Source organism: Chryseobacterium tagetis, assembly GCF_016735585.2.
Lineage (GTDB): Bacteria > Bacteroidota > Bacteroidia > Flavobacteriales > Weeksellaceae > Chryseobacterium > Chryseobacterium tagetis.
This window is the reverse complement of sequence record NZ_JAERSE020000001.1, coordinates 115,344-346,029: the sequence shown is the minus strand read 5'-3', so window position 1 is coordinate 346,029 and position 230,686 is coordinate 115,344. Positions and strand designations below refer to the sequence as shown.

Here is a 230,686-nt window from a genome sequence, read left to right as displayed (position 1 = left end):
ATTTTCAGAAGGAACTTTTTTTACAGCATCAAAAGTACTTTCCACATTATCGATGTAGAAAAGGGATTTAGAGGGAGACTCCTGAGATTTTTTCAAAGCTGCTACCAAAAGAGAGTTTTCCTGTGGTTTTGTTTTAGCTTGTTGAGCATTTACGAAAGTCATCACTCCCAGAGTGAAAATTGTCGTTACGAATAATTTTAGATTGGGTAATTTCATATAATATATTAGTTATTTTTTTTCACATTTGGCATAATACTCCTGCAGCAAAGATTTTTCGTAGCCTAAACTTACCGCTTTATCTAAGTTGGTACAGGCTTCTTTAGGTTTTGCAGTATCCAACAAGATCTGAGCTTTGGTAACGTACGCCTGCGCAAATTTCGGATCAACTGAAATTGATTTGTTAACGTCAGCAAGAGCTTCTTTGGTCTTCTTCATTTTAAGATAAATATCTCCTCTCCCACTGTATAACAATGATTCAGGTTTTTCTGAAATCAGCTGATTGTAGTCTTTTAAAGCCCCTTCAAGATCTCCGCTTCTTTTTTTTAGATTGGCCAATCCTGTTCTCGCGAAAATATTATCCGGAGCAATGCTTAAAACATATTGTAAATCTTTCTGCGCTAAGTCTTTCTTTCCTAAATTATCATATATCTTAGAACGGAGTAAATAAAGATTGGTGTTTTCAGGTTCTAATGTTATAGCTGTATTAATGTACTCCAAAGCTTTGGTTTTACTTCCTTTCTGATTATTCAGAGAAGCCAGATTTTCATAGACAGAAACCGATTTCGGATTAGATTTTAAAGCCGAATCATACGACTTGAATGCCTGAGCTGTTTTCCCGAGTCTTCTCTGCGAAGTTCCCAGCTTATCGTAATATTCTGACTGGAATCTTTGAATCTGTTCTTTTTCGGCAAGCTTTGTATACTGTTCTTCTGCACATTTGTAATTGGCCTTGCTGAAACATTCTTCTGCCATTTTTTTGTCCTGTGCATGAAATAACTGAACCGCCGAAGAAGCAGCTAAAGTAAGAAGTAATAGTTGTGTTTTCATATAGTTTTAGTTTGTTTGTTGATCACTTTTCTTGCGAGCATAGCAAAAAGCCCTCCCAATAAAGATCCAACAAACGCCCCCACCAAAATATCTATCGGAAAATGCACGCCTAAATAAATTCTGCTGTACGCTACTATTGTAGCCCACACAAATATAAAATAAGGAAACCATTTTAGCTTACTTTTTAAGAGAAAACTTAAATAAGATGCTAAAAAGAAAGTATTGGAAGCATGCGCCGAATAAAAACCAAACTGACCACCACATTTCACAATTCTCATGTGATCCTGTAAACTCGGGTCATGACAGGGTCTTAATCTCGCCACTCCATACTTGAATACGCTTGCAAGCTGATCAGAAATAGTAACTCCGATCGCGATAAATATCAATATAAAAACAAAAGATCGTAGCTTGTAATTTTTAAAAAGTAAATAGCAGAATATAATGTAAAGCGGAACCCATATCCAGGTACTGGAAATCAGCATCCAAAGCTGATCGAAAGATGAACTTCCTAAATTGTTAAGGTATAAAAATATACTTTTATCATCCTGAATAATTTCTTCCATGGTCTGTTTCTATCTGCTTACAGGTCCTTCATACGTTTCATCTTCTGAAGGTTTAATTTTTTCCTGTTCTGGGGTATTGGAAGAAGGTTCGTTTAAGATATTTTTTTCAATATCTTTCATGGGATTAAAATCTTTGGCAGCATCTTTCACTTTTTCAATCTCACGTTTGATCTCAGAAACAGGGTTATCTGTTTCTTTCATAATCTCCGTTTTGATGTCTTCTACTGCTCCACGCATTTTTCTTACGCCTGCTCCCAAGTCACGCGCAATCTGAGGAAGTTTATCCGGTCCGAATAATACAACGATCGCTACGGCAATCAATGCCATTTCTCCAATGCTTAATTCCATTTGCCAAAATTACGAAAGATTATGCAATTGTATTATGTTCTTAATCAATTTTAAATAAATTTTAAGAATTTAAGCTGATTAGTGTTTTGTAATTCGTGATTCGTGATTCGTGATTCTGGGTTTTGGAAGTCTTTACTATGTGATAGCTATTTTACGAAGGTGGAGTCTATTCTCATCACTATTTAGTTCTGCAATCTCCTATTCTATTCGTTTTTCCAAATTAACTAAATTATTAAGAAAAATTTAATTCACTTTTAATTGATTTAATTGAAGTATTTTCTTATTTTTAAAAAATTCATTTCATAAACTTCATATCCTTCTTTCAAAAGCAACAGGGAATCAAATTTGATTCCCTGTTTTTTATTTAATACTTTCTTTCTCTGAATTTTTATTTTTAAAATTGAAATAAGTGATAATTACACTCACAGCCATTAATATGAATGCTAAGAAGAACGGTGCTCCTGAAAACTTAAATGGTGCTTTATCATGAGTAAAGAAGTAAAAGAGATTCGTCATCATCGGAGGTCCGATAATAGAGGTTGCACTCATTAGACTTGTTAAAGCACCCTGCAATTCCCCTTGTTCATTTGACGGAACACTTTTCGTAATTACCGACTGTAAAGCAGGACCACAGATTCCTCCCAAACAGTAAGGAATAAGGAATACAAACATCATCCATCCTTGTGATGCAAAAGCAAATAACAACATTCCTATCGCATATAATGCTAATCCGTAATAGATACTTTTCTGTTCGCCTAATTTGGGTGTTGTCCATCGTATCAAAACACCTTGAACCAAACCTACCAATAATCCTACGACTCCCAATGAAATTCCCACCATCCTCTCGGTCCAGCTGAATTTGTACATGGTAAAAAAGCTCCAGTTACTTTGTACAGCATGTCCCGCAATGTAAATTAGTATCAATGAAACAATTAATCCTGAAATTTCGGGGTGCTTACCTAAAAATTTAAATGAACCGATTGGATTGGCTCTTTTCCAGTCGAATTGCCTTCTTTTATCTTTATCCAAACTTTCGGGAAGAATGAAATATCCGTAAAGGAAATTTAATAAACACAATACTGCAGCGGCATAAAAAGGAACTCTTGAACCATAATGACCTAAAACTCCCCCTAAAACAGGCCCGATAATAAATCCAAGTCCGAAAGCAGCCCCAATCAGTCCAAAATTCTTGGCTCTGTCTTCATCGGTTGAAATATCTGCAATATAAGCACTCGCCGTTGTAACACTGGCTCCGGTAATCCCTGCAATAACTCTTCCTAAAAACAACCACCAAATGGTAGGTGCCAAAGCAAGGAAAATATAATCTATTGCAAAACCGAAAAGTGAAATCAGAATAATCGGTCTTCGTCCGAATTTATCGCTTAAATTCCCAACCACCGGAGAGAAAATAAATTGGGTAAATGCATAGGCAAAACCCAACCAACCTCCATATTTAGCGGCTTCACTTATATCACTATGAATAAGTTCCTCAATGAGTTTCGGAACTACCGGAATGATGATTCCCCATCCCGTAATATCGATCAATAATGTAATAAATATGAAGCCAATAGCGGCTTTTTTCCTTGAATTTTCCATACTCTGCAAAAGTAATCAAATCGGGAAAAAGAATGATAATAAATTATTATTAAGTAAAAAGTGAAATGTAAAATGTAAAAAGTTAATAGTGAGAAGTGAATTTTAAAATTTTGACCAACAAAAAAGCCTTCCGAAGTGGAAGGCTTTTTCTTATTTATTGTAGTATAAATTATTTTGAAGCAAGTACTTCTTTGTCCGAAGTAGATTTACCATGTACATCTTCTTCTTTTCCTTGTTTAAGAAAGTCATAAGCAATTGCCGATGCCACGAAGATTGATGAATAGGTACCGAATCCAATACCGATTAACATCGCAAACATGAATCCTCTTAAGTTATCTCCACCAAAAATAAAGATAGCCAAGATTACTAAGATCGTAGTAAATGAGGTGTTGAATGTTCTACCCAATGTACTAGAAATAGAGTCATCAAATAATCCTGCCAATGTTAAAGATTTTTTCTCTCTTAAATATTCTCTAATTCTGTCAAAGATAATTACCGTATCGTTGATTGAATACCCCAATACCGTCAAGATCGCAGCAACAAAATCCTGGTTTATCTCCATGTTGAACGGCATATATTTGTGAAGCAATGAATACGCTCCCAAAATGATTACCGCATCGTGGAACAATGCTGCAACTGCACCAAGAGAGAATTGCCATTTTCTAAATCTTACCAAGATATAGATGAAAATACCCGCTAAAGCGGCAACTACAGCAAGAATACCGTGAGTTTTGATATCGTCTGCAACCGTTGGTCCTACTTTTTCAGAAGAGATGATTCCCGCATGATCTTTATCTGCTGATTTGAAATCCTTCATCGTCATGTTTGCAGGTAAGCTGGATTTTAATCCTTCGTATAATTTCTGCTCAACAGTCTGGTCAGCTTTCAAAGATTCGTCTTCAATAAGGTAATCTGTAGAGATTTTCAACTGCTTGTCATTACCAAAAGTTTTAGCCTCAACAGAAGAGTTTTTCCCATCTTCCGTTTGGAATACTTTTACTAATTTTCCTTCAACATCCTCAGCATTTACAGCTTTATCAAATCTTACTACATAATTTCTACCTCCTGTAAAGTCGATCCCGTATTTAAATCCGTGGATTGCAATAGAGGCAATACAAACGATCGTTAAAATACCAGAAATGATGTAAGCATATTTTCTTTTTCCGATGAAATCGATCCAAGTATTTCTGAAAAGATTTTTCGTAGCACCCGTCCAAACAGAAAGGTGTTTTCCTTTATTTAATCTAGAGAAGATCATTACTCTTGAAATCAATACCGAAGTAAAGAATGTCATCAAGATACCGATTCCTAGCGTCAATGCAAATCCTTTGATTGGTCCTGTTCCGAAAAGGAAAAGTACACCCGCCGTCAATAATGTCGTTAAGTGACCATCGACAATCGCATTCAGTGCATGTTTGAAACCGTCTTTGTATGCTTCAAGAATACTTTTGCCAGCGAAAAGTTCTTCTTTGGTTCTTTCATAGATAATTACGTTCGTATCGACCGCCATCGCCATTGTCAATACAATACCTGCGATACCAGGAAGTGTAAGTGTAGCATCCACAGAATCCATGATTCCGAAGATGTAGAATAAGTTGATGATCATTGCAATTACAGCGAATACACCTGCACCACCGTAATAGAAAATGATATAAACAATAATTAATAAGAATGCAATACCGAATGACATTATCCCTGCATCAATAGACTCTTGTCCTAATGAAGGTCCTACAACCGTAGCCTGAACTACTTTTGCACCTGCAGGCAATTTACCAGCACCTAAAACGTCTACCAATTCTTTAGCTTCTTCCTGAGAGAAGTTACCAGAGATTTGAGTTCTACCGTTAGGAATTGCACCTACAACGTTCGGAGCAGTATAAACTCTGTTATCAAGAGTTACAGCAACTGGTTTTCCAACGTTTTTCTCGGTTAAAGTCTTCCATTCTTTAGCACCTTTAGAATCCATCTGCATGTCTACAACGACTCTGCTTAGTTCGTCGTATCCAATGCTTGCAGTTTCTACAGCGCCATCAACTGGAGCTTTTTGATTGATGTTACCTCTGATTGCGTATAATACTAAACTTTCAGTATCAGTCGCTTCAGGTTTGTAACCCCACATGAATTGTGTATATTTAATGTTAGCCGGACGTAAAGACTGAGCTACTTTGCTGTTCAAAATTTTATTGACAACAGCAGTATCAGATAATTTCACACTTCCAACCGCACTTTGACTCATTGATTTTCCTCCCTGGATGATGTTGGCAAAATTGGTATTTTTTGCAACCCCCATAGAATCTCCTTTTGCAGCTACCATTGTACTCAATGTTTGGAAATAAGGAGCAATCTCATTGAACTGTTGTACTTCCCAGAATTGAAGTTTAGCAGAAGTTTGAAGCATCTTCTTTACTTTGTCGATGTCTTTCATTCCCGGCATTTCCACTGAAATTCTAGCAGTTCCAGGTACTCTCTGAACGTTTGGCTGCACTGCACCCATTTTGTCAATTCTCGTTCTGATGACCTCAAAAGCGGTACCTACAGATGCATCGATCTTTCTTTTTACAATACTTTTCACCTGCTCATCAGGAGTATTGTATTTCACTTCTGTAAGTGAAGTGTTTCCGAAAAGTTCAGGATCTGCAAGCTTAAGGTTTGTTCCTTTAGCCTTGTTGATCACATCAAACTGCTCGAAGAAATTGTCGATGTAAGATTTTGTAGAATTCTTCTGAACTTCATCGGTCTTGTTTAAAGCCTCAATAAGTACAGGATTGGTGGAATAATTTGTTAAATCATTCACAAGATCTCTTTGGTTGATCTCCAAAAGAACGTTGATCCCTCCTTTCAAGTCAAGACCAAGTTTCATTTCCTTGTCTTTGGCTTTAGTGTAATAAAGTTTTGTGAATCCTAGGTTCAGAGTATCCTTAGAAAGCTTTGCAATCTCTCTCTGATACTTTTCCGGATTGTCTCCTGCAATAGCAGTTGCCTGCTTTTCAATTTTGCTGGCGTACCATGTTGGTAATAGCTCATTTAAGCAAATCAACCCTAGTACAATAGCAACAATTGTAATAAGTCCTTTTCCTTGCATTTTGTTATAACTACGTTAAATTAAGTCGGCAAATATAATCATTTTATTGAATTTTATGAATTTTTAACAACAGAAATCGTTTATTTTCAGATATATCGGCATTCTTATTTTCATTTAAGATTTAATAATATTTTAATGATATTGTAATGAATTTTTCAATGTTTAATTGGTATGAAATTTTCATTCAGATTTAATACACTAACTATCAAAATATTATGAAAAATTTACTTTTTTGCACAAGTATTTTTTCTTCTCTTATTATTAATGCTCAAAGTATTAATATAGAAGAATTTGCCACGGGATTTACAGCTCCCGTCGAAATTGTACACGCAAACGACACCAGAATGTTTGTTGTTCAGCAGAATGGAATTATAAAAATTGTACAACCCAGCGGAACTACCAATGCTGCCAGTTTCCTGGATATCAGCTCAAAAGTTACTTATGGTGGGGAAAGAGGGCTTTTAGGTCTTGCTTTTCATCCTCAATACGCAACAAACGGTTATTTTTTCGTGTATTATAATGATACTGCCGGAAATATTACAGTAGCAAGATACACCCGTAGCTCAAATCCTGACGTTGCTGATGCGACAACCGAAAAAATTGTTCTGAATCTCCCAAAACCATTCGACAATCACAACGGAGGAAGTATTCATTTTGCTCCTGATGGATATTTATGGATTGTAACCGGAGACGGAGGAAGCGGTGGAGATCCTAACAACAATGCTCAAAATAAAAATTCACTTCTGGGAAAATTGCTCAGACTTGATATTAATTCTACAGGGCCTTACAATATTCCATCAAGCAATCCTTTTATTGGCGTAGACGGAGCTGACGAAGTATGGGCTTATGGATTGCGTAATGCCTGGAAGTTCAATTTTGATACCACTTCCGGAAATGTAATGATTGCAGATGTAGGTCAAGGCCAGATTGAAGAAATTAACCGCCAGCCAATTTCTCAAGCCGGTCTTAATTATGGCTGGAGATGTTATGAAGGAAATACACCCTACAATACAACAGGCTGTCCAATTACTTCTACAATGACTTTCCCAGTTGCGGCGTATAATCATACCGGAGGAAAATGCTCAATTACAGGAGGATATATTTACAGAGGTACACAATATCCGGCTTTGCAGGGAAGATATATTTTTGCCGACTACTGCTCTACCCAACTCGGAATTTTAAATCCGGACGATTCGATAACCTGGACTGCAGCATTCTCAGGAAATAATTTTTCAACATTTGGAGTAAACAATCAGAATGAATTGTTTGTAGCGGCCGTCAACAATGGAAAAATATTCAGAATTACTTCAGGAACATTGGCTACGCAGGAAAACAGCTTATCAGCTCAGATAAAAATTTATCCCAACCCTGCCTCAAAAAGAATCTTTATTGAGGGTATAAAAGACAAAGATATTTCTATTGAAATTTTTAGTGCCGATGGAAAAATAGTGTTAGAATCTCAAAAAATAGAAAATGACAAAGGCATTGACATTTCAGGAATTCCGGCAGGCGTGTATTTCATTACCCTGAATTCTGAAAAGTTAAAATATTACAGTCAAAAACTAATTATTCAATAAAAAAACATTGGAATATTTCTCATATTTAACCAATGGTTCGAGGCTTTCTTAAAAAATATAATATGAGGAATATTGGAAGTACGATGACCAATCTTCCAAGTAAAGAAATCCTTTCAATCTCTTTATCAAATAAGTGATTGGGAATTAATGTTATCATTAAAAAAGAAATCACAAAAAAAACAATTTCCAATAGGGAAAGTTTTTGTGGTTTCTCTTTTGGTATATCCATTTTTGAGCTTATTATCCAGAAACCCAAAAACAGAATGATGAAAGGAAAAGCCCATATTCTATAGGTATCAAATGCAATTGCATGAAGTAATAATGGGATGAATGCAACGATAGCCAATAGCAGAAATAACTGAATATTTTTCTTCAGTCTAAATTCTTTAAAAATCATCCATAAAGAAAACAAAATTGGAATTCCATTAAAAATAGTACAGGTCGAAATAAATAATCTTTGAATAAAATATCCTTTCTCTTCCGAAAAATAATATGTAAAACTTCTGGTATATGCCGAAGCCACAGAATCTGCTACCCCTTCAGAAACAATACAGGTCTGCCACAAATAATTAAATATTTTAGTGAAATGAATTTCTTCATTCTTCTCCTGAAAAATAGTGACCGATAATATGGCACAGAAAGGAAAGACAAGAAAGAGTATTAATTTGGTCAAAACATTTTTAGAAAAAATTGCTTTAAATGAAAATTTATCAACCGGAATTTCCGTAAGGATCAATGCAAAACAACTTATTGGTAACAGGAGAAAAAAAGAAATCTCATGAATGAAAATACAGATCGTCGCAATGAGTGATGATAAGAATACTTTTTTATTTTTAATTAAATAAACCGTCAAAATGGTCAGCAAAATGACTATATGGTCTAAATACCCAATAAGATGAGCCGAAAACACAATATATTGAGACAGAAAAAATATCAGAAAAAATAATATCCGATGAAAATCATTTTCTCTTTTAAATGTTTCTTTTATTGCAATTCCGAAAAGTAATGCGTAAAGCAGAAGCAATACTCCTGCTGAAAATATAAAAATCGTATGTGGATTTTTCTCGAAAAGTAATCCGAAAATTTCGCCTCCCAATCCTCTTTTGATGAATCCAAATCTGTAATCGAGCATCCAATGTGATTCTGACCAGTCACTCGGAAACCTTATTGTTTTTAAAACACTAAAAATAAGTGCATAAAGATAAAGGATGATCAAAAGGATTTTCCTGCCCATAGATTAAATTGTCATGGAGAAAATCCTCGTTTCAGGTTTATTTCTCATCATTCTCAAATCAAAAACCATGGCTACATTTCTTGTGAATGCTCTTCCTTTTTCTGTTATTTTAATCTGGTTATCATGAATTTCTACCAATTCATCATTCTCCATTTCTTTCAGCATTTCAAATGCGTTTTCCAGTTCAGGGAAAGAATTATTGTGATCAAAAGTTGTTTCAAGCTGACACATCAAATTCAAAATATGTCTTCTTACGATAAGGTCTTCCTCACTCAGAACATGTCCTTTTACAACAGGAATTTTACCTTCTTCTACTATTTTCTGATACTCCTCCACTGTTTTCACATTTTGTGCAAAAGCATACCATGAATCTGAAATTGCAGACATTCCCAAACCAACCATCAACTGGGTTTTGCTTGAGGTATATCCCATGAAATTTCTGTGCAGTTTTTTCTGAATCAAAGATTGATACAAATCATCGTGTTCTAAAGAAAAATGATCCATCCCAACTTCGATATAGCCTAATTCTTCCAGTAATTTTTTTCCATCTTCATACAAACGACGCTTTTCTTCACCACTAGGAAGATCGTTTTCATCAAACCCTCTTTGTCCAACACCTTTTACCCATGGAACGTGTGCGTAAGAGTAAAATGCCAAACGATCCGGTTTCAGTTCCATGGTTTTACGGATTGTATTTTCCATAGCTTCCCAAGTCTGATGCGGAAGCCCAAACACCAAATCATGACTGATTCCTCTGTAGCCAATCTCTTTAGCCCATTCCGTAACATTTTTCACATTTTCAAAAGACTGTATCCTGTTAATTGCCTTCTGAACCTTCGGATCATAATCCTGAACTCCAAAACTTACTCTTCTGAAGCCTAGGTCATATAAAGTTTGAAGATGCATCTTTGTTGTATTATTCGGATGTCCTTCAAATGAGAACTCAGGATGATCTGCAATTTCAACAGTATCAAAAATACCCTGCAACAAAGTTTTTAAATTTTCCGGTGAGAAAAAAGTTGGGGTTCCTCCTCCCAAGTGAAGCTCTTTCAGTTTTGGCTTCTCATCAAACAACTGAAGATACAGCTGCCATTCCTTCAAAACGCTTTCCAGATATGGAATTTCAACGCTATGCTGTTTGGTAATACGTTTATGACATGCACAGAACGTACATAGCGCCTCACAGAAAGGTAAGTGAATATAAATAGAAATTCCCTCTTCTGCATTGGTTTCCTTAAAGGTCCTGATTACACTCTCCGTCCATTTTTCAGCTGAAAAAGTACTTTCGTCCCAATAAGGAACGGTAGGATAAGAAGTATAACGAGGTCCGGGAATATTGTATTTATCTATTAAAGAATTCATTTTAGGTTTAATTTTAAACTGAATTTCAAATTGAAATTTCTTAATGCAAAATTAAATATATCTTATGAATATTTAATCATGAAATATATTAGGGTCTTTTTTCGAAATTTATAATGAGTCTAAATACCTCTTTGGCAAATTCCTGTCCCATATCGATATACCCTACACTGTTATAATGCCACGGATCATCTCCATAGCCGTAATTTTTAGTTGAGCGCACAATCGCCGCATTCCCGTCATCTCTTACAAATTTCTCCTGAGCATATTGAACGAGCTCTCCCATCTTCCAAACTTTTCCTGATTTATCTTTTCCCGAATCTGAAATCTTACCGATCACAACGGGAAGATCATCCGTCAACATGGCAGCTCTCATTTCATTCATTAAAGTTTTCAAATGGTCATAATAACGACTGGCAATAGCTTCATCATAGCTTGCATCGCCTTCACCCTGCATCCAAAGAATTCCTGAAGGAACAATCTGATCTTTTTTGCCGTCTTTATCGATATCTGTTTCCGATAAAGCATTTTTTACTGTTTTTAAAAAGTTATCATATTGGTTCAATCCGTTTTTCCCTTTAAAATCTGAATCCCAACACCCAAAAGGTCCGGCTGCAAGGCTGTCAATAGAAGTTCCCTCTCTGGCATATTTTATTAAAGCAATTTTATCATTGGGGAATAATTCCTTCATTTTTTTCGCAAAGGTCATTTCCAGCCCGAACCTGTCTGAAAGTGTATTGATTTTACCGTCTGTTTTAAAACCAGTTCCATTGCCTGGTTTCAACACATCCCATTTCCCTGTTCCTCCATTCAGATCGCCATCCGGAACTGAATTTCCCTGAAAAATATAAACATCTTTAAAGGTTTTCAGATCATCCGGTAAGTCTTTATTAAAACCAAATCCATTCATATTCGACTGACCGGCCAAAATAAAAACTCTGGTTTTTTGTGTATAAAACAAAGTCGGAATCAATAAAAGAAAAAATATTTTTAAGTTTTTCATGCCGAAATTTTGAACAAAATTAGTTTGAAAGAATGTTGAATTGGTTTTACCTGGAAAGATATGCTCTATGGTAAGGATTTAAAATTTGAATTTACATTATCTTTGATCCAGCCAATGAGGCTCAGGAACAGATTCAACAAAAACTTTCCACTCTTCCAGAATCTTTAAGAAATCTGTAACAGGCACTATTACCTCTGTTCCGCCTGTGTTAAATATTGCAACAGGTTTACTTGGTGGATAATTTCTGATTTCCATATATTCTGCATCGTAATAGCCCCAAATATTGTAACCTTTAAATTCATAAGTGAAATCTAAAGAGTTAATTTCATCCTTAATAATTTCAATAAATTCTAATCCATTATTTCCTAAAAAACTTGCGATTTCATAATTCAGCGAATTTCCATCAATATTACGGGAAACACTAATACCAGGTCTTCTGGTAAAAGACGGCAATTCTGAAACATAAAAAGTCAAATTGTATTTTTTGGCAGTCTCCATGGTTTAAAATTTTATTTTCATCACCGAAATCTTATCCTTCCCTGCCAGAACTACATTATTTCCGTCAATCCATTCACAAACGAAAAATCCTTTTTCCTCTGAAATCTTTTTCCATGTTTTTCCAAAATCTGAGGAATAACTGATATGCTGATCTCCCACGGAAATGATTTCCTTGCCTTTAGACCCCGGCTTTATTTTCACACAGGTTGTATAGCCTGCATTTTTACCTGCTGCCTGAACCTGCCACGTTTTTCCCCCGTCATTTGTAGTGGCAATGTTATTAACGTTGTCAGCTTGTTTTGTATAATCTCCACCGACTGCAATTCCAAATTTATCATCTGAAAAATCGACCGAATACATTCCCTGAGAAGATTCTCCCTGTATAAATGGAGTCTTGAAAACTTCAATATTTTCATTTTTTAAATTCATTCTCAGAATTCTTGAGGCTTTTCCACCGGTTGCAATCCATACATATTTTTTAGTGGATGCAATATTAGTATTACTTGCCGCAAAAGCAGCTTCTCCTTCATTCAGAATAATGTTATTCTTGAAGCTATTCCATTTTCCGTTTTTAAAAACAGCAAGTTTAAGGTGATTCTCTTTATCTGCATCGCTAAAAGTAAAAGCTAAATCATTATTTACAAAATGTAAAGCATCATAGAAAGCCGTTTTTATTGTATCTCTAAAAATAATTTCAGAGGTTAAATCTTTTTTATTAATCTTAAAAAACTCGGCCGGACTTTCGATATTAATAGCATAAAAAGAATTTTTGTCCTGAGCCAAAGTCCGGAATTGTAATTTCTTTTCTGATAGCTTAATCTGTTTCTGATTCTGAGGATTGTTTATATCAACAAAACCAAACTTAGAATCTGTTCCGCTGTACCAGATTTTATGATCATATAATTCAATCGCTCTGATGCTAATCTTATCGCTGAATATAGTTTCTAAACTTACCTCTTGAGAAAACGAAAGAATTCCTAAAAAAGAAAACAAAATGGGAAAGATTTTTTTCATAGAAACAAAAATAAAAAATCCACAGAAGAATCTGTGGATTTGTATCGTTTTAAATTTTTTATAAATCTAAGTCAGGTTTTTGTAAAGGCTCCTGCTCAGCTTTGAAGGTTTCCCCGTATCCTACTTTGTGAAGTTTAGAATGTCTAAGACTGTACGCAAAATAGATAATTACCCCTAAAGCTAACCATGCCGTTGATAATAATTTCGCTTCGTGGCTTAAGTTCCAGATCAAATACACATTGATACAAATTCCCAATGTTGCAATTACAGGCAATGCAGGAACTTTGAAGTTTCTTGGCAAATTCGGTTCTCTTTTTCTTAAAATCCAAACCGCTACACATACCATAGTAAAGGCAAATAAAGTTCCGAAACTTGTCATATCTGCTAATTTACTGATCGGCGTTAATGAAGCTATTGTAGCAATTACAATTCCTAAAAGCATTAAACTTTTTGCAGGCGTTTTTCTTACCGGGTGTACATCGCTGAACATTTTAGGAATTAATCCGTCTTTAGACATTCCTAAGAAAATTCTTGACTGTCCCATAATCATTACCATCAATACAGAAATCAAACCTACAGTTGCTGCAATCGTGATGATATATCCAGCCCATCCCTGTCCTGCAATTTCAAATGCATAGGCTACAGGAGCTTTAATAGCATCCGGGAATTTCCCTTGAGGATTAAAGTCTGTATAATGCATCATCCCTGTAAGAACCAATGAAACTAAAATATACAATACTGTACACACCAAAAGTGAAACAATAATCGCAAATGGCACATCTTTTTTAGGATTAATCGCTTCTCCAGCTTGCGTAGAAACCGCATCAAACCCTACATAGGCAAAGAATATCGCTGCTGCTCCGGAAATAACCCCTTGAATTCCGTAGGCTTCTTTCATAGTCTCGCCTTCTTTCACCATGGTCGCGGCAGGAATAAACGGATTCCAGTTATCAGCATTAATAAAGAAAGCCCCTGCAATAATTACAAATATAACCGCCGAAACTTTCATGATTACAATAAGGTTATTGGCTTTTGCAGCTTCTTTAGTTCCTTTAATTAACAAAGAAATTACAACCAAAACGATTACGAAAGCAGGTAAATTCATTGAAAAACCTTCTCCTGCGTAACTTGCTGGATCCGAAGTAAGGTAATCCGGAAGATGAAGGCCAAACATTTTTAATAATTTATTAAAGTATCCGGACCAGGAAACTGCTACCGTCATAGATCCCATTGCATATTCAAGGATAAGTCCCCAACCGATAATCCATGCGAAAATTTCTCCCACAGTACCGTAAGCATAAGCATAAGCAGAACCTTCTACAGGGAGAATAGAAGCAAATTCAGAATAACATAAAGCAGCGAAAACACACGCAATCCCCGCAATAATAAAGGAAAGCGCCAATGCAGGTCCTGCATGATAATAAGCACCTGTACCTGTTAACACGAAAATTCCGCCCCCAATGATCGCTCCGATTCCGATAGCTGTAAGACTCCATTTACCAAGTACCCTTTTAAGCTGACTACTTTTAACATCATTCTCAAAAGCACTCATCGGCTTTTTCGTCCAGATTTTTGACATATTTTACTATTTATTAAAGATTTACGAAAATATAAAAAATTTAGAGACCTTAACGTTTATTAGCACTTTTTCATCATTAATTTTAAATAATCACTTCTAAAAAACTGATTACCACTACATTTAATTCATTTTCACTTCTCTTATTTTTTGTTTATTTTTGGCGTCATGAATTTATATGATCTTTTCATAAAACCCTATGAAACCTACACTTCTTTCCAAATTTTCCTGGAAGCCTTTGCTAGTGTATTTGGAATCCTTAGTGTATATTTTTCGATCAAAAAAAACATCTGGGTCTATCCTACCGGAATTATTTCTACTTTAATCTATGTTTACATCCTTTTCAATTTTGGATTATTAGGAGACTGTATGATTAACGTTTATTATACGGTAATGAGTATTTACGGATGGGTATTATGGGCAAAAAATGCTGAAGACCACGTTCACGTAGAAGTAACCTGGGCTTCCAGAAAAGAATGGATCTACGGAAGTATACTTTTTGTATTAAGTTTGATTTTAGTAACTACCATATATTACTATAAACCTTATATAGATAACCATTTTTCCATGAAAGGCACAGATCTTGGATTATATCATTTAGATTGGGGCAATAAGCTGGACATTATAACTACATCTATATTTTTGGTCGGAATGTGGTTTATGGCTAAAAGACGTATTGAAAATTGGGTTTTCTGGATCATCGGGGATTTTATTTGTATGCCTATGATGATTTATAAAGGTCTCGGAATCACTTCGGTTCAATATTTGGTATTTACTATATTGGCTATCTTAGGATACCTCAATTGGAAAAAAAGTTATAAAGAAAAAAAAGTACAATAAAGTCATGAAAAATTTATTTAAAATAGCGTTGGGTATTTTCATTATGAGCAGTCTTACTTCTTGTGCAGTATACTCAGATGCTGGATACGGATATGGAGACCCATATTATAATAACGGATATTACTATGCTCCAAGCGGATATTATGGCAACGGAGGATATTGGGGAAATGACGGATATTACTACCGAAACGACTATACGTATTACTACGACAACGGAATGCCTTATTATTATTACAATTATAATAATTCCAGAAGAAAAGTATATGTAGAAAGAAGAACAACAAACACATCACAAAGACCTAATAACGGTTTTAGAGGTGGTGTGAATGATGGAAATTCAAACGGTGGCTACAGACCGAATAACGGACAAAACAACCAAGGTGGTCAAAGACCTAATAACGGTTTTAGAAATCCGAGTAATCAGAACAATCAAGGAAACCAGAACCAGAACAACAACAATCAGGGAGGCTTTAGAAACAATACTTCCAATTACAATAATAATTCGAACAACAACAGTTCGAACGGCGGTTTCAGAAACAATTCAGAAAGCAGCAGCCAACAGAATAACTCGCAGCAGAACAACACTCCTAACAGAAGCGGCGGCGGGTTTAGATAAAACGATTATAAATAAGAAAACGAACAGCTAACACTGTTCGTTTTTTGTATTAATTATAGTAATTTTGCAAGTTCAAATTTAGACAAATACCTATGGATTTTTATAAATATCAAGGCACAGGAAACGATTTTGTAATGATAGACAACCGTTCCGGTGAATGGAATGATCTTTCAATTGAGAATATTCAAAAACTTTGTGACCGCCGTTTCGGAATCGGTGCGGACGGACTTATTAAAATCAATGCTGTTGAAGGATATGATTTTGAGGTTGATTATTATAATTCAGACGGTTCAAAAAGTTTCTGCGGAAACGGAGCCCGTTGTTCAGTTGCTTTTTCATTTTTTTTGGACATTTTTGAGGGTAAATGTAAGTTTATGGCTATTGATGGAGAACATGAGGCAGAAATCCACAACGGAATCGTAAAACTGAAAATGTCTGATGTTAATACCATTTCCAATGATGGAGAAGACACAGTAATGGATACCGGTTCGCCACATTACGTAAAATATGTTGAAGATATCATCAATTATGAGGTTTTTGCTCACGGAAACGGGATCAGAAATTCTGAAAACTATAAGGAAAAAGGAATCAATGTCAACTTTGTGGAAAAAATTTCTGATGACGAAATTTTCGTAAGAACCTATGAACGAGGCGTTGAGGATGAAACTTATAGTTGCGGAACAGGAGTTACAGCTTCTGCTTTAACTTTTTTACAAAATAACAATCTAATCTCTGTAAAAGTTAAAACCCTGGGAGGAAATCTTAAGGTTTATGCTGAAAAAAGCGGAAATTCTTTTCAGAATATTTGGCTGGAAGGTCCCGCAAAACAGGTTTTTAGAGGAAAAGTAGATCTTATTTAAAAACAAAAAAACTTTAATTACCATTTAAATGAAAAAAGCAATTCTTCTCATCATCCTGCTTGTAGTTGTAGTAGGCGGATTTTTTGGATTTAGATTTTATAAAAAATATTACGGAAACAATATCGAAAAAGACGGATATGTTTTGGTTCCTCACAAGGCTAATTTTAAACAGATCTTAGATTCTGCAGCAAAATATGTTGATAACAAAGAAGCTTTCGAAGCCGTAGCAAAAGAAAAAGATCTTGAGAAATATTTTAAACCCGGTCGTTACCATTTTCAAAAAGGAATGGGAAACTCCAAACTTATCAATATGATAAAAGCCGGAAATCAGGCAGAAAACAGTTTTAGAATCGGTGATTTTGGAGATGTTTACCAAATGATAGGTAAAGTATCTAAAAAAACAGAACTGGATTCGTTACAGTTTGTAAATGAACTGAATACTGTTGCAGTAGAAAAGGGCTATAATAATGCTGAAGATCTTAAAAAATACTTTTTCATTGATACCTACAATTTTTTTTGGACCGTAACTCCCCAAGAGTTTTTCAAAAAGTTTGATGACCAATATAATGAGTTTTGGAACAGTGAGAGAAAAGCAAAAGAACAACAATCAGGTTTAACAAGGGATCAAATATACGCTTTGGCTTCTATTGTTTATAAAGAATCTGGTGGTAAAAACGACGAAATGAAAACGATTGCAGGATTGTATCTTAACCGTTACAGAAAAGGGATGAAACTTCAGTCTGATCCTACCGTGATCTATGCTATTAATAAGCAAACCAACTTTAAAGAATCTATTAAAAGGGTTTTTTACAAATATTTGTCAACTCCTTCCCCATATAATACTTACGCCAACAAAGGCATTCCTCCGGGACCGATCTGCGTGGTAAATAAAAATTCTGTTGATGCAGTTCTGAATGCTGAAAACAACAATTATATTTTTATGTGTGCCGATCCCTCAAGACCCGGATATCATAAGTTCACAGCGAGTGCAGAAGAACATGCTATTAACGCAAAAGCTTATCAGGACTGGCTAAATTCAAACAATATCAAATAAAAAATAATTTTAACTTTATTTTAACAAATCAACAATTAACATTTAGCTAAAAAACGCGACATATACATTACAAATAATAAACAACCTTAGTATTTTGATATTTTAAGCAATTAATAATTTCACAATATTAAGACAAATCTTTCACGATTTTACTATAAAAAAAACGTTATGAATCAGACGGAAATCATTAACATTTTCACTAAAAAAACCTTAGGGCTTACTTTTGTACTTTCTGCCGCTGCATTTGCTTTTGGACAGGAAAAAGTAGGTATTTCAGGAACTGTTGTTAATAAAAACAACCAGCCTGTCCCTTATGCTTCAGTTACTTACAGTAACAAAACAAGCAAACTTCTCAGCGATGCTGCTCTTACAGACGAAAAAGGTCAATATAAACTTGATATTACTCCTGGTAATTATGATATTACTGTAGAAGCCATTGATTACAAAAAAAGTGTTATCAATAAGCAGATTGCAGCAGCCGGAAATATAGGAGCTTTATCTATCGAGCCGGAAAAAAGCGCAACCAATATAAAAACTGGAGACATTCAGGCAGTTGTTATTACTGCTCAGTCTACAAAACCTTATAAAGTAGAGCTTGACAAAAAAACATATGATCCGTCTCAAGACATCATCAGCAAAGGAGGAAGCCTTCAAGATGTTCTTTCTAATGTACCTTCTGTTTCAGTAGATACTGATGGTACAGTTTCTATGAGAGGAAGTTCGAATGTAAAGTTTTTAATCAACGGGAAACCATCATCGCTTCTTGGAATTGATGATGGAGCTAATGCTTTACAAAGTATTCCTGCTGATCAGATAGAAAAAATTGAGGTTATCACCAATCCCTCTTCAAAATTTGAAGCAAGCGGAACTTCTGGTATTCTTAATATCATTCTTAAAAAAAGTAAAAAAGTAGGCTTTAATGGTAGTGTTGTTGGTACTCTTGGCTATTTTCCAAGAACCAGCCTTAATGCCAATCTAAGCTGGAGAAAAAATAAAATGACTTGGTTCCTAAATGGTGGAGGCGGTTATACTGAAAATCAAAATAAGAATGAAACTGAAACAACGTATCATAATATTATTTTACCAAATAATATAGATCCTACTTCACCAACATTTACACAACCTCAGGATATACCAACATATCAGTCTCAGGATTCCAAAAACAAAAGCTATAGTAAAAATTACAATGCCACAGCAGGTTTTGTATATGATATCTCAGATAAAACGTCAGTGAACCTTTCTGGTATGGTGAGAACTTTTGATGGTGATTCTAATGAAAAATTAAATTCTATTGATGATTTTTTCAGGTATTCACCAACTGCTAATGCATGGCAACCACTAAGATCATTAATGCAAAGAAATTCTAATGGAATCAATAATAATTTAGCATTTCAGGGTGACTTTGGTCTAGATCATAAATTTGATGACAAAGGACAAAATATTTCATTATCTTTAAGTTTACAAAGCAATAAAAGTAACAACAATTCTAATATTGCAGAATATTTAGATTCTAATTTTGTCCGTGATGATGTATCGGATAGAAACTCCACTAATAAAACACTAATCGGAAAGATAGATTATGAATTACCAATAGGAGAAAACTCGAAATTGGAAGCTGGCTACCGTATCGATAATAATAATAATGACTATACAAGCGTTGTAACAAGTACTGTACAAGACCCAGTTATTGGATATTATAACAATTCTACTGTTTATAAAGAAATGTTTAATGCATTTTATTTACAATTCAAAAGTAAAATTGGTAATTTCGGGTATCAATTAGGCCTAAGAGACGAGCAATCTAACATTAAAATAGATTATCAAAATAAAGGAGGCGATCCAGCTATCAACACTACTAAGAACTACAATAATTTATTCCCTAGTGTTTACTTAAGCTATGATGTAACCAAAGATAATCAAATATTACTAAACTACTCACGTAGAATAGACAGACCTCGTTCTTTCTTCATGGTACCTTATTCTAATTATTCAAACAGACAAAATGTTTTTGAAGGAAATATTAATCTTAATCCGTCATACGTAGATTCTTTTGAACTTGGTTATAATATTTCTAAAAGAAAATTCACGGTCAATCCTACTCTTTATTATCGTCATTCAACTGATGACAATAAAATGTTAGTATATAGAAAAGACGAAAGAACTGCCGATTTCTTCACAAAACCAATTAACCTAGGAAATGACGATCGTTATGGTTTAGATTTAAACTTCACATATGATCCTTTTGCATGGTTAAAACTAATGGGTAGTCTGGATGTATTTGGGTACAAAACTTCAGGTATTGCTTATTATGACATGATTGATAAAAGTGGTAATCCTGGCATTGGCAGTATGGATTTCACAGGGAGTGGCGTTTCTACAAGAGCTAGATTAAATACTACATTTAAAATAGATAAAACATTCAGCTTCCAGTTACAAGGATTCTATAGAGGAGCGCAAAAATCGGCAAACCAGGATACTAAAGATATGTATGCTTTAAATTTAGGAGCATCAAAAACAATATGGAAAGGAGACGGAACCATTTCTTTCAATATTCAAGATATCTTCAATACAAGAAGTAGAGAGATATACAGCTATAGTAGTGATTATACCCGTAGAAACTATATGCAATGGCAACCAAGACAATTCTCTATTTCTTTAACTTACAGATTTAAGCAAGGTGAGAAAATTGAGCAAGCTAAAAGAAAGAAAGACATCAACTCCAATGCAACAGGAGACGATCAGCAAGGAGGACCAATGTAATCCTTATTTTATATAATAAAAAAATCCCGAAATTACTTTCGGGATTTTTTATAAACTATTAGCTATTTTGCCAATTTCAATTGTTCTGCTTCGAAAATTCTTTTTCTCAGATCACTCGATGAAAATCTGTGGTCTCTTTTATTATAAAAAATCTGAATTCCTTTCTCTTCACAATATTTTTTTCCGGTAAAATCTCTATCCATATAATCGTCACCAATAATTCTGACATCTATAACGAATGATTTCAAAATATCTTCCAAATCTTCTTCTGTATAATAAGGAATGATCTCATCTACCGCATTTACTGCTTTTAGCTGGATATATCTTTCTACAATAGTTTGGGTTGGCTTATTTTTATTGGGTCTGTCATGCGAAGGATCAATCTGTAATCCTACAATCAGGTAATCACATACCGTTTTTGCTTCCTCCAACATTTTTATATGACCGGCATGAAGCAAATCAAACGAGGAGAATGTAATGCCTATTCTTTCTGTTTTCATAATGTGTATTTAAAATTTTGCTGATAAAGGCTCTTTTAATATATAAACCAATATTTGGCTAAAGTATTATTTAATTTTTATATTTTTTCACTTTAAGATTTTAAATTCAAAAAATTAATTTCGCGAATTTAAATATTTCTGCCATTCCCAGGTAGTTTTCAACGCATCTTCCAAACTTGTTTCCGACTTCCAGTTGAGTTCTTTTTCTGCCTTGTCTACATTAGCATAAGCAATTGTAATATCCCCGTCTCTTCTTGCGCAAATCTGATATGGCACATCAACATTATTAGCTGTTTCAAAAGCTTTTACTACTTCCAATACGGATGATCCTTTTCCAGTCCCTAAATTGTAGATGTCAATTACAGCTTCCTCTGACTGGATCTCGATTAATCTTTTTAAGGCAGCAACGTGCGCTTTAGCCAGATCAACTACATAAATATAATCCCGAACAGCCGTTCCGTCTGTAGTTGGATAATCATCCCCCCAAACACTTAGCTTTTCTCTTATTCCTGCTGCGGTCTGCATTACATAGGGAACAAGATTATTAGGAACCCCAATTGGGAGTTCTCCGATTTTTGCTGACGGATGAGCTCCAATCGGGTTGAAGTATCTCAATAAAGAAATTTTTCGCTGATAAGCTTTAGCAAAATCAATCAAAATCTCTTCTCCCATTTGCTTGGTTTTCCCATACACACTTTCAGGCATTTTCAATGGAGTATTTTCATCGATTGGCATTACATCAGCTTGTCCGTAAACAGTACAAGATGAACTGAAAATAAAGTTTGAAATATTTCTTGCTTTAAATTCCTGAAGAATATTAATTAAAGAAAATAAGTTATTCTCATAATAATCAACCGGTTTTTCCTGACTCTCTCCCACTGCTTTATAAGCCGCAAAATTGATACATCCATCAATTTGATGTGCATCAAAAACCTGATTCAAAAGCTCTTTTCTTTTTAAATCGAAAGGATAGAAAACAGGCTTTTTACCCGTAATTTCTTCAATATTTTTTAAAATAAATTTTTCAGAATTTGATAAATCATCTACAATAACAACATCAAAATCGTTATTCAAAAGTTCTACAACCGTGTGTGAACCAATATATCCAAGACCTCCTGTTACGAGTATTGCCATTTTTTAATAATTATTTTTACTCATTATGTGTTCCTATAAAATCAATATTATCAGGTTGTCTTTTCTTACTTCTAAATTTATCTATATTCAAATAATAAAAATAGAAAACCATTATGATAAAAAATATACATCCAATCAATCTAAAAAAATTAAATGTATCGCTTTGAATATCTGAGATTGCCCCTTTAATTAAACTTACAAAACAAAATCCTAAAATAATGATCGAATAAAAATTCAAAATTTCTTTAGTATGCTTAAATCTCTTTTTTATTATTAGAGCCAAAATAGTATTTACCGCTAAATAAAAGAAAGCTAAATTATAATCACTCCTATAAATTTCAGCCTGCCTTTCAAGTAATATTGGCTCACAAGTAGATTTATCTGCCAATTCAGTAAACCTATAATAAAACCAAACTATTATTAAAAGGAAAATCAAATACAAACCACTCATTATAAGATGAAACCATAAAAAGAATTTGTATTTTCTTCCCCGCAGAAAAAATTCATTTTCCATCAACCTACCCCATAAACTCCAACACAGCATCAGTAATATACTTCAATTGCTCGTCGTCCAATTCCGTATGCATTGGCAAAGAAATAACCTGACCCAGAAGCTTATCTGTATTTACAAAATCTGCATCGTTGCTTTCCTGATAATAAGCTTTTTGTTTTCTCAAAGCAACAGGATAATAGATCATTGCAGGAATTTCTTTTTCTGTTAAGAATTTTTGTAATTCATTACGTTTGCCATTCAAAATTCTCAATGTATACTGGTGGAAAACATGGGAAGAATCTTCTGCTCTTTTCGGAGTTAAAATATGTTCATGACCAGCAAAAGCTTCGTCGTAAAAATCAGCTGATTTTCTTCTCGCTTCGTTATAAGAATCCAAGTGAGGAAGTTTTTTTCTTAATACAGCCGCCTGAATACTGTCTAAACGTGAATTTACTCCCACCTCATCATGATAGTATCTTTCATACATTCCGTGATTAACAATTCCTCTTAAACGGTGTGCTAATTCATCATTATTGGTAAAAATAGCTCCTCCATCTCCATAGCAACCTAAGTTTTTAGACGGGAAAAATGAAGTGGTTCCAACTGTTGACATCGTTCCCGATTTTTTTACAGTTCCATCCGCAAAAGTATAATCAGCACCAATTGCCTGTGCGTTGTCTTCAATAACGTATAGGTTATTTTCTTCAGCAATTTTCAGGATCTCTTCCATATTGGCACATTGTCCGAAGATATGAACCGGAATAATTGCTTTTGTTCTTGGAGTAATTGCTTTCTTGATCGCTTCTGTTGAAATTGTAAAGGTATCATAATCCACATCTACCAATACCGATTTAAGTTTAAGCAAATGAATTACCTCTACTGTTGCAGCAAAAGTAAAATCAGCAGTGATGATCTCATCACCTTCCTGTAAATCTAATGCCATCAAAGCAATCTGTAAAGCGTCTGTTCCGTTTGCACAAGGAATCACGTGCTTTACCTCTAAATAAGACTCCAATTCATTCTGGAAAGACTTTACTTCAGGACCGTTGATAAAAGCCGCTGAATCCATTACATTTAAAACTGCATTATCTACGTCATTCTTTATTTTGTAATACTGACTTTGTAAGTCAACCATCTGAATTTTTTTCATATATAAATTTTATTTTTAATCATACACCATCGCTCAAATTCTTAGTCTACGCAAATATAAATTTGTTATATCGCGATTTTGTAATAATTTATTTCTGTAAAAATAAGGAATTTAATATCCTTTCAAAAATTTTATTGATTTTGTTTTATCTTTATACAAAATAAATGCATGAATAAATTTCTATCTTTTTGTTTTTTAGCAATTTGCTCTTCTTTTTCTGCTCAGACGGAACTTGTTTTTGTTTATTTTAATGATAAACCGAATAAAGCTGCCTTTTACGCAAATCCTCTATCGGAACTCACCCAAAAGTCTTTAAACAGAAGAACCAATCTTGGTATTGCACTCACCGACCAAGACGCTCCTATAGAACAGTCGTACATCCAAAGTATACAGAATTTGGGGATTCCAGTGACTGATTATTCAAAATGGCTTAATGGAGTTGCCGTCACTGTCAATCAGGCACAGGTTAACCTCATAAAAACACTTCCGTTTGTAGTTTCTGTACAAAGTTTTGCTCAAAATTCGGCGTTAACCTTGAAGATTCAAAATCAAAATAAGTGGAACGGTTTTGAGAAAATCAATAATATATCCACACTCTTCAATTATGGTTCAGGTTTAGAACAAATTGATCAAATCAACCTTAAACCACTGCATCTTGCAGGATATACAGGAACAGGAGTCTCTATTGCCGTAATTGACACCGGATTTCCTTCGGTAAATACGGGTGCCGCCTTTTCAAGATTATGGGCAAACAGTCAAATAAAAGCCAGTTATGATTTTGTCACAAAAAGCACCGACATTTACAATACTTCACTGAATATTCATGGCTCTGTGGTACTGGGAGCGATAGGGGGTTACCTTCAGGACAGTTTTGTGGGTTCAGCGCCTGATGCTGATTTTTACCTTTACAGAAGTGAAGATACTACGGTAGAAATTCCTGAAGAAGAAATCTACTGGATTGAAGCCGCAGAAGAAGCAGACAGAAAAGGGGTTGATCTTATTACCTCCTCTTTAGGATATTCTGTTTTTGACGATCCTAAATACAGTTATTCTTACTCCAATATGAACGGAACCACTTCATTCATTGCAAGGGGTGCCGAAATTGCCGTTAATAAAGGAATATTTGTACTTATTGCAGCTGGTAATTCAGGGGAACAACCTTGGCATTATATTACAACCCCTGCAGATAATGCTAAAGTTTTCTCAATAGGCGCGGTAGATTCTGCTAATTTATCCTCTACATTTTCATCTTTTGGCCCAAACTCAGCAGGAGTCATCAAACCTGATGCTTCGGCAAGAGGAACAAATTCGACAACAGTAGAAAACGGATCTCTCATTACTGTTTCCGGGACTTCTATTGCAACACCAATTGCTGCAGGTGGAGTTGCCTGTCTTATTCAGGCTTTTTCTACAATGAACAGAGATCTGATGAGAAATAAATTACGTCAAACCGCTTCTCTTGCTCCAAGTTATACCGATCAAATGGGGTATGGAATTCTTAATTTCGGAAGTTTTTATAATTCCGTGTTAAATACTTCAGAACTCGTTAAGAAAAATTCTGTTGCTGTTTTTCCAAATCCTGTAAGAAACATTCTGAATATTGCTTCGGAAAGTGAGGTTATTTCTATAGAGGTTTATGATAATTTAGGAAGATTGATTACTAAAGTCAACAATCAGAAATCTGTGAAAGTTGAGAGCTTTGCAAAAGGGGTTTATTATCTGAAAATTCAGACAAGAGATAAAGTCTATTATGAAAAGTTTATAAAGGAATAAATTGAAAAACCTCTCGATTTGAGAGGTTTTTATTTATTGAAGTTGTTATAATTTATAATTCAATATTCTTTTGAGATTCTTCACTTCGTTCAGAATGACAATCGGGACAATTATTATGCTGAATTTCTACTCGCATTAATATTTCCAAACAACGAACGTGTTACCAGCTTTCCATAAGCCCCTACATTTCCTTCTCCTTTCTGAATTTTCATTAAAGCATACTGCTGAATACTCAATAATGGCAAAACAATTCTCTCACGGATCTTCACAGATTTTCTTGAAAGCGGATCCTCTTCCTGTAGCATTTTAAAGCCTGTCAGTTCCAACATAATATTTTTGGAAAGCGTATACTCATCAAATAAAACATTCCAGAATGCACCGAATTTGGGATTATTTTTAATATAATAAGTCAACGGGAAATAGGTCTTATTCATGCTCATCATTGAGTTCAGCACTAAAGTTTTAAAGAAATCCGAACCTTTGTACAACTCTATTACCTCGTCAAATCTTCCCTGCTCTTTCAACTGCTGCATCGCAAAACCGAAACCGAAAAATCCGGGAACATTCTGCTTCAGCTGTGCCCATGAACCTACAAACGGAATCGCTCTTAAATCTTCAAATTTAAGCTCACTTCCACCTCCTCTTTTTGACGGCCGGCTTCCGATATTGGCTTTTCCATAATATTCAAGCGTACTCATTTCCTGAAGATACGGCACAAACATTGGATGCGCTTTTAAGTCAGAGTATTTCTGATAACTAATTTCTGCCAATTCAATGATTAATGCTCTTTCTTTTTCCGTTAAATCTTTTTTAGCGTTTTTAAAAACATCATTCTCCACTCCGGCTGTCAGAAGCTGCTCAAAATTGTATTTTGCCTGCTCCTTATTTCCGAAAATACTGGTAATCGTTTGTCCCTGAATCGTTAATTCAATTTTATTATTCGCGATTGTTTTTCCTTGCGAAGCGTAGAAATCGTGAGTTTTTCCGCCACCTCTTGCCGGTGGACCCCCTCTACCATCGAAGAACACCACTTTAATTCCGTTTTCTTCGGAAAGCTTCGTTAATACTTCTTTCGCTTTATAGATTTCCCAGTTTGCTTTCAGATAGCCTCCGTCTTTTGTTCCGTCTGAGAAACCAAGCATAATTGTCTGTTGGTTTTCTCTTTTCTCTAAATGCTTTTTATAAACCGGATTCTGATAAAGCTCATGCATTACATTTTCAGCATTCGCAAGACCTTCCATTGTTTCGAAAAGCGGAACAATATCCATATTAATGTCTTCATCCTGATACCCACAAATTTTGAAAAATGCATACACATTCATTACATCTTTTACTGCATCGGAATTAGAAATAATATAACGGTTCATTCCTCTCAATCCATTCAGTTGCTGAATTTCAGAAACCTGAGAAACCGTCAGTAAAGTATCTTTAATAATATCTTCAAAATCATCTGGATTTACTTTCTCTGAAATCTGAATTAATCGATTAAACTTTTCTTCATTACTTGCTTCACTATCTCCATAGACTTTAGCAAATACTTCATCTATAACTTTTTGATGAATTCTGCTGTCTTGGCGAACATCCAGTGTTGCAAAGTGAGTTCCGAAAATCCTTACGCGGTCTTTGAAGTTTACCAACAGATCTAAGAATAAAGAATTGTGTTCTTCCACTAAAATCTTTTCAGCTTCTTCCAATCTTTTAATAATATCATCCGCTGTGATTTTTTCATTTCTGAAAATAGCAGAATACAGCTCATTGCTCAGTTTTGTCAACACATCAGCAACTCCTCTGAAACTTAGTCTTCTTCGAACCGTTTTCAGATTATTATAATAAGCTTTTAAAATGGCAGAATGAAGTTCTTCGGCTACTCTTTTCGTTACTTCTGCAGTAACAAAAGGATTTCCGTCACGGTCACCTCCCGGCCAGAAACCTAGCTGGATCACATCTTCATGCAAATGAAAATGCTCGCTTCCGAAAGTTGATTTTATTTTAGTAAAAAGCTCTCCAATCGTATCGTAGTACACGTATCTCAGATAATAAATAATACTCAACGCTTCATCGATCGGAGTTGGTTTTTCTTTATTCACAAACGGAGTTTTCCCCAACTGCTGTAACAACATATCGATATTGGTGATAGAATCTGTTGTAATGGCATTTCTAAGATCGTGAAGAATTCTCTGCACTGAATTCGGATAAAACTGTGTCGGGTGAGCCGTAAAGACAATTTTCACTGCAAAATCTTTCAGCTTTTCACGGATTTTTTCGAGTTTATGATCCTGTAATGAACGTTCGTACATATTGGTAACCGTTCCGTTATCACTTTCGGAATGAAGGTTCGGAAAGGCGGCATCTTCAATACTATCGAATAGAACAACTTGTCTTTCAATATATTGTATAATTTTAAAAAGCAGTTCTAATTTCTGTTCTTCAGTCTGTAAATCGGTATGATTTTTAAAGAATTCTTCAACGATGTCTTCAGGTGTTTTTCCGGCTTCATAGCCGATCTTACTTTCTTCACAAAGAAACGGAAGCAACATCCCGATATTCGTCATTTTATCATAAGGCAGGCTCATAAATAATGAATTGTAGATCTGGAATTTATTTTCCACGATCTGCCTGAATTTTTCTGCGCGTTGGTCGTGTATCATATAACAAATGTAGGAGATTTTGATTTGAATTCAAATGACGATTAGTTTAAAATTATATAAATTTTATGAATATTTTTGCAGGATATATTATAGTTAATTGATAATCTCTAAAAATTTATCTTTACAAAATATTTATATAAAACTAAAATCAGCCATGAAAGCCAAGTTTATAGTATTCTCTTTTCTTATAAGTATTATTTCCTGTAATGGTCAAGAGGAAAGCCACAAAAAACTCAACCAAAAATAAGTACTACAGAAAATAAAAAATACCCTGATAAAATAGAGCTTTTAGAAACCTCAGTGACTGAGTATATGAAAATATCTTAATACAATATAACAAAATGAAATTTGGAATTATTTTTTACGCGATCTTAGGAATTTTGGCTTTTTTAATAGGTGTTTATTTATTGCAGTATTTTATTCCTCTTTCCCTTATTTTCTTTATTGGTACTTTTATTAATGGGGTTTTTATTCATAGAGAATATTCTATTCATAAGAACGAAAAAATTGAGTACCATGAAAATACACTTCCTGAAGAAGTTGTTATCAAATATTCACGTTCAGGCAGAATTATTGCCGCTGCCACTTACAGTATTTTTATGATTTTGGGATCATTTTTTCTTTTTTTCCTTAACTTCAGACTCAATGCAACAGCTATAGTTGCATTAATTATACTGAGTGCATTTACAGGTTATTTTATTTTTAAAATCATTACAGAAATAAAAAAAATATCTCAAATTATCATTTCTATCAATGAAAAAGGAATACAGATCAAGAACAATCCTATCTACTCATGGAATGATATACAGCTTGAAAAAATTACTGTAAAACGTCTTGTTACCCGAGAATCCAGACATGATTACCAACCTGAAAGTAATTATTTATACTTTTTCCATAACAATGAAAAAATTGAAATCAATATTGATGATTTTGACATTACGGATTACCAGCTTGCCCAGGTTTTAAAAATATTCAGAGCCCGTCACCATCATTCAGGCTCATTCTAATTTTGATTACAAGACATTAATAATTAATTTTACACTTCACACCAATCCATATTCCATGAAAAAGATATTTACATTTCTTGTAATCGCTTTACTTTTCACCGCTTGTGGTGAAGATTGTTATAATGCTCCCCAACCGATCGTTTTTGAATTCGTTAATGCTAATGATGAAAACCTGATCACCAATGGAAGTTTGAGCTCCTATTCGATTGTGGAAGAAAACCAAAGCGGAGTGCAGCTGACCAAAACTAATGATGATAAAATCATTTTAGAAAATGTTGGCGCTTATAACGGTACGAAAAACTATAAATTTAGTTCTCCTATTAAAAATTTTGATTTTTCCATCCAGTCATCAGAATTTAAAGGAGGTTGTGATGGTTATCAGATCAATAAACTAACTTTTACAGGGATCAAAATAGATGTAACGGATGAAAATGGATATTATAAAATTATATTCCAGTAATTGAATTGGCATTATTTTATCTTAGAAAATAGTTATGAGAATTATTTCAATCTTTTCTTTTCTGATACCGGGTGTATTGCTCTCTCAAAATACAGTTCCTTCCGATTTCAAAAAAATACCTGAAATTCTGGATAATACAGAACTGCTCTATCCTTTCATTCTTCCCGACAGAAAATATGAGTATTGGTCTGTATTCCGCAATAATCAGGATCCTGACAAAGCTGTTATCTACGAAAGTCAGGCACCGGAATTTATGACAATTAACGATCCTGCTCCCGAAAAAGGTTTTTTTCAGAAATGTCTGGGTGAAAACTGTTTTTCCTATCTTATTGCCTGTGAAAACAGCAGATCTAAATATTTTTCAAGCGAACAACAACTGAGAGATTTTATCGGCTCTGTTGATAATCTTCCGGAAGCGATTTTAATTGCACAAACCTATGGTTTTACCTTTGATTCTGCCAATTTATCCGGAGGCGCTTACAAAATTGAAGATCATTACATCACCTTATATCTTTCAAAATCTAAAGACTGTCCTCTTACAAAAGAATCATTTTTAGTGAAAGTAAACAGAAAAACAGGCAAGATAGATTCGAAAAGTAAAGGAATTTATTTAAAAACTGATGATTGCCAATAACGGAACTATATAACACCAAAAAACCATGAAAAATCAAAAATTTAAGGAATTAACGCTTGAGCAACTCTATGCTCTTAGAAAAAAACTACAGAGCATTACAATTATTATAGCTCTGTTTCTACTTATTGCTTTTTGTTTGCTGTTTTATTTTGCTGTTTCTGCAAAAAAATCTGTTCTTATTCCTACTGCTATTGGCAGTTTTATGACTTTGATGCCCACTTTGATGATTATAAATCAGATCAATCAGGAAATAAAGAACAAAAACTCACAATAATTATTCTCAATTAAAAGGTATAAAAGCTGCAGAATAGGTAGCTCCTAAAAAAACATTAATTTTAGCGTCAATGAAAAATTTAATTATACTCTCATCCATACTGTTCGGACAATTGAGTTTTGCCCAATATCAGAAAATCTATAAATATGATGAATACAACAAAGGCTGGGCAATGGTAAAAACCTCTTCAGGAACATTTGGATTTATTGATAAACAAAAGAAACTAGTAGTTCAGCCTATTTATTCCAAAATAGACAAATTCGGAGTCCTAGACAGCAATTTTGCATTAGTTAAAACCATCTCTGATGGATATGGACTAATTGATAAATCCGGAAAAGAAATACTGCCTGCAATCTATTCCAAAATTGAAAAGTTTGATGCTGTAAAAAAAGACTTGGCTTTAGTAAAATCAAGAACAAATCATTATGGTTTTGTTGACAGAACCGGAAAAGAAGTGATACCAGCAACTTACACTTTGGAAGAAATAAAAGCCAAATTTCAATAGGTATAAATTAAAATAATGATTGGAATTTTAAAATAATCTTAACTCATTTTTGAAAAAGCATTGCGTACATTTGGGTAACAAAAAATATAAGAACAATGCTTAATTTCGAGTTTAAAAACCCAACAAAAATACTTTTCGGAAAAGGTGAAATTGCTAAAATTTCCAATGAAATTCCTAAAGATGCTAAAATCTTAATGATTTACGGAGGAGGCAGCATCAAAAACAATGGTGTTTATGATCAGGTAAAAGAAGCTTTAAAAGATCACGATGTATACGAATTCGGCGGCGTTCCTGCCAATCCTGAATATGAAGTTTTAGTCAATGCTTTAGAGCTTATTAAAGAAAAAAATATCACTTTCCTATTAGCTGTTGGAGGTGGTTCTGTAATCGACGGAACAAAATTTCTTTCTGCAGCGGCCAATTATGAAGGAGAACCTTGGGAAATACTGAAAAAGCCCGTAAGAACTTTTGAAGGAGAAGGAATGCCTTTCGGAAGTATTTTAACATTACCAGCTACAGGTTCTGAAATGAATTCAGGATACGTGATTTCAAGAAGGAAAACGAAAGAAAAATTATCTTCCGGTGGTCCGGGACTTTTCCCTCAGTTTTCTGTGTTAGATCCTGAAGTGGTAAGATCTATTCCTAAAAAACAGATTGTAAATGGATTGACAGACGCTTATACACACGTACTGGAGCAATATATGACCGCTCCTTCTTCTGCAGATCTACAGGAAAGAATTGCCGAAAGTATTTTAATCAGTTTACAGGAAACGGCTCCAAAAGTATTGGCAGATGAATTTGACTATGAGGCAGCCGGAAACTTTATGTGGTGCTGTACAATGGCTCTTAACGGATTAATCCAGAAAGGAGTGATTACGGATTGGGCGGTACATGCAATGGGACATGAATTAACCGCTTATTTCGGAATTGATCATGCAAGAACTTTAGCGATCATCGCTCCATCGCACTATCGTTATAATTTTGAAACTAAAAAAGGGAAACTGGCTCAGTATGCAGAAAGAGTTTGGGGTATCAAAGAAGGTTCTGTAGAAGAAAAAGCAGAACTGGGAATCAAAAAAATGGAAGAATTTTTCCATAGCTTACAAATCCAGACTAAACTTTCTGAATATACGGAAGATTACAAAGGAACTGCAGAAAAGGTAGAAAAAGCCTTTACAGACCGAAACTGGCTAGGTTTAGGAGAATATAAAAAGCTTACTCCACAAGATGCTTACAAAATTGTAGAAATGAGCTATTAATACTGTTTAAGGGTTAGAGTTTCCTATTTAAAATTTAAAATATCAGACAGGGAACTCTAAACTTTGAACCTTAAACAGGTAAATTTATTTTTTTTGCAAACATTCATTTAAAAAACCTTTATTTCATTACTGATATTACAAATTTATTTATATTTTAGCACATTCTTAAATTTGTGATAATGAAAAAACAGCTACTTTTATTTGCCTTTTCAGCCTTAGCGCTTACTTCTTGTAAAGAAGATGATAATATGCAAGCATACGAATTAGATATTCTAAAAGGGGATTGGAAGACAAGTAAAACGGAAATTGTATCAGGAAAAGATGGTAAAACAGTTCTTTTAACAACACCGGTAACCGGATGCAGCACAAAAGACGTTACTTATTTCAGTATTGATTATTCTACTTCATATACATATTATAACGGTACAGGTGCAGATTGTAAAATCGCCGGGAAAAGTGAAGGTAAGTATACTTATGATACGGAAACTAAACTTCTTACTATAAAGTATAATAATGATAGTGACCAGCCTTATAGAGTAGAAATCTTATCAAGCTCTGAGCTTAAAATTTTAGATTTATCAAGCGATATTGATTATAACGGAGATGGAGTGAACGATCTTGTTTACACTTCATTTAAAAGATAATAACACATAACTCCCGATTTTTTCGGGAGTTTTTTTATACCTTTATCGTACAAAAAATTTAGAAACAATGAAGAAGATGTTATCAGCATTCTTATTGCTGACCTTTGCCCTTTTCTTTTCTCAGGAAAAAAAGCCGATGTACTGGCAAGACATTCAAAATTTCAAAAAACTTGATCAGGAAAATACTCCTCCAAAAGATGCAATTCTGCTGATAGGAAGCTCCTCTTTCACAAAATGGACTGATGTAGCCAATTATTTTCCTACTAAAACAATTATCAACAGAGGTTTCGGAGGTTCAAGACTTACTGATCTTAATTATTATGCTAATGATCTTTTAAATTATGAACCTAAGCAGATCATCATTTATTGTGGTGAAAACGATTTTGCAGATGATGACAAGCTAAAAGCAGATGTTGTTGTTGAAAGATTCAAAACGTTCTATCAGAAAGTCCGTCAGAAATTCCCGAAAATAGAAATAGATTATATCTCGATAAAGTATTCGCCAAGCAGAGAGAAGCTTTGGCCTCAAATGAAAGAAGCAAATACAAAGATTGCCAAATTCATGAAGAAACAAAAGAATTCAGAATTTATAGATATTACCGGCGTTATGAATGATGCAAACGGACAGATCCGAAAAGAACTTTTTGTAGAGGATATGCTTCACATGACGCCTGAAGGGTATAAACTTTGGACTTCTGTGATGAATCCTTATATGAAATAACTTTAACCTTGATGAAAAAACAAATAACCATTTTAATTCCAATTTTCATTTGCACTTTATTTTTTGGGCAGAAAGGAAAAGATAAACTTCCAACAGAGTCTGAAATTCTAAAAGAAATTTCTGAAAAAGCTTGCAAATGCATTGACTCAATCAATACTTACGATAAAGTAAAAGATGCTATAAATAAGGAAATTAGTTCATGCATTGATAAAAATGTATTGGTTTATTCTATGAGTAAAAATCTTGCAAAAACAAATGCCGATATTGAAAGTGGTAAAATAAAAGATAAGAAAGTCAATATAACTATTAATTCAAATCCTGAATCTGATGATTACAAAAAGGCTTACTATGAAATTGAAAGCCATTTAATGGAGAATTGTCCAAAGCTTAGAACCTTAGTAAATGTAGCAGAAAGCAAACATGATGCAATGACTAAAAATGATGAAGCTCTTGGTTTTTATAATAAAGCAATTGAAGCATCAGAAAAACAAGATTGGAAAGAAGCTATTAAAAACTACAAATTAGCATTAGAAAAAGATCCTAAATTTACTTATGCATGGGATAATATGGGAGTTTGCTACCGAAGAATTGAGGAATATGATAATGCTTTGAATGCTTATAAAAAGTCACTAGAAATAGATCCTAAAGGGAAAATGCCATTACAAAATATTGCGATGACATATGTTTACAAAAAGGAATATCAAAAAGCAATTGATTCTTACTTAGTTCTTGATAAAGTACATCCCGGTGATGCAGAAGTGTACTATGGAATCGGTCAGATTTATTATGAGTATTTAAAAGACAATGAAAAATCTTTAGATTATATGTCAAAAGCATATAATATTTATACTGATCAAAAATCACCTTACCGAACCGATGCTGAAACCATAATCAGCTATATTTATAAAAAAATGAAAGATGAAGGTAAAACAGATAGATTCAAAGAAATTTTAAGTAATAATAAAATAAGATTCGAATAAAAAACTCCCTCAAATTGAGGGAGTTTTTTATTTTTATTTCTTTCTCTTAGATTTAGAGATTGATTTTTGCTGTGCTCTATTCGCTCCAAATTTCTTAGGTGCTTTTCTCTTTGAAGGCCCACCCCAGTTTTCTTTGGTATTTTTTGCTTTCTTTTCGTGGAAAGCTCCTCCACCGTCATTCAATTTTATAGGAGCCGGATTTTTCATGGCAATGTTTTCTTCTTCAGAAGCGATCTTTTTAGGATTTATTTTCACCTCTTCAGGGAAATCGATGAATTTTAAATCTTTATCCATCAATAGCTCAATATCAAGAATCGAAGCTTCTTCTTTTTTCGTTACGAAAGTGATTGCTTTACCATCTTTATCTGCTCTACCTGTTCTACCAATTCTGTGAATATATTGTTCTGGAATATCCGGAGTTTCAAAGTTGATAACGTGCGTAATATCTGAAATATCCAAACCTCTTGCCATTACATCTGTGGTAATCAATCCTCGTATTTCTTCATTCTCAAAACGTTTCATTGCTTTCAATCTGTAGTTCTGAGATTTATTGGAGTGAATTACATCAAACTGTTCAGGGAAAAGCTCATCAATTTTAGTAAATAATAAATCTGCATGCTTCTTATTATTATTGAAAATCAAAACTTTAGACATATCCTCTTTGTTTTTCAATAAATTTTCAAGCAAATTGATCTTCGTATTGAAGTTTTCAACTTTATAGGCAGTCTGCTCAATTTTTTCAAGAGGAGTTCCTGATTTTGCGAGTGAAATTTCAACAGGACTTGCAAAATACTCGTCTAACATTTCGTCAACAGCTTCAGTCATGGTAGCAGAGAACAGAATATTCTGTCTTTTCTCTTTCATCATCTCAAAAATATGCGTCAACTGAGGTCTGAATCCTAAATTCAGCATTTCATCAAATTCATCAATGATCAGTTTCTGAACTTCTTTTAATGAAATTGCGTTGTCAATAGACAAATCCATTACTCTTCCCGGAGTTCCCACCAAAATATCGCAACCGTCATTAAATAACAACTTTTGTGTATTGATATTTTTACCTCCGTAGATCCCTATAACTCTTGCAGTGATGTTTTCCGTTAATTTTTCAAGGATTTCTGTTACCTGAACCACCAATTCTCTTGTTGGAACCAATACCAACACCGTTGGATTTCCGGTTTTGTTGTATTTCCATGTTTTTAAAACGGGTAAAAGATAAGCCAATGTTTTTCCTGTTCCGGTTTGAGCAATTCCCATTACATCTCTTCCAGAAAGGATTGGTTTCAAGCTTTTTTCCTGAATAGGAGTAGGTTCAAATAATTCTAAATCTGCTAAAACATCAAGAATTTTAACCGGAAGGTCAAAATCTGCAAAAGTGAGTTTTTCCATTTTGCAAAGATAGACAATTAATTTTGTATGATTTTGACGTGAATTGTGTTGTTTTTTCTTATCCCGCAGATTTTTCAGATGACGCAGATTATAATCACTTTCTTGTAATTCTCAACAGAATAACGATAACTAAGAATACTGAAAAGATAAATCCTAATACAGCAACCAATGACATCTCTCCTATTCTGGGTCCTGCTTCTGAAACAAATACAATCGCTGTTGCAATAATATTGGCTCCCAAAACCATCGTTAAAATCAAATTAACAATGCTGGATTTGATTAATTGGTTCGTTTTATCCAGATTTTTTATCTCGCTGGACACCGTGAATTTATTTTCATCCAATTTCTGCAAAACAGAACGCAGTTCTTTAGGAATTTCATCCACATTATCCGTGAAATTCATGATCCTGTCCATTCCGGTTTTCAAAAGATTTTTCGGATTGATTTTTCTTGTAAATATTTTTTTAGTGAAAGGATGAAGACTTTTTACAACATCAAGATCAGGATTAATGCTTCTTCCCACCCCTTCTATCAAAGTAATTCCTTTAAACAAAAGATAGAAATAATCCGGCATATACAATCGGTTATCCGTCAAAACATCTTTCATTTTGTTGATAATTACCTGTGCATTGATTTCCTTTAAAGAGGAACTGTGAACAAAATTCAGGATATCTTCTACATCGCCTTCAAATCTTCTTTCATCGGGAATCTTATAGCTAATCGCCATTTTTTTTAGATATCTAACAATTTTATGCGGGTTTTTAGCCACAAAACTTACGATCAGATTTTCTAAAACCTCTTTATCATTAGGTGGAATTTTCCCTACTGCCCCAAAGTCGATGAAAACGACCTTTCCGTCTTTTTTTACTAAGATATTTCCCGCATGAGGATCTGCGTGGAAAAAACCATAATCCATGATCTGAGAAACAAAAAGCCTTAAACCAACTTCTGAAATATAGGCAGGATCAATATCATGGGCTAAAAGAACATCTGTATCGGTAACTTTTATTCCGTCAATAAATTCCATGCAGAGAACATTGTTATTACAAAATTCTTCATAGATTTTTGGAACATAGGTTTCTTTATTGTTTTTAAAGTTCCTTCTGAACTGTAGGATATTTTCTTTTTCGTTAATGAGCGAAACTTCCTCCAATAAAGATTTTTCAAATGTGGAAATTGCCTGTTTCAGATTAAGTTTTTCTCCTATTTCTGAGTAAGAGGAAATCAATTTTTCAAGATCTTTTATCAATAACAGATCGTCTTCAATAATCTTCTGGACATCCGGTTTTTTAATTTTTAAAATGACCTCGGTCCCATCCAATAAAACTCCTTGATATACCTGAGCAATGGAAGCGGTTGCTAATGGATCTTTCTGAATATCGGTAAAATGTTCGTTCACAGAAATATCAAATTCATTTTCAAGAATCTCTTCAACATCCATTTCCACCTTATCCACTTTATCCTGCAATTTCTGTAATTCCTGAATCAGTTCTTTGGGAAGCAAATCTTCTCTGTTGCTGAATGTTTGTCCCAATTTTACAAAAGTTGGTCCCAGTTCTTCTAATACCAATCGAATTCTCTCATACACGGTTCCTTTGGAAATAACCTCTTCTGAAGTTTCATCCACTTTTTTTCCACCCTGCATTCTTGCCAATACATCTTTGAATCCGTATTTGCTTAATACAGAAAATAGTCTGGCTGATCTTTTGAGTTTTCGTTGCTGTTTATCAAACATAATCTTTGTGAAAAATAGATTGTTCTAAGGTATTCAAAAAATGGAAACAAAAAATGTGATTTATATCTTAGCATTTGAAAAATAAATGTAAAAACATAATAAAAAATAAAAGTACTAAACCATGAATTACTATACTGTATTTCAAATATTTTTCTTGATAAGAATAATATTAATCAGATTAACAATCAATAAAGCAAGTGTTACAATAGGTAAAAACATTAAAAGTAAAATTCCGAGACCGGGATTACAAGGTCCCGTTTTATCAAAATATTCTCCTAATAAGCTCAATAAGTAGTAAACAATATAAAATGCAATGGTCAGAATTGCACTTTGAAGTGCTTTATTTTTACTATTTAAAATGGCTATCATAAAAATACACTCAAAACTGTAATTGTTTACTTGTATAAAACACAATAATTATTCCATAAACAAATATTCATTATAATGTCCTAAAAACTTCACATTGGCTTTAAGAGCAATCAATTCATCAATTGCATTTTGAGATAATACAGGATGCCATTCGCTTGCTACGTTGATTAAGAAAAAATAGTTTCCTAATCCGGTTTTCAAGGTACGGCTTTCTATTTTTGAAAGGTTCATTTTTCGCCAAGCAAATACAGAAAGTACTTGGTGAAGACCTCCTGCATGATCTTCAGGAAGGGTAATAATAAGAGACGTTTTTTCTGAAGTTTTCTGTAAGGGAAGATCTAAGATTTCTTTATTTTTAGAGATCACCACAAACTTTGTATGATTCTGTTCAAAATCCTGAATATTTTCATGAATGATCTTTAAGCCATATAATTTAGCTGCGGAACGGTTGGCTACAGCTGCCCACTTTTCATTTGGATTTTCAGATACTAATTTTGCCGCAGCAGCAGTAGAATTAAAGTCCTGCGATGGAATTTTCGGGTAATTTTCGTGCCTAAAATGATAGGTTTGTGCCAACGCCTGCGGATGAGAAATAATCTTCTCCACCACCGAATTTTCAGGATGTACCATCAAATGATGGGCAATAGGCATCACCAGTTCCGTTTCTATAAAAACATCAAAATTATAGAGATAATCCAACGTCATAGAAACTGTTCCTTCTATCGAATTTTCCAGGGGTACAACGGCTTTTTCCACCTCATTATTCATTACGGCATTAAAACAATCCAAAATACTGGATTGGGGTATCAATTCTTCCTCCGGAAATATCTGTGAAGCCGCCAACTGCGTAAAACTCGCCTGCGGACCAAGAAATGCTATCTTCATAGAACAAATGTAGAAAATATTAAACAAAAAAATCCCGTCCAAAGGCAGGATTTATATTTAAAATTCAAGTCAAAAAATTATTCCCACTCGATGGTTGCAGGTACTTTTATTAAACTAAATAAATTATTTTTTACTAAAAGTAAAATTTAATTCAAAGCTAAATATTTTGTTTGTATGTATAATTTTTTTTATTTCTTTTTTATCTTCCTCAAAAGCATTATTACTATACAAACCTCTTAATTCCATAGGAAAATCATATCCAGCAACATCTTTTAATATTGAGTATTTTTCTATTCTTTTTTTGAAAGCTTTAAAGTCATCACTCGCAATAGCATTATAAAAAATAAAAATTAATTCATCGGAATGTAATTGTGCACGTAACAAAGATGCATATTCTTCTTTTCTTTCATCTAAACATTGTTTATCTATCATTTTTAAACAATTATGAAGAACTTTCATAAAAGGAGATGAACTTTCATTTATATCATCATAAACTGACCAAAATGAAGTTTGAAATGATATTAAATTATCAGTTGTAACATTATTCTTCTTTTCAAAATTATAAGTGGATTCTATATCTTTATTGATTCTATTTATTGCATCAATTCCTTTAAGATCTTTATTATTAAATTTCCTACGAATAACATCTCTTTTAATATCAACGGAATCAAAAAGTATTTGAAAAATATATTTAAACTCTGATTGTCTATTTTCTTTATTCTGATTATTAATAATATTATATGTTAATACGATTGATATAATACCTATTAACGGGCTTAATGAGCCCCCTAAAAAATCTCCAAAGGTTCCCCATTTTTCATTACTAGATGATAAACTTGCATGGAATTTAATAAAATACAATAGTAATAAAATTAGATATACTATTATAACAAGAGCCAAAGGCCAATATTTTTTAATAAATATCATCATCCTCATACTCTTCAATATGTTTAATTTCTAATTCAGGATTTTCAATCACTATACATCCTTCATATGTAAATTCTTCGTAGTTAAAAGCTCCGACGGGATACTCATATCCTTCCACAATAATAGTTAACTCATTTTTACATCTTACGCAATTTGACATATATTGCCAAGTATACTGCAGCTCATACCCCATACTCCTTTCATCCGAAGAGATATCTGCATCATCAAAATCCACAGGATCAATATCGTATTGTTTTTGGCATCTTTTACATTTAATTTTTGGTCCTTTACTTATTATCATCATAATATACAATTATAAATATAAAATCATGTACAAAGCAAGAATATCAACAACTTATTTTAAATATAATTAAAATACTATATAATAATTTTTATAAAAAATCCCACCCAAGATGGGCAGGATTTATATTTAAAATTCAAGTCAAAAAAATTATTCCCACTCGATGGTTGCAGGTGGTTTGCTTGAAATATCGTAAGCTACTCTGTTGATTCCTCTTACTTCGTTGATGATTCTGCTTGAAACCGTATCTAAAAACTCGTAAGGAAGTCTGCTCCAAGTTGCCGTCATAAAGTCAATTGTGTTTGCAGAACGAACTACCGCAGTATATTCGTAAGTTCTTTCATCTCCCATTACTCCAACAGATTTTACCGGAAGAAGTACTACGAAAGCCTGAGAAACTTTTTCATACAAATCGTTTTTGTATAATTCTTCGATGAAGATATCATCTGCTTCCTGAAGAATTCTTACTTTTTCAGCATCTACAGCTCCCAATACTCTAATCCCTAATCCTGGACCAGGGAAAGGGTGTCTGTGTACCAAATGATGAGGAATTCCCAATTCTTCCCCTACTTTTCTTACTTCATCTTTGAATAGTTCTCTTAAAGGCTCAAGCAATTCAAATTCCATATCTTCAGGAAGTCCACCAACGTTGTGGTGAGATTTGATTACTGCAGAAGGTCCGTTTACAGACTGACTTTCGATTACATCAGGATAAATTGTTCCTTGAGCTAAGAATTTAGCGCCTTCAATTTTATGAGATTCTTCATCAAAAACGTGGATAAATTCGTTTCCGATGATTTTTCTTTTTGCTTCTGGATCATCAACTCCGGCTAGTTTTGATAAAAATCTTTCTTTAGCATCTACCAATTTGATATTCATATGGAAATGTTCTCCATAATTATCCATTACTTTTTTGTCTTCGTCTTTTCTTAAAAGTCCAGTGTCAACAAAGATACAAGTTAACTGATCTCCGATTGCTTTATGAATCAAAACCGCGGCTACAGAAGAGTCTACTCCTCCTGAAAGTCCTAGGATCACTTTTTGATCTCCAACTTTTTCACGGATTTCTTCAACTGTTTTTTCTATATAGTTGGTCAGTTTCCAGTTTTTCTCTGCATTACAAATTCCGAAAACGAAATTTTCTAACATTTTTCCCCCTTCTTCTGTATGAGAAACTTCCGGGTGAAACTGTACACAGTAGATTTTTTTATCTTCGTCTGACATTGAAGCGATTACTCCTGATGTTGCATTTAATTCAAAACCAGCAGGTAATTGTCCAACTTCGTCAAAGTGACTCATCCAAACTACAGAATTGTTAGAAACTCCTTTTAATAAAGAAGATTCTTTTACAATTTCTAAATGTGCTTTTCCGTATTCCCCTTTTACTCCTTTATGAACTTTCCCTCCTAAAAGGTGTGCAGTAAGCTGCATTCCGTAGCAAATTCCCAACACAGGAATTCCTTGTTCATATAATTCTTTTTCAACCAAGTGAGCGTTTTCTGCATTTACAGAACTTGGTCCTCCTGAAAGGATAATTCCTTTTGGCTGTTTTTCTAAAAGAGTTGCTAATGGTGTATTGAAAGGTAAAATTTCAGAATATACCCCCATCTCACGGATTCTTCTTCCGATAAGCTGGTTGTACTGTGATCCGAAATCTAATATGATAATACCGTTGTTCATTATTATAATTGATAAATGATGATTGATAAATGATGAGCTTTTGGTGTTTAAAAGAGCCTTTTTCATTCCGTAGAATTCTAAACTCTTTTTATTTTTTATCATTGTTGCAGGGATTCCTGCGGAATGATAAAAATTGTGTATAAACCTTAACTCAATTTTTTTAATTAAGCTTTTAAGCTTTGGCTAAAGCCAATTTGATTTCCTTTTTATTGATCGGACTAAAGTCCGATCCTATTGATGAAATCTTTACAAAAAAAGACCTGGATTTCTCCAAATCTTTTTTTGATTTTTTATTTAGAACTTTCCGATGTCTTCTCTGTAGAAGCCGTAATCGAAATGTACGTGACTTGCATCTTCGTAAACTTTTTTACGGGCATCTTCGTAAGTCGCTCCGGTAGCTACGATATTCAGTACTCTACCTCCGTTAGAAACAACAGTGTCTCCTCTTTTCACCGCTCCTGCATATAAAAGCTGGCTGTGTTTCACTTTGTCTTCTCCTACGATTTCAAAACCTGTTTCAAAGTTTCTTGGATATCCTCCTGAACACATTACCAGACAAACTGCTTTCTCGTCTTTAAATTTAAGTTCAAGATCTTTTCCGTTCATACAATCCTGAATAACATCTAAAAGATTGTTTTCCATAAGAGCCATCAATACCTGTGTTTCAGGATCTCCGAATCTCATGTTGTATTCAAGTAGGTAAGCTCCGTTTTTAGTTACCATCAATCCGAAGAAAATGATTCCTTTAAAACTGAAACCTTCTCCTTTAAGTCCTTTTAAAGTAGGTTCAAGAATATTTTTTTCAAAATCAGCATAATGCTCCTGAGTAAATTCCGGACTTGGTGCTACAGTTCCCATACCTCCAGTGTTTGGACCTGTATCTCCTTTTCCTGCTTTTTTATAATCTTTAGCAGCAATACAAGGGAAAATCTTTTCACCGTTTGAGAACGCAATGATTGAAGCTTCAAAACCTTGTAAGTATTCTTCGATCACGATACGGATACCTGCATCACCGAATACCCTTCTGATCATAAAATCATGAATGGTAGCTTCTGCTTCTTCCAGTGTTTCGCAGATCACCACCCCTTTACCTCCGGCAAGACCACTTGCTTTAACCACTAATGGATATTGCTGTGTCTGAATATATTCTTTAGCATCGTTATAAGCATCAAATACTACCGCTTTTGCTGTTTTGATATCATAGGTCTGCATAAATTTCTTAGAGAAAGCTTTACTTCCTTCTAAGCTTGCAACTTTTTGAGTCGGACCGAAAACTTTAAGATCATGTTTCTTAAATTCATCTTTCAAACCTGCAACAAGTGGCGCTTCAGGTCCTACAATCGTTAAATCTACTTTTTCCTTGATCGCAAAATCTCTAAGTTCTTTAATCTCTGATAAATGAACATTTTTCCCTATTGCATCGGTAGTAGCATTTCCATTGGCAAAAAACATTTTAGTAACTCTAGAGTCTTTCTGAAGTTTCGCTGCCAAAGCAGATTCTCTTCCACCTTCACCTATGATTAATATTCTCATACTTTAATTATTATCTAGTCTATTGTACAAATATATAATTTTGAATGCTATAAATACAATCTCAAAATTATTTTTTAATTCTATTTTAATTAATGGAAAAAATGTCTAATTCCAGTAAACATCATCGGAATTTTGTGCTCATTTGCCGCCTCGATGCTGTCTTGGTCTTTTACACTTCCTCCCGGCTGAATAATTGCAGTAATCCCTTCCTGAGCACAGAAATCTACCACGTCACGGAAAGGGAAAAATGCGTCAGAAGCCAACACTAAGTCTCCTGAGAATTTTTCTTTCGCTCTTTCAATCGCCTGTTGAGTTGCCCAGATTCTGTTTACCTGTCCACCTCCGATTCCGAAAGCCTGAATTCCGTTTGAAACTACAATGGCATTAGATTTCACATATTTTACTACTCTCTGAGAGAACAATAATGCTTTTTTCTGCTCTTCTGTAGGCTGAGTTTCTGTTACAACTTTAATATCATCAGAGAAAATACTGTCATTATCCTGAACTAAGATTCCGCCATCAACCTTTACCCAAGTCTGTTTATCTGAAACAGGGTTTACGATTTTTATAATTCTTAAGTTTTTCTTCTTTCTTAAAATTTCCAAAGCTTCTTCGTCAAACGCAGGAGCCATAACAATTTCAAGGAATGTTTTGTTTAATTCTTCAGCTGTTGCAGCGTCGATTTTATAGTTCATTGCAACAATTCCGCCAAAGATTGAAACCGGATCACATTCGAAAGTTTTTTGATAAGTTTCCAGTGCTGAAGTTCCGATCGCCACTCCACAAGGTGTAGAGTGCTTCACTGCACAACAAGCCATTTCTTCTTTGAATTCTGTAACCACTTTCCAGCAAAGATCCATATCACGAAGGTTATTGAAAGACAACTCCTTACCTCCCAATTGTTCGAAATCTTTCATAGCGCCGTTTTCGAAAGTAGAAACGTAATAAGCCGCTGTCTGATGTGGATTTTCACCATATCTAAGATCAGCAACTTTTTTGTAAGATGCATTCAAATAAGTAGGATAATCTTCCTCTAAAAGCATTCTTGAAATAGCTGCATCATAAGCAGAAGTAAGGTTGAATACTTTTCCTGCCAGCTTTTTACGGGTTTCAATGTACGTGTCCCCGTTTTGCTCCATTTCGATCTTTACTGCTGTATAATCTTCAACATCAGTAATTACCGTCACAGAATCAAAGTTTTTAGCTGCAGAACGAAGCATTGAAGGACCTCCGATATCGATGAATTCTACCTTTTCGTGAAGAGAAATGTTTTTGTTTACATTTTCAAAGAAAGGATAAAGATTCACAATTACCATGTCAATCAGACCAATTCCATGCTCCTGAACTGTTTTCATGTGGTCTTCGTTTGAACGCACTGCCAACAAACCACCGTGAACTTTCGGGTGTAATGTCTTCACTCTTCCGTCCAACATCTCAGGGAAATTGGTAACCTCATCAATCTGAATTGGATTTAAACCAGCGTCTTTCAAATGTTTGAACGTCCCTCCCGTAGAAATCAATTCATAGTTTTGGGCTTCCAAAAACTGCGCGAATTCAATTAATCCGCTCTTGTCAGAAACACTGATTAAAACTCTTTTTTTGCTCATTTTACTTTCGATTTTTTACTTTTTACAGCTATTTCAAACTGTAAACCGGGTCTTTCACCTCCGATTTTACTTTTATTTTACTTAGATTTTATCTTGTTTTTCGAAATATTTAAAATCTAATTGTGTTTTATTGATTGTCCCTTTTTAACGCAAAGAGTGCTAAGTTTTTTACTTGATATTTTATTCGCAAAGGCGTTTCACTCAGCAAAGTTTGGGTATCTTTAACCACCCCGTCAAAATTCTTTCTGAATTTTGCCCCCCCTCCAAAGGAGGGGAATTTTTGTATCGCTAATAATTTGTGTTTAATTATTATTCAATACTTTATTAATTGCTTTTGGAAAAATCTCATATTCAATGATATGAATTTTTTCAGCAACAGTTTCCGGAGTATCATTTTCTGTTACCTCAAATGATTTTTGAAGAATAGCTTCTCCTTCGTCAATTCCTGAAGTGACAAAATGTACGGTTGCCCCGCTTTCTTTTTCTTTAGCTTTAATTACTGCATGGTGAACATGATGCCCCCACATTCCTTTTCCCCCGAATTTTGGCAGTAAAGCTGGATGTATATTGATTATTTTCCCTTTCCAAAGTTCACAAAACTCAGGTTTTAGAATGGATAAAAATCCGGCCAATACAATTAGATCTGTATTTTCAGGAATGATTTTATTCAATTCATTGCTGAAGTTTTTTCCTCTGGGAATTAAAACGTTATCTATATTATGATTTTTCGCTCTTTCAAGCCCGTAACATTCTCTGTCAGCAATCACTAAAGATACTTTTGCATTCTGGATCTCTCCGTTATCAATAGTATCGATAATTCTCTGCAGATTGGTTCCTGAACCTGAAACGAGTATAACTAAGTTTTTCATTAATTAGAAGTTAGAAGTTAGAAGTTAAAAGTGACTTTTGTTTACCTTAAGTTCACTTTCTACTACTACATTCTATTTATTTAAAATTTTAAATCGATCTTCTCGCTTCCTTCTGTGATTTCTCCGATTTCGTAAGCATCATCAAGAAGACTTAGTACTTTTTCAGCTTTTTCAGCATCTACTACTACAATCATTCCGACACCCATATTGAATGTTCCGAACATTTCTTCACGAGCTACTCCACCTCTTTTCTCCAACTCCAACATAATACTTGGAATCTGGATTTTTGAAGCATCGATTGAAGCACATAATCCATCACCGATAATTCTTGGAATATTCTCATATAATCCACCACCTGTAATGTGAGCGATTCCTGCAACTTCTACTTCAGGAAGTACTTTATGAATATCTTGATAATATAATCTTGTAGGAACTAAAAGAGTCTCATATAAAGGTTTTCCTTCAAATTCTTCGTTGAAATCAGGGAATACTTTTCTTACTAAAGAGAATCCGTTTGAATGGAAACCTGAACTTGGCAACGCGATGATTTTATCACCTGTTTTGATTTTTGTACCATCAATAATCTGGTCTTTTTCAACGATTCCTACGCAGAATCCGGCAACATCATAATCTCCAGGTTGGTACATTCCCGGCATTTCAGCAGTTTCACCACCGATTAATGCACAGTTGTTGTCTTTACAAGCTTCTACCATTCCTAAAACGATTTCAGCAGCGATTTCTGAATCCAGTTTTCCGCAAGCCAAATAATCTAAGAAGAATAATGGTTTTGCACCATGACAAAGAATGTCATTCGCACACATTGCGAAACAGTCTACTCCGATAGAGTCGTATTTTTTTGAGTCTAAAGCTACTTTAAGCTTTGTTCCCACACCGTCTGTTCCTGAAACCAAAACAGGATTTTTGTATCCGCCGATTTCGTAGAAAGCTCCAAAACTTCCCAAATGATTCAATACATTGGAATTGTGAGTTTCCCCAACCGCTTTCTTGATCTTGTCAACGGTTTTGTATCCTTCTTCTTTGTCTACTCCTGCTGATTTGTACGTGTTGCTCATGTTTACTTTAGAAATTTATTTCAAACTTTTTATTCAAATTTAGAAAACAAAAAAGCCGACAATCTTGTTAGATTATCGGCCGTTGTTTTATCTCAGAATTTCAGAGCCCACAATATTCCCTTTCTTGGAAAAATATTGATTAGAGGAGGTCTGAATTTTCATCTTTTTTCTTTTTGCAAAGATATTAATTTTATATTAATTTTCAAATCTATTTTTCAAGGATAGATTCGATGGCAGAAATTTTCTTGATTTTCTCTTTTAATTCGTTGTCTTTCTCTTCATTAGAAATCTTCTGAGCCGATTTGTCAAAATTGTCATTAAAGAAAGGAAGCGTAAAAGTATCTATGATATTTCCACCATGCAAAGGAAAACGCTTTTCTGCAGCTTCCAAAACTCCCAGACCACCTCTTCCACCAGGAGCTGTAGCCATTAATAGCATCGGAACTTCATTCCAAACTGCTCTGTTTTTAATTCTTGAAGTCCAATCGAAGACATTTTTGAATGCTGTTGAATAGGTTCCGTTATGCTCTGACAAAGAAACTAAAAGTAAGTCGGCTGCATCTATTTTTTCCGCAAAATTTACAGCCTGTTGAGGAACTCCGCTTTCTACTTCTCTCTGATGTTTATAGATCGGCATTTCAAAATCATTCATATCAACGATTTCCACTTCTGCGTTTTCAACTAACGAAGTTGCGTAAGAAACTAATAATTTATTAATTGACGTTTCGGAATTACTTCCTGCTATTGCTAAAATTTTCATTGTTTTCTATATTATTTTAAAAATAAGTTTTCGTTTAATTGTTAACGCAAATGTCGGGAAGATTTTTGTTACAATCTAATATTTTTTATTTTTAACCACCCCGTCAAAAATTCTTTCTGAATTTTCGCCACCCCTCCAATGGAGGGGGATTTTATTCTGCGAAATTGTTTGTCTTTAACTATTTTAAATAAGCTGGTAATTCCATTGGCACTTCCATTAAAAGAATTTCGGCATCTTCAACTGCTTCGATATTGAAACTTTGGGTATCCCAAATTCCTAAACCGTCTCTTTCATTTAAAATTCTGTCTCCCACTTTGGCACTTCCTTTTAATACGAAAGCATAGACGCCGTTTCCTTTTTTGTTTAACATGTAGTTTTTACCATTTCCTTTGGTGAAATTAGCCAGATTAAACCAAGCATCTTGGTGGATCCAAACTCCGTCGTCATTTTTATTCGGGGACAAGATCTGTTGAAATCCGTTGATCTTTTCTCCTTCTTTAATGCTTTTTTGATCGTATCTTGGTTCAACTCCAACTTCTCTTGGGAAAACCCAGATCTGTAGGAATTTCACAGCCTGATCTTTATTTTTATTGTATTCGCTGTGCATCACTCCTGTTCCCGCACTCATTACCTGAATTTCTCCTTTTTGGATAACGGCAGTGGTTCCCATTGAGTCTTTATGTTCCAAATCTCCTTCCAAAGGAATTGAAATGATTTCCATATCTCTGTGAGGGTGTGTGCCGAAGCCCATCCCCTGAGTAACGGTATCGTCGTTCAACACTCTCAACACTCCAAAATTCATTCTTTCAGGACTTTGGTATCCTGCAAAGCTAAATGTGTGATAAGAATTTAGCCATCCGTGATTTGCATGACCTCTTGTGTCTGCTTTATGATATACTGTTTTCATACTGTGATTATTTATAGTACAAATGTACGCTGTATGAACCCGGAAAATGTTGATGTAGGGTAAGAAAGGATTTTTGGATTTCTGTGCTTGATTATTCTATCTCTTATATTTAAATAAAAAAAGCGAATTCAATATGAACCCGCTTTTTGCACTTTTTACAAACTTCTCTTTATTATAGTAATGTTAATGGAAGAGTAATGGTAGTTGGTAATCCAATGGTAGCTCGAGTTGTTTCTGTTGCTTCAACTTTCCAGCCAAAATTTGTAGCGGTAGATGAAGAACAAGTCCCAGATACCTGATATAGATATGCTGCTCCAACCATCGCGGTATTCACTGCATACCCATTTGCATTCACATTATCTATTTTGAAGAATTTCCCGGTTGTTCCTTCATAATACAGATATTTTACACTTCTATTTTGCAGCGTGGTATTCCCTGAATTAATATATTTTACAGTACCACTACATGATGAATCTCCATAATAGGTTTGAATCCCAGAGAAAGTACCATCTATATTAATTGTTATAACATACCCGTTAGATGTTTTAACAACATAGTTATTAGTTCCTATTGTTTGTACATATCCAATCAACTGGTTAGTTCCATCTACTAATCTTCCTAATCCTTCATTTACTGAAGAGCCACCTCCTGATGGAGTCGCCCAAGTTCCGTCTCCTCTAAGATAGGTTGTATTATCTTTGGTTCCTGTTGCTGATATTTTAGCTAAAGTAACTGCATTATCCGCAATTTTAGCCGTGGTAACAGAAGCATCGAAAATTTTAGCCGTGGTAACCGTACTATTGGCAACCTTACTTGTCGTAATTGCATTAGCCTGAATATCTGCATTTTGTATACTATTGTTAAGTGCCAGTTTGCTATATGCAATAGCGGCGGCAGCATTAACTTTAACATCAGTTATAGAGCCATCAGCAACCGTTGCTGTTGGTGTATTCCAAGTTCCGTCTCCTCTAAGGAATGTTGTATTGTCTTTAGTTCCTGTTGCTGATATTTTAGCTAAAGTAACTGCATTATCCGCAATTTTAGCTGTAGTCATTGCATTATTGGAAATCGTAGTTACTGCACTGCTGCTAATAAGAACATCCCCGGTAACAGTTTGTGGAACTTGGGAAGCATATGGAGCTGTTGGACCCGTTAGGTAAACCTGTCCACCTGCAGTACCATTGGCAGAACCTCCAAGAGAAGACCTTGAAGCCTTACCTATTGTTCCGTCTGTTTTCATCACCAATACCTGATCATAAGTGGAAGAACTGCTTCCGTCAGTTAATGCACGAACGCGTAAAGTTCCATTTACATCTAAGGTTTCGGTAGGTTGTTGTGTGTTGATTCCCACATTGCCAGTTTGAGCTTTCATAGTAGCTATACTGGCCAGAATAGCTACAAAAAGTAGGTTTTTTTTCATGTTTTTCTTTAGTTTTTTAGTTTTAGTAAAAAGTAGACACAAATATATTGATTTTATTGAAAAAAAATAACTCATAAATTAATGATATGTTAAATAAAAAATGGCGATCGAAAAATCTCTTCGATCACCAGCTTTGTATTGTCTTTTAAAATATGACTAAATTCTATATTTTATACTTTCTTTATTTTAAAAATGGACTTGCTGAATCTCTTCTTCAATCTCTTTTGGAGTTTCCTTTTCAGACTTAATGAAAAACAATGTTAATATTGCAGCCAACAGCATACAAACACCTCCTACAACTACATAATCGATGGCTTGCTTTCCGAAAATACCACTCACAATAGGTCCTCCAAAAATTCCGTTAATAATCTGAGGAATTACAATAAAGAAGTTGAAGATTCCCATATACACACCCATTTTCTTTTGGGGAATAGAGTCTATCAGCATTGCATAAGGCATTGCTAAAATACTTGCCCACGCAAACCCTAATCCGATCATTGAAATCCATAGGCTATTAACATCTTTAATAAAATACATTGAAATCAAACCTAATCCTCCACAAGCCAAAGCTAAGGCATGGGTTTGCTTCTTTCCTATAAATTTCGCAATGGGTGTTAAAGCAAAAGCAAAGAAAATAGCATAAAAATTATAGCTTCCAAATAAACTTCCAGTTAAATCCCCTGCTTTATTAAATGCTGCAGAATGTGTGTCATCTGGTGAAAGCCCAAAATGATGTGTTGCCAAAGCACTTGTCGTAAATACCCACATCGTAAATAAAGCAAACCACGAAAAAAACTGAACAATTCCCAGTTTTTTCATTTGAGAAGGAATAGTATTAAAATCTTTAAAAATATCGGAAAATTTAGACTTATGCTCTATATGATCTTTTCCATTTTCAAAAGCTGCAAATTCTTCTGGTGAATATTCTTTGGTAGTGATGATGGTATATAGGATTGATATAATTAAAACTGCTGCACCAATATAGAAAGCATAGATCACATTATCTGCTACAAATCCTTTTGGTGCCTCATTAGAAACCCCAATTTTCGTTAACCATCTTGGTAAATCCGAGCCAATAACCGCTCCAATTCCAATTAAAATAGTCTGGACAGAAAATCCAATGGTTGCCTGATGTTTCGGCAACATATCTCCTACCAGTGCACGGAAAGGTTCCATGGCTACATTGATGGAAGCATCCATCATCGCAAGGAAAATAACGGCCAATAACAGAACATTTGCAGCCATCAATTGTGTTGCAGAAGCTGCATTCGGAAGCATTACTAAACCGATTGCACACAAAACCGCTCCAATTAAAAAGTAGGGTTTTCTTCTTCCCAACGGGCTCCATGTATTATCGCCCATGTGACCAATAATAGGTTGAACAATTAATCCTGTAATTGGTGCTACTAACCAAAACCAAGACAATTCATGAACATCTGCCCCGAAATTGGCCAAAATTCTACTTGCATTTCCGTTTTGTAATCCAAAAGCCATCTGAATTCCTAAAAATCCCATGCTCATATTAATAATCTGAAGCATGGATAAATTAGGTTTTATTCTTCTTCCTTGCTTCTGTTCTGCATATTTACCTTGCATTTCCGACATTACTGCTTCAGTTTTTGGATTAATACGTCTTCGATCGGTGTTTTTTCCACCACTACTTTATCTACCACTTCATTAGGTACAGTTACGGAAAGTACATATTGCTTTACTTTCCATTGTCCGTTGATTTTCTCAACGACTCCTGAACCACGGCAGATTTTCATTTGAGTATCTAATAATTCATCAAACCAAGCCAGTTTTCCGTCTTTGCTGAAATAAATGTTTTTTTTTAATGAAGTGAAATTCCAGGTTCTTTTTTTATCGAAATGTGGCTTTGCCCAAACCATAAAGGCTTTTTTATCCCAGACTTCTGTTGCGTCTGTTCCGATAAATGTTGATTCATCAGCAAAATAATCAAAATATGTCTTGAAATCTGCTTTTGCAGCCGCAACATTGAAACCATCGAGCATTGTTCCAATCTCAGTTTTTTCTTTTTCAAATTTTGCCTGAGCTGAAATAGTGGTAAAACTCAGTACAACCAGTATGAAGGTAAAGAATATGGTAGATTTTTTCATATTTAATTTAATTTTTGAACCCTAAGATTCTATTTTTTTACGCAAAAAACGCAAAGTTTTTTTCGGATACTAAACTTTTTAAGTTCACAAGGCGTTTCACTCAGCAAAGTAAAAAAAGTTTGGGTCTTTTTTACATTTATTTTAACTCAATAACCATCGAAGTTTTTGCCGGTATGGTTAGATTATTCTGTAATGAAAATTCCTTATCAGAAATAATATCTTTTCCTTTTGAAAATCCTTTTAATGATTCTTCAAAATGTTTCAGATCTAGTTTCTGCTCTTTTTCATCGTTATTCAGAACGACCATCACGCTTTCTTTTTCGTTGTATCGAAAATACACAAAAACATTATTCTGAGGAACGAAATTTTTAGTTTTTCCTGTATGAATGACTTCATTTCCTTTTCTCCAGTTCAATAATTTCTGAGTGAACTGATAAAATTCCTTTTGTTCAGAAGTTTGAGAAGCCAGATTGAAAGCATTTTGTGGATCTGATTTCCAACCGCCCGGAAAATCTCTTCTGATATCTGCGTCACCGCCTTTGTTTTTATCGCCACGCATTCCTATTTCGGAGCCATAATACAATTGCGGAATTCCTCGAACGGTAGAAATTAAAGTTAAACCTAGATTATACGCTTTCGGATCTGCATTAAAGATTTCGTTCCATCTTTCTGTATCATGATTTTCCAGGAAAACCATTACATTATTGATATTCGGATATAGAAAATCACTTGTAAAAACATTGTAGATCTTTACCAGTCCTGAATCCCAACCTTCTTTTTCCTTCAATGCTTTTGGCAAGTCTCCATACAGCATAAAATCCATTACAGAAGGGAGATAAGAATTATAGTTTGCTGCTTCTCCGGTTTTTGAATCTTTTTGCCACGCAGATATTTGTCCTGCCGTGTACAACCATGTCTCTCCTACTATGTTAAATTTCGGATATTCATCGGTGATCGCTTTGGCCCATTTTGCCATCGCTTCTTTGTCGTTGTAAGGATAGGTATCTACGCGAAAACCACCTAATTCGGCATATTCAATCCACCAGATTGCATTTTGTGTAAGATATTTCAGAACCAGCGGATTTTTCTGATTAATATCGGGCATTGTGGTATCAAACCAACCGTCTAAAGCCAGTTTTTCATCTATTTCAGACGCATTCGTGTCAAATTGTGTTGTTGTTTTATAGTTAGAACGCTTGAAACCGTTTTCGCCATCTTTAAACCAATGAATCCAATCTTTTGTCGGCAGATCTTTGATCATCCAATGTGAAATTCCCCAGTGATTGGTGACGTAATCCATTACCAATTTCATATTTCGCTGGTTCAGTTTCTGTGAAAGTTCTTTATATTCTTCATTAGTTCCGTAGCGCCCGTCAATTTTATACAGATCTGTCTGAGCATAACCATGATAGGAATATACTTTTTCGTTGTCTTCGTTCACCGGAGTCAGCCAAACGGATGTTGCGCCTAAGTTTTGAATATAGTCAAGATTGTTGATAATTCCTCTTAAATCTCCTCCATGCCGTCCATTGGGAAGGCTTCTGTTTGCTTTTTCCGTTAAATCAGGTCTTGAATCGTTCTTTTCGTCCCCATTGGCAAATCGATCAGGCATGATAAGATACATGACATCTTTTGAAGTAAAGGATTCTCTGTTGGCAGAATTCGGGTTTCGCTGTTTTAATTCGTAGGTATAAGAGCCTATATTTTTTTTTCCGTTTTTAATGCTGATTTTAAATTTAGGAACATTAATTTCGTTGGTATTTACCGTTACAAAAACATAGTTCGGGTTTTCAACTTTTTGAATATCTTTAATCTGAACATCATCTGAAAGCTCAATTTCATTTTTAGCAATATCTTTTCCGTATACTAAAATCTGAAGTTCAGGGTTTTTCATTCCTTTCCACCAAAATGCAGGTTCCACTTTGTCTAAAGGCTTTTGAGAAAAGGCAAGTGCAGCTGCTGAAAGCGCTATGATTGCATATATTTTTTTCATAAAAACTTTTGCTTATTAAAATTTTCGGTTATCCCGCTTTTAAAGAAAAAAATAAAACAGGACACATAAAAAATCCTTAAAGGCAAAACCTTTAAGGATTCTAAAGTTAAGAAATATTTTTATTTTACAGGCTTTATAGAGACTGCAAAACCTCCACTTCTTGCCATTTTAAAATTGATCTTAGACTTGCTTGTGATCTGTTTTTTGTAGATATTATAACTTTGAGGATTGTTGATATAATCTGCATCTTTTCCATCTTCATAGATGGTTGCTTCATATTTCTGTCCTTTATCTAAGAAAGAGAAATCCACTGTATAATCGCGTTTGTTTTCGTCTGTGATCCCTCCAACGAACCAGTTTTCTGTGCCTTTCGCTTTTCTCGCTGTTATTACATAATCACCCGGTTCTGCTGATAATATTTTTGTATCATCCCAGTCAGCTGCCACATCTTTGATAAACTGGAAAGCATCCATATGCTTTTTGTAGTTTTCCGGTAAGTCTGCTGCCATCTGAAGTGGCATATACATCGTTACATAAAGAGCTAATTGCTTTACCAACGTAGTTTTCACAAAACGTGTATCTCCAGGGAAATAGTAATCTAATTTTGTCTGGAAAATTCCCGGCGTGTAATCCATAGAACCTCCCATCCATCTTGTAAACGGAAGAATCGTCTGGTGATCCGGATTGTTTCCTCCGAATGCTTCGTATTCCGTTCCACGAGCAGCTTCCGCAGAGATATAGTTAGGATAAGTACGGCTTTCTCCTGTAGGACGCACAGATTCGTGAGAATTTACCATGATTTTATATTCATTAGCTTTTTCTGCGATTCTATAAAAGTGGTTAATTGTCCACTGAGAATAATGATGCTCTCCTCTAGGGATAATGTCCCCTACATACCCTGTTTTCACTGCATCATATCCATATTTGTTCATCAATTGGAATGCTTTATCTGCCCATCTTTCGTAGTTTGTCGCTGAACCGGAAGTTTCATGGTGCATGATTAATTTAATACCTTTTGAGTGTGCATAATCGTTTAACTCCTGTATATTAAAATCCGGATAAGGGGTGATAAAATCGAAAACAAATTCTTTTGAATGTCCGAACCAGTCTTCCCAACCGATGTTCCAGCCTTCAATCAACAGGCCCTGGAAGCCATTTTCTGCAGCGAAATCAATATACTCTTTTACTTTTGTAGTATTGGCAGCATGTTTTCCGTTTGGAGTCAGTTTTGTAAAATCTGTTGTATCTAAATGTACATTTTCTGCTGTAGAATATGCCCATTGAGATTTTCCGATAATCATTTCCCACCAAACTCCCATATATTTTGTTGGGTGAATGTAAGAAGTGTCTTTATATTTTGTAGGCTCATTAAGATTGAAAATCATTTTAGATGCCATCACTTCTTCTGCTTTTGGCGCAACAATAATTGTTCTCCAAGGCGTAACAGAAGGCGTTTGAATATATCCTTTCGCTCCCTGTCTGTCTGCAGTAAGGTGCGTTTTGAATTTAAAATTCTGAGCATCTACTTCTAAATGTGAAGCCGGATAATTCAGAACAGCAGCTTCTGCAACGTTGATATATAAAGGCTCTTTTCCTTCTCTTTTCAACATTACCGGAGACTGAACTGCATTTTTAATTAAAGTCTGCGATGCGTTTGCGTCTGCTGCTTCGGGCCATCTTGCCGGAATTTCAGAAACTTTTGTTTCTTGATATTTATATTCCTGAGAATCGTAATCTGCAACAATCCACCAAGCTTTCATATCTGTCGGGAAATCAATTTCAGAATCTTCTTCACGAATGGTGAAATAGTTCAGATTTTTCTGTTGAGGAAATTCATATCTGAATCCTAATCCGTCATTAAACAATCTAAATTTTACAACAATACTTCTCTCAGTAGAGGCCTGATTCAAAGTAACTGCCAATTCATTGTATTGATTGATATAGTTTTTCTTTTCTCCTAAAACTGGCTGCCAAGTTTCGTTTTTTGAATCACGTTTTTCGTCAACTTTTGTAAAACCATTGTTTAAATCGAATTTAGCATCTTCCGGTTTTGCAATTTCTGATGCAAATTTTATTGAAGCATCTTTAAATAATCTCAGTCCCAATTTAGAATCTTCTACAACTGTTTTACCATTGTATTTAAGATTGTAATAAGGAACTCCCTGCTTCAGCTGAAAATCCATTTCAAATTTTCCGTCCGGCGATTTTAAAGATTGTGCATTAACACCCACAAACATCATTGAGAGCAAAAACGCTCCAACTGTAATTTTCTTCATAATGACTATTTATAACTTTAAAAATAGCAAAGTGCTTTTATAATATAGCACTTTGCTATTTTGTTTTTAATTTAAGATTTAATTAGTTTACGGGAATCACAGAAAAATCTCCTGTCATATCGTTAAAGTAAACATTATAATTAAATGTAGTGGTTACAGGAATATTTCCTCCACTTCCTGTAGCAGTTCCAAAAAACTCCTGAGCTATTCCCCAACTTGTTCCCCAATCATGATTGGCTCTGAATTTAAACTCTCCTGAACTTAACATTACATTCTTTTTCACCCATACATGAGGATCAAAAGTAGATTTTTCCAAATCTAAATCTGTAGACCAACCTCCTACAGAAGGTCCGATCAATGAAATTGCTGTATAAGTCGTTGAAGATGGAGTTATTGAACTCACAGAATACGTTAAGGCTCCCAAATTAATCGTTACCTTATAGTAACCAGCAGTTGTTATAGAAATATTTCCAGAACCACCACTCGTATCTAATACTCCTGCAGATGATCCCATTCCGTATTGAGTTGTCCAGCTTCCTGGTGTCTTAATTATTTTAAAGCCTCCAACTGCAAAATATCCTGTATAAGTATAAACATTGGCGGTAGATGTTTTCAAGAGTGGATAGATTTTCGCGTTTGTAGCAAGATTATCCCAAGCTCCCGCTGTAGCATCACCAATTAAGTATAAATCTGTATAAGTATATACAGGTCCATTGATAAATGGTGTTACTTTTAAAGGAAGTATGTTAGAATAGTGAGTTTTATTTGCTACTGTTGATTTTAACCTTATTTCGATATCTGTAGCTACCACTGAACTAACACCGAGAGACAATACTATATTATTTAAATCATTTACAGTTATACCATATGATTTAGCTCCGCTTGTCATATCTATCGTTTTAACTGTTGAAAAAGATGTCCCTTTTAAAGCAAACTCAAGCTGATTTGTCAATTGAACGTTTACTCCATAATCTGAATTAATCCAACTAAAAGCTAAAGCCTCATTTGCAGCATCTGTACTCAATAGAACTGCAGTAGTCTTGTTTGCAGAAATTACAGGATCTGTACCTTCTCCTAAAACAGCCTGATCTTCGTCTTTTTCACAGGAAATTACCAGAAAACCAATTAAAGCAATCGTGAATATTTTAAATAGATGTTTCATTTTTGATCGTGTTTTTAAGATTAGTATCCAGGATTTTGAACTAGATTTGGATTGGCAACTAAGTCCTTAGCCGGAATTGGATAAAGATTTCTAAAATTCTCAACACTTTTGCCATCTTTTACCCCTCCTTTCCAAGGCCACAAATAAGTGCTTGTTGTGAATTTACCATAACGAACTAAGTCTGTTCTTCTTGTCATTTCCCATCCTAGTTCTCTTCCTCTTTCGTCCAGAATAAAATCAAGGGTAAGAGAAGTTAATGGAGTTGTATATCCAGCCCTTGTTCTAATATCATTAACATACTGTAAAGCACTAGCAGAACTACCATTTCCTCCTCTAAGAGTTGCTTCAGCATACATCAAATAAATATCAGCTAACCTAAATAATGGAATATCTGCGTCACAGAAATTCTTTGCACCATCTGAACCAAATTGTCCTGTACTCGTTAAATTTTTATATTTTATAAAAGCATAACCATCAGTAAATTCTCCTAAGTTATTGATTTCAAGATTCTGCCCACTCGTATAAAAGTTCCCTCTTTGATCACTAGAATTTGTAAACAACGCTACATAAGATTTTGTAGTTCTTAAACCGCCCCATCCTCCATTGATTCCGAACATACTTTCTGAAGGCATACTTCCTCCAACCGCAGCATGAACCATATAAGTAGATCCACCGGAAGTCTGGGTATGAACTCCGTCAAATACAATAGGGAAAATAGTTTCAGCATTATTCTTATCATTATCTGCTAAAAATAAATCTGAATATTTTGTTTTTAAAGAATATCCTGCAGCAATTACTTTACTAGTATAAGTAATTACATCATTATTGTGATTGCTTCCGTTATAAATAGGTGCATTCAGATAAAGTCTCGCAAGCAATGACCAGGCTGCAGCTTTATCTGCTCTCCCATAAGCACTAGTTCGTGCATCTCTCATATCATTAGCAACTGCTAATAGCTCAGATTCAACATAGTTAAATAAATCAGCACGAGTAATTCTTTGAGGTGGATTAGTAGAACCTGGTAAATAACTTTCATCTACAAAAGGAACATTCCCATATAAGTCCAAAGCATAATAATATGATAAAGCTCTTAGATACCTAGCTTCGGCTCTCATATATTTCGCTTCTGTAAGATTATCTCCTGTGATATTATTTGATGCCAATTTTTCATCGGTCACATTTCTTAAGAATTCATTACAAAAAGCAATTTCTGTATATACTCTGTAATACATTCCAGCAATGAACTCATTTGAAGAGTCCCAAGTCATTTTATGAATTGTCTGCAAAGTACCATCGTTCCAAGCAATAACCGCTTCATCTGTTGGTAATGTTTGCATTGTGTATAACAATCTTGTATACTGAGAAAAGTTACCATCAATACCATTGATATCTGAATTTCCTCCGTTACTTTCCTGACCTCCGCTTGCAAAACCACCATACACTTTAGCCAGTGCACCTGGATAGTTTGCAAAATCCTTGAAAACATTTGTCGAAGTAATTCCTATTCTCGGTTCTTGCTCCAGATCACTAACACATGAAGTAGAAATCAGCAGTAATCCAAAAGCTGCAGCTACTGTTATTTTTTTGAAAATATTTTTATTAGGTTTCATTTGTTTTTCTATTTAAAATTGAAAATTAAGTCCCAAAGAATATACTTTTGGCATTTGGTAATATCCATTGTCTATGTTACCAAATATTTCAGGGTCAACTCCTGAGTATTTTGTAATAACAAATACATTCTGAAGCATTCCATAAACTTTCAGGCTACTTCCTTTACTGAATACATCTTTGAAATTGTATCCTAAACTCACATTATCCAATCTGAAGAATGATGCATTTTCAATGAATAAATCAGAGAAATATCTAGGCAATGAAAATTGATATTGTGGTGTTGAAGAATATACATTCTGAAGATAACTATTGGTAGAAGCAGACTGTAATGAGCTGTTAGAAGCAGCATTATTATAAACGTAATTTCCTAAAACAGCTCTTGCACTTAACCCGAAATCCCAGTTTTTGTAATTTACTTTTGTATTGAAACCTAAAATGGCATCAGGCTGAGTAGATTTGTAATAATACATATCACTTGCATTGACAACTCCATCTCCATTTCTGTCTACAAATACTCCATCCAGAGGTTTTCCATTGTTATCATATACTTGCTGATAAACTAGGAAAGAATAAGGTTGATATCCAACTGCATGAGCCTGAATTTTATTTCCAACACCTCCAGTGATATCTCCTACTGGAATAAAGAATGAATCATTCGCTGCACTTACGAGATTGGTTACTTTAGAATTATAATGTGTTGCATTGAAAGATACTTCCCAAGTTGTACGTTCGTTCTTTATAGGTACAAAAGTGATAGATCCTTCAATACCTTTAGTATCCATACTACCAACATTTAAGATATTATGATTACTCAAATCTCCAGCAGCAATAGGTGAATCTACCAACAGTTTTTCTGCTTTTTTCTTAAATACGTCAATGGCTCCATAAATTCTGTTTTTCGCAAAACCATAATCAATACCTAAATTTTGTGTTGTTGTTATTTCCCAAGTCAAATTAGGATTATAAATATCTGGTCTTAGCATATAATAATACTGAGAACCGAATTGGTACTGCGCACCAGGAACACTCGGACTATATGAAGCAAATGAAGGATAGTAGTTATCTCCCAATTCATTATTTCCTGTTTTCCCCCATCCCGCTCTTAATTTTAAAGTATTAAGTCCTGAATTCTTAAGAAACTCTTCTTCGTTAATTTTCCAAGCAACAGAGACTCCCGGGAAATTTCCCCAAAGATTATCTCTTGTACTGTTATAAAATCTAGAGGAACCATCTCTCCTTACTGATCCTGAGATAATATATTTATTAGCTATAGTAAATATTGCTCTCACATAAAATGAAAGCAAAACTAGTTTTCTATCAACAGCATTCACTTGTCCTGCTGTTTGTCCATTTCCTTGATTGGTAACGACAAGAGGCGCAGTGGTGTGAAAATCCTGATAAGCATAACCAGCTGTCAAATCAACATTTGTTTTTAAGCTTGTTATGTTTTTTGTATAATTAAAATAAGTTTCCAATAACTTATTTTTCTTTTCCATTGAATATGGCCTGTATGAACCTAAAACCCCTATTCCAGATTTGTAAGCAGGGTCAATTGTAGTCGCTCCTTCTCCTTTTGAATAATCATATCCTGCGTTCACATTAAAATGTAAATCAGGTAAAAAATGGAGTTTATAATCTAACTGTACATTTCCAAGTGCTCTCCAAACAGAAGATACATCTCTTACCGCATTTAACTGAGCCACAGGATTTGCAGTTGCATTAACGTTTAACCCAGTATTAGAAGCCGAATCTAGCCATTCGTAATATCCACCATAATTAGAATTTCCTGAATATACGGGTTGAGTAGGATCAAAATAAGTAGCATTGGCGATCACTCCTCCTGCAGGAAAACGATTGTCAGTAAATGTTCCTTTAGCATTAACATTAACACTTAAGTGGTTATCAAAAAATTTAGGATTTAAATTTATTGCTGCTGATGTTCTGCGGAAAGAATTGGTCTTTACAATACCATTTTGCTCGTTGTAACCTAATGATACTCTATACGGTAAACCTTTAACACCTCCAGAGAAAGAAACGTTATTATCTGTCCCCCAAGCTTTTTGATAGATCTGATCCTGCCAATTTGTATTTGCCGAACCTAATCTGGCAACATAGCTTGGTACTGCATTTTGAGTTACAAAAGATCTAAATGCATCAGCATCTAAAACATCTACATTTCCCATTTTCGTAGACACAGAAGCTAACGTCGAAAAATTCACTTTCAATTTACCGGAAGTTCCCTGCTTTGTCGTTATTAGAATCACCCCATTTGAAGCCCTGTTACCGTAGATTGCAGTAGCAGAAGCATCTTTTAAAATATCAAATGTTTGAATATCATTGGGGTTAATTAGGGAAAGAGGATCAGAAGCCCCACTTATTCCGCTGAAATCTTGAGGTACACCGTCAATTACTATCAATGGTGACTGAGACCCACTCAAAGATCCAATACCACGAATTCTGATAGAAGTTCCAGCTCCTGGTGCACCACTATTTCCGACAATGGAAACTCCGGGAGTTTTTCCCTGAATCAACTGTCCGGGTGAAGTAGCTCCACCATTAAAATCTTTTGCACTGATGGAAGAGATTGATCCGGTTACATCCGTCTTCTTCTGCTTACCATACCCGATCAGAACAACCTCCTCTATCTTCTTCTCTTTGGTTATAGAGTCTTTGGTCTGCGCGTGAATCATTGAACTAGCCAATAAAAATGCAGGCGCAATTTTTAATACTGTTGTAAAGTTTTTCACAATCATATTCTTTATATAGTTTCGTTTTATAGTTTCCTGGCATAAAACCAGACTTGCAATTTATAAAAATTTTATAATTATCATAAAATTAACAAAAAATTAAAATAAAATTATTTATATTAAACACCTTAAAAAAGTTAAAATCCTTAAATACAATTCATTAAACGATAATATGCAACACATAATACATTTTAGACAACAATAAAAAGTTAAACAAACGTTTAACAAAATATCCCAAATTCACATCTATTTAATGTATCTTGCTATAAAAAACAGGACAGATATTAGTTTTCAGAGATAATCAGTATCTTTGCATCTAAACTTTACTATTAAATGTCAAACAGAAAGATGATTACGGCAGCTTTGCCTTATGCAAACGGACCGGTTCATATAGGACATTTGGCAGGTGTCTATATTCCTGCGGATGTTTACGCAAGATTTCAGAGAAGATTAGGAAAAGATGTAGCGTTTATCTGTGGATCAGATGAACATGGTATTCCTATTACAATAAGAGCTAAAAAAGAAGGAGTGACTCCTCAGGATATCGTTGATAAATACCATGAGATTATTAAAAAATCGTTCGCCGATTTAGGTATTTCTTTCGATGAATATTCGAGAACAACTTCTAAAAATCACTACGAAACAAGTCAGGATTTCTTTAAAGTTCTTTATGAAAAAGGGAAGTTCACTGAAGAAATGTCTGAGCAGTATTTTGATGAACAAGCTGGAGAGTTCTTGGCAGACCGATATATTGTTGGAACCTGTCCTAATTGCGGAAATGAAAATGCATATGGAGATCAGTGTGAAAAATGTGGTTCCACCCTTTCTCCATCAGAATTGATCAATCCGAAATCAATGCTAAGCGGAAATGTTCCTATTTTAAAAGAAACAAAAAACTGGTATTTACCTTTAAATGAATATGAAGACTTCCTGAACGAATGGATTATCGAAGGTCATAAAGATGACTGGAAACCCAACGTTTACGGACAGGTTAAATCTTGGCTGAACGACGGCTTAAAACCTCGTGCCATGACCAGAGATCTAAACTGGGGAGTTCCTGTCCCGCTTCCGGGTGCTGAAGGAAAAGTACTTTACGTATGGTTTGATGCACCAATCGGTTACATTTCTTTCACCAAAGAATGGGCTGAGAAAAACGGAAAAGACTGGAAAGATTACTGGCAAAGCGAAAATTCTGATTTAGTTCACTTTATAGGAAAAGATAATATTGTATTCCACTGTATTATTTTCCCAAGTATGATGAAAGCTCACGGAGATTACATCATGCCGAAGAATGTTCCTGCTTTTGAATTCCTGAATCTTGAAAATGATAAAATTTCAACCTCAAGAAACTGGGCGGTTTGGGCACACGAATATGTTGAAGATTTCCCGGGACAAGAGGATGTTTTAAGATATGCTCTTCTTTCATCTGCTCCGGAAACAAAAGATAATAACTTTACTTGGAAAGATTTCCAGACCAAGAATAATTCTGAATTAGCAAATATCTTTGGAAATTTCATCAATCGTGTTGCAGTTTTAATTAATAAAAATTTCGAAGGAAAAGTTCCGGAAGGAGATATAAATGCACCTGAATTAGAAGAAATTAGCAAAAGAGCGAGCGAAATTAGAAACTTCTTAGAAAATTATGAGTTCAGAAATGCACTTACAGCATTTATGAATCTTGCGAGATTTGGAAATGGTTATCTTCAAAATGAAGAGCCTTGGAAAACAGTTAAAACTGATATTGAAAAAACTAAAAACACCTTGTTTATTGGTGCTCAAATTTCAGTTGCCTTAGCAAATTTAGCTGAACCATTCCTTCCTTTTACAGCTCAAAAATTGTATAAAATCTTTAATGTAGAACAAAAAAATTGGACTGAAATTGAAACTTCAAAAGTTTTAATTGAAGCTGGTCATCAAATAATGGCTAACGCTCCAATATTATTCTCTCAAATTGCAGATGATGTCATCGAAGCTCAAATCCAAAAACTGGAAGACACAAAACAAAACAATAAAAAAACAAATCCTAACGCAAATCCTATGAAAGACGAAATCACTTTTGATGATTTTACAAAAATCGACTTGAGAACAGCAACAATTTTAGAAGCTGAAAAAGTAGAAAAAGCTGATAAATTACTGAAACTGACTGTTGATACAGGTGTTGATGTAAGAACTGTTGTTTCAGGAATTGCAGAAAGCTTCACCCCTGAAGAAGTGGTTGGAAAGCAGGTTATGATTTTATTAAACCTTGCTCCAAGAAAGATCAGAGGAATTGAATCTCAGGGAATGTTGTTATTGACAACAAAACCGGACGGAAAATTATCTTTCGTTACTCCGGACGACAACAACGTTGAAAATGGTATTGAGATCGGATAATTCTTATCTTTATCATTATAATATAAACACCTGAAAATATTTTTCAGGTGTTTTCGTTTTTAATATCTAAGAAGATAAAGTGTTTCTTGTTTTTAAGAATCAATAAGTATTAAATATATTTCTTGTTAATTGTTTATCTTTAAGCAGGAAAAAATTTGATAAAAACAGGATCTTCCAAAAGAAAAACATTGAATATTCTATTAAATTCTTAAATTTGGCTAATGCAAAAGTATCTTTATCTCATCATCATATCATTTTCTCTTATCAGCTGTTATACTTATCAGGTAAAAAAGCAACCCGATGCACCAATTGATCCTAAGCAAGAATCAAGAAACAGAACAGCTCCTTCTACGGCTAACAATATTCCTAATCAGGCAAAAGTTGCAGTAGCTGAATCTAAAAATCAGAATGCATCACAAACACCCGTTCCTATTAATGTTCAGGAGAAACTTGCACCCAATAAAAATTATAAAATTGATGTTGATGGTAAATCTTATAAGATCATTGTTGACCGTTGGGAAAGAGACAGTCTGATTGCGCATCCTGTTCGTAGTCCTAAAATAGTTTTGAAATTCCATAAGAACCAGATCGATAGCGAAAAAATTGCTGAAAAACGTTTTTCACAACCCATTGCAGATATCATCACGGTTCTCGTTTACGCAGGTATTGGTGTTGGAATTTGGGCTCTTCTGCAATAATTTTTAAAAATTTTGCTGTATTTATAGAGAATTGATATTGTATTTATCGTCAAAAAAAATTTCTATTTTTTAATCAGTTTGGCTAAATAAGAATCCTCGTCCTGTACAACTTTCTCAATTGTAAATCCATTATTTTCTGCTGCATTTTTTAATGTATTAAAATCAAGATACAGCCATTTGATAGGATCTTCCGATTCTCCTTTATAATGAACCGTATAATCCAGTTCACCATAATATCCTTCTGCAGGAATGTACACTCCTCCATCTTCATCACGGTCAAACATATAGAGAATATCGGTACTGTCAATCAGAATCTGCCCTTTTTCATTTAATAAAGAATAAAGCTTTTTAAGATAGATATCTATCACATTAAGACTTTGAAAAATCCCTGTTCCGTTCATTAATAACAGAATCGTATCAAAAGTTTCTCCTTCAAAGTGAAGCATATTTTCTGCAACCGTTTTTTGAATTCCTCTCAATTGACAAACCTCAATAGATTTTGGTGAAATATCCAGTGCCGTAACATCAAGATTTCTTTCATTTTGAAGGTATAAAGAATGTGAACCCGCTCCGGCTCCGATATCCAAGGTTTTTCCTTTCGATAACTTCAAAGCTTTCTGTTCGATATCATTCATTTCTTCAAAATCTCTGAAAAGATAGTCCACCGGAAGTTCATCCAGTTCGGAAATTGAAGTTTCTGTCTGTAAATCTTTCGGATCTTCATTATGATAGTAATCCCAGATAGCGCGTCCCATTAAGTCTTTCATAGCTGTAAATATGGGTGCAAAGATACTATGTTCTAAAAAGAAACTAAAAAAATATATTCCAATTTGAAAACTTTCTCTCTATTTTCAACTTCAAAAATTATTTCAAATATTTTATAAGTATGATTAACATTTTCTATTTTTCAAGCACCATTCTTCTTACAATATTTTCCTAACTTGTCTGTTTTAAATACAAGAACAACCTCATGACAAATAAAAATAATAATGTTCATCAGGGTTTTACTTTCAGTAAGCATGTTCCGGAGGAAATTTCCAATTTCGACAGGGTTTTCGATGTATTCAGAGATTTGCTCATCCACACTTCCGGCGATCTTGAGGAAGCTTTTGAATGGCTCGATATGCTCGACAGAGAATACAATATTTTCGATGATGAATATACCCGTGAAGATTTTGAAGAAGATCTGAAAAAACGTGGCTATATCAAAGCTGAAGATCCTGAAGACGGCAATTCCGGAACAGGAGCAGGTAAAAATGTACTGACTGCCAAACTGGAAGCTGCATTGCGTGAATATGCCCTGGATCAGATTTTTGGAAAGCTCCAGAAAAGCGGCGTAGGAAATCACCGTACCCGCAAAACCGGAATCGGAGATGAACGTGATGGTGAGCACCGGAATTTCCAATATGGAGATGATTTATCGGCAGTAAATATGACCGAAAGTCTGAAAAACGCTCAGATCAACAACGGAATTTCTGATCTCAGAATGACTGAAGACGACCTCATCGTGGAAGAAACCAAACACAAAGCTCAGATGAGTACGGTTTTGATGATAGACATCAGTCACTCTATGATTTTATATGGTGAAGACAGAATTACTCCTGCCAAAAAAGTAGCCATGGCTTTAGTAGAATTAATCAAAAGAAAATATCCGAAAGATTCTATTGATATTATTGTTTTCGGGAATGAAGCATGGCCCATCAAAATTAAAGATCTTCCTTATTTACAGGTTGGTCCATATCATACCAATACTGTTGCAGGATTAGAACTGGCGATGGATATTCTCCGCAGAAAAAGAAATACCAATAAACAGATCTTCATGATTACTGATGGAAAACCAAGCTGTCTGAAATTACCGAATGGGGAATATTACATGAACAGTGTAGGACTCGATGAAAGAATTGTTTCGGAATGCCTTCATAAAGCAGCACAGGCAAGAAAACTGAAAATCCCGATCACCACCTTTATGATTGCCCAGGATCCTTATCTCCGAAAATTTGTAGAAATCTTTACGGCTCAAAACAAAGGAAAGGCTTTCCTAACCGGACTTTCAGGATTAGGACAGATGATTTTTGAAGATTACGAGAAGAATAGGATTAAAAGGATTTAAAAAGAGCCAAGGAAAAAGGAAAAAGTTAAATGTCTTTACAACTAAAATAAAGCAGTTAGTTAAACCTAAGTAAGATGTTAAATTAATACTGCTATATAAAACATATATCATTAAACAAATGAAAAACGATACAACATTTAAAGAATTAAAAAATTCAGGATATACAGATAAAACCATCAATCAGGAAATTCAGGCTAATCTGATTGCTAAGATCAAAGCTAAAGAACCTGTTTTTGAAGGACTTTACGGTTATGAAGACACTGTGATTCCGCAATTGAAAAAAGCGATTCTGGCAGGTCATCACATTAATCTTTTAGGATTGCGAGGACAGGCAAAAACAAGAATTGCAAGAAGTATGGTCAATCTTTTGGATGAATACATGCCGATTGTAAAAGGCTCTGAAATTAACGACAGTCCGTTTCAGCCGATTTCAAAATATGCGAGAGACCTGATTGCAGAATTTGGTGATGAAACACCGATTTCGTGGGTTCACCGTTCAGACCGTTTTTTTGAAAAACTAGCAACTCCTGATGTAAATATTGCAGATTTAATCGGAGACATCGATCCTATTAAAGCAGCAACTTTAAAATTACCTTATTCCGATGAGCGTGTTTTACACTACGGAATGATTCCAAGAGCCAACCGTTCTATTTTTGTTCTGAATGAATTACCCGATCTGCAGGCCAGAATTCAGGTTTCTTTGTTCAATATTTTACAGGAAGGTGATATTCAGATCAGAGGTTTTCAATTGAGAATGCCTTTGGATATTCAGTTTGTATTTACGGCAAACCCTGAAGATTATACCAACAGAGGAAGTATTGTAACGCCTTTAAAAGACAGAATCGGTTCGCAGATTTTTACTCATTACCCGAAAAGTGTTGAACTTGCCAAACAGATTACTGAGCAGGAAGCTTTGATTTCTCCAGAAGATCGTGAGAAAATCCAGATCTCTGATTTGGCGAAAAACCTTTTGGAAGAAGTCGCTTTCGTTGCAAGAGACAGCGAATATGTGGATGCTAAAAGCGGAGTAAGTGCAAGATTGACGATCAGTGCTATGGAAAATCTTTTCGCTGCGGCTAAATTGCGTCTTTTGGAAACCGGTTCAGAAAAAACAAATATCCGTCTTTTAGATTTTATGTCTATTATTCCTTCTATCACCGGAAAAATTGAATTGGTGTATGAAGGAGAACAGGAAGGAGCAGATCATGTTGCCAAAATTCTGATCGATCAAGCGATTATGAGATTGTTTGAGGATATCTTCCCACGTATTTCAAAACTGGAAAAAGAGGGAATTAAAACCTCTTACACGGATTTAATTAAGTGGTTTTCGAAGAATCAGCTTGAGTTAAATTATGCCGATACGGATGAAGAATTCTATGCTAAACTGGATAAGATACAGCCACTCACAACGGTGGTGAAAGAAAACGCTTCCGAACTGAGCAAAGAAGATCAAAATTTCTGCAAAGAACTTATTTTATGGGCTTTAACGATTAGCAAGAAATTAGACAAATCTGAGAATCATGCAGATTATACTTTTGATTCAGCGGATGTGAGACAGTATTTCCGTAATTAAGAATTACCTGATCAACTTATAAAAAACAGACTTCCTGATTAAGAAGTCTGTTTTTGTTTTTATAGAATTAAAACTCGAAAGTGTAGGAAAGATTATAGGTTCTTCCTCTTCCTTTATAATTAAACAGTTCAGGAAGTCCGTATGAAGAATACAGCACCTGAGAACGTTTACTCCAGATCGTCTGATAATCTGTATTGAAGATATTCTGAATTCCTAAATTGAATTTCCCCCAATTGAATCGGTAACCTGCCATCAAATCGGATGTATTATACCCATCAATTTCATTATTAATATCATCCTTCAATTTGAAGTTTTGCAGTGACTGGAATCTGAATGACCAGTTTTTGACATTATATCCGATATACGTCACCAGCTTTGATGGAGAGGCATTATAAATTTCCTGTTTTTGCCATTCCCCTTTGTTATCAACCTGAGACTGGATCAATAATCCGCTGGCTCCGAAATATACACCGTTATTCATGCTGTAAGAAATCTCTGCTTCAATTCCCATATTTCTTAATTTCAGATCATTAACCAAAATCTGGAACGTGGTTCTGTCTACAGTAATATTCTTATCTGAAGTACTTAAGAATCCGGCAACCTGACCTCTCAAGCCGCCTTTACTGATACGGTATCCCACTTCAAACTGATTGGTTTTAATAGCCTGTAAAGGTTGTTCTTTTACATTAATACTTGAAGTAACATCCCAGTTTCCTGTACCTGCATTCAAGGCATAGACTCCGATTCCGTAATATTTTGAAGGGTCTGCCAAACTTACCCCTTGTGAGAAAGTTCCCCAAACCTGATGTTGCTCATTAAATTTATACAGTAATCCCGCATTGGCAAGAGTCACATTATAAGAACTTTTTCCTCCCGGAATGGCAGAAGCTGATGTTCCGTATCCCATGGCAACCTGAGTCTGCTGCTGTGATCCAATGAAATCATCTACTCTTACATTCATATTCTGATATCTTACCCCTCCATTAAGCTGCAATTTTGGAAGAATATTATATTTTGCCTGAACATACCCTGCATAACTTTCCGAATGGTTGGTAGGATATCTTCCCAAGCTGTATTTGGTTTCGTTGATTAATCCACCGCTTGACATTGTTTTAGCAATATCATATACTGACTGGTTTCCTTCAAATTTCTCCAAGTCTACGTCTACTCCATAGGTTACATTCAATCCTCTCCAAGATTTTGATAATAAAGCTTTTAAACCTGAATAAAAAGTATTTTGTTGAGAAGAAGACATATAAGAGGTCGTAGCCGGTAATTTTACCGTTCCGGGAAACGGATAGAAACCTAATTTTTCTCCTCTCGTTGCCAACTGAACATATAAATCCTGACCGCCTAAAATGTTATTTCCATTATAGGTTAAAGTTCCCATATAACGTTCCGTTCCAATATTTTTGTCTGAAGAAAAACCGTCTCTCATTTCCAGCAGACTTGCATTTTTCGTAGTAAAAGCGGCAAGGTTCTCCCCTAAATATAAACTTCGGTCACCATTAAATTTAGAATTATAATACTGAACAGAGGCCGTAATTTTATGATTGTTATTAAACTTATACCCTCCTGTTGCCAAGATATCCAATGACTGGTTGTATTGAAGGTCTGTCTGTGTAATATCCGTAAGAACCTGTTTCTGATCAGCTCCATACACTCCACCGTTTTGCTGATAGGCAATTCCTAATCTCACGAAAAGTTTCTCCCCTTTTGCTGCAATAGATTGTGCTGCACGGAAATCATGGTCATCGCTTCCCATAAATCCGGTACGGACTCCCACTTCTGTTTCGCCGCTAATTCCTTTTTTAGCAGGAGCTTTTGTTATAATATTAATAATTCCTCCCGTTGCGTTTCCTCCATAAATAGAGCTTGCACCGGAAAGCACTTCAATTCTTTCAATATTAAAAGGATCAATCGCATCAAGCTGTCTGCTGATGGTACGGATACTGTTCAATGATACCCCATCAATCATGATTAAAGCAGAACGTCCTCTCATATTTTGTCCATAATTGGTTCTTCCCTGTGGACCGATATCCATACTCGGAATTAAAATAGACAACATTTCTTTAATGGGAACCCCACTCTTCACCTGCTCCTGAATTTTTTCTTTCTGAACAACCCAAACCGTACCGGGAATCTCTGAGATTTTCGTAGGTTTTCTTGAAGCCACAATAACTACATCCTCAATACTTTTAGAGTTGATAGAATCTGTGGTCGTTTGAGAAAATACAGCTCCTGAAACCAGTAAAGCGGCAACAACATAATGCTTTTTCATTCTTTTCGATTAAAATAGTATAAAATATTTTCAAAAATAATTTTTATTACTTCTAAATAAAAACAAACTAATATGAAATCTTTCATATAATTAAATAAATGTTTAATTTTTTAGATGTATAAAAAAGTAAAACCCCATCTTACAATAAAATGGAGTTTTACAGATGAAAAACAAGGTATCTTTATAGTGCAGGACCAGCTGCATCTTTTATTTCCTGTAACAATCTTTTTCTTTCTCGAAGTCTTTTTCTCGCCAAAGCTGATTTCCCGCTTAATATTTTAACAAATCTTGCATACTCTAAACGTTCTTTTCCAAAATGATGGGTGAAAACATAGATCAGAACTCCCAATCCCGCCAAAATAATGTATCCGAATATTTTTTTACTGGCAACAATGATGGCATTCAGCTGAATAATTTTTAAACCAGTTGCTGCATTTTGCGGAGTAATGGTCATTCCGTCCATGTAAACAGCCAGATCTCCGATAGCAACCACCTGAAAATGATATAAGAACCATGAATAAATTGTAGAGAAAAACCCAACGGCTAAAAATGTTCTCCAAACCAATACCAATCCGATGGCAGCCAACATATCATCCATTTCCAGTTTATCTAATGTATAAAACCAAACGGAAATGAAAAGCGAACCCATTCCGTATCCTTTCAGAAACATGGGTAAATACCAGTTTTCATAATTGAATTCCAGCACCATAGAAAAGTACATTACCATTGCATAGCCTATCATTGCAGAAAAGCCTGAAAAGATGAACATCTTCAACGGAATTTCTTTTTTAAACCAGAATATAGCAATTACTCCAGCTAAAATAAGCCCGGGAATCATCAATACATTCAGTTTCGCATTCGTTAGCTGATCATATCCCAAAACTCCCACTGCAAAAGAATTCTGAATCGTGGTTGTTCCTAAAAACATTCCTAACATAAAAAGCATGAATAAGCCGTGCTGAACATTATTTCTAGTGAATATTTTAAAGGAAAGATAAGGTCTTTTTAAAGTAAGCTGACGAATGGCCAACATAGCAAAACTCAGGAAAGCCGCTATACTTGCATTGATTATATTTTTTGAATTGAGCCAGTCTTGCTGCTTTCCGAATGAGAAAACATACGCCGAAAACATAAATGTAGAGACAAAAAGCAGGATACTTAACCAGTCAATATAATGTAACGGAACTTTTAACGCAAAATATTTATCATGCATAACAACCCAGTGTATCAAAGCCAGTACAAAACATGCAACCGCCATAATTACATAAAAATGCTGCCAGTTGTAATGAATCGAAACTTCAGCCGCATAGTATCCGGAAATCTGGTTAAACACCAGAACAAATGTATAAAACGCTCCATAAAACATTCCTCTGTTGCCGATCATCGCCATTAATGGTAAAAATAATTCGATCGTCACCATCATTTTTAAAAACCCTATAAATAAGGATGAAACAATAAAAATCATCGGATCAAGAGTGGTTGAATTGAGATAGCTCAGCAAACCCAAAAGCACCAATAAAACCACCATTTTATCTCGAACCTTGAATCTCATTTTCATTCTGAGAACGATCGGCATACACGCTCCCATTCCAATGGTTGTTGCATAATTCGCCCACATAAAATATTCGGTCATCGCACCGGTTCCGCTTACTACATAACTTATATTTCCTACATACACTCCACCAAGCGGCATCACTACCGCAAGAAGCAATACAATCAATAAAAGCTGTACAGGTTTCGGAACCCAGTCGTTGTATAATCCTTTGTTGTACATGTTTTTAGATTTAACTAAGAGCCAAGTAAAAGGTAAAAAGATTAAAGTATTACGTAGATTATGAACTCATATCAATTGCTACGTATTTTTTAATTCACTGAATCTTACTTTTTACTTGATTCTTTTTACTTTTTACCTTCAAAACTCACATTTACGTTCATCCCTGCACTCAGCTTATCTACATCCTCTTTTTTATTGGAAGCTGCAAATTCAATTCTTACAGGAATTCTCTGCTGAACTTTAATAAAGTTTCCGGTCGAATTATCTGTAGGAACACTTGAATATCTTGAACCCGTTGCCGCAGATATTGCAGTTACCACTCCTTCAAATTTTTGTCCGCCTAAAGCATCTGCTGTCATCATCATTTTTTCTCCAATTTTAATATTCGGCATCTGACTTTCTAAAAAATTGGCAGTTACCCACTTTTGTCCGTTCAGAACAATGGTTGCCACTTGTTGCCCCGGTTGAATCAACTGTCCTTCTGAGATCGTTCTTCTTCCCATTACGCCATCATAAGGAGCTGTGATTACAGTATAAGACAAATTAATTTTCGCCATATCCAAAGCAGATTTTGTTCTCTTAATTTCGGCATCATTAATTCCTAATTTGCTTTTCACTTCCGTAGTAGAAAGATTGGCAGATTGCTTTTGGTTCACCAAAGTTTCATACGCTGCTTTTTGAGCATCATATTCTGTCTTCACCTGATCATATTGCTGTCTTGTAACCGCTTCTGAAGCCAGAAGATTTTTATATCTGTTTAAATTTTGTTCGGCATTCCAAAGTCTCGCTTTTGCACCGGCAATATTAGATTCCATAACATTGATATTGTTTGAAACTGTATTTACCGATGAACTTGTTGCTGTTTTCTGAGCTAAAGCATTTTGAAAAGCTGCTTCAGCCTGACCAAGCTGCGTTAGAATTTCACGGTTATCAAGAATAACTAAAGTATCTCCTTTTTTAACTTTTTGATGCTCTATGAATTTTATTTCTTTGATATAAGCCGAAACTCGGGTATTAATCGGGTTAATAAATTCCTCAACCTGCGCTGCTTCGGTATAGGTTTTATCCCCAACGTGAAAATATTCGCGAACCAGCCAGAATAATCCGAAGCCAATCAGCAAAAAGACAATAACATTTGAGATAATGGCTCTGATTTTATTTTTTTTATTTTCTTTCTTTTTTGCCGCAGCACTTGACTGTACAGGTGCTGAAGATGTATTTTGAGTATTTTGTTCCTTGTTTTCCATTGTTTTCAGTTTTAAAAATTAAAGAGTTCCTGTAGATTTCAGAAGATTGTAATATTGATATAGCACATTGATTTCTGCATTGGCATAATCCAATTCTGACTGTAGTTTTTGGTTCTGCGCATCGATCATTTCTGCCTGCACTGCCAGTTGATTCAAATATTTAGCTTCTGTAATATTGTAATTTTCTTCCGCCAGTTTTTTAGCATCATTCAGAATATCCGCCTGCTGAATAGATTCCTGGTATTTTACATACGCAGCATTTACAGCCATATCAATATTTTGCTGTGTTAAGGTTATCGCATCATTGGCCTGCGTTTTTTGTAACTCTCCTAACTTTACTCTTTCTTTCGTTTTATATAGATTATCAATATTATAGCTTAGAGAAACACCAGTTTGCCAACCTCCTGAATACATATCTAAGACAGGATTTCTTGTGGTAATCGGTCTTTGTAGAGTATATCCTCCAAAACCTGCAACCGTAGGCATTTTATCGGTTTTTATGATCTCAATATTCTTGTCTGCAACATCCCTGTTTGTTTTCGCAGATTTCATTGCAGGATTACTGTCATGGGCAAGATTTACATAATATTCCATTCCGATTCCGGCTTCTTTATTCTCTAAACTTTCAATCGGGAGAATCTCTGTATCAGTTGGTAATCCCAAAGCGATACTTAAATTATAATTAAGGATTTTCTTATTGTTCACCAAAGTCAAAATTCCCTGATCCAAATTTTTGATCGCCAGTTCGCCCCGAATTACTTCATTTCGGGTAACCATTCCCTGCTGATAAAATTTCTGGATATTTTTTAATCTTTCCTGAGCCAGCCTTTTGTTGTTCTGAAATACTTCCTGTTGGTTTAAGATCTTATAAACATCTAAATAATTGGAGATAACCAAAAATTTCACATCCTGTTTATTTTTCTCTAAATCCAATTCCGAAAGCTGCTCACGAAGTCCGGCCAGTTCAATAGATTTGTTGACCAATCCACCTTTGAAGATCAGCTGGGTTGCCTGAACCGCATAGGAACTTCCGTAATGAGGCATCGGAACATTGGTTGAATTGGAAAAATCTTTATCGATCGCTACTGCATCTCCTAAATAAAATTGACTTGTAGAAGCCGTGATCGTAGGAAGTTTCTGAAGTTTAGTAACGTTCGTATTCTGTTTTGCAATATCGATATTTTGCGCCGAAACTTTCAACTGCTGATGATTTTTCACCGCAAGTTCGGCTACCTCATTCGCTGTCATCTGCTTTATTTCTTGTGAAAAAAACAGCGCAGGAAATAGAGCTATCACGAGTGATAGTGCTGTTTTTACATACTTTACCATTTTACCTTGTTTTACGGGTACAAAGTTATGGCGTTCAAAAACTCAAACAAATGTTTGAGAATTGGAAAAAGATGTTCAAATGTAAGATTTTAGTTTTCGAACTGATGTCTGTATTGTGACGGACTTTCGCCCAAATGCTTCTTAAAAAAGTGCGAAAATGAATATTGATCACTAAAGCCTAATATCGAAGATATCTCTGAAATAGGCTTACTTGAAGAGTTTAGCAATACCTTTGCTTCATTCACGATAATTAAAGCAATAATCTGACTGGCCGACTTCCCCGTAATAGTCTTTATCACAGATGAAAGATGTCTCGTTGTAATCGACTGTCGGTCGGCATAGAACTCCACTGTACGCTCTGTAAGATGATGGTTTGCAATATCGTTTAAAAAAACAAAAACAATCTCTTCCTGTCTCGACATTTGACTCATTGAATTACTGTCTTCCTGAGAAATAATTCCAGCCATCTGATAACAAAAAACAGAGAAAAGATGTTCTACAATTTCTTTTTTGTAGGTCATTTCTGTTTCGGAGTCCAAAATGTATTTAAGAAAGTTTACACTTTTCCAAACAACATCCATTTCATCCTGGTGAAAAGGAACGCCGATATTCATTTGCTGTCGGAAGTAACGATATGTAATTAACCGATTAAATTTCAAAGATAAAGTAGAAATAAATTCTCTTTTATAAGATACCATTCTCGACTGAAAATCGTCACTTACAGAAACCATTTCGTAAATAGTCTGCGGGTCTGTTACCATAAACATATTCGCAGAAAGTTCTAAATCGCGAAAATGCTGTTTGAGCTTAATGCTCCCTGTCTTAATGAATATAAATGCCGGATTTTCAGGACGGAAAGGTTTATCGACAGCGATTCTCTCGAATATATTATGTTGCGTAAAAACATCAACCCCGAATTTTTCTAAGACAGACATAGCACAAATGTAAGCAAAGTCTTGAGCGATTGCAAAAATTTATTATTTTAGTATTTTACAAAATTCGATATGAGAAAGATAGATTTGTTACTTGCTGAGTATGGTGAAAGCCATAGAAACTCAACCAATAAACTGATTCACTGGATTTGCGTTCCTTTAATCTTCTGGACAATTCTGGGGTTTATCTCATATATTCCGACTCCCAATATGTATCTGAAATATTATGGTTTTCTAAGCATTGCCAGTTTTGTTGCCTTAGCTCTGGTTACTATTTTTTATTTCAGATTATCATGGAGAATTGCCATCATCATGGTTTTTATAATGTTATTGATGGAGCATTTTGTTTCCTTAATCAATGTAACTTTTGGAACAAAATCCTGGCTTTTTTATCTCGCTATTTTTGTCATCACATGGATTTTACAATTCGTAGGTCATAAAATTGAAGGCAAAAAACCGTCTTTCCTGAAAGACTTACAATTTCTTCTGATAGGACCTATCTGGTTATTAAGCTTTATTCTTAAAAAACTGGGAATCAAGTATTAGATTTGGGCAAGGAAGTCAGATGTTGGAAGATGGAAGTTTGGATGTCGTGTTAAAAACGTCCAGCCTCTATCTTCCAACTTCAAGCTTTTCAATCTTCTAAAGCGTAAACCGCAAAACTTGCCAACCAGTGATCTCCACCATAATTTCCCTGGAAAAGCAAAGGAAGACCATTATTTAAAAATACAGTAGCCGTCTTTTGAAACTCTTTTTTCAACGGGTGATTATCCGGAAGAGATTTGGCTATTCCCTTCATACACCATGCTTTAGTGAAAGACAATCCTACCAAATGCACTGTTTGATAGTCACTCAGATCACTCACCACAGGAATTTTTTCAATATTCTTTAAACTTTGTTTTTCGTAGAATTTATTCAACCATTGTACAAATTCTTTTTGAGGCAGAACTCTTCTCATCAAATCAGCAATTTCCAGACTCGGAGAAAAGAAATCCGAACCATCCGGTTCAAGATAGGCCGGAGTTTTCGTATTGTTTAAATAAAAATATTTTGCTTTTTCAATCAATTGATTTTCAAAATTCTTATCCCCTGTCGCTCTTGCCCAATCCAGAGCAAAAACCATGGCGAATGCAGTATTAGGATGAACTCCTGTTCTGTTTGGATAGGTCTGTTTTGGTAAAAACGTCTTCCATGAACTCAAAATCTTATCCGTTAAAGGTTTTAAATTCTGATGCCAGATTTTCGCCTTCGGATGATTCCAAGTTGCTAATTCTTCATCCAGTTTCAACAGCCAAGCCCAACCGTATGTTCTTTCAAAAGTTCCGGTTAGTTCATATTTTGTAAAATAATCAGCTTCTGTCTGAAGGTTTTCTTTTTTAAATGAATTATCTAAAATATTTTCGATGTCTTTTGCAACTAATAAATTCGGTTTTGTTTTTAATAAACGAACCAGCATCCAATGTCCATGAACGGAACTATGCCAGTCAAAACACCCGTAAAAGCTTGGATGCAGATCTTTCGGACTCAACGGAACTTCGCCAACATTATTAATAATATGTGCGGTTTTATTAGGGTATTCCTGATTGATACAATGAAGCGGTTTTTCTGATAATTTGATCGCCATTTCATCCGTCAGTTTTGGAACTTCCTGAGCATAGATTAAAAACGGAAAACATATAATAGCTAAAAGACTCTTTTTCATTCAATAAAAATATAAAATAAATTCAATTTTAACCGTTTGAAATGCTGTAACAATATAGAAAACAAAAGAAATCACATTAATTCCAAATAATTATTAAAAATTTAGAATAAAAATCGACTTTTCGCATACTTTTTGATAAAGCCATCCAAACTTTATGTATGAAAAAATTATCTATCTCATTATTTTGTTTAATTATTATCAGCTGTAACAAATCTGAACATATTGCCAAAGAGGAAGTTCGTGCTGACTTAACAGAGGTTTTACAGGAAGATAAAGTAGCTTCGGTTAGCTCACCTGTTGCTTCATATGCATCTCAGCCATCAGATAAAACTGTTTCAGAAAACAAAACTCCATCTCCAACACAAAGAATTGACACTATTTCCAAAAAAATTATCAAAAATGGAGATATGAGAATTCAGGTTGGAGATATTAAAAAATCACAAAATCAGATCAATGAGATAATAAAAAACAATCAGGCATATATTCAGAAGGAAGAGTTTCAGAATACGGATACTGATGAAAACTTATATATCACTATCAGAGTTCCCCATAAAAACTTTGACACTCTTGTGAATTCTTTTTCTAACGGAGTAGGTTCTGTTTTATCTAAAAATATATCTTCAAATGATGTTACAGAGGAATATACCGACGTTTCCATAAAATTAGCCAACAAAAAAATATATCTTGAAAAATACCGAGATATGCTCAAAAGCGCTGCTACCACAAAAGACATGCTGGAAATTCAGGAAAAGATCCGTGAACTTGAAGACGAAATTGATGTATCAGAAGGCAGATTACGTTTTATTGATGACCGTGTTAATTACAGTACATTAAATCTAAATTTATATAAGGAAAAAGTAAGAAGTTCTGCCACTTCAAAGATTGGTTTTGGAAGCCGTTTTGGAGATTCTGTAACAGAAGGCTGGAATAGTTTTGTCGCTTTTATACTAGGAATTATATCACTGTGGCCGTTCTTTTTATTGATTCCCGTTTTTGTTTTTCTTTGGAGAAAATGGCGAGGCAGAAAGAAAAAATAATCTTAACATTAAAATAATCGATAATTGAATTTTCTATTTTCCTTAATTTGCATAAAAAACAAATGAATGAAAACGAAATTTCTTACCTCGTAAGAAAATGCATCTTTAATGTTTACAACAAACTTGGTCCCGGTCTTTTGGAAACCGTTTATCAAAAGATTTTAATTTATGAACTGGAAGAAAATGGACTTGACGTAAAAGCAGAATTAATATTACCAGTTATTTATGATAATAAAAAATTTGACCTCAATTTTAGAATTGATATTATAGTTGAAAATAAAGTAATTCTAGAATTAAAGTCGGTAAAGAGTCTTGAAGATATTCATTTTAAACAATTACAGACCTATCTTAAACTATCCAACAAGAAACTCGGGTTACTTGTAAATTTTAATACTACTAATATTTTGGATGGAATTAAAAGAGTTGTGAATAATTTATAATTTTTTCTCTCGCAGATTTTGCTGATTACGCTGATCCTTTTACTAATTAAAAAAATCTGCAAAATTTGCAAAATCTGCGAGAAAATAATTAAAAAAAACGTTTTGCATTCTTTATTATTTACCTAAAACAAATACAGCAGGAATTTTATGAAGTTCCGGTTTCTGTTTTTGCCAGTCTTTTATGGTTTTCGTTTTGATAAATTCTAGCTCCGGATCGTTGATATTGGCAGCGATACACAATTTTGTATTGGGTGATAAAAACTTCGTCAGATCTTCGAAAAGCTGGTTATTTCTGTAAGGAGTCTCCATGAAAATTTGGGAATAACCCGTCTTTTGAACTAAACTCTCCAGATGTACAATCTGTTTTTTCTTATCACTTTTATCAATCGGAAGATATCCGTTAAATGTAAATTCCTGACCATTAAAACCACTTGAAATAAGCGCCAAAATAATCGATGAAGGCCCTGAAATAGGGATTACTCTGATGTTTTTTTCATGACACCATTTTACCATTAAATTTCCTGGATCAGCAATGCAAGGAAGTCCCGCCTCTGAAAGCAATCCAAAATCCTGCCCCTTCAGCATCAGTTGTTGGGCTTCTTTAATATCGGCATTTTCAGTGTATTTATCTAAAAGAAAAAGCTTTAAATCCGACTGTTTTTTTTCGGGAGCAAAAAACTTAACTACTTTTCTGGCAGTTTTTTCATTTTCCACAAAAAAGTAATCGGTTTGCATAATGTATTCTTTTATCACTGGTGAAAAATGCGTGATAGAAGTATTTTCAGAAAGATAAGCTGGTAATAAGAAAAGCATGGTTTTGAATTGTTCTAATGATGAATGTAAATTACGATTTTAAAAATAAATGTTCTGCAATCTTGTCGCAACCTTTATCCAGAAGCTGAAAAACATTTTCGAAATCTTTCATATCTCCCCAATACGGATCGGGAACTTCTTCATTTTCATGATCCCCTAAAACTTCTAAGAATAAGGATACTTTTTGTCTTTGTTCCCCATTTTTTGTTTTTGAGACCACATCAGCTAAAACATCTACATCCATACAGTAAATTTTATCGAAATTTTCAAAATCTGCAGCTGTAATTGGTCTTGACCGTTGTTTTGAAATATCAATATTATGGTTTGCAGCAGTTTTTATTGCTCTTTTATCGGGGTGTTCACCTTCATGCATAGAAATTGTACCTGCTGAATCTACAGCATAGTTATCAGGAAGCTTAGTTTTCATAATTCCTTCTGCTAAAGGACTTCTGCATATATTTCCCAGACAGACCATTAATATCTTCATATATATTTATATAAAATTAAAATCGTTCTCTTTTTTATTAATTAGGCAAAACTAAACAAAAAATGAAGAATAGGTCCTATTCTTCATTTCTCGTATTTAAATTAAATGATTTTTAATTTTTTATCTTTTCAGTAAGATCTTTAACGTATTTTTTTACTTCTTTATCGATTTTAGAAACATCTTTAATCGTATCACAAGCATACATTACCGTTGAGTGGTCTTTACCTCCCATTTCTTCACCAATTTTCGTAAAAGTAGCATTGGTAAATTCTTTCGCAAAATACATCGCTAATTGTCTTGGAAGAGCGATTTCTCTTTTTCTTGTTTTAGATAAAAGCTGCTCTCTTTTAATTCCAAAATAATCACATACAACTTCCTGAATGAAAGGAATATTGATCACTTTCTTCTGATTGGCTGCAATTTTATTGATTGTATCTTTTAATAGTTCTAAACTTAAGTCAGACTTATAAATGGTAGAATAAGCAATCACTGAGTTAATCACACCAATAAGTTCTCTTACGTTTGTTTTCGCTTCTGCAGCAAGGAAATCAAGCATGTCTTCTGTAAGAACGATCCCGTCTCTGCTTAATTTATCTACAATGATTTGCTTACGCGTATGTACATCCGGAGATTTAATTTCTGCAGAAAGTCCCCATTTGAAACGTGAAACAATTCTGTCCTGAATATCCATAATATCCGCTGGAGCCTTATCTGAAGTAAGGATAATCTGTTTTCCATTCTGATGCAGATAATCAAAAATATGGAAGAAACTATCCTGTGTTGCAGATTTCCCTGAAAGGAACTGAATATCATCGATAATCAACACATCTACCATTTGATAGAAGTTAGCAAACTCCGTTTGTTTATGTGCTTTTGCAGCCGAGATAAACTGTTGAATAAACTTTTCAGAAGATAAGTATAAAACCACTTTATCCGGAAACTGACTCTTTACTTCAAGTCCTACAGCCTGCCCTAAGTGCGTCTTCCCCACTCCATAACCTCCGTATAAGAACAAAGGGTTGAAAGCCGTTGCTCCTGGTCTTTTTGCAATAGATCTCGCTACTGTAGCTGCAAATTTATTGCTTTCTCCCTCAACATAGTTTTCGAAAGAAAAGTCTGATTTCAGATTAGAATCAATATTTACTTTCTTGATTCCTGGAACGACAAAAGGATTCACTATATTTGAAGAGAAACCTTGTGGCATCGTCTCCTGAACTTTTGGCGTAGGAACTGTTTTTCCTTTCATATTCATAGTAACGGGCTTTTCTAAACCAGCTGGCTTATTTTCCATTACTGAATACCAAAGTTTCACACCTTTTCCTATATTTTTCTTCAGGGCAGCAGAAAGCAGGGATAGGTAATTATCCTCAATATATTCTTTGTAAAAATCACTCGGAACCATTAATGTAAGATTATTGTCAACCAAAGAAATTGGCTGCACTTTATCAAACAGTAAGTCGAAAGATTTTTCAAGTTTTTTAAGATCAGAATTATCTTCAGCTGCGTTGAGATTGTCACGCATAAACTGAAGGCATTTCTGCCATATCATCATTAAATTTCCATCCATATTTATGCCCTGATTATTCTTTGTTAGTATTATTTTTAGAAGGAAGACAAAGGTCCAATTTTTTCTTTTTAAAAAAAAATATTGCGGGTATTGATTATTTAAAAATATATTTGTATGTATAATTTAAGCCTAAAAATGATACACACAACACACTCAATACGAGTACGTTACGGAGAAACAGACCCTATGAAATATGTCTATTATGGCAACTATGCAGAGTACCTAGAATTAGGTAGAGTTGAATTATTTCGCAGTATAGGGATGTCTTATAATGAGATTGAAAATCAAGGAATTTGGTTACCTGTTTCCGAATATAAAATTAAGTATTTAAAACCTGCTTTATACGATCAAAAATTAGAAATTCACACCTACCTAAAAAAAAGACCGGGAGTAAGAATAGAATTTGAATATGAAATTTACAATGAAGAACAGGTAAAATTGACTGAAGCCTCCACCACTCTCTTCTTTTTATCAGCCGAAACTAATAAAATTATTAAATGTCCGGATTTTTTAATGGATCTTATTAACCAAAATTGGGAAGAAAAGTCATAAATATTATAAAATATTTCACAAAACAGTAAATTAAAATTTTAAATAACCAAGACCCATTCTTGAAAAAATCAATAATAAAAACAAAGCAAATAGTAAAAAAACAAACATTTTAATTAAAAATTAAAAATATTATTCATAATAAAAAAGCAATACCAACAAAAACATTGTTAAAAAAAATAAAATAAGTTAAGTTTTTTATATTATATTTACATCACTAATTACTAAGAATACAAACAATTAAATATAAAAACATGAAAAAGAATTTCTACACCCTGATCTTCTTGGGCCTATTTGGGACAGGTATTGCGCAAACAGGGAACGTCGGTATTAATACCACTACACCTACTGCTACATTGGATGTAAATGGTAATGCTAAAATCAGAACGACACCAAACTCTACAACTCTTGTAGGACACCAAGTTTTAGGAATTGACACAACAACAAAAGAGGTTAAAATGCTTGACCCTTCCTTGTTCATCTCCAACACTAGTGGTACCGTAAACACTACAATAGCAAAAGCTACCGTAGTTGGTACTGGTGCTCTTCTAGGATTAACCGGAAGTAACGGATACGAGAAAATAAATTTCGGTCCTGCAACTTTAGGAACAAACTTTGACACTACGACTGACACATATACTGTTCCAAGTACTGGTGTTTACGCTGTTAAATTCAACTACCGTTACGGAGATGGAGTAAACTTAAATGTAAGTCTTCTCAACTTCAATGGGGGTACTCCAAAAATTGGAATCTTCAGAAACGGAGTGGTAATGGATGAAGGTTTTTTTGGTGGAGCTAGTATTTCACTTCTTGCCCCTCTTGTAGCGATAAGTGTAATTGTAAGTGATACATATGTTGATTCTGTTTATCAATTAACTGCCGGTGATGTTATTGATTTCAGATACAATCAAGCAGGACTTAACGTAGCTTTACTTAGCAGCAATGTAACTGCAAAGATGGTAGTTTATAAAATTTCTGACTAATCAGAATTAAATATTTGAATAATCATATAAATAAAAGCATCACTTTAAAAGTGATGCTTTTACTTTTCATAAGAAATATTATATCATAAAACATCAATCCTAAGCAATTCTCAAAATATCACATTTTTATATTGGGAATTCACAAAAAAGAAGTATATTTATCGCGTTTTTAATTCCTATATTTATTAGATTATGAAAAAAATTCTATACTCTTTATTAGTGTTTGCTTCTGCAACCCTATTTGCGCAGAAAAACCAAAATGTAAAATTTGCGATTTGCAATGATGCTGTAGGAACTGTCAATCTATTTAATGCCAGAAAAGCAATGGTACAAAGCACAACTCCTTACAAAGCAGCCACGTTGCCTACCACCCTAAAGAAGTACAGTTATTTGGCTCAGAATGGATTAACAGAGGTAAAATATAAGCAAAATGTAGGTACTTTAGATTGGTTACCTCTTTCTATTTTTAACACTCAATATCAGCTTCCAGAAAATAATCCTGTAATTATTGAAGGTTATGAATTTAGCGACTCCTCTACTAAAATATATTCTGAAATTATTGATAAAGCAGAGGTAAAGGAATATAATGGTAAGAAAACTTTATTCATTACTACGATTCAAAAGTATCAATAGATAAATGAAATTTTCATATAATAAAGGTATCTCATTGAGATACCTTTTATTTTAATATTTATTGGTCCATTTCTTTTTGAGCTCATCATAAATTTTCTTTTCCGTTGCATTATTTCCGGGTTCATAAAATTTCAGCTCTTTTATTTCCTCAGGAAGAAAATCCTGCTTAACAAAATTTCCTTCATAGGAATGGGCATATTTATACTCTTTGCCATAATCCAGATCTTTCATCAGTTTTGTTGGAGCATTTCTCAAATGTAAAGGAACTGGCAAATTTCCCGTTTTCTTTACAAAAGCTAAAGCATCATTGATTGCCATATAAGCAGAATTACTCTTAGGAGAAACCGCTAAATAGATTGCCGTTTCACTTAGAATAATCCTTGCTTCAGGATTTCCAATGACGTTTATTGCCTGAAAACAATTATTAGCAATCACTAAAGCATTAGGATTTGCCAATCCAATATCTTCGGAAGCTAAAATCAGCATTCTTCTTGCGATGAATTTAATATCCTCTCCTCCTGCAATCATTCTGGCCAACCAATATACGGCACCATTTGGATCTCCGCCACGCATAGATTTTATAAATGCAGAAATGATATCATAATGCTGTTCACCATTTTTATCATATAATGCCATTGTTTCCTGTAAAACAGACATTACATCGTCATCCTGAATTTCTTTTTTTTCTGAATTTTTAAACTGATTCAGAACCAGCTCAACAGAATTGATCAGTTTTCTCCCATCTCCTCCTGAGTATTGAATGAAGGCCTGCTTATCTTTAATGATAAAATTCTCGTGTTCATCTTTATTATATCTTTCTAATGCAATATCGATGAGTTCTTCAAGCTTTTCATAGCTCAACGCTTTTAACACATAGACCTGACTTCTGGAAAGTAGTGCAGAAACCACTTCAAAACTCGGATTTTCTGTGGTAGCACCAATTAAAACCACCCAACCTTTTTCTACCGCATGTAAAAGTGAATCCTGTTGAGATTTATTAAATCTGTGTATCTCATCAATAAATAAGATCGGAGATTTCCCGGAAAACAGATTTTGTTTTTTTGCATCTTCAATTACATCTCTTACCTCTTTCACTCCTGATGAAACTGCTGAGAGTTTAAAAAATTTGCGTCCGGATTTTTCAGAAATAATTTCAGCCAAAGTTGTTTTTCCTGTTCCGGGAGGTCCCCATAAAATAAGAGAATTCAAGGTATCATTCTCTATCATTTTTCTTATCGTTCCTTTTTCTCCGGTAAGATGTTCCTGTCCTAAGACATCTTCTAATGTTTTAGGTCTTAATTTTTCAGCTAATGGAATATTTTGATTCAATTTCTTAGATTTAATATAAGTTGTAGGTTCGGAACATATTTCTATGATTTTAATTTCTAAAAATCAGCAAATCGACAAACACCGGATTTTATCCGACAAACAGACATTTACCGCCCCGAAACTTCTAACAAATTTAAACTAATTTTCAATTTTTTACGCTATTTTTGCAATGTTTTGAAACCTACATTCAACAAAATCATCACATTTCCACTGGTACTATTCATACGATTTTACCAATGGTTTATTTCGCCCTTACTTCCTAAAAACTGCCGGTATGAGCCTACCTGTTCACATTATATGGTAGAAGCGCTTCAGGTTCATGGAATTTTCAAAGGGTTTTGGCTGGGTGTAAAAAGAATTTCAAAATGTCATCCTTGGGGAGGAAGCGGATATGATCCTGTACCTCCAAAGTGTAATCATTAATATAAAAAACATCATTATAATGAGTAATGTATTCTTTAGAGTTTATCTCTTGATTTTTGCTTTTTTAGCGCAAAATCTTTTTTCACAAAATTATGCGGACGGACTTTCTGACGCCACATTAAATGTCAATAATGAAAAAATAGCCGTAAAAGTATTTTCTACTACGGATGCTGAAACCTTTAAAGATTTTTCAAGCAAAAAAAATGGTAACACACTTGTTATAGTAAATTCTGCCAATTTAGAGTCTAAAGGCGGATGGGGAGCTTTTTATGATGCTTCACTGAATCTGTTTAAAATGGATGGATACCAGTTTTTAGATAAAAACTTTAAGCCTACACAAAATAAAGAAGACTACAAATATTTGGCAAAAGTTCCGAAAGTAATACAGGCGACCGATCAGGTAGCATTGGATACAGAATATAAAATCTGGGATCCTTCTACCGGAATTCATTTGGGGCCGATTACATTACATTATTACAGTTTAATGTTCATTTTTGCCTTTGGTTTAGGATATCTGTTAATGACAAGAATGTTCACAATCGATCATGTAAATCAAAAATATCTTGAGCCTCTTTTTACATGGACGCTGATCGGAACTATTTTAGGGGCAAGATTAGGACACGTTATTTTTTATCAGCCGGAGCTTTTCAAGCAGGATTTCTGGAGTGTATTCTTACCTATCCAGACAAAGCCTGAATTCAAATTCACAGGTTTCTCAGGTCTTGCCAGTCATGGAGCAACTCTTGCCTTGATATTAACAACATTATATTATTCCTATAAGATCATTAAGAAAAATCCTTTCTGGGTATATGACAGATTGGGAATTGTAGTGGCTTTAGGCGGTGCATTTGTACGTATGGGTAACTTCTTCAATTCGGAAATTATCGGTAAGCCAGTAGCTGCAAATTCTCCGTTCGCGTTTCTTTTCCCTCAGATGAGTGATGAATATGGGGTAACTGTTCCAAGATATCCTACTCAGTTATTTGAAGCGATAGGTTATGTGTTGCTGTTTATCCTTTTATGGGTATTATATAGAAAAACAGACAAAAAATATCAGCAAGGCTGGTTATTCGGTTTATTCTTTATTATTCTTTGGGCAATCAGATTCTTTGTAGAATTCCTGAAAGAACCTCAAGGAGACGAATTCATCCAGTTTGGAGGATTAAATACAGGACAAGTATTATCTATTCCTTTTATGATCGCAGGTTTAATTATCATGCTGTATTCTAAAAAGAATAAAATAGCTCCTGAAGCTGACAAAACGTTTTAAACAAACAACACCTCAATACTAAAAAGTCACAATTTTTTTGTGACTTTTTTGTTGATATATAAGAACGTATTTTCTAATTCTTTGATCACATCCGTAGGTTGCATCGATTCCTTAGAATGTTTTTCCGCAGCAAAATCCGCCGACTTTCCATGCAGCCAAACTCCTAAAATTGCAGCATCTTTAGGAGAATAATGCTGAGCAAGCAAAGATGTGATAATCCCCGTTAAAATATCTCCACTTCCTCCTTTTGCCAATCCTGAATTTCCTGTAATATTATAATACACATTTCCATCAGGGGTTATAATCTGTGTATGATGGTCTTTTAATACAATATAAATAGAATGCTCCTTCGCCTTTTTTACAGCAAGATCAGATCTTTCAAAAGAATCTTTTGTCTTTCCGAAAAGTCTTTCAAACTCTTTGGGATGGGGAGTAATAATGGAGTTCTTGGGAATCAGATGTATATATGATGGATCTTTCGAAATAATATTAAGTGCATCCGCATCTAACACTAAAGGAGAAGAATAGTTTTTCAACAACTTCAGTAGACTTTCTTCCGTTTCATGATGAGTTCCTAAACCCGGCCCGATTCCTAAAACCAGATCCTGATCAATTTCAATATGTTCAATATACTTCTCCCCGGCTTCTATGAACATCGCTTCCGGTGATGAAGTTTGAAGAATCTCATATCCACATTTTGGACTGTAAGCAAAAACAAGCCCTGCTCCACTTTTTAATGCAGCTTTCACAGACAGAAAGGCCGCTCCTATTTTTCCATAGCTTCCTCCGATAATTCCTGCTTTACCAAAGCTTCCTTTGTGTGAATATTCATCTCTGGGTCTGAATATTTTTTCTACAACCTCATCATCAATAGTGAAATGAGTTGTATGGGTTTCATTGATATATTGAGGATGAAGTCCAATATTTAAAATCACAACTTCACCTGTATATTTTCCGGTTTCAGGATATAAAAAACTTCTTTTCCAGAATTGGAAACTTAATGTATAATCCGCTTTAAAAACCGTTGAATTTTCATAAATAATTTTATCTGCAAACAATCCTGAAGGAATATCTATTGAAATTTTCAGATTCTTTAAGGAATTTAATTCATTTAAGATTTTCAGTTCTTCTCCTTCAATCTTTCTGGAAAACCCTGTTCCCAAAACAGCATCAATACAAATGGTCTTTTCACCGATGCTTTCCTGTTGAAAATCTTTGAATTCCTTTATAGAAATTCCTGAAAAATCCTTTAGTCTATTATAATTAATGATTGCATCCGGAGAAAAATTGCCCTTCACATCTTTCACAAAAACATCTACATCGAAACCTTTTAAATAGAGCAGCCTTGCAATAGCCAATCCATCCCCTCCATTATTACCGTTTCCACAAAAAACTGCAAATTTTTCATGAATTTTACAATTTTCCGAAATCCATTCAACACACGACTGAGCAGCTCTCTCCATTAATAATATCGAAGAAACAGGCTCATTCACAATAGTAAATGCATCACATTCCCGAATTTTTTCTGCATTAAAAATTTTCATTAAAATGTTTTTCTTAAATTTAGTGAATATTATTCAGTCAAGTGAATGATTTGATAACAATTAAAAAATATAAATATGGGATTTTTCAAAGAATTTAAAGAGTTTGCCGTTAAAGGAAACGTAGTGGATTTAGCTGTCGGGGTAGTTATTGGTGGGGCTTTTGGTAAAATTGTCACTTCTTTGGTGGAGGATATTATTACACCTGCTATTTTAACACCCACGTTAGAAAAATTAAATTTAAAAAACCTGGCAGACCTAGTGATTCCGGGTACAGCCATTAAGTACGGAATGTTCTTATCTTCCGCTATTTCCTTCTTGGTAGTAGCGTTGGCATTATTCCTTATGATCAAGGGAATCAACAAACTGAAAAAAGAAGCTCCGGCAGAAGCACCTGCACCGGCAGGACCTACAGAAGACCAAAAATTACTCATGGAAATCAGAGACTTGCTGAAAGCTAAAAATTCATAAAAAAACGCCGCAAATTTTGCGGCGTTTACTTTTTACTATTTCTCTTATTGAATTTGCAGAATACTTGAAATCTGCTCTGCCAAAGACAATCCGATTCTATCCTGAGCTTCCAAAGTAGAAGCACCTGTATGTGGTGTCAAAGAAATCTTTGAATGATTTAATACTTTCTTTGAAGGCGTTGGTTCATTGATGAAAACATCCAACCCAGCAAATCTTACTTTTCCTGAATCTAAAGCATCAATTAAAGCTTCTTCATCTATTACTCCTCCTCTTGAGCAGTTAACAACGGCAACTCCGTCTTTCATCATTTCAAACTCATTTTTACCGATCATGTAACCGTCTTTTTGAGCCGGAACGTGAAGCGTAATGAAATCTGAATGCTTCAATACATCCTGTAAAGGCTCAGTTTCAATATCTACATTGATGAACTGGTTATTATAGAATTTTACTTTGATGCTTGCCTTTCCTACATTGCTGTCCGCTGCAATTACTCTCATTCCAAGGCCTAAAGCAATTTTTGCCACTTCCTGACCTATTCTTCCCATTCCAACAATACCAATTGTTTTTCCTTTCAATTCAATACCTGCTGCATACGCTTTTTTTAACCCTGCAAACTCAGTGTCTCCAACTAATGGCATTTTTCTGTTTGAATCCTGTAAAAATCTTGCTCCTGAAAATAAATGGGCAAAAACCAATTCTGCTACCGATTCTGATGAAGCTGAAGGTGTATTGATTACATGAATTCCTTTTTCTCTGGCATAAGCAACATCAATATTATCCATTCCTACTCCTCCTCTACCAATGATCTCAATAGATGGGCAATTATCAATAATATCTTTTCTTACCTGTGTCGCACTGCGTACCAAAAGCGTACGAACACCATGCTCATTAATGTAATCTACCAACTGCTCCTGCGGAACCTTTGCCGTGATCACTTCAAACCCTTTCTCCTTTAGTGCATCAATTCCAGATTGATCTAAGCCATCGTTTGCTAAAACTTTCATAAATACTTTTAATTATTTAAAAATTAAAAGATTTAAAAATCAAAAGAAAAAGCAGCTGCTTTTAATCGTTTAATCTTTAAATCTTTAATTATATTTTTAATCTTCTTTAAAAACTTCAATGGTTACCTGCTTTTCTACAAGGTCAGTAAATTTCCCTTTGTATCTTGTAGCTCTCACCAAATGGTTGTCTATCCAATGATAATTTCCTCCTCTAGGTTTTCCGCATAATACACTATGGTATTTAAAACCGTGCTTATCCAACCAATCGATGGTAATTTGTTTTAAATTTTCAGTTCTTGAAGTGAAAAAACAAATCTGATGTCCCTCATCATACCATCTGTTAATGGTTTCTAAGGCATCAGGAAAAGGCTCACAGGTAACCATTCTTTCCGGCTCTTCGTTGGGAACATCTTCTGTAATCGTTCCGTCTATGTCAATTAGGTAATTTTTTACTCCGTCCTTCAGAATCGGACTCAAGTGATCTTTGTATTCTAACTCCATTATGAAATTTTGTATCAACAAATTTATGACTTTTAAAATAAAAACCCTTTGTTAAAGTTCATTTAAATTAAATTTTTACTATAAAAAATGTCATTAAAAGAATAAATTAACAATTTTTCATCGATTCTATTATTATAGGTTAAAATTTTTCTATTCAAAAAAAATAAAACAATCTTTATTATTTCAAGTGGCAAGCTCTTCCTGATGACACAAAGAATTTTATCTTTCATTTTCTTTTCCTTTTGTTTGTATTTCAAAATCTATGATGTTTTCCCAAAAATTTCCAAAATACATTTATTACACTTACATTTGTAGAAATGGAAGAATTTGTAGTTTTAGTAAATCCTGAGGATGAAGTTTTAGGATTGATGGAAAAACAGCAGGCTCATATTAATGGCCTTTTACATCGGGCTTTCTCCGTATTTTTATTCAATGATAAAGGTGAGATGCTTTTACAGAAAAGAGCACCGGAAAAATATCATTCTCCCAACCAATGGACGAATGCAGTATGTTCGCACCCAAGAATCGGGGAAACTTATCTCGATGGTGCAAAGAGAAGAGTTCAGGAAGAACTTGGGATAGAGGTCGATCTTTCCGAAAAATTCCATTTTATATATAAGGCAGATGTGGGAGGAGATCTTTGGGAGCATGAATTAGACCATGTTTTTACAGGTTTTTATAATGCTGATTTTGCTCTTAACAAAGAAGAAGTAGAAGAAGTGAGATACATCTCAATGGAGGATTTGGATCAGGAAATCGCAGAAAAGCCGGAAACCTTCACAGAATGGTTCAAAATTATTTTAGAAGAATATAAACATCATTTTTAAGATGATCAAGCATTCATTATTCATTATCTTGTTGTTCTTAGGGCATTTTTTATCCGCTCAGAAAAAACAAACGTATGAAAATACAAACTACTCTATCAATTTTCCTGAAGGATGGGTAGCCATGAACGAGACAGATATTGTCAACATTTTCCCAACAAATCAAGTCGGAGCTGTTACCATTTCTGAATATCACGATTTAGATTTACCCTCTACCGAAATCAAAAAATTTATCCTGGCTCTTTATAAGTCTCCCGATGACGAAAGCAAAGTAAAAAGCAATAAAAGCAAAAAAGGATATACCGAATATTTTTACGAATACTTTGATCCGGCAGAAAAACTCTTCTGGATCACCAAAGTCTTTCAGAAAGAGAAAGAACTGTATCTTATTTCCATCAATTGCGGTGAAAAATACTGGAACGGAAATTATATGAGCCTTTTTAACGAGACCTTTAATAGTTTTAAAATAAAGAAATAGAAATTAAATATGAAGAAAACAGCATTGTACGACAAACATGTTTCTTTGGGAGCTAAAATCGTACCTTTTGCAGGTTTTGAAATGCCTGTACAATATTCCGGAGTAACGGAAGAACATTTTGCAGTAAGAGAAAAAGCAGGACTGTTTGATGTTTCTCACATGGGTCAATTTTTCATCGAAGGTCCCGGTTCAAAAGATCTTTTACAATATGTAACGACCAACAACGTAGATGCTCTTGAAAACGGAAAAGCTCAGTATTCTTGCCTTCCCAACGAAAACGGAGGAATCGTTGACGACCTTATCGTTTACAAAATGGAAGACGATAAATATTTCGTGGTTGTCAATGCTTCAAACATCGATAAAGACTGGAATCATATTTCAAAATACAATACTTTCGGAGCAAAAATGACCAATGCTTCAGATGAGATGTCTTTATTGGCTGTTCAAGGTCCGAAAGCAACTGAAATTCTTCAGAAATTAACAGAAACTAATCTTTCTGAAATCCCTTACTATCACTTTACCGTAGGTTCTGTAGCTGGAGCTGACAACGTAATTATTTCAAACACGGGGTACACAGGAAGCGGTGGTTTCGAAATTTATTTCAATAACGAATCTGCAGAAAAACTTTGGGATGCGATCATCGAAGCGGGAGCTGAAGAAGGAATTATTCCTTGTGGATTGGCTGCAAGAGATACGTTGAGACTTGAAAAAGGATTCTGCCTTTACGGAAACGATATCGACGATACCACTTCTCCAATTGAAGCCGGATTAGGATGGATTACTAAATTTGATAAAGACTTTGTATCTAAAGAAACTTTTGCTAAGCAAAAAGAAGAAGGAGTTACAAGAAAATTAGTTGGTTTTGAATTGACTGACAAAGGAGTTCCAAGACACGATTATCCTGTTGTAGATGCAGAAGGAAACGTGATTGGGAAAGTAACTTCAGGAACTCAGTCTCCAATGAAGAAAGTAGGTTTAGGTCTTGCGTATGTAGACAAGCCTCACTTCAAGCTAGGTTCTGAGATTTTCATTCAGGTAAGAAATAAAAATATTCCTGCAAAAGTGGTAAAAGCTCCTTTTGTATAATTGAATATTTCTTTTAATAGAAAAAACTCCTTATCAATATTGGTAAGGAGTTTTTTTATACCTAAATCTCTTTTTCTATGATTTCCCTAATCAATCAGAAATATATTTTACTCGGGAAGCACCATTCACCCTATTAAAATTCAGCCTTTCGATTAAAAATCTTACATCTTTAAGAAAATTGTCTTTGAGATAACCATTTTCTATATCGTGTCCCCAACAAATTTTGTGATAATATTCCGGGGTTTTCACTAATGCTCCTTCCAGTTCTATGAGTTTAGATTGTAACAATTCGATTTCGATGAATTCTTCATATTCTTCCCAAAAATCCAGCAATCTGAGATCTATCTGTAAAACGTCTTCAATTTGTCTTAATAATCTCATTTCATCATCTCCTGCATCATCGTCACCTTCTCCCGTCATTACCAGATTAAGCCCATTCCTGTTATCGAATTGATACTTATCCTTTAAATATAAATAGTGCTCAAAAGGCTCTTTTACATCGAAAACAAAATTGATTTCTAAACCTAAGCCCATAACTATCAAACGCCAAAAAACTCCTGCAGAGCCGCCACATTATTCTTATCATTCCCAACAAAAATTGTATCATCGGTGATAAAAACAGGACGCTTCAAAAAGGTATAATGATCCAATAATAATTCTTTAAAATCCTTTTCTGTTAAAGACTTCACATCTAATCCTCTCAACTTAATCTGGGTAGATTTTTTGCTGAATAAGGCCTCATAAGACTTTGTTTTTTCATACATTTCTTCCAATTCTTCTTTCGTTATCGATTCTTTTTTGATCTCGCGAAGTTCCCAGTCTGTAAGGTCAAATTGCGCTAATATTTTTCTGCAGGTATCGCAGGTATTAAGATAAAATACTTTTTTCATTATTATTCTAAGAATGTTATTAATTAAAATTCGTCTTCATTTCACTTTCTATTTTCAAAAGTAGGATTTAATCTAGGATTTTGAAAATTATTAAATACCTTTATTCAATCAAATTTTTAGTGGAAATGGAAAACAAACCTATTACTTTTCAGTTTATTTCAGAACCTTCAGATGTTAACTATGGAGGAAATGTGCATGGGGGAAGTGTTATGAAATGGATTGATCAGGCTGGTTATGCCTGCGCAACAACCTGGAGTGGAAATTATTCTGTAACCGTCTATGTGGGAGGAATCCGTTTTTATGAACCCATCAAAATCGGGGAAATTGTAAAAGTAGAAGCACAGGTGATTTACACAGGTTCATCAAGTATGCATATTTCAATTAATGTGTTTTCAAGAAACCTGAAACAACCTAATTTCGACAAAAAAACGCATTGTATTATTGTTTTTGTAGCTGTTGACGAAAATGGCAAAAAGCTTCCCGTTCCCAAATGGATTCCTGAAACTGAAGAAGACAGACAAAAAGAACAGTACGCAAAACGTCTTATGGAACTGAGAACGCAGATTGAAGACGAGATGAAGCCGTTTTTATAATGAATAGAAAAGGTTTCATTACCCTTTCTTCATTGGGATTTTTAGGATTATATTCTTGTGGAATTTCTAATTTAAATATGAATAAAAAGTCATTGGCAATTCAATTATACACAGTGCGTGATGCTATTTCCAAAGATCTCGAAAAAACTTTTGAGAAACTGGCCATATTAGGATTCACAACATTTGAAATCTATGGATATGACGGAACTTTTTTCGGAAAAACAGCTGTAGAATTTAAGAAAATATTGTCTGATAACGGATTAAAAGTCATCAGTTCACACCACAGAACCGGAATTACCGATCATGAAGATGGTACCCTATTGAAAAACTGGAATAAAACGTTGGAGGATTTGAATACTATCGGTTCAGAATATGCCGTTTGCTCCTATCTTCCGGAAGCAGAAAGAACGCTTGAAAATTATCAAAAGCTTCCCGAAATTCTTGAAAATTCAGGACAGATTTCCAACCAAAACGGAATTCAACTGGCCTATCACAATCATGATTTTGAATTTCTAAAGAAGGATGAACAGCATACTTTTTATGACTTTATTCTGGAAAATACCTCCTCAGATTTAGTTAAAATGGAACTGGATTTATATTGGATTTCAAAAGCAGGTCTAGATCCTTTAGCTTATTTTGAAAAGTATCCCAAAAGATTTCCATTGTGGCACGTGAAAGATATGAAGGCAGAAACAAAAGACTTTGCAGAAATCGGAAACGGAATCATTGATTTTAAAAGAATTTTTGATGCTAAAGAAAAAGCAGGATTACAATATTGGTTTCTGGAGCAGGATTCTAGTGATAAAGATATTTTTGAAAGTATAAAAATCAGTAAAAAGTATATTTCGGAACAGCGTTTCTTTTTAAAATAAATTTTATATTTGCAATACAAAAGGAAATGGTGTTCTTCCTTAACCAACCGCTTTTCAAAAGCTGATGACGCCTGATTAATAGATTATTAATAATAATTGGATCAGGAAAATTATGTCTAAACATCAACGAACATTAAGCAACAAAACAAAATTTCACACCCGATTTTTCTTCAGAAAATTCCCGGCTTTACCTTATATTTTTAAATGGCTTTGTATAAGTCTTATTATTGGAGCATTGGTAGGAACAGCTTCTGCGGGCTTTTTACAATCTTTGGAATGGGCTACGAATTTCAGGGAAAATCACATCTGGCTGATCGCTTTTCTTCCGGTTGCCGGTTTTTTGGTCGGGCTTTTATATTATTATTGGGGAAAAGACGTGGAAGCCGGAAACAATTTGCTGCTTGAAAATATCCACGAACCCAAAGAAATCATTCCTTTTAAAATGGCTCCTTTTGTATATTTAGGAACCATTATCACTCATTTTTTCGGAGGTTCTGCCGGCCGTGAAGGAACTGCTTTGCAAATGGCAGGAGCGATTGCTGATCAGTTGACGAAACCTTTTAAGCTCGATAAAAATGAACGAAAGATCTTGATCATTTCCGCTATTGCTGCCGGTTTTGGTTCGGTTTTCGGAACTCCTTTGGCCGGAGCGGTTTTTGGGCTTGAAGTTTTCCTGATCGGAAGGATTCGTTACAATGCTATTTTCCCCGCCTTCGCCTCTGCAATTTTAGCGGATTGGGCCACGAATCTCTGGAATGTAAAGCATACCCATTATCATATTGATTTTATCCCAAAACTTGAGTTTTTTCCTATTCTGTACAGTATTTTAGCCGGAATTGCTTTTGGTATTTGTGCTGCAACGTTCAGTAAAGTAATTCATTGGGCAAGTTCTGTTTTTAAATCTAAAATAAAATATCCACCGTTCCGTCCTGTTATTGGCGGAATCATTGTTGCAATCGCTGTTTTTGCAATGGAAACGACAAGATACATTGGTCTGGGAATTCCAACTATTATAGAATCTTTTGAAAAGCAGCTTCCTCTGTATGATTTTGCCTTAAAAATGATTTTTACCATCGTCACGCTTTCCGCAGGGTTCAAAGGGGGTGAAGTGACTCCGTTATTTTTTATCGGGGCGACGCTGGGAAGTGCATTATCTTTATTTATTCCGCTTCCGTTTGGTTTGTTGGCAGGGATGGGATTTGTAGCGGTGTTTGCAGGGGCAACTAATACTCCACTCGCTTGCCTATTGATGGGAATTGAATTGTTCGGAGCTGAATGTGGAATTTACGTTGCCATTGCCTGTGTTGTTTCTTATTTACTTTCAGGAAACAACAGTATTTATACGAAACAAAAAATTGGGGAAGCCAAGAACAAAAGGTTTGAACATCTAAGCGATAAGGATTTTTCTGACTTATAAGACAAGATATTTTCAAATAGGACAAGCAACAAAATTTCTTATCTTTAGAGTATGTTTGATTACAGATTAAAAGTTTTCCACACCGTAGCTTCCCGATCGAGTTTTACAAAAGCCTCTGAAGAGTTGAATATTTCTCAGCCTGCCGTAACGAAGCATATTAAAGAAATAGAAAACCAGCTGAACACCAAATTATTTGACAGAAAAGGAACTACGATTCAACTGACACAAAGTGGCAAAGTATTGTTTGAGTATGCTGAAAGGATCAGAAATATTTACCGTGACTTGGAATTTGAGATTAACCAGATCAATCAACAGCATAAAGGAAGGCTTATTATTGGTGCAAGTACAACCGTTGCCCAGTACATTTTACCTGAAATTTTAGCAAAATTCAATTCATATTATAAAGACATTAAAATTGAATTGATTACTCATAATACGGAGATCATTTCTGATCTATTGAAAGAAGGCAAAATTGATTTGGGGATTGTCGAAGGGGAATCTCAATCGAATTATTTCGAATATCAGACATTTAAAGCTGATGAAATTGTATTGGTGGCAAAAGCCAATCATCCTTTAGTCAATAAAACATTAGCCCTAAAAGATCTGTACAATCTTGAGCTTATCTTCAGGGAACAGGGTTCCGGCTCTTTAGAGTTTATACAAAACCGTTTGAGAGAAAAAGGAATTGTGCTTGATCAGCTTAATATTGTCATGCAGCTAGGAAGCAGCGAAAGCATCAAAAATTATCTTTTGCATTCGGATTCTTTAGCCTTTCTGTCAATCAGTACAGTTTTGAATGAATTAAAGAACAATCAGCTCAGCATTATTGATATTAAAAATTTCAGTATTGAAAGGAATTTCCATTATATTCTTCCTAAAGGTGAGCAATCGGAACTCATCAGACTTTTCCTGAAATTTATGGCTCAATTTTAGTTTCCAGCGAATTCGCTATAACTTAAAGTTATCCATCATAACAAAATACAATTTACTTTGTAATGTTAATTTATAGAATTTTGAACCATCAATTTAAAATTCTATCCAATGAAAGATTTCATTCTGAATGAAAAATCTAAGAAAATTATTTTCATCGTATTAGCTGTTATTTGTCTGACACCGGTTGTATCTTCTCCTATTGCCTTACTTTTAGGTTTTATTTTAGCCGTTTGTATCGGAAACCCGTTTGAGAAAAGTCTACATCAATATATTCACTTATTATTACAAATTTCAATTGTCGGACTAGGCTTTGGATTAAAGTTGAATGAGGCTTTGGAAGCCGGAAAATCTGGTTTACTCCTGACTGTGATCAGTATTTTCACCGTAATGATTTCAGGATATTTTATTGGTAAATTTTTAAAGCTTGAACGGCCTTTATCTTATCTGATTTCCGTAGGAACTGCTATTTGTGGCGGAAGTGCAATTGCAGCCACTTCTCCGATCATTAAGCCTAATACGAAACAAATTTCACTGGCTTTAGCCATTGTTTTTACTTTAAATTCCATTGCACTATTTGTTTATCCTGCCATCGGACATTTCCTGCATCTAACCCAAGAACAATTTGGTTTATGGTGCGCTGTGGGAATTCATGACACCAGTTCTGTAGTCGGAGCCGCAAGCAAATATGGAAATGAGGCTTTAAAAATCGCCACAACAGTAAAATTAGCTCGCGCTTTATGGATCATACCGGTTTCTTTGGTCACCATGTTTATTTTTAAAAGCAAAGAGTCAAAAATTAAGATTCCATGGTTTATCGGATATTTTATACTGACTATTTTGCTGAATACTTATTTTCCGGTTTTTGATCAGGTAAGTTCAGGAATTACTCATATTGCTAAATCCGGGTTGAACCTTACGTTATTTTTTATTGGCTCTACTCTGTCTATCCAAACATTAAAAACAATAGGCTTGAAACCTTTAGCTTTGGCTATTTTTCTTTGGAGTCTTGTAAGTGTCGGGAGCTTACTTTTTATTTTGAATTTTGATTGAGTTTTTTTGCTTTTTTTGGTTTCTGCGGCGGCTTTGCCGCCGCAGAAACCAAAAAAAGATTAAAATAAGAAAATATCTGTGAAGAGTTATTGTTTTTATGATAGAGAATGAGTTTGAACCACCCCGTCAAAAATTCTTTGAATTTTCGCCACCCCTCCAAAGGAGGGGAATTTTGAAAGTGTAAAAAGATGAGTTCTATAAATTACAAAGGCCCTTTGAAAATTCAAAAGGCCTTTGCGTATTAAATGTGGAAATGTTTATTTCTAGTTGAAATAATTTCTTATACTGCTGACTGATTGCAAGTGTAAACTTGTGGACAAGCCATATATTGACCGCAATATTTAGGTCCTGTTACAGCTCCTGCACAATCGCATCCGCAAAGGGATAAATCCGGATTACCGCTTATTCCTCCCATGATGTTTTTAAGATCTTGTTTTTGTAATTTTTTCGCGTTTTTTAACATGTTGTTTTGCATTGTTACTTAGTTTTAAGGTTTGTACTATTTTATAGTTTATTGTTTTTTAAAGTTAAACAAATATTAATTATATGAAGCATAATTTAATATTAAATTTCATAATCTTCTTATTTAACTGTATTTATTAAATTAATAACGAAAAATACTGGTTGAATATTTCTTAAACACTTAAATTATTCTGTGAATTCAAGGTCTTTATTATGGGTTTCTGAGATCGTCAATGAGGAATAAAAAGCCAATCCAAACACAATAACTCCTACCAAAGCAGCACTGATAATTACTGAAAAGTCTTTCTTAAAAAAATCAAAAATAAAGATCATTACGGGAACCAATCCACGAACCATATTCGGAACTGTTGTGGTCGCCGTATTTCTGATATTGGTCCCGAACTGTTCTGCAGCCAATGTTACAAACATCGCCCAATATCCTGTTCCCAATCCTAACCAAACACAGAAGATATAATATTTTGTCTCGGTATCTGTATTCCCAAATAACATAATTGCGACTCCAATGATGGTAAAAACCAACATATAGAAAATAGCCATTTTTCTAGATTTTAAAGCATGAGAAATAAAACCACTCATCAAATCACCTACAGAAATACCAACATAAGCCCACATAATTGCTTTTCCGGGGTTTAGATCTTTAATTCCTAATTCGGGAGCAAACTGATTCGCTAAAACCGCCAAAATCCCAATACAATACCAGGTTGGCAATCCTACAGCAATACATTTTAAATATCGTACTAAACGATCTTTATTCGTAAAGAAGGAAAGAAAATTTCCTTTGGAAACAGATTCATGTTCAATGTTTTTATAAATTCCAGATTCAGCAACGCTAATTCTTAAAAACAAAAGTAAGATTCCCAGAATTCCACCGATGATGTAAGAGATATTCCAACCTCCTGCCAATTCTACTGTCAATTGAGCTACAACTGCACCCATTAATCCAAAACCAGCTACTACAGAGGTTCCTATCGCTCTTAAATTCTTTGGTAAACTCTCAGAAACCAGTGTAATTCCCGCTCCAAGCTCTCCAGCTAACCCAATCCCAGCAATAAATCTTAAAGCGGCGTATTGGTAGACTAAATGCTCTTTCGGAAAATAAGGCAAAAACCCACAAGCGATATTAGCTAAGGAATACACCAAGATTGATCCGAACAACACTGATAATCTTCCTTTTTTATCTCCAAAAATTCCCCAGAAAATCCCTCCGATAAGTAAACCTGTCATCTGGCAGTTGAGAATAAAGGTACCGTCAACATCAGGATTCAGTCCTAACGCTTTCAAACTCGGAATTCTTACGATTCCAAACAAAAGCAGGTCGTAGATGTCTACAAAGTATCCCAGAGCGGCAATAATCACAGGAATAGAAAAGATGTACTTCAATTTTGAAGACAAAGAAAGTTCTTGCATATTCAGTTAATAAATTTCGCTAAAAATAAAAAACCTTTCAATTTCTTGAAAGGTTTTTATAAAATATCTTTTTCCGATTATTATCTCGCAATATTCACAGCTCTCGTTTCTCTGATCACTGTTACTTTTACCTGTCCAGGATATGTTAATTCGTTCTGGATTTTTTCTGAAATGTCGTAAGATAACTGAGAAGCTACTTCATCATTTACTTTTCCGCTTTCTACCATTACTCTCAATTCTCTACCTGCCTGAATTGCATAAGCTGATGAAACTCCGTCAAAGCTTAGTGCTGCAGATTCAAGATCTTTTAATCTTTGGATATAAGATTCTAAAACCTGACGTCTTGCTCCCGGTCTAGCTCCAGAAATAGCATCGGCTACCTGAATGATCGGTGACAATAATGAAGTCATTTCAACTTCGTCGTGGTGAGCTCCGATTGCGTTTACAACTTCTGCATTTTCACCATATTTTTCTGCCCACTGCATTCCTAATAAAGCGTGAGGAAGTTCAGACTCCTGCTCTGGAACTTTACCAATATCGTGTAACAGACCTGCTCTTTTAGCTAGTTTTACATTTAATCCTAATTCAGCAGCCATTGTTGCAGCAATATTAGCTACTTCTCTTGAGTGCTGTAATAGGTTTTGCCCGTAAGATGAACGGTATTTCATTCTCCCTACGATTTTAATCAATTCTGGGTGTAATCCGTGAATTCCTAAATCAATGATCGTTCTCTTCCCTACTTCAATGATTTCTTCTTCAATCTGTTTTTTAGTTTTCTCTACAACTTCTTCAATTCTTGCAGGGTGAATTCTACCGTCTGTAACCAATCTGTGAAGTGATAATCTTGCAATCTCTCTTCTTACCGGATCGAAACATGAAAGAAGAATAGCTTCTGGGGTATCATCTACGATGATTTCCACACCTGTAACTGCTTCTAAAGCACGGATATTTCTACCTTCTCTACCGATAATTCTACCTTTTACTTCATCGGATTCAATATTGAAAACAGATACTGAGTTTTCGATTGCCTGCTCTGTTCCAATTCTCTGAATTGTCTGAATAACGATTTTTCTAGCTTCATTCTTCGCGTTCATTTGAGCTTCTTCCATGATACTCTGAACATGTGCCTGAGCTCTTGTTTTTGCTTCAGCTCTCATGGTTTCTACCAATTCTGCTTTAGCTTCGTCTGCTGTATAGTTAGCAATCTTTTCAAGGATCTCTACTTTTTTAGCAGTTGCTGTATCCAATTCCTGTTGCTTTCTGTCTAAAATTTCTGTTTTCTTAGAGTAATCAGCAATTTGTTTATCCAGATCTTTTTCAAGTTTTCCTGTCTTGCTAAGCTCATCATTCAACTTGTTTTCTTTGTCTTTGATTCTTTTTTCAACCTCCTGCATTTTCTTTTCGCGAGATTGAATATCAGCATCGTGCTGAGATTTCAATTCCAAGAATTTTTCTTTAGCTTGAAGATTTTTTTCTTTTTTTATGGATTCAGCTTGTACATTAGCTTTTTCTACAAGGTTTTCGGCATTTTTCGTCGCATCATCTATAATAAATTTTGCTTTAGTATTTAATGAGCTTTTGGAAAAAAACATTCCTATTACTGCACCTATTACTAAGCAAATCACGCCTATAATAATAGCGGTTGTTGTCATATATATTGAGTTTTAATTGTCAAATTTCATAAATAAAAAAAGCCTACAATAATCCAGGGATTGAGAGTAAACTCCTAATCAACACGATTTGAACTGATTTCCATTGTCTGTAATCCGGACGAACCGGCGCGCCATTCAACGGACATTTGTTCGGTAATTGTTTAGCGTTGAGTTTACCTTTAATGTGTTAGAATTATTGTAGGCAGTCTTTTGGAAAATTTATTTTCCAATTTCATTCAGCGATTGATTGATTTTACTTAATCTTTCGTTGGTAGAATTTATATTTTTTTCGTAGTTCGCAGACACTACTTCAGCATTGGTTCCTAATTTAAGGGCACACATAGCTAAAGCATCCTGTTTGTCTCTTACATCGAAGTTCTGTTCAAAATCTTTAATCATATTCTCTATCTGCTTCCCCACTTTACGCAGAGTTTCTTCCTCTGCTGCGGGAACATTCAGTGGATAGACTCTTCCTGCGATGTTTATGGTTATTCTTCTTACTTCCATTTATAATCCACTGTTTTGAAGCTGAGCAATACAGAAATCAATTTCTTTTACCAATCTGTTGATATGGTTTTTCATTAATCTATTGTGTTCAGGATTTCCTGATATTGCTGAATAAAGTTTTATATTTTTTTGTTCTTCTGCTAATACCTGATTTTTCTTTCTTTCCTCATCATATTTCTTCTGCAAATCTTTATTTTCAATGCTTAGTTCCGATAACTTTTCAGCAAGATTATTGTAATTTTTTTGCAAATTCATAATCTTTTTTTCTAATTCTGAAAAATTGGTTTCTAACTCTTGAAGCATTTCAGGTTTTGTATATTCTAACTATTAGCAAAAATAACAAAATATTAATATTAACAAAAATAAAAGTCTCTATATTTTGAGTTTAAAGCAAAAAAAGGAGATACAAAGCGTATCTCCTCAATATTTATTTTTAAATAATTTCTATTCAAACTTCAATACAAACAATATAGCTCTTGTTTGTAAGGTTGATATAGCCGATGCCCAATAAGGAGGAGTTGTTGCATTATCCGCTACAATCTCATTGTTCATAAAGAAAGTCCCTCTGATTGCCGGTGTCAATTTAAATTTGTTGAAGTAGAATTGAATACCCATTTCGGCAGACCATGCAAAGTTATGCGTTGTAGATCTGAAAACCTGCTGCATATTATCATCTGTAGAGTCTGAATTTGATTGTAAGTTTACGATATAATTCACCCCTGCAGCAATATATGGTCTAGAATTGTACCATCTATGTCCGTGAAGTTCCAACAATACAGGAATATCAAGTAAAGTAGACTTAACTTCTCTATTCATATCTTTATCTGTAAGAGGTATAGGAATAAACGGATCATTAGTTAAAGTACCGTTTTGATACTGATCATTAATCTGAGTATTAAACAATAACTTTCTTTGAGCAAACTGTAACCCCGGCTCCATTCTTAAATCTAAATAATCATTAAGCCTCCATTTCGCGATAAGACCAGCCCCAAAACTAGTACTTTCTTTGGATGACACAAGATTTTGGTTCCCGTAAGTACCGTATCTTGGATTAAGTACGATACGATAATCAAGCATATTGCCATTCAAAAAAAATCCCCAACTGAACTTTTGCTCGTCAAAGTCTTCCAACTTATCCATTCTGTTTCGGGTTCTGAAGAATTGTGCATTTGCCAAAACTGCAATATTTACTGACGCTAAAACCAGTGCTCTTAATAAAAATTTATTCATAGGTTACTTTGTTGCTTTATAAATTGTGGCTATACCTAAACTTAGTTTTTTATATTCAACTTTTTTAAATCCTGTATCTAAAAGAATTTGTCTCATCTTCTCCCCAAAAGGAAAAGCGTTTACAGAATCCGGAAGATATGTGTATGCCCTATTATCTTTTGAGACCAATCTGCCTATAGCAGGTAATATATTTTTAAAATAAAACATATATAATGGTCCTAAAAGCCCCTCAACCTTTGAAAACTCAAGTATATAAACACTCTTGTTATCTTTAACTACTCTTCTTAGTTCTGCTAACCCTTTGGTAAGGTTCTCAAAATTCCTTACTCCAAATGCAACGGAAACAGCATCAAATCTATTGTCCTCGAAAGGTAAATTTTCTGCATCTCCCTTTTGCATGGAAATTTTGCCGTCTAAATTAAGTTTTTTTATTTTAATAACGCCAACATTTAACATTTGTTGCGATAAATCTAAACCAATTACTTTGGAACCTGTTCCTTTTTCTATAGTAATTGCTAAATCTCCCGTTCCTGTAGCCACATCCAGCACTTCTTGCGGGTTGTCATTTTTCATCCATTTCACCAAAGTATTTCTCCACAAAACATCAATTTTCAGAGATAAAACACGATTCAGAAGATCGTATTTTGGTGCAATATTGTCGAACATATCCTCTACCTGGCTTTTCTTTGTAGCCTCAGAATTGTAGGGAGTAACTTGGTTGATATCTTTTGTCAAAACTTAAAACTTGTAATATTCTTTATAATAATTAAGGTAATCCTGTTTTCTGAAAATTTTCGATCTGGATTCTACCTGCTGGATATTTTTGATAATTTTATCATAATCTTCATCTACATTATAATAAAAATCTTCAGTATAAAGCTTATTGAAGCGTCTTGCCCCTCCATAATAGGCTTTTCCGTCGATCATTGTTTTATCAAGAGCCAAAAGTAATGAATCTTTTTTAAGATTGTATCCATAATATTGATCATTCATATAATAATCCTGATGCGCAATATTAATCAATCCACGAATTTTGTTTACTTGAAACGCAGAATCGTAAAGTAATTTTTTATTTTGATCGAAAACTTTAATAGAATTTTTTCCTTGGTTCAAATCTACATGCACAAACTGACCGCCCGCAACAATTCCTTCAGAACCGTTATTAATCTTATAATAATAGGTATTGGGTGTAGGATTATCTACCACATAATAATTCTTCTTTGCTAAAAAAAGGAAGTAGATCCCAAAGGCAATAATAAACACCACAATTGCAATAACTAAGCCTTTTAAGGATGAATTGTTTTTCATAGATTGTAAAGTACAATTTTTGCAAATTTAATAATATTTTTAATTCTCCGTTATTAATATTAATTATTAACTTTGCATCTTTAAAAAAAATCATATAAACGAATGCCGAATACGATCATTATTGGTTCTGGATCTTACCTTCCCAACAGAATTATCGGAAGAGACTATTTTCTAGATTCAGAGTTTTATTCAGAAGACGGGGTGAAGATTGACAAGCCTGCTGAGGAAACTATTGCGAAATTTGTAGAAATTACAGAAATAGAAAACAGGAGATTCATAGAAGAAGATCTTTCTAACTCACAAATCGGTTACGAAGCTGCAAAAATTGCAATTGCAGATGCTAAAATAGATCAGGAAGAACTAGATTATATTATATACGCAAGTAATTTCGGAGAGGTTACCGTAAATGGTTACGCCGACTTTATGCCAACAATGGCTGCAAGAGTAAAAAACAAACTAGGCATAAAAAACAGAAAATGTATCACTTACGATATGCTTTTCGGATGTCCGGGATGGGTAGAAGGAATGATTCTAGCTAATACATTAATCAAAGCAGGATCAGCAAAAACGATTCTGGTAATCGGGGGTGAAACATTGAGCAGAGTAACAGATCCATCCGATAGAAACAGAATGATATTCGCAGACGGAGCTGGTGCTGTCGTAGTAAAAGCTACTGACGAAGAAAATGTAGGTATCATCGCTCACAATACAATCTGTGATAATGGTATTGAGCTTGATTATTTAGCAAACGGACCTTCAATCAATAAAGATTCTGACCAGACACGTTTATTTGTGAGAATGCAGGGAAGAAAAATTTATGAGTATGCTCTTAAAAATGTTCCGGCTGCTATTAAAGAAACAATCGAAGACGCAGATTTATCTATTGAAGATATCGATAAAATCTTAATTCACCAGGCAAATGCTAAAATGGATTACGCCATGATCGAAAGACTTCACAAACTTTACAATGTAAAAGAGTACGACCACGCAATCTCCCCGATGACGATCCAGGATTTTGGAAACTCATCTGTTGCAACAATTCCTACTATGTATGATTTAATAATTAAAGGAAAAATGGAGGGTCATACGTTTAAAGAAAAAGGTAACATTGTGATGACTTCGGTTGGTGCCGGAATGAACATCAATGCTATCGTTTATAGATTTCCTTAATATTATTTTTTAATTTAAAAATATAAAAAGCACAGGGAAATTATTCTTTGTGCTTTTTTTACATTTGATTATGCAGAGAAATTTTTTAATTGTTGCCGCTATCTTCCTGTTTTTAGAAGTATATATTTATCAGGCCATAAAAACACTGACGGATAACTTCTGGATAAGAACCGGCTATTGGGTCGTTTCTTTAATCATTTATGGCATTTTCGCCTATGAGGTCACTCATATCAACAGAGCCGACAGAAGTACAACAAGAGCTCAAATTATGATCTCTTTATTTTTGGTTTTTATTCTTCCTAAAATCTTCATCGTTCTGTTTTTATTGATTGATGACATCGTAAGAACCGGAGGCTATTTAATCGGATTAGCAAAACCTACCGAGAACTTTTTTCCCGAAAGAAGAAAATTCTTGAGTTTGGCAGGATTAGGATTAGGCGGCGTACTTTCCGCTTTATTCATTGACGGAATTACTTTTGGAAAATACCGCCACAAAGTAAGAAGAGTACGAATGAATTTCACCAATCTTCCTAAAAGCTTTAAAGGCTATAAAATTGTACAAATTTCAGATGTTCACAGTGGAAGTTTTTCCGATCCGAGTAAACTGGAACATGCTATTAACTTAATTAATGAACAAAACCCTGACTTAGTCTTATTCACCGGAGACATGGTAAATAATGTAGCGGATGAATTCAAACCTTTCATCCCGTTATTCTCAAAAATCAAAGCAAAAGACGGCAAATTTACTGTATTGGGGAATCATGATTACGGTGATTATGTAGACTGGGAATCTGCAAGTGCAAAAAAACAAAATCTGGAAACCCTGATTGATTACGAAAGACAGGCTGGCTTTGACATGCTTAGAAATGAGCACAGAATCATTGAAAAGAATGGTGAGAAGCTATATATCCTTGGCGTTGAAAACTGGGGACTAAAACCTTTTCCTCAATTCGGAAGATTGGATGATGCTTTAAAAGATGTTCCAGAATCAGCACCAAAAATTTTAATGAGCCATGACCCTACCCATTTTGATTATGTTGTGAAAAAACATCCAGGAAACATTCATTTGACACTTTCAGGCCATACACACGGAATGCAGTTTGGATTAGACTTAAAAAACATCAAATGGTCACCGGTTCAATACCGTTATCCAAAATGGGCCGATTTATATGAAAGTGAAGGAAAAATGCTGTATGTAAACAGAGGTTTCGGAGTATTGGGATATCCGGGAAGAGTTGGAGTTTTACCGGAAATTACTCTTTTTGAATTAAGCTAATAGCTAATTTTAAATAAAATAGTATTTGATTTAAAGATACTTTTCAGAAAATTCTTCGATAAGTGTCTTTGAATCAATTATATCTTTATCAAACATCGTTAAAACTTCACGAACCTTAGGATATTCATCTATAAATTCAAGATTTTCAATTTCTTTTAAATTGAAATCATTCATTATATTTCTGAAAAACTCTTCATTTACTCCCCAATATTTTATATACTTACTTTCATCTACAAATATTTCTACAAGATTTTCATCATCATTATAAATCAATCCAAAATTGATAAAAGCATCCTGTGTAAGCTCTCTTTTATATCCACTTATAAACTGTAATATTTCTTCTTTTTCATTGTAATCGCCATAATGGAGATCAAAATCAATATGACCAAATAACACAGAAGCAACATCAGGTAACGTTTCTGATAAAGCTAAAATTAAATTCCAAAGATTGGAATTATCAATATTTACTTCACAATAAAATTTAAAACCAATCAATGCATTGTCTGGATTATTTTCATTTAATTGAAATGTATAACCCTGAACAATATTTGCAGTTTTACTTTCCTCCCATCTTTTTAAGACCGAAGAATTTCTTGGAATTTCATCTTCATTTAAAAGTCTTATCGTTCTGGGTAATTCTAAAATCGGTTTCATCATTAAAAAATATAATCTTTCATACGGGAAGTAGCCATCTCTTTTTCGTTGATCCAAGTAAGGAGGGCATCTAGTTTGTCCTCCATTTTTTTGCCCGAATTCAGTCTTCTGTAAAACGGAATATCAAACTGGTATTTACTAAAATCTGTGAACTGCCAGGAATTAAGATAGATCAAAACAAAATCATCATTCTTCAAAGTTTCAAAAACCATATTCTGGTAATATTTCATCGGCAGGATTTGAAACACGAAATCATTATACGGTAACTGACTGTAAGGAGAGATGCTTTCCGGAACAATACTTACTCCGTCTTCCTCGATGATTTCCGTATCCCTTTTTAAGCGTTTGAAAGGAAAAAGAATGTTCGCATTATCAATATTGGATACATAATTAAATTCCAACATTTTCAATTCTTCATGAGGCAGTTTGTGGTCTTTCTGACGAATTCCACGAATCTGTTTTTCTAAAAAATCCTGTATGAATTTCTTCGTTTCTTCAATTTCATGAAGAGCAGAATTTTTATTATAAAAAGCAATTTCATGCCCTTTGGATGAAATTGCTTTTATTAGATTTTGCAGTTTTTCAGCAATGGAAATCTCCACAAAAAAACTTGCTTTAACATCATGAATATCTAAAATTCTAAGAATTGCTTTGGTATTGTTTTCTGATATTTTCAATCTTTCTTCACCGGAAATTTGAACCCCGTTTTTGGGATCAGTTTCAATATTTACGATGTTAAAAGTGAACAAGACCATTTAAACTAAATTTTATATAGAATTTATAATAAATTAAAAATCAGATGTTAAAAAACACTTTAATTAAAGTAAAACTTAATATAAATTAATTTTTACCTAATTTTACTTTAAGATTCTTGATCATATCTTTTGACATCTCAGAAATTCCGAAATCATAGGTCAGTCCCCAATCTTTTTTCGCTACAGAATCATCGATCGAAGCTGGCCAGGAATCTGCAATCTGCTGTCTGAAATCTGGTTTATAATCAATCTCAAAACCTGGAATTTCTTTCTTGATTTCTTCCGCCAGTTCTTTTGGAGTAAATGACATTCCCCCTAAATTATAAGATGAACGAACGGTAAGATTTTCTGCTGGAGCTTCCATTAATTTTAAAGTTGCGTTGATGGCATCATCCATATACAACATCGGCATTCCTGTATTTTCAGAAATAAAACTAGTATATTTTCCTTCTTCAATTGCTTCATAAAAAATCTCTACTGCATAATCTGTAGTTCCTCCACCTGCTGGAGTTTTCCATGAAATCAATCCCGGATATCTGATACTTCTTACGTCTACTCCATGCTTATCAAAATAATATTCGCACCATTTTTCTCCTGCCATTTTAGAAATACCGTACACCGTTGTAGGATTCAGTACTACATCCTGTTCTACATTTTCTTTTGGAATTCCTTTTCCAAACACTGCGATAGAACTTGGCCAGAAGATCTTTTTAAGCAGTCCTTCTTTCGCCAATTCGCAAAAATGAAGAAGAGGTTCTAGATTCAGTTTCCAGGCGAAAATCGGCTGCTTTTCTGAAGTTCCTGACAATAATGAAGCCAAGTGATAAACAGTAGTGATCTCATAATCTTTGATCACCTGTCTTACCAATTGAGTATTGGTAACATCCATTCTTTCGTAATGACCTGCAGCAGTAATTCCCTTTTGCCATCTGTCTAGCCCGGAAGCAACCACCTTATCTGCTCCGTGAATTTCAACAAGTCTGTTCGTAAGTTCGGTGCCGATTTGTCCCAAAGCACCTGTAATCAGTATTCTTTCCGTATAGGATTCCATTTTACTTAATAATTAGTTGATTTGAGCAAAAATAAATATTTTCAACCCTATCTTAAAACAAAATTGTAAATTCGGATATAAAATTTGCAAATGAAAAGGATCGCCATCATATTTATTCTTTTTTCTTTCTCTGTTTCAGCACAATACACAGACATTAACATTGTAAAAGAGGTAAAAGTAAAAAACAAAGGAGTTGTTGTCTCTGCACACCCACTCGCGAGTGAAGCCGGAGCAAAAATCCTGAGAATGGGTGGAAATGCATATGATGCTATTATCGCCACACAATACGCGTTGGCGGTTGTATATCCACAAGCCGGAAATATCGGTGGTGGCGGTTTTCTGGTCGGAGTAAAAAGTAATGGTGAAACATTCACGATTGATTACCGCGAAACAGCTCCCAAAAAAGCAACGAGAGATATGTATCTCGACAAAACGGGTAAAGTGAATACAGATCTGTCACAAAACGGAAGATTAGCAGTCGGAATTCCGGGAAGTGTTGCCGGATTTTTTGCCACTTTAAAGCACGGAAAACTTCCGATGGAGAAAATCATTCAACCTGCTATTGATATTGCAGAAAAAGGATTTGCCATCACAGAGCAGGAAGCCAATTTACTGAATTCTCATAAAGTCAATTTTCAAAAACACAATCAGACATCTACCGTTTTTGTGAAAAATACCCCTTGGAAAGCGGGAGATCTTTTAGTTCAAAAGGAATTGGCAGAAACTTTAAAATTAATCCAGAAATCCGGTGCAAAAGGTTTTTATGAAGGAAAAACGGCTGAACTTCTTGTTTCTGAAATGAAAAAAGGCAACGGAATAATTACACCAGAAGATCTGAAGAATTATAAAGTTGCTGAAAGAAAGGCTTTAGAATTTGATTATAAGGGAAACCATATTGTTTCGATGCCATTGCCTTCAAGTGGCGGGATTTTATTGGCTCAAATGCTAAGAATGTCGAGCTACGAAAATCTTGAAAAGTATCAGCAGAATTCTACACAGGCAGTTCAGATCATGACAGAAGCAGAACGAAGAGCTTTCGCCGACCGCGCCGAATACATGGGCGATCCGGATTTTATTCAGGATAAAACTTCCTATTTAATTTCTGATGAATATCTAAAAAGCCGCTGGAAAAGCTTCAGTTTTAATAAGGCAACACCGAGTTCTGAGGTAGGAAAAATCATAAAACAACCCAAAGAATCTACAGAAACCACTCACATCTCCGTTATTGATAAAGATGGAAACGCAGCTGCTGTAACAACTACTTTAAATGGTTTGTACGGAAGTAAAGTCGTTGTTTCCGGAGCTGGATTTTTCTTAAATAATGAAATGGATGATTTTTCTGTAAAACCAGGTGTTCCGAATATGTTTGGGGCAGTAGGCGGAGAAGCCAATTCTATTCAGCCTAATAAAAGAATGCTTTCTTCAATGACTCCTACAATTGTTTTAAAAGATCAAAGACCTTATATGATTGTCGGAACTCCGGGTGGAACTACGATTCCGACTTCGGTTTATCAGTCGATTGTAGATGTTATTGATTTTAAATTAAACGCCAATATTTCGGTAAATGCTCCAAAGTTTCATCATCAGTGGCTTCCAGAAACAGTTGCTTTTGAAAAGAATTTTCCTGAAACGACAATCAAAGAACTAGAAAAATTAGGTTATAAAGCAGAAAAATGGGGACAAATAGGAAGAACCGAAATGATTTTAATCGATGATAACGGAAATATTCATGCGGTTGCAGACGGTCGTGGTGATGATTCTGTGGCAGTCGAGTAATTGATTCCTCATTGTATTCAAAATTTCTACAAAATTGCATTAATACATTCGCAGCATGAAAATTTTAATTATCGAAGACGAAGCAGAATTATCTAAAAGTATTGCTGAATATCTTTCTGAAAAAAGCTATTTGTGTGAGTTTGCGTCTACATTTCATGAAGCGATGAACAAAATAGAGGCTTTTGATTATGCCTGTATTATCTTGGATATTATGCTTCCTGACGGAAATGGTCTTGCTATTCTGGAAGCTTTAAAAAAAGAAAACAAACAGGATGGGGTGATTATCGTTTCTGCTAAAAATGCATTGGATGATAAGATAACCGGTCTGCAAATGGGAGCCGATGATTATCTTACGAAGCCTTTTCATCTTTCTGAATTAATGGCTAGAATTTACTCCATTATCCGCAGAAAGCAGTTTAATAATTCTAATATCATTATCCAGAACGAACTGCAGATTGATCTTTTAGCCAAAACCGTTTCTATCAATAATCAGAATATCGAGCTTACTAAAAAGGAATTTGACCTGCTCATTTACTTTATTGGAAATAAGAATAAAGTCATTTCAAAAAGCACTTTGGCTGAACATTTGTCTGGGGATTTTGCTGATATGCTGGATAACCATGACTTTGTATATGCCCATATTAAAAATCTAAAGAAAAAACTTTACGATGCGGGTTGCAATCATTATCTGAAAACAGTTTACGGAACTGGCTACAAATGGATTTCTTAATCACTTGAAAAAATTGTAACTTATACCCTCTCAACTTCTTATTGTGAAGCCATTATTAAGCAAAGCCACAAAGCCTTTTATCATTTATGTACTTATCATTCTCACGATAAGTATTCCGATCTATTATTGGGTAGTGAATACGATTTGGGAAAGCGAACTCGATGAGCACAACAAAACGATTGCAGAGAAAACGTCTTATGAATTCAATCTTCTGAAACTTTCTGATGCAGAATTGTATAAGAGTATAAAACTTTGGAATCATATTCAGCCTGAAACTAATATAGAGCACATTGCTGCAGATTTTCCTAAGGAAGATTTATATTTTACGATCGAAAAACGGAAAAACTTTGGGGACAAGTGTGAAATAGAACGTTACAGATGCCTAAAAAAAACGGTATATATCAATAATAAACCGTTCCTGTTTACCATACAAACCAATATTGAAGAATCTCAGGATACAATTGCCGTTATTGCCGTAACTACCGTATTCTTTTTTATTATTATCGCTTTAGGTCTCTTATTTCTGAATCGAAAGCTTTCTTCCAGCATCTGGAAACCGTTCAGAAATACATTGGAAAAACTCAAGAAGTTTAATCTGAATACCCATCCTCAAGTTGAATTCGAAAAAACAGATACGATTGAATTTGAAGAACTGCACGAATCTTTGAATAAGCTTATAGAACATAGTGTTTCTGTTTATCAGGCGCAAAAAGAGTTTACGGAAAATGCTTCACACGAACTACAGACTCCTTTAACGATCATTAAGCACAAGGTAGATATTTTGCTTCAAAATGAAAATTTAACGGAAGAGCAATATCTGATCGCTGAAGATATCAACAAGGCATTGACGCGTAGTTCAAGAATCAATAAAAACCTGTTGTTGCTCGCGAAAATAGGTAACAGCCAATTTGATAATTCAGAAAAAATTGAGTTTGATGTTTTGGTAAAACAGAGTCTTGAAATGCTTGAAGAACATTTTGATCAAAAAAATCTTTCAGTACTTTCATCAATTCAACCCAAAATTGAAGTACTCGGAAATAGCGGGCTGTGTGAAGTCCTCATCAATAATTTGCTTATTAATGCCATTCGCCACACTCTTCAGGACGGCTCAATAGCTGTGGTTTTAAACGAATCTTCTTTTGAAGTTTCCAACTCGGGAACGGAAAAATTGAATACAGATTCCTTGTTTAAAAGATTTTCTAGATCTTCTTCTGATAATAGCGGAAGCGGTTTAGGACTGGCTATCATTAATGAAATTTGCAGATTTCAAAAATGGGAAATAAGCTACCGGTTCGAAAATCACAATCACATCTTCTCTGTAAAGTTCTAAATTCAAAGTTTCTCCTAAATTGAGTTGCAATTTTGTGTCATAATTAATCTAGAAGACATAAAAATCCAGCGAAAGATCGATTTCTTAAATATCGAAAGCCGGATTTATAAAAACTTTTAAATTTTAACGATGACTTTTAATATCATACTTTTGTTTTTAGGAACAATAATAGCTTTCTGGATAAGCGCCATTTGTGGTGGTGGCGCAAGTCTTATTTTAATACCTATTCTGAATTTACTTTTACCGAGTTCCGTTGTCCCTTTTTCTTTAACGATAGGTACTTTTACCAGTTCTGTCTCCAGAATTTCTGTTTTTAAAAGACATATTAAATGGTCTATTTTCTTTTGGTTTGTTCCTTTTTCTATTCCGGCCGTTTTATTGGGAGCGTATCTGATCAAATTTGTAAACCCCAATTATCTTCAATTAATTGTTTCGTTTTTCCTTATTGCCAATCTTCCGGAATTATTTAAAGCTAAAAAATTGCAGAATGAAGATCAAAAGCCGTATTCTAAATTTTTATTAGCTATTATAGGTTTTCTTGCAGGTTTTATTTCGGGAATTACAGGGGCAATCGGTTTGTTATTCAATCGCTTTTATCTCAGATTTGGACTTAAAAAGGAAGAAATTGTAGCAACAAGAGCCGCAAATGAGGTTTTCCTCCATTTAATCAAACTTATTATCTATATTTCTCTTGGCTTATATTCTAAAACTGCATTATGGCTGGGAATTACCATTGCCGTGGCAACTATTCTGTCATCTTATACCGTAAAATACATTCTGCCTTATTTAAGTGAGTTTTTATTTAAAAAGATCGGATACGGAGCAATGGTTTTGTCGGGTATTCTCTTATTAGCAGGAACCTCGGATAAAATAATTCAACAGGATAAAATTTCTTTATCCACAGGTCATAAAACATCTGAATCTGAACCTGTGATTTCATGGAGAAACACTGATTTTATTATAGAGTTTGCCTTTGATGACGGTTTTGAAGTAGAACGGCCTATAAAACTTGATGAGCTACCAAGCATTCACAAAGAAAAATATAACAGTCTGAAAAGTCAATATGATACAATACATATAGAAAAGGTTTTCTCTTTTGGCCAGGAGCCCGTGTATGAATTTTACTGTTATAAAAACAATCAGATGATCAAAAAACTGGAAATATAACGATTGTGAAGATAAAAAAGTGTGATGATTAGATAAAGCTGAAAAATTTCGGCGGGGCTTTCAGCCCCGCCGAAATTTTTCATGACTTTTGTCATATTTCCAAATAAAAATTCTTAATTTTCGCCCTTCAAAATGCAAAAACTACCCTCTTGAAAGCAAAAAAAATCTATCAGCAGCTTTATTTTCAAGTTATTATAGCAATTATAGCAGGAATCCTTTTAGGAAAGTTTTATCCTGAATTAGGTGAAAAAATGAAACCTTTAGGTGACGGCTTTATCAAATTGGTAAAAATGATCATTGCTCCGGTAATTTTCATTACGCTTACTCTAGGAATTGCTCACATGACTGATCTGAAAAAAGTAGGAAGAATCGCTATAAAGGCAATGATTTATTTTGTTACATTTTCAACATTGGCTTTGATAATTGGTCTAATTGTAGGAAATATTTTACAACCGGGTCACGGGTTAAATATTGATCTTTCTACCCTTTCAGGTGATGTTTCGCAATATCAGCAAAAAGCTCATGAAACTACATTGACTGGATTTATCATGAATATCATCCCTGAAACATTATTCAGTCCGTTGGTTGGAGAAAATATCTTACAGGTTCTTCTGGTAGCTGTTTTAATGGGAGTTGCATTGGTTTTAACAAAAGAAAAAAGCCAAAAAGTAACGGATTTTTTACAGGATCTTTCTACTCCTGTTTTCAAGATCGTTCATATGCTCATGAAACTTGCACCTATCGGAGCTTTCGGAGCTATGGCATTCACCATCGGAAAATATGGTCTTCATTCTGTATTAAATTTAATATTTTTAGTAGGTACCTTTTATATCACATCCATTCTTTTTGTTGTATTGGTTTTAGGGGCAGTGGCATGGTATAACGGTTTCAACATCTTTAAACTCGTCTATTATTTAAAAGAAGAACTTCTTTTAGTATTAGGAACAAGTTCTTCAGAATCTGCACTTCCGGGAATTATGGAAAAACTGGAGAAAGCAGGATGTTCAAGAGCCATTGTAGGATTGGTAGTTCCCACAGGATATTCTTTTAATCTTGACGGGACAAACATTTATATGACATTGGCTTCTTTATTTATTGCCCAGGCTTTAAATATTCATCTTCCTATTGAAAAACAAATCATGTTGCTGTTGGTGGCTATGTTAAGTTCTAAAGGAGCTGCAGGAGTAACAGGAGCCGGTTTTGTAACATTAGCTGCTACATTAGCTGTTGTTCCTGAAATTCCGATTGCAGGAATGACCTTAATTTTGGGGATCGATAAATTTATGAGTGAATGCCGAGCTTTAACGAACGTTATCGGAAATTCCGTAGCAACCGTAGTTGTAGCGAACTGGGAAAAGCAGCTCGATAAAGATCAACTGCAATTTTGCCTGGATCATCCGAATGAGATGGAGAATAAATTAGAAGTTTAATTTTAAAACTCCTACTGAAATTAACGGTTCATTAGTAATACTCATGTTTTTACACTAAAATATTCAAACTTGAAGGCTGTACTTTTATGTGAATAGGTGATTTTATTTTATTGAATTCTCCGTCAAGATGCCAGTTCTTCGTATTGACTTTAAATTCTATTTCTGAAACGGGAAGATACGTTACGTAATCATCATCTTTCAGTTTTTTTGTAAACATTCTGTAAGCAAATAATGCAGAATAAGTTAATGGAAACTTTTTCACCAAAACGATGTCGACCAAACCATCACTTTTACTCGCTTGCGGTGCGATATAGGCATTATTTCCGAATTGACGGGTATTGGCAATATTCAGCATCAGATATTTCCCGTTATATTGCTGATATTGTTCATCAAAAAATTTGACCTTAATGGGTTTATAATTAAAAAACGTTTTAAGAGAAACTTTGATGTAGTTTTTAAATCCTCGGCTTGTCTTCTCAAATTCTTTCACCACTTTTCCGTCAAAGCCGGTCCCTGAAACGTTAATTGAAAGTTTATCATTCACCGTAAACGTATCAATCTTTCTGGATTTATTTGCTTTGATCTTTTCTAAAAGCTCATCCAGGTTTTTTCTAAAGTTGGTTTCGTTGGAAAATCCGTTTCCTGAACCTGCCGGAAAAATTGCTAAAATTTTAGAGGTACCAATAAGATTGCGGGCAATGGTTGAAATAGTACCATCTCCTCCTATTGCAACAAAAATATCTATATTTTGAAAATTCTCCTGAATAAAATCATCAGTTCCCTGAATAGATTCAGAAATATAATATAAAGGATTTTCGACCTTTCTCTTTAGTTCTTCAAGAAACGGTTGATAGTTTTTTTTTGCCGAAAAAGGATTAATAATAAAAGCTACATTTTCCATTGCAACAAAAATAAAAAAATGCTTCGATAGAGAAGCATTTTTTTAATTATTTAATTTTCATTCTTTCTTTAAATTGTGGCGTTAATGTTCCGGCCAAGTCTTGCCAGGAAACAGGAATTGTAATATCCCCTGCCGCAAAAGCCGTTATTTCGTAAGGACTATAGTGGAAATAGAGGTTTTTATCATCAAAATAAAAATTTTCAGTAGCAGGAATTACTTCTACCAAAAGCATATCTGAGTTATTAATTTCTCCTTTATCATCTGTAGCTCCTCCATTCATTTTATTAACATTCTTCATCAGTAACGCTTCCAATTTATTTTTAGGTATTAAAGTAATGTCTTTCAGCTCCACTTTTTTATTATTTTTTAAATCAAAAACTCTTTCTGAATACCCGTAATTATCATGGGCGCCTCCTTCATAGGAACCCCAACCGTATTGTATATGAAGATAATCATTTGTATTTGATTTCAGATCCATTCCCAAGTCTGAGTACCATTCCTGAGCAAATTTCATATCAGAAATCCAGTCTTTTGAATCTTTTTTAATTCCATTAAAATATTCATTTTTATTTTTTTCCAAAAGTGCCCGAATTCCGTTCTTAGAAAAATCCTGAACATTCTTGTCTCCGAAATAAATACTATCTAAGAGCTTCTTATCTTTAATGCTTGGAAAAACCAACATTTTAGAAGAATATTTTATACTCAATGAGTCATTAAGTTTAATCGAATCATTCACCTTAACCGAGTCAACAGAAAATTGATCAGCCTGAGTTTCCACATTCGTTGTTATGTTTGTCGTTTCAGATTTCTTACAGGCAGTAAAGGTAAAGAAGGCAGAAAGTGCCAAAACAGCAATTGTGTTTTTCATAATTTTGATTTTGAATTTGATTTTCCTTTTTACATGCAAAAACCATTCAAAAGATGAATGGTTTTCGAAATTATTTTGAAATTTTTCTTATTTTTATTTTTTCACCAAGCTAATCACCTGATTTTCCTGTTTGGAAGCGACTCCCCAAATCTGTTTAAATGCCGGATAATATTCTTTCGGATAATCTGCACTTGCCACTTTGGTTGTAGAAACAATTTCCAGCTTATTTCCTTTTTGTTCTATGATATAATTATATTCTATTTCTTTATCCTCAGTTACAATCTTTTTACTTTTAGGCATTTCCTCAATAACATATCCTTCAGGAATTTCCAATACTATTTTTTTCACTCGTGTGTATGGGGAAATAAAGTCTATAGGATATTTACGTTCTTCTGTCTGATCAAATTCGTTAGATGTTTTATTCAAAAACAGCATCGGATTGATAATGATTTTTTTACCAATTTTATCAATCATATTTTCAGATGAAAATTTCATCGTACTTTCAAAATCACCATTTTCTAAAACTTTTGAATCAATACCGGTAAAATCTACTGAAAAATTTTCTTTGTACTGTTTTTTATATTTATCAGCATTGTCATCATAACTTTCTTTAGCAAACATGGCGTACGTTCCTGTATCTTTATCTGAATAACTTCCCGAAACATTTCCGTCATCATTAATTTTTGCATCAACAGTAAGATAGGTAAAACTCGGTTTTGTATTAACCATAGATAATTGCTGTACTTTTTCTTTGGCTATCAAAATTCCAAACTGATTCCAGTCTCTTGGAGGCAACTGATCTATTGAAGCTTGCTTCGATGTTGCATCATACAAATGAAAACCACTTTTTGTTTGAATTGCAGCAATTACAAAATTCATGTTCGAAACATTTGGAGAAGCAACATTTATTATTCCATTATTTATCGTTGAAATTGTTAACGGATCTGCTTTAATTCCAGCTTCACGAAGCATCATTACAAGAAAAAGATTGATCTCTGCGGCATTTCCTGTTTTGGTTTCAAGCATTTTTTTGATCCCGTCTTCTACATAAATTCCTCTATCTTGATTCCATGTAAAAGTATTTTTTACATAATTAAAAACAGCATTAGCTTTTTCAATTTCATTAGAAATACCTGCAATATTAGAAGGCATATTTTCTTTTGCAAATTTTGTTTTTTTCAGTTCTCCGCCAAAATCTTCATTTTCATAAAGTCTCTGTTTGATCTGTTCCCAAGATGACGAAAACAATTTTAATTCTCTGAAATTCGTTGAATTAAGTTCTGCACTTACTTTTGTTCTGTAGTTTCTATCATTTGTCACAAATTTTTCAGTTTTAAAGCCTTTTACATTTTCATACCCGAACCTGTACGTTCTGTAATTTGTACCATACATTGTAACTTCTTCAACTTTTCTGTATTTCGGATTCAAGAAGCCTGTATAATTTACATTATATGCGATATTTGAAGGACTGTCCAAAACATATTCCGTATATAATGACGGCGTATCTGTTTCTATTAAAATTTCAGGAACGACATACAAAAATGGAGATGTCACCTCATACTGATATTCAATAACAGACCCGTTTTTCACATTTGGAAAAGCAAATTTTGTGATAGAATAATTTTTACTCTCCTTACTTTTATATTTTGAACTTTTATCAACTTTTGTCGTAACTGAAGCTCCATTTTCCAGATTATAGGTAAAAGCTTTCATCTTGGAAAGTGTTTCGTGATCGCTTCCACTTTGATACAATGGAATTTCAAGATTTAACCAATCTTCTGCTTTGTCTTTATCATAAATTTTAATTCTATAAAAAGCTCTTTTAATAAGGTTTCCGGTATTATTATCAATACTAAAATGCACTGATTTATATAATATTTCCGCAGATGCATTTTCATCCAAAGCTGACTTTTGTTTGGATAGATCAGCATCATTAAATTTAGGGGGATCAAGGAATTCATGTTTTTGTGCCTCAATGAAAATGAAATTCACTGAACAAACAGCTAACATTAAAAGTTTTTTCATGCTTAGATTTTAGAAATTAAAATTTTAGAGTTGTCTAGGTTAAGAGTTTTTTTTCTGAAATTAATGTAATCGTTATATTTTTCTTTAGGATAAAGTCCTTTGTTGATTTTAATTGTCCTATTTACCTTTAATTCTTCCCCGTTTTTCACAAAACTTAATTTATAAGTTCCAAATTCAGAATTAACAGTTACGTTTTCAGGAATTTCATCTAGCTTATAATTTTTTGGAACCGTGAAGTTAATTTCATATTCGTCTTCAAACGATTGTCTCAGCTCAAAAGGTAATTCTCTGTTTTCATCAGTTTTATAAATTGTGTTAGAATAAACCGGAACGGCCCTAAAAATCATACTGCTTCCTGCATTTTTAGAATAATTATTTGCTCTAAAGTCAAGATCATATTTTGCAATAGCATTATCTTTATCATTAAGAAAATTCTTCATTTCAACCTTATCAAAATGTAATACATTAAAAAGACTTTTTACAGTTTCATTCCTTTCCTTTGGTTGCATATTGGTAAAAGCTAAATTATGATCGTACTGGCTTCCCGTATAAGTAAAACTCCCTTCACCCAAAATGCTGTTATCTTCATTTAATTTAACTTTCAAAAACTGTTTTTCTTTATTTTGTTCAGCAGAATAGGAAGGAGTGTCAATTATTTCAATTCCATCTTGTTTAACAGCAAGAACATTTCTATCTGTTGTACTGTAACTTAAATGATTGAAAGCAATTTGTTGTGATGTATTTTCTAGCCAAATATTTCCTTTTTCGGTAGGGATCATTAAAATAATATGATTTCCACCCATTTTTGGAAAATCTTTGTCAAAAGAAACCGGTGATGAATCTGAATTAATTTTACAATAATAAGAAGGAATTCCTGCCTCATCTAACAAAGTTTTCATGTACGTTGATAATCCCTTACAATCACCATATCCTTTTTTCTGGACTTCATCCGGAAGCATCGGTTGCCAACCTCCAATTCCCAACGCTACAAAAATATATCTTGTTTTACTTTGCATGTATTGATAAATTTTTCGTACTTTTTCCTCCTTTGTCCCTTGCAAATTCAGTGAAGCAACTTCGGCTTTAATGGCCGGAGTAGATACAAAAACCGGTTCTAAAATATTCTTGTAATACCAAGACCCAAAATCTTTCCAGTTATCAATCGTCCCTTGCTTTCCTTCCAAATTAAATTTCGTTAAAGCAAAACTTACTTTTGGTAAAATTTTCACAAGTTGAGGCAATAAAAAAGCATCATCAATAGCAGGAACACTCTTATAAGTATATGTTTTTTCACCTGCATTATTGCTTTCTACGACAGATGTATAATTATATTTTGAAGGATATGTTTTTGTTTTAAGTTCAATCCCAGATTTATTAATAATTTTCATCTGTGACTCTTCTAGTGAAACATTAGTTGATCTAAAAGGCACAAAATCTGGCAAGAAAACTGTATTTTCATCTTCAATCTGATAAGAAAACTCTACTGTATAAGGATATTGTGTTGGAGTATATGATAAAGACAATACTCTATTATCAGAATAAAATGTTCCTTGTTGATTATTAGCAAAATCCCCAAAATCAGATTTTGAATATGATTTTATCTTTTTTCCAGCTTCATCATAAATATTGACTTTCACATCAGAAATATTATCCCCTTTCTCATAAGGAATATATACTAAAGCATCTGAATCTCCACCCTTATTTAAAACAGTTGTTACAGTATAAAGCTGGTATTTTATATCGTCAATTTTATTAATTTGAATGGTTGTAAGATCTTTTCGGATAACAGCATTCGCATTTTTCTTCAAATTTTCAGGAATAGCAGAGGCAGGAAAGCTCTGAGCGAAATATAAAGAAGCCATTGATAAAGCTCCGATACAAAATATTTTCATCATGGTTATTAAAATAAAGCAAAAATAATAAAATCTGATAACTGCAGAAAATAATTTTTATTGCCTTAAAATCTTCAAAATCTAAAATAAAAAAGACTCCATTTCTGGAGTCTTTTTTATTTATATCTGTAAAAATTGATTACGCATCAATCTTAGCATATTTTGCATTCTTTTCGATAAACTCTCTTCTTGGCGGAACTTCATCTCCCATCAACATAGAGAAAACACTGTCAGCTTCTACTGCATTATCAATAGTCACTTGCTTTAAAATTCTGTGTTCAGGGTTTAGAGTGGTTTCCCAAAGCTGTTCAGGATTCATCTCTCCAAGACCTTTGTAACGTTGAACCTCTACTCCTTTTCCATCCGGAGACATTTCTAAAGTAAATTCTTCACGCTCTTTTTCATTGTAAGCATATTGCTTTTTGTTTCCTTTCTTTAATAAATATAAAGGCGGTTGAGCGATATAAATATATCCGTTCTCAATCAGTTCTTTCATATATCTGAAGAAGAAAGTAAGAATCAGTGTAGAAATGTGAGATCCATCGATATCGGCATCGGTCATGATTACGATTTTGTGATATCTTAATTTAGCCATATTCAACGCCTTGCTGTCTTCTTCTGTTCCTACAGAAACTCCAAGAGCGGTATAAATATTCTTAATCTCTTCATTATCATAAACTTTATGAAGCATTGATTTCTCAACGTTCAAAATTTTACCTCTTAACGGAAGAATCGCCTGGAAAAATCTGTCACGACCTTGTTTTGCCGTTCCACCCGCGGAATCTCCCTCTACTAGGAATATTTCTGATTCTGCAGGATCTTTTGATGAACAGTCAGATAATTTACCCGGAAGACCAGAACCTCCCATTGGAGATTTTCTCTGAACCATTTCACGAGCTTTTTTCGCAGCCTGTCTAGCTTTTGCAGCCAACACAACTTTCTGAACGATAATTTTTGCTTCGTTCGGATTTTCTTCTAAGAAGTTGGTCAACATTTCCCCTACAATTTTATCAACAGCACCAGAAACTTCGGAGTTACCTAATTTCGTTTTTGTCTGCCCTTCAAACTGAGGTTCCATTACTTTTACAGAAATTACCGCGGTAAGTCCTTCACGGAAGTCATCACCAGTAATTTCTACTTTTTCTTTTGCCGGAAGTCCTAATTCATCAGCATATTTCTTCAAAGTTCTCGTCAAAGCACGTCTGAAACCAGCTAAGTGAGTACCTCCTTCGTGAGTATTAATATTATTTACGTAAGAGTGAAGATTTTCGTTGAATGATGTATTATAACGCATTGCTACTTCAACAGGAATATCATCTCTTTCACCTTCCATGAAAATTACGTGTTCCATTATAGACTCACGGTTTCCGTCGATGAAGGCAACAAATTCTTTTAAACCACCCTCAGAATGGAAAACTTCAGATCTGAAAGATCCGTCTTCCAATTTTTCTCTTTCGTCTGTAAGCGTGATTGTAATTCCTTTATTAAGATAAGAAAGCTCTCTTAAACGAGTTGCTAATGTATCATAATTATACACCAATTCCGAAAAAATGGTATCATCCGGCTGGAAAAACTGTTTTGTTCCTCTATTCTCGCTATGACCGATTTCTTCAACCTGAGTTTGCGCCTTACCTTTAGAATATATTTGTTGATAAACATTCCCATCTCTGTAAACAGTAGTCACCATTTCGTTAGAAAGTGCATTCACACACGATACCCCAACTCCGTGAAGACCTCCGGAAACTTTATAAGAATCTTTATCAAACTTACCTCCGGCTCCGATTTTTGTCATTACAACCTCAAGAGCAGATTTTTGTTCTTTTTCGTGGAAGTCAACAGGAATACCTCTACCGTTATCCATAACTTCGATTCCGTTTCCTTCCTTAATAGCTACGAAGATTGTGTCACAGTATCCTGCCAACGCTTCGTCAATAGAGTTATCTACTACTTCATAAACCAAATGATGGAGACCTCTTACTCCCACATCACCAATGTACATTGAAGGACGCATACGTACGTGCTCCATTCCTTCCAATGCCTGAATACTACTAGCTGTATATTGTTTCTGACTCATATCAAATATTAAAAATCTTGCTATATGCAAAGACTTACAAATATCGTGATTTTTTTCGAGGTGTGAAAGTTAAAATATGTCAAAAAAAGTATTGATTTTTCAGACTAAACCACAAATGATGTATTTAAAAAATATCAAAGTTAAAATCTATAACTTAAACCGATGCTGTTGTAAATCATACCGTACATCAATAATTTATGCTTAAATTTATTTACTCAAAAAGTTGATTTTATGGATGATTTTCTGGCTGCCCGTTCTCAGATGGCAATGTCACTTGGTTTTCATATCATATTTTCCTGTGTGGGTATGGTAATGCCTTTTTTGATGGCATTTGCCCACTGGAAGTATTTAAAAACAAATAATGAAGTCTATAAAGGTCTTACTAAAGCCTGGAGTAAAGGGGTTGCCATCCTTTTTGCCACCGGAGCCGTTTCCGGAACTATGCTTTCTTTCGAACTTGGACTTCTTTGGCCGCAATTCATGAAACATGCCGGACCTATTTTCGGGATGCCTTTTTCATTGGAAGGAACCGCGTTTTTCATCGAGGCAATTGCCATCGGATTTTTTCTTTACGGTTGGGACAGGTTTAATAAATGGTTTCATTGGTTCTGCGGTTTTCTGGTAGGTTTAAGTGGTTTAGCTTCAGGAATTTTGGTGGTTGCTGCCAATGCCTGGATGAATTCACCTGCCGGATTTGATTATGTTGACGGACAATATTTAAATATTGATCCTATAAAAGCTATGTTTAATGAAGCTTGGTTTCCTCAGGCATTGCACATGACGGTTGCTGCATTTTGCGCCACAGGATTTGCCGTTGCAGGCGTTCATGCTTATTTAATTATGAGAAAAAAGAATGTTGAATTTCATACAAAAGCATTTAGAATTGCAGCAGGATTTGCCTTAATCGGAGCATTTGGCGCTCCTTTGAGTGGAGATGTTGCCGCCAAATCTGTTGCAGAAAGACAGCCTATCAAATTAGCTGCTATGGAAGCTCATTTTGAAACAGAAAAAGGAGCTTCTTTTGTGATTGGCGGAATTCCGGATGAGAAGAAAGAAGAAATAAAATATGCCGTAAAGATCCCTAAAGTATTAAGCTTTTTGGTAGCAAATGATTTTAATGCTGAAGTAAAAGGGCTAAAAGACTTCCCAAAAGACGAATGGCCTCCTATTGCGGTTGTTCACTATGCTTTTCAGATCATGATTTTCTTTGGAGTTGTAATGATCATTATCGGAACTGTTTATTTATATGCTGTGTTTTTCAAAAAAGAATGGCTCACCAAAAACTGGCTGCTAAAAACATTTTTATTTGCAACGCCTTTTGGATATATTGCTTTGGAAGCCGGCTGGACAGTAACTGAAGTCGGAAGACAACCCTGGATTATCTACGGAATCATGAGAACAGTTGATGCTGTAACGCCCATGCCGGGAATTCAGTATTCTTTCTATTTTTTTACAGCAATTTTCGTTTCGTTATCATTAATTATTGTATTTCTTCTGAGACGACAGATACAGATGGTTCCGAAGTTATATGACCCTACAGATGCTCAGTTTAATCCTAAAAACAAGAAATTATGATCTACGTAGTTATAGGTTTTCTTTGGCTTTCAATTTGCCTGTATGTTATTTTGGGAGGAGCAGATTTCGGAGCAGGAATTGTAGAACTTTTCACCAAGAAAAGAGCCCGTGATAAAACAAAAGAGATCATGTATGAGTCTATTGCGCCTGTTTGGGAAGCCAATCATATGTGGCTGATTATTGCGATTGTAATTTTATTTGTAGGCTTTCCTGAAATTTACACTACGCTTTCTACCTATCTTCACATTCCTTTAGTTTTATTGCTGGTTGGTATTATTGCAAGAGGAACTGCATTCACCTTCAGACATTATGATGCTGTGAAAGATGACTGGCAACATGTTTATACTCAAATATTTTATTTTTCGAGTTTGTTAACGCCTTTTTTCTTAGGGTTAATTGCTGCAGCAACGGTTTCCCATTCCATAAATCCTGACGCGACGAGCTTTTTAGACTTATATATTTTCAGTTGGCTGAACTGGTTTGGAATTGCTGTAGGATTGTTTACCGTTTCTATTTGTGCCTATCTGGCTTCGGTTTTTGCATTAAGAGAAACCAATGACAGATTAGAATTAGGTTTAATGATCAAAAAATCAAAGCAAACCATGATTTTTGTAGTGATCACGGGTATTCTGGTATTTTTCACTGCTTATATTTCCGATATTCCATTAGTAATGTGGGTATTTTCTAAGCCCTTAGGAATAATGGCTATTTCATTTGCAACGATTTGTTTACTGCTTATTCTTCGTGCTATGAATAAGCAAAAACTTCTTCCCGTAAGAGCTTTAGCAGGATTTCAGGTAGTTATGATTTTGGTGGCGGCAACTTATCAGCACAATCCCAATATCATTCTTTTTGCCAATGGAGAGCATCTTTCTTTATTGGAACAAGCAGCCGCACCGAAAACAATTTCTGCATTGGGATGGGCTTTACTATTAGGTTCGTTATTTATTCTGCCATTTTTGTTTTATTTGATGGCTTCATTTAGCAAGCAGAGAAAGTAATTTATTTTAATCCAATATTTTAATGAACTTTATTCAAAAAATTATAAACAGCACTATTTATATTTTTACAATCTTTACAGTTATAGGTTGTAAAAACCCAACAAAAGAAATCGAAATCAAAACAAAAAATCAGATCATTAATAAAGAAAATAATATACCCAAACTTTATACAAAACAAGATTCAATTATTATTCCCACCGAACTTGGTGATACTTTGAAATATTCAAGAAAAGAATTTAAAAACATTACAGACCAACATCCCGAATTTTCTGAACAATATCCGAGAAATCCAGATCAAACATATTTTGATGGGAATGATAAGGAACAGTTTGGAAGTGAAGCAGGGCAAGACACTTATTACATTCTTTATGCTTACTTTTTAAAACAAAAAAACGGGATACAAAAATTTTCAAAAGAAAGGCAAAAGTTAATAAACATCTACTCAAATATAAATTCCCTATTTGGAAAATTTGAAAACGGGGGAACATATTTTGGGCATCAATATTCAAGAATTTTAGGCTATGCCGAATATTCAATTTATTTACTGCCTAAAAATAAAAATGACTTCTACAAAACGTATGATATTACAAAACAAAAAGAGCTATATATTACTTCTCTGCGGCAGCTCATTGAAGATGAAAGTAAAATAGATTTTGAAAGTACCGAGGAACAAAAAAAGATAAAGAAAAAAGAACTTAATAAAATAGTTGATAAGCTTGACATACTAATAACAAACAATTTTTATCTCAGAAGAGCTCAGGAATTTCAATATTCTCATTACGAATATTATTAACCTTACTTTATTTTTTAATTAAAACTAATTCAACACGTCTGTTTTGGGTTCGGTCTGATTCGGTTTGTTCAGGATATACGACAGGGTTAAGATGACCCAAACCTTCTGCCTTTACACGTTTAGCATCAATTCCCATTGCCAATAAAAAATCTTTAATTGATTGCGCGCGTGTAAAAGACAAATTAAATGTTCCTAAATCCAGATCTTCACCATCAAAATTTTCGTAATCACAGCAGATATACCCCTGAAGTCCAACTTCAAGAGTCGGATTTTCTTTCAGAATAGTATATAGCTGATACAATTTTGATTTTGCCTTGGGAAGCCACACATGACGTCCTCCAATAAAATTGACATCCGGTAAAGAAAAAGTATCTTTTACCTTCATTGAAGCAATCTTCGCATCAAAAAAGCTAGGATATGCTTTTCTTGAAATCTTTTCTCCTTTCTCAAAAAAACGTTCTATAAAAATATCGACACGCCGATTTTTGGCTAATAAATTTTCTGAACTGTTATCATTGATCTGTTTTGAAATCCCCAATCCTTCAGAGCCTGCCAAATGAATATTCTTACCTATTTTAGTTTTTAAATAATCACTTACTTGTTTCGCCCGGTTTTGAGATAATGTTTTATTTAATTCTTCATTTCCCAAAGGATTCGCATTTCCAAAGATTCTAAGAGTAAGTTTGGTTTCAAGCTTAGCCAAGCTGTCCAGTTTTCGTTTCGATTCTCTGCTAAGTTCGTAGCTGTTATTTTTAAAATAAATAGAAGTAAGCGTCTGTGAATAGAAACCTGTAGAAAAGAAGAATATAAACAAAAAGGCTTTCATCAGAATTGTTTTCTTACAAACGCAAAGTAACAGAAAATAGTTCGAGTTCTTCGTATTTTATAAAAAAGTTCCGGCGGAAGCTTCGCTTCCGCCGGAACTAAAATGTATTTCAATTTAAATTAAACCAATTTCATCAAAAGGTTTTCCTCAATTTTTTCTACTTTCACTAAGTTAGCTTTCGTTAAAGTTTTGGAAGCTTTGTCCCATTTTTTCCCAGAAAGTTTAGATTGTTCTTTTACTTCAGCCAGAGAAATTTGCTCTCCTGATTTTAATATTTCAAGAATTATTTTTTCATCTTCACCTAATTCAATCTGAGGAACATTTTTTTCAGGCTTCATTTGAGGGAAGAATAATACTTCCTGAATTGACGCATTATTCGTTAAGAACATAATTAATCTGTCCATTCCGATTCCCATTCCTGAAGTTGGTGGCATTCCATATTCCAGAGCTCTAAGGAAATCTTCATCAATAAATTGTCCTGCTTCATCATCTCCTTTTTCAGATAATTTCAACTGATCTTCAAAACGCTCTCTTTGATCAATCGGGTCATTAAGCTCAGAATATGCGTTCGCGATCTCTTTACCGCAAACCATTAATTCAAAACGCTCTGTAAGACCTTCTTTGCTTCTGTGTTTCTTTGTAAGAGGTGACATTTCTACCGGATAATCTGTAATGAAAGTCGGCTGAATGAAGTTTCCTTCACACTTTTCACCAAAAATTTCATCGATTAATTTTCCTTTACCCATCGTTTCATTCACATCAATTCCGATAGATTTAGCAAAATCGAACAATTCCTGTTCTGTTTTTCCTGTAATATCGAAACCTGTGTATTTCAAAATTGCTTCTGTCATAGAAACTCTTGCGAAAGGTGCTTTGAAGCTGATTTCCTGATCACCAAATTTTGCATTTGATGTTCCATTTACCTGAATGGCACAGAATTCCAACAATTTTTCGGTGAAATCCATCATCCAGTTATAGTCTTTGTAAGCTACATAAATCTCCATTACGGTAAATTCAGGATTATGCGTTCTGTCCATCCCTTCATTTCTGAAGTTTTTTGAGAATTCATAAACACCGTCGAATCCACCAACAATCAATCTTTTCAGATATAATTCATTAGCAATTCTTAAATATAAAGGAATATCTAAAGCATTGTGATGCGTAATAAAAGGTCTTGCTGCAGCTCCACCAGGAATTGACTGTAAAACAGGAGTTTCAACTTCAAAATATCCTGCATCATTGAAGAAAGTTCTCATTGCATTGAACAGTTTTGTTCTTTTCACAAAAACTTCTTTTACATGAGGATTTACCAATAAATCGACATAACGTTGTCTGTATCTCAATTCAGGATCTGTAAACCCGTCATGCACTACTCCATTTTCATCGGTTTTTGCCTGAGGAAGTGGACGTAAAGCTTTTGTTAAAAGGGTAAAGTTTTTAACCAAAACTGTTTTTTCACCAACCTGAGTTGTAAATAGCTCTCCTTCAATCCCGATAATATCTCCTATATCTAAAAGGTGCTTGTAAACTTCATTATATAAAGTTTTGTCTTCACCTGTACAGATTTCATCTCTGTTAAAATACACCTGAATTCTGCCTGTAGAATCCTGTAATTCAGCAAAAGATGCTTTCCCCTGAATTCTTCTGGACATCAATCTACCTGCAATCTTAACCTGTTTATTATCAGCGAAATCCTGTTTTATAGATTCTGTAGTATCTGTAATTACGTATTCATCTGCAGGGAACGCATTGATTCCCATTTCAACAAGCTTGTTCAGCTTTTCTCGTCTAATGATTTCTTGTTCTGATAATTGCATTGTATCTATTTAAAATAACGTGCAAAATTAGTGATTTTTGAATTGATGTTCAATGGATATTTGCAGAAATTAAAGTTTTTTTAACCTAACTCCCGTTTTAAAGGAGAATTTCTGCAGCCCGACTTGAGCGGAAATCCTTTTGTGAGGAGGAACGACGAGCAAAAGATTGGGAGTGGAAGGCGGAAATTGCTGCCCCAAAAATATTTAATGAATAAAAAACGAAACTTACTTATTTCAGAACCAGCCTTTACGGTTTTGCTTAGGAATGAATGTCCAAGACAACATTCTGCTTATTTTCTGGCCTTGGGCCATTTCAATTATTTTAAAATCAACAACTTTTACTTTTTTCAAAAGGTTCGTAAGCTTGAACAAATTGTCTTTTTTCGAAACCAGACATGTAAACCAAAGAACCTGTGACGAAAACAAAACACTTTCTGAAATCATTCTTGATATAAAAGCCAGTTCACCACCTTCACACCATAATTCAGATTGCATGCCACCAAAATTAAGCAGAGGTTTTGATATTTTTGATTTATTCAGATTTTTTGTTTTTCTGAGATTTCCTTTTAAGGCAGATTCTTCAGAATCATGAAAAGGAGGATTGCACATAGAAAATGCAAACTTATCTTTTGAATCAATGATATTTTTAAATATGTATTCGGAATCTGGCTGTCTTTTTAATTGAATAACAGAAGATAAATCGGGATTATTATCTAAAATCTGCTGTGCATTTTTCAAAGAATCCTGATTGATATCTGTTCCCAACATTTTCCAGCCATACGATCGATGAGCAAGTAAAGGATAGACAAGATTGGCTCCGACCCCGATATCCAAACCATGAACAGCATTTCCGTTCGGAATTCCACCCTTCTCTTCGGCTAATAGATCAGCAATGTAGTGTACATAATCTGCCCGTCCTGGAATTGGCGGACAAAGATTGGCATCAGGAATATCCCAGCTCTGAATATTGTAATATTGCATCAATAAGGCTTTATTAAGCAATTTTACAGCTTTTGGAATACTAAAATCAATTGTCAGATTCTGATACGCATTCAGGGAAACAAAGTCTTTCAATTCTGGCACACAAGAAATCAGCAAATCAAAATCATAAGGATTGCGATGCAGATTTCTTGGGTGCAGATTTGACTTTTCGGCAGTCATCTATTATTTTTTCTGACTTAAAATGTATTGAACCATTTTTTTAGCATCTTCTTTAGACACCTGAGAATGAGGCTGCATAGGCACGCTTCCCCAAACTCCACTTCCTCCTTCTATGATTTTTGCAGCCAAAGCATCGATATCTTTTTCAGAATATTTATCTGCTATTTCCTTATAGGATGGGCCAATCATTCTTTCATTTAAAGAGTGACAACCTGAACAATCTAATCTTTCAATCATCTGATCTCCGGAAAGATGAGCATTGGTTGCCGCTACTGGTTCTGCAGATGTTTCTGAAACCGATGCCTCTTCTTTTTTAGAACAAGAGAACATCAACAACACTAAACATCCGGCCAATAATAATTTTTTCATTATTTCTTAGCAGCAGTAGAATCTGTTGTTGCAGTTGCAGGAGCAGCAACCGGAGCAGCTGTTTCAGTTTTTTTAGCCGTAGAATCTACAACAGTTGGAGCATCTGGCTCAGACAACATCGTGTTGCTGTCTTGCAGGTCATGATTAGGCTTTTTTGAACAGTTAACTACGAATAAACTTCCGATAAATGCGATTGCTAATACTTTTTTCATTATTTTTTCTCTAAAAATTTAGACAAAAATATAAAAAATATTGCTTGTAGAGAGTATAAAATACTTTTTAATCGTTGTAACCAGAAATTGTATTTTTGTGTAAACCTGAAAATTATGATTATCATTTCAAAAATCTTATTTTTCTTAAGCCATCACGGCTTTTATGCAGTATTGATCTTTATTCTGTTCTTCGGAATTATTGCTTTTTTAACTAAGAAAGTGTGGTGGCTCATTTTAATTCTGCCCTTTTCAATTATTAACGGAATCGGAGGACAATTCATCAATGCATGGTTTTTAAATAAATATGGTGTGGAAGGCACTGCTATCATTACTTCTGATGTAGAAACCAATTCTACATTGAATGAACAGTATATCCATGATTATGAAGCCATTGTAAAAAAGCAGAACGGAAAGTATGTTGATACTTATTTTTCCACAACTTCAGCAGCAATTTATCCTCTCGAAAATGCGATAAGGATTCCAAGAACCGAGCAGGAATTTCCCGTGAAATATATTCCCGGATATGAAAAAAATATAGTGATACTTTATCAACAGTCCAATGAAGGAAAGCAGTTGAAAGAATATGAAAAGATAAGACCCATCAATACAGCAAGGATAAAGTACGAAGCTGATCCTATGAATAAAGCTTTTGTTCAGGAATATCTTAATGCTTTGGAGGATTATCTGAAAAACTATGACAATCAGGAATACAGAAGCAAAGCTGAACAGTTGAAAAAAGAACTGAACTCCATGAAATAATTTTTTCGGAACATTTTGAGGAAATCAACATTTTATCTGTTTGAACAGGAGCTAAAATTCAAAAAACTTGTACAATTTCTTGAGATCTATCAAAAAAATAATTTAGCTTTGTATATTATTTAAAATAAGCTTTATGAAAAAAATAATCTCTACAACCTTCGTATTTTTGGGGTTCCTTTTTGCTAATTTAGTTTCTGCACAGGAGATTTCTAAACAACAGATGCTTGTATTTCAGTCTGACAACGTAAATTCTTTTAAAGCAGCGTTTTCTAAAGACAATTACAATAAATGTTTTGCAATAAAAGAGAATTCATACAGTTTGCTTTCTTTAAGCGTAAAACATGATAAAAAAAATATTCTTGAGTATCTAGTAAACAATGAAGCTGATCTTAATCTGGCTTGTGGAAACCAGACTCCCCTAATGGTTGCAGCAAGATACGGTAAAGCAGATTTTGCAAAACTTCTTCTGAAGAAAGGTGCTAATAAAAATGCAAAGAATGAAAAAGGAGAAACGGCAAAAGATTTCGCAGTTCAGTACAATCACCCTGAAATGACTTCAATTTTAAAATAACATCATAAAAACTTCCTTCACGGAAGTTTTTTTATTTCAAGTTAACCGTAAATTAAACCGGAATAAAATTTTGTTAATTTTTATTTCTCATTTCAAAAAAATATCTACATTTGCATCATGATTACTTCAAACAACAAATTTTGGTGGTGGCATTCAAACTCTTCGTCGGGTCTGATGCTATACTCTTGTTGTTAATCCGCAGCTAGAATATTATAGAAAAATATACAGAGACTTTGACGATTTTCGTTAAAGTCTTTTTTTTATTCCTAAAATTTAAAACACTACCAATGTTCACACAAAACATCAACATAAAAACAACTTCAAAAAAAATGCTGGGAGATCTGCAAACTCCCATGAACATCTATCTGAAAATAAGAGATCAGTTTCGTGATACGATTCTTTTGGAAAGTTCGGATGCTAAAAATATGGATAATAATTTCTCGTTCATTGCGATCAATGCTATTGCCGGAATAGAAATGAAAAATCTTAAGGAATTCGAGGTAAAATTCCCTAATGAAGATCCAAAGAAACATCTTTTGGCGGATCATAATGTTCCTGAGCTTTTAAATAATTTTTCAAAATCTTTTATCAGCAACAAAACCAAAGATACTATAGAAGAAACTGCTCAGAGCCTTTTCGGATATACCAGTTTTGAAGCTGTACAATTTTTCGAAAACCTTACGTTTAAAGCTCAAAGTAAAGAAGTGGAAATTCCAATTCTGCGTTACAGACTTTATCAGTATGTGATCGCTATCAATCATTACAATGATGAAATGCATATTATTGAAAACCAGATCAAGGGTATAAAATCTGAATTATACTCATTAGAAAGCTTGATTAAAAATCAAAATTCAGTTATTTATCCTTTCGAAAAAACAGCTGACGAAACTTCTAATATTACTGACGAGGAATATATAGAACTGGTAAAAACCGCGCAGAAACACTGTATGAGAGGCGATGTTTTCCAGTTGGTTTTAAGCCGAAGATTTGAGCAAAAATTCAAAGGTGACGAATTCAATGTATACCGTGCATTACGAAACATCAATCCGTCTCCTTATCTTTTCTTTTTTGATTACGGAGATTACAAATTATTCGGGTCAAGCCCGGAAAGTCAGTTGATTATTAAGGATCACAAAGCGATTATCCATCCTATTGCAGGAACTTTCAAAAGAACAGGGCATTTTGAAACCGATTTACAGTCTGTTGAATCTCTAAAAAATGATCCGAAAGAAAATGCAGAACATACAATGTTGGTAGATTTGGCCCGAAATGACTTAGGAAAATTAGGAAAAAACATAACCGTTACCAAACTCAAGGAAATCCAGCTTTTTTCTCATGTCATTCACATGGTAAGCGAAGTCACAGCAGATTTGCATGAAGATACCAATCCTTTTGAAATGGTTGCGACTACATTTCCGCAGGGAACTTTAAGTGGAGCTCCAAAACACAAAGCTCTTCAATTAATCAATACTTATGAAAAAGATTCACGTGGTTATTACGGAGGCTGTATCGGAATGATTGGTTTGAACGGAAGCTGCAATCAGGCGATTATGATCCGTACTTTTTTAAGTAAAAACAACACACTGTATTATCAAGCCGGAGCCGGAATTGTAGCAAAATCAAATGCAGAAAGTGAACTCCAGGAAGTGAACAATAAACTGAATGCCCTTAAAAAAGCAGTTGAGAAAGCGGAGAAGATTGTTGTTGGTTGATGGTTGTTGGTTGATAGATTTTAAAAATACAGATATGGAATACAAGAATTTAGATGTTTGGATTGAGGCGAGAAAACTTACAAAAATCGTTTATGATTCAACAAAAAATTATCCAAAAGAAGAAATTTTTGGATTGACAAATCAAATGAGAAGATCTGCAGTTTCTGTTCCTTCAAATATTGCAGAAGGATGCGGAAGAAATACCTCTAAAGAAACAATACATTTTCTTTTTATTGCAAGAGGTTCTCTTTTTGAACTTGAAACACAGTTTTATTTATCATTAGATCTAGAATATATTAACGACGAAAAGCTTACATCAATATCAAATCAAATTACGATTTGCAAAAAGTTATTAAACGGATTTATTAATTATTACAAGACAAAATAATGACAAATATTTCAAACCCAACAACCAACAACCAACAACCAACAGCTAAAGTTTTAGTCTTCGATAATTACGACAGTTTTACTTATAATTTGGTTCAAATGATCGAAAGAATTCTGAGCACAAGAGTAGATGTTGCAAGAAATGATGAAATTACTTTAGAAGAAATACAAAAATATGATAAAATCATCCTTTCACCCGGTCCCGGAATTCCTGAAGAAGCCGGAATTCTTCTGGATGTCATTAAAGAATACGCTCCTACCAAAAGTATTTTAGGTGTTTGTCTTGGTCAGCAAGCCATTGCGGAAGCTTTTGGAGGAAGCTTAATCAACCTCAGCGAAATTTATCACGGTGTTGCTACGGAAGCCATCCAAACCAATGAACATACACTTTTTAATGGTTTGCCACAGACTCTGGAAGTCGGAAGATATCACAGTTGGGCAGTCAATCCCGAAGACTTCCCTGAAGAACTGGTAATTACCAGCACAGACAGCAAAGGAATGATCATGAGTTTAAAACACAAAAACTATGATGTTCACGGCGTTCAATATCACCCTGAAAGTATTTTAACTCCGGATGGAGAAACCATCATCAAAAACTTTCTTTTAAATTAAATAACATGAAAGAAATTCTGCAATATCTTTTCAATCACAATACGTTGTCCAAATCTGAGGCAAAGGCCATCATGATTGAAATTGCCCAAAATAAATTCAACGAAACGGAAGTCACTGCTTTTGTAAGTATTTTCCTGATGCGAAACATCACCTTACAGGAACTGGAAGGTTTCAGAGAAGCTCTTTTACAAATGGCAGTTCCGGTAGATCTGGATGCAAGTGATGCCATTGATATTGTAGGAACCGGTGGTGACGGAAAAAATACGATCAACATTTCTACACTGGCAAGTTTTGTCATTGCAGGAGCCGGACAAAAAGTAATCAAGCATGGAAATTATGGAGCTTCCACAGTAACCGGAGCATCCAATCTTTTGGAGGAATTGGGATATCAGTTTAAAACTAATTCAGATGAATTAAATGATGAGTTACAGAAAGCCAATATCTGCTTTTTGCACGCTCCCTACTTTCATCCCGCTTTAAAATCTGTAGTAAGCTTGAGAAAATCTTTAGGACTAAGAACATTTTTCAATTTATTAGGTCCTTTAGTAAATCCTGCCAAGCCTAAATATTCCATGATTGGAACCTACAACCTGGAAATTGCAAGAATATACCAGTATTTACTGCAAAAAGATGAAAAAGACTTCATTTTGGTCCACGGAATGGATGGTTATGATGAAATAAGCTTAACCCAAGACAGTAAGATTATTACAAAAAACGGAGAAAAAATCTATTCGCCGGAAGAACTTGGTTTTATAACCGTTACTCCTGAAAGTATAGAAGCCGGGAAAAACACGAAGGAAACCGCAAAAATTTTTAGGAATATTTTGGAAGGAAAAGGTACAGAATCGCAAAATGCGGTTGTTTTGGCTAATGCAGCAGTTGCATTGCAACATACCAATAAGTTTGGAGACTATGAAAATTGTTTGAATTTGGCTAAAGAAAGTTTGCTTAATGGCAAAGCGCTTAATAGTTTGAATCAATTAATTATCGTCTAAAATGAAAACACTTTATCAATCTAAAAACAGAAAAATCGAATTGAAAATTATTGGATATGACGAGCCTAACAACGGTCGAGAGTTGCATATTGCTGAACTGTATATAAACGGCAAGAATCTTTCTGATAACTATTTTGAAAATAAATGGAACAGATTGAATTTTAATTTGGATGAATTTCAATTCGAATCACCAAATTCAAAATATATTTTTATTCCTGCAGAGGGATATAGTTTTCTAATCAATATCAACACTTTATTGATGATCAAACTTCCTTACAAAGCACTTTCAACACTTCATTTCAAAAAGAATGAATTTCTTGAAAACAAAATAAAGATCTATTACAATAATGAAACTATTGAGCTGAACTTACCAATAAACGAGTAAAATCTGGAGATGAATATTTTAGATACAATCATATATACCAAAAAGCAAGAAATTTCGGATTCAAAATCAAAAATTTCTTTGCATCAGCTGATAGATTCAGAATTTTTCGGAAGAGAAACCTTTTCTTTAAAAGAAACTCTACAATCAAAATCTGGAATTATTGCTGAATTCAAAAGGCAGTCACCTTCCAAAGGAATCATTAATGATAAAGTCTCCCCATTAAAAGTCGTTTCAGCCTATGAACATTTCGGAGCAAGCGGAATTTCGATTTTAACAGATAAAGATTTTTTCGGAGGAAGTTTCGAAGATATTTTACAGGTCAGAAATCAGATCAATATTCCTATTCTGCGGAAAGATTTTATGATTGATGAGTATCAGTTGTATGAAGCAAAAAGTATGGGAGCAGATGTCGTTTTATTGATTGCAGCCTGTCTTTCACCACAACAAACACTGGAATTCACAGAGTTGGCTCATGAATTAGGATTAGAAGTGTTATTGGAAATCCATACTGAGGAAGAATTAAAACATTACAATTCCAGTATCGATCTGGTGGGAATTAACAACCGAAATTTAAAAGATTTTAAAGTCGATCTGCAACATTCTGTTCAATTGAAAAACCTGCTTCCGGAAAACACCCTATCTGTAGCAGAAAGCGGAATTTATACGATTGATAATTTTAACTATTTAAAAAACAAAGGTTTTGACGGATTTTTAATGGGTGAATATTTTATGAGAAATACCAATCCTGCCAAAGCATTTGAGGAATTTATTTTCAATACTACAATTTAAAATGAAGAATCAACTCCGAATAAAAGTTTGTGGACTCACCCGATTAGATCAGGTTCAGGAATTGATTTCTCTGAATACAGATTTTCTGGGCTTTATTTTCTACGAAAAATCTCCGAGATATGTTCTGAATCATTTGAGTTTAGAAGAAATTTCAAAGATTGATCATCAGGGAAAAGTTGGAGTATTTGTGAATGAAACTCTTGAAAAAATTATTGAAATAACGGAAAGAGCAGCTTTGAATTTTGTTCAGCTTCATGGTGATGAAAGTGAAGACTTTATTATTAAATTAAAACAAAAAATCAACCCGAAGATTAAAATAATTCAAGTAATCAGAATAGGAAATCAATCTGCCAATGAATTACAGAAATCCATCAACCAAAGCCTATCAACCATCAACTATTTCTTATTTGATACAGACAGCAAAGCATTTGGCGGAACCGGAAAACAGTTTGACTGGAACATTTTAAATACTCTTGAGATCCCACTTCCCTATTTTCTTAGTGGCGGTATTTCAGAAGAAAACATAGAAAATATTGAGCAACTGAAGCAGAAACCATTTGCACTAGATATCAATTCAAAATTCGAAACAAAACCTGGTGATAAAGACACCGGCAAAATAAAAAGATTTATATCATCTTTATAAAAAAACTCAAAAACAGGAGCTAAACAAAAACAGACCAAAGAGCAAAAAATATTTACTAACATGGAATATCAGATAAAACACACCAAAGAATTAACCGAAACGGAAATTCAACATATTCTTCAGCTTTGGGATATTTCATCATGGAACTCAATGAAGTCTGATTATTTCCGCACATTCTTCAAAAATTCAACATTTCATTTTTTATTGGATGCTGATAAAAATATACAGTCACTCATCCGTGTTAATTACGATTTTGTATTGGAAATATCAGGAATACAACTACCCTTTGCAGAAGCTGTCGGACTTGTTGCTGCCCAGAAGAAAAAAGGATATGGAGCTAAGCTTGTTGAGTATTTCAGGGACTATGTGGTCAAAAACAATGTAGAGACTATTGGATTCTGTCATCAGGAGCTTCGTTCGTTTTATGAAAAATGTAATGTTGAAATATTATATGATAAAGGTAAAGCGATCAAAGAAAATACAGGATCAGAATGGGTAAATTCGGAGGACGATGATATTTTGATTTTTAATATTTCAGCAAAAAGAAAAGAAAAGCTCAATCTGCTGAGCGATGAGAACAATGCATATTTAATTATTAAAGAATAAAGAAATGAATTATAAAAACCCCGATGAATACGGATATTATGGAGAATTCGGAGGAGCTTTCATCCCGGAAATACTTTATCCGAATATAGAAGAATTACAGAAAAACTATCTTGAAATCATTGAATCGAAAGAGTTTCAAAAGGAATATCAGGATTTATTAAAAAATTATGTGGGACGTGCCACTCCTTTGTATTTTTCAAAAAATTTAAGTCAGAAATACAACACTCAGATCTACCTGAAAAGAGAAGACCTAAATCACACGGGAGCTCACAAAATCAACAATGCGCTGGGACAGGTTTTACTGGCAAAACGCCTAGGAAAAAACAGAATTATCGCAGAAACCGGAGCCGGGCAACATGGTGTGGCTACTGCTACGGCTTGTGCTTTATTAGGACTAGAATGTATTGTGTACATGGGAGAAATTGACATTCAAAGACAAGCTCCTAATGTAGCAAGAATGAAAATGTTGGGTGCAGAAGTGATTGCCGCAACTTCAGGTTCAAAAACGCTAAAAGACGCCGTAAATGAAGCTTTAAGAGACTGGATCAATCATCCTGCAACCACACATTATGTCATCGGAAGCGTTGTTGGACCTCATCCATTTCCTGATTTGGTAGCAAGATTTCAGAGTATCATTTCAAAAGAAATTAAAGAGCAGCTTTTTGAACACATCGGAAGACAAAATCCTGACTATGTCATTGCCTGCGTCGGTGGCGGAAGCAATGCAGCCGGAACTTTCTATCATTTCGTAGAGGAAGAAAATGTGAAAATCATTGCTGCAGAAGCAGGAGGTTTCGGGATAGATTCAGGAAAATCTGCAGCTACGACCTTTTTAGGTACTTTAGGTGTTCTGCACGGAAGTAAAAGTCTGGTCATGCAGACAGATGACGGACAGGTTATTGAGCCTCATTCAATTTCAGCAGGACTGGATTATCCGGGAATCGGACCTTTTCACGCTCATTTATTCAAAGAAAAACGGGCAGAATTTTTCAGTATCAATGATGATGAAGCCTTACAGTCTGCATTTGAACTGACAAAACTGGAAGGAATTATTCCGGCATTGGAAAGTGCTCATGCATTGGCAGTTTTAGATAAAAAACAGTTTAAAGAAAATAATGTTGTTGTGATTTGCTTGAGTGGTCGAGGCGATAAGGATATGGAAACGTATTTAAAACACTTAAATAATGACTAAAAAAGAAATTCTCAATATTTTAGAATGGTCATTTGTGATTTTCGTTGCTTTATATATGATTATTTATGGTGCTGCGAAATTTGAACAGTTCGGTAAAATAACAGAATATCCAAAACCTTTATCCTCTTACAACGGGATGGATTTGATGTGGGCATTTTATTCTTATTCAAAAACGTATGCTGTTATTTTAGGAATATTCGAGATCATAGGTTCATTCTTATTTTTAATTCCGAGAACAAGAATAGTCGGAGGCTTTATACTTTCCAGTATTCTCATCAACGTCATCTTGCAGGATTACTTTTATGAAGTTCACAGAGGAGCCATGGCAAATGCTATTTTCTATCAGATTTTAATATTTATCGTCTTTTTCCTGAACAGGCAAAAATTGATTCTATTATTTAAAAGCTCTACTATCAACTTTAGCTTTTCCAAAAGAAAAATAGTTTTAAAAACAATATTCGTTGCTCTTCTTTTACTTGTCTTAATGTTTGCACAAGAAGGATTAGGAATGATCTTAAATTTTTTAAAAATATGAAAAAACTAAACATCTACTTCACCGCAGGAATTCCACAGTTGGAAGATACTGCCGATATTATAAAAAACATTCAGGATTCCGGAGCAGATATGATCGAAATCGGAATGCCTTATTCCGATCCGGTTGCAGACGGTCCTGTTATACAGCAAGCACATGAACTCGCCTTAAACAACGGAATGACGATTGAGAAATTATTTTCACAGTTAAAATCCATTAAAGACGAAATTAAAATCCCAATTATTTTAATGGGATACATCAATCCGGTTTTAAGTTTTGGTTTTGAAAGATTTTGTCATGAATGTGCCGTATGTGGAGTTTCGGGACTTATTTTGCCCGATTTACCTCCAATCGAATTTGAAAAAAACTATCAGGAAATTTTAGAAAAGTACCAGCTGAATTTCACATTTTTAGTTACTCCGGAAACTTCAGATGAGAGAATTTCATATTTAGATTCTTTAAGTTCAGGCTTTTTATATGCTGTAAGTTCTTCTTCTACGACCGGCAATGAAAATACCGTTTTAAAAAATGAAGAATATCTTTCCCGATTAGCTTCTCTCCCCTTACAAAATCCTGTCATGATCGGTTTTGGAATTAAATCAAAAGAAGATTTTGAAAATGTAACTGAAAAAGCCGATGGTGGAATTATCGGAACGGCTTTTGTCAGAATTCTGTTAGAAAACCAAGATTGGAAATCCAAAGCAGAAAGCTTTATTAAAAGTATAAAAAATTAAAAAAGCAGTCTTACTTTTGAATAAGTAAGACTGCTTTTAGTTAAAAGAAATATTGATCCAGTTGTTCAATAAAACTTTTTTCAGAAGGATTCCAGCCCAGTGTTTCCTGAGTCTGTGTACTTATTGCCGGACAATTTTCCTGCACAAAATACGTCATCCAGGTAAAATATTGCTGTGCTTCTTCTTTGGAAAAAGATTTTACAGGAATATTAAATTTCTCCCCAATATATTCTGCAAATTCTTTCATCGACAATTGTTTGTCGTTGTTCACCGCATTATATCTCGCTCCTTTTTCACCTTTTTCAAGGGCTAAACGAAATAATTTTGCAGCATCTAAACGATGAACAGCCGGCCAGACATTGCTTCCGTCTCCTATATATGCTGCAGCTCCTTTAGTTTTTGCCAATTCGGCCAACATCAAACCGAAACCTCCTTTGAAACCAAGTTCAGAATTCCCATAGACACTTGGAGAAAGACGCACAATAGATGCATTTACACCCACTTCTGTCAAGCTCACAAAAGCTTTTTCAGAAAATCTGATCGATTCTGCAGGTGCTTTACTTTCTTCAGTGATTTTTCCGTTAATCAAGGGTAATCCTAATGTTCCTCCAGTAACCACAATGGGTTTATCCGTTCCTTTCAGGACCTCTCCCATCGCTTCAATCGCTTTCTGGTCTTTAAGTGCGTTACTTTGGTAGTCTGAAAAATCGTGAATAAAAGCAGTGTGAATAACTCCATCGGCTTCTCTTGCTCCTTTTTGCAAAATATCCAGACTTTCCAAATCTCCTCTCAAAACTTCTGCTCCAGCTTCTGATACTGACTTCGCAGATTCTTCTGAACGGGCTAAACCTATTACCTGATGTCCGTTTGCAATTAATTCTTTTACGACAGCAGAGCCTACAAATCCTGAAGCTCCTGTTACAAAAACTTTCATACTCATATTATTTATTGTGTTAAAATTTCTGATACAAATGTACTTTCACCCAACTTTTCAAAACGAGGTCATTTGACACAATTTCATGATTATCTCATTAAAAATAATTAATTTTAATCATTATTTCAGTAAAAAAGATGTCAGAAATTTTTAAAAGATACTTCCAAAACGCTCTTCCCGGTTTAACGGACGAAAAGTTCAGTTTGATTTTAGAGAAAAGTACTCTGATCCGTCTTCAGCGCAAAGAAGTTATTTGCAGACAGGGCGATATCTGTACCTCAAAGATCTTTGTGTCAAAAGGACTTCTCCGGAATTATTCCACTTCTGAGGATGGAAATGAACATATTCTCCAATTTGTCAATGAAATGTCATGGACCACAGATCCTGAAAGTTTTTATAATAACGCTCCTTCAAAACTGACTATTGAAGCACTGGAACCTTCAGAAATTTTTGCATTTAATCTTCATGATTTCAACCAGCTCCGCAATGAAATTCCTACACTCAGTATTTTCATTGAGGACCTTTTAACCAGAAAATCAATGGAAATCAATAGCAGACTCTTAGTAAATATTAGCAGCACTCCCGAAGATAAATATTTACATTTTGTCAAAAATCATCCTGATCTGCTCAGTAAAGTTCCTTTACATATGATCGCTTCTTATCTTGGAATGTCAAGGGAAACATTATCAAGAGTAAGACGGCAAATCCTGAAAACCGTCTGATTGAGTCTTTACAAAATAGAGATTCAAGAATAAATACCATAGATTTTGTCCATTCCATAGAAGCATAAAAATCACTAAATTTGTGTATTCAAAAACCGGTATGAACACACATCAGAATAAAGTAGTAGAATTCGAAGATTTAGGCATAAAAGAATATCAACCCTCTTGGGATTATCAGGAAAAACTGATGAAAGATATCATTGATACCAAAATAAAAAACCGCGACTTACCTGCAGAAGAACATAGTACAACTCCCAATCATTTTCTTTTAGTTGAGCATCCTCATGTGTACACGTTGGGGAAAAGCGGACATGAAGAAAATATGCTTGCCGGAATTGATAAGTTAAAGGAAATCGAAGCTACTTTCGTCAAGGTGAACCGTGGCGGAGACATTACCTATCACGGATACGGACAAATTGTAGGCTATCCTATTTTAGATCTTGAAAATTTCTTCACCGATATTCACAAATACATGCGAAATCTTGAAGAAGTCATCATCAGAACCATCGCTGAATATGGTTTAAAAGGTGAACGTTCTCCGGGAGAAACAGGGGTTTGGCTGGATGTAGGAAAGCCTTATGCCAGAAAAATCTGTGCAATGGGTGTGAAAGCTTCACGATGGGTAACTTTACATGGTTTTGCTCTGAATGTAAATACCGATATGCGTTATTTTGAATACATCATTCCTTGTGGTATCAAAGACAAACAGGTGACTTCTTTGAAAAGAGAACTTGAAAGAGATCTGACTCCTGAAGAAATGGAAGACATCAAAGCTAAGATCAGAAAGCATTTTACAGATGTTTTTGAGGCTGAATTGGTTGCTAAAGCATAAAATTAATCAACATAAATTACATTAAATCTGTTTCTTTTGGAGACAGATTTTTTTATTAAGTATCTTTGAAAAAAACGTTCGAATGAAGATTTTAAAATTTCTACTCTTATCAACAACTCTTTTTTTATGTTCATGTGTAGGTTCTGATCTCACTTCTCTGCCCAATACGATTGAAGAGGCTAAAAATGATAAATTATTAATTCATATTTACAGGCCTTCTCAAAGAATTGTGACCATTAATAATTCAGAATATTATCTCGAAGATGCTTTTACAACCTTCAAATTTAATTCTAAAAAAGACTTAACAATCAATAAGAATTTTTTTGCTTTCATTGTAAAGTTGAAAAATTTAAAAACCGGAGAAAAAATGCTGACTGAGGATGATCATTACCAATTCATTAATTATTATTCAGACACAGGAGGAATTCATGATTCTAATGTAAGTATTGATTATGATGATATCAATCTGAGAGAGAAACTAGATACCATATCAATGGGTTTTAGGAATCATCTTAAGCAGGAAACCATCATAAAATTTACAAAAATAAAATAGTCCTTATATTTTTTACTTCATCAAGAAAACTCACCTCCACATGTCGCAAAATTTCAAATTCTTATCTTTTTTATTAATTCTCTTCTTTTCCTTCACATCTGCTCAAACAAAGTACGCTCGCAAGATTGACAGTTTAATAACAGCCAAAATTCCAAGAACATTCAACGGTGTCATTCTCATTACTAAAAACGGAAAAACACAGTATTCAAAAGCTTATGGTTTTCAAAATGTAAATACTAAAATTCCTCTGAAGCTCAATGATCAATTTGAAATCATGTCAAACACCAAACAGATCACGGCTGTTTTATTATTAAAACAAGTTGAACAGGGAAAAGTGGATTTACAATCATCCATCAAAAAATATTTACCTAATCTTACCCAAACCTGGGCAGATTCTGTGACGGTTCATCAGTTACTGAATCATACGCATGGAATCATTGATCTTGAAAAACCTTTATTATTCAAACCGGGATCTGATTTCAAATACGGAAACCTTTCTAATATTCTCTTAGGAAAAATCATTGAAAACGTTTCTCATAAAACGTATACGGAATTGGCGAATGCACTGTTCCAACAGTTAGGAATGAAGGATACTTTCTGTTATTCTAAAGAAAACCGAAGAAATCTTGTTTCCGGACATATGGTAAAAAATAACATTTTCAGCCCGGTTCAGGAATCTTTTATCAACAATGAAAATCTGCCCGCAGACGGAGTCATAACGACTGCAAAAGATCTATCCATCTGGAATAACAACCTTCATAAAGGAAAAATCTTAAGTCCAAAAATGTATCAACTGATGACGACTCCATCAGCAATGTCGCAGCATGATGTTTTTGGAAAAGATAAAATGGGATACGGCTACAATATCAGAATTGTAAAAGATCACGATCTTCAGTATTTTGGCCATACAGGATTGGGAGATGGTTTTGCTTCACTTAATATCTATATTCCTAAAAGTGATGTCAGTATTATTGTTTTGGAAAATCAGATGAATGAAGACGGCAATCTCTACTATTATTTTGAAACTGAAATTAAGAATATCATTTTTAAAAATGATCTGAGCAGATAAACACTTATGAAAAATACATTTAATTATTCAAAATAAAGTGCTTTTATAAAAGATTAAACTTTATTTTTGGACTTCAAAAAATTAATGTATTCATGAAGAAAATAATTTTAATGTTGAGCTTGCTTTTAGCTTTTACCATTTCTGCACAGGAAACAAAACAGGTAAGTTTTGATGAGAAGTTTAAAAAAGAGCATCAGGGAAATGCAAAAATTGAGATTAATGAACTGAAAGAGCTGCTTCATATCATGATTGCAATTACGGAAGCAGGATTGGAAAATGATGATATGGTACAACAAAAAGGACAGTATTATCAGGATGTTCTTCAGCAGTTTAAAAAATTTAACAACGAAAAAATAATCGTTAAATTCGACTCTTTAATTAAAGCTAATCCTTTAAACTACATATTTTTAACAGGAAATGGAACAAGCTATGATTTCAAAAACAATCAACTGGTTCCCAATAAATATTATATTTTCCCTGCACAAAAAGTATCTTCAAGTGCGATTATCAAAGTGAATCCTATCTCTACTTATAAAAAGGAAATTGAAGATTTCGCGGTTAAATCGGATTTCAGAACGTTTTATAAAGATCATCTTCCTTATTATAAAAACATTATTTCTACTTATAACGAACAAGCAAATCTTGGTGAACAATGGAAATGGCTGGAGAAAAATTTCAATACAAAGGTCAACAATTATCTGATCCTATGCTCTCCGTTAATTAATGGTCTTAATTATACTGATAATTATAAAGACAAGGACTTTAAACAAATCGTAATGGTACTCCCACCCGTTGAAGAAGACCCAGCTCTTAGTAAAGAAGAAAATATCGTTCTGAACACAAGAGGAATGTTGACTGAAATCGACCATAACTATGTGGGGACACCTACCAAAAATTATATAAAGGAAATTGAAAATGCTTTAAAAGACAGAGAAAAATGGGTAAATACCAAACAGGAAGGCACTCAATATTATCCTAATCCTGAAAAAGTTTTTAATGAATATATGACGTATGCCGTTTTCTATCTTTTTTCTACTGAAAAATTCAAAAATGATCAAAAAATAGTAGATAACGCTTATCACAGCGTCAATCAAGTGATGAAAGAAAGAGGTTTTCCTAAAATGAAGGAATTCAACGATGCCTTGTTAGCAACAAGAAAAAAATACCCCAACAAAAAAATTGACGATCTATATCCTGAGTTTATACAATGGTGTAGCCAACAATAAGTTTTAAAACTGTATCAAATTGATACAGTTTTTTTTTATTATTATTCTACAAATCAACAATTTAAATTTTTATTAATTATTATTATAGATTTTTTAAAACGTTAAATTTCACTAAATTAAATTGCACACAATTTAATTGGCTATATATTTGCATAGTCAATATCAGTAAATAATAATTTTAAAATAAAAACAACATGTCATTACTACAAGATTTAGAATGGAGACATGCCGTGAAAGCATATGATCCGACTAAAAAAGTTTCAGAAAAAGATTTAAATACTATTTTAGAAGCAACAAGATTAGCTCCTACTTCATCGGGTTTACAGCCTTTCCGTGTTATCGTAGTTGAAAATCAAGAATTAAAAGAAAAAATGATTCAGGGAGCTTTGAATCCTGAAGTTATGAGAGATTCTTCCCACGTTTTGGTATTTGCTGCTTGGGACAGTTATTCTGACGAAAAAATCGACAAAGTGTATGATTATCATACTGATGTAAGAGAATTACCAAGAGGACGTTTTGGAAGCTATACCGATAAAATTAAAGAAATATACGGTGCACAAACACCTGAAGAACATTTCGCACATACTGCAAGACAAACTTATATTGCATTGGGATTTGCTTTGGCACAGGCTGCAGAACTGAAAATCGACAGTACGCCTGCAGAAGGTTTCAGCAATGCGGTAGTGGATGAAATTCTAGGGTTAAAAGAATTAGGCTTAAAAAGTGTAAGTTTACTTTATCTTGGCTATAGAGACGAGGAGAAAGACTGGCTGGCTTCTATGAAGAAAGTGCGTGTTCCGATGGAGGAATTCATCATCAGAAAATAAAAATCATCAATTTTCATTTTTTAAAACGTATGGAAAATTCAAAATCTTTAAAATTAGAAAATCAAATTTGCTTTCCGCTGTATGTGATCGCAAAAGAGATTACAGGGCTTTACCGTCCGTTTCTTGATGAACTCGACATTACTTATCCTCAATATCTTGTGATGATGGTCTTGTGGGAAAATGATGGTCTTGCTGTGAGCAGCATCGGGGAAAAATTATATTTGGACAGCGGTACACTGACTCCTCTTCTGAAGAGATTGGAAGTTAAAGGATTTATCCAGCGAAAAAGAAAAAAAGAAGATGAAAGGGTGGTTGAAGTATTCATCACAGATTCAGGAAAGGCTCTTCAGCAAAAGGCCTGTGAGATCCCAGAAAAAATTCAGAACAAAATAGATGTCACTAAAGAAGATTGGATCGATCTGAAAGAAAGTGTCCAAAAAATATTAAGCAAAATAGAAAAATAAATGAAAACTTTATATACAACAAAAGTAACCGCAAAAGGAGGTAGAAACGGTCAGGTAAAAAGCGAAAACGGAATTCTTGATCTGGAAGTAAAAATGCCGAAAGCTTTAGGAGGTGCAAACGATGATTTCACCAACCCTGAAATGCTTTTCGCAGCAGGATATTCAGCATGTTTTGACAGTGCTTTGAACCGAGTGATCAGTTTATCAAAAGTAAAAACCGGAGAGACCACCGTTACCGCATTAGTAAGCATTGGTCAAATAGAAAACGGAGGCTTCGGATTGGCAGTTGAACTTGATGTAAATATTCCGGGTGTTTCAATTGAAGAAGCGCAATCTTTAACGGAAAAAGCTCATGAAATCTGTCCTTATTCTAATGCGACAAGAAATAATATTGAAGTAAAATTATCGGTAACGAACAATTAAGAATAATTTTCTTTGATTATAACTAAAATCTGTTTCTTTTGAAACGGATTTTTTTGTTTTTAAGGGGTTCTTCTGAGGAAAATAATTAATTTTATAGAATCATCTAAACAACAATTAAGCATCAAATAATGAAAGAAGAAAAATTTGCAAAATTCAGTGATCAGGAATTATTAGATAAAAGAAAAAGTTTAAAAACACAGCTTATCATCAATGCTGTACTTATCGGAGTTTTAATCGGAATTTCAATATATGGTGCTATCAAAAACGGTTTTACTTTTTTCACACTTTTCCCGTTAATATTTGTATTCTTTTTAATAAAAAACAAAACGGACAGTAAAGACCTGGAAAACGAAATTAATTCCAGAGGTTTAAAGTAAGTATGAAAAGAAATACGACTCCCATTTTTAAATTTTAATAATTATTTCTTCTATCATTTTGAAAAAACTTCTTGCCTTATCCATTACAATTTGTAGCTGGTTACATTTTTACTCCCAAAATACCTACGCATTCTTCGGCTCGTTCAATCGCGATAAAGACACAGAAGGACTTTACGTATATGAGTTAGACACAATCAGTGGAAAATTATCGAAAATAACTTCTTATGCGGGAATTTTGAATCCTTCGTTTCTTACGGTATCATCGGACGGAAAATACGTTTTTGCCTGCACGGAAAGTAAAACAAAAAACGGAGGAAGTGTAAGCAGTTTTGCATTTAACCCAAAAAATAAGTCTTTAACTTTCATCAATAAGCAAAAAAGCGGTGGTGAAAATCCGGTTTATATAACAGCTCATAAAAATGGAAAATGGCTCGTCAATGGAAATTATAGTGAAGGCAGCGTCTCTGTATATCCGATTTCAGAAAACGGAAAGATTGAGCCTTATGTTCAGAATTTTCAATTTACGGAAGGAAGTGTAGATCCGGGTCGACAGGAACGTGCACACATCCACTCCACTGTTTTTTCTCCTGATTTTAATTACCTGTTTCTTCCTGATCTGGGAGCTGATAAAATCAGAGCTTACGAGTTCAACAGTAATCAAAATGAGCCTTTAAAAACTGCTGAAGTTCCTTTCACAAAAACAACGTTAGGAAGCGGACCAAGGCATTTGACTTTTCATCCGAACGGAAAGTTCGCCTATTGCATTGAAGAAATGGGCGGAGCAGTAAGCGTATATTCTTATGACAACGGAAAACTGAATGCTCTTCAAAGAATCAATACGCATTCTGAGAAATACAAAGAGGATTTTGAGAGCTCCGATGTTCATATTTCTCCCGATGGAAAATTTTTATATGCTTCCAATCGAGGTGTAGAAAACAATATTGCCCTATTTTCAATCCAAAATGACGGAACTTTAAAGACAGTTGGCTATCAATCTATAAAAGGAAAACATCCGAGAGTATTCGGGCTTGATCCCAGTGGAAAGTTTCTGATTGCTACTAATGCACAAAGCGGAACTGTGGTTGTATTCAAAAGAAATCCTGAAACGGGTTTACTGAAAAAAGTGGGTAAAAAGATCAAAATTAAAAGTGTTTCCTGTGTGCAGATCAGGAAATATTAATTCTTTTAAAGACAGAATAATTTAATATTTTTGGATTTCAAAAATTCAAATAACACCAATATCATGAAACAAATCTTCAGTCTAATTTTAATTGTAAGTACACTTTTTTCTTACGCACAGAAATATGCTTTTGCCACAGAGTTTGCCGATGGAAAAGTCACGCTTAAAGATCAATCCGAACTCAGCGGGCAGATCAAATGGTATCCGAGCCAAAATGATAAATTAAGTTTCAGAACAGCCGAAAAAGAAAAACCTACAAAATACACACCTAATGATATTGTCAGCTTTTCTTCGGAAAATATGAGATTTGTTCCTTTATATAATTTCTCTGCCTATGCCGAGAATTATGCTTTGATTGGAAGTCCGACAAAGATTACGGAGACCTTTGGTGAAGTGATTTCGGAAGGGAAATTCAATATTTATTTCACCTCAATAAGAGGCTATAACGCCATTGCAAGAGTGATAGAAGATTATCCGAATTTTATCTTTCAGGATTCCAACGATCCCGACAAAAAATTATATGCTTATCCTTATATGATCAGAATGAAAGAAAAGAAATATGAGAAAGCCAAAGAAAATCTATATATTCTTTTCAAAGATTATCCTGAAGTAGTTGAAAAAATAAAAGCTTTCAAAAAAGAAGATGACTTTCTGGAAATCATTAAAATGGTGGAAGATATTAATAATAAACAGTAGAATAATCTAAGCTAAAGTTATCTCGTTACAGAACCGCTTTTCTTAAAAGCATCTACCTGTTGATAAGCATCATTTTTCTCTTTTTCTTTTTTATCTGAGATCAAAATTCCAAAAAGATGGTCGATTTCGTGCTGGAAAATAACTGCGGTGAAACCTTCTACAATTTCTGAATATTTCTGACCTTTCAAATCAACATATTCCAATTGGATCACTTTGCTTCTGTAAAACTGGTCTCTGAAATCTGGAATCGATAAATCGCCTTCCGGACCGAGATTCTGTAATTCAGATCTCCAGACAATTACTGGATTGATGAAATATTCCAAAGGTTCGCCCTGCTTATCAAAACGCTGCACCCAGATAATTTTTCTGTTGATCCCAACCTGAGGAGCTGCAATTCCTACTCCACCATCGGTTGACAGCAAAGATGCTTTCATCCTTTTGACTAAAACTGCTGTGTTTTTATCCAACGTATCGATTTCTGTGGAAAGGCTTAATAACGTTTTATGCTGATGTTCATCTATCGTTTGATATATTGATAACGCTGAATTGATATCACCATGATTGATGATTGAAATCTCGTTGGAAGTCAGTTTCTGAGCATGGAATAAACCAATGAAAAGGATAAGCAGAAAAGGTAGTTTTTTCATTTTTGAAAGATGTTATACAAATATAATTAATGCAATGACGTTTTGGTTAAAACCAATTAACTTTTTTGACATACAAAAACGGGCTAAAGCCCGTTCCTATTGATATTATGTCGTAATCTAACTATTTCCGACTTTCCAAACTTGATTCTTTTTACTTTTTACCTGGCTCTTTCTTAATACGTTTTCGTCATATCACTCGGAATAATAAGATTGAAATCCGTCGGAATGTAGTCTTTTTCAGGAACTTTTAATTCAGGGGTTTCGGATTCAAACACGGAGATCACCGCCATTTTCAGGTTGGGGTTTTTCTGTTTGATGTACCAGTAAATTCCGCCAAATTCTTTACTGTGGTAATTTCCGTTGTAATGGATAAATGTCTTTCCAGCCTGCATATTTTTCAGAATAGATTCCGCCATGGTAGCGTCTTTTATCGCCTGAGCGGAAATAAAGTTCATCACTTTTGTTCCGTCTGCATGATCTCCCATCATGGTTTTCATTTCCGGATAACCGGGCGTATCCAAAGTTACTTTAATAGGTAGCTGAGCAATGTATGTTTTTTCTTTTGCAGATAAATTATTCAGAGATTCTAAGCCTTCTTTTGCTGTTTGAGAGGCATATTTTCTCGGAATATTAGTCGCAATAAAATTTAGTTTTTTATCTTTCGCAAAATCTACCAAAGGTTTGTAATCTGTTGTGAAATTACTCCACAAACGCGCCGAATCTTTTAAAGTTTTAGCATCAAATTTCCCACTTAAATATTGGTTTAGCTGAGACTGATTGTCTCTTTCAAACATTTCTGCTCCCAAAATAAGCTGTCCATTTTTCTGAGCATATAAAGCTTCGGTAATTTTCAGTTGAAGCCAGTGGTTGATTGAATTGTTATGATTTTCACCAAAGAAAACCACATCGTAATCAGCTAGTTCTTTAACTAATTTCTCCGTCTTAATTTCTTTTCCTTTTTTATCATAAAACTGATACGGTTTGAAGTTTTGGGCACTCAATGAACCAAAAACAACAAGCAATATCGCGATGAAAATATGTTTCATTTTTATTTTTTATAGTTTTAATTTAACGCAAAGTTTAAATCATCAGAATTTTGTCATTCCGTAGGAATCCAAGCTTCAATACCTCCAGTTTATTCTCTAATAATTTTGTTTAGATTCCTACGGAATGACAAACTATGTGAAAAGTAAAGCTTTTATAGTTTAACAAATTTACCGTTTTACAAGTGTTCAATATAACCTTTTTACTTAAGAAAAAAGCCGCCCTGTAAAAAACAAAACGGCTTCATAAAAAATATCTAACTATTTATTTTTCCAACCCTGCTACAAGGTCTTTCCACTCTTGTAATTCAGGGATTCCCGGTTTTCTTTTTCCAAAGAACTGAACGATGAAATCTCCTTCACTGTTAAATACTTCAATAGCCGTTACTTCACCATCTTCTGTTGGTTTCTTTACGATCCATGCTTCAGCAATTTTCGTAACGTCAAGGTGTAAATTGAAATCAGGATCCATTACATTGAACCACTGTTGGTGCCAAAGTGTTTTTGTCACAGTTCCCGTATGGATCTGGATGATTCCTCTGTTTCCAACAAATACCATGATCGGTAATTGTTTTTCAGCAGCATCTTCAAGTACGTTTACCACTTTTGCGTTGTCGATTTTTTTAGTGAATCCTTCCGGAGCCAATCTTAACGCCTGAGTTCTGCTTACTCCGAATTTTCTTGTCATCATGAAGAAATCATGAGTATCTTTCAATTCTGTCCAAGCTTTTTGGAAACCTTCTACATCAATATCCGCATCTGCTTTTTCTTCAGCTTTTGGAGCTACCGCTTCAAATTCGAATGTTGAAGTCTGCTCTTCTGCTTTGAATTTTTCAACAATCGCATCAAAAGCAGCTTCGTTGCTGTCTTTTGTCAAATAAATCTTGTGTAAAGCTAATCCGTCTTTTCCAAAGAACTGTAAGCTTTTTCTGTCTCCTTCTACGACTGCAAAAGCAAATTTCCAATGGTTTTGGAAGATTCTCAAATCAATATCTTCTCCTACGAAAAGCTGTGCATGCGGGCTGCTGAAATCTCCGTTCAGATAAGTCCCTTTTCTTTCGTGTACGCACTCTTCATTACGGGTAAGAGCCATCACTTTTCCTAATTGTTCAGCTTCAGTCAGAATTTCTTTAAATTCCGGCTTCAACACCGTTACTCCTTCTCCTACATTGGTTGCCAATAGTTCAGCTTCGCTTACTCCAAGTTCTGTAGCTGCATTTCTGATTCTTAAATGTGGATTTTCAGCTTTCAAAGCTTCCCATTTTTCCTTAAGATCGTTTACTAATGTGCTCATTATTTTATTTTTTTATGGTTAAAACTGTATAATTTCTTGTTATGGTTTCGTTTCCTGTTTTACTTTTTACCTCTTCTTCTTTTTCAGAGATTTTCATTCTTTTGAAATCGCTTTTAGACACTGTTTCCTCCATTTCGTCCGTATTATATAATGTAAAATCAAATTGGGTAAAAGGTAGTTTTTCCATGAAATCTCTTTGCCCGAATGTCAAAACAAAGGTTCCGTTGTCTTTCAAGACTCTGTAGATTTCATTTAAATATTCAATCGGTTGCGCCCAGAAATACACTGTGTTTACCGTAAATATTTTATCAAAAACTCTGTCTTCAAAAGGTAATTTCTCTCCTTCATACAAAATAAAGTCTGCCTGATTCTTATATTCTTCATTCAGCCTTTTCGCCTCATGATGCATGGTTTCAGAAATATCAATTCCTGTATATTTTACATTCTGAGCTTTGTTTAAAATGCTTTTAACATGGGCTGCGTTGCCATGACCGATTTCAAGTATAATTTCGTCGTCTTCTATTAAAAGTGTTTTAATGCTTTCCAGCGTCATTCCTATGTTTGTAGCATTCATCATCTCGCCTATTTCAATTCCCTTTTCTCCCTGGGGATTAGCAAGATTTTGCGCTAATATTTTTAAGTCTTCTTTTTCCATATTATCCAAAAATGATCATGGGGTTATTAGTAATCGGATGGTCGCAAATGGTACAGGGAAAGTTGTAGGCTTTGCTGATATTTTCAGCGGTAAAAACTTCCGTTGGTGTTCCGTATGCGGAAACTTTTCCTGATTTCATCAATAAAATTTTATCTGCATATTGTGCTGCCAGATTCAGATCATGAAGAACCACAATGGCAGAGTTTGCTTTTGTTGTAAAGTTTTTAATGATTTCCAACGCTTTATATTGATGTTTTATATCTAAGTTGTTTAACGGTTCATCCAGAAAAACAAGTTTATGGGCAATATCGTTCTGTAACTGTGCCATGACTCTGGAAAGATGCACTCGTTGTTTTTCACCGCCTGATAAAGTATTGTACTCTCTGTCTTTTAAGTGAAACACATCGGTTTCGTACATCATATTGTTCATGGCTTCATGGTCTTCCTGTCTTGGTTGTGCATCGAAATACGGGTAACGTCCCATCATCACAACATCTTTCACTTCAAGCGGAATATCGTTGCTGTTGTGCTGAGAAAATTTCGCTTTATGTTTCGAAAGTTCTTGCACCTGCCAATCATTGATATGTTTATCTTTAAATAAAATCTGATGTTTAGATTTCACTTCATTCGCCAAAACACTTAACAAACTGGATTTTCCGGCTCCGTTCGGGCCTACAATGGCCAAAAATTCACCATATTCCAAATGAACATCAACAGAATCCAGAATCTTGAATTCTTTATGTTTATAACTTATCTGATGCGCCTTTATCATTACAGTGATTTTTTAAATTTAATTAAAATAGCAATGAAAATAGGACCTCCCATTAATGCAGTCAAAATTCCGATCGGTAATTCTGACGGTTCAACAATGCTTCTGCTGAATGTATCTGCCAACAATAATAAAATGCTTCCGCAAATTGCGGATAAGGGTAAAATAAAGGAATAGTTTGATTTAAATAAAAGTCTTAAAATATAAGGGATAATAAGACCTACAAAGCCAATCGTCCCTGAAAACGCAACACAACTCCCTACCATTAATGCTGTGATAATGATAATCTGTTTTTTTAAACGTTCAACATTAATTCCTAAATGCTGTGCATCTTTTTCACCTAACATCATTGCGTTCAATGCTTTTCCTTTTGGTAATAAAATAATATAGGAAATGACCAAAACCACTGTCAGAATAATATTCTTCGTCCATGTTGCTGCAGCCAGACTTCCTAAATTCCAAAATGTTAAATCTCTCAACTGGTCGTCTTTTGAAATATAGATCAAAAAACCTGTGATGGAAAACCCGATCGCCGTAATGGCAACCCCGGTCAACAGCATCATGACCACATTTGTTTTTCCTCCGCTCGTGGAAATTCTGTACACCAACAGCATCGATAAAAAAGAACCGATGAAAGCGGCAATACCTACCAATGAAAATTGTACGGCTTCAGGAAGATACTGCTTGAAATGCCCTCCTAAAACAATTGCAATGGCGGCAAGTAATGTTGCTCCCGATGTCAATCCTATTAAATCTCCTGTTGCCAGAGGATTTTTAAATAATCCCTGTAATCCTGTCCCCGAAACGGCAAGCATACTGCCGATAAGAATCGCCATGATAATTCTGGCTGCTCTTACGTCCCAAACTACATATTTATCACTTAATGATAAACCCGGATCTCCTTTTATTACTTTCCCCAACACTTCAAACGCAGATTTACCTCCAAAGTCGTAAACCCCTGTATTAAGCGACCATACTGCTATGATGACAAGCAGTATGGCACTTATTGTAATGTAAAAGTATAGTTTACTTTGTGTTTTCAATTAAAAGTTTATTTAATCCTACAGCAGCTTCTCCTAGTCTTGGTCCGAAGCTTGAAATCAAGCCTCCGTCCATAGCAATAATCTTTTTGTTTTTACCGGCGTTTGTCTGAGAAACACCAGGCATTTTTAAAGCACCTTCGTTTCCTCCTGCTCCCTGCAATCCGCTTGTAAAGAAGAATAATACATCAGGATTCGCTTTCACCACCGCTTCCGGAGTCAATGGTTTGAAATCTTCAAAGTCATTTACTGCATTTTCTCCCCCTGCAAGACCGATTAATGCAGCCATTGGAGTATTTTTTCCTGAAACCATCAACATATTTCCTCTTGCGTAGATGAATAGTACTTTTGGCTTTTTAGCAATAGGTTGAACCTGTTTTAAATCAGCATCGATTTTATTATTAAGCTTTTGATAGTCTGTATTTCCGATCGCTTTTGCTACGTCTGCAATTAATTTTTTAGTCCCATCAACTGTAAATTCCTGTTGAAAAACCTCAGTTTTGATTCCTGAAGATTTGATTTTTCCCATCAATTCAGGATTGATGTCTTTATCTGAAGCTAAAATCAATGTTGGAGAAACAGCCATGATCGGCTCAATCGTCATTGATCTCATGTGCCCTAAATCTTTAGCCGTAGCTTTTAAAGATTCCGGATAAGTACTTGTAACGTCTGTTCCTACGATTTCTTTTTCGTGACCTAAAGCAGCTACAATTTCTGTAATTCCGCCATTAAGGGTAACGATTTTATTATTTGATTTTGGAGCTTCAGAAGAAACTTCAGTTGTATTTTCTGTCGGTTTTCCTGCTTCTTTTTTACAAGAGTACACTGCCACAAGCACAGAAGCTGCAAGAATGAATTTTTTCATGATCTACTATTATTTGATTTATTTAAGTATTATAAAGGCTTATATTCGAATTGAGGATATCCTCTTTCCCCTGTCTGGGCATTCGTTAATCTCGTAAATCTGAGTTTAAAATAATATCCGTCAGCATCTTTAATTACATAGAAACGATCGTTATACACTTCTAAACCATTTGCCCCTACAGGATTCCTCCAGTTAGCACCAATTACTCTGTGATCATCATAGATAAATTTAGACTGGTCTATATCTGATGCTTTGAAGTTATTATAAGTTTCAATTCCTGATGCCGGAGCCGTCACTTTTACTTCATAAGCACCTACTCCACCTACATTATTGTTGTTCACAAAATCAGCATATATATAGCTTCCTGCTCCTGTAATAATATTTGTAAATACTGTAAAGCATAAATCCCATTTCTTTTTTTCAGGCTGAATAAATACTTCTTTATTATTTTTCAGACTTAAGAAATTAAAATTATATGCTGTATTTTTAGCCACTGTGATTTCTTTGTGATTGGTAGCATTAAGTTCTGCATATTTTACTTTGTACCCATCTCCTGATCTCACCACCTGAATTTTCATCCATCCTCTTGCATCACCACTGGTAACTACAGAGCCCGCAGCAACAGAACCTGTATAAATATCTTTCCCCATATTAAGAAGATAAATTCCATTTTCTGCATCTGTCAGTTTTATTTCTTCAATAGCCGTATATCCTGAAGGGAAATCTCCTTTCACGTCATCAATATAAATTTCATTGGCAGGATTAAAGTTGGCCACTTGGACATCGTTTTCCAAAGAAGCAACATCTGCTGCTGTCACTGCATCGATATTGGTAGCGTTAGGAATTTTACCTGCTGCCATCATGATCGATGAATTCAAAACTACTTTAAATTCACTTCCGGAGTACAATGCAAGATCCCAATCTGTTCTTTTTGTAAGAACTTCTTTATTTTCACTTAAATCAAACCAAACCTGATTGGGCTGTGTAGCTCCTCCTACTGTAGGATCGATAATAGCTCCTTCAACCGGAGATACTGCAATAGGATCTTCATTGTCATTAATACACGACTGACTGATGAAAGATGTTGCTACTAAAAGACCCAATATTATTTTTTTCATTGTAACTATTTTAGAAATTATAATTTAGACGGGCAAAATAACTTCTGCCATAGAAAAGATTCTGATCAGTTGCTGCTGCACTGTGAGCATTTCCGGATTGTATGGAATTTCTGACTGTACTTACATCAAATATGTTTTTCACTCCCGCACTTATTTCAAAATGATTATTGAAAAACGGCTGAGAAATGGTAAAATTCAACATATTAAAGCTTCCAACTTCACCCAAAATGAAATTAGGCTGTGAAGTAATATTTCCTGTAGACTCCTGTACAAACTGTTTTCTTACTCCTGTGTATTTGTAATACAACGCAAATAACGTTTTTGTTTGAGGGAGTGTATAATTTGCAGATAAGTTGGCTTCTGCATAAAAATTATAATCATCTGGAGAAATAATATCTCCGGCAATAAGTTCTTGAGAAATTCCCATTAATGAAACTCCTGCATTTAAGGTTAAATTATCTTTTCTTGCCGAAACTCCACCTCCGAAAAGCAAGGAATTATATTTATTGATGTTCAGATAAGTATATTTCAACGGACTGTTGCTGATAACTACACTTTCTATTCTGTCTTTAACATCTAGATACATTGCAGAAAGACTTACATCAAATTTCCAAGTATTTTGCGCTGCCGTTTTATAATCCCAGAACAAACCTGCAGAATATCCTGTTTCCGGCTTTAGGTCTTCGTTTCCACGGATATCATGATTGGCGTCTACTGTATAAGTATAAAGTTCATCATAGGTAGGGAATCTGTTTGATGAACCAAATACAGCACGAAGATCAGATTTTTCTGAAGTACTGTATCTTGCCGTTAATGAATAGTTGCTTTGCGAATCGAATCTGTCACTTAGCGCAAGTCGATATCCCGGTCGTAAGGAAACTTTATCTGTAACTTTCCATTCAAATGAAATGAAATTGGCGTAATTGAAAATAGCTCTGTTAATATCAGCTAATTTTATCATACTTTCAATTGTTGAAGAATTGGCAAAACCGCTTGTTCTGTCCAATTCATATCCCAGCTGGAAATTAATTTTTTCACTGTCTAAAAAATTACTAAACATCCCTCTTGAATACAATACTTTAGAATCATAATAAGTATTTTTTGGTGAACGGGATAATTCCTGTCTGTTAGGAACATCATATTGATAATCCTGACTTTGTCTTTTCTGTGTCTGGTAAGATAAGTCTCCAAGGTAATTTATTCTTCCAAGCTTCGTCTGGATATTAAACTGATGAATCCAACGGTTGGTAAAGTAATCTTTATCATTGGCTTTATAAGTTCTGTTTCCTCCTCCTAAAGGAAGCTCTTCAACATTCTGATTGTAGAAATTAATTTCCTCGTTCAGATAATTGATCTTATAAAATAAAGAGGTGTTATTTTTGGCATATCGTATTGCCGCATTAGTCGTGATCTGATCTTTTGGAAGCCACTCATATCCTCTTCCTCCATTCGTCAGCTCACTAAAATATTTGTACCCATTATACTTTCCTTTATACCCTTGAAAATCATTGTGATTCACATCAGCTGTTACAAACCAATTATCATTGATTTTATAGCCTAGGTTTAAAGTCTGAATATGTTTTCCGTTTCCCTTTTTGAACCAGTCATAATCTTTTCCAACTGTTTCTTCCTGAAGAGAGAGATTAGCCGTAACTTTTTTATTATAGCTCTTTTTGGTAATAATATTGATAACTCCGGTCACCGCATTGTTTCCGTATTCAACTCCCATTGCTCCTTTTACAATCTCAATACGCTCAATATTATTAGCATTAATTTTACTAAGATCGGTTTGGTTACCACTTCCACGGTCATTCACAACAGGAATATTATCAATAAGAATTTTGGTATAGGCTCCACTAAGCCCCATAATACTTGCAGTAGAATCTCCGTTTCCTGCATCAGGAGTAATTTGGATATTAAGATTTTGATTTAGAACTTCTGCTGCAGTAGTTACCGCCATATTTTTGATCTGCTGTGCATCAATTACCTCAACTTTATAGATCGATTTGTTAATTGATTGCTGCATATATTGTCCGGTAATGACAACTTCTTCTATTCTTTTCTGATTTAAAGAATCTTTTTCCTGTGCGTTTACCCAGACCAAAGCTGATAACGATACTATTGAAAGCATTTTCTTCTTCATGAAAACAAAAATTTTTGACAAATATAATATTTTATTTAGAATAGTTAAAAATAATTATATACTTTTGTGGAATAATTCTAAATAAAAATAACGTCATGAAATTAAAACTACTTTTAGGAGCTTTAGCTTTTTCTGCTATCAGTATTCATGCTCAAGTAGCAACAATTAATGAAAATTTTGACAATTTTACAAGCGGGAACACTACCTTTCCTCAAAATGGATGGTCGGTACAGTTGGCAACCAATAATCTTCCGTATCCTCCTGCACCTATGATGATTGTGACTTCAGACACCAACAAAGCGGTTCAGTCTTATGCAGGTAACAACGGAACAGATCCGTCTTATTTGATCACCCCTCAAATTGTAACTCCGGCAGGAGATAAAACATTAACTTTTTCTTCGGGATTAGTAAGTACATCTCCGGGAACCTCAACAATTCAGATCGGATTAGCGTCAAATCCAGCGGATATGACTACATTTACAGCAGTTGGGAATCCTATTTCAATTTCTAGTGTAACTTCTCAGAACTATTCTGTAAATATCCCTGCATCTACATCTTCTTATATTGTTTTTAAAGTAACTCCTACGGCAGCTCATACCGCAACATTGCTTGACAATGTAGTATATGATACACCTGCAGTAGGAACCATCAATGAAAACTTTAATGCATTTACTTCAGGTACTTCTGCAATCCCTCAAATGGGTTGGAATAAGGTAATTGCTACAGTGGCATATAATGTATATATAGCAACAAATAACGGAAGCAACGCTATTCAGTTTTATGCGGCCAATACAGCTAATACAACTTCTTATTTGGTTGCTCCGAAAATCACAGCACCAGACGGTACTAAAAAGTTAAGATATACAACGGGTGTATCTACAAGTGCTAACGGAAGCTCTACTCTTGAAGTTGGAATGGTTTCTAGCCCTACAGATATGTCTACTTTTACTTCTTTGGGAGCTCCGATTACCATCACAACATCAAATACAACTCCACAGATCATTACTTTGGATGTTCCTGCTTCTACTAAGCAATATATTGTTTGGAAATTTACAGGAGCAGCCACTCATTCTGCGGTTTATGTAGACGATGTTATCTATGATGTACTTGCTGTTTTGGGAACATCTGAAACAAAATCAAATAATAACAGTTTAAATTTTGCGATCAATGCAGATAATGAATTACAGTTTGTTGGAAAATCAGATGTAAAATCTATAAAAGTTTACTCTGCGTCAGGAAATCTTGTAACTCAGGGTGCTGTTAACAACAACAGATTTAACATTTCTACTTTAGCAACAGGCGTTTATATCTTTGTTTCAGAAGATAACAAAGGTGAGGTTACTAAATCGAAATTCATTAAAAAATAATACTTTCTATTTTTTCTAATAAAAGGCTGCTCACTTTGGTGAACAGCCTTTTAATTTTTTTGCAAACAGGAATGGAAATTAGAATTTTTCATCAAATTCCTTCCCTTTATTTTATCGCTTGAAATTTATAAAATCTTAAATCCTTTATAAACCAAGGTAGAGCTTTCCAGCATTTTTGAAGAATCTCTACGGAAATCCAGCAAATGATCCTGCCCATTGTGACGGTTATGATGTTCTACACTTTCCCACAATTCGACCAAAAAGAAATTGCCTTTGTTGTCTTTATCTTCAATAAGATTATATTGCAGACATCCTTCTTCTTTTCTTGTTTCTTTTACCAGGGCCTGAAACAATTCAACCGCTTCCATCAGATAGTTTTCATTAAACTTGAAAAGCGCAACGATATGTAAATTCATACTTTGTTATTTATTACTGTCAATGTAAAATATTGATTCGTTTTGATTTTTTGTGATATTTCTAATTTAAAAATCAATACCCCTTCAATGATACTATCATTTGACAGCATCAAAGATATTATTTATTTTTAAAATTATTTATAAAAACCATCAATGACAAAGACAATAATACAATATATTAGTTTTAGCATCAATAAAAAGTGCGGTGGAATTTGCTATTGTTATTTAGAAACATTGTAGCTTCTCAACAAAATATCACTTATAAATGCAGGTCTAGCATATTGAAAGTAGTCTAAATATAAAAGATTTGTAAAATAGCCGTATTGATTAGGCTGAGTATATCCCATCATTTCTCTTCCCAGAACCCTGTTCGCTTCCTGGGCATAGCTCCAAACCGCCGTTACAGGAGTCAGCGTCCAGGAAAGAAGAAACAGATCACAAGGTACATTTGGATTTTGTTCGCACTTTCCATTAAATTTTTTAAGTTTATCCAACTGATCATTTTTCATTTTATCTAAATCGGTCACATTAGAATAAACATCAAAGACAGTAAGATGTCCGTTTTGCGGATCGCTTGAATCCCAGTCTCTGTACACCCAATAACCTGCTTTAGGATACTTGATAGCCCAGTTTTTATCAACAACCACTAAAATTTTTCCTTGTCCCGATTTCAGATATTCACCTACAGAAATATCCGCTAATCTTTGATTTTCAGGTTTCGTTTTATATAACCAAAAATCCAGATAATCACTTATACCATCTCGCAGAGCAACGTATTCTTTTCCTGCAGGATCATCAAAGCCGTTAAAATGACTGAATTTTAAAATAACAAGTTCCTGATGTCCTTCACTAAAGAATTTCTGGATATCTTCTAAAACTTCATAAACAAAAGGGCCAATCGTTAAATCCATTCCCAGAACATCCCCATGATAAATATGCAGTTTACTAAACATAGTGCCTCCAATAACGTTATTTGCACTTACTCTTAAATCAAAAAAACGGCACCCTGATTTAAGCTGTTCATATATACTTAAATTTTGACATTTTCCCAATATTCCATTCAGGGTCGCCTCATACATCCCTGAATCGTGTGTAGCCGGAAGTACCATTTTTTTCAGTGGTAAACGGCCAAATTCGGGTAACAGGTTTTTCATAAAATTGGAAGTATCCAGTACACTGCTGTTGGAGTACCATAACTTAAACAGACTTCCTTGATGTACCTGTACTGCAACTTTACCATTGAGAGAAATTCCCATTTGAGGTCTAGTCCCGGAGTCAAAATCAGAAGAAGCGCCCCAGATAATTTCGTTTCCGTTAATCTGACCTACCATTTGATATAAGGTATCAAAAGACTGAGACTTATGTACTTCTACCACCCATCCGTCATTGGTAATCCCCACACTAGGATCAACGCCACTTTGATATTCATGACTGTCGCCCCATTTTATGCTTTTACCGGTAATCTTTCCCACTCTATACCATAGTTTGTCGTAAGATTGAGATTTATGCACTTCTACGACGACTCCATTGTTATTAATACTTACAGAAGGTGTTACACCGTCATCATATTTGTGGCTATCTCCCCAGTCTATCTTTTTACCGTTGATTTGACCAACACGATAATATAAGGTATCATAAGATTGAGATTTATGTACTTCTACAATGACTCCAGCGTCGTTAACTGATACATTAGGCTGTCTTCCACTATCATACTTATCATCATCTCCCCAATCTATTTTATCTCCGTTAATAATACCAACTTTATAATACATACTGTTCGTAAAAGCATTACTGGTCTCATGCACCTCAACAATTATATTGTTGTTATTAATAGCGATTGAGGGATTATAGCCATTACTGTAATTATGGCTGCCTCCCCAATTTACGGTTGCTCCTTTGATTTTTCCGATATGATACCACATATCAGAAGATGCCTCAGAATTATGAACTTCAATAGCGAGCTGGGTATTTGTTCCAACACTGCAACTACGACCTGTATCGTACTTTTCTGCTAATCCAAATTGAATTGTTTTCATGGGTAATATTTATTAGTTTTTTGGTTAAAATCATTGCGCATTATGAATGTAAAGAAAATCATTTAATTGAAAGCCAATAAATAATTTAATCACAAAATACTTACAATGAACAACTTATATGCAAATTACGAAAGATTTTTCAAAGTTGTGAGAAAAAAATACATAGAATACATTTCGGCCTTAGATACAAGACAGAAAAAATGTTTAATCAACTTATAGGAGACTTAGAAAGAATTTCTGGAACTGGAACGTCAACGATACATTGTACTGTATTGTGGGTTTGACAAGATATTAATTTTTTCGATTCATTTATTTTTCCACAATGAACCGAGTTTTATTTAAAAAACAGATTTATAGATTGTGATTGAGCTCATAATAATGACCAGCAAGCCAATTACAACGAACATGCTTTTCACAGGAAGCTTTGAGGTAAGCATGGCAGAAAAAGGAGCGGTTACAATTCCTCCCAGCAAAAGTCCTAAAATGATATTCCAATGCTGAATTCCCAAAGTAAAAAAGAAAGTCACAGCTGCCGTTAATGTTAAAATAAATTTCGCTACAGTAGAACTCCCCACTGCGAATCTGGGAGTGAAAGAATTTTTGATTAAAGTTCCCGTCACTAAAGGTCCCCATCCACCTCCTGCAAAGGAATCGATGAAACCTCCGATTAATCCAAGCCGGGTAAGATTGGTTTTTCTTTTCAGAGATTTGCTCTGTTTTTTCTTGAAAGCATTAGAAAGAATCTGAAATCCAAGATATAAGGTATAAAAAGCAATGATGGTTTTGGTAATTTTAGAGTAATATTCACCTAAATAAGTAAGGCAAAGCGCTCCTATAATTGCTCCGGCAACAGCGGGAATCGCCAGCTTTTTGACCAGGTTTTTACTTACATTCTTTAATTTGACATGACTGATACTTCCGGCCGCCGTTGTAAAACTTTCCGCGGAATGAATACTCGCACTTACAATATGTGGCGGAATATTCAGAAACAGTAATGTGGTTGTGCAAATTACGCCATATCCCATTCCCATCGATCCGGCTACAACTTCAGCTAAAAAGCCCACAAGCATCATCCAGTAAAAGATATAATTGTCTTTCGCCAAAACAACAAATAGCTCATCTAAATATCCTAATTCATACATAGAAAAAAATAGGATAACCAATATCGCAACGGTTACAAAAAATACATTGAGCCTGATCTGAACTTTTCTTGAAATCACCATTTGTGTCTGTGTTTATCAAATTTATTACAAAATCATTACAGCACCTACGGTAGAATTACTCGTTTCGTCAATCAGAATGGCGCTTCCTGTATTATTATTTTCACTAAAACTATCGAAAACCAATGGAGAGGACGTTTTCAGCTTTACTTTAACGACTTCATTAAGTTTAATTCCTGAATAAATAGATGTGTTTTCGAGTGTATTCACATCAATTTTATATTCAATTTCTTTTACAATCGCTTTCAGCAATTTACTTTTATGCTGAATGAAATATTTGTTACCTTCATTCAGCTCTTTTTTATCAAGCCAGCAGATAATAGCTTCCAGTTCATTTTCCACTTTCGGAAGACCGTCAGTTTTTACTAAAAAATCTCCTCTGCTGATGTCAATATCATCTTCAATATGTAAAACGGCTGGTTGATTGGTATATACAGCATCTACTTCCTTTCCTCCCGTTTCAATTTTTGAGATCACCGTTTCGATATTTTGCGGAAGAACCTTTATTTTATCTCCCTTTTTATATGTTCCGGAAATCACTTCTCCGGAATATCCTCTGTAATCGTGGAGCTCCTCAGTCTGAGGACGAATTACATATTGTACCTGAAATCTGCTGTCATCAATATTTTTAGACGTTTTTACCTCTACTGTTTCAAGAAAATCAAGTAATGCAGAACCTGTATACCAAGGAGTTTTTTCAGATTTATCAACAATATTATCACCATAAAATGCTGAAATAGGGAAATACTGCACATTTTCCAATCCTAATTTCTGTGCAACCAACTGATATTGAGCTTTTATATCATTAAAAACATCTTCAGCATAATCCACTAAATCCATTTTATTGATAGCCACCACTACATTTTTCATTTTTAATAAAGAAGCGATGATGGAATGTCTTCTCGTCTGCTCGATAACGCCCTGTCTTGCATCAATTAAAATGACAATCAGATGAGAATTGGAAGCCCCCGTAATCATATTTCGGGTATACTGAATATGTCCCGGAGCATCTGCAATAATGAATTTCCTTTTAGGAGTCGAAAAATACCTGTAAGCAACATCTATGGTAATCCCCTGTTCTCTTTCTGCTCGTAATCCGTCGGTAAGAATCGCCAGATCTATCCCGTTTTCATTTTTATTTTTTGATTGCTTTTCTAAGGCCTCAAGCTGATCAATCAAAATATTCTTACTGTCATATAAAAGTCTCCCGATAAGGGTACTTTTCCCGTCATCTACACTTCCGGCTGTTATAAATCTTAGTATATCCATAAGTTTATTTATTAATGATAACTGATGAATCATCATTGATCAATTATCGCTTATCATTTATATTAAAAATATCCTCCTTTTTTTCGGTCTTCCATCGCTGCCTCAGTCACTTTATCATCAATTCTTGTCTCACCGCGTTCGGAAATTTTAGAGGCTGTAATTTCATTGATGACACTATCTAAAGTTTCAGCATCACTTTCAACCGCCGCTGTGCAGGTCATATCTCCGACAGTTCTGTAGCGTACTTTTTTAGTGATTACCTCATCATTTTCATCAATCTGAATAAAATCGGAAGCGGCAATCAGCTGACCTTCATATTCAATTACTTCACGATCATGAGCAAAATAAATAGAAGGAAGCTGAATATTTTCTTTTCGAATATAGTTCCATACATCAAGTTCCGTCCAGTTGGAGATCGGGAAAACCCTTACATTTTCTCCTTTATTGATCCTTCCGTTGTAGATATTCCACAATTCCGGACGCTGTAGCTTTGGATCCCATTGTCCGAACTCATCACGAACCGAGAAGAAACGTTCTTTAGCTCTGGCTTTCTCCTCATCTCTTCTTGCCCCGCCAATACACGCATCAAACTGAAATTCTTCAATTGTATCTAATAAAGTATGGGTTTGCAGCCAGTTTCTGGAAGCAAATTTCCCTTTAGGCTCAGTTAGATTTTTAGCTTTAATCGTATCTTCAACCTGTCTTACAACCAATTCAGCACCCAGATTTTCTGCCAGATAATCTCTGAATTGCAGCGCTTCAGGAAAATTATGCCCCGTATCGATATGTACCAACGGAAATGGAATTTTCATCGGAGCAAAAGCTTTTTTTGCCAAATGAACCAATGTAATGGAATCTTTCCCTCCGCTGAACAGTAAAGCCGGCTTTTCAAACTGTGCAGCTACTTCTCGCATAATATAAATACTCTCAGCTTCCAGCTGCTCCAGATAATCTAATGTATGTGTACTCATGTTTACTTTTAAAATTTTGAATTAATGGGTATGCAGACCGCATTCCTTATGAGAGCTTTCCCACCACCAACGACCGGCACGAGGATTTTCTCCCGGTTCAATAGCTCTCGTACAAGGTTGACAACCCACGCTGATGAAACCTTTTTTATGCAAAGACAGTTCCTGAACTTTATTTTCTTTCAGATATTCAAGCACTTCCTGATAATCCCAGTGAATCAGCGGATTGTATTTGAATAATTTTCGTTCATCATCCCATTCGATGATCGGCATATTTTCACGGTTTTCCGATTGTTCAGAACGTAAACCTGTAATCCAGACAGTTGCGTTTTCCAATGCCCGGTTTAGAGGTTTTACTTTTCTTATGAAACAACATTCTTTTCTGTTTTCAATGGAATGATAGAAAGCATTTATTCCTTTTTCATTCACGTATTTTTCAACATCGGAACTTTCCGGAAAATAAACTTCCGTTTTTATTTTATACCTTGAATTGTTCTGTGAAAGTAATTCGTAATGCTCATAGAAAAGCCTTCCTGTATCCAGCGTGAACACTTTAATCGGTAACTGATTCTTAAATATTATATCGGTGATCACCTGGTCTTCCTGTCCAAGTGAGGTAGAGAAAACAATTCCTTCCGAGAATTTTGTTGAGATAAATTTCAATCCTTCTTCTGCTGAAAGTTGTTTCAGAGTATCTGCATCTTCTTTTGAAATCATATTTTGTTCATTTGAAGTCATGCAAATATCAGATAAAATAATTATCCTACCAAATAAGTAGACTAATTATTAAAAAAAAAGGATTTAGATCAGTCGATCAAATCCATTAGAGTTTTACTTTCCAAAATACGTAGAGAAACATCCCGAACTTCTATTAAAACATCATGCAGACCGCAGTGATCTTCATTACAATCTTCACATTTTTCATAAAAATTCAGACTTACGCAAGGTAACATGGCAATCGGCCCGTTGACCAGACGAATGATTTTTGCCAGTTTTACGTTTTCAGGATTTTCCTTTAAAAAATATCCTCCTCCTTTTCCCTTTTTACTGTCAAGAATGTCTGCCTTTTTCAATTCCAGTAAAATATTTTCTAAAAACTTCAGGGGAATTTTCTTATGTTCTGCAATTTCAGAAATAAGTACAGGGCCATCATTCCTTTTTTCTACAAGGTATGCAAGCGCCTTAAAAGCATATTGAGATTTTTTTGACAACATTATAGCAAAAATAAGAAAATTGTTTAATTTCTGCAAAACAGTCTATTTCATGAACTCTAAAACTGTAAAAACAACTTTACAGTCCTTCATTTTTTGCAATTTTATCTATTAATCATTAAGTTTGTTCTATGTTCAGTAAACAAGAGGCACAACAATTAAAAAAAGAGTTTTGGACGGCTTTCGGAAAGTCTTTCCCCAGAAAATGGATTTTGTATGACACCAAAATTAAGGATATGTCATTCAAATTTTATGCAGATAATAAAAAAGCGGAAGTTTCCCTGGATATCGAAATGAAAGATGAAGTTTTCCGAGACGCATATTATAATAAAATATGGTCGCTGGAAGATATTCTGAAAGATTTTGTCGGAGATTTTACTAAAGAAGAATTTTATACGCTAGAAAGCGGAAAAGTCATCAGCAGAATCTGGATTGAAAAACACGGCGTTTCTATTTTCAATAAAAATACATGGCAGGAGACTTTTGAATTTTTCGTTGAGAAAATGGACGGTTTTGAACGATTTTATTATGAGTATGAGGATTTTATAAAGGATGTTTAAGTCATGAAAACTTCTGATATACATGATCTTATGTTTAAGAAATCTGAATCAAAAAGTATTCAGAGATTCAGTTTATGAAAAAAAACAAGTAAGAATATATTATCATGGAAATAAAATATTTAGATATACTTTTAAAATACCCGGAACTTGACGGCTGGAAAAACAGAGGGATTTCTGAAGACGAAATATTATTGTTAGAACATTTCTGTAACGAAGAAAGAACTTTTCCAAAAGTACTGAAAGAACTTCTGTTATTGGCAGGGAATTTTTGTTATGCCTTAGATTACGGTATTTACGACAGCCAAATCGAATTGCAGCAAGAAGAGCACAAAGAACTTTCAGACGTTCATGATCTTATCATTTCCAGACCTTTATTTTTTATATGCCTTGCTTCACATGGTCTTCCTGTTTTTATTTTCCTAGATGAAGGTGAAAATCCTTCGTTAAATCAGATGATCAATGATCCAACTGAAGAAAATTATTATCAAAGAACAGGTGGTACACTAAAGACTTTACTTGAGAGCCGAATCAAAAATCACTTTGATGGATATTCTATGTTTTAATATTGCTAAAAGTTGACCTACGAACAGCTAAATTTCATCTAATATTTAAACCCTTGTTTAAATATTTTCGTACTTTAGTCAAACCAAAAAAATTAGCATCAGTTTATTCATCGAACTTTTCAGCTAAAAAAATTCTAAAACCAATTCACAAAATATTTAAATACAATGGAACAAAATCCAATATTTTTTGCCGACGGTGCAGATCCTAAAATGATTGAGGCATACAAAAAAGCTCAGGAAACTTTCAAATATTTCTGGAGGGAACAGTCATGGGAATACAGACGAATTATTCCCGGATTGAATGTCTCATGTGTAAAAGTTGCTTTTTCTCAGGAAGATCCTACTTCTGAAAATCCTATTGTTGAACAGATGTGGATCAATGAAATTGATTTCGATGGCGACAACGTTAAAGGCTACCTCATCAATGAACCCAATGAGCTTACAAATATAGAAGTTGGAGATTTTGTTGAAGTCCCTTTACATGAAATCAGCGACTGGCTTTTTGCTATTACTCCCAATGTGAAGAAACCAAAAGGGCTTTCAAAGTTATTCTCTTCTTCAGAAGAACCTCTTCCTAAAGTTTATGGCGGATTTACCATTCAGAAAATGCGTTCTGATATGTCTCCGGCAGAACGAAAAGATCATGACAATGCTTGGCAACTGGATTTCGGAGATTATAACGATATTGAAATTGTTCACGAACAAAAAGAAAAACCGGAAAACTTCATTGAGCATCCTATGAGCAAAAATATGAAGGAAAAATTTGTGGAATTCTTACAAAATTATCCTGATGAACTGATCAATCTGGATGACAACGGATTATCTCTTATCCACAGAGAAACCATTGCAGGAAATTTAAGTTCTATAGAAATAATCTTAAGCTCGGGAGGTGATAAAAATTTAAAAACCACTAAAGGAAAAACAGCCCTGGATTTCGCAAAACAGCTGAATTGGGAACATTTGATTCCTGTTTTGGAAAATTAATGATACAGAGAAACTTTCGGGTTTCTCTTTTTTTTGCCAAATGACAAATGCAGTACAATTTTCTTTACTTAAATTGCATTTATGAAAGAATTATTTGATTTTATCTTAAGATTCGGAAACCTGAATCAGCAGCAAATGGATTTCATTGCAAGTAAAGCTATAGAACTGGATCTTTCTAAAGAGGAATACTTTTCTGAAGCCGGAAAAATCGCCAAGCAGGTAGGATTTGTTATTGACGGGATTCTTCGCGTTTGTTATTACAACAATAAAAGTGAAGAAATTACAAAATATTTTATCGAAGAAAATAATCTGGTTGTTGATCTTGAAAGCTTTGACAATCAGATTTGTTCGAGTGCTTATGTTCAGGCAGTGACAGATTGTAAAATGATTGTATTTCAAAGAAAAGACTGGCTGGAACTTTTACAGACGATTGTAGGTTTTGATGCAATCGTTCACAAAATTATTTCAAGAGCATTGATTCAAAAAGTAGAAAGAAGAAGTCCGCTTGTTTCAGAAGATGCAACAACCCGTTATCTGAAATTCCTGGAGATCTATCCTACTGCTGTCAACAGAATTCCACTTTCTTATGTAGCTTCGTATTTGGGAGTTACCCAATCTTCTTTAAGTAGAATAAGAAAGAATATAAAATAATTAAGGTAATTATATAAAGTTTTTCATTAATCTGCTATCTTAATTATTATGACGCTGTCATTCTGAATGTAACGAAGTGAAATGAAGAATCTAAGCTATCATGAGATTCTTCCTGCGTCAGAATGACAATGGTGTAAAATCCTATATAGCCGCATAATTAAATTCTCATTTTATTTAAACTTTTAATTTTCAAGTCCTTTTTTGCCAAATGGCAAATGTCATCTTATTTAATTGACGGAATTTTACATCATCAATTAAAAACAAAAAAATGCAAACAGTATTAATTACAGGAGCCAACAGAAGTATTGGTCTTGAAACAGCAAAACAGCTTTCAGTAAAAGGATTATTCGTTTATTTAGGAAGCCGAAATCTTGAAAATGGTGAAAAAGCGGTTGAAACACTGAACGAACAGGGATTTCAAAATATCAAAGCCATCGAAATTGATGTTACCAATCCTGAATCTATTTTAAAAGCCAAAAATATTGTGGAAAACGAGCAGGGAAAGCTGGATATTCTGATCAACAATGCCGGAATTTTAGGAAATACGCCTCAACAGGCTTCCGATTTTTCCATTCAGGAAATTCAGGGCATTTTTGATACGAACTTCTTCGGAGTCATCAGTGTCACACAGGCTTTTCTTGATTTGCTTAAAAAATCAGACAGTCCAAGAATCAGTAATATTACTTCAGGATTAGGTTCTTTAACCTTGCATAGCGATCCAGCATGGAAATATTATAATATTAAAACGGCAGGTTACGGAACTTCAAAAGCAGCTTTAAATGCGTACACGATTGTTCTTGCTTACGAATTGAAAGATTTAGATTTCAAAGTAAATGTGATTGATCCCGGCTATACGGCAACAGATTTCAATGCACACAGCGGTCCCGGTTCTGTGGAAAGTGCCGCCTCATTCATCATCAAGCATACTTTGACGGATAATAATGCTCCAACAGGGCAATATTACAGTAACGATATTGAGGACGAAATTGGAATTAGTCCTTGGTAATTTTTTAAATAACGGTGTGAAGAGAAGCTTTCGGGTTTCTCTTTTTTATTAAATACACATTCACGATTCGGTTACATCATTCGTTGATTGAGCTACTTTTCTCATCCGCCATCTTCCCACCTTTGTACCATCATTTAAAACAAATAAAATATTTAAAAATGGAAACAAAAAAAGTATGGTTCGTGACAGGAGCTTCAAAAGGACTTGGATTAGCCTTAATCAAAAAATTATTAGAACAAAATTATCGTGTTGTTGCGACAACCAGAAATGTACAGTCTCTTATTTCTGAAATCGGAGAAACTTCGGAAACATTTTTACCGCTTGAAGTAAGCTTAACAGATAATGAAAACGTACACTCTGCCATCGCAAAAACCATTGAACATTTCGGACAATTGGATGTTGTCGTGAACAATGCAGGTTACGGACAGCTTGGAACGTTGGAAGAACTTTCAGACAAGGAGGCAAGAGCGAATTTTGATGTCAACGTTTTCGGAACACTGAATGTGATCAGAAATGCAATGCCTCATTTTCGTCAGCAAAAATCAGGACATATTTTCAACATCTCTTCTATCGGAGGATATTCAGGAAATTTTCCGGGGTTGGGAATTTACTGTTCCACAAAATTTGCCGTTGCCGGTTTAACGGAAGCTTTGGCAGAGGAAATTAAAGACTTCGGAGTGAAAGCAACGGTGGTATATCCTGGATATTTCAGAACCGATTTCTTATCTAAAGAATCGGTAAGAACTCCTGAAAATTCAATTCCTGAGTATGAAACGGCAAGAAATTCTGAACAGGCTCACCTTGATGAAATTAATGGAAATCAGCCCAATGATCCTGAGAAAGGTGCAGAAGCAATTATTGCGATCAGTGAAGTGGAAAATCCGCCGGTGCATTTCTTATTGGGAAGCGGTACTGATGAATATTTGAACAATAAGATTCAATTGATTACAGATGATGCTGAGAAATGGAGTGAACTGACTTTTTCTACGGTGATTTAAGTATTTTTCTTTTGTCTTAACACAAAAGAAACAAAAAGTCAAGACTGGAAACTTCCGCTAAAAATAAACTCCGCTCTCTAAAAATTCTAAAACTCGCGCGATGTCATTATTGGTGATTCGATTCTAAATTTGTATCGCGCTCAAACAGTAGAATTTTCTTAACGTTCACAGAGTTCATTTTCTTTACGCTTCAGTTTCCTAGGTCGTTCCAGATCCTTCGACTTCGCTCAGGATGATATTTCGCTAATACTAAACGTTATAATTTAAACATAAAGTTTTGTACTTGTCATCCTGAGCTTGCCGAAGGATCTCATTTCATTTTTTAACCATTAAGGTTTTTTAGAATAGTAAGAGGAACTTTACTTTAAGATTTATTGAAAAGTTAATTTGATTTTTCTTAATGAGACTTACCTTCTTATTCATCTTAATGGTTCAAATTCAATATTCAAAATAATTAAATAACTTAGTCATTATGAAAAACACATTTCGTTTTAATTCGCTTTCTGATTTTCATGCTTTTTGTAATCTTCCGAATCCTGAGCATCCGCTGATCAGTCTGATCGATTACAGCAAAGTCCGTTATCCAGTGGATGATACGGAACTGAAATGGATACAGAATTTTTATTCGATCGGCTTGAAACGGAATGTGAATGCTAAGTTCAATTACGGACAACAGGAATACGATTTTGATTCCGGTGTGTTGTGTTTTGTTTCTCCGCTTCAGTTTCTGAGTCTTGAAATGAAACCTGGTGTGGAAGTGGAACCAACCGGATATTTATTACTGATTCATCCCGATTTTCTTTGGGGGACTTCTCTTGCAAAGAAGATTAAATCTTATGAATTTTTCAGCTATCAGATCAATGAAGCGCTTTTTCTTTCGGATAAGGAAGAGAAAATCATTGTTGAACTTTTTAAAAATATTGAAAAGGAATATCAGACGAATATTGATAAATTCACACAGGAGCTGATTGTTGCCCAACTAGAATTGTTTCTGATTTATGCAGAACGTTTTTATGAGCGTCAGTTTTTTACCCGAAAAAAATCCAGTCATGAACTGTTGGATAAATTTGAAGAAGCTCTTTCCCAATATTTTGAAAACGGAAACCTTATTGAAAACGGGATTCCTTCTGTAAAAACCATTGCTGAACAGATGAATATTTCACCGAATTATCTGGGAAGTTTATTGCGAATTCACACCCAGCAAAATACTCAACAGCATATTCAGAATAAGATTATCGACAAGGCAAAAGAACGTTTGAGTACAACTCATCTTTCGGTAAGTGAGATCGCTTATGAACTGGGATTTGAACATCCACAGTCTTTTAGTAAGTTGTTTAAGCAAAAGGTGAATCAGTCCCCGGGAGAATTTAGGAGATTATTTAATTGAATTATTTCTTTAAAACAATTTTTCACTACAAATAATTTTTATAATCTTTTTATATATTTGGAAGCTTAAAAAAAATTAAGCTACAAAATTATACATTATGAAAAAAAATTTACTATTGTTACTCTTTATTCCTATAATCAGTTTTTCACAAAATAAAACAGAAGCAGAAATTAAAGTTAACGAAGGAATTGTATTTCATGACCAAGGAAAATACAATGAAGCTCTTAACAAATATGATGAAGCTCTTTCTTTAGATAAAAATAATTTATTTGCACTCTCAGAAAAAGCAATGACATTAGAAACTTCTCAAAAATACAATGAAGCTATTGAAATCTGTAAATTAGTTATAAATACCTACCCTGATAAAGATGTAAAAACAGTTTATATCAGTTATGCCAATAGCTTAGATCATTTAAAACAAACTCAAGAGGCAATAAAAATTTATGATGAAGGAATAAAAAAATATCCTAATTACTATCAACTTTATTTTAACAAAGGAATTGCTCTGATAAATGACAAACAAGTAGAAAAGGCATTAGAATCATTTCAAAAAGCTGCAAAACTAAAACCCAATCATAAAGGCTCACTTAATGCATTAGCAGCACTAAATTCTGAAAACAGAATTGTATCAATTTTATGTTCTCTAAGATATCTTGCTCTTGATAATAAATCTCAACTTGCAAAAAATCATTTAAAATCTGTACTTACCTTAATGAATAAAGGTGTTACTCAAAAAGATGATAATTCCATCAACTTATCTATTGACCCTACTATACTTGATAAAGCAAATGATAAGAAGAGTAAAAATAATTTTTCATCAACTGATATGGTACTTTCAATGACTTCGGCTTTAGACTTTGATGAAAAAAATAAAGGCAAAACAGATTATCAGAGGTTCACTGATAAATTAGATTCTATGTTTGCTACTATGGAGGAAACACAAAAAAAGCAAAGTGGTTTTTATTGGGAATTTTTAGCTCCTTATTTTATTGAAATGCATAAACAAAAATTAATCGAACCATTTACATATATTGCCTTTTCAGCTCAACCTAATGATGACATAATTAAATATTATAAAGATCATTCAGAGCAAATCGAACAGTTTTACAAATGGTCTGAAAATTATATATGGAAGTAATTCTTTTAAATATTAAAATAAAAAAGAGAAGCTTAAAAGCTTCTCTTTTTCTATACCCTATCCAAACTTCTTCTTCCTCAACCAGAAGAACAGTCCTCCTAAAGCACCAATAATAACTAAAGGAAGCAGCAAATTGAACCATTGCCAGTTGTTTTTCTCTTCTGTAATTCTTTGTCGATCGAGAAGACGTTCTTCGATATTTCTGTTTCTCAGTTCCATTAGATTGCTGTCGTCCAAAAGATAGTCGAGAGCATTTCTTAAGAACTGTTCGTTTCCGAACTGTTCGTTGGTCAGCATATCTACCCCTAAAGGTAAAGGCTGCCCTTTGATCACTTTATTTCTTCCCACATCTCCATCTGCAATCACGATCATCTTATTATCAGAACTTGTTCCTTTGAAACCAGGATAAGATTTTCTTTCAATTCTTGAAGCGTAGGCAGAATTAAATTTCCCTTCCAAAGCTACTGCGTAGATTTTCGGAGTGCTTGGTTTTTCCATTTGCCCAAGACTGTCTACACTTGCAATTTCTTTCAGGTCAACATAGTTCGGAACCTGCTTTAATAAGGTTCTTTCACTCGATTCGAAAAGAACTTTTGTTTTAATATTTTTTCTTCCGCCCAATGTATCAATTGAAGTTGGAAATTCAAACTTTACAGGATTGATATTTTTGGTAATCGGATCATTCTTTTCAGCAATTCCCAACGGGAAATACGGCCAAGGAAGACTTGTATATTGAGGATTCCCTCCTACTTCTCCCGTTACCAGTCTCAACAAAGCAAATTTCTTCACATCTTTTACCAATGCAGGATTGATTCTGATCCCGTAATTGAAGAAAAAGTCTGTCATATTGATATCTACCGGGAAAGGCATTACTTTTTTAGACCTTGTCAAGGTATCCATTTCAGCGTTTACCGCATCAATCATCCACAACGTTTTTCCGCCGTTCATGATGTATTGGTCAAGAATCACTTTTTCTCCGTCTGTGAAAGCTTTTCTCGGTTTTGCGATTACTAAAGCATTCATTTGCTTTAAAATCGGAACATCCACCAATGTCAGCTCAGTCTGATTTTTAGGAATAATCGGACCTGCATCATAATTTTCTGTGGCTAAATGCATGAATCCCTGGAATTCTTCCGGACTCAATTCATCCTGATTCACTAAAATCCCGATCTTTTTTCTTTTGTCAACCGCAATATTCTTGATATTCGAAACCAAATTGTATTCTAAATTTTCAATCGATTTTGTCAACTGCTGATCTGCATCAATTCCTGTCTGCTGAACCACCAATGGTATAGAAACTCCTTTTCCTTTGTATTTTACAACTGCATAAGGGAATAAATAGATCTGAGAAACTTTTCCGTCTTTCACATCGGGAAGTACAGAAGGCTGCATTCCCATTGCCATCAAGGTATCCTGAGAAATTTTACTTTTAATAGGATCAATGAATTTGAAATCAATTTTCGGATTAATTTTTCTGAATTCCTCCAACATGAATTTCGTTTCGCTCTGTAACTGTTTAAAGCTTGCAGGGAAATCTCCTTCCAGATAAACATCTACTGTCACAGGCTTTTTAATGGCTTCTAAAACCTTGACCGTATTATCGGAAAGTGTATATCTTTTTTCTTTCGTTAAGTCTAATCGGATTCCTGAAATGGCAAGAATAATTACCAACGGCAAAATAACAAACAGTAAAATTCCGAATGGTGATTTGAATTGTATCTTCTTCATAATTCTACTTCTTTTTAGTAATGAAATGGTTAGACAAAGCTAAGGTAACTCCAATGATTAAAACAAAATAAGCCACATCTTTAAAATCAATAAGCCCTCTTGTAAAGCCTAAGAAATGCTGATAAAAACCTACATTTTGTAAAATAAAATCTGCTCCTCCCAATAATTTATAACTTGCCAGTTGTTCAATCCCGAAATACATGATGAAACACATGAAAACACCCAACAAATAAGCCATAATCTGATTTTGAGAAAGTGAAGAAGCCAGAATCCCAACTCCTGAGAAAGCAGCGATCAGAATAATCATTCCCAAGTAACTTCCGAACGTCATGCCCAAGTCAATATTTCCTTCCGGAACTCCTAAGACATAGACTGTGTAAAGGTAAATCAGAGAGGGTATTAAACATAAAATTCCAACAACCCAAACGGATAAGAATTTTCCAAGAACCAAATCTGAGATTTTCAAAGGTTGAGAAAACAGCCAGTTTAATGTTCCCGTCTGCTGCTCTTCCGCAAAAGTTTTCATGGAAAGGGCCGGAATGATGAACATTAATAACCAAGGCACCAAAACAAAATAGCTCTGTAAAGAAGCCATCCCGATATCAAAAATGTTGGAATCATTCTCGAAGAAAAACAAAAACAATGTTGCTACCAAACTGAAAGCCGCAATGATAATCCACGCGCTCCAGTTTCCAAAATAGCTCCAAAGTTCTTTTTTAAAAATTGCAATCATATATTAGTTAGAAGTTTTAAGTTAAAAGTCAGATGTATCGTATGCTCATTATTCAAGAAAGATACATTGACTTCGCACTGCTTTTTACTTGTCTCTTTTTACTTTTTACTTTTATTAACCAGCTTCACCGTCATCATTATCAAAAATACCAGAACGAAAAATCCTGTAATTAATTGCCACCAATATTCAATGACCATTGATTTTAGGATCACCGTGAAAACCACCAGAAATAAAATAAAGGTTGCGATTTCGTTGGCCTGTCTCAATTTGATATTGGCTGTTTCTAAGGTATTTCCGTTAAGTTCTTTCAGTTTTAATACTTTTTTCCAGCACCAGTAATGATAAATCGCCAAACCGATCAGAAAAGTAAGCTTTAAATGGAACCACGGCATTTTCATTAATCCGGTATTTAAGAAAATCATCACCAATCCGCAAACCGCCATAATAACTCCTGCCGGAACGGTAATAATATTCCAAAGTCGGCGTGCCATAAAGGTATACTGTTCTCTTAAAATCTTCTTTTTATCTTCGGCAAATGCATCCGTATCTTTATAGTAAACGAAAATTCTCACGAGATAAAAAATTCCCGCAAAGTAACTTACCATGAAGATAATGTGAAGTGCTTTGATGATGGTATACAGCATTTAAATCAATATTATTTTATAGGAATAATTTCACAGTCTCTGTCAAAGTTTTTCAAATAGTCAAAAAACAATTGTTTCCCTTTTTTTGAATCTCCGTAATTTTTATAAGCAATAAGCCCAATCACCATTAAATAAATGAATAAAATGTAATAATTTTCTGAAAAATTTCTTATTAACATCATTAATGAAAAACAGAAAAAAACAGCAAGAGTTAATACTTGATAAAATTCAAATCCAACGAATAATTCAAGACTGTATTGATCTTCTCTATCTTTAATAAAATTTCCCTTAAAAGTTTGAAAATCTTTTTTCATTAATCTTACTTTAAAACCATTTTCTAAAACTTTTCCGGTAAAATTTTTACCAAAAAAATCAGGAAAACCTCCAAATATGCTGTTTTTAATATTTTCTAAAACATCTTCTTTTGATTTAGAAAATTCAACACGATATTGGGACTGTAAAAACATGTACATAAATTATGCGCAAAGATAGTTTATTTCGGAAAAAAAGAGAATTTAATCTAAAATCTTTAGCTTAAAATAATAAGGTTTAAGGATTTTTTAGAATTTGATAATGAATTTCATATCAACATTAAAGTTGAAACGCAGATTTGAGCCTTCTTCATTTAAACGATAATCAAAAGGAAGACCATCTGTAGGTGGATAATCTTCTGTTTTCCCTGTCATATTGGTATAAGCAATTTTTCTTTGCCTAATCCCAAAGCCAATTTTAGGCATAAAACCAAACCATGAAGATTCTTTATGAAGCAAAATACTATAGTTAATATTTAAACCATATTTGGTTCTCTCATAATCTGCTGCACTGAAAGAGTAATAAACATCATTTTGATCGTAATAATTCCCCGAAACATTTTTTCCCTTTTGATTTAGATAAAAAACCTCCGCAGAAACAAAATGTTTCAATCTTGACTGAGGAAGTAAACTGTAAAATACTTCCGGTTTTATCTCAAAAATTCTGTTTTTTCCTTCAAAATTACCAATATCCACAGGTGTTATTCCATTTGCACCATAGGCTAGTTCAGTTCCAACCCACTATTTTTCGCATATACCCTATATTATAACGTTGATCACGAAAAGGAGCAAAGGCACTTACAGTAAGTATTGATTTGTAATCATTAGATTGTGCAGAAACAGTTTCAAAAAAACTAAAAAAAGTAAAAAGAAGTAGAATTTTTTTCACAAAATGGCTATTAAAATTAATTTTTTAAATATAGTATAATAATATATTCGTCGCTAATTTTTTCCTGACAATCAATGTAATTTATTAAAAGAAATACTGTCTGGCATTTTACCTTTCTCATATTTTTTAATATACCTCAGATTCTTTTTATCATCATAATATTTCCAGGCTCCGAAATAAAACCAATGGCGTTCGTTCTGGGAAATTTCAAGCTTAGTCTGCCCTTTCTCCATGATAGTTCCGGTCGGAAAATATCTTTTGATTTTCGTAATATCTCTTCGAATGTTTTCCTTTTGATAGAGCTTATCGTCAAAATAGGTTTTCCAAACGCCTACTTTTTCCCCTTTTTTATATTTTCCGACCGCAACAAGGGTTCCTTCATTGGTAGGATATTCTTCTTTCCATTTGCCATGTCTTTTCTGAGATTTTTCACTCACTTTTATATATTGGTTCATCTTCGTCTGGCAGGAAAATGTGAGTAATAATAGAACTAAAACAATAGATATTTTTTTCATAAAAAAACAGGATTTCTGTAAATATAAGAAATCCTGTTTTAATTCTACAAATGTAGAACGGTTTTATTTTTGTCTTAAGAAATAACTCCTAATTCTTTTCCAACTTTTTCAAAACCAGCAATTGCTTTATCTAAATGCGCTCTTGTATGCGCTGCAGAAAGCTGTACTCTAATTCTCGCTTTTCCTTTTGGTACAACCGGATAGAAGAATCCTATAACGTAAATTCCTTCGTCCATCAGTTTTTCAGCCATTTTTTGTGCTAAAGGCGCGTCGTAAAGCATTACCGGAACAATGGCAGCATCTCCATCAGGAATATCGAAACCTTTAGATTTCATTTCCGCTCTGAAATATTCTGCGTTTTCCATTACCTGATCACGAAGAGAAGTGTCTTCAGAGATCATATCCAATACTTTCAAAGCTGCACCCACAATTCCCGGAGCCAATGAGTTTGAAAATAAGTAAGGTCTTGAACGCTGTCTCAACATATCGATGATCTCTTTTTTACCGGAAGTAAATCCTCCTAAAGCACCTCCAAGAGCTTTTCCTAGCGTAGAAGTAATAATATCTACTCTACCCATTACTTCATTCGCTTCGTGAGTTCCACGACCTGTTTTCCCGATGAAACCGGTTGCGTGAGAATCATCCACCATTACCAAAGCATCATATTTATCGGCTAGATCACAAACTCCTTTTAAGTCTGCAACGATTCCGTCCATTGAGAAAACTCCGTCTGTAACAATAATTTTGAAACGGTGATTTTTTTCAGAAGCTGCGATCAACTGAGCTTCCAGATCTTCCATATTATTGTTTTTATAACGGTATCTTGCTGCTTTACAAAGTCTAACTCCATCAATAATAGATGCGTGGTTCAATTCATCAGAAATAATCGCATCTTCTTCTGTGAATAACGGTTCGAAAACACCTCCGTTTGCGTCAAAACAAGCTGCATAAAGGATGGTATCTTCTAACCCTAAGAAGTCAGCGATCTTTTGCTCCAATTGCTTGTGAATATCCTGAGTTCCGCAGATAAAACGTACCGAAGACATACCGTAACCGTGAGATTGGATCATATCCTGAGAAGCTTTCATCACTTCCGGATGGTTTGATAATCCCAAATAGTTGTTGGCACAGAAGTTCAACAGCTTTTTTCCGTTCGCTTCTATTTCTGCACTCTGCTGAGAGGTAATGATTCTTTCTCTTTTGTAAAGTCCGTCGTTATCAATATTTTGTAGTTCGTTCTGTAAGTTTTCAAGATACTTTTTAGAGATCATTTCTAATAATTTTTAAGATGTGCTAATTTAATAAAATCGTGGTAAACTCATAGCTTTTCTGTTTTTTATTCTGATGAGCTGTTTAAACTTTTTATTTAAACACAAAAGAAACAAAAGACTAAACTGATCCTATAGTAAGTGAATTATTATCCCTTAAATAAGATAAAAATAAGTCTTAAAAATCTTCGATTTTTATTCTTTTGAAAGCTTTATTCATATTGGCTTCTGGCAAAATTGAATCAAATATCTTTTGTGGCTTTTGTGGTTAAATTCTAACGTCTTTAAATAAAATTCAACTATTTTTCGTTAATAGTCTATAATTTTAGTAGACTATTATTTATATTTGTTGTTTAAATTCAGTAAAATGCGATTATCACCAGTACAAAAAATTGAAAATATATCCTCTGAGGACTTTCTCAACACGTATCTGAAACCTGCAAAACCTGTCATTTTAAAAGATTTTGCAGACCCTGAAAGTCCGGCATTCAAAAAATGGAATTATGATTATTTTAAAGAAATTGCAGGCGATCACAAAGTCAATATTTATGGAAGTGAGATCGAATCGTTGGACAGAGTTGCCAGCAAACCGATCGGACAAAGCACTTTTTCAGATTATCTTGATTTAATCACCTCCTCTCCTACTGAATATCGTCTTTTTCTCTTTAATTTATTAAGCATTAAACCTGAACTTAAAAATGATATTCATTACAATGATGTTACGAAAGGAAAAATCCTGAAATGGCTGCCTTTTATGTTTTTTGGAGGGGAAGGTTCTATTACCAGAAATCATGTTGATATTGATATGTCACATGTTTTTATTACCCAGTTTCAAGGCATCAAAAAGATCTGGTTATTTCCCTGGGAACAATCTGATCTCCTCTACAAACTTCCTTATAATTTTCATTCCATTACCAATATCAAAGAACCGGATTATCATGAATTTCCGGGACTAAAATATGTAGATGGATACGAAGCCGTCATTAATCCCGGAGAAACGCTTTATATTCCTTCCGGTTGGTGGCATTATATTCAATATGAAACGGAGGGATATTCTGTTTCTATAAGGGCATTACCTTCAAGCGGGCTGGAAAAATGGAGAGGGTTTAAAAATCTTGTTCTTATCAGGCATTTTGATAATGTCATGCGAAATCTGTTCAAAGAAAGATGGTTCGATTTTAAGGTAAGAAAAGCGACCAGAAAAGCCAACAGAGCGATTAAAAGACAGAAAAACTTCCAGATTTAACTGAAATATTAATCTTAAATAAATATATTATGGAATTCATTTATCTTATCCTTTCAGCAGAAAGACCAACGTATTCTTTCTATCCAATCTCTTTTTATTAATCTTTATGAAACAAAAAACCTTCAGAGATCCTGAAGGTTTTTAATTTATTTTTGGTAATTATATACAATTTTACATTAATCCTGCTATCTTGTTATTAAGACTCTGTCATTCTGAATGTAACGTAGTGAAATGAAGAATCTAAGCTATCATGAGATTCTTCCTTCGTCAGAATGACAATGATGTAAAATTGTATATAGTCGCCTTATTTTTTTAAGAATTTTATGTTTTTATCTTTCAACTTAAGGATATAAGTTCCGGGAACCAGCTCTGAAATATTAATGGCTTTTCCGGGTTGATAAATTTCTTTTCTTACTAATTTTCCATCTATAAAATAAATAGCAAAATCTGTTGCTCTGTCAAGCCCTTTTATATTAATCTCGTTGTTTGCCGGGTTTGGATAGATTGAAATGTTTTTTTCATCATTAATATCATTAACACTGAGAAAGGAACAACTTATGTAGGTTGGGATTTTTTTATCAATTGTAGTATTATCTCCAACCTGACCATAATTATTCATTCCCCAAATCCACAAAGTCCCATCTGTTTTTCTTGCGACACAGCTATGACCACCTGCTCTTATAGATTCCCAATCATTCGCAGTTCCCATTTTGGTAGGCACATACAGATCAGTGATGTTTCCTGTTCCTAATTGTCCGAGAGCATTCCAGCCCCATGTCCAAATGGTTCCATCAGATTTTAAAGCTACAGAATGTACCGCTCCGGCAGCTATTTCTACCCAATCGGAAGCATTCCCTATCTGCGTGGGTACATATTTATTGACATTTGTCCCGTCTCCTAATTGATAATTTAGATTTTTTCCCCAAGCCCATAATGTACCATCTGTTTTTAAAGCAAGGGTAAAACCACTTCCCCCCACCGAAATCGTTTTCCAGTTTGAATCAGTTCCCAACTGAGTAGGAATTACTTTCCCAACAGTTGTGCCGTCTCCAAGTTCTCCATTGCTATTACCGCCCCAAGTCCAGAGTGTTCCGTTATTTTTTAATCCAACGGAGTGAAAAACACTTATCCCTGTTTGCTTCCAATCGCTGTCTGTACCTATTCGAATGGGCATTTGTTTAAGGGTTGTCGTTCCGTCTCCAAGAATTCCTCCATTGTTTACACCCCACCCCCAAAGCTCACCGTTTGTTTTAAGAGCATGAGTAGATTGATTTAAAACACTTATAGATTTCCAATTATTATCTGTTCCGATTTGAATGGGTATATTCTTATTTACATTTGTCCCATCCGCCAATTGATAGGAATAATTACTTCCCCAAGCCCATAATGTACCATCAGCTTTTATGGCTACGGTATGATTTTCTGCCGCATTTATATAAGTCCAATTATTTTCTACACCCGTTTTACTAGGAATATACAGATTGGTATTGTTCCCGTTACCCAGTTCTCCAAAAGTATTTAAACCCCAAAGCCAAATAGTTCCATCCATTTTAACGGTAGCTGTATGAAAACCACGAACTTCATAATTCTTCCAGCATTGTGAATAATAAAAGTTAAAAGAACACAGGAGTGTAGTCATAATTATTTTTTTCATGCTTGAGTTGTATTGGTTATTAAATTATTAGTTTTTCAAAATCTGAATCGATACAGGATGTATTTTTTACGGCATCTTTTAAATATCAATTTTCATATTATAAAATCCATTATCTAAACATATCTTGTAAAAGAAGTAAATCCTATTTTTTCAAAAATTTGATATTTTTATCTTTCGCTTTAAAAATATAAGTTCCAGGAATCAGTTCTGAAATATTAATCGCTTTTCCGGGTTGATAAATTTCTTTTCTTACTAATTTTCCATCTATAAAGTAAATGGCAAAATCTGTCGCTCTGTCAAGCCCTTTAATATTGATTTCATTCTTTGCAGGGTTTGGATATAATGCAAATTCATCTTTATTAATCTCCGAAGTACTCAATGTATTATCCTGTATTACCGTTGAATTTTTCTCAACAATCTGGTATTCGTAATTGAATTCTACACTGGCTACAGGAAATGCAACGGATTGTGTAAAATATTGGTTGTTCACCGTATTGTCTAAAGCAAAATACGCAATCTGGCCTCCTGTTCCTGTTACTTTAATCGGCAAAGGCATTTCATAAAAGCTTACAGAAGAATGACTCTGGGTTTGTGAAGCTTTGAAGGTAATCTGGTTTCCTGTCTGCTTCCATCGGATATCATAAGTAGGATAGCCTTGCCCGTAAATCCAGTCATTAAAAAATTCGGTAAGGTCTTTTCCTGTAGATAACTGGATAGAATTTTTAAGATCAGTCGTTCTTACATAGTTATATGCTAAAGCAGGTCTTGCATGATAATCTTGTAAAGCCTGATAAAAAGCAGTCTCGCCTAAAATCCATTTGATCATTCTCAACACATATCCTCCTTTAGAATACGATAATCTGCCATTAAAAATAGCACTGATACTATTTAAATCAGCATCTGAAACATATACACTTCCACCGGGAGCACTAGTAATAAAATCCTTTTCTGATAATAAAAAGTTCATAAAATCAGTATTGGTCATCAGTAATTTTTCATTTGCCAAATGCGCTCCAAATGTTGCGAAACCTTCATTAAGCCATATATCATTCCAGGCTCCGCAAGTTACCTTATCACCAAACCATTGGTGAGCCAGTTCATGCGCAATAAGACTTTTATCCCAACCTCCCATTGAGCCCATTGTCTGATGTTCCATTCCTCCTCCGTATTCAAACTCCATGTGCCCATATTTTTCATTTCTGAAAGGATAAGGTCCGAAATACGTTTCAAAGGTATTCATCACCTGTTTGGTCCAGTTGATATTGGCCATACTTGTGGTATTATTTGCCGTAGAAGGATACACATAATTAATAAATGGAAAAGGCGGCGTTCCCATTGTATCTGTAATTTTCACATAATTAGTAACCGAGATTGCAATAAGATAGGCAGCCGTAGGATACATTGTTCTCCAGAATGTAAGTTTTTGTCCGGGTGGCAGTATCGTTTCAGACATAAGAAGCCCGTTTGCAGCCACATTATACTGGGAAGGCGTTGTGATTTTAAAATCAAACCGATCAATCTTATCATTCATACTTTGCTTGGTTGGGAACCAATCCTGTGCTCCGTAAGGCTCACTTAAAGTAGAAAGAATCGGAGATCCGCCTTGAGAGCCCGTTGAAAAAGCATTGTTTGCTGTTGGTGGAGTTCCGGAATACTGAATGGTAAGAGAATCTAACACATTTGCAGGAAGTGCAGCTGGAAAATCAATTTTCACTTCTTTTGTTGTCAATTGTTGAAAAGTAAGGTTCTGATTGTGATACTTTACCTGAGAAACCGTCAACGTATTGGAAAGATCAAAGTAAATATTACTTATACTCTGATTCGGTTTAAAATGAGACGTTACCGATCCTGAGATCATATACACCGAAGGATCCAGACTGATATCCATCCTCTGATACTGAAGATCATAATTCAGGGTATTCGGATTGGTATTGTAAGCTGTCATTTTATTGGTAAACGATTTCATTTCCTTGGCACGGAATGATTTCATTTCAATATTTTCATGCTGTGCAGAGATCTGCTGGAAAGTAAGAATACTTAGTATCAGAAGATAAAAGTGTTTCATTGTAAATTATTATAAATCAAAGATAAAAAAAAACCTTCTAATCAATGATTAAAAGGTTTTTAGAATTATAATTACGGATATGTTAAAGTTCCAGTGTAGGTTCTATAATTTTCTCCATTCTCTTCTTCACCATATCTACAGAACCTGCATAGTTGTTTACCAAAAGTGAAAATACTAAAGTTCTTCCGGAATTGGTCTTAATATACCCTGCAAGTGTTTTTACCTTGTTCAGAGTTCCTGTTTTTGCAAAAACCTGTCCGTTTCCGGTGATATTAAACATTCTTTTTAGCGTTCCGGATTGTCCGCCAATCGGCAATGAAGTCAGATAAGTGCCATAATACTTCTCATTCATTAAAGAGGTAAGATATTTTGCCTGAGCAATCGGAGTTACCGTATTGCTTCTGGATAATCCGCTTCCGTCTATATAATTTAATCCTTCTGCATCAAAAGCGATGTCTTTCAGGTGGTCTTTTACAACCACTCTTCCACTTTCACTGGTTTGGTCTCCTTTCTTGAAAAAACCTACGGTTCTCAGTAATGCTTCTGCAAGGGAATTATCACTATGCTGATTGGTATAATAGATAATATCACCCAATGTCGGAGATTTATAGGCAGAAACCAATTTTCTGCTTTCCGGTGTTGCATCAGTCATTTTTGGAGTCACTTTTCCGGTTACTGCAATTCCGCTTTTCACCAAAGTTGTTCTGAAGGTATTGGCAAGATAAGCAGGTGCATCGGGTAATTTTGTAGTTAAAGCTCCGTCTCCTTCATATTTTTCTGCATAAACCATCTGATTGGCATAAGGAGAAACATAGAAGAATTTTTTATCCGTCGATAAATTATTCTTTTTTACGATCAGTTTTTCATTGGCTGGGCTGATCTCGCGGGTTGTCCCTACCGGTAAATAGTAATTGTTATTTTCTAGCCACACAACATTTTCCGGAAGTCTTGAAATATTACCTTTGAAAAGCGCTGTCTGAATAATAATATCACCATTTACTTTTTTTATGCCCTCGTTTGAAAGTCCGCTCACAAAATCTGAAATGATTTCTCTGTAAGATAAAGCCCCTGCTTTGTTTGTTCCTAAAGAAGGATCTCCGCTTCCTACAATATACAAATTCCCATTCAACACTCCGTTTTCATCAACTTGGCCTGAATATTCAAGCTGCGTCATCCAACGGTAGTTTTCTCCCAACAGATTCAGTGCTGTCTCTGTAGTCAGCAGTTTGGTTGTGGAAGCAGGAACTAAAGGCATATTTTCATTGTACGAAGAGATGATCTTTTTGGTTTTAGGATCATACACTACGAATCCCCAACTTGCGTTTTTCAACACGGGATCCGTTATCATTGTATTTAGATTTACATCTATCAGTTCTTTTGGCGACAGAATAGTTTTTTCGATCGCAGCCACAGGAGAAGGCAGATTCAAAGCAACTTTCTGACTGTCGTATGCGGGAGTAAAAAGAACCGTAGAAACGGTAGACTGAGCGAGGAATAAACCAGAAGCCAATACCGTAATACCTGAAATATATTTTCTGAATTTTACCATCTAATTTTTTTTTTTTACTCAAATTGGATGGCACAGAATAACCAGAGTTAAATCTAAAAGCACAACCAAACATATAAGCAACGATCAAATGTAGAAATTATTGCTATTAATCAGACATTTAAGGTATAATAAAACGTTATAAAGTTTGTTAAAATTTGTTAAAAATCAACAAAAACGTCTTTTTTGATGCTTTGGTATGCCGTGATTTCGTCAAATTCTTTCAAACTTAATAAAACCATCTTTTTAAATATTTCGTAGTTTTTTCCTCTCGGAAGCTTCAATAAAATCTGAAACTGGTATAAATTATTAAGTCTTGCAATCTGAGATTTCTCAGGCCCCAATACACAGTCTTCAGGAAGATATTTTCTTAAAACGGAACCCAAAAACTGAGAAGCACGATTTACTTTATCTTCTCTTCTGTGCTTAAGCTCAATCATAATCAGCTTGGTGAAAGGCGGATAATGAAATTTTTGACGTTCGGTTAAGATATATTTATAAACCTTTGCAGGATTATTCATTTTAATCAATTGAAAAACAGAATGATCCGGATTAAAAGTCTGAATTAAGACTTTTCCTTTCCCGGAAACTCTTCCTGCTCTTCCGGAAACCTGCGTAATGAGTTGATAAGCTCTTTCTTCTGCTCTGAAATCCTGAACATACAACATAGAATCTGCTTTGGGAATAGCTACCAACTCGATATGATCAAAATCCAAGCCTTTAGAGATCATTTGAGTTCCTACAATAATATCAGTTTCTCCGTCTTCAATTTTCTCGTATAATTTTTCGTAGGCAAATTTCTTTCTCATCGAATCCACATCCATTCGATCTACCTCGTTTTCAGGAAATAATTTAGAAACTTCCTCATGAATCTGCTCAACGCCTACTCCTCTTTCATTCAGGTTTTCCGAATGACATTTCGGACAGGTTTTCGGTTTTGAAGCTCTTTGGCCACAATAATGGCATTTCATTTCGTTTGCAGCCTTATGATAAGTCATCACCACATCACAATTCGAGCAATAATTGACATATCCACAAGACTCACATTCTATTACATTCGCATAACCACGGCGGTTATGAAGCACAATCGCCTGATTTTTTTCGTCTACGGTCTTTTTCAATTCATCAATTAATCTCAAAGAAAAATTTCCGGATACCTTTTTGGAATCCTGAGCTTCTTTAAAGTTAATCAATTCATATTCAGGAAGGGTTACTTTTCCAAAACGTTCTTCAAGAAAGACATATTTTATCCTGTCTTTTCTTGCATTATAATAGCTTTCAACAGATGGTGTTGCAGAACCGAGAATGACATGAGCGTCATAAAAATTTCCTAATACCAATGCAGCATCTTTTGCATTAAAAAAGGGAGAAACTTCTCTGGGTCTGTAAGCAGAATCGTGCTCTTCATCTACAACGATCAATCCTAAATTCTGAAAAGGTAAAAACAACGCATTCCTCGTTCCAATAAGGATTTTAATATCATTTTGCCTGATTCTTCTCCAGACTTCCACCCGTTCAAAATCGGTGAGCTTCTGGTGATAAAAGCCAAGCTGCCTTCCGTATTTTTTTTCTAATCTTTGGGTAATTTGTTTGGTTAAAGAAATCTCGGGAAGTAAAAACAGAACGTTTTTTCCTTCATTGATACATTCTTCAATTTTTTCTAAATAAATATGCGTTTTTCCGGAGGAAGTTACCCCGTGAAGCAGGACATTTTTTCCTTCTTCAAAAGCTTCATCAATCGCGATCTTAGCCTGTTTTTGAGATTCGGAAAGCTCTTCGATTTCTTCAATTTCTCCTTCATAGCTTTCTATACGGTCTTTTTGCATAGAATATTCTTCAACCAGATTTTTATCTGCCAAAGCTTTGAAATGCGAACTTCCGAAATAACCGTCTTCAAACAGATCAGATTTTTTAATATATCCATCAGGATTCTCCGTCTGTTTTTCTAAAATATGAAGGAAAAGATCTTTTTGCTTTTGGGCTCTTTTTAAGCTTAAAATAATTTCCGTAAGATTCTGATTTTTTAAAACCTCATCATTAATTCTGACATAAGCCACTTCTTTAGCTTTATATTTTTCGGCAATTTTTTCATCAATTTCGATGTACTGCAGATCGATCAAAGAATTAATGGTCTTAATAATATCTTTTTTCGGAATGAAGGCTTCAATATCTGTCAAATTAATCAGTTGTCGGACTTCGAGTGCCTGAATAAGATACATTTCGTTGACGTCCAGATTTTCAAAATCAACGGTAACATTAGGCTTTAATTTTAAATAGGTTTCACTTTCCAGTTTCAAAGAAGACGGAAATGCAAAACGGTAAATTTCTCCCAACCCAGATAAATAATATTCGGAAAGCCAGTTCCAGAATTTAATCTGCTCCTGTGGAACAATCGGTTTGTCATCTAAAAGACTGATGACTTCTTTGGCAACAAAATTTTCCGGTGCATTGTCATGAAGCTCGAAAACAATCCCTGTATAGATTTTCTTACCGCCAAAAGGAACCAAAACACGCATTCCTACCTGAATTTCGGATAGTAATTCCTCAGGAACTTTATAGGTAAAAGATCCTTTTAAATTTAAGGGTAAAACAATTTGGGCGTAGTTCAAGAGAAATATTTAAAGTGTAAAATTAATTTTTTCTTTTGTGAACTGCAATAATTTCTGTTCTTATAATGCTTATCAGCTCAACTTTAAAATTCATCAGCGATTTATGAAAAGAAAGGGCTTTGAATTGAATTAAAAAAGCAATTCAATAATTTGATACCAAAATGCTGAAGTAAATAATCCCACTATAATACTAAAACCAATCGTCAAATTCGTCAGCTTTGTGTTCAATCTGAACTGTTCAGCAATGATGCTTGAAGTAAGAACGGTCGGCATGGCAGATTCAAAAATGGTGATTTTGGCAATATTTCCTTTTATTCCGAATAAAAATGCCAATCCTAAGGTAATAGCCGGAGCCAAAATCAATTTATAAAACATAGAAGTGGACATTTGAGGAATCAGTTTTTTCCAGCCATTGAATTTTAATTGTAATCCGACTGAAAATAATGCCAATGGACTTACAGTCGCTGCCAGTTTATCAAAAAACGGTTCTGCTACAGTAAAATCTATAAATTGTGATAAGATTAATGCTGCAATACAACCTACCAACGGAGGAAAAGTGATCAACCTTTTCAGAATGAATGTTGCGCTTATTTTTCCTGACTGGCTTCCTCCTCTTAAAGCTGCAATAATTCCTAATGTGGAAAGAGAAAAAAACATGGTCTGATCACAAATAATGGCAATACTCAAAAAACGTTCTCCATAAAAAGCGGAAACAAGCGGAAATCCTATGAATGAGGTATTGCTGTAGCCGCTTACCAGTTCCAATGTACTTCTTGAACGTCTGGAATATCCTTTGCTTTTGCTGTAAAACATCATAAAGAAAAAGCAGAAAACTGAGGTAAGGAAAGTCGCTATAATCGGGAAAAGCATTTCTGTAGTCCAGTGAACTTTTGGTAAGTATTTGAACGAAACCGCCGGAAGCGCAAGATACAGAATCCAAGTATTGATGCCTTTATTCGCATCGGGATGAATGGATTTTGTGGCTTTGAAAACCATTCCTGCAATAATACACACCGCGATCAGAACAAAATTCGCCATAGTTGATAGATATACTACAAATTTAAGATTGATTTTCTAGTTGATAATCAAAACTGATATTTTTTACATAATTTTTGTCATTCCGTAGGAATCTAGACTGTATAATTTTAGCCTAGATTCCTACGGAATGACAAATACTATTATTAATGCATTGTATCGAACAAACTCATCACCTCCACTTTTTCCAAAGGTTTTGAGAGTTTGATTCTCATTGAAGTATTCGGAAGCAAGTCGAAGAAATTATCACTGAAATGAGTGTCCCCGATTAGATAAACATCTTTCGCCAGAACATCTGTAGAAACTTCGATTTCTGTAGAAGAAATTTTCTTGATCTGAATATTGGGTTTTGGAAGTTTTAAATCTTTTGGTTTTACAAAAAAATGGTTCATTTCAGCAATGATTTGATCTTCTTTGTCCCGAATAATCACATTGAGATAAATTTCATTTTTATTGGCTTCACCAATTACATCATTAATTACTAAAGGATCAAATTTTAAAATATGAGTATCTAAAACTTTTCCTTCAGGAACACTCACTGCGGCAGCCAAACTTTCTCCATTAAACTTAGAAATATCAAATTCTATGGTAACATCTTCAAACTTTTTCAACGCATCATTAATAGCATAAAAATTCACAACCCCATCTTTTTCTTCCGTTAAGATCACTTGGCTTTCAAAGCTTCTCTTGATTTGATAATGCAACGCTTTCCAATTTCCTAAATAGTCGATTGATGACCATGAAACCACCGGCCAACAGTCATTCAGCTGCCAGTACAAAGTTCCCATATTATAAGGTTTTGCACGACGATGCGCTTCAATCGCAATCTGCATTCCGCGAGCCTGAAGCAGTTGAGAAACGTAATTGTACTTCACAAAATCTGTCGGAATTTTGTAATCCCTTTTCATATAATTATCGATGATATCCCAACCTCTCGAATGTTTTTCGTGCGCTTTTATTGTTTCGTTTTGTAAGTTTAGATCTGGAACTCCAGAGAACATAGATTGTATAGTTTCCAAAGTAGGCATTCCCTGAAATCCGTATTCTGAAGCAAATCTTGGAACTTTTTCGTTATAAATTTCAAATGGCTGTTCTCCCCACCAAACTCCCCAATAATGAGAATCACCTTCTGTTAAGCTTTCTTTGTGTCCCCAACCGATGGATGGTGAGCTTGGCCAGTAAATTTGCTTATCAGTTGTTGCATATTTTTTAATGGCATTTGGAATCACCTCATGAAACATTGTGTTATAATCTTTCCAAACCTGCAGCGAATCTTCTTTTGAGTACTTGAATTGCTTCTGATATCCCCAGTTTACGATCGCTTCATCAACCTCATTATTCCCGCACCACAACGCTAATGACGGATGATTCTGAAGTCTTTCGATCTGATCTTTGACTTCCATTTCAACATTCTTTTGGAAATTTTCGTCAGAAGGATAAAAACTTCCTGCAAACATAAAGTCCTGCCAAACCAATATTCCGTTTTCATCACAGACTTTGAAAAATTCATCATCTTCATAAATTCCGCCTCCCCAAACACGAATCATATTCATATTCGCTTCTTTGGAATCTTTAATTAATTTCTGATATTTTTCTTTGGTAATTCTGGGCGTAAAACTGTCAGAAGGAATCCAATTGGTTCCTTTTGCATACATTGGATTTCCATTCACTTTAAAATAGAAAGATTTTCCTTTTTCGTCTTTTTCCTTAATTAGCTCAACTATTCTTAATCCAATTCGTTCAGACTTTTCTGCAATCGTTTTCGAATCTTTTTGTAATGAAATTTTTAATTGATATAAATTCGGATCGCCCCAACCGTTAGGTTGCCATAATTTTGGATTCTGAATCTGATATGGAACTGAAATTATATTTATTCCAGATTTTAAAGTAATTTTTTGAGATTTGTTATTGACTGAAATATTGTAATTTCCTTCTTGTTCAGCAAAGATCTCCGCATGAATGTTTAAATCCGCTTTTTGCCTGGTTAAAACTTTTTGTTCAATTTTTACATTTTCGAGCTTAGCCTGATTCCAGAAATTTAATTGTACCTCTTTCCAGATTCCGGCAGTCACCAATCTTGGTCCCCAATCCCATCCGAACTGATATTGTGCTTTTCTTACATAGCTTCTTGGAGATTCAGGCGTTGTAAAAGGAACTTTTTTTGCCAGTTCTTTTCCTGCATTTACCGCAGATTTAAATTTAATCTGTAAGCTATTTTCACCAATTTTTAAGTTTTGCTTTACAGGAATCGTCCACTTTCTGAACATATTATCTGTGGGCTGTAATAATTTTCCGTTCAAATAAATTTCGGAAAACGTATCCAATCCATGAAAGACCAAATCAATATTCTGATTGGCCAATTCTTTTGATGAAATATTAAATGAAGTCTGATAGTCCCAGTCTTCATGTTCTACCCACTGAACTTTTTTCTCATTTTCATCTTTGTAAGGATCCGGAATGATCTTATTATTCATCAAATCCAAATGAACCGTTCCCGGCACGGAGGCCGTGAACCATTTATTTTCTTTGGAGTTTTTGAACTGCCATTTTTCTGATGATAGGTTTCGCTGGGAAAACTGGGCGAATAATATATTCTGTATGAAAAGAAAGGAAAAAAGTAGGGTTTTATTCATCAACAGTTCGATTTAAATTAAAATTTAAACGTATAATTTGTCATTCTGACGAAGGAAGAATCTAAACAATGAAAAGAGGTTCTTCATTTCGCTTCGCTACATTCAGAATGACAAACGTTATAAATATTTTTTCAGGTCAGTTTATCTACTTTTCAAAGCAACCACCTCATCCGGATTCGCAAACGCTCCCCCGTCAGTAATCGCAGAAGAATGGAAATATCCTGCTTTGGTAAACTCTCTTACCTCTTCAATATTGGTAGAACGAAGTCCGCCCCCCACAAGAATTTCAATTCTTCCGTTGGATAATTCCACTAACTTTTTCAAGTTTTCTTTACCTTCTGAAACATTAGGTTTCTGACCGGAAGTGAGAATTGTTTTAAAACCACAATCTATCACCTTTTCTAAAGAATCTTCTAAGCTTTTTGCACGGTCGAAAGCACGGTGAAAAGTACATTGATAGGGCTTTGTCAGTTCAACCAATTCTTTATTCTGTGCTATGTTTACCTCATCATTTTCATCTAAAATTCCGAATACAAAACCATCAACATTTAATGTTTTTAATTGAATCAATTCGGATTTCATTTGTGCAAATTCTTCATCAGAATACGTAAAATCTCCACCACGAGGACGGATCATCACAAAAATCGGAATATTGATTTTTTCTCTCAGTAATTTTGCTGTTTCAAAGTTTGGAGTTGTTCCGCCTTCGCTTAATCCGTCGCATAATTCTATTCGGTCTGCTCCATTTTCAAAAGCGATAATTGCAGACTCAGGATTGAAACATGCTATTTCTATTTTTGACATTCTTTGTTCAATTTAATTTACTCTTTTTCAATAACATCTGCGATCAGAAACTTATTGTCTTTTTTGACAACACCTATTTTACGTTTAAAAATGGCTTTGGCTCCCTCATCAACTAACTCCACATCAAAAACGAATGCTTCATCTCCTGAAATAGCATCCAATTCACATTTCTTCACCTCAATATTGGTCCAGTCCTGTGCAGAGATTAAAAATCCCGTATTGATTCCAGCATATTTTGTATTGTATTTATTTTCCCATTTTTTCTGGAATTCTTTTAAACTCAGGCTTCCATCCACATCCATGTCTACGTTTGTTGCTTCCGTTTTGTATTGATAATAGTCTTTTGTGGTGATATCCTGCATTATTTTCTGCTGTTTAGAAATATCCGCTTTAAAATAACTTACAATACTAGTTTTCAACCAGTTTTTTGCCGCTTCAGCTTCGCCTTTAATATCGGTTACTTCTTTATTTTCTATTACAGAAGTATTAGTATTTTCATCTGCTTTCTTAGCATCTTTACAGCTTATTATGAAAAATAAAGAAGCTACAAGTATATATTTCATCATTAAATTGATTGATTATTTTTGTTTTAAAGCAAATTCAGGTTTTTCCAGACGATTTCCTTTCTGGTCATATACTGCAAAATTAAATCCGTCCTGAATACAATACGAACCATATTCTCCTTTTTTATTAATTGCAATAAAGCCCACCTGAATATCTTTCAGATTTTTATTTCTTCTTTGAGTAATTTTCACAATTCTCTCAACCGCTTCTTTACATGCCTGTTGTGGATTTTTGCCCTGTCTCATTAATTCAACAACTAAATGGGTTCCAACAGTTCTGATCACTTCTTCACCGTGACCTGTCGCTGTTGCAGCCCCGACTTCATTATCCACGAATAATCCGGCTCCGATAATTGGAGAATCTCCTACTCTTCCATGCATTTTGAAAGCCATTCCGCTGGTTGTACACGCTCCTGAAAGGTTTCCGTTGGCATCCAAAGCGATCATACCAATAGTGTCGTGGTTTTCAATGTTTACAATAGGTTGATATTTGCTGTCCTTCAACCATTCTTTCCATTCTTTTTCAGATTCAGCGGTCAGAATATTTTCTTTTTTGAATCCTTGAGAAACGGCGAATTGCAAAGCACCATCACCCACCAACATGACGTGCGGCGTTTTTTCCATGACTGCTCTTGCCACTGAAATCGGATTTTTAATATTTTCCAGGCAAGCTACCGAACCAATATTGTAGTTTTCATCCATAATACAGGCATCCAGCGTCACTCTTCCGTCTCTGTCAGGACGACCGCCGTAACCAACACTTCTTTCGGTCGGATCATTTTCAACTAAGCGGACTCCTTTTTCAACAGCATCTAAAGCGCGACCTCCCTTTCCCAGAATGGTCCAGGCTTCTTCGTTCGCTTTTAATCCGAAATTCCATGTGGAAAGAACGATGGGTTTATTGACTGTTTTATTATTTTCAGGAAGTTCTTTAGCGATCAGATCCAGCGGATTTATGGCCAATGCCAAAGAAGCTACTGCGGATCTTTTTATGAATTTTCTTCTACTCTGCATGTTCGATTTATTTGGCTCACAAATTAGCAATTTTCAGTTTAGTATAAAAGCAAAAAAGGCAGCAGATTATTTTCTGCAGCCTTTTCTGATATTTATCTAACAATATTTATTAATGAGGTAATTGATCTCTAAAATATCCGTAAACCCAAGTTCCTAAAATCGCACTTAATAAAGTGATGATTACGGCAAAAGCTCCCGTTCCGATTTGCGCGAAAAGAGGTCCCGGACAAGCTCCCGTAATGGCCCAACCAAAGCCGAAGATCAATCCTCCGAAAATCTGTCCTTTATTAAATTCTTTAGGAGCTATGGTAACAGGTTCTCCGTTCAATGTTTTGATCTTAAACTTTTTAATCAGCCATACAGAGATCATTCCTGTAAGCACCGCACTTCCTATGACTCCATACATGTGGAATGACTGCAAACGGAACATTTCCTGAATTCTGAACCAACTGATGATTTCAGCTTTTACAAAGACAATCCCAAATAATATTCCTACCAAAAGGTATTTGAGGTTATGATACCATTTATGTTGAGCGCTAATTTCGTTATTACAAGCTACATTATTATTTTTCATTGCTTATTTTTTTAGAGTGAAAGGATGATTGGCAATACGACATTTGCCACAAAAAAACCACCGATCATAAAACAGATCGTTGCCACTAAAGACGGCCATTGCAGATTGGAAAGCCCCATAATCGCATGACCACTCGTGCATCCTCCTGCATAACGGGTTCCAAATCCTACCAAAAATCCACCAACAACCATTGTTATAAAGCCTTTTAAGGTTAACAGACTTTTAAAATTCATTAATTGAGTGGGTACAAGATTGCTGTAATCTGTGATTCCGTATCCTGCCAATTCTGTTTTAAGTTTTGGATTTACAATGATTTCTCCCGGATTTATTAAAAAATAGGCAGAAAGCATTCCTCCAAAGAAAATACCTAAGACAAAGAACAAATTCCAACTTTCTTTTTTCCAGTCGTATTTAAAAAAATTGATATTTCCGGGAATACAGGCTGCACAAATATGTCGCAGCGACGAACTTATCCCGAAAGATTTGTTTCCTAAAATCAGGAGTATTGGGACGGTAAGACCTATCAGCGGACCAGCAATATACCAAGGCCAAGGTTCTTTTATAATATCCAGCATAAGTTATTTAAGTATTGATATAATTTATTTCTTTTTGAACTGACAGAAAATAAAGTTCTGAACAGTATTAAACGGGGTAATATGATCTTCTGTAAAAGATTTTACCAGTTCAAAATCCTGCGAAAATATTGCGTTCAGTTTCTCTTTATCATATTGCGAAATCTGCAAACCGCTGCATTTTTGCGGACCATTTACAGAAAACGTTCCAATAATCAGCGTGTCGGAAACTGCATTTTTTACAATCTCTACGTATTTTTGAATTTCTTCTTCTGTGGTCAGAAAATGAAAAGCCGCTCTGTCATGCCAAATATCATAGGTTGTATTGGGGTTAAATTCTATAATATTTGTAGCAATCCAATCTATATTTTTAGCTTGATTTCCTAATCTTTCTTTTGCTTTTTCCAATGCTTTTGCAGAAATATCCAAAACGGAAATGTTTTTAAATCCTTTTTCCAGTAAAAAGTCCGTCAGATGACTGTCTCCACCGCCAATATCTATAATTTTTGAAGACTTATCTTTCGAAGCCTCTTCTATAAGATCCAAAGAGGTTTGCGGAATTTTTTGCGTCCAGCTTACTTCATCAGGATTCTTAGTTTCATATACATTTTCCCAATGGTCTTTATCATCCTGTTGTTCAAAATTTATCATTATTTCGCTCTATTTTTTCATGAATATTATGTTGTAAAAGTAAGGCACATTTTAACTAATATAAGGAAAAACCTTAGTCTGACATACAAAATCGCTTGTAGGAATATCAGTTTGTGCAATCGCGTTGAATCCTCCTTCAATTTCGATAAAATTTCGGTAACCTCTTGCCTGAAGTATGCTTGCTGCCATCATACTTCTGTATCCGCCTGCACAGTGAAGATAAAAATGTTCTTCCTGATCAATCTGAGTCATCCATTCATTGATATACGCCAAAGGTTTATTATAAGCTTCATCGATGTGTTCTGCATTATATTCGCTTTCTTTTCTTACATCGATAATTTTCACAGTTTTATTCTTTATTTCGTCTTCAAACTGCTTTGCAGAAATACGGTGAATTGAATCTATTTCTTTTCCGCTATTCTTCCAGGCTTCAAAACCTCCTTTTAAGAAACCTAAAACATGATCAAACCCTACTCTGCTCAGTCTGGTAATTGTTTCTTCTTCCTCATTTTCATTAGTCACCAATACAATCGGTTGTTTTACATCTGCAATTAATGCTCCTATCCACGGTGCAAAATCTCCATCCAATCCTATATTAACAGATTGTGGAATAAAACCTTTTGCAAATTCATGATTGTTTCTCACATCAAGCACTAAAGCTCCTAAAAACTCTACTCTTTCTTCCAATTCTTCAGGAGACAAAGCCTGTGAAGCATAAGATAACACCTCATCAAAACTTTCGTATCCATTTTTATTCATTGATACGTTCATCCCAAAGTAAGCCGGAGGTGGCAAAAGTCCTTCTGTTACCGCTTTTATAAAGCTTTCTTTATCTTTTTGGTTTAACGCATAATTGGTTCTTTTCTGATTCCCCAATGAGTCTGTTGTTTCTTTCTGCATATTTTTACCACAGGCAGAACCCGCTCCATGAGCCGGATACACAATAATATCATCATTCAAAGGCATAATTTTTTGATATAAACTTTCATAAAGCATCCGCGCCAATTCATCCTGAGTCATCTCTGCAGCTTTTTGGGCTAAATCAGGGCGTCCAACATCTCCCAGAAATAATGTATCTCCGCTGAACAATACTTTTTCTTTTCCATTTTCATCAATTAACAAATAAGAAGAACTTTCCAGCGTATGTCCCGGAGTGTGCAGCACTTTTATTTTAATCTTTCCAATTTCAAAAATCTGATTATCTTCGGCTATAATCGCTTCAAATTCGGGTGTTGCTGTGGGTCCATAGACAATAGGAGCACCCGTTTTTTGGCTTAAATCTACATGACCACTTACAAAGTCTGCATGAAAATGGGTTTCAAAAATATATTTAAGGGTTACTTTATCTTTTTCCAACCGGTCAAGGTAAGGTTTTGTTTCTCTTAAAGGGTCTATAATTACTGCTTCTCCGTCAGAAATAATATAATACGCTCCCTGAGCTAAACATCCTGTATAAATCTGTTCTATTTTCATTTTTAATAAATTTTGTTTTTGTTGAATACAAATTTCCTGCTTTAGTATTTCTCCTACCGCTACTTTTGTTACATAAGGATTCTACAGAAAAATTTCTTTAATGATGATATAAAATCCCATGATCAAAATGAACCATCCGAAAGCCGGTTTAAGCTTTTTTCCATCGATTTTTTTTGATAAATAAGACCCTATTATAATTCCGAGAACAGCAATTGCTGATATGGATGACAGAAATCTCCAGTCAATCGTAGTATGATGAATTGAGGAAAAAAATCCGATCAGAGAGTTTACAGAAATGATGACCAGAGAAGTTCCGATTGCTACCTTCATTGGGGTTTTGAGAAGATTAACCAATGCCGGAATAATCATAAATCCACCTCCAGCTCCGACTAATCCTGTTAAAATCCCAACGACAGAGCCTTCTCCTGCTGCTAAAAGTGTATTATTTTTATTTGTTTCGCTTTGATCCTCTTGTTTTCCACCTTTCCGGATCATTTTATAGGAAGCAAGGATCATTAATCCTGCAAAAATCAACAGCAGGAAAATATCTTTAGTAATCATCAAATGATTGATGGTAAAAACTTCCTCCGGAATGAGAGGTAAAAGATAGTTTCGGGTAAGAAAAATAGAAATCACAGACGGAATTCCAAAAACGACGGCAATTTTAAGATTGACCAATCTTTTTTTGAAATAAGCCAATGAACCAGTAACACTACTGATTCCAACAATAAAAAGCGAATATTCCGTGGCAACTAATGCATCTATCTCAAAAAGATAAACCAGAACGGGAACGGTAAGAATACTTCCACCTCCCCCGATTAATCCTAAAGAAACACCAATTAAAACAGCCGCGATATAACCAAAAATTTCCATTTTTACTTCCTTCTCAATTTGAAAGCAAAAATGGAAATTCCTCTATTTCTGTACCGCTACTTTTGTTACATAACTTAAAATAAAAGTTGAATTTTATTTCTGCCCAGCTTCAGCTTTCCTTCTTCTTCCAGCTGTTTCAGCAATCTGGAAACAACAACTCTGGCTGTTCCCAATTCGTTTGCCAATTGTTCGTGAGTGATGATAATGGTATTAGAATTCGATAATTCTGATTTTTTCTGAAGCAGATTCACCAATCTTTCGTCTACTTTTTTGAAAGCGATTGCGTTGATAATATCCAACAATTCTTCGAAGCGTTTATGATAAAGGCGGAAAATATAATCTAGCCATTCCGGATATTCTTTGATAAAAAGAGAAACTTTATCTACAGGTAAAAACAGGATCTCGGTATCTTCTTCCACTTCAGCTTTTACAATACTTTTTTCATTGTGCATTCCGCCCAAGAACGACATAATGCAGCTTTCTCCGGCTTTGATGTAGTGTAATAAAATCTCGCGTCCGTCCTCCTCGGTACGAATGACCTTCATCATTCCTTTCATCACAATTGGAATCGAACGGATAGAAGAGTTTTCATCTAAAATAATATCTCCTTCCTGATACGTTTTGGTGATTCCGTATTGATAAAGCTTTTTAACCAGTTCGGGAGAAGAATTAAATTCTGAAGATAAAACCGTGTTTTCCATAATGCTATTAAATTACTTACTAATTTACGCCAATTTCATCTACAAAAAGCCACGCTTTTGAATCCGCACCCGGATTTCCCGTAGGAATGATCCCTGCATTTTCAATTTTAACTTTGATATATTTTGAGTTTTGATTTCCTATGGTAAGCTTAATTTTCCCTTTTGCATTCAGGATTTCTTCCTTCCCTATTTCTTTAATCATTTTAAAATTTGCTCCGTCATCAGAAATAAAGATTTGTGCTGATTTAGCAAAATGAATCCAGCTTCCTTTATTATCCAATGTGTTAAAATAAACTTCTGAAAACTGAGTTTTCTGTCCGAAATCAATCGTTGCTACCACATCTTTTCCCGGGAATCCTAACCATGTTTTTCCTAGTTGTCTTTGGTTTCCGATAATTCCGTCTACCAAAGTGAAAGCTCCTCCAAAAGAATAATTCTCACTCGGCTGCTGCTCCAATGTAATTTTTTTGCCAGTCGTTTTTGAAACCGTAAAAGTTTGTGAAGAAACTGCACTTTTCAATTGTCCGTTTTCAAAATAAGCAGATTTTACCGTTAATGATTTTGAAACCGAAACAGGACTTTTATAAACCTGAGAATTTACTGTTGGATCAGTTCCGTCTAATGTATATCGAATTCCATTAGGATCCTGTGATGTGGAAAGTTCGTAAGAAACGCCATTATTGGCAGCCGTTACTTTTCCAGTAATATTATAGATACTTTTTGCATAATTCACTCCCATTTTATCCAAGACTTTGAATTCATTGATCACTCTGCCTTCAAATTCTTTATAGTTTTTAGGATCTGCTGTTCCCCATCCCACTTCAGAAAGCGCGAACAATCTTGGAAAAATCATATACTGAACCTGCTTAAAGTCTAAAATATATTCTGTCCATAAGTTTGCCTGAACCCCTTTGATAAATTTTGCCTGTTCTTTGTTCAATTCGCTCGGAATCGGGTTGTAAGAATAGACTTTATCTAAAGGCGTAAATCCTCCGAAAGCATTCGGCTCTGTAGCAGGATCTCCCTGATAATGATCGAAATAACAATAAGATCCCGGTGTCATGACGGCAAAATGTCCTGATTTTGCAGCTTCAATTCCTCCATTTACTCCTGTCCAGCTCATTACGGCAGCATTGGGTGCTAATCCACCTTCTAAAATTTCGTCCCAACCGATAATTTTTCGCCCTTTTGAATTGACATATTTTTCAATTTTATGGATAAAATAACTTTGTAAGCCATGTTCATCTTTTAAATTATTTTTTTTAATCAGTTCCTGACAATGTGCACATTCTTTCCATCTTGTTTTCGGGCACTCATCACCTCCTATATGAATGTATTCAGACGGGAAAAGCGTCATTACTTCATCCAAAACATTTTCCAAAAACTTGAACGTTTCATCTTTAGGGCAGAAAACATCGTCAAAAACGCCCCATTTCGTTGCCGGTTCAAAAGGTCCCTTTGTACAAGCCAACTCAGGATAAGCAGTCAATGCAGCCAGCGCATGGCCCGGCATTTCAATTTCAGGAACCACTGTGATGTGCCTTTCCTGTGCATATTTTACCACTTCTTTAATCTGATCCTGTGTATAAAAATAAGGACCATAAGGTTTTCCGTCAAACGTATTATCAACATACGCTCCGATCATCGATTCTTTACGCTTTGAACCAACTTGGGTAAGTTTCGGATACTTTTTAATTTCAATTCTCCACCCCTGATCGTCTGTTAAATGCCAGTGAAAGGTATTTAACTTATACATTGCCAAATAATCGATATACTGTTTTACTTCTTCAACCGTGAAGAAATGACGGCAAACGTCCAGATGCATTCCACGCCAAGCGAATTTTGGTTCATCTTCGATTTTCATTGCGGGTATTTTCCCTGAGTCTTTATACTGTTCAAATAATTGGATCAAAGTCTGGAGAGCCAGAAAATACCCCTGTTTTGTATAAGAATTTATGGTAATACGTTTTGAAGAAATATAAATGGAATATTTTTCTTTTTTTTCGTCGTCCTTGTTCGATACATGTGATATTGTTGGCGGATAGAATGAGTGTACTATATGAACTTTATTTTGATTTTTTTCATATTTAAATGTAAATGCCTTATCAAAATGCTTCTTAAAGTATTCTGTTTCTTCTTTAGGAAGATATTCACTTAATATCAATGCTTTAGGAATTGTAAATTCTCCTTCTGAAAATTCAATTTTTTGCGGATAAGGAATTAAATTCAGTTTTTTTTGAGAAAAGATACAGCTTGAAATGAATACAGAAAATACCAGTAAGAAACGCAACATTTTATTCTATTAAGATTTTAGCGAATATACTTATTTTCCTAAAATTGTAATGATTGATTTAACTTATTACCAATGAAAATATCTAATTTTGCATAAAATATACAATGAGAAAAACAATTTTATTAGCTGGAATGGTATTATTTTCAGTTTCGGCACAGGCACAAATTCTTGATGCCATTAAATCTGCTGTAAAAGATAATACCGGTATTGATCTGAATACGCCTGTAAAAACAACGACTTCAGCAACGACTCCCAAAAGTACTTCTACAACTTCTTCTCCGATCAATCTTGGAAGCCTTAGCTCAACACAAATTTCATCAGGATTGAAGGAAGCTTTAAGTCTTGGAGTAAATGAAGGGGTAAAAAAATTGGGTGTAACTGATGGTTTTTTGAAGAATGAAGCTGTAAAAATCTTAATGCCTGAAAAACTACGAAAAGTTGATACGACTCTTCGTTCTTTAGGATTGGGAAGTCTAGCTGATCAGGGTGTAAAATTGCTGAACAGAGCAGCTGAAGATGCAGTCACTGAAGCCGCTCCTATTTTCACCAATGCCATCACCTCAATGACCATTACAGATGCAAAAAATATTCTATTGGGTACCGACAATGCCGCAACAAACTATTTACAAACCAAAACCCAGACTCAGCTTTTTACCGCTTTTCAGCCTAAAGTAAAAGCTTCTCTTGGAAAAGTAGGTGCAGACAGTGTTTGGAAAGGGATTATTTCAAAATATAATACGTTAACGGGACAATCTATTACTACCGATCTTAACGAATATGTAACCACCGAAACCATCAATGGTGTTTTTAAAATGGTTGCAGAGAAAGAAAGCGGAATCAGAAACACCCCGGCAATGAGAACAACGAGCATTTTGCAGAAAGTGTTTGGAGCGCAGGACGCGAAGTAATTCTTTCCAGTCTTAGACCTCTGAATTTTATTATATTATAAAATATTTTCAAAACATAAATCCATCTTACCAACTTTGTAAGATGGATTTATGTTTTTTTTTGACTTGTCAACAAATTTTTCAATTGAATATTGACTTGAAATTCTTTCAATTTAATATCCCACATTACGTTTCTTTTTAATTACATCATTTTCATGATAAGGGATACTTTTCCAAATAAGAAATTTTGATTTAATTTCTATAATAACTCCATTTTTTTGAACGTCAATATTATTTCAAATTAATGTTATCTTGTTTCATAATAATTTTTCATAGATGAAAGAAAATTTGTTATAGCTCCATTTTTTCGGGAAAATAAAAACTCAAAAAAAACCAAAAACGTGATAAAAATCATGTTTCAATGAATAAAAACAATAAAAATAAATTGCTGAAAATCAAATAATTAAATATAAAAATTAACATTACGTTAAAAAACATTAATATTTTATTAAAAAAAGTTTAATATAGAAAGCAAATTAAAATTTCGAAATGCGCAATCGATTACACAAATTTTTTAATTAATTTTTCAATCAAGTATTTGAGAAGTAGCTAAGCTCAGGTTTCTTGTTGAAAAGCAAAATTTAACACATCAAAAAATTAAAATTATGTCATTCGAAAAAATAGCAGAATCTGGCTTTCGGGTTCGTCAAAAGCTTGCTGTTTTGTTCCTGTTTTCCTCTGCGGTAGTTTTTGCACAGCAAGGCAAAGAGGTAAGTGGAAAGATCACAAACGACAAAAAGGCTCCTATTCCTAATGTAACGGTAAAGGAAGAAGGTACAGAAAACTCCGTTACAACCGATGCAGAAGGTAATTTCATTATTAAACTTTTAAAAGATCAATCCTCACTTTCTGTTGAGAATGATGGTTTTCAGCCGCAAACCGTTGCTGTGGATAACCGTTCATTTATCGCGATTCCACTAAAGGAAGAAAGAACTAAAGCCATTGAACAGGTCGTTTTAGTAGGTTACGGAAGTGTAAAAAAATCAGATCTTACCGGTTCTGTCAATACTTTAAGTGCAGATAAGATTGTAGAAAGAAATACAACAAGTCCGCTTGAAGCAATACAGGGAAGTATGGCTGGTGTGAATATCACTTCAAACTCAGGAAGAGTGGGTGACGGTTTCAAGATGAGTATTCGCGGCAGCAATTCCCTCATCTCATCAGGAAATCCCTTGTTTGTAGTAGACGGTGTACCTTCGGATAATATCGATTTTCTTAATCCTCAGGATATTGCCAGAATGGATGTTTTGAAAGATGCCTCTTCAGCGGCAATCTACGGCTCCAGAGGAGCAAGCGGGGTTGTTATTGTCACCACCAAAAGTGGGGCAACCGTAAAATCAGGAATCAATGTTTCGGTGGAAACATCATACGGAATAAGAACAGCAACCCGTCTTCCCAAAATGATGACGGGAGCAGAATGGTGGAATTTTCACCAAGCAGCGTATCTGAGTGCGACACCAACTACCCAGACACCGGCACAATTGGCTACTCTGGCGGGAAATCAAAGTCCATTATTAGTTCAGCGAGCCAATAACGGATATAATTTTGACTGGTACGATGCGGTATTGCAACCTGGTGTTATGCAGAATCATTATGTAAATATTTCAGGAAGATCAGATGGTGGATTAGGATATAACCTTTCTTTTGGTGTTCAGGGAAATGACGGTATCATTGCTAATGATTCTAATGACAAGTATACTTTTAAGCTTGGTATCAATCATAAAATCAATTCTAAATTTACTACAGGAGCCAATATTACCGTGGCAAGAACGGTTACAGAATATGGTAGCGACACTGCCATGCGTTCAGCATTCAGTTTCAGTCCGCTTATGTCACCTTATGCTGTTGATGCTAATGGAAATGATATTCCCGGACAGTTGTTTTTGCTCCCCGGAAAACTTACTTATCCTGACGGTTCGTGGGCCATCAATAAAACAAGTACAATAAATCCGTTGTTAGAGATTGCCAATTCAAGGCAAAATGAAAGAACCTGGCAGACTTTGGGGAATTTATTCTTCCAGTATCAGCCGAAAAAATGGCTATCCTTTAAAACAACTTTTTCTGCAGGATTCTCAAATACCAATCTCGGAATATCAAATACTGCTCAAACCAATATCGGGATTGCCCTTATCAACAAAAACTCTGCATCGGTAGCTAAATCAGAAAATTTCAATTATACCTGGGACAACCAGATTGATTTAAAATATACATTTAATGATGTACATGATGTGAGCTTGCTACTCCTTCAAAGTTTGTATTCCAATGAAAATGAATCATCGTATGGGTATTCAAACGGACAGCCTTTCAATTCAGAATTTTACAATTTAGGATTTGGTCTTCAAAGCAGTTATCAGCTTCAGGCCCCTCCTTACATGAAAAGAACCCTGAACTCTTATGCTGTACGATTAAATTACGCATTTAAAGACAAATATTTATTGACAGCATCTACAAGATGGGACGGCTCTTCTGTATTGTCTACAGGTAATAAATGGACCGCTTTTCCTTCTTTGGCATTAGGATGGAAAATCAATAAAGAATCTTTTCTTGAAAATGTAAAAACCATTTCAGATTTAAAACTGAGAGCCAGTATCGGGTATACAGGAAATGATAACGTAGCTCCCTATCAATCACTTGCACTACTGGATCAACAAACTTTTTATGCCAATGGAAATGAGCTGGTTCCAGGATTACAGTCTTCTGTTTTTGCCAATCAATCTCTTACCTGGGAAAAAACGCGAGAGCTTAACTTCGGTTTGGATTTCGGCTTTCTCAGAAACAGAATCACAGGTTCGGTGGATGTATATGACCGTCTTTCAGAAACTTGATTTACAGACAACAATTACCCGCAGAAATGGGTGTAAAATATATCTATGGGAACGTTGGTTCTGTAAGTAACAAAGGGGTTGAAGTCATGCTCAACACAAAAAATATAAAAAGTAATCTCATTACTTGGGAAACTACTTTCACTTTCACTAAAAATGTAAACAAACTTGAATCCATTTACAATCAGGATCAGGTAAGTGACAAAGGAAATAATCTTATTTTGGGATCTAGTTTAAATCCTAATTTTAATTATGTATATGATGGAGTCTGGCAGGAAAGCGAGGCAGCTCAGGCAGCAGCTTACGGAATGGCACCGGGACAGGCAAGACCTAAAGACATCAATGGAGATGGTAAGTTTGATGCTAATGACAGAACAGTGATCGGCAGTTCTGTTCCGAAATGGCAGGGAAGTTTTTATTCAAGGTTTACCATAGGGAAATTTGATTTTAATTTTTCGATCATTACCAGTCAGGGACAAACGGTTTTAAGTACATTCCATCAAAACTTTGCTGATGTTTCAGACAGAGGACGCCAAAAAATGGCCATGGAGTATTTTGTACCGACCAACAGTGCAGGAATTGCTTCGAATGCCAATAACAGCAACCCAAGACCCGGACCTGTAGCAACCGGAGCCGGAGCATTCTGGTCAACAGGATTTGGCTATTACAGAGATGTATCATTTACCAAAGTAAAAAATATTTCTCTAGGATATACTTTTGAGCCAGAATTTCTTAAGAAAATAAAAATGACCAATTTAAGAATTTACGTAAACGTTCTTGACCCTTTTGTATTTACTAAATTCGACGGATATGATCCGGAATGGGCTGCAGCGAATATGGGAGTAAACAGACCCGCTGCAATAACTACACAATTGGGATTAAGTGCTAAATTTTAATTAAACCATCATGAAAAAAATAATACTATTATTACTATTTGTCACTTCACTTTTTAATTCATGCAATGATTTTATAGAAGAAGAAAGTTTATCGAATGTACCTGCAGATGAAGCTTATAAAACTGCAGTCGGTTTTCAGTTGCTTGTGAATGCCAATTATGCCTCGTTAAAAGACATCTATGGTGGAGATCCATGGCTTTTTGTAGCGGGTACAGATATGTATGCAGAGGGACGAAGCCCGGAACCTGCCGGTCTAAGCCAATATAAACAGCTTATTCCTGCTTCAGAAGGGGTAGATCAATTATATATGGCATGTTATCAGCTTATTCAGTCTGTTAATAAGACCGTTTATTATTCTGCCATTACAGAACAGAATGCTAATATTCCCGTTTTAGTTGGAGAAGCAAGATTTTTGAGGGCAAATGCCTATTTTCTTTTGGTTCAAACGTATGGTGGTGTACCTATTGTAGAAGAAAACTTCACTAATCCCACTTTACAATTTGACAGAAATTCTGCCCAAGAAGTTTATACATATATCATCAAAGAACTAGAAGCTTCATTGGCAGCTGTAGGAACGACAGCATACTCCACCAGTGGAAGGGTAAATAAAAAAGCGGTGAACGACCTTTTGGCTAAAGTATATCTTACCAGAGGCTATGAAAGTTTCGGTTCTTCTACTGATTTTGCTACAGCAGCAACTTACGCTGAAGCTGCGATTGCAGGGCAAGGTTTAATTATTCTTCCATCTGAATTGTTTTATCCAGGGAATGACCTGAATGCAGAAACTATTTTCTCTGTACAGTATAATTTTAATTCAACATCAAGCTCCCCTACTACATTAGGAAATAAGCAGTTCTATTATTACAGCTCATATCTTGGAGGTGCAGAAACTAATGGAAGCGCACCCCTGAGAAGTTACAACCTTTGTCCGACAACATATGCTTTAAATTTATTCAAACAAGGTGATTTAAGATGGGACGCTACGTTTATGAATGTGGTGTATGAAAAGTATTATGATTTCTTCAGAGTAGCGGATAAATCAACTCTTAAAATTAAACATTTTTATGAACCCATGTGGTACACTGCTGCAGACAAAACAGCCTGGATGACTGCTAATTCAACAAAACTTGCAACCGGATTTGTTTATCATGATAAAGGAACATATGACGCTGCTTATACCTTAGTTAAGAACCTAGATTATCAGACCATTCCGGTGAAAAAATTTGATGACCCGGCAACCACAACACCATCAAGTACAGGTCCGGTAAGCACAAGAGACATTATCGTTTCCAGATTGGCAGATACCTATCTTATTGCTGCTGAAGCCTATTTAAAATCCGGAAACTCAGCGGCAGGACTTGCGAAATTAAATGTGGTAAGAACAAGAGCCGGAGTTCCAAATGCAACACTGGCAGAGTTTGACATCAATTATATTCTGGATGAACGCGGCAGAGAAATGCTGGGAGAATATAACAGATGGTTTGATCTTAAACGTACAGGAACTCTCGTAGCAAGAGCCGTACAATATAATTATAAAATCACCAGTGCAGCCAATTTTAATGGGAATAATGGTACTCTGAAAATTTTGAGACCGATACCTCAGACCGTGCTGGATTTAAATCAAAACAAAAACTTTCCACAAAATCCGGCTTACTAAAAGCAGGATTAAAATCTAAAAAAAATCCGTCTTAGTAATGAGACGGATTTTTTTATGTATTAAAACTGCATTTCAGGAATTTCTCCTTCGATGATTAAATCTGCTTCTGTAGATTGAATAATGTGTTCAACTGAAACTCCCGGAGCTCTTTCAACAAGCTTAAATCCGGCAGGGGTAATGTCTAGAACAGCTAATTCAGTAACCACTCTTTTCACACAATTGACTCCAGTTAGAGGTAAAGTACATTTTTTAAGGATTTTACTTTCTCCTGCTTTATTCACGTGCATCATCGCTACGATGATATTTTCTGCTGAAGCTACCAAATCCATTGCACCTCCCATTCCTTTCACCATTTTTCCTGGAATTTTCCAATTGGCAATATCTCCGTTTTCAGAAACTTCCATAGCCCCAAGAATCGTCAAGTCCACTTTCTGAGCACGAATCATCCCGAAACTGAAGGCTGAATCGAAGAATGAACCTCCATCCAGAATAGTTATCGTCTGTTTTCCTGCATTGATGATGTCTGCATCTTCTTCTCCTTCGAAAGGAAACGGCCCCATTCCCAACACTCCATTTTCACTCTGAAATTCTACAGAAAGATTGTCCGGAACATAGTTAGCAACCAATGTTGGAATTCCGATTCCTAAATTTACATAATACCCGTCCTTTACTTCTCTGGAAATTCTTTGTGCAATTTGTTCTTTAGTTAGCATAGCATAATCTTATCCCGCCAAATTAGCCATTTTTTCAGAATTACGAAATAGTTTCTTTTCTTATCCTATGATAAATTTTGCATTTCAAATTGTTGTAAATTTGTGGGCCCTTAATTTTACTCATGAAAATTTTATTAAATTATTTAAAACCATATAAATGGCTGATATTAGCCTCTCTATTATTAGCTTCAATCAATCAGGTATTTTCATTGTTTGCTCCGGCTATTACAGGAAATATATTAGACAAACTGGTTACTCATCCCAACTTTTTTGATAAGGAAAAACTTCTCCCGAGAAACCTGAACGAGTACCTCTATGGAACCAATATCTATCATGGTGTATTCTATTTTTTAGGATTGCTTATCGGAACAGCGATGATCAGCCGAATTGCAAAGGCATTTCAGGATTATGTCGTGAATGTGATTATCCAGAAATTCGGAGCTAAAATATTTACTGACGGTTTAAAGCATTCTATGAGATTGCCCTTTCAGGAATTTGAAGACCAGAGAAGTGGTGAAACTCTTTCTATCCTGACTAAAGTTCGTGAAGATTCTGTGAAGTTTATCAATAATTTCATCAATGTATTTTTTGGAATTTTGGTAAGTATCATTTTCGTTTCGGTATATGCAGTTCGTTTGCACTGGACGATTATGCCGGTGTATGTCGTTGGAATTATATTTATTGCGGTAGTCACCAATTTATTAAGCAAAAGGATTAAAACCATCCAGAAAACTATTGTCACTGAAACCACCAATTTAGCGGGAAGTACCACAGAAAGTCTTAGAAATATCGAGATTGTAAAAAGTTTGGGACTGACCAATCAGGAAGTAGAACGTCTGAACAACAATACGTATAAAATCCTGAATCTGGAATTAAGAAAGGTGAAAAGCATCCGTTCTTTAAGCTTTGTACAGGGAACACTGGTTAACTTTTTACAGCAAACCATTACCTTCACTTTATTATTACTGATCTTTAAAAATATTGTAACTCCCGGACAGTATTTATCATTGATGTTTTACGGATTCTTTATTTTCGGACCAATGCAGGAAATCGGGAATATCATTATTTCTTACCGTGAAGCTCAAGCTTCTTTGAATAATTTCGACAGGGTAATGAAAAAAGAGGTTGAGCCTAAACCTGCAAATCCAAAAAAAATAGGAGCTATTGAAGAACTGGAATTTCAAAATGTTTCTTTTCAGCATCAGACCGCTCATTATAAGGCATTAAATTCTATTTCATTTGATGTAAAAAATGGGGAGACCATTGCTTTTGTCGGTCCAAGTGGCTCCGGAAAAAGTACATTAGTAAAATTACTGGTTGGTTTGTACAGACCTCAAGAAGGAACTATTTTCTATAACCATATCAACGGAAAAGAGTTTGATTTTGATGAATTAAGAAATCAGATCGGTTTTGTAACACAGGATACTCAACTTTTTGCCGGAACGATAAAAGAAAATCTTTTGTTTGTAAATCCGACAGCAACGGAAGAGGATCTTCAACTGGCTTTAAAAAAATCCAGTTGTACGGCTCTTTTAGAACGTGCTGAAAACGGGATAGAAACTGTGATCGGTGAAGGCGGATTAAAATTAAGCGGTGGTGAAAAACAAAGAATTGCCATTGCAAGAGCCTTATTGAGAAAACCTCATTTATTGATTTTTGATGAAGCAACTTCTGCATTAGACAGTATCACAGAGGAAGAAATTACAATGACCATTAAAGAAATCTCAAAGGAGAAAGAACAAATTACGGTTCTTATTGCGCATAGATTAAGCACAATCATGCATGCGGACAGAATTTATGTTCTGGAGCGCGGGCAAGTGGTAGAAACAGGTTCTCACTTACAGCTTATTGAGGAAAAAGGATTGTATTACGCGATGTGGAGACAACAGATTGGAGAACGTAAACTGACAGCAGGAATATAAATTATTAACATTTTGTATTGTAATTCTGACGAAGGAAGAATCTCTTAATATTCTTAATCTCTAAATAGATCTTAATGTTTCAAATTTAACCATTAAGTTTAGCTTAAGGTATTAAGATCATTAAGAGATTATTCATTTCTCTACGCTTCATTCGGAATAACAAAAAGTATCAATAAAAAATTACCCCGAAAATTAACTTCGGGGTATTTTATTTTTAAAAAACTGTAAGCTAAAATATTAGTCTCTTTTTCTTACCGTTCTCTGTTCTATTCTTTTTTCAAATTTCTCACCCTGAAAAATCCTTTGAATCATAATTCCCGGAATGTGAATCTCGTTCGGATCCAATTCTCCAGGTTCTACCAATTCCTCAACTTCTGCAACAGTAATTTTTCCTGCTCCCGCCATCGGATGGTTAAAGTTTCTTGCCGAGCCTTTGAAAATAAGGTTTCCTGCATGATCTCCTTTCCAGGCTTTTACGATTGAAAAGTCTGCTTCGTAGGCATGTTCTAAAATATGTGGTTTTCCTTTGAAATCTTTTACTTCTTTTCCTTCTGCTACTTCAGTTCCGTAACCTGCCGGTGTATAGAAAGCAGGAATTCCCGCCTGAGCAGCTCTGCATTTTTCCGCTAAAGTTCCCTGAGGTGTCAATTCTACATCCAATTCACCAGAAAGCATTTGTCTTTCAAATTCTGCATTTTCACCTACATAAGAAGAAATCATCTTCTTGATCTGTCTTTTATGAAGCAATAGTCCTAATCCGAAATCATCAACACCCGCGTTGTTTGAAATACAGGTAAGATCTTTTACATCACTATCTACCAATGCATTAATCGAATTTTCAGGAATCCCGCAAAGACCAAATCCTCCCAACATCAGCGTCATTCCGTCCTGAATTCCTTCAATGGCTTCTTTTGCATTTTTTACTCTTTTATCTATCATTATTATAGTATTAGATTTTCAGTTCTAAATTTAAACATTTTTGTGAAACCGCGAAAACTACTTTATATATGGTATTACTTTAAAATAAGACTTTCCATTTGAACCATTAAGAGAATGAAGGGATTAAGATCAATTAAGGAAAAACAATATTGTCACTAATTTTATTGAAAAATATTATGTAAGGTATTGGTTTTTATATAAAAAAGTTATATTTTTGCATCCTGTTATTCAACCTCTGACGATCAACGTGTAAGTTGCTTAGCTTTAACATTTTATTTATTAATAATGGATTTATTAAAGTACGTACAAGAGAAGTACATTGCTAAAAAAGAATTCCCTGAATTCAAAGCAGGTGATACAATTACTGTGTATTACGAAATTAAGGAAGGACAAAAAACAAGAACTCAGTTCTTCAAAGGAACAGTTATCCAATTAAGAGGTACTGGTTCTACAAAAACTTTCACTATCAGAAAAATGAGTGGAGATGTAGGTGTTGAGAGAGTATTCCCAATCAACATGCCAGCTTTACAAAAAATTGAAGTTGATAGAAGAGGTAAAGTTAGAAGATCTAGAATTTATTACTTCAGAGACCTTAGAGGTAAAAAAGCTAGAATTAAAGACGTTCCTTACAAGAAATAATTCAGACAACAATACATACAAAAAGAGACTGTTTACTTTAAACAGTCTCTTTTTACTTTTAATAAGCTCTCTTCTATTCAGTTATTTAATAAAATCATACAGCGCATTCCAGAATTTGTTATAGACTTCTATATGCGGAAGATGTCCTACATTTTCAATCTCAACTAATTTTGAACCAGCAATCTGCTGCTGGGTTTTCTTTCCCAATTCCTGATATTGCCCCATTTTTGGCTGTAGTTCTTTCGGCGCTCTGTCTTTTCCTATTGCCGTTCTATCTCTTGTTCCGATAATTAATAAAGTCGGAGTTTTGATATTTTTAAATTCATAACAAACCGGTTGGTTGTAGATCATATCCGAAGTTAAAGCCGCATCCCAAGCTACTTTTGGATAATCTGAATGCAATGTCCAGCCTGCAATCAAATCAAGCCAGGGTTGATATTCATCTTTCCATTTATTATCATAATAGAACCTTAACTGATAATTTTTATACGTCTCAGCTGTATTTTTAAGTTCTGACTGATACGCTTGATCTATCGTTTGATACGCTGCAAAAGTTTTATAATCTTCTAATCCGATTGGATTTTCGAGAATTAATTTCTGAACTCTTTCAGGATACAACAACGTGAATCTAGTTGCTACCATTCCCCCCATTGAGTGTCCTAAAACAATAGTTTTATCGATTTCAAGTTCATCTAAAATAGCTTTTGTATTCTCCGCCAATTGCGAAAATGAAAACTGATAGCTTTGTGGCTTTGAAGATTTTCCAAATCCAATCTGATCAGGAATAATCACTCTAAAACCTTTGTCTGAAAGATCTTTTGCAGTTCTTTCCCAATAGGCTCCATTAAAATTCTTCCCGTGAAGAAGCATTATTGTTTTTCCGTTTGAAGTTTTTGGCTGTACATCCATATACGCCATTTTCAAGTTGTTATTCTGAGATTTGAAATTGAGAAAATGGACTTCATAAGGATATTTATATTCCGTAAGGTCCGCATCTAAAGGTTTGACCTGAGAAAAAACAAAATTTGATGCAATCGATAGCATTAAAACAGCAGCAACATTCTTAATTTTTTTCATACTCATTATTTTAAACATTAAAATTAAAAAACCGTTCCCAAAGAAACGGCTTAGAATGTATTAATTATATTTTTTTTAAGATAATTCTGCTACTTTATATTCTTTCTGTCCTGGCAAATTCATTAAAACAATTGCAAAAAGAATTAATGCAATTCCAATCCATTGAATGAATACGACTTCTTCGCCCAGCAAAACAAAAGCCATTGTTACAGAAACAGGAAGCTCTAGTGAGGAAACAATACTTCCTAATCCCAATCCTGCATTTGGAAAACCTATATTAAATAAAATCGGAGGAATAACCGTTCCAAATAGCGACAATATCAAACCATACTTCCAAAGAATTGAATAATCAAAAGCGCGGATGTGTTCCGTATTCTCAGTAAAGTTGAGATAAACCGACTTCAACCCATCAATATGTAAAGGTCCGATCTGAGCAAAAAATAAAAATGCAAAAATGACTATAGATCCGCCACAAAGCATTATAAAACTTTTCCTCAAAACCGGAAGATGGGTTGCCAATGTATTGGATGTGAACATAGTTAAAGTATAAGAAGATGCCGCCATTAATCCCCAGAAAACACCTTTCCAGTCAAGCTCTATTTTTGAATTGATTAGATTTGTTGCTAAAACAGTTCCTATTAAAACAATGATTACGGATAGTATTTTTCTTGCATTGGGTAATTTTTTAGTCATAAAACTTTCAACCACCACACTGAACCAAACCGACTGCATCAATAAAACAATAGCCACCGAAACATTGATATATTGAACCGCGATATAATAAAATAAGCTTGTACAGCCTAATGAAGTTCCCGCCAACATTAAATTTCTTACTTCTTTCGAACTTGGAGTTGATAACGTTTTTTTAGAAGTTGTAGTTTGAATAAGATTTAAAATTAAAAGCCCAACTAATCCTAATACAAACTGAGAGGTGGTAACTTCTGATGTGGTATATCCATCCTGATAAGCAAGCTTCACAAATGTAGCCAACATACCATATATACTGGCTCCGACACCTACAAATAAAACCCCTTTAAAAATATTTTTCTTCTTCATAATTCATTTTTTGAACAGCCTGCAAAGGTAGGATATAATAATTAAAATTTTCGCTGATAAAACCATTATAGATAAAAAAAATCGCCGTGAGCAAAGCTCACGGCGATTTTTTTTATTCAGTTATAAAATTGATTATTTTTTAACGATAACTTTTGAAGCTGCGTCAATACCAATCCCTTTTACTTTTACAATGTACGTTCCGGTCGTTAATCTTTCTGTTGAAATTGATTTCTTCTCTTCCGGCGAAATTTTGTCTTCTGAAGAAACTAATTTACCAGACATATCATAAATTTCCACATTTACTTTTCCTAAAGTATTGCTTGGGAAATTGATAAAGAATTCATTCTTAGCAGGATTTGGATAGATTGAAATGCTATTAGCTTTAACAGATTTAACTTCGTCAGTTCCTAATACACAATCCGCAGGTACTGTCAAATCTTCTACCTGATCATTGATACTTGTTTTAGTTCCAGCAGAAGCATTTACTCCTAATCCTCTTTTTGCAAAAGTTCTCCAGATCATACATCTGTCAGCTCCTCCTGTAGTTGCCTGATCAGCAGCTAAAATAGCATCTCTCCCATCAATAAATGTAGGGTTACAAATCTGAAGTTTTAACGCATCAGTAACAAGTTGTAAAACTCTAGAGCTACCATTTGTCGTATTTGACATCACATCTGAAGCATATCCATATTTAGAAACATATTGCCAATGTAGATCCCAAAGCATTGTAGCCCAAACAAAACCAATAGAGTGTACATCAGGAACCAGAACACCATTTGAGGTATATTCCATTCCATTAGTATCTGTATAAGTATAATCATTAATTGTGAAATCAGGAGAATACTTAGCAGGTCTGATTCCCCCACCCGTTGTTGACTGTCCTACAGCATATGTACCAATTCCTCTTGCAACAGAAGCATTATCTCCCGCTTTATTTGTTAACATTAAAGCAAAGAAGTCTGACCAACCTTCTCCCATCTGTTCTTTATCAGAACTAGAGTTTAAACAACCAACTCCCGTACCTGTCAACCTGTTTGAAATTCCATGTCCATACTCATGAGCAATAATTCCATTATCAAAATCTCCATCTGGAGTGATTATAGTGGATGGATCATTTTTTAAAGTTACATTCACCGTGGTATTAGCGGATAACTGTGTCTTTATATACTGTCCTTCTGTATTACCTATAAAGACTGAAGGTATAGTGATCGTAGCATCCGTCCCGGACATACTTAAGAGAGTATCTCCATTGGATGCATCATTGTAAACAATTGCTGCAATAGCTCCTGCATTTTGTACATTTTTTACTTTTACAGTAAAAGCACAAGTCCCTCTTTCTACCAAACCAATCTTACCGGTAAGCGAACCAGCAGCCAAAGCTGTACAACCATCTATAACTGAAGCCAATTGAACATTCCCAGTTACTCCTGTAGAAGTAAGAGCACTACCAAACTGCGCTGAACCAGCTCCCGGCTGTCTTGGAATCGCTACAGAGGGCGCATTATAAAAAAATAATCTAGGAGCTGTAGCTGACCAAAGATACATCTGCATTCTCGGTTTACTTCCATCTGCCGGGGAAGCAAAGTTTGCATTATTAGTTCCTCCGCCGTCTTGTGCCTCAGCATTTACATAATCATTTCCAACACCTCCAAGCCCAAAATTTGTATTTTGAAAATTTCTCGAGGCAGGTGTGAAACCAAATGCATAAAAAATATCATGCATTTTATTATTCATATAAAATAAATTTGTCACTGCCGCACTTTGATTAGTCAAATAATCGGCATAGATATTAAAAGGGTAGTCAAAATTTCTAGAAGCTCCCCCATCAGGTGAAAAACCAGGAGCATTTGAAGCTAAAGTATCTTCATAAGCATATGCATTATTACCTCTAGTGATTGTATAATGAGTCGTTCCATCATAATGCCATCCTTCCGGTGAAGCTGTTAAATTCCAAGGATTACTAACAATAGCTCTAGACCCAAATGTAGGTGCCTCAAGCTGTAAAGGAAAAATATTATAGGACGCATTGTCCGGTACTAAAAATAAAAATTTATTACTTTCCCCATTTAAAGGTCCTATGAAATCATTTCCTAAAGATATATCAGTGTGTGAAAAAGCATCATCATGGAAATTACATGATAAGTTCAGATCTATCTTACTAATAATATTTCCATTAGTTGCATCCACTAAAATATTCCAATAGTTTGAAGCATCGGGTTCAGGAAGAGAAAATTGATAAGCCAATTTCAAAACACCACTATCCTCCATATAAACTAAACGTTGTTTAGCAACATGACCCACTTCTGGCTCAGCATCAAAGAAACCCAAAATCGGGTAAGCCGTAATCTTTTGTTTTTGAAGATTCTCTGAAATCTTCTGAAGAGCAACAGTTTTGCTAATTCCCGCGTTGTTTGCAACTGAAGAATTATAATCCTTCAAAAATGTATCTGTATAATAAATTATTTTATTATCTCTTATAAGAGCTGTACCTTCTGCGTTATATACAGGAATACCATTATAAGTTTGTTGAAACTTCACAACACTTCCATTTAAGGATTTTGAAGTGTCAACATTATCAATAATCAGATTAACAAGATCAGACTTTTTATACTCTCTTAATTTATTTTGAGAAATATAATCTTTAATTAGCTTCTCATTATCCTGAGCAAATAAATTTGAAGAAAAAACCGCAGATACTGCAAACAAAAGAGGTAAAACTATTTTTTTCATATACACTAATAAAGGCGCTAATTTACAAATAATTCACATTCAATTCTTATTTCATTTAAAATAATTACAAAATAATATGATTATTTTTCTTATTTCACAATTATCTCTAAAATGTGAATTTACAAATACTTTAAAACGCTCTATTTTTCTCAGTTTAAAGCATAAAAAAGCCACTCAAATGAGTGGCTCAATATTTCAAATGTGATGAAGATTATTTACCTTCTTCCATTTTTCTTTTCAATTCTGCTAAAGCATCGATGTCTCCAAGAGTTGATCTTTCTTCGTTGTTTGAAGAAGAAGATATATTTCTAGAAGCAGATTCTTTCACATTTTTCTTCTCTTCGTCTCTGAAGATACCTGTATGAGAAACAACTACTCTCTTGAATTCTTTGTTGAATTCGATTACTTTGAACTCAGCAGTTTCACCTTTCTTGATTTTAGATCCATCTTCTTTCTCTAATAATCTTGAAGGGCAGAAAGCTTCAACTTCAGCATCTTCGAATTGTACAGAAGCTCCTTTATCGTGAACTTCTACAGCAGTTCCTGTGTGTACAGTTCCTTCAGCATATTTAGTTTCGAATGCATCCCAAGGGTTGTCAGTCAATTGTTTGTGACCTAGAGATAATCTTCTAGCTTGGATGTCTAGTTCAAGAACTACAACATCTAATTTATCACCAACTGCACAGAACTCAGATGGGTGTTTGATTTTCTTAGTCCAAGAAAGATCAGAGATGTAGATTAATCCGTCGATACCTTCTTCTAACTCTACGAATACACCAAAGTTAGTAAAGTTTCTTACAGTTCCTACATGCTTAGATCCTACAGGATACTTAGCTTCGATGTTTTCCCATGGATCTTTAGATAATTGCTTGATACCAAGAGAAATTTTTCTTTCTTCTCTGTCTAAAGTAAGTACTTCAGCTTCTACCTCATCACCTACTTTTACAAAGTCACCTGCAGATCTCAAGTGAGTAGACCAAGACATTTCAGAAACGTGGATTAATCCTTCTACACCTGGAGCGATTTCTACGAATGCACCATAGTCAGCAAGAACTACTACTTTTCCTTTTACTTTGTCACCTACTTTCAAGTCAGCAGAAAGAGCATCCCAAGGGTGAGCTTCTAATTGCTTCATACCCAATTGGATTCTTGTTTTCTCATCATCAAAGTCAAGGATAACAACTTTTACAGTTTGTCCGTCCTCAAGGATTTCAGATGGGTGGTTCACTCTAGACCAAGAAAGGTCTGTAATGTGGATCAATCCGTCAACACCTCCTAAGTCAATGAATACACCATAAGAAGTAATATTCTTAACAGTACCTTCAAGAACTTGTCCTTTCTCTAACTGAGCGATGATTTCTTTTTTCTGACCTTCGATATCTGCTTCGATCAATGCTTTGTGAGATACTACTACGTTTTTGAACTCAGGGTTGATTTTCACAACTTTGAACTCCATAGTTTTACCTACGAACTGATCGTAATCTTTAATTGGCTTAACGTCAATTTGAGAACCTGGTAAGAATGCTTCGATTCCGTGTACGTCAACGATCATACCTCCTTTAGTTCTAGATTTCACAAAACCGTTTACGATTTCTCCAGTTTCGTGAAGTTCATTTACTTTATCCCAAGCTTTAAGCGTTCTAGCTTTTCTGTGAGATAATTGTAACTGACCTGTTTTGTCTTCTCTTCTGTCAACCATTACTTCAACCTCATCACCTACTTTTAGGCCTTGGTTGTAACGGAATTCGTTAAGAGAAATAACACCTTCAGATTTGAAGTTGATGTCTACGATAGCTTCTTTGTCAGTTAATCTTACAACTCTACCAACTAAAACGTCATTATCGTTTAGGCTGTTCAAAGATCCGTTGTAGATTTCTTCTAAATCGCTTTTTTCTTTTCTCGCATCTGCATCAAGACCTGATTCGAAAGAATCCCAATCAAATTGTTCTGGTGCTACGTTTTGGTTTAAAATAACCTCTGCTGAATTTGTCTCTTTTGACATTTTCTAATAAAATTTGTATTCCTTCTTTTTTAACGGTTTGATCAATGCGGATTAAAAAATACGGAAGTAATTAATTATAAGTAATTTACTCTTCAAACCTTCTCGCCACAAAAGTGGGTGCAAATATACAATATTTATTTAAGATAAGCAACATTCAACACATTCTCCAATTTAATTGTAATTGATTCATATTCAATAATATAAAAACGGGTCCGAAAAGAAATTCGGACCCGTCTTGAAAGAATATATAAAGTAAAAAGTGAAAGACAAAAACTTAAAAATTATATCGCAGACCTAGCTGCGCTTGAAATCTCGATGCAAACTGATCAATTGTATAAGGCAATCCTGGTGTAGTAAAGTTATAGGTAGGATCTCCTGCTCCAGGTTGCCCCGTCGCTACATTTCCTACTTTAGTCAATCCTACACTTGCTGTTGAGTTAAAGGTATTCGGAACAAAATACACTTTACCCCAGTTTTTATTCATAAGATTAGTAATATTAATGATGCTTAACGAAATCTGAATGGTATTTTTAGATTTCTCGCTTAGTCTGATTTCATCCATAATTCTGAAATCTGCCTGAATATTCCAAGGAGTGAAATCTCCGTTTCTTTCTGTAAAGGTTCCTCTTCTGCTGCTGAGATATTTGTTACCATTTACAAATTTTTCGTAATCCGCAATCTGCTGTTGTGCCGTTACAACCACATTCCCCGATGCATCTTTTATAGGAACGATATATTTTGCTGCTTCAGCTGCATCTTTAAAGATATAGGCCAAACCTGCCGCTTGTCCCGTATTGGCAATCGTACTGTTTACAAATCCCCAAGAAAACGGATTTCCTGATTGTGCATTGAAATAAACATTGGCCGATAATCTGTTTGACTGAGAAAGATTTAATCCATATCCAAGATTAGCAACCACTCTGTTTTTGATCGCAAAGTTTGAAGTCGTAAGTTTCGGATCATTCGGAGTCAGAGACTGGTTCATTTGCCAGTTACTTTCCATTGAGTTTCGGATACCGTTGGTAATATCTTTTGCATCTCCGTAAGTATAAGCAACGAAGAAGTTAAATCCAAAATTATACGATTTGGCAAGCTGGGCCGTCACATTATACCGGTATCCTTCTTTCGTATTGGAAAGCATATAGGCATTTGAGAAATTACTGTTGATATTGGTAGTATATATCGGCATTTCATGATTCACATCATAGCTGTAATAAGTTACATTATCCGTTTTGTTCACCTGCTGGAATTTCAGATCATACAATACTTTCGTATAAATCCCCTCTAAAGTAAATTTATATCCGGAAAGTGTATAATCCAGTGCCAATGAACTTCTCCAGACTCTCGGCATTTTAAAATTGTTATCAATAAGATCTACCTGAACTTTCGAAGAATTCTGCCATTTCGGGAAGTTTGCGCTTACCAACGGATCTCCGTTAGCTGCAAGCTGTGCAGATGTAGGAGCATTGTAATCGTAGCTTCCGAAACCTACCCCGTCATTATAATAAGCATAACCTAACCATGCGAAAGGAATTCTTCCCACAAAAATTCCGGATCCTCCTCTCAATACTAAAGATCTGTTTTCTGTAAGGTCTAAATTAAATCCTAATCTCGGAGATAAAGTAGGCTTGTTAAGATAATCATTGGTAAGCTGCCCCAGAGGAGTATATGTGTAAGTATTTCCATAGAAAGCATCTTGAGGAGAGTTTTTCACGGCCGGGCTTAAAAGCGGCTTGTTCGGTAAATCCGTATAATCTACTCTCACCCCTGGAGTTAATCTTAATCTTCCCCAGTTGATCTCATCCTGAAAATACATCGAAAGCAAATTCACTTTATAACTCGCATAAGGATTATCAAATAAATTGTTTCTGTTTTCTCCACTGAGAGAATAAGTACCTCTTATTCTTGCAGGATTTGAATTTAAGAAATCATTTAAGCTTTTGTAAGAAATTCTGCCATTAAGAGCATTTACAAAACCATAATCGATATTGTACAGCTCATTATGAGTACCTAGTAAAAATGTATGATGTCCTTTTTTGTATGTTAAATTATCTGTAATCTCAAAAGTCTTCTGCTTCATATTGAAGACTGTAGCCTCCCTGTCATTCCCTAAAAGGATTGTTCCTCCGTTATAAGCTATTTCCACCTGTGGGAACATCGCATTTTCAGAAGTTGGATCTCTGTAATCATGAATGGATGAATATCCTACAACTAAATTATTATTCCATTTATCATTAAAACGGCTTTTTAACTCAAGAGTTGTAGTAGAAGTAGTATTCTTCTGCACAAAATCCATGCTTGAAAAACGGAAATTAGCTCCGTCTCTTTCAAGATTGGAAGCCTGTGAGAACACCGTATTGTTTTTAATGGATAACGTATGTTTATCATTAATTTTCCAATCCAATTTATTGAAAAGCTTCGAGCTTTCAGAGAAATTGCTGTAGTCATTGAAACTGCCTACATTGAAATTATATTTATTTTTTACAAAATCAGCAATCTGCTGAGCAACTCCATCATTAATTAATGCATTCGACTGATTTGCATTATAAAAAACAGGATCCGTTCGTTTTGTATATTCTATATTAGAGAATAAGAATAACTTATCTTTTACAACAGGCAATCCTACTCTTCCTCCATAAATAAAATCTTCAAAAGAACTCGGCATTTTAGAATTGTCTCCTACCCTGTTATTTCCTGTAATAGAAGCATTACGGCCATACATATATAAAGATCCTTCCACATTGTTACTTCCGCTTCTTGTTACTGCATTTATACTTCCTCCAAGAAAATTCCCAAGCTTCACATCATAAGGAGCGATATATACCTGAACATCCTGAATAGCATCCAAACTGATAGAATTGGAACGCGTGCTGCTTCCCGGCATTCCCGAAGTTCCTGTCTGACCTCCCAAAGACGGGCTGAAACCAATCGCATCATTATTAATAGAACCGTCAATCGTCACGTTATTATAACGGAAATTGGTTCCGTTAAAAGAATTATTGGCACTTTGAGGCACAAGCTTCGTAACATCCTGAATCCCTCTGTTGATATTGGGAAGACCTGAAATCTGTGCCTGGGAAATCCCCACTCCAAATTTTGTATTCGCTTTCTTGGAAGTCAGCTTTACTTCATCAATCACTTTCTCCTTATCTTTTACCTCCACTACCGGCAGATCATTATTCCCTAAAGAAAGCTGAACATTATTATTGGAATAAACCACATGTGAACCGTCAGAGATTTCGATCATATACGGACCTCCCGGCTGTAAATTATCGAGACTGAACTGCCCCTTACTGTTACTTTTGGTTTCAAATGTACTGTTGGTAGGAATGTGTATTACCTTCACAGTCATTTCAGAAGTTGTTCCTTTTAGCCTGCCGAATATCTTAGAGCTTGTTTCCTGTGAAAAAGCTAAACTGAAAGATAAAAATGCAATGGCACAGATTATTCGTTTCATTTTTTTAATACTTCAAATTTTCACGACAAAATTATCCTCAATAACTTTTCAACAGGTTAACATACAGATAACATTACATAACAAAATATTTAACATTTTCTTAAAAAAAAATTAAAACCAATCCGGATAAATAAAAATAAGCAACGCGAAAATCCATATCTAAAGGCATTTTAAAGAAAAACAAGCAGGAGTTAGTTTATTAAGCGTATGTTAACAAAATATTACCCAATCATGCACACCATCTTCATTTAGTAATTCTTACTAATCTTTAAATGCTTTACCTTTGCAAAATGGAATTAGAATCTATTTACAAAAAACTGCAGATTCAGGAAATGAATCAGATGCAGAAATCTACATATAAAACAACTGAAAATAAACAGGACGTTGTGTTGCTCTCTCCTACCGGGTCAGGAAAAACACTGGCTTTTTTATTTCCTGTTCTCCGAAACTTAAAGAAAAATGTTTCGGGAATTCAAACTTTGATTCTGGTTCCCGCGAGAGAACTGGCTTTGCAGATTGAACAGGTTTTTAAAGCAATGGGAACGGATTTTAAAGTTTCGGTTTGCTATGGAGGTCACGACAAAAAAATTGAAGTCAATAATCTGATTGAAGCCCCCGCAGTTTTAATCGGAACACCAGGAAGAATTGTCTACCATTTAAGAAATAACAATTTTGATCCTAAAACCATTCAGACATTGGTTCTGGATGAATTTGACAAAGCTCTGGAACTTGGTTTTCATGAAGACATGGAATTTATTTCCAATTCATTGAAAGGGCTTTCTCAAAGAATATTAACGTCTGCAACCTCGATGGACGAAATCCCGGCATTCACAGGATTAAAAAATGAGAAAATCATTGACTTTTTAAAATTAAATGAAGCAAAACCGGATATTCAGTTAAAAAAAGTGATGACCATTTCGGAAGAAAAACTGGATACACTTTTTAATTTGATCTGTAAAATCGGGAATAAAAGAACGTTGATTTTCTGTAATCACCGTGAAGCTGTTGACCGTATCTCCGAACTTTTACGTGAAAAAGGAATCGACAGAGAAACGTTCCACGGCGGGATGGAACAGGACGAAAGAGAACGTGCTTTACTGAAATTCAGAAACGATTCGGCAAGAATTTTAATCACTACAGATTTAGCAGCAAGAGGATTGGATGTTCCTGAAGTTGAATCCATCGTTCATTATCAATTGCCTCCGAAAGAAGATGCTTTCATCCACAGAAACGGCCGTACCGCAAGAATGAATGCAAAAGGTTTTGCCTATCTTATCATGACAGAAGACGAAAATTTCCCTTTTATCAAAAATAATACTCCTGAAGAAAGTGTTACAGGATTTAATAAAGTTCCTGAAAAAACACCTTTCCAAACGATTTACATCAGTGCAGGAAAAAAAGATAAAGTGAATAAAGTAGATATTGTTGGATATTTACTTAAAAAAGGAGAACTTCAAAAAGAAGATGTCGGCTTGATCGAAGTAAAAGACACCACTTCTTATGTTGCCGTTTCAAGAAATAAAGTGAATGCTCTCTTGAAAAAACTAAGCAATGAAAAACTGAAAGGTAAGAAAGTGAAAATGGAAATTGCTTATTAATTAAGGTTAAGGTTGAGATTAAGGCTAATTTTTTTCAGCCTTAATCTCAACCTTAATATTTACTTCACTCCTTTCACCTTAGTAGGCAAAACATATACAGCTTCCGAAGCGGTAATAAACAGAACATTACCATTTTCCCCTCCGAAAGTTACATTGGAAGTCCATTTTTCAGGAATTGGAATCTGATAGATTTTCTTTCCTTCTCTGTTGAAAACAGAAACTCCATTTCCTGTTAAATAAAGATTTCCAAATTTATCCAGTGTCATTCCGTCTGAACCCATTTCACAGAAAAGTTTCTTTTCAGAAAGCTTTCCTTCACTAAGGATATCATACACATACGTTTTTCCGGCATCAATATCTGAAACATATAATTTTTTTAATTTTTCACTTCCTATAATTCCATTCGGCTGAGTGAACGTTTCCAGTTTTGAAATTTCACCTTCTTTATTTCTGTAGTATAGGTTTTTCTGCGGAATTTCCTGTTTAAAATTCACCCAATAATCTCTTTCATATAAAGGGTCTGTAAAATACATCCCTCCGAAAGAGTCTATCCACAGATCATTCGGACCATTCAGTCTTTTTCCTTCAAAACCGTTTGATAAAACTTCTATCTTTTTATCTTTTGAAATTTTCCATATCTCCCCCTGATCGTCTGAACATGTAATTAAATTATCATCTTTATCGAAATACGTTCCGTTTGCCCTTCCCGTTTTATCTAAAAACTCAACAATTTTATTCGTTTTCCAATCCCAGTAATAAATTTTATCATTAGGCTGATCGGTGAAATATACATTCCCATTTTTATCCGAAGACGGACCTTCCGTAAAGCTGAACTGATCAGAAACTTTTTCGGGCTTCACACCATCATAAAACATTTTGTTACTATTTACTGATTTACAACTAAGTAATACTAAAACCAAACCAACCCAGCCGGTTTTCAATATTTTTTTCATTCTACACATAATTTTTGACAGGTACAATTTACAACATGTATCATCGGATTCAAAGATTATTTTTTCATTTTGAAGCATTAAACTCAATATTTAAAAATGTCCGAATAATACTATTTAAGAAGAAGATAATATTAGTAATAAAAGCATTTAATTGAGAGATTTGCAGGAACAGAAACAACTAAAATATTCAGTTGAAAAATTTTTAGAATGAGTATTTACTCAAACAAAAAAGCATTCTGTACAGCATATAATACAACTTTCAATACGATGAATATACAATCCGACAACCTCCAGCCGACAGAATTAGATTATGAAGACTTCAGAAATTCGGTGGGAACGATGGATCAATCCGGAAAGAGAAAATGGGTATTTCCAAGAAAACCAAAAGGGAAATACACCAACTACAGAAATTATACAAGCTATTTTTTACTGGCTCTATTTTTTGGAATACCCTTTATTAAGATTAATAATAATCCTGTTTTCTTGTTCAATGTTATCGACAGAAGGTTTTTCATTTTCGGGCAGCCCTTTTATCTTCAGGATTTTTTTATTCTTGCATTAGGTGCTGTGACTTCAGTTATTTTCGTTATGCTTTTCACCGTTGTTTTTGGAAGAATATTTTGCGGATGGCTTTGTCCGCAGACTATTTTTATGGAAAGCGTTTTCAGAAAAATTGAATACTGGATTGAAGGTGACCGAAATAAACAGATGAAACTCGACAGACAGGAATGGGATGCTGAGAAAATCAGAAAAAGAATTATAAAATGGTCCGTTTTTGCTTTAACATCGGTGATTATTACCAATTTCATGTTCATGTACATTGTAGGCTATGAAGAAGTCTTTAAGATAATCACAGAAGGACCTTTAGATCATTCTTTAAAATTCTTGGGAATGGTCGGTTTTGCCATCGCTTTCTACTTTACTTTTGCTTGGCTTCGTGAGCAGGTTTGTACACTTGTTTGTCCGTACGGAAGACTTCAGGGGGTTTTGATTGATAAACAAACGATTAATGTGTATTATGATTTCAAAAGAGGAGAAAACCGCTCTAAATGGAGAAATAATGAAGACCGGAAAGCTGTTGGAAAAGGAGACTGTATCG

The 230,686-nt window shown here is 34.6% G+C and carries 212 protein-coding genes and 1 riboswitch (2 of these 213 only partly in view); of the genes, 89 read left to right on the top strand and 123 right to left on the bottom strand.

All coding sequences use genetic code 11. The features are described 5' to 3' along the window. The 6 genes from JI747_RS01545 to secD all read right to left on the bottom strand — a co-directional run. Positions 1 to 216 carry the 5' portion of a hypothetical protein gene (locus JI747_RS01545; protein WP_225685779.1) on the bottom strand. It extends 96 nt beyond the left edge of the window, so only the first 216 of its 312 coding nucleotides appear in the window; the start codon lies at positions 214 to 216; the stop codon falls past the left edge of the window. 12 nt (positions 217 to 228) lie between these two features. Then, on the bottom strand, positions 229 to 1,047 hold the full coding sequence (locus JI747_RS01540; RefSeq protein ID WP_225685778.1) for a tetratricopeptide repeat protein: 819 nt from the start codon (positions 1,045 to 1,047) through the stop codon (positions 229 to 231). Then, complete coding sequence (locus JI747_RS01535) at positions 1,044 to 1,610, bottom strand: phosphatase PAP2 family protein (protein WP_225685777.1); 567 nt, start codon at positions 1,608 to 1,610, stop codon at positions 1,044 to 1,046. The genes JI747_RS01540 and JI747_RS01535 overlap by 4 nt, the downstream gene beginning before the upstream one ends. A gap of 9 nt (positions 1,611 to 1,619) precedes the next feature. Continuing rightward, positions 1,620 to 1,958 carry a Sec-independent protein translocase subunit TatA/TatB gene (locus JI747_RS01530; RefSeq protein WP_225685776.1) on the bottom strand — a complete coding sequence of 113 codons (339 nt, stop codon included), beginning with the start codon at positions 1,956 to 1,958 and terminating at the stop codon, positions 1,620 to 1,622. A gap of 360 nt (positions 1,959 to 2,318) precedes the next feature. Further along, complete coding sequence (locus JI747_RS01525) at positions 2,319 to 3,554, bottom strand: TCR/Tet family MFS transporter (protein ID WP_225685775.1); 1,236 nt, start codon at positions 3,552 to 3,554, stop codon at positions 2,319 to 2,321. Between the two features lie 169 nt (positions 3,555 to 3,723). Then, positions 3,724 to 6,636, bottom strand: a complete 2,913-nt coding sequence (gene secD, locus JI747_RS01520; protein WP_225685774.1) for a protein translocase subunit SecD — start codon at positions 6,634 to 6,636, stop codon at positions 3,724 to 3,726. A gap of 215 nt (positions 6,637 to 6,851) precedes the next feature. On the opposite strand from secD, the gene JI747_RS01515 reads away from it, so the two are divergent. After that, a complete protein-coding gene (locus JI747_RS01515) occupies positions 6,852 to 8,213 on the top strand; it encodes a PQQ-dependent sugar dehydrogenase (RefSeq protein ID WP_225685773.1) in 1,362 nt (453 codons plus the stop codon). Positions 8,214 to 8,238: 25 nt separating this feature from the next. Here the strand turns inward: JI747_RS01515 and JI747_RS01510 are convergent, their stop codons facing one another. The 6 genes from JI747_RS01510 to JI747_RS01485 all read right to left on the bottom strand — a co-directional run bounded on the left by JI747_RS01510 (position 8,239) and on the right by JI747_RS01485 (position 14,900). Then, positions 8,239 to 9,447 carry a hypothetical protein gene (locus JI747_RS01510; protein WP_225685771.1) on the bottom strand — a complete coding sequence of 403 codons (1,209 nt, stop codon included), beginning with the start codon at positions 9,445 to 9,447 and terminating at the stop codon, positions 8,239 to 8,241. A gap of 3 nt (positions 9,448 to 9,450) precedes the next feature. Further along, positions 9,451 to 10,809, bottom strand: a complete 1,359-nt coding sequence (gene hemN / locus JI747_RS01505; protein WP_225685769.1) for an oxygen-independent coproporphyrinogen III oxidase — start codon at positions 10,807 to 10,809, stop codon at positions 9,451 to 9,453. A gap of 88 nt (positions 10,810 to 10,897) precedes the next feature. Further along, positions 10,898 to 11,809: a sialate O-acetylesterase gene (locus JI747_RS01500; protein WP_225685767.1), complete on the bottom strand. Its 912-nt coding sequence runs from the start codon at positions 11,807 to 11,809 to the stop codon at positions 10,898 to 10,900. Positions 11,810 to 11,905: 96 nt separating this feature from the next. After that, a complete protein-coding gene (locus JI747_RS01495) occupies positions 11,906 to 12,307 on the bottom strand; it encodes a hypothetical protein (protein WP_225685765.1) in 402 nt (133 codons plus the stop codon). 3 nt (positions 12,308 to 12,310) lie between these two features. Beyond that, positions 12,311 to 13,321 (bottom strand): WD40/YVTN/BNR-like repeat-containing protein, encoded by a 1,011-nt coding sequence (locus JI747_RS01490; protein WP_225685764.1) that lies wholly within the window; start codon positions 13,319 to 13,321, stop codon positions 12,311 to 12,313. Between the two features lie 58 nt (positions 13,322 to 13,379). After that, positions 13,380 to 14,900 (bottom strand): APC family permease, encoded by a 1,521-nt coding sequence (locus JI747_RS01485; RefSeq protein ID WP_225685763.1) that lies wholly within the window; start codon positions 14,898 to 14,900, stop codon positions 13,380 to 13,382. A 165-nt stretch (positions 14,901 to 15,065) separates the two neighbouring features. On the opposite strand from JI747_RS01485, the gene pnuC reads away from it, so the two are divergent. The 5 genes from pnuC (at position 15,066) to JI747_RS01460 (ending at position 21,027) form a co-directional block, all read left to right on the top strand. After that, complete coding sequence (pnuC, locus tag JI747_RS01480) at positions 15,066 to 15,737, top strand: nicotinamide riboside transporter PnuC (RefSeq protein ID WP_225685762.1); 672 nt, start codon at positions 15,066 to 15,068, stop codon at positions 15,735 to 15,737. A gap of 4 nt (positions 15,738 to 15,741) precedes the next feature. Beyond that, on the top strand, positions 15,742 to 16,353 hold the full coding sequence (locus JI747_RS01475) for a hypothetical protein (RefSeq protein ID WP_225685761.1): 612 nt from the start codon (positions 15,742 to 15,744) through the stop codon (positions 16,351 to 16,353). A gap of 92 nt (positions 16,354 to 16,445) precedes the next feature. Then, the gene (dapF, locus tag JI747_RS01470; RefSeq protein ID WP_225685760.1) at positions 16,446 to 17,213 is read left to right on the top strand and encodes a diaminopimelate epimerase; all 768 of its coding nucleotides are present in this window, start codon (positions 16,446 to 16,448) and stop codon (positions 17,211 to 17,213) included. Between the two features lie 28 nt (positions 17,214 to 17,241). After that, positions 17,242 to 18,267, top strand: coding sequence for an endolytic transglycosylase MltG (gene mltG, locus JI747_RS01465; RefSeq protein ID WP_225685759.1), 1,026 nt, complete (start codon positions 17,242 to 17,244; stop codon positions 18,265 to 18,267). Between the two features lie 168 nt (positions 18,268 to 18,435). Further along, positions 18,436 to 21,027: a TonB-dependent receptor domain-containing protein gene (locus JI747_RS01460; RefSeq protein WP_225685757.1), complete on the top strand. Its 2,592-nt coding sequence runs from the start codon at positions 18,436 to 18,438 to the stop codon at positions 21,025 to 21,027. A 62-nt stretch (positions 21,028 to 21,089) separates the two neighbouring features. On the opposite strand, the gene JI747_RS01455 is transcribed toward JI747_RS01460, so the two are convergent. The 4 genes from JI747_RS01455 to JI747_RS01440 all read right to left on the bottom strand — a co-directional run bounded on the left by JI747_RS01455 (position 21,090) and on the right by JI747_RS01440 (position 24,304). Then, entirely contained in the window at positions 21,090 to 21,527 is a 438-nt protein-coding gene (locus tag JI747_RS01455; protein WP_225685755.1) for an adenylyltransferase/cytidyltransferase family protein, read from the bottom strand. A gap of 114 nt (positions 21,528 to 21,641) precedes the next feature. Then, entirely contained in the window at positions 21,642 to 22,661 is a 1,020-nt protein-coding gene (gene galE / locus JI747_RS01450; RefSeq protein WP_225685753.1) for a UDP-glucose 4-epimerase GalE, read from the bottom strand. A gap of 16 nt (positions 22,662 to 22,677) precedes the next feature. Further along, the gene (locus tag JI747_RS01445; RefSeq protein WP_225685751.1) at positions 22,678 to 23,175 is read right to left on the bottom strand and encodes a hypothetical protein; all 498 of its coding nucleotides are present in this window, start codon (positions 23,173 to 23,175) and stop codon (positions 22,678 to 22,680) included. Positions 23,176 to 23,179: 4 nt separating this feature from the next. Then, positions 23,180 to 24,304, bottom strand: a complete 1,125-nt coding sequence (locus tag JI747_RS01440; RefSeq protein ID WP_225685749.1) for a DegT/DnrJ/EryC1/StrS family aminotransferase — start codon at positions 24,302 to 24,304, stop codon at positions 23,180 to 23,182. A 168-nt stretch (positions 24,305 to 24,472) separates the two neighbouring features. On the opposite strand from JI747_RS01440, the gene JI747_RS01435 reads away from it, so the two are divergent. Further along, positions 24,473 to 26,077 (top strand): S8 family peptidase, encoded by a 1,605-nt coding sequence (locus JI747_RS01435; protein WP_225685747.1) that lies wholly within the window; start codon positions 24,473 to 24,475, stop codon positions 26,075 to 26,077. A 113-nt stretch (positions 26,078 to 26,190) separates the two neighbouring features. On the opposite strand, the gene JI747_RS01430 is transcribed toward JI747_RS01435, so the two are convergent. Beyond that, the gene (locus JI747_RS01430) at positions 26,191 to 28,725 is read right to left on the bottom strand and encodes a phosphoenolpyruvate carboxylase (protein WP_225685745.1); all 2,535 of its coding nucleotides are present in this window, start codon (positions 28,723 to 28,725) and stop codon (positions 26,191 to 26,193) included. Between the two features lie 341 nt (positions 28,726 to 29,066). Between JI747_RS01430 and JI747_RS01425 the strand changes: the two genes are divergently transcribed. From JI747_RS01425 to JI747_RS01385, 9 genes are all read left to right on the top strand, one after another. Beyond that, positions 29,067 to 29,732: a hypothetical protein gene (locus JI747_RS01425; protein WP_225685743.1), complete on the top strand. Its 666-nt coding sequence runs from the start codon at positions 29,067 to 29,069 to the stop codon at positions 29,730 to 29,732. Between the two features lie 55 nt (positions 29,733 to 29,787). After that, on the top strand, positions 29,788 to 30,192 hold the full coding sequence (locus tag JI747_RS01420; protein WP_225685742.1) for a hypothetical protein: 405 nt from the start codon (positions 29,788 to 29,790) through the stop codon (positions 30,190 to 30,192). Between the two features lie 34 nt (positions 30,193 to 30,226). Continuing rightward, a complete protein-coding gene (locus tag JI747_RS01415; RefSeq protein ID WP_225685741.1) occupies positions 30,227 to 30,826 on the top strand; it encodes a hypothetical protein in 600 nt (199 codons plus the stop codon). Between the two features lie 25 nt (positions 30,827 to 30,851). Then, positions 30,852 to 31,100, top strand: coding sequence for a hypothetical protein (locus JI747_RS01410; RefSeq protein WP_225685740.1), 249 nt, complete (start codon positions 30,852 to 30,854; stop codon positions 31,098 to 31,100). Between the two features lie 70 nt (positions 31,101 to 31,170). Then, positions 31,171 to 31,605 (top strand): WG repeat-containing protein, encoded by a 435-nt coding sequence (locus tag JI747_RS01405; RefSeq protein WP_225685739.1) that lies wholly within the window; start codon positions 31,171 to 31,173, stop codon positions 31,603 to 31,605. Between the two features lie 95 nt (positions 31,606 to 31,700). Then, positions 31,701 to 32,864, top strand: coding sequence for an iron-containing alcohol dehydrogenase (locus tag JI747_RS01400; protein WP_225685738.1), 1,164 nt, complete (start codon positions 31,701 to 31,703; stop codon positions 32,862 to 32,864). 179 nt (positions 32,865 to 33,043) lie between these two features. After that, positions 33,044 to 33,508 (top strand): lipocalin-like domain-containing protein, encoded by a 465-nt coding sequence (locus tag JI747_RS01395; protein ID WP_225685737.1) that lies wholly within the window; start codon positions 33,044 to 33,046, stop codon positions 33,506 to 33,508. Positions 33,509 to 33,575: 67 nt separating this feature from the next. Then, positions 33,576 to 34,229, top strand: a complete 654-nt coding sequence (locus JI747_RS01390) for a GDSL-type esterase/lipase family protein (protein WP_225685736.1) — start codon at positions 33,576 to 33,578, stop codon at positions 34,227 to 34,229. A gap of 11 nt (positions 34,230 to 34,240) precedes the next feature. Then, positions 34,241 to 35,209: a tetratricopeptide repeat protein gene (locus JI747_RS01385; RefSeq protein WP_225685735.1), complete on the top strand. Its 969-nt coding sequence runs from the start codon at positions 34,241 to 34,243 to the stop codon at positions 35,207 to 35,209. 33 nt (positions 35,210 to 35,242) lie between these two features. On the opposite strand, the gene JI747_RS01380 is transcribed toward JI747_RS01385, so the two are convergent. The 21 genes from JI747_RS01380 to JI747_RS01280 form a co-directional block, all read right to left on the bottom strand. After that, positions 35,243 to 36,595 carry a DEAD/DEAH box helicase gene (locus JI747_RS01380; RefSeq protein WP_225685734.1) on the bottom strand — a complete coding sequence of 451 codons (1,353 nt, stop codon included), beginning with the start codon at positions 36,593 to 36,595 and terminating at the stop codon, positions 35,243 to 35,245. A gap of 94 nt (positions 36,596 to 36,689) precedes the next feature. Continuing rightward, a complete protein-coding gene (locus tag JI747_RS01375) occupies positions 36,690 to 38,330 on the bottom strand; it encodes an ABC1 kinase family protein (protein WP_225685732.1) in 1,641 nt (546 codons plus the stop codon). Between the two features lie 141 nt (positions 38,331 to 38,471). Continuing rightward, on the bottom strand, positions 38,472 to 38,699 hold the full coding sequence (locus JI747_RS01370; protein ID WP_225685730.1) for a hypothetical protein: 228 nt from the start codon (positions 38,697 to 38,699) through the stop codon (positions 38,472 to 38,474). A 48-nt stretch (positions 38,700 to 38,747) separates the two neighbouring features. Further along, complete coding sequence (gene pheA / locus JI747_RS01365; RefSeq protein WP_225685728.1) at positions 38,748 to 39,584, bottom strand: prephenate dehydratase; 837 nt, start codon at positions 39,582 to 39,584, stop codon at positions 38,748 to 38,750. Between the two features lie 123 nt (positions 39,585 to 39,707). Continuing rightward, entirely contained in the window at positions 39,708 to 40,514 is an 807-nt protein-coding gene (locus JI747_RS01360; RefSeq protein WP_225685726.1) for a putative phage abortive infection protein, read from the bottom strand. Beyond that, a complete protein-coding gene (locus tag JI747_RS01355; RefSeq protein WP_225685725.1) occupies positions 40,498 to 40,815 on the bottom strand; it encodes a hypothetical protein in 318 nt (105 codons plus the stop codon). Before JI747_RS01355 ends, JI747_RS01360 begins: the two co-directional genes overlap by 17 nt. 147 nt (positions 40,816 to 40,962) lie before the next feature. Beyond that, entirely contained in the window at positions 40,963 to 42,492 is a 1,530-nt protein-coding gene (guaA, locus tag JI747_RS01350) for a glutamine-hydrolyzing GMP synthase (RefSeq protein ID WP_225686781.1), read from the bottom strand. 294 nt (positions 42,493 to 42,786) lie between these two features. Continuing rightward, positions 42,787 to 44,025 carry a phosphoribosylamine--glycine ligase gene (gene purD / locus JI747_RS01345; RefSeq protein WP_225685724.1) on the bottom strand — a complete coding sequence of 413 codons (1,239 nt, stop codon included), beginning with the start codon at positions 44,023 to 44,025 and terminating at the stop codon, positions 42,787 to 42,789. Positions 44,026 to 44,114: 89 nt separating this feature from the next. Continuing rightward, positions 44,115 to 45,632: a bifunctional phosphoribosylaminoimidazolecarboxamide formyltransferase/IMP cyclohydrolase gene (gene purH, locus JI747_RS01340; RefSeq protein WP_225685723.1), complete on the bottom strand. Its 1,518-nt coding sequence runs from the start codon at positions 45,630 to 45,632 to the stop codon at positions 44,115 to 44,117. A 302-nt stretch (positions 45,633 to 45,934) separates the two neighbouring features. Continuing rightward, positions 45,935 to 46,501 carry a phosphoribosylglycinamide formyltransferase gene (purN, locus tag JI747_RS01335; protein ID WP_225685722.1) on the bottom strand — a complete coding sequence of 189 codons (567 nt, stop codon included), beginning with the start codon at positions 46,499 to 46,501 and terminating at the stop codon, positions 45,935 to 45,937. Between the two features lie 80 nt (positions 46,502 to 46,581). Beyond that, positions 46,582 to 47,574: a phosphoribosylformylglycinamidine cyclo-ligase gene (purM, locus tag JI747_RS01330; protein ID WP_225685721.1), complete on the bottom strand. Its 993-nt coding sequence runs from the start codon at positions 47,572 to 47,574 to the stop codon at positions 46,582 to 46,584. 208 nt (positions 47,575 to 47,782) lie between these two features. Continuing rightward, positions 47,783 to 48,334, bottom strand: coding sequence for an NADPH-dependent FMN reductase (locus JI747_RS01325; RefSeq protein WP_225685720.1), 552 nt, complete (start codon positions 48,332 to 48,334; stop codon positions 47,783 to 47,785). 178 nt (positions 48,335 to 48,512) lie between these two features. After that, on the bottom strand, positions 48,513 to 49,241 hold the full coding sequence (locus tag JI747_RS01320) for a pirin family protein (protein WP_225685718.1): 729 nt from the start codon (positions 49,239 to 49,241) through the stop codon (positions 48,513 to 48,515). Between the two features lie 172 nt (positions 49,242 to 49,413). Then, positions 49,414 to 50,661, bottom strand: a complete 1,248-nt coding sequence (locus JI747_RS01315; RefSeq protein WP_225685716.1) for a hypothetical protein — start codon at positions 50,659 to 50,661, stop codon at positions 49,414 to 49,416. Between the two features lie 186 nt (positions 50,662 to 50,847). Then, positions 50,848 to 52,266, bottom strand: coding sequence for an MFS transporter (locus JI747_RS01310; protein WP_394371114.1), 1,419 nt, complete (start codon positions 52,264 to 52,266; stop codon positions 50,848 to 50,850). Continuing rightward, complete coding sequence (locus JI747_RS01305) at positions 52,266 to 52,778, bottom strand: nuclear transport factor 2 family protein (protein ID WP_225685714.1); 513 nt, start codon at positions 52,776 to 52,778, stop codon at positions 52,266 to 52,268. The genes JI747_RS01310 and JI747_RS01305 overlap by 1 nt, the downstream gene beginning before the upstream one ends. 136 nt (positions 52,779 to 52,914) lie before the next feature. After that, on the bottom strand, positions 52,915 to 54,771 hold the full coding sequence (locus JI747_RS01300) for a glycoside hydrolase family 13 protein (protein ID WP_225685713.1): 1,857 nt from the start codon (positions 54,769 to 54,771) through the stop codon (positions 52,915 to 52,917). Positions 54,772 to 54,890: 119 nt separating this feature from the next. After that, positions 54,891 to 57,047, bottom strand: coding sequence for a glycoside hydrolase family 97 protein (locus JI747_RS01295; RefSeq protein ID WP_225685712.1), 2,157 nt, complete (start codon positions 57,045 to 57,047; stop codon positions 54,891 to 54,893). Between the two features lie 82 nt (positions 57,048 to 57,129). Further along, on the bottom strand, positions 57,130 to 58,209 hold the full coding sequence (locus tag JI747_RS01290; protein ID WP_225685711.1) for a SusF/SusE family outer membrane protein: 1,080 nt from the start codon (positions 58,207 to 58,209) through the stop codon (positions 57,130 to 57,132). 20 nt (positions 58,210 to 58,229) lie between these two features. After that, positions 58,230 to 59,819, bottom strand: a complete 1,590-nt coding sequence (locus tag JI747_RS01285) for a RagB/SusD family nutrient uptake outer membrane protein (RefSeq protein WP_225685710.1) — start codon at positions 59,817 to 59,819, stop codon at positions 58,230 to 58,232. A gap of 12 nt (positions 59,820 to 59,831) precedes the next feature. Beyond that, positions 59,832 to 62,567: a SusC/RagA family TonB-linked outer membrane protein gene (locus tag JI747_RS01280; RefSeq protein WP_225685709.1), complete on the bottom strand. Its 2,736-nt coding sequence runs from the start codon at positions 62,565 to 62,567 to the stop codon at positions 59,832 to 59,834. Positions 62,568 to 62,900: 333 nt separating this feature from the next. Between JI747_RS01280 and metG the strand changes: the two genes are divergently transcribed. Continuing rightward, positions 62,901 to 64,940, top strand: a complete 2,040-nt coding sequence (gene metG, locus JI747_RS01275) for a methionine--tRNA ligase (protein WP_225685708.1) — start codon at positions 62,901 to 62,903, stop codon at positions 64,938 to 64,940. A gap of 221 nt (positions 64,941 to 65,161) precedes the next feature. Further along, on the top strand, positions 65,162 to 65,638 hold the full coding sequence (locus JI747_RS01270; protein ID WP_225685707.1) for a hypothetical protein: 477 nt from the start codon (positions 65,162 to 65,164) through the stop codon (positions 65,636 to 65,638). A gap of 62 nt (positions 65,639 to 65,700) precedes the next feature. On the opposite strand, the gene JI747_RS01265 is transcribed toward JI747_RS01270, so the two are convergent. Next, positions 65,701 to 66,405, bottom strand: coding sequence for a class I SAM-dependent methyltransferase (locus tag JI747_RS01265; protein ID WP_225685705.1), 705 nt, complete (start codon positions 66,403 to 66,405; stop codon positions 65,701 to 65,703). A 203-nt stretch (positions 66,406 to 66,608) separates the two neighbouring features. Here JI747_RS01265 and JI747_RS01260 point away from each other — a divergent pair, with 203 nt between their 5' ends. Together JI747_RS01260 and JI747_RS01255 are read left to right on the top strand one after the other, a co-directional pair. Next, positions 66,609 to 67,748 (top strand): vWA domain-containing protein, encoded by a 1,140-nt coding sequence (locus JI747_RS01260; protein WP_225685703.1) that lies wholly within the window; start codon positions 66,609 to 66,611, stop codon positions 67,746 to 67,748. 118 nt (positions 67,749 to 67,866) lie between these two features. Continuing rightward, on the top strand, positions 67,867 to 69,321 hold the full coding sequence (locus JI747_RS01255; protein WP_225685701.1) for a sigma 54-interacting transcriptional regulator: 1,455 nt from the start codon (positions 67,867 to 67,869) through the stop codon (positions 69,319 to 69,321). A gap of 67 nt (positions 69,322 to 69,388) precedes the next feature. On the opposite strand, the gene JI747_RS01250 is transcribed toward JI747_RS01255, so the two are convergent. The 5 genes from JI747_RS01250 to JI747_RS01230 all read right to left on the bottom strand — a co-directional run bounded on the left by JI747_RS01250 (position 69,389) and on the right by JI747_RS01230 (position 76,887). Further along, positions 69,389 to 71,602 carry a TonB-dependent receptor gene (locus tag JI747_RS01250; RefSeq protein WP_225685700.1) on the bottom strand — a complete coding sequence of 738 codons (2,214 nt, stop codon included), beginning with the start codon at positions 71,600 to 71,602 and terminating at the stop codon, positions 69,389 to 69,391. A 181-nt stretch (positions 71,603 to 71,783) separates the two neighbouring features. Continuing rightward, positions 71,784 to 73,376 (bottom strand): MFS transporter, encoded by a 1,593-nt coding sequence (locus JI747_RS01245; RefSeq protein WP_225685699.1) that lies wholly within the window; start codon positions 73,374 to 73,376, stop codon positions 71,784 to 71,786. Between the two features lie 125 nt (positions 73,377 to 73,501). After that, entirely contained in the window at positions 73,502 to 74,623 is a 1,122-nt protein-coding gene (locus tag JI747_RS01240) for an HlyD family secretion protein (protein ID WP_225685698.1), read from the bottom strand. An 18-nt stretch (positions 74,624 to 74,641) separates the two neighbouring features. Further along, positions 74,642 to 75,952 (bottom strand): TolC family protein, encoded by a 1,311-nt coding sequence (locus JI747_RS01235; RefSeq protein ID WP_225685697.1) that lies wholly within the window; start codon positions 75,950 to 75,952, stop codon positions 74,642 to 74,644. 89 nt (positions 75,953 to 76,041) lie between these two features. Further along, positions 76,042 to 76,887 (bottom strand): helix-turn-helix domain-containing protein, encoded by an 846-nt coding sequence (locus JI747_RS01230; RefSeq protein ID WP_225685696.1) that lies wholly within the window; start codon positions 76,885 to 76,887, stop codon positions 76,042 to 76,044. A gap of 69 nt (positions 76,888 to 76,956) precedes the next feature. On the opposite strand from JI747_RS01230, the gene JI747_RS01225 reads away from it, so the two are divergent. Then, positions 76,957 to 77,430 carry an Mpo1 family 2-hydroxy fatty acid dioxygenase gene (locus JI747_RS01225; RefSeq protein WP_225685695.1) on the top strand — a complete coding sequence of 158 codons (474 nt, stop codon included), beginning with the start codon at positions 76,957 to 76,959 and terminating at the stop codon, positions 77,428 to 77,430. Between the two features lie 88 nt (positions 77,431 to 77,518). Here the strand turns inward: JI747_RS01225 and JI747_RS01220 are convergent, their stop codons facing one another. Further along, positions 77,519 to 78,586, bottom strand: a complete 1,068-nt coding sequence (locus tag JI747_RS01220; RefSeq protein ID WP_225685693.1) for a DUF2891 domain-containing protein — start codon at positions 78,584 to 78,586, stop codon at positions 77,519 to 77,521. A gap of 158 nt (positions 78,587 to 78,744) precedes the next feature. On the opposite strand from JI747_RS01220, the gene JI747_RS01215 reads away from it, so the two are divergent. After that, entirely contained in the window at positions 78,745 to 79,623 is an 879-nt protein-coding gene (locus JI747_RS01215) for a DUF4349 domain-containing protein (RefSeq protein WP_225685691.1), read from the top strand. 62 nt (positions 79,624 to 79,685) lie between these two features. Further along, complete coding sequence (locus JI747_RS01210; protein ID WP_225685689.1) at positions 79,686 to 80,063, top strand: GxxExxY protein; 378 nt, start codon at positions 79,686 to 79,688, stop codon at positions 80,061 to 80,063. A 114-nt stretch (positions 80,064 to 80,177) separates the two neighbouring features. Here JI747_RS01210 and JI747_RS01205 read toward each other — a convergent pair whose 3' ends face one another. The 3 genes from JI747_RS01205 to dnaA all read right to left on the bottom strand — a co-directional run bounded on the left by JI747_RS01205 (position 80,178) and on the right by dnaA (position 82,930). Beyond that, on the bottom strand, positions 80,178 to 80,876 hold the full coding sequence (locus tag JI747_RS01205) for an SAM-dependent methyltransferase (RefSeq protein WP_225685687.1): 699 nt from the start codon (positions 80,874 to 80,876) through the stop codon (positions 80,178 to 80,180). Positions 80,877 to 80,907: 31 nt separating this feature from the next. Next, the gene (locus tag JI747_RS01200; protein ID WP_225685685.1) at positions 80,908 to 81,363 is read right to left on the bottom strand and encodes a low molecular weight protein-tyrosine-phosphatase; all 456 of its coding nucleotides are present in this window, start codon (positions 81,361 to 81,363) and stop codon (positions 80,908 to 80,910) included. A 112-nt stretch (positions 81,364 to 81,475) separates the two neighbouring features. Continuing rightward, on the bottom strand, positions 81,476 to 82,930 hold the full coding sequence (gene dnaA, locus JI747_RS01195) for a chromosomal replication initiator protein DnaA (protein WP_225685683.1): 1,455 nt from the start codon (positions 82,928 to 82,930) through the stop codon (positions 81,476 to 81,478). 135 nt (positions 82,931 to 83,065) lie between these two features. On the opposite strand from dnaA, the gene JI747_RS01190 reads away from it, so the two are divergent. The 3 genes from JI747_RS01190 (at position 83,066) to JI747_RS01180 (ending at position 85,095) form a co-directional block, all read left to right on the top strand. Further along, positions 83,066 to 83,482, top strand: coding sequence for an acyl-CoA thioesterase (locus JI747_RS01190; protein ID WP_225685681.1), 417 nt, complete (start codon positions 83,066 to 83,068; stop codon positions 83,480 to 83,482). A gap of 281 nt (positions 83,483 to 83,763) precedes the next feature. Continuing rightward, entirely contained in the window at positions 83,764 to 84,462 is a 699-nt protein-coding gene (locus tag JI747_RS01185) for a hypothetical protein (protein ID WP_225685679.1), read from the top strand. A gap of 192 nt (positions 84,463 to 84,654) precedes the next feature. Further along, complete coding sequence (locus tag JI747_RS01180) at positions 84,655 to 85,095, top strand: hypothetical protein (RefSeq protein WP_225685678.1); 441 nt, start codon at positions 84,655 to 84,657, stop codon at positions 85,093 to 85,095. Positions 85,096 to 85,146: 51 nt separating this feature from the next. Here the strand turns inward: JI747_RS01180 and JI747_RS01175 are convergent, their stop codons facing one another. Beyond that, a complete protein-coding gene (locus JI747_RS01175) occupies positions 85,147 to 86,424 on the bottom strand; it encodes a replication-associated recombination protein A (RefSeq protein ID WP_225685677.1) in 1,278 nt (425 codons plus the stop codon). A gap of 174 nt (positions 86,425 to 86,598) precedes the next feature. Between JI747_RS01175 and yidD the strand changes: the two genes are divergently transcribed. Together yidD and lgt are read left to right on the top strand one after the other, a co-directional pair. After that, positions 86,599 to 86,847 carry a membrane protein insertion efficiency factor YidD gene (yidD, locus tag JI747_RS01170; protein WP_225685676.1) on the top strand — a complete coding sequence of 83 codons (249 nt, stop codon included), beginning with the start codon at positions 86,599 to 86,601 and terminating at the stop codon, positions 86,845 to 86,847. Between the two features lie 406 nt (positions 86,848 to 87,253). Further along, complete coding sequence (gene lgt / locus JI747_RS01165) at positions 87,254 to 88,117, top strand: prolipoprotein diacylglyceryl transferase (RefSeq protein WP_262904126.1); 864 nt, start codon at positions 87,254 to 87,256, stop codon at positions 88,115 to 88,117. A gap of 26 nt (positions 88,118 to 88,143) precedes the next feature. Here lgt and JI747_RS01160 read toward each other — a convergent pair whose 3' ends face one another. Further along, on the bottom strand, positions 88,144 to 89,661 hold the full coding sequence (locus JI747_RS01160; protein ID WP_225685675.1) for an NAD(P)H-hydrate dehydratase: 1,518 nt from the start codon (positions 89,659 to 89,661) through the stop codon (positions 88,144 to 88,146). A 75-nt stretch (positions 89,662 to 89,736) separates the two neighbouring features. Between JI747_RS01160 and mscL the strand changes: the two genes are divergently transcribed. Beyond that, positions 89,737 to 90,129, top strand: coding sequence for a large-conductance mechanosensitive channel protein MscL (mscL, locus tag JI747_RS01155; protein WP_225685674.1), 393 nt, complete (start codon positions 89,737 to 89,739; stop codon positions 90,127 to 90,129). Positions 90,130 to 90,173: 44 nt separating this feature from the next. Here mscL and JI747_RS01150 read toward each other — a convergent pair whose 3' ends face one another. Together JI747_RS01150 and JI747_RS01145 are read right to left on the bottom strand one after the other, a co-directional pair. Continuing rightward, the gene (locus JI747_RS01150) at positions 90,174 to 91,133 is read right to left on the bottom strand and encodes a D-2-hydroxyacid dehydrogenase (RefSeq protein WP_225685673.1); all 960 of its coding nucleotides are present in this window, start codon (positions 91,131 to 91,133) and stop codon (positions 90,174 to 90,176) included. Positions 91,134 to 91,229: 96 nt separating this feature from the next. Then, complete coding sequence (locus tag JI747_RS01145; protein ID WP_225685672.1) at positions 91,230 to 91,634, bottom strand: LNS2 domain-containing protein; 405 nt, start codon at positions 91,632 to 91,634, stop codon at positions 91,230 to 91,232. Between the two features lie 317 nt (positions 91,635 to 91,951). On the opposite strand from JI747_RS01145, the gene idi reads away from it, so the two are divergent. Genes idi through gcvT form a run of 3 tightly spaced genes read left to right on the top strand, consistent with a single transcriptional unit; the run spans position 91,952 to position 94,022 of the window. Continuing rightward, positions 91,952 to 92,461: an isopentenyl-diphosphate Delta-isomerase gene (gene idi / locus JI747_RS01140; RefSeq protein ID WP_225685671.1), complete on the top strand. Its 510-nt coding sequence runs from the start codon at positions 91,952 to 91,954 to the stop codon at positions 92,459 to 92,461. A 1-nt stretch (position 92,462) separates the two neighbouring features. Continuing rightward, positions 92,463 to 92,936 (top strand): hypothetical protein, encoded by a 474-nt coding sequence (locus JI747_RS01135; protein WP_225685669.1) that lies wholly within the window; start codon positions 92,463 to 92,465, stop codon positions 92,934 to 92,936. Between the two features lie 9 nt (positions 92,937 to 92,945). Continuing rightward, the gene (gene gcvT / locus JI747_RS01130) at positions 92,946 to 94,022 is read left to right on the top strand and encodes a glycine cleavage system aminomethyltransferase GcvT (protein WP_225685668.1); all 1,077 of its coding nucleotides are present in this window, start codon (positions 92,946 to 92,948) and stop codon (positions 94,020 to 94,022) included. A 90-nt stretch (positions 94,023 to 94,112) separates the two neighbouring features. On the opposite strand, the gene JI747_RS01125 is transcribed toward gcvT, so the two are convergent. Both JI747_RS01125 and JI747_RS01120 read right to left on the bottom strand, forming a co-directional pair. Beyond that, positions 94,113 to 94,556 (bottom strand): hypothetical protein, encoded by a 444-nt coding sequence (locus JI747_RS01125; RefSeq protein WP_225685667.1) that lies wholly within the window; start codon positions 94,554 to 94,556, stop codon positions 94,113 to 94,115. Positions 94,557 to 94,561: 5 nt separating this feature from the next. After that, a complete protein-coding gene (locus JI747_RS01120) occupies positions 94,562 to 94,912 on the bottom strand; it encodes an arsenate reductase family protein (RefSeq protein ID WP_225685666.1) in 351 nt (116 codons plus the stop codon). A 125-nt stretch (positions 94,913 to 95,037) separates the two neighbouring features. Here JI747_RS01120 and JI747_RS01115 point away from each other — a divergent pair, with 125 nt between their 5' ends. From JI747_RS01115 to JI747_RS01095, 5 genes are all read left to right on the top strand, one after another. Beyond that, on the top strand, positions 95,038 to 95,505 hold the full coding sequence (locus JI747_RS01115; RefSeq protein ID WP_225685665.1) for an acyl-CoA thioesterase: 468 nt from the start codon (positions 95,038 to 95,040) through the stop codon (positions 95,503 to 95,505). Beyond that, positions 95,505 to 96,377, top strand: coding sequence for a sugar phosphate isomerase/epimerase family protein (locus JI747_RS01110; protein WP_225685664.1), 873 nt, complete (start codon positions 95,505 to 95,507; stop codon positions 96,375 to 96,377). Before JI747_RS01115 ends, JI747_RS01110 begins: the two co-directional genes overlap by 1 nt. 13 nt (positions 96,378 to 96,390) lie before the next feature. Then, positions 96,391 to 96,458: riboswitch (Fluoride riboswitch) on the top strand. Positions 96,459 to 96,489: 31 nt separating this feature from the next. Then, on the top strand, positions 96,490 to 97,794 hold the full coding sequence (locus JI747_RS01105) for a voltage-gated chloride channel family protein (protein ID WP_225685663.1): 1,305 nt from the start codon (positions 96,490 to 96,492) through the stop codon (positions 97,792 to 97,794). A gap of 51 nt (positions 97,795 to 97,845) precedes the next feature. Continuing rightward, positions 97,846 to 98,727: a LysR family transcriptional regulator gene (locus JI747_RS01100; RefSeq protein ID WP_225685662.1), complete on the top strand. Its 882-nt coding sequence runs from the start codon at positions 97,846 to 97,848 to the stop codon at positions 98,725 to 98,727. A gap of 108 nt (positions 98,728 to 98,835) precedes the next feature. After that, positions 98,836 to 99,777, top strand: coding sequence for a YeiH family protein (locus tag JI747_RS01095; RefSeq protein WP_225685661.1), 942 nt, complete (start codon positions 98,836 to 98,838; stop codon positions 99,775 to 99,777). 280 nt (positions 99,778 to 100,057) lie between these two features. Here the strand turns inward: JI747_RS01095 and JI747_RS01090 are convergent, their stop codons facing one another. From JI747_RS01090 to JI747_RS01055, 8 genes are all read right to left on the bottom strand, one after another. Then, on the bottom strand, positions 100,058 to 100,252 hold the full coding sequence (locus JI747_RS01090; RefSeq protein ID WP_225685660.1) for a hypothetical protein: 195 nt from the start codon (positions 100,250 to 100,252) through the stop codon (positions 100,058 to 100,060). 173 nt (positions 100,253 to 100,425) lie between these two features. Further along, complete coding sequence (locus JI747_RS01085) at positions 100,426 to 101,667, bottom strand: MFS transporter (RefSeq protein WP_225685659.1); 1,242 nt, start codon at positions 101,665 to 101,667, stop codon at positions 100,426 to 100,428. A gap of 80 nt (positions 101,668 to 101,747) precedes the next feature. Further along, on the bottom strand, positions 101,748 to 103,319 hold the full coding sequence (rny, locus tag JI747_RS01080) for a ribonuclease Y (protein WP_225685658.1): 1,572 nt from the start codon (positions 103,317 to 103,319) through the stop codon (positions 101,748 to 101,750). Between the two features lie 219 nt (positions 103,320 to 103,538). Then, a complete protein-coding gene (locus JI747_RS01075) occupies positions 103,539 to 103,826 on the bottom strand; it encodes a cell division protein ZapA (protein ID WP_225685655.1) in 288 nt (95 codons plus the stop codon). Beyond that, positions 103,827 to 104,129 (bottom strand): hypothetical protein, encoded by a 303-nt coding sequence (locus JI747_RS01070; RefSeq protein WP_225685653.1) that lies wholly within the window; start codon positions 104,127 to 104,129, stop codon positions 103,827 to 103,829. Between the two features lie 141 nt (positions 104,130 to 104,270). Continuing rightward, positions 104,271 to 105,056 (bottom strand): type IX secretion/gliding motility protein PorT/SprT, encoded by a 786-nt coding sequence (gene porT / locus JI747_RS01065; RefSeq protein WP_225685651.1) that lies wholly within the window; start codon positions 105,054 to 105,056, stop codon positions 104,271 to 104,273. 3 nt (positions 105,057 to 105,059) lie between these two features. Beyond that, positions 105,060 to 105,791, bottom strand: a complete 732-nt coding sequence (gene ubiE, locus JI747_RS01060; RefSeq protein ID WP_225685650.1) for a bifunctional demethylmenaquinone methyltransferase/2-methoxy-6-polyprenyl-1,4-benzoquinol methylase UbiE — start codon at positions 105,789 to 105,791, stop codon at positions 105,060 to 105,062. A 3-nt stretch (positions 105,792 to 105,794) separates the two neighbouring features. After that, entirely contained in the window at positions 105,795 to 106,364 is a 570-nt protein-coding gene (locus tag JI747_RS01055; RefSeq protein WP_225685649.1) for a hypothetical protein, read from the bottom strand. Between the two features lie 102 nt (positions 106,365 to 106,466). On the opposite strand from JI747_RS01055, the gene JI747_RS01050 reads away from it, so the two are divergent. Together JI747_RS01050 and JI747_RS01045 are read left to right on the top strand one after the other, a co-directional pair. Next, positions 106,467 to 107,534, top strand: coding sequence for a 3-oxoacyl-ACP synthase III family protein (locus tag JI747_RS01050; protein ID WP_225685648.1), 1,068 nt, complete (start codon positions 106,467 to 106,469; stop codon positions 107,532 to 107,534). A gap of 70 nt (positions 107,535 to 107,604) precedes the next feature. Next, complete coding sequence (locus JI747_RS01045) at positions 107,605 to 108,810, top strand: metallophosphoesterase (RefSeq protein ID WP_225685647.1); 1,206 nt, start codon at positions 107,605 to 107,607, stop codon at positions 108,808 to 108,810. A gap of 30 nt (positions 108,811 to 108,840) precedes the next feature. Here JI747_RS01045 and JI747_RS01040 read toward each other — a convergent pair whose 3' ends face one another. The 3 genes from JI747_RS01040 to JI747_RS01030 all read right to left on the bottom strand — a co-directional run bounded on the left by JI747_RS01040 (position 108,841) and on the right by JI747_RS01030 (position 111,270). Further along, positions 108,841 to 109,467 (bottom strand): hypothetical protein, encoded by a 627-nt coding sequence (locus JI747_RS01040; protein ID WP_225685646.1) that lies wholly within the window; start codon positions 109,465 to 109,467, stop codon positions 108,841 to 108,843. Further along, a complete protein-coding gene (locus JI747_RS01035; protein WP_225685644.1) occupies positions 109,467 to 110,219 on the bottom strand; it encodes a polysaccharide deacetylase family protein in 753 nt (250 codons plus the stop codon). Before JI747_RS01035 ends, JI747_RS01040 begins: the two co-directional genes overlap by 1 nt. Positions 110,220 to 110,304: 85 nt before the next feature. Beyond that, positions 110,305 to 111,270 carry an NAD-dependent epimerase/dehydratase family protein gene (locus JI747_RS01030; RefSeq protein WP_225685642.1) on the bottom strand — a complete coding sequence of 322 codons (966 nt, stop codon included), beginning with the start codon at positions 111,268 to 111,270 and terminating at the stop codon, positions 110,305 to 110,307. A 90-nt stretch (positions 111,271 to 111,360) separates the two neighbouring features. Here JI747_RS01030 and ggt point away from each other — a divergent pair, with 90 nt between their 5' ends. The 5 genes from ggt to JI747_RS01005 all read left to right on the top strand — a co-directional run bounded on the left by ggt (position 111,361) and on the right by JI747_RS01005 (position 117,703). Beyond that, a complete protein-coding gene (gene ggt / locus JI747_RS01025) occupies positions 111,361 to 113,046 on the top strand; it encodes a gamma-glutamyltransferase (protein ID WP_225685641.1) in 1,686 nt (561 codons plus the stop codon). A gap of 55 nt (positions 113,047 to 113,101) precedes the next feature. After that, positions 113,102 to 113,776, top strand: coding sequence for a response regulator transcription factor (locus JI747_RS01020; RefSeq protein WP_225685640.1), 675 nt, complete (start codon positions 113,102 to 113,104; stop codon positions 113,774 to 113,776). Between the two features lie 43 nt (positions 113,777 to 113,819). After that, complete coding sequence (gene porY, locus JI747_RS20400; RefSeq protein ID WP_225685639.1) at positions 113,820 to 115,106, top strand: sensor histidine kinase; 1,287 nt, start codon at positions 113,820 to 113,822, stop codon at positions 115,104 to 115,106. 129 nt (positions 115,107 to 115,235) lie between these two features. Next, positions 115,236 to 116,273 carry a sulfite exporter TauE/SafE family protein gene (locus JI747_RS01010; RefSeq protein ID WP_225685638.1) on the top strand — a complete coding sequence of 346 codons (1,038 nt, stop codon included), beginning with the start codon at positions 115,236 to 115,238 and terminating at the stop codon, positions 116,271 to 116,273. Between the two features lie 149 nt (positions 116,274 to 116,422). Next, the gene (locus tag JI747_RS01005; RefSeq protein WP_225685637.1) at positions 116,423 to 117,703 is read left to right on the top strand and encodes a dicarboxylate/amino acid:cation symporter; all 1,281 of its coding nucleotides are present in this window, start codon (positions 116,423 to 116,425) and stop codon (positions 117,701 to 117,703) included. 49 nt (positions 117,704 to 117,752) lie between these two features. Here the strand turns inward: JI747_RS01005 and JI747_RS01000 are convergent, their stop codons facing one another. The 5 genes from JI747_RS01000 to gyrB all read right to left on the bottom strand — a co-directional run bounded on the left by JI747_RS01000 (position 117,753) and on the right by gyrB (position 125,463). Continuing rightward, positions 117,753 to 118,604, bottom strand: coding sequence for a diacylglycerol/lipid kinase family protein (locus JI747_RS01000; protein WP_225685636.1), 852 nt, complete (start codon positions 118,602 to 118,604; stop codon positions 117,753 to 117,755). A 46-nt stretch (positions 118,605 to 118,650) separates the two neighbouring features. Continuing rightward, a complete protein-coding gene (locus tag JI747_RS00995) occupies positions 118,651 to 119,472 on the bottom strand; it encodes an RsiV family protein (RefSeq protein ID WP_225685635.1) in 822 nt (273 codons plus the stop codon). A gap of 93 nt (positions 119,473 to 119,565) precedes the next feature. Continuing rightward, positions 119,566 to 121,497, bottom strand: coding sequence for a transglutaminase-like domain-containing protein (locus JI747_RS00990; RefSeq protein ID WP_225685632.1), 1,932 nt, complete (start codon positions 121,495 to 121,497; stop codon positions 119,566 to 119,568). A 2-nt stretch (positions 121,498 to 121,499) separates the two neighbouring features. Further along, a complete protein-coding gene (locus JI747_RS00985; protein ID WP_225685630.1) occupies positions 121,500 to 123,392 on the bottom strand; it encodes a DUF3857 domain-containing protein in 1,893 nt (630 codons plus the stop codon). 136 nt (positions 123,393 to 123,528) lie between these two features. Continuing rightward, entirely contained in the window at positions 123,529 to 125,463 is a 1,935-nt protein-coding gene (gene gyrB / locus JI747_RS00980; protein WP_225685628.1) for a DNA topoisomerase (ATP-hydrolyzing) subunit B, read from the bottom strand. Positions 125,464 to 125,694: 231 nt separating this feature from the next. Here gyrB and JI747_RS00975 point away from each other — a divergent pair, with 231 nt between their 5' ends. From JI747_RS00975 to JI747_RS00965, 3 genes are read left to right on the top strand one after another with little or no spacing between them, the layout of a single operon-like run. Beyond that, complete coding sequence (locus JI747_RS00975) at positions 125,695 to 127,038, top strand: cytochrome ubiquinol oxidase subunit I (RefSeq protein ID WP_225685626.1); 1,344 nt, start codon at positions 125,695 to 125,697, stop codon at positions 127,036 to 127,038. Beyond that, positions 127,035 to 128,039, top strand: a complete 1,005-nt coding sequence (locus tag JI747_RS00970; protein ID WP_225685624.1) for a cytochrome d ubiquinol oxidase subunit II — start codon at positions 127,035 to 127,037, stop codon at positions 128,037 to 128,039. The genes JI747_RS00975 and JI747_RS00970 overlap by 4 nt, the downstream gene beginning before the upstream one ends. A 22-nt stretch (positions 128,040 to 128,061) precedes the next feature. Then, on the top strand, positions 128,062 to 128,832 hold the full coding sequence (locus JI747_RS00965) for a hypothetical protein (protein ID WP_225685621.1): 771 nt from the start codon (positions 128,062 to 128,064) through the stop codon (positions 128,830 to 128,832). A 7-nt stretch (positions 128,833 to 128,839) separates the two neighbouring features. Here JI747_RS00965 and JI747_RS00960 read toward each other — a convergent pair whose 3' ends face one another. From JI747_RS00960 to JI747_RS00940, 5 genes are all read right to left on the bottom strand, one after another. Continuing rightward, positions 128,840 to 129,658 (bottom strand): OmpA family protein, encoded by an 819-nt coding sequence (locus JI747_RS00960; protein WP_225685619.1) that lies wholly within the window; start codon positions 129,656 to 129,658, stop codon positions 128,840 to 128,842. 119 nt (positions 129,659 to 129,777) lie between these two features. After that, positions 129,778 to 131,475, bottom strand: a complete 1,698-nt coding sequence (gene lysS, locus JI747_RS00955) for a lysine--tRNA ligase (protein WP_225685617.1) — start codon at positions 131,473 to 131,475, stop codon at positions 129,778 to 129,780. A 234-nt stretch (positions 131,476 to 131,709) separates the two neighbouring features. Then, positions 131,710 to 132,636: a 23S rRNA (adenine(1618)-N(6))-methyltransferase RlmF gene (rlmF, locus tag JI747_RS00950; protein WP_225685616.1), complete on the bottom strand. Its 927-nt coding sequence runs from the start codon at positions 132,634 to 132,636 to the stop codon at positions 131,710 to 131,712. A gap of 3 nt (positions 132,637 to 132,639) precedes the next feature. Then, entirely contained in the window at positions 132,640 to 133,005 is a 366-nt protein-coding gene (locus JI747_RS00945) for a c-type cytochrome (protein ID WP_225685615.1), read from the bottom strand. Next, the gene (locus tag JI747_RS00940) at positions 133,005 to 133,217 is read right to left on the bottom strand and encodes a hypothetical protein (protein ID WP_225685614.1); all 213 of its coding nucleotides are present in this window, start codon (positions 133,215 to 133,217) and stop codon (positions 133,005 to 133,007) included. Before JI747_RS00940 ends, JI747_RS00945 begins: the two co-directional genes overlap by 1 nt. Before the next feature lie 114 nt (positions 133,218 to 133,331). On the opposite strand from JI747_RS00940, the gene JI747_RS00935 reads away from it, so the two are divergent. The 13 genes from JI747_RS00935 to trpA all read left to right on the top strand — a co-directional run bounded on the left by JI747_RS00935 (position 133,332) and on the right by trpA (position 143,134). Further along, the gene (locus JI747_RS00935; RefSeq protein ID WP_225685613.1) at positions 133,332 to 133,976 is read left to right on the top strand and encodes a hypothetical protein; all 645 of its coding nucleotides are present in this window, start codon (positions 133,332 to 133,334) and stop codon (positions 133,974 to 133,976) included. Between the two features lie 133 nt (positions 133,977 to 134,109). Then, positions 134,110 to 134,547, top strand: a complete 438-nt coding sequence (locus tag JI747_RS00930; protein WP_225685612.1) for an ankyrin repeat domain-containing protein — start codon at positions 134,110 to 134,112, stop codon at positions 134,545 to 134,547. 287 nt (positions 134,548 to 134,834) lie between these two features. After that, entirely contained in the window at positions 134,835 to 136,259 is a 1,425-nt protein-coding gene (locus JI747_RS00925) for an anthranilate synthase component I family protein (protein ID WP_225685610.1), read from the top strand. Positions 136,260 to 136,293: 34 nt separating this feature from the next. Then, positions 136,294 to 136,647 (top strand): four helix bundle protein, encoded by a 354-nt coding sequence (locus tag JI747_RS00920; RefSeq protein ID WP_225685608.1) that lies wholly within the window; start codon positions 136,294 to 136,296, stop codon positions 136,645 to 136,647. After that, positions 136,647 to 137,258 (top strand): anthranilate synthase component II, encoded by a 612-nt coding sequence (locus JI747_RS00915; RefSeq protein WP_225685606.1) that lies wholly within the window; start codon positions 136,647 to 136,649, stop codon positions 137,256 to 137,258. Before JI747_RS00920 ends, JI747_RS00915 begins: the two co-directional genes overlap by 1 nt. 5 nt (positions 137,259 to 137,263) lie before the next feature. Then, entirely contained in the window at positions 137,264 to 138,253 is a 990-nt protein-coding gene (trpD, locus tag JI747_RS00910) for an anthranilate phosphoribosyltransferase (protein WP_225685604.1), read from the top strand. 1 nt (position 138,254) lies between these two features. After that, positions 138,255 to 138,638 (top strand): hypothetical protein, encoded by a 384-nt coding sequence (locus JI747_RS00905; RefSeq protein WP_225685601.1) that lies wholly within the window; start codon positions 138,255 to 138,257, stop codon positions 138,636 to 138,638. Positions 138,639 to 138,647: 9 nt separating this feature from the next. After that, positions 138,648 to 139,427, top strand: a complete 780-nt coding sequence (trpC, locus tag JI747_RS00900; RefSeq protein ID WP_225685599.1) for an indole-3-glycerol phosphate synthase TrpC — start codon at positions 138,648 to 138,650, stop codon at positions 139,425 to 139,427. A 1-nt stretch (position 139,428) separates the two neighbouring features. Next, positions 139,429 to 140,070 (top strand): phosphoribosylanthranilate isomerase, encoded by a 642-nt coding sequence (locus JI747_RS00895; RefSeq protein ID WP_225685597.1) that lies wholly within the window; start codon positions 139,429 to 139,431, stop codon positions 140,068 to 140,070. Between the two features lie 60 nt (positions 140,071 to 140,130). Further along, positions 140,131 to 140,676, top strand: coding sequence for a hypothetical protein (locus tag JI747_RS00890; RefSeq protein WP_225685595.1), 546 nt, complete (start codon positions 140,131 to 140,133; stop codon positions 140,674 to 140,676). Between the two features lie 4 nt (positions 140,677 to 140,680). Continuing rightward, a complete protein-coding gene (gene trpB, locus JI747_RS00885; RefSeq protein ID WP_225685594.1) occupies positions 140,681 to 141,868 on the top strand; it encodes a tryptophan synthase subunit beta in 1,188 nt (395 codons plus the stop codon). Continuing rightward, positions 141,861 to 142,403, top strand: coding sequence for a hypothetical protein (locus JI747_RS00880; RefSeq protein ID WP_225685593.1), 543 nt, complete (start codon positions 141,861 to 141,863; stop codon positions 142,401 to 142,403). The genes trpB and JI747_RS00880 overlap by 8 nt, the downstream gene beginning before the upstream one ends. Continuing rightward, positions 142,400 to 143,134 (top strand): tryptophan synthase subunit alpha, encoded by a 735-nt coding sequence (gene trpA / locus JI747_RS00875; protein WP_225685592.1) that lies wholly within the window; start codon positions 142,400 to 142,402, stop codon positions 143,132 to 143,134. Before JI747_RS00880 ends, trpA begins: the two co-directional genes overlap by 4 nt. Positions 143,135 to 143,174: 40 nt before the next feature. Here the strand turns inward: trpA and JI747_RS00870 are convergent, their stop codons facing one another. Then, positions 143,175 to 144,068 (bottom strand): SDR family oxidoreductase, encoded by an 894-nt coding sequence (locus tag JI747_RS00870; RefSeq protein ID WP_225685591.1) that lies wholly within the window; start codon positions 144,066 to 144,068, stop codon positions 143,175 to 143,177. Between the two features lie 137 nt (positions 144,069 to 144,205). Between JI747_RS00870 and JI747_RS00865 the strand changes: the two genes are divergently transcribed. From JI747_RS00865 to JI747_RS00815, 11 genes are all read left to right on the top strand, one after another. Beyond that, the gene (locus tag JI747_RS00865) at positions 144,206 to 144,790 is read left to right on the top strand and encodes a Crp/Fnr family transcriptional regulator (protein WP_225685590.1); all 585 of its coding nucleotides are present in this window, start codon (positions 144,206 to 144,208) and stop codon (positions 144,788 to 144,790) included. 100 nt (positions 144,791 to 144,890) lie between these two features. Next, positions 144,891 to 145,622, top strand: coding sequence for a lipoyl(octanoyl) transferase LipB (lipB, locus tag JI747_RS00860; protein ID WP_225685589.1), 732 nt, complete (start codon positions 144,891 to 144,893; stop codon positions 145,620 to 145,622). Positions 145,623 to 145,704: 82 nt separating this feature from the next. After that, positions 145,705 to 146,175: a hypothetical protein gene (locus tag JI747_RS00855; RefSeq protein ID WP_225685588.1), complete on the top strand. Its 471-nt coding sequence runs from the start codon at positions 145,705 to 145,707 to the stop codon at positions 146,173 to 146,175. 40 nt (positions 146,176 to 146,215) lie between these two features. Continuing rightward, complete coding sequence (locus JI747_RS00850) at positions 146,216 to 147,244, top strand: serine hydrolase domain-containing protein (RefSeq protein WP_225685587.1); 1,029 nt, start codon at positions 146,216 to 146,218, stop codon at positions 147,242 to 147,244. A 92-nt stretch (positions 147,245 to 147,336) separates the two neighbouring features. Beyond that, positions 147,337 to 148,470, top strand: a complete 1,134-nt coding sequence (locus tag JI747_RS00845; protein ID WP_225685586.1) for a DUF4932 domain-containing protein — start codon at positions 147,337 to 147,339, stop codon at positions 148,468 to 148,470. Positions 148,471 to 148,664: 194 nt separating this feature from the next. Continuing rightward, positions 148,665 to 149,297 (top strand): NAD(P)H-dependent oxidoreductase, encoded by a 633-nt coding sequence (locus tag JI747_RS00840; protein ID WP_225685585.1) that lies wholly within the window; start codon positions 148,665 to 148,667, stop codon positions 149,295 to 149,297. 29 nt (positions 149,298 to 149,326) lie between these two features. After that, positions 149,327 to 149,761: a MarR family winged helix-turn-helix transcriptional regulator gene (locus tag JI747_RS00835; protein WP_225685584.1), complete on the top strand. Its 435-nt coding sequence runs from the start codon at positions 149,327 to 149,329 to the stop codon at positions 149,759 to 149,761. After that, on the top strand, positions 149,762 to 150,184 hold the full coding sequence (locus JI747_RS00830; RefSeq protein WP_225685582.1) for an organic hydroperoxide resistance protein: 423 nt from the start codon (positions 149,762 to 149,764) through the stop codon (positions 150,182 to 150,184). 128 nt (positions 150,185 to 150,312) lie between these two features. Continuing rightward, positions 150,313 to 150,561: a hypothetical protein gene (locus JI747_RS00825; RefSeq protein ID WP_225685580.1), complete on the top strand. Its 249-nt coding sequence runs from the start codon at positions 150,313 to 150,315 to the stop codon at positions 150,559 to 150,561. 58 nt (positions 150,562 to 150,619) lie between these two features. Then, complete coding sequence (locus JI747_RS00820) at positions 150,620 to 151,741, top strand: lactonase family protein (RefSeq protein ID WP_262904116.1); 1,122 nt, start codon at positions 150,620 to 150,622, stop codon at positions 151,739 to 151,741. A 63-nt stretch (positions 151,742 to 151,804) separates the two neighbouring features. Next, entirely contained in the window at positions 151,805 to 152,437 is a 633-nt protein-coding gene (locus tag JI747_RS00815; RefSeq protein ID WP_225685578.1) for a hypothetical protein, read from the top strand. Between the two features lie 17 nt (positions 152,438 to 152,454). On the opposite strand, the gene JI747_RS00810 is transcribed toward JI747_RS00815, so the two are convergent. The 9 genes from JI747_RS00810 to JI747_RS00770 form a co-directional block, all read right to left on the bottom strand. Beyond that, a complete protein-coding gene (locus JI747_RS00810) occupies positions 152,455 to 153,084 on the bottom strand; it encodes a peptide deformylase (protein ID WP_225685576.1) in 630 nt (209 codons plus the stop codon). Between the two features lie 173 nt (positions 153,085 to 153,257). Further along, positions 153,258 to 154,130 (bottom strand): ChaN family lipoprotein, encoded by an 873-nt coding sequence (locus tag JI747_RS00805; RefSeq protein WP_225685575.1) that lies wholly within the window; start codon positions 154,128 to 154,130, stop codon positions 153,258 to 153,260. Positions 154,131 to 154,392: 262 nt separating this feature from the next. Continuing rightward, on the bottom strand, positions 154,393 to 155,421 hold the full coding sequence (locus JI747_RS00800; protein ID WP_225685573.1) for a hemin-degrading factor: 1,029 nt from the start codon (positions 155,419 to 155,421) through the stop codon (positions 154,393 to 154,395). A 4-nt stretch (positions 155,422 to 155,425) separates the two neighbouring features. Then, the gene (locus tag JI747_RS00795; RefSeq protein WP_039366051.1) at positions 155,426 to 156,076 is read right to left on the bottom strand and encodes a class I SAM-dependent methyltransferase; all 651 of its coding nucleotides are present in this window, start codon (positions 156,074 to 156,076) and stop codon (positions 155,426 to 155,428) included. Position 156,077: 1 nt separating this feature from the next. After that, entirely contained in the window at positions 156,078 to 156,848 is a 771-nt protein-coding gene (locus tag JI747_RS00790; protein ID WP_225685571.1) for a heme ABC transporter ATP-binding protein, read from the bottom strand. Further along, on the bottom strand, positions 156,848 to 157,888 hold the full coding sequence (locus tag JI747_RS00785; protein WP_039366054.1) for a FecCD family ABC transporter permease: 1,041 nt from the start codon (positions 157,886 to 157,888) through the stop codon (positions 156,848 to 156,850). Before JI747_RS00785 ends, JI747_RS00790 begins: the two co-directional genes overlap by 1 nt. Next, a complete protein-coding gene (locus JI747_RS00780; protein ID WP_225685569.1) occupies positions 157,872 to 158,750 on the bottom strand; it encodes a heme/hemin ABC transporter substrate-binding protein in 879 nt (292 codons plus the stop codon). The genes JI747_RS00785 and JI747_RS00780 overlap by 17 nt, the downstream gene beginning before the upstream one ends. A 29-nt stretch (positions 158,751 to 158,779) precedes the next feature. Next, complete coding sequence (locus JI747_RS00775; RefSeq protein WP_225685568.1) at positions 158,780 to 159,868, bottom strand: HmuY family protein; 1,089 nt, start codon at positions 159,866 to 159,868, stop codon at positions 158,780 to 158,782. Between the two features lie 10 nt (positions 159,869 to 159,878). Further along, the gene (locus JI747_RS00770; RefSeq protein ID WP_225685567.1) at positions 159,879 to 162,011 is read right to left on the bottom strand and encodes a TonB-dependent receptor plug domain-containing protein; all 2,133 of its coding nucleotides are present in this window, start codon (positions 162,009 to 162,011) and stop codon (positions 159,879 to 159,881) included. A 95-nt stretch (positions 162,012 to 162,106) separates the two neighbouring features. Between JI747_RS00770 and JI747_RS00765 the strand changes: the two genes are divergently transcribed. Further along, positions 162,107 to 163,378, top strand: a complete 1,272-nt coding sequence (locus JI747_RS00765) for a T9SS type A sorting domain-containing protein (protein ID WP_225685566.1) — start codon at positions 162,107 to 162,109, stop codon at positions 163,376 to 163,378. 125 nt (positions 163,379 to 163,503) lie between these two features. Here JI747_RS00765 and JI747_RS00760 read toward each other — a convergent pair whose 3' ends face one another. The 7 genes from JI747_RS00760 to JI747_RS00730 form a co-directional block, all read right to left on the bottom strand. Next, positions 163,504 to 163,794, bottom strand: coding sequence for a putative quinol monooxygenase (locus JI747_RS00760; RefSeq protein WP_225685565.1), 291 nt, complete (start codon positions 163,792 to 163,794; stop codon positions 163,504 to 163,506). Positions 163,795 to 164,015: 221 nt separating this feature from the next. Next, complete coding sequence (locus JI747_RS00755; protein ID WP_225685564.1) at positions 164,016 to 165,830, bottom strand: phosphatidylinositol-specific phospholipase C domain-containing protein; 1,815 nt, start codon at positions 165,828 to 165,830, stop codon at positions 164,016 to 164,018. 338 nt (positions 165,831 to 166,168) lie between these two features. Further along, positions 166,169 to 167,053, bottom strand: a complete 885-nt coding sequence (locus tag JI747_RS00750) for a sulfite exporter TauE/SafE family protein (protein ID WP_225685563.1) — start codon at positions 167,051 to 167,053, stop codon at positions 166,169 to 166,171. A 24-nt stretch (positions 167,054 to 167,077) separates the two neighbouring features. Next, positions 167,078 to 168,319, bottom strand: coding sequence for a sulfate adenylyltransferase subunit 1 (locus JI747_RS00745; protein WP_225685562.1), 1,242 nt, complete (start codon positions 168,317 to 168,319; stop codon positions 167,078 to 167,080). 62 nt (positions 168,320 to 168,381) lie between these two features. Continuing rightward, positions 168,382 to 169,290 (bottom strand): sulfate adenylyltransferase subunit CysD, encoded by a 909-nt coding sequence (cysD, locus tag JI747_RS00740; protein WP_225685560.1) that lies wholly within the window; start codon positions 169,288 to 169,290, stop codon positions 168,382 to 168,384. A 21-nt stretch (positions 169,291 to 169,311) separates the two neighbouring features. Beyond that, positions 169,312 to 170,025, bottom strand: coding sequence for a phosphoadenylyl-sulfate reductase (locus tag JI747_RS00735; RefSeq protein ID WP_225685559.1), 714 nt, complete (start codon positions 170,023 to 170,025; stop codon positions 169,312 to 169,314). A 68-nt stretch (positions 170,026 to 170,093) separates the two neighbouring features. Further along, complete coding sequence (locus JI747_RS00730) at positions 170,094 to 170,501, bottom strand: RrF2 family transcriptional regulator (RefSeq protein ID WP_225685558.1); 408 nt, start codon at positions 170,499 to 170,501, stop codon at positions 170,094 to 170,096. A gap of 128 nt (positions 170,502 to 170,629) precedes the next feature. Here JI747_RS00730 and JI747_RS00725 point away from each other — a divergent pair, with 128 nt between their 5' ends. From JI747_RS00725 to JI747_RS00690, 8 genes are all read left to right on the top strand, one after another. Next, complete coding sequence (locus JI747_RS00725; RefSeq protein WP_225685557.1) at positions 170,630 to 171,058, top strand: DUF4268 domain-containing protein; 429 nt, start codon at positions 170,630 to 170,632, stop codon at positions 171,056 to 171,058. A gap of 104 nt (positions 171,059 to 171,162) precedes the next feature. Then, the gene (locus tag JI747_RS00720) at positions 171,163 to 171,621 is read left to right on the top strand and encodes a hypothetical protein (protein ID WP_225685556.1); all 459 of its coding nucleotides are present in this window, start codon (positions 171,163 to 171,165) and stop codon (positions 171,619 to 171,621) included. A 165-nt stretch (positions 171,622 to 171,786) separates the two neighbouring features. After that, positions 171,787 to 172,605, top strand: a complete 819-nt coding sequence (locus JI747_RS00715) for a DUF2314 domain-containing protein (protein ID WP_225685555.1) — start codon at positions 171,787 to 171,789, stop codon at positions 172,603 to 172,605. Positions 172,606 to 172,686: 81 nt separating this feature from the next. Beyond that, the gene (locus tag JI747_RS00710; RefSeq protein WP_047440402.1) at positions 172,687 to 173,256 is read left to right on the top strand and encodes a Crp/Fnr family transcriptional regulator; all 570 of its coding nucleotides are present in this window, start codon (positions 172,687 to 172,689) and stop codon (positions 173,254 to 173,256) included. Between the two features lie 268 nt (positions 173,257 to 173,524). Further along, positions 173,525 to 174,262 (top strand): SDR family oxidoreductase, encoded by a 738-nt coding sequence (locus JI747_RS00705; RefSeq protein ID WP_225685554.1) that lies wholly within the window; start codon positions 173,525 to 173,527, stop codon positions 174,260 to 174,262. Between the two features lie 158 nt (positions 174,263 to 174,420). Continuing rightward, positions 174,421 to 175,260, top strand: coding sequence for an SDR family NAD(P)-dependent oxidoreductase (locus JI747_RS00700; RefSeq protein WP_225685553.1), 840 nt, complete (start codon positions 174,421 to 174,423; stop codon positions 175,258 to 175,260). A gap of 472 nt (positions 175,261 to 175,732) precedes the next feature. Beyond that, a complete protein-coding gene (locus JI747_RS00695; RefSeq protein WP_225685551.1) occupies positions 175,733 to 176,647 on the top strand; it encodes a helix-turn-helix domain-containing protein in 915 nt (304 codons plus the stop codon). Positions 176,648 to 176,744: 97 nt separating this feature from the next. After that, on the top strand, positions 176,745 to 177,785 hold the full coding sequence (locus tag JI747_RS00690) for a tetratricopeptide repeat protein (protein ID WP_225685549.1): 1,041 nt from the start codon (positions 176,745 to 176,747) through the stop codon (positions 177,783 to 177,785). 57 nt (positions 177,786 to 177,842) lie between these two features. Here the strand turns inward: JI747_RS00690 and gldG are convergent, their stop codons facing one another. The 7 genes from gldG to kbl form a co-directional block, all read right to left on the bottom strand. Next, a complete protein-coding gene (gldG, locus tag JI747_RS00685; protein ID WP_225685548.1) occupies positions 177,843 to 179,513 on the bottom strand; it encodes a gliding motility-associated ABC transporter substrate-binding protein GldG in 1,671 nt (556 codons plus the stop codon). A 4-nt stretch (positions 179,514 to 179,517) separates the two neighbouring features. Beyond that, positions 179,518 to 180,246: an ABC transporter permease subunit gene (locus tag JI747_RS00680; RefSeq protein ID WP_225685547.1), complete on the bottom strand. Its 729-nt coding sequence runs from the start codon at positions 180,244 to 180,246 to the stop codon at positions 179,518 to 179,520. A gap of 98 nt (positions 180,247 to 180,344) precedes the next feature. Beyond that, positions 180,345 to 180,890 (bottom strand): CopD family protein, encoded by a 546-nt coding sequence (locus JI747_RS00675; RefSeq protein ID WP_100376937.1) that lies wholly within the window; start codon positions 180,888 to 180,890, stop codon positions 180,345 to 180,347. Between the two features lie 11 nt (positions 180,891 to 180,901). Further along, a complete protein-coding gene (locus JI747_RS00670; RefSeq protein WP_225685546.1) occupies positions 180,902 to 181,363 on the bottom strand; it encodes a hypothetical protein in 462 nt (153 codons plus the stop codon). 87 nt (positions 181,364 to 181,450) lie between these two features. Continuing rightward, complete coding sequence (locus JI747_RS00665; RefSeq protein ID WP_225685545.1) at positions 181,451 to 181,897, bottom strand: hypothetical protein; 447 nt, start codon at positions 181,895 to 181,897, stop codon at positions 181,451 to 181,453. Positions 181,898 to 182,161: 264 nt separating this feature from the next. Continuing rightward, positions 182,162 to 182,605, bottom strand: a complete 444-nt coding sequence (locus JI747_RS00660) for a toxin-antitoxin system YwqK family antitoxin (RefSeq protein ID WP_225685544.1) — start codon at positions 182,603 to 182,605, stop codon at positions 182,162 to 182,164. Positions 182,606 to 182,679: 74 nt separating this feature from the next. Further along, positions 182,680 to 183,876 (bottom strand): glycine C-acetyltransferase, encoded by a 1,197-nt coding sequence (gene kbl / locus JI747_RS00655; RefSeq protein WP_225685543.1) that lies wholly within the window; start codon positions 183,874 to 183,876, stop codon positions 182,680 to 182,682. 364 nt (positions 183,877 to 184,240) lie between these two features. Here kbl and JI747_RS00650 point away from each other — a divergent pair, with 364 nt between their 5' ends. Then, the gene (locus tag JI747_RS00650) at positions 184,241 to 185,119 is read left to right on the top strand and encodes a cupin-like domain-containing protein (protein WP_225685542.1); all 879 of its coding nucleotides are present in this window, start codon (positions 184,241 to 184,243) and stop codon (positions 185,117 to 185,119) included. Positions 185,120 to 185,423: 304 nt separating this feature from the next. Here the strand turns inward: JI747_RS00650 and JI747_RS00645 are convergent, their stop codons facing one another. The 16 genes from JI747_RS00645 to JI747_RS00570 all read right to left on the bottom strand — a co-directional run bounded on the left by JI747_RS00645 (position 185,424) and on the right by JI747_RS00570 (position 206,179). Further along, on the bottom strand, positions 185,424 to 186,758 hold the full coding sequence (locus JI747_RS00645; RefSeq protein WP_225685541.1) for an RCC1 domain-containing protein: 1,335 nt from the start codon (positions 186,756 to 186,758) through the stop codon (positions 185,424 to 185,426). 157 nt (positions 186,759 to 186,915) lie between these two features. After that, positions 186,916 to 188,838, bottom strand: coding sequence for a M1 family metallopeptidase (locus JI747_RS00640; protein WP_225685540.1), 1,923 nt, complete (start codon positions 188,836 to 188,838; stop codon positions 186,916 to 186,918). Between the two features lie 82 nt (positions 188,839 to 188,920). Next, positions 188,921 to 190,387 (bottom strand): D-alanyl-D-alanine carboxypeptidase/D-alanyl-D-alanine endopeptidase, encoded by a 1,467-nt coding sequence (gene dacB / locus JI747_RS00635; protein WP_225685538.1) that lies wholly within the window; start codon positions 190,385 to 190,387, stop codon positions 188,921 to 188,923. A 158-nt stretch (positions 190,388 to 190,545) separates the two neighbouring features. Beyond that, entirely contained in the window at positions 190,546 to 192,993 is a 2,448-nt protein-coding gene (gene priA, locus JI747_RS00630) for a replication restart helicase PriA (RefSeq protein ID WP_225685536.1), read from the bottom strand. 129 nt (positions 192,994 to 193,122) lie between these two features. Beyond that, positions 193,123 to 194,031, bottom strand: a complete 909-nt coding sequence (locus JI747_RS00625; RefSeq protein WP_225685534.1) for an AEC family transporter — start codon at positions 194,029 to 194,031, stop codon at positions 193,123 to 193,125. Between the two features lie 143 nt (positions 194,032 to 194,174). Next, on the bottom strand, positions 194,175 to 196,661 hold the full coding sequence (locus tag JI747_RS00620; RefSeq protein ID WP_225685533.1) for a beta-mannosidase: 2,487 nt from the start codon (positions 196,659 to 196,661) through the stop codon (positions 194,175 to 194,177). Positions 196,662 to 196,802: 141 nt separating this feature from the next. Beyond that, on the bottom strand, positions 196,803 to 197,465 hold the full coding sequence (locus JI747_RS00615) for a copper homeostasis protein CutC (protein WP_225685532.1): 663 nt from the start codon (positions 197,463 to 197,465) through the stop codon (positions 196,803 to 196,805). A 17-nt stretch (positions 197,466 to 197,482) separates the two neighbouring features. Continuing rightward, complete coding sequence (locus JI747_RS00610) at positions 197,483 to 198,031, bottom strand: hypothetical protein (protein ID WP_225685531.1); 549 nt, start codon at positions 198,029 to 198,031, stop codon at positions 197,483 to 197,485. 12 nt (positions 198,032 to 198,043) lie between these two features. Continuing rightward, positions 198,044 to 199,042 (bottom strand): isoaspartyl peptidase/L-asparaginase family protein, encoded by a 999-nt coding sequence (locus JI747_RS00605; RefSeq protein ID WP_225685530.1) that lies wholly within the window; start codon positions 199,040 to 199,042, stop codon positions 198,044 to 198,046. Positions 199,043 to 199,151: 109 nt separating this feature from the next. Then, positions 199,152 to 199,616 (bottom strand): DUF6691 family protein, encoded by a 465-nt coding sequence (locus JI747_RS00600; RefSeq protein WP_225685529.1) that lies wholly within the window; start codon positions 199,614 to 199,616, stop codon positions 199,152 to 199,154. 11 nt (positions 199,617 to 199,627) lie between these two features. Then, positions 199,628 to 200,191 (bottom strand): YeeE/YedE family protein, encoded by a 564-nt coding sequence (locus JI747_RS00595; RefSeq protein WP_225685528.1) that lies wholly within the window; start codon positions 200,189 to 200,191, stop codon positions 199,628 to 199,630. A 24-nt stretch (positions 200,192 to 200,215) separates the two neighbouring features. Beyond that, the gene (locus tag JI747_RS00590) at positions 200,216 to 200,839 is read right to left on the bottom strand and encodes a class I SAM-dependent methyltransferase (protein ID WP_225685526.1); all 624 of its coding nucleotides are present in this window, start codon (positions 200,837 to 200,839) and stop codon (positions 200,216 to 200,218) included. A gap of 51 nt (positions 200,840 to 200,890) precedes the next feature. Continuing rightward, positions 200,891 to 202,312 (bottom strand): MBL fold metallo-hydrolase, encoded by a 1,422-nt coding sequence (locus tag JI747_RS00585; RefSeq protein WP_225685524.1) that lies wholly within the window; start codon positions 202,310 to 202,312, stop codon positions 200,891 to 200,893. Positions 202,313 to 202,393: 81 nt separating this feature from the next. Then, positions 202,394 to 203,185: a sulfite exporter TauE/SafE family protein gene (locus JI747_RS00580; RefSeq protein ID WP_225685522.1), complete on the bottom strand. Its 792-nt coding sequence runs from the start codon at positions 203,183 to 203,185 to the stop codon at positions 202,394 to 202,396. 74 nt (positions 203,186 to 203,259) lie between these two features. Next, entirely contained in the window at positions 203,260 to 203,886 is a 627-nt protein-coding gene (locus tag JI747_RS00575) for a Crp/Fnr family transcriptional regulator (RefSeq protein WP_225685520.1), read from the bottom strand. Positions 203,887 to 203,905: 19 nt separating this feature from the next. Beyond that, the gene (locus JI747_RS00570; RefSeq protein WP_225685519.1) at positions 203,906 to 206,179 is read right to left on the bottom strand and encodes a glycoside hydrolase family 20 protein; all 2,274 of its coding nucleotides are present in this window, start codon (positions 206,177 to 206,179) and stop codon (positions 203,906 to 203,908) included. Positions 206,180 to 206,283: 104 nt separating this feature from the next. On the opposite strand from JI747_RS00570, the gene JI747_RS00565 reads away from it, so the two are divergent. The 4 genes from JI747_RS00565 to JI747_RS00550 all read left to right on the top strand — a co-directional run bounded on the left by JI747_RS00565 (position 206,284) and on the right by JI747_RS00550 (position 212,501). Beyond that, positions 206,284 to 207,087, top strand: coding sequence for a DUF4197 domain-containing protein (locus tag JI747_RS00565; RefSeq protein ID WP_225685518.1), 804 nt, complete (start codon positions 206,284 to 206,286; stop codon positions 207,085 to 207,087). 644 nt (positions 207,088 to 207,731) lie between these two features. Further along, a complete protein-coding gene (locus JI747_RS00560) occupies positions 207,732 to 209,951 on the top strand; it encodes a SusC/RagA family TonB-linked outer membrane protein (protein WP_225685517.1) in 2,220 nt (739 codons plus the stop codon). Then, on the top strand, positions 209,948 to 210,844 hold the full coding sequence (locus JI747_RS00555) for a SusC/RagA family TonB-linked outer membrane protein (RefSeq protein ID WP_225685516.1): 897 nt from the start codon (positions 209,948 to 209,950) through the stop codon (positions 210,842 to 210,844). Before JI747_RS00560 ends, JI747_RS00555 begins: the two co-directional genes overlap by 4 nt. 10 nt (positions 210,845 to 210,854) lie before the next feature. Continuing rightward, positions 210,855 to 212,501 (top strand): RagB/SusD family nutrient uptake outer membrane protein, encoded by a 1,647-nt coding sequence (locus JI747_RS00550; protein ID WP_225685515.1) that lies wholly within the window; start codon positions 210,855 to 210,857, stop codon positions 212,499 to 212,501. Between the two features lie 59 nt (positions 212,502 to 212,560). Here JI747_RS00550 and JI747_RS00545 read toward each other — a convergent pair whose 3' ends face one another. After that, entirely contained in the window at positions 212,561 to 213,214 is a 654-nt protein-coding gene (locus JI747_RS00545; protein WP_039366139.1) for a CoA transferase subunit B, read from the bottom strand. 122 nt (positions 213,215 to 213,336) lie between these two features. On the opposite strand from JI747_RS00545, the gene JI747_RS00540 reads away from it, so the two are divergent. After that, positions 213,337 to 215,136 carry an ABC transporter ATP-binding protein gene (locus tag JI747_RS00540; protein ID WP_225685514.1) on the top strand — a complete coding sequence of 600 codons (1,800 nt, stop codon included), beginning with the start codon at positions 213,337 to 213,339 and terminating at the stop codon, positions 215,134 to 215,136. Between the two features lie 237 nt (positions 215,137 to 215,373). Here JI747_RS00540 and JI747_RS00535 read toward each other — a convergent pair whose 3' ends face one another. Further along, positions 215,374 to 216,075, bottom strand: coding sequence for a CoA transferase subunit A (locus JI747_RS00535; protein ID WP_225685513.1), 702 nt, complete (start codon positions 216,073 to 216,075; stop codon positions 215,374 to 215,376). Between the two features lie 285 nt (positions 216,076 to 216,360). On the opposite strand from JI747_RS00535, the gene rplS reads away from it, so the two are divergent. Further along, positions 216,361 to 216,714 (top strand): 50S ribosomal protein L19, encoded by a 354-nt coding sequence (rplS, locus tag JI747_RS00530; RefSeq protein ID WP_039366149.1) that lies wholly within the window; start codon positions 216,361 to 216,363, stop codon positions 216,712 to 216,714. Between the two features lie 81 nt (positions 216,715 to 216,795). On the opposite strand, the gene JI747_RS00525 is transcribed toward rplS, so the two are convergent. The 5 genes from JI747_RS00525 to JI747_RS00505 form a co-directional block, all read right to left on the bottom strand. Then, positions 216,796 to 217,791 (bottom strand): alpha/beta fold hydrolase, encoded by a 996-nt coding sequence (locus JI747_RS00525; protein WP_225685512.1) that lies wholly within the window; start codon positions 217,789 to 217,791, stop codon positions 216,796 to 216,798. Positions 217,792 to 217,866: 75 nt separating this feature from the next. Then, positions 217,867 to 218,847 carry an EamA family transporter gene (locus JI747_RS00520; protein WP_225685511.1) on the bottom strand — a complete coding sequence of 327 codons (981 nt, stop codon included), beginning with the start codon at positions 218,845 to 218,847 and terminating at the stop codon, positions 217,867 to 217,869. Positions 218,848 to 218,979: 132 nt separating this feature from the next. Beyond that, positions 218,980 to 221,577 carry a T9SS-dependent M36 family metallopeptidase gene (locus tag JI747_RS00515; RefSeq protein WP_225685509.1) on the bottom strand — a complete coding sequence of 866 codons (2,598 nt, stop codon included), beginning with the start codon at positions 221,575 to 221,577 and terminating at the stop codon, positions 218,980 to 218,982. A gap of 211 nt (positions 221,578 to 221,788) precedes the next feature. Continuing rightward, positions 221,789 to 223,579: a 30S ribosomal protein S1 gene (rpsA, locus tag JI747_RS00510; RefSeq protein WP_225685508.1), complete on the bottom strand. Its 1,791-nt coding sequence runs from the start codon at positions 223,577 to 223,579 to the stop codon at positions 221,789 to 221,791. 274 nt (positions 223,580 to 223,853) lie between these two features. Continuing rightward, positions 223,854 to 227,036, bottom strand: a complete 3,183-nt coding sequence (locus JI747_RS00505; RefSeq protein WP_225685507.1) for a TonB-dependent receptor — start codon at positions 227,034 to 227,036, stop codon at positions 223,854 to 223,856. Positions 227,037 to 227,326: 290 nt separating this feature from the next. Here JI747_RS00505 and JI747_RS00500 point away from each other — a divergent pair, with 290 nt between their 5' ends. Next, a complete protein-coding gene (locus tag JI747_RS00500; protein ID WP_225685506.1) occupies positions 227,327 to 228,634 on the top strand; it encodes a DEAD/DEAH box helicase in 1,308 nt (435 codons plus the stop codon). A gap of 59 nt (positions 228,635 to 228,693) precedes the next feature. Here the strand turns inward: JI747_RS00500 and JI747_RS00495 are convergent, their stop codons facing one another. After that, positions 228,694 to 229,587, bottom strand: a complete 894-nt coding sequence (locus JI747_RS00495; RefSeq protein WP_225685505.1) for an SMP-30/gluconolactonase/LRE family protein — start codon at positions 229,585 to 229,587, stop codon at positions 228,694 to 228,696. Positions 229,588 to 229,854: 267 nt separating this feature from the next. Here JI747_RS00495 and ccoG point away from each other — a divergent pair, with 267 nt between their 5' ends. Then, on the top strand, positions 229,855 to 230,686 hold the 5' portion of the coding sequence (gene ccoG, locus JI747_RS00490) for a cytochrome c oxidase accessory protein CcoG (RefSeq protein WP_225686773.1). 611 nt of this gene lie beyond the right edge of the window; only the first 832 of its 1,443 coding nucleotides appear in the window; the start codon lies at positions 229,855 to 229,857; its stop codon lies off the right edge, out of view.

Excerpts from the sequence above, each read along its gene's own strand:
- JI747_RS01020 (WP_225685640.1), top strand. The coding sequence starts at position 113,102 with ATGAAAATTTTAATTATCGAAGACGAAGCAGAATTATCTAAAAGTATT.
- JI747_RS00500 (WP_225685506.1), top strand. The coding sequence starts at position 227,327 with ATGGAATTAGAATCTATTTACAAAAAACTGCAGATTCAGGAAATGAAT.
- JI747_RS01315 (WP_225685716.1), bottom strand. The coding sequence starts at position 50,661 with ATGAAAAAAAACCTACTTTTTGTAGCTATTCTGGCCAGTATAGCTACT.
- JI747_RS00960 (WP_225685619.1), bottom strand. The coding sequence starts at position 129,658 with ATGAAAGCCTTTTTGTTTATATTCTTCTTTTCTACAGGTTTCTATTCA.
- JI747_RS00745 (WP_225685562.1), bottom strand. The coding sequence starts at position 168,319 with ATGGATATACTAAGATTTATAACAGCCGGAAGTGTAGATGACGGGAAA.
- hemN (WP_225685769.1), bottom strand. The coding sequence starts at position 10,809 with ATGAATTCTTTAATAGATAAATACAATATTCCCGGACCTCGTTATACT.
- secD (WP_225685774.1), bottom strand. The coding sequence starts at position 6,636 with ATGCAAGGAAAAGGACTTATTACAATTGTTGCTATTGTACTAGGGTTG.
- JI747_RS00890 (WP_225685595.1), top strand. The coding sequence starts at position 140,131 with ATGGAATATCAGATAAAACACACCAAAGAATTAACCGAAACGGAAATT.
- JI747_RS00845 (WP_225685586.1), top strand. The coding sequence starts at position 147,337 with ATGAAGAAAATAATTTTAATGTTGAGCTTGCTTTTAGCTTTTACCATT.
- JI747_RS00575 (WP_225685520.1), bottom strand. The coding sequence starts at position 203,886 with ATGGAAAACACGGTTTTATCTTCAGAATTTAATTCTTCTCCCGAACTG.
- gcvT (WP_225685668.1), top strand. The coding sequence starts at position 92,946 with ATGAAGAAAACAGCATTGTACGACAAACATGTTTCTTTGGGAGCTAAA.
- JI747_RS01410 (WP_225685740.1), top strand. The coding sequence starts at position 30,852 with ATGAAAAATCAAAAATTTAAGGAATTAACGCTTGAGCAACTCTATGCT.
- dapF (WP_225685760.1), top strand. The coding sequence starts at position 16,446 with ATGGATTTTTATAAATATCAAGGCACAGGAAACGATTTTGTAATGATA.
- JI747_RS00540 (WP_225685514.1), top strand. The coding sequence starts at position 213,337 with ATGAAAATTTTATTAAATTATTTAAAACCATATAAATGGCTGATATTA.
- JI747_RS01435 (WP_225685747.1), top strand. The coding sequence starts at position 24,473 with ATGAATAAATTTCTATCTTTTTGTTTTTTAGCAATTTGCTCTTCTTTT.
- JI747_RS00650 (WP_225685542.1), top strand. The coding sequence starts at position 184,241 with ATGCGATTATCACCAGTACAAAAAATTGAAAATATATCCTCTGAGGAC.
- JI747_RS01055 (WP_225685649.1), bottom strand. The coding sequence starts at position 106,364 with ATGAAAAACAATTCATCCTTAAAAGGCTTAGTTATTGCAATTGTGGTG.
- JI747_RS00935 (WP_225685613.1), top strand. The coding sequence starts at position 133,332 with ATGATTATCATTTCAAAAATCTTATTTTTCTTAAGCCATCACGGCTTT.
- trpA (WP_225685592.1), top strand. The coding sequence starts at position 142,400 with ATGAAAAAACTAAACATCTACTTCACCGCAGGAATTCCACAGTTGGAA.
- JI747_RS01420 (WP_225685742.1), top strand. The coding sequence starts at position 29,788 with ATGAAAAAGATATTTACATTTCTTGTAATCGCTTTACTTTTCACCGCT.
- JI747_RS00670 (WP_225685546.1), bottom strand. The coding sequence starts at position 181,363 with ATGTACATGTTTTTACAGTCCCAATATCGTGTTGAATTTTCTAAATCA.
- JI747_RS00695 (WP_225685551.1), top strand. The coding sequence starts at position 175,733 with ATGAAAAACACATTTCGTTTTAATTCGCTTTCTGATTTTCATGCTTTT.
- JI747_RS00865 (WP_225685590.1), top strand. The coding sequence starts at position 144,206 with ATGTCAGAAATTTTTAAAAGATACTTCCAAAACGCTCTTCCCGGTTTA.
- JI747_RS01385 (WP_225685735.1), top strand. The coding sequence starts at position 34,241 with ATGAAAAAACAAATAACCATTTTAATTCCAATTTTCATTTGCACTTTA.
- JI747_RS01115 (WP_225685665.1), top strand. The coding sequence starts at position 95,038 with ATGGAAAACAAACCTATTACTTTTCAGTTTATTTCAGAACCTTCAGAT.
- JI747_RS01050 (WP_225685648.1), top strand. The coding sequence starts at position 106,467 with ATGCCGAATACGATCATTATTGGTTCTGGATCTTACCTTCCCAACAGA.
- JI747_RS00810 (WP_225685576.1), bottom strand. The coding sequence starts at position 153,084 with ATGAAAAAACTACCTTTTCTGCTTATCCTTTTCATTGGTTTATTCCAT.
- JI747_RS00525 (WP_225685512.1), bottom strand. The coding sequence starts at position 217,791 with ATGAAAAAAATTAAGAATGTTGCTGCTGTTTTAATGCTATCGATTGCA.
- JI747_RS01440 (WP_225685749.1), bottom strand. The coding sequence starts at position 24,304 with ATGAAAAAAATTCAGATGGTTGACTTACAAAGTCAGTATTACAAAATA.
- JI747_RS00520 (WP_225685511.1), bottom strand. The coding sequence starts at position 218,847 with ATGAAGAAGAAAAATATTTTTAAAGGGGTTTTATTTGTAGGTGTCGGA.
- JI747_RS01240 (WP_225685698.1), bottom strand. The coding sequence starts at position 74,623 with ATGGAAAACAAGGAACAAAATACTCAAAATACATCTTCAGCACCTGTA.
- JI747_RS00605 (WP_225685530.1), bottom strand. The coding sequence starts at position 199,042 with ATGCAGAGTAGAAGAAAATTCATAAAAAGATCCGCAGTAGCTTCTTTG.
- JI747_RS00705 (WP_225685554.1), top strand. The coding sequence starts at position 173,525 with ATGCAAACAGTATTAATTACAGGAGCCAACAGAAGTATTGGTCTTGAA.
- JI747_RS01270 (WP_225685707.1), top strand. The coding sequence starts at position 65,162 with ATGCAAAAGTATCTTTATCTCATCATCATATCATTTTCTCTTATCAGC.
- JI747_RS00590 (WP_225685526.1), bottom strand. The coding sequence starts at position 200,839 with ATGATAAATTTTGAACAACAGGATGATAAAGACCATTGGGAAAATGTA.
- JI747_RS01400 (WP_225685738.1), top strand. The coding sequence starts at position 31,701 with ATGCTTAATTTCGAGTTTAAAAACCCAACAAAAATACTTTTCGGAAAA.
- JI747_RS01040 (WP_225685646.1), bottom strand. The coding sequence starts at position 109,467 with ATGATGAAACCGATTTTAGAATTACCCAGAACGATAAGACTTTTAAAT.
- JI747_RS01425 (WP_225685743.1), top strand. The coding sequence starts at position 29,067 with ATGAAATTTGGAATTATTTTTTACGCGATCTTAGGAATTTTGGCTTTT.
- JI747_RS00565 (WP_225685518.1), top strand. The coding sequence starts at position 206,284 with ATGAGAAAAACAATTTTATTAGCTGGAATGGTATTATTTTCAGTTTCG.
- JI747_RS00610 (WP_225685531.1), bottom strand. The coding sequence starts at position 198,031 with ATGATGAAATATATACTTGTAGCTTCTTTATTTTTCATAATAAGCTGT.
- lysS (WP_225685617.1), bottom strand. The coding sequence starts at position 131,475 with ATGCAATTATCAGAACAAGAAATCATTAGACGAGAAAAGCTGAACAAG.
- rplS (WP_039366149.1), top strand. The coding sequence starts at position 216,361 with ATGGATTTATTAAAGTACGTACAAGAGAAGTACATTGCTAAAAAAGAA.
- JI747_RS01190 (WP_225685681.1), top strand. The coding sequence starts at position 83,066 with ATGATACACACAACACACTCAATACGAGTACGTTACGGAGAAACAGAC.
- rpsA (WP_225685508.1), bottom strand. The coding sequence starts at position 223,579 with ATGTCAAAAGAGACAAATTCAGCAGAGGTTATTTTAAACCAAAACGTA.
- purM (WP_225685721.1), bottom strand. The coding sequence starts at position 47,574 with ATGAGCAACACGTACAAATCAGCAGGAGTAGACAAAGAAGAAGGATAC.
- JI747_RS00990 (WP_225685632.1), bottom strand. The coding sequence starts at position 121,497 with ATGAAAAAACTTTTAATGTTAGCTGTTTGTTCAGTGAATTTCATTTTC.
- galE (WP_225685753.1), bottom strand. The coding sequence starts at position 22,661 with ATGGCAATACTCGTAACAGGAGGTCTTGGATATATTGGTTCACACACG.
- JI747_RS00870 (WP_225685591.1), bottom strand. The coding sequence starts at position 144,068 with ATGAAAGTTTTTGTAACAGGAGCTTCAGGATTTGTAGGCTCTGCTGTC.
- JI747_RS01530 (WP_225685776.1), bottom strand. The coding sequence starts at position 1,958 with ATGGAATTAAGCATTGGAGAAATGGCATTGATTGCCGTAGCGATCGTT.
- JI747_RS00535 (WP_225685513.1), bottom strand. The coding sequence starts at position 216,075 with ATGATAGATAAAAGAGTAAAAAATGCAAAAGAAGCCATTGAAGGAATT.
- JI747_RS01540 (WP_225685778.1), bottom strand. The coding sequence starts at position 1,047 with ATGAAAACACAACTATTACTTCTTACTTTAGCTGCTTCTTCGGCGGTT.
- JI747_RS01305 (WP_225685714.1), bottom strand. The coding sequence starts at position 52,778 with ATGAAAAAATCTACCATATTCTTTACCTTCATACTGGTTGTACTGAGT.
- JI747_RS01035 (WP_225685644.1), bottom strand. The coding sequence starts at position 110,219 with ATGGTCTTGTTCACTTTTAACATCGTAAATATTGAAACTGATCCCAAA.
- JI747_RS01235 (WP_225685697.1), bottom strand. The coding sequence starts at position 75,952 with ATGGTAAAGTATGTAAAAACAGCACTATCACTCGTGATAGCTCTATTT.
- JI747_RS01320 (WP_225685718.1), bottom strand. The coding sequence starts at position 49,241 with ATGAAAACAGTATATCATAAAGCAGACACAAGAGGTCATGCAAATCAC.
- JI747_RS00815 (WP_225685578.1), top strand. The coding sequence starts at position 151,805 with ATGAAACAAATCTTCAGTCTAATTTTAATTGTAAGTACACTTTTTTCT.
- rny (WP_225685658.1), bottom strand. The coding sequence starts at position 103,319 with ATGACAACAACCGCTATTATTATAGGCGTGATTTGCTTAGTAATAGGT.
- JI747_RS01145 (WP_225685672.1), bottom strand. The coding sequence starts at position 91,634 with ATGGAGTTAGAATACAAAGATCACTTGAGTCCGATTCTGAAGGACGGA.
- JI747_RS00930 (WP_225685612.1), top strand. The coding sequence starts at position 134,110 with ATGAAAAAAATAATCTCTACAACCTTCGTATTTTTGGGGTTCCTTTTT.
- JI747_RS01445 (WP_225685751.1), bottom strand. The coding sequence starts at position 23,175 with ATGGAAAATGAATTTTTTCTGCGGGGAAGAAAATACAAATTCTTTTTA.
- JI747_RS01475 (WP_225685761.1), top strand. The coding sequence starts at position 15,742 with ATGAAAAATTTATTTAAAATAGCGTTGGGTATTTTCATTATGAGCAGT.
- JI747_RS01295 (WP_225685712.1), bottom strand. The coding sequence starts at position 57,047 with ATGAAGAAAATTACAGTTGGAGCGTTTTTGCTCTCAATGATGTTTGTG.
- JI747_RS00940 (WP_225685614.1), bottom strand. The coding sequence starts at position 133,217 with ATGAAAAAAGTATTAGCAATCGCATTTATCGGAAGTTTATTCGTAGTT.
- JI747_RS01110 (WP_225685664.1), top strand. The coding sequence starts at position 95,505 with ATGAATAGAAAAGGTTTCATTACCCTTTCTTCATTGGGATTTTTAGGA.
- JI747_RS00770 (WP_225685567.1), bottom strand. The coding sequence starts at position 162,011 with ATGAAGAAGAAAATGCTTTCAATAGTATCGTTATCAGCTTTGGTCTGG.
- JI747_RS00675 (WP_100376937.1), bottom strand. The coding sequence starts at position 180,890 with ATGCTGTATACCATCATCAAAGCACTTCACATTATCTTCATGGTAAGT.
- JI747_RS00905 (WP_225685601.1), top strand. The coding sequence starts at position 138,255 with ATGAAAACACTTTATCAATCTAAAAACAGAAAAATCGAATTGAAAATT.
- JI747_RS01455 (WP_225685755.1), bottom strand. The coding sequence starts at position 21,527 with ATGAAAACAGAAAGAATAGGCATTACATTCTCCTCGTTTGATTTGCTT.
- JI747_RS01230 (WP_225685696.1), bottom strand. The coding sequence starts at position 76,887 with ATGTCTGTCTTAGAAAAATTCGGGGTTGATGTTTTTACGCAACATAAT.
- JI747_RS01120 (WP_225685666.1), bottom strand. The coding sequence starts at position 94,912 with ATGAAAAAAGTATTTTATCTTAATACCTGCGATACCTGCAGAAAAATA.
- JI747_RS00915 (WP_225685606.1), top strand. The coding sequence starts at position 136,647 with ATGACAAATATTTCAAACCCAACAACCAACAACCAACAACCAACAGCT.
- JI747_RS00625 (WP_225685534.1), bottom strand. The coding sequence starts at position 194,031 with ATGGCGAATTTTGTTCTGATCGCGGTGTGTATTATTGCAGGAATGGTT.
- JI747_RS00700 (WP_225685553.1), top strand. The coding sequence starts at position 174,421 with ATGGAAACAAAAAAAGTATGGTTCGTGACAGGAGCTTCAAAAGGACTT.
- JI747_RS01250 (WP_225685700.1), bottom strand. The coding sequence starts at position 71,602 with ATGAAAAAGCATTATGTTGTTGCCGCTTTACTGGTTTCAGGAGCTGTA.
- JI747_RS01180 (WP_225685678.1), top strand. The coding sequence starts at position 84,655 with ATGAAAAAAATTCTATACTCTTTATTAGTGTTTGCTTCTGCAACCCTA.
- ggt (WP_225685641.1), top strand. The coding sequence starts at position 111,361 with ATGAAAAGGATCGCCATCATATTTATTCTTTTTTCTTTCTCTGTTTCA.
- JI747_RS01510 (WP_225685771.1), bottom strand. The coding sequence starts at position 9,447 with ATGGGCAGGAAAATCCTTTTGATCATCCTTTATCTTTATGCACTTATT.
- JI747_RS00560 (WP_225685517.1), top strand. The coding sequence starts at position 207,732 with ATGTCATTCGAAAAAATAGCAGAATCTGGCTTTCGGGTTCGTCAAAAG.
- JI747_RS00710 (WP_047440402.1), top strand. The coding sequence starts at position 172,687 with ATGAAAGAATTATTTGATTTTATCTTAAGATTCGGAAACCTGAATCAG.
- JI747_RS00970 (WP_225685624.1), top strand. The coding sequence starts at position 127,035 with ATGATCTACGTAGTTATAGGTTTTCTTTGGCTTTCAATTTGCCTGTAT.
- JI747_RS00640 (WP_225685540.1), bottom strand. The coding sequence starts at position 188,838 with ATGAAACACTTTTATCTTCTGATACTAAGTATTCTTACTTTCCAGCAG.
- JI747_RS00985 (WP_225685630.1), bottom strand. The coding sequence starts at position 123,392 with ATGATGAAAATATTTTGTATCGGAGCTTTATCAATGGCTTCTTTATAT.
- JI747_RS01255 (WP_225685701.1), top strand. The coding sequence starts at position 67,867 with ATGAAAAACGATACAACATTTAAAGAATTAAAAAATTCAGGATATACA.
- JI747_RS00790 (WP_225685571.1), bottom strand. The coding sequence starts at position 156,848 with ATGATAAAGGCGCATCAGATAAGTTATAAACATAAAGAATTCAAGATT.
- JI747_RS01375 (WP_225685732.1), bottom strand. The coding sequence starts at position 38,330 with ATGTTTGATAAACAGCAACGAAAACTCAAAAGATCAGCCAGACTATTT.
- JI747_RS00495 (WP_225685505.1), bottom strand. The coding sequence starts at position 229,587 with ATGAAAAAAATATTGAAAACCGGCTGGGTTGGTTTGGTTTTAGTATTA.
- JI747_RS01285 (WP_225685710.1), bottom strand. The coding sequence starts at position 59,819 with ATGAAACCTAATAAAAATATTTTCAAAAAAATAACAGTAGCTGCAGCT.
- JI747_RS00965 (WP_225685621.1), top strand. The coding sequence starts at position 128,062 with ATGAACTTTATTCAAAAAATTATAAACAGCACTATTTATATTTTTACA.
- guaA (WP_225686781.1), bottom strand. The coding sequence starts at position 42,492 with ATGAACAACGGTATTATCATATTAGATTTCGGATCACAGTACAACCAG.
- JI747_RS00730 (WP_225685558.1), bottom strand. The coding sequence starts at position 170,501 with ATGTTGTCAAAAAAATCTCAATATGCTTTTAAGGCGCTTGCATACCTT.
- JI747_RS00570 (WP_225685519.1), bottom strand. The coding sequence starts at position 206,179 with ATGTTGCGTTTCTTACTGGTATTTTCTGTATTCATTTCAAGCTGTATC.
- JI747_RS00725 (WP_225685557.1), top strand. The coding sequence starts at position 170,630 with ATGTTCAGTAAACAAGAGGCACAACAATTAAAAAAAGAGTTTTGGACG.
- JI747_RS01355 (WP_225685725.1), bottom strand. The coding sequence starts at position 40,815 with ATGATGATAATAAGTAAAGGACCAAAAATTAAATGTAAAAGATGCCAA.
- JI747_RS00545 (WP_039366139.1), bottom strand. The coding sequence starts at position 213,214 with ATGCTAACTAAAGAACAAATTGCACAAAGAATTTCCAGAGAAGTAAAG.
- gyrB (WP_225685628.1), bottom strand. The coding sequence starts at position 125,463 with ATGAGTCAGAAACAATATACAGCTAGTAGTATTCAGGCATTGGAAGGA.
- JI747_RS01090 (WP_225685660.1), bottom strand. The coding sequence starts at position 100,252 with ATGCAAAACAACATGTTAAAAAACGCGAAAAAATTACAAAAACAAGAT.
- JI747_RS00805 (WP_225685575.1), bottom strand. The coding sequence starts at position 154,130 with ATGAAACATATTTTCATCGCGATATTGCTTGTTGTTTTTGGTTCATTG.
- JI747_RS01205 (WP_225685687.1), bottom strand. The coding sequence starts at position 80,876 with ATGCTTTTCTTATTACCAGCTTATCTTTCTGAAAATACTTCTATCACG.
- JI747_RS01075 (WP_225685655.1), bottom strand. The coding sequence starts at position 103,826 with ATGGAAGTAAGAAGAATAACCATAAACATCGCAGGAAGAGTCTATCCA.
- JI747_RS01220 (WP_225685693.1), bottom strand. The coding sequence starts at position 78,586 with ATGAAAAAGAGTCTTTTAGCTATTATATGTTTTCCGTTTTTAATCTAT.
- JI747_RS00795 (WP_039366051.1), bottom strand. The coding sequence starts at position 156,076 with ATGGAAAAAGAAGACTTAAAAATATTAGCGCAAAATCTTGCTAATCCC.
- JI747_RS00550 (WP_225685515.1), top strand. The coding sequence starts at position 210,855 with ATGAAAAAAATAATACTATTATTACTATTTGTCACTTCACTTTTTAAT.
- JI747_RS00825 (WP_225685580.1), top strand. The coding sequence starts at position 150,313 with ATGAAAGAAGAAAAATTTGCAAAATTCAGTGATCAGGAATTATTAGAT.
- JI747_RS00830 (WP_225685582.1), top strand. The coding sequence starts at position 149,762 with ATGAAAACTTTATATACAACAAAAGTAACCGCAAAAGGAGGTAGAAAC.
- JI747_RS00720 (WP_225685556.1), top strand. The coding sequence starts at position 171,163 with ATGGAAATAAAATATTTAGATATACTTTTAAAATACCCGGAACTTGAC.
- JI747_RS01490 (WP_225685764.1), bottom strand. The coding sequence starts at position 13,321 with ATGAAAAAAATCTTTCCCATTTTGTTTTCTTTTTTAGGAATTCTTTCG.
- JI747_RS01265 (WP_225685705.1), bottom strand. The coding sequence starts at position 66,405 with ATGAAAGACTTAATGGGACGCGCTATCTGGGATTACTATCATAATGAA.
- JI747_RS01430 (WP_225685745.1), bottom strand. The coding sequence starts at position 28,725 with ATGATACACGACCAACGCGCAGAAAAATTCAGGCAGATCGTGGAAAAT.
- JI747_RS01045 (WP_225685647.1), top strand. The coding sequence starts at position 107,605 with ATGCAGAGAAATTTTTTAATTGTTGCCGCTATCTTCCTGTTTTTAGAA.
- JI747_RS00505 (WP_225685507.1), bottom strand. The coding sequence starts at position 227,036 with ATGAAACGAATAATCTGTGCCATTGCATTTTTATCTTTCAGTTTAGCT.
- JI747_RS01310 (WP_394371114.1), bottom strand. The coding sequence starts at position 52,266 with ATGTCGGAAATGCAAGGTAAATATGCAGAACAGAAGCAAGGAAGAAGA.
- JI747_RS00880 (WP_225685593.1), top strand. The coding sequence starts at position 141,861 with ATGACTAAAAAAGAAATTCTCAATATTTTAGAATGGTCATTTGTGATT.
- JI747_RS01150 (WP_225685673.1), bottom strand. The coding sequence starts at position 91,133 with ATGAAAGTTTTAGCAAACGATGGCTTAGATCAATCTGGAATTGATGCA.
- JI747_RS00595 (WP_225685528.1), bottom strand. The coding sequence starts at position 200,191 with ATGCTGGATATTATAAAAGAACCTTGGCCTTGGTATATTGCTGGTCCG.
- pnuC (WP_225685762.1), top strand. The coding sequence starts at position 15,066 with ATGAATTTATATGATCTTTTCATAAAACCCTATGAAACCTACACTTCT.
- JI747_RS00975 (WP_225685626.1), top strand. The coding sequence starts at position 125,695 with ATGGATGATTTTCTGGCTGCCCGTTCTCAGATGGCAATGTCACTTGGT.
- JI747_RS01525 (WP_225685775.1), bottom strand. The coding sequence starts at position 3,554 with ATGGAAAATTCAAGGAAAAAAGCCGCTATTGGCTTCATATTTATTACA.
- JI747_RS01290 (WP_225685711.1), bottom strand. The coding sequence starts at position 58,209 with ATGAAACATCTATTTAAAATATTCACGATTGCTTTAATTGGTTTTCTG.
- JI747_RS01105 (WP_225685663.1), top strand. The coding sequence starts at position 96,490 with ATGTCTAAACATCAACGAACATTAAGCAACAAAACAAAATTTCACACC.
- JI747_RS01485 (WP_225685763.1), bottom strand. The coding sequence starts at position 14,900 with ATGTCAAAAATCTGGACGAAAAAGCCGATGAGTGCTTTTGAGAATGAT.
- JI747_RS01200 (WP_225685685.1), bottom strand. The coding sequence starts at position 81,363 with ATGAAGATATTAATGGTCTGTCTGGGAAATATATGCAGAAGTCCTTTA.
- JI747_RS01370 (WP_225685730.1), bottom strand. The coding sequence starts at position 38,699 with ATGATAGCCATTTTAAATAGTAAAAATAAAGCACTTCAAAGTGCAATT.
- JI747_RS01095 (WP_225685661.1), top strand. The coding sequence starts at position 98,836 with ATGAAAGATTTCATTCTGAATGAAAAATCTAAGAAAATTATTTTCATC.
- JI747_RS00645 (WP_225685541.1), bottom strand. The coding sequence starts at position 186,758 with ATGACTACACTCCTGTGTTCTTTTAACTTTTATTATTCACAATGCTGG.
- JI747_RS01160 (WP_225685675.1), bottom strand. The coding sequence starts at position 89,661 with ATGAAAATTTTTAATGCAGAAAAAATTCGGGAATGTGATGCATTTACT.
- JI747_RS01405 (WP_225685739.1), top strand. The coding sequence starts at position 31,171 with ATGAAAAATTTAATTATACTCTCATCCATACTGTTCGGACAATTGAGT.
- lipB (WP_225685589.1), top strand. The coding sequence starts at position 144,891 with ATGAACACACATCAGAATAAAGTAGTAGAATTCGAAGATTTAGGCATA.
- JI747_RS00585 (WP_225685524.1), bottom strand. The coding sequence starts at position 202,312 with ATGAAAATAGAACAGATTTATACAGGATGTTTAGCTCAGGGAGCGTAT.
- JI747_RS01325 (WP_225685720.1), bottom strand. The coding sequence starts at position 48,334 with ATGAAAATTTTAGCAATAGCAGGAAGTAATTCCGAAACGTCAATTAAT.
- porT (WP_225685651.1), bottom strand. The coding sequence starts at position 105,056 with ATGAATAAATTTTTATTAAGAGCACTGGTTTTAGCGTCAGTAAATATT.
- JI747_RS00895 (WP_225685597.1), top strand. The coding sequence starts at position 139,429 with ATGAAGAATCAACTCCGAATAAAAGTTTGTGGACTCACCCGATTAGAT.
- JI747_RS00775 (WP_225685568.1), bottom strand. The coding sequence starts at position 159,868 with ATGAAAAAAATAATATTGGGTCTTTTAGTAGCAACATCTTTCATCAGT.
- JI747_RS01415 (WP_225685741.1), top strand. The coding sequence starts at position 30,227 with ATGAGAATTATTTCAATCTTTTCTTTTCTGATACCGGGTGTATTGCTC.
- JI747_RS00920 (WP_225685608.1), top strand. The coding sequence starts at position 136,294 with ATGGAATACAAGAATTTAGATGTTTGGATTGAGGCGAGAAAACTTACA.
- JI747_RS00735 (WP_225685559.1), bottom strand. The coding sequence starts at position 170,025 with ATGACTTCAAATGAACAAAATATGATTTCAAAAGAAGATGCAGATACT.
- purH (WP_225685723.1), bottom strand. The coding sequence starts at position 45,632 with ATGAGCAAAAAAAGAGTTTTAATCAGTGTTTCTGACAAGAGCGGATTA.
- JI747_RS00515 (WP_225685509.1), bottom strand. The coding sequence starts at position 221,577 with ATGAAAAAAATAGTTTTACCTCTTTTGTTTGCAGTATCTGCGGTTTTT.
- JI747_RS01210 (WP_225685689.1), top strand. The coding sequence starts at position 79,686 with ATGAATGAAAACGAAATTTCTTACCTCGTAAGAAAATGCATCTTTAAT.
- JI747_RS00600 (WP_225685529.1), bottom strand. The coding sequence starts at position 199,616 with ATGAAAAATAATAATGTAGCTTGTAATAACGAAATTAGCGCTCAACAT.
- JI747_RS00750 (WP_225685563.1), bottom strand. The coding sequence starts at position 167,053 with ATGGTGATTTCAAGAAAAGTTCAGATCAGGCTCAATGTATTTTTTGTA.
- JI747_RS00925 (WP_225685610.1), top strand. The coding sequence starts at position 134,835 with ATGTTCACACAAAACATCAACATAAAAACAACTTCAAAAAAAATGCTG.
- mscL (WP_225685674.1), top strand. The coding sequence starts at position 89,737 with ATGGGATTTTTCAAAGAATTTAAAGAGTTTGCCGTTAAAGGAAACGTA.
- JI747_RS00765 (WP_225685566.1), top strand. The coding sequence starts at position 162,107 with ATGAAATTAAAACTACTTTTAGGAGCTTTAGCTTTTTCTGCTATCAGT.
- dnaA (WP_225685683.1), bottom strand. The coding sequence starts at position 82,930 with ATGGATGGAAATTTAATGATGATATGGCAGAAATGCCTTCAGTTTATG.
- JI747_RS00690 (WP_225685549.1), top strand. The coding sequence starts at position 176,745 with ATGAAAAAAAATTTACTATTGTTACTCTTTATTCCTATAATCAGTTTT.
- JI747_RS00780 (WP_225685569.1), bottom strand. The coding sequence starts at position 158,750 with ATGAAAAAATTCATTCTTGCAGCTTCTGTGCTTGTGGCAGTGTACTCT.
- trpB (WP_225685594.1), top strand. The coding sequence starts at position 140,681 with ATGAATTATAAAAACCCCGATGAATACGGATATTATGGAGAATTCGGA.
- JI747_RS01225 (WP_225685695.1), top strand. The coding sequence starts at position 76,957 with ATGAGAAAGATAGATTTGTTACTTGCTGAGTATGGTGAAAGCCATAGA.
- JI747_RS01215 (WP_225685691.1), top strand. The coding sequence starts at position 78,745 with ATGAAAAAATTATCTATCTCATTATTTTGTTTAATTATTATCAGCTGT.
- idi (WP_225685671.1), top strand. The coding sequence starts at position 91,952 with ATGGAAGAATTTGTAGTTTTAGTAAATCCTGAGGATGAAGTTTTAGGA.
- JI747_RS01260 (WP_225685703.1), top strand. The coding sequence starts at position 66,609 with ATGACAAATAAAAATAATAATGTTCATCAGGGTTTTACTTTCAGTAAG.
- dacB (WP_225685538.1), bottom strand. The coding sequence starts at position 190,387 with ATGGTAAAATTCAGAAAATATATTTCAGGTATTACGGTATTGGCTTCT.
- JI747_RS01460 (WP_225685757.1), top strand. The coding sequence starts at position 18,436 with ATGAATCAGACGGAAATCATTAACATTTTCACTAAAAAAACCTTAGGG.
- JI747_RS01390 (WP_225685736.1), top strand. The coding sequence starts at position 33,576 with ATGAAGAAGATGTTATCAGCATTCTTATTGCTGACCTTTGCCCTTTTC.
- JI747_RS01010 (WP_225685638.1), top strand. The coding sequence starts at position 115,236 with ATGACTTTTAATATCATACTTTTGTTTTTAGGAACAATAATAGCTTTC.
- JI747_RS00755 (WP_225685564.1), bottom strand. The coding sequence starts at position 165,830 with ATGAAAACAATTCAATTTGGATTAGCAGAAAAGTACGATACAGGTCGT.
- JI747_RS00615 (WP_225685532.1), bottom strand. The coding sequence starts at position 197,465 with ATGTCAAAAATAGAAATAGCATGTTTCAATCCTGAGTCTGCAATTATC.
- JI747_RS00715 (WP_225685555.1), top strand. The coding sequence starts at position 171,787 with ATGGAACAAAATCCAATATTTTTTGCCGACGGTGCAGATCCTAAAATG.
- JI747_RS00835 (WP_225685584.1), top strand. The coding sequence starts at position 149,327 with ATGGAAAATTCAAAATCTTTAAAATTAGAAAATCAAATTTGCTTTCCG.
- JI747_RS01030 (WP_225685642.1), bottom strand. The coding sequence starts at position 111,270 with ATGGAATCCTATACGGAAAGAATACTGATTACAGGTGCTTTGGGACAA.
- kbl (WP_225685543.1), bottom strand. The coding sequence starts at position 183,876 with ATGATCTCTAAAAAGTATCTTGAAAACTTACAGAACGAACTACAAAAT.
- trpC (WP_225685599.1), top strand. The coding sequence starts at position 138,648 with ATGAATATTTTAGATACAATCATATATACCAAAAAGCAAGAAATTTCG.
- gldG (WP_225685548.1), bottom strand. The coding sequence starts at position 179,513 with ATGAAGAAGATACAATTCAAATCACCATTCGGAATTTTACTGTTTGTT.
- JI747_RS01395 (WP_225685737.1), top strand. The coding sequence starts at position 33,044 with ATGAAAAAACAGCTACTTTTATTTGCCTTTTCAGCCTTAGCGCTTACT.
- JI747_RS01515 (WP_225685773.1), top strand. The coding sequence starts at position 6,852 with ATGAAAAATTTACTTTTTTGCACAAGTATTTTTTCTTCTCTTATTATT.
- purN (WP_225685722.1), bottom strand. The coding sequence starts at position 46,501 with ATGAAAAACTTAGTTATACTCGTTTCAGGTTCAGGAACCAATCTGCAG.
- JI747_RS00855 (WP_225685588.1), top strand. The coding sequence starts at position 145,705 with ATGAAGATTTTAAAATTTCTACTCTTATCAACAACTCTTTTTTTATGT.
- purD (WP_225685724.1), bottom strand. The coding sequence starts at position 44,025 with ATGAGAATATTAATCATAGGTGAAGGTGGAAGAGAATCTGCTTTGGCA.
- pheA (WP_225685728.1), bottom strand. The coding sequence starts at position 39,584 with ATGAAGATAGCATTTCTTGGTCCGCAGGCGAGTTTTACGCAGTTGGCG.
- rlmF (WP_225685616.1), bottom strand. The coding sequence starts at position 132,636 with ATGACTGCCGAAAAGTCAAATCTGCACCCAAGAAATCTGCATCGCAAT.
- JI747_RS01070 (WP_225685653.1), bottom strand. The coding sequence starts at position 104,129 with ATGCTTCAAGAGTTAGAAACCAATTTTTCAGAATTAGAAAAAAAGATT.
- JI747_RS00580 (WP_225685522.1), bottom strand. The coding sequence starts at position 203,185 with ATGGAAATTTTTGGTTATATCGCGGCTGTTTTAATTGGTGTTTCTTTA.
- JI747_RS00760 (WP_225685565.1), bottom strand. The coding sequence starts at position 163,794 with ATGAATTTACATATCGTTGCGCTTTTCAAGTTTAATGAAAACTATCTG.
- JI747_RS00680 (WP_225685547.1), bottom strand. The coding sequence starts at position 180,246 with ATGATTGCAATTTTTAAAAAAGAACTTTGGAGCTATTTTGGAAACTGG.
- JI747_RS00660 (WP_225685544.1), bottom strand. The coding sequence starts at position 182,605 with ATGAAAAAAATATCTATTGTTTTAGTTCTATTATTACTCACATTTTCC.
- JI747_RS01380 (WP_225685734.1), bottom strand. The coding sequence starts at position 36,595 with ATGGAAAAACTCACTTTTGCAGATTTTGACCTTCCGGTTAAAATTCTT.
- JI747_RS00995 (WP_225685635.1), bottom strand. The coding sequence starts at position 119,472 with ATGAAAAACACAATTGCTGTTTTGGCACTTTCTGCCTTCTTTACCTTT.
- JI747_RS00840 (WP_225685585.1), top strand. The coding sequence starts at position 148,665 with ATGTCATTACTACAAGATTTAGAATGGAGACATGCCGTGAAAGCATAT.
- JI747_RS01100 (WP_225685662.1), top strand. The coding sequence starts at position 97,846 with ATGTTTGATTACAGATTAAAAGTTTTCCACACCGTAGCTTCCCGATCG.
- JI747_RS00945 (WP_225685615.1), bottom strand. The coding sequence starts at position 133,005 with ATGAAAAAATTATTATTGGCCGGATGTTTAGTGTTGTTGATGTTCTCT.
- mltG (WP_225685759.1), top strand. The coding sequence starts at position 17,242 with ATGAAAAAAGCAATTCTTCTCATCATCCTGCTTGTAGTTGTAGTAGGC.
- JI747_RS01535 (WP_225685777.1), bottom strand. The coding sequence starts at position 1,610 with ATGGAAGAAATTATTCAGGATGATAAAAGTATATTTTTATACCTTAAC.
- JI747_RS01360 (WP_225685726.1), bottom strand. The coding sequence starts at position 40,514 with ATGATGATATTTATTAAAAAATATTGGCCTTTGGCTCTTGTTATAATA.
- JI747_RS01135 (WP_225685669.1), top strand. The coding sequence starts at position 92,463 with ATGATCAAGCATTCATTATTCATTATCTTGTTGTTCTTAGGGCATTTT.
- JI747_RS00800 (WP_225685573.1), bottom strand. The coding sequence starts at position 155,421 with ATGAGCACATTAGTAAACGATCTTAAGGAAAAATGGGAAGCTTTGAAA.
- JI747_RS01085 (WP_225685659.1), bottom strand. The coding sequence starts at position 101,667 with ATGCAAGAACTTTCTTTGTCTTCAAAATTGAAGTACATCTTTTCTATT.
- JI747_RS01300 (WP_225685713.1), bottom strand. The coding sequence starts at position 54,771 with ATGAAAAAAATATATGCAATCATAGCGCTTTCAGCAGCTGCACTTGCC.
- metG (WP_225685708.1), top strand. The coding sequence starts at position 62,901 with ATGTCAAACAGAAAGATGATTACGGCAGCTTTGCCTTATGCAAACGGA.
- JI747_RS01500 (WP_225685767.1), bottom strand. The coding sequence starts at position 11,809 with ATGAAAAACTTAAAAATATTTTTTCTTTTATTGATTCCGACTTTGTTT.
- cysD (WP_225685560.1), bottom strand. The coding sequence starts at position 169,290 with ATGAGTACACATACATTAGATTATCTGGAGCAGCTGGAAGCTGAGAGT.
- JI747_RS01245 (WP_225685699.1), bottom strand. The coding sequence starts at position 73,376 with ATGTACAACAAAGGATTATACAACGACTGGGTTCCGAAACCTGTACAG.
- JI747_RS00620 (WP_225685533.1), bottom strand. The coding sequence starts at position 196,661 with ATGAATAAAACCCTACTTTTTTCCTTTCTTTTCATACAGAATATATTA.
- JI747_RS01000 (WP_225685636.1), bottom strand. The coding sequence starts at position 118,604 with ATGGAAAATGTAGCTTTTATTATTAATCCTTTTTCGGCAAAAAAAAAC.
- JI747_RS01495 (WP_225685765.1), bottom strand. The coding sequence starts at position 12,307 with ATGGAGACTGCCAAAAAATACAATTTGACTTTTTATGTTTCAGAATTG.
- trpD (WP_225685604.1), top strand. The coding sequence starts at position 137,264 with ATGAAAGAAATTCTGCAATATCTTTTCAATCACAATACGTTGTCCAAA.
- JI747_RS00850 (WP_225685587.1), top strand. The coding sequence starts at position 146,216 with ATGTCGCAAAATTTCAAATTCTTATCTTTTTTATTAATTCTCTTCTTT.
- JI747_RS01125 (WP_225685667.1), bottom strand. The coding sequence starts at position 94,556 with ATGGGCTTAGGTTTAGAAATCAATTTTGTTTTCGATGTAAAAGAGCCT.